This window comes from Agarivorans albus, from assembly GCF_019670105.1.
Taxonomy (GTDB): domain Bacteria; phylum Pseudomonadota; class Gammaproteobacteria; order Enterobacterales; family Celerinatantimonadaceae; genus Agarivorans; species Agarivorans albus.
Genome location: NZ_AP023032.1, coordinates 1,014,216 through 1,244,901, shown reverse-complemented (window position 1 = coordinate 1,244,901; position 230,686 = coordinate 1,014,216). Strand labels below are relative to the sequence as shown.

Here is a 230,686-nt window from a genome sequence, read left to right as displayed (position 1 = left end):
CTTTAGCGCCAACAACACTTGATGCTCTGGCAAGCCGTAAACCACTTCTACATTTATTAGATCCGACACCGTTAATATACCTGCTTGGCCCGCTCAACAAAGGCTTGCACCATATTGCCGGCTAATTCATTAAATACACGGCCAAACGCCGCCGCTATTAGTTTATTGCTAAACTCAAAATCTAAATCCAACATCACTTTACAAGCTTGCTCGTCCAAGGCCACAAAGTTCCATACCCCAGTTAACGATTTAAACGGACCATCCACCAATTTCATTTGAATGGACTGATCTTCAGTAAGGGTGTTTTTAGTCACAAACTTATTTTTTATGCCTGCTTTGGCAACCCCAACTTCAGCGACCATGCTAGAAGTACTTTCTTCTAATATCTCACTATTCACACACCCAGGTAAAAACTCGGGGTAGGCGTTTATATCATTAACTAATTGGTACATTTGCTTAGCGCTAAACATCACTAAGGCACTACGGTTTACTTGCGGCATGAACCCACTCTTTCATCAAATCTGCACACATTTTATCATTAGCTGAGCTAATCCGCACATTATCAGTTTTAAAGCCCCGCCGCATCGGTATAATAGCCGCCATGAGCAAGAAAAAATCAAAATCAAAAGCTGGTTCCAATACCATTGCGCTAAACAAAAAAGCGCGTCATGAATACCGTATCGAAGACAAATTTGAAGCGGGTATGGAACTACAAGGCTGGGAAGTAAAATCCATGCGAACCGGAAAGGTAAATATCGCCGAGAGCTACGTATACGTACGCGACGGTGAAGCCTTTGTTTCTGGTTTAAACATTCAACCACTAATTTCAGCCTCAACCCATGTTGTGGCAGATCCAACACGCATTCGCAAACTGCTTCTTAATCGCCGAGAGCTAGATAAGCTTATTGGTGCGGTTGAGCGCCAAGGCTATACCATTGTTGCAACGGCTTTATACTGGAAAGGCTCCTGGGCCAAACTAGAAGTGGGCTTAGCCAAAGGTAAGAAAGACCAAGACAAGCGTGAAGATGAAAAAGATCGCGAATGGCAACGTACTAAAGACCGCGTAATGAAGCACAGCTTCAGATAGTTTTACCCTATTGGGTAAATAAGCAGCGTTTGAACAGCACTGTATATCCGCACGCCGTTGGCTTGTGTTACAATGCTCGAGAAATTCCGGGGCTGAATTGGATTCGACAGGATCAGGAAGGCTTGTGGAGCATGTCGTGGGGCGGTTTGCCACGTAAAAAGCCGCAAAAAAATAGTCGCAAACGACGAAAACTACGCACTAGCAGCTTAATAACCTGCTAGAGCACTTCTACCCTAGCTTCCGCTTGTAAGACGGGGAATCATAGAAGTTCAAACCCAAACAAGATAGCGAGGGATGCTTTGACTAGAGAGCTGAACCGCGAAATAGAATTCTGGTATGTTAGTAAGTGGCGTGTTTGTTCGCAGCTTGCTAACGAGAATAAAGACAAACTAAGCATGTAGCGCCATTGGTTAGAATGGTTTTGGACGCGGGTTCGAAACCCGCCAGCTCCACCAATTCTACAAACGAAGACACCTAAGGGTGTCTTTTTTTGTGCCTCATATTTACCATCCAAGTTAAGTAAATCTAAATATTCTGCTGCCCTTTTGTTGATATAACTTGATAGACTGCTGTTAAATAAATCAGTATATTCACGAGGTAGTTCAACTAGTTACAAAGTAGTCTTAATAAAAATAAACGATGATTCATGGTGATAAGTAATACTGCAGTAGCTTAATAACAAGGATGTAAGCAATGACTTTTAATAAATGGTTGAAGCTCAGTTTACTAATCATTTGCACCACCACGTGTGCGGGAAGTTTCACCACGGTAAAAGTCAAAGTAGTCGACCAAGACGGGTTAGCAATTGAAGGAGCTGAAGTATTTGCTGGCGGTCGGTTAGGTATTGATGGCGAAAATATTAAAGATTTAACAGATAAAGAGGGAGTTTTCCAAACTATCGGCCGAAAAAATCTAGCTGTATTTTTTAGGGTGAATAAAGAAGGCTACTACCAAACTAAATTAAGAACTAACAAGAACCTCCAAAGCCTCACCATCGAGCTGCGCAAAAAGAAAAAAACCACCGCCATGTATGCCAAAAAGCTAACTCTTCCTGTCCCCAAGAAACGAGAAGCAATCGGCTTTGACTTTGAGCAAAGTGATTGGATTGCACCTTATGGAAAGGGAAATTCGGCTCATGTTTTCTTTTACTTAGATGGTGAATATACAGAAGTATTCAACTACAACAATGAGCTGCAAGTCTCTTTTATTAATGCAAATGATGGATTGGTTAAACTAAATAAAGTTTGGACTAACTCCGAGTACCCCTTCCCCTACCTAGCTCCTCAGGCTGGCTACACTAACAACCTTGTTCTTAAAAAGAATCGCGCCCCAAACTCTAAAACCATTAACACTTACGAAAAATTAGCTTTAGGTTATATTTTCCGAGTCAACACTAAGCTAAACAGTGAAGGTGAGGTAATACATGCCAATTATGGGAAGATATCGGGTGAGTTTTTCTCTTCCACAAAACAAAACAAGTCCAAAGGCAGAGAAAATGGTTTTGTAAAGTTCACCTACTACTACAACCCTACCCCCAACGACCGCAGCCTAGAGTTTGATTGGCGACAAAACCTTTTTCGCGACCTAAAACATGAAGAGAAAGTCTATGAGCCTTAAATACTGGCAACTAAGGCTCCTAAGGGTGTCTTTTTTGTGCCTCATATTTACCGCCGAAGTTATGTAAATCTAAATATTCTTCTGCCCTTTTGTTGATATAACTTGATAAACTGCGGCTAACGACAGCGGCAAGATTATTTGTGGCAGCGTTACTGCACGCCCAACAGTGTATTTGGGTTTATAAAATGGTGGATTAAGTGTTTCTTTTAGTAAGTTTTTTGTGCCTTGCTATTATTGTTTCATTTTTGTGTTCTGTGCTAGAGGCGGTGCTACTTAGCGTTTCTCCTAGCTATATTCAGCTGCAACAGCAGCAATATCCTAAAGTTGCAGAGCGACTCGCCAAGCTAAAGGCGAGTATCGATAAGCCGCTGGCGGCGATTCTTACCTTAAACACTGTTGCTCACACTGCCGGAGCCGCAGGTGTGGGTGCACAAGTAGCAGAGCTTTATGGCTCACAATACTTAGCCATTTCATCAGCAATTATGACAGTACTGGTATTAGTATTGTCTGAAATTGTGCCTAAAACCTTAGGAGTAACTTACTGGCGCCAACTTGCGCCGTTTGCCTCTTGGTTACTGCCATTAATGATTAAAGTGTTTTACCCTTTTGTGTGGTTAAGTGATCGCATCACTGCACGTATTGGTAAACAACAAGAAGATTTTTCAAGCTTGCGTGACGAGATTAGTGCCTTAGCCGAACTTGGCCACCAGCAAGGTGTGATTGAACAAGGCGAGTCGCAAGTATTACGTAATCTACTTCAACTAGAAAAGTTAAAGATTACTGAAGTGATGACCCCGCGCGCTGTAGTGCAGCGTGTTGAACTAAACAGCACCGTGGCAAGCTTTGTTGAAGAGCACTTAAGCCAGCCGTTTTCGCGTTTTCCGGTATACCAAGGTGAGCGCGACAACTTTGTCTCTTACGTGCATAAACAAGATGTTTTAGGCGCAGCTGCAAGCGGCAATGGCGACACACAAATAAGTGATTACTCGCGTAAGTTGCTAATGCTACCAGCTAGCGTAAGTGTTAGGCATGCTTATCAAAGCTTGTTACAGGCTCGAGAGCTTATTGCAGCGGTAGTGAACGAATACGGTGAAGTACAAGGCTTGCTTACCATGGAAGACATTATTGAAACCCTGTTAGGCCAAGAGATTACCGACGAAACCGATGCCATTGAAGACATGCAACGTTTAGCTCGCTTCCAGTGGTTACGCCGTTTACGCAGCAAAAACCAACGCTATAGTCGATAAGTTCTAACGAGCCTAGAAGCAAACGTAACTTTAAGTAAACAAAACTTTAAGCAAACAGCCAATCTTCAAGCGCTAAAGTCGACGGTTTTAGCGCTCTTTTCTTAATTATTAAGCTGTTCTTTAGCTGCCTCTACTTTGGCAAAGTCTAAACCTAATTCTTCTACTGCTTCTTTAATCAAAGCTGGGTTCTGCATCACCTGTCCCATCAGCAATTGCAATTGTTCTTGAGGCAAACCTAATTGGCTAATAGTCGCCATAGCAGCAAGGGGGTTTTGAGTAAGCGCTTCAAAAAGCTCACTGATTTGCTGGTCACTAATATTGTTCTCTCTCAACATGGCAAGAATTGGGTTCATCACATTACCTTTAGACTAAATAAAATTAGGCGACAGTTTAGCTTTGTAGGTATGGAATTGACCAGTACTCATAACAACAAGTTTGTAGATTACGGGTCGAGTATCTCGCCATGTCGTTCGTAAATAAGCCAGCGTGGGGCTGGCTCTCATGCTTCATGAAGCTAACATCTAGAAGGTTTTGTAAGGTAAAAACTTACCCGACAACACTACGTTTACCCTATCACCTTTAGGATCGGCTTCACGCTTAATGTCCATCGAGAAATCAATAGCGCTCATAATGCCATCACCAAACTCTTCGTGAATGAGCTCTTTAATAGTGCTGCCGTATACATTTACTACTTCATACCAACGGTAGATAAGCGGATCGGTTGGTACAGCGGTAGGCAGTGAGCCTTTGTAAGGCACAATTTGTAACCAAGCGATGGCTTCGTCACTTAACTCAAAAATATCGCCCACGGTTTCAGCTTGGCTTTTATCAAAGGTCATTTGCCCTAAACACGCTGCAGTTGTCCACTCCTTCGATAAACCAATAGCGCTGGCAACCTCACTCCACTTAATGCCTTTTCTCACCTTGGTTGATACAATTTGTTGAGTTACTTCTTCTCTACTTGATATCATTTTTTGCTTCCTTCCTTTGATTGAAAAACGAAACAACTCGGTGTTCACCTAAGTAATAGGTACACCACCATAGCCGCCAAAATTGCAGAGATCCCTTGCCATACCGCCACCGGATTGCGCTCTACCAATGGAGCACGAGCCTTATTCAAAAAAGCTTTGTTGGGTTGGCGTAAATCACAGAGAAATTCGGTGATTTGTTCGTAACGTTTTAAGGGGTTTATGTGCAGCGCTTTTTCTAGGGCATCATCAATCCAAGCTGGGATTTCGCTGTCACTGTCAATTACCGATTGATAGCGTAAGCGCTTTTGCGCTGCATGGCTTTTTGCACCCGCCACTTTAGTACCATATGGATAGCGGCCGCTTAGCATGTAGTAAGTAATTACTGCCAGCGAAAACTGCTCTGCGCGGGTGCTGCCGCCAATACCCAAAAACAACTCCGGCGCCGAATATAACGCAGTGCCTAGCAAATGTTGCTGGGTAATATCTTGAGTTTGCTCTGCAAGACCTGCGGCCCATACCGAGCCAAAGTCGATAATTTTAATGGTGCCAGAGCTATCAATCATAATGTTGTCTGGCTTAAGATCTTGATGGAGCATATCCATGCGATGAAAGGCACGTAGGCCTTTGGCAATTTGCTCTACAACCTCCCTCACCTTAGCCAGTTCTGGCTTGGGATTATCGGTAATCCATTGGGCTAAGGTTTGCCCTTCTATGTATTCAAATACCGTATAAAGGTAGTTACGTTGGCGTGGGTTGCGGCTTGCTTTTAACACATAGGCACTGTTAATACGCCGCGCTATCCACTCTTCAGTATAAAAGCGCTCTAAATAATCGGGGTCGTCGCGCAAATCTACCGAAGGTGTTTTTAGTATCACTTGCTCGCCGCTTTGTTCATCCAATGCTAAAAACACGTGGCTTCGACTACTGGCGTGAATTTGTCGAACAATGGTGTAGTTGTCTATGCTCATACGAGCACTTAACTCTGGGGGAAAAGGTAAAGTCTCTATTTGCTCTTTAAGCTGCTGAGAGCTTTGTTCTGCTAGTTGCTCTACCTTTATGATTTGTAAGCTTAAGTTGTCATCACTGCCTGCCTGATAGGCTTTATCAACAATTTGCGCTGCCGCAGCTTCTAAATCGTTGGCACACTGGGCAATAGTGCTGTTGATAAGCTCTGCATCAACAAACTCGTAAACACCATCGGTAGCTAACAAAAAAATATCGCCAGGGCTCACTGACAGCGTGTGGTAATCAAACTCACAATATTCATCAATACCTAGCGCACGGCTTAAGTAGCTTTTATTATCATTCACCCATAGTCGGTGATCTTTGGTGAGTAACTCTAAGCCCTGCTGATTGAGGCGATACACTCGGGTATCACCAACATGAAAAATATGCGCCTTATTGCCTTTAATCACTAAAGCACTAAGCGTACAAACATAACCTTTGTCTTTGTCGTAATGGTAAGGGCTTTGTTGCGATTGGCTATATAACCAAGAGTTGGTGGCGTCTAAGACCTTTTCTGCTGCATGTTGAACCGACCACGTCTCAGAGGTGCAGTAATAATCATCTAAAAAACTTTTTACTGCGGTTTCACTGGCTATTTGACTTACTTCGCTGCTGCTTATGCCGTCGGCCATCACAGCAGCAAAGCCTTTATGATTGAGTAGAGAGCCACGCGGAGTATAGCTTCCATAACTGTCTTGATTAATGTCTTTGCGACCTTTATCAGAACACTGACCGATGGAGATACTCAGCTGGCTCGTCATCTACTGTCCTTTAATTAAGCGTTGCTAGTAGCCGCTTTACTTGGCGCTTCAACCGCTGCTTTAGCTACTTTGCGCTTAGGCGCGGTTCTTACGTGGGTAGTGTAAAGTGTTAAACCAGTGAAGGCTAAACCACCTACTAGGTTACCCAATGCAGTTGGAATTTCGTTCCATAGGAAGTAATCCATGATTGAGAAATCACCGCCCATAATCAAACCAAATGGGAATAGGAACATGTTAACTACTGAGTGCTCAAAGCCCATGTAGAAGAACAAGAAGATAGGCATCCACATGGCGATTACTTTACCGCTAACGTTAGTAGAAATCATTGCGCCTACTACGCCCATTGATACCATCCAGTTACACAACATGCCACGGATGAAAATAGTAAACCAACCAGCAACACCATGTTCTGCATAACCTACAGTACGTGCTTCACCAATGGCGGCAGCTTTAGCACCTACAGCGCCCGCTTCAATGTTAAACCCGTAGGTAAAGATAAAGGCCATCATGAAGGCAACGGTAAGTGCGCCAGCAAAGTTACCTAAAAATACAAAGCCCCAGTTTCTTAGCATGCCTTTAACATCAACCCCAGGCCGCTTATCTAACAAGGCCAAAGGCACCAGTACAAACACACCCGTTAATAGGTCAAAACCCATTAAATAAAGCATACAGAAACCAACAGGGAACAAAATAGCCCCAATGAGGAAGTTGCCTGTATTCACTGCCATAGTAATGGCAAAAATTGCTGCCAATGCCAAGATGGCGCCAGCCATAAAGGCTCGAATAAGAGTATCTCGTGTTGACATGAATACTTTAGATTCACCAGCGTCAACCATTTTGGTTACGAACTCCGCAGGAGCTAAATAAGACATAATATTTCCCTATATTGCTTAAGTAGTAGATAAAAACTGTTGGCTGGTTCTATTCACCTTGGTTTCCCTTGGCGAGTTCACCTTTACAAGTAGAACGGATTTCGTTGCTTCCTTGCTGCTTGGGCCTGTCCCTGACCTACAAAGGGGAAATTGCAATTGTTAAGCCAAGCACCACAAAAAACACACAAAACCCTAACAACACGGCAACTGCAGCCTGATTTTCAAATACAATGTGGCAAAACAAAAAGTGTTTATTTAACTGGATTTGCACCGAGATGTTGATAATTGCACCAATAAAGGCCAAACGACAAGTTGGTGCAGCAGGCTACTGCCGCAACTCCCCAAGCTTGGGCAGCTCAATGATGAAATTAGCCGCTAGCTAACACTTCTTCATGAAACATGATTGGCTTTTAGCACTGCGATAAACTACGCATCAAAAACTGTTATTTTGCTTTAAAGTAATGCCAAACAAGTAAACGCTCGACATGATAGGAAGCACTAATGAAGCCTGAGATGCGCCACGCCATTATGGAAAAAGCCGTAAAGGCCTTACAAGCGGGTAAATATAGCCAAGCCTTATCTACCATTGGCAAAATCAACAAGCTTAAGTCTCAGCAAGACTATAAAAGCCTAGAGTTAGAGGCGTATGTACTTTTTCAACAGCAGAAACTAGAGCGTGCTTTAGCCAGCTATAAAAGTTTATTAGCGCTATGCGAAAACCAACAACAACGAAGCGCCACATACAAAAACATGGCTAAGGCAGAAAAACTACTTGGCTTGTTTTCATCTGCCATTGAGCATTTTGAACAAAGCTTTAGCTTAACCGGTGAGGCTAATAATGCCGATGTAGCTGCAGCTCTGGGCGAGTGCTACTTAGAAGAAGATAGATATCACGACTTAGGCACCTTGGCAGAAAAAATGAAAATGTGGCCGGGGCAATTTGCACCAGCTCAAGCATTGCTCATCTCTAGCGCTAAACGTCAAAATCAACGAGCGCTCATATTACGCCTAATTGAAGAGCTATTGAGCCACAGCAAGTTTGTAGAAGAGTGGCAGCTAGAATTTTCCATAGACACCCTAATGTTCATTCGCGAGCACCAACACGCCGAACAACTGTTACAGCAAGCGCAAATTGATTTTGTAAATAAGGCTTGGATAAGTTTTTATCAGGCAGAACTAAGTGCAAGAAACGGTCACAGCGAACACGTTATAAAGTTGTTGAGCGATGAACTAATTGACCGTCTCGACTTTATGCGCCAAAAGGCGGCTTTTAAACTGCGGGCAGAGGCCTACGATAAACAGAAAGACTACTCTGCAGCCTTTGCCGATTTTTCGGCCATGGCGAGTTTGAATCACCAACGCGTTCAAGGGCAAACGCGGACAGATAAGGTGGCAGAATTTCAAAAGCTAGACCTGTCTTTCATCAAACAACTAGCTGAGGCCAATGAACCACAACCGGTGTTTATGATGGGCTTTAATCGCTCTGGCACTACCCTGCTGGAGAACATATTAGATACTCAGCCGAACATCGTTGCCTTAAGTGAAACACGTTCTATTTATAATTTAACTCAAAGCATCACTAGCCAATTTAATAAACGTTATCCGCAAGATCTAGCCACACTAACAGAAGATGAGTTAAAACAATTGCGGGAGCAATACTTTAGCTACATCCAAAGCTTAGGTTTGGCTCCGCTAGCCAATAGTCTTATTGTGGACAAGTTTCCGCTTTATACGGTAGATCTGCCATTCATCTTGCAGCTCTTCCCTAAGGCGAAGATTATCTTTTGTTTGCGCCATCCAATCGACACATGCTTGAGTAACTTTCAGCAAAACTCTGCCAATAACCAAGAGCAAGCCTGGCTTAACCAACTAGGCGATTGCTTTAAGCGCTACCAGCAAGTATTCAAGCTGTTTAATCGCTACCAAGCTGAATTACCCTTAAATATTCATTTTGTACGTTATGAAGACTTAGTTGAAGATTTAGAGAAAGAAGCCAGCAAAGTGTTTAAGTTCCTCGGGATGTCTGCAAACAGTCACTATTTAGAGTTTGAGAAATACGCCCAGCAAAAAATTGTTATGTCTGCCTCAAGTAACCAAGTAGTAAAACCGATTTATACAGACTCTCGCTACAAGTGGCTTAACTACCAACAATTCTTGCAACCACACATTCCCAAGGTGGCCGAGTTTATTGAGCGGTTAGGCTACCAACACGACGCTCCCGAATAGAGCTTTAGGGGGCTTAGCGTTGCACTTAAGCCCCCTAAAATTGGTTTAATCTAAAGGCTTATAAACAAAATTTGCTTTAATAATGCCGTGGTCTGTAGCACCTAGTTGCTCGTAATGCTCATCGTTTAAATGATCGTTAAATACCTCTAAACCTTTAAAGGCCCAAATTCTATCTCGGCTTTTATCGTAAAACTGCTCACTAAGTAATATATGGTCTAAGGATTCAAGCTGGTTGTTATGCACATGGGTGTAATAAACATCACGCTGACTACGATATTGCTGCATGGTACCCGCTGAATACAAGGCGTTATCGGCCCCTCCTCGCGCATCGCCGTCTAACAAAAAGCGTGGTTGCTCGGTAAGAATATTCAAGGTATTGCTGGCTTGTCCATCATTCAAGTCGCCCAACACAATCACTGGCGTATCGGTGTGTTTCATTTGCTCAGTTAAGATCATTCTTAACGCTACCGCCTCAGCGGTGCGGCGCAAAGTAGAGATGGCATAACCCAAGGCATTACGATGCGGTTTATGCTGCGCATCGTCATACCAATCTTCATTATCTATTCGTGTAGGCCGTTTCGACTTAAAATGGCAAACATATACATGTACATTCTCCTCATCGGCATGAGGTTTAATCTGAAAATGCAGCACCGGGCGAGAGAAGCTATTAATATCTAAGTCTAAGGCGCCGGTTTGCGCATCATCCCCTTGGCTGGCTAACTTAAAGCTTGCTGGAAACTGGCTAATCCACTCCGCTTGCCCTACCAGCAATTCATTACGCACTGCTGCTGCACAAGCAATTTTACCTTGATGTCCATCGGGCACCAGTAACTGATATTGAGAATCTAACCCAGCATTTTGGAACAAATCCAATAAAGCATCGGCATGCCACAATTCTTGAAAACCCCATAAATCCGCACCAATAGTTTGCAACTGATTTACTAACCAACGCACCTTATTGTCGTACTCGTTTGGCAACCAACCTTGTCGATCCCTATACATAGGTAAATTGGGTCTATTGAGGTTTAAAGTATTCACTGTCGCTACAGAAAATTTCACCGCCATGGCTTGCTCCGCTTAATTAGTAGTCTCTCATTAAGCAAGTATGGTGCAATTTAGCAGTTTTATTATTGCGGATTTATGATTTTGTTTTTAGACAAAAGTTATAGCAAGCTTTAGCGGTATACGGCCTTAGTAGCCAAGTGCTTTGCCCACAAAATCTAGCACTCATGAGTTAGCCATTACTTAGGTAAATGCGCTTTTATTATTTGATACAACTCCGGTCTACGCTCGGCGATCTCCTTTGGGCTTAAGCCTTCAAGAGAATGCGGATACTTTAACCATTGCTTGGTTTCATGCAAGTAGTAATCTGGCACTCGGTCGGTTTTATTGCGCTCTGGCTTAAAATACGGAACTGCAACTCGAATATCACTGGGGGTATTTAACCTCGCTAAGCGGCTCAGCTCATTAATAATCGCTTCAACAGAGCGGCCGGTATCGAATACATCATCAACAATCAACAGACGGTCATGCTGCTGTACATGCTTCACCAGGTAATTGAGCCCAAATACCTTAACCTGCTTTGCTTGATTATCTATCGCTGCAGCGTACGAAGATGTGCGAATGGCAATATTATCGCTAGCAATGCAGTGATAAGCCAAAAACTCTTGAACCGCGATACCAATTGGTGCACCGCCGCGCCACACAGCAATAATAAAGCTAGGTTTAAAACCACTTGCTAATACTTTTTCGCCCAAGCGAAATGAGTCTTCAAGTAGCTCTTGGCCAGTGATGTAAAGTTTGTCGCTCATAATTACCTACGATTAAAACTGACCTTTTGGTCAAAGGTGTAGTATAAAACTATCATTATAGAACTCGTAAACTCAAGGACACTTTTCATGCCAATGAGCCAGCCGACTGCCCAATTACAAAAGCACTACTTAGATGAAGACAGCTTAATTCAAGACTCATTTCGTTTAGCTGTGCATATTTTCGAAAGTGGCTTTCGCCCTACGTTTATCGTTGGCCTGTGGCGCGGAGGCAGTGCAGTAGGGATTTACGTGCAAGAGTGTTTGCAAACCTTAGGAGTTAAAACCGACCATATTTCGGTACGCACCTCCTACCAAGGGCAAGCCAATTATCATCAAATACTCCAAGAGCCCGAGTCGATAAGAGTTCATGGTATCCAGTACTTACTGGAAAACCTAAACGTTGATGATAGCTTGTTGATAGTGGATGACGTATTTAGTAGTGGCCACAATGTAGAAGCTGTGATTAAGCGTTTAAAATCCAAGCTAAAACGCAATATGCCTAGCCAAGTTAAAATTGCCACCTTATGGGAGCGACCTAAGTTTAACCAAACATCGTTAAAACCGGACTTTTGCCTGCACCAAACCGAGCAATGGCTGGTCTTCCCCTATGAATTAACCGGCTTGAGCTTAGAAGAAATAGAGCAACACAAGGGCTTTGTAGCGCCACTGATTAAACCAGAATTATTAGAGTAAAGTTCTTCTGATATAAATAAAGCGGCTACTAAGCCGCTTTATTTATAATCGGAGCTAAATTAGTGCTGATATTCGTAAGCACCAATATCAAAGGCACTGCCACTTGGCCTAGCGTTCCCATCTAGGTCGGTAGTAATCGAATCACTCAAGTCTAAACCGTTGTCAATAGCAATCGAATCAGGTAACAAACGATAGCTGTCTTCAGGGTCTATGCCAGGAGTGTCGGTGAAAATGTTGTTGGCATTAGCGTATTCAGAGTAACGATTTGGAAGAATATTATTCTCATCACTAACATACCTTAAAAAGTACTCATCGTTATAAAGGGGCCCTGTATAACTCACAACCAAATTATTCTTAAAAATAACGGGGGTGTCAGATGCATAGTCTACGATAGACGGAACATTAACTATGGTATTGTTTCGAATTATTGCGTTATTGCTATTAGCTCCGTTGCCCCGCCAAAGAGCAACATGACTATCTAGAGCAAAACTAAACAAATTATTATCGATCACTGTGTCCCGGTTAGAACGAATTAGCCCAAGGTTATAATATTGCCCCCCTCCAGAGCTATTTAGTACCTTGTTTGACAAAAACAACAGATCACCTCTGGTGTAAACAATCTCGCCTGAATGCTCATCAAAATAAAACTTATTATTCCTTAAAGCGCCACTTTCAAATTCAATATTTTCCTGATCTAAATAAACATCAAACCCATCAAGGCTTAAATACTCAGAACTTCTTATTGCTGGGAAAGCCGAATAATCAATAATGGGGGATTGTAGCCATAACTCAACATTACCATTTGCTGTAAGAGCCATAGGCTTGTTAATGGATAGATTGCCTAGATAAATTCCCGGCTCAACCAAAACCTCACTGTCAGGAGCTTGATCGACAATAGCTTGTAATACAGACATATCCTGCCCAAAAGAAAAGTCCATTGTTGCGGCAGTTGTCTGCACAACATTATGCGGGTACACCGTGTTAACTTCGAGGTTAAACTCCACTTTACCTTGTTCGGTTGGTTTACTAAATTGAACATTGATAGGGTCCCAAGAGTCCACATCGTAACAACTAAATCCAGAGGCGTTTACACTACAACGAGCACTGGAATACTCAGTCGTAACCGAGGTGATAGTAACCCCTATTTGATTATCTACTAAAGTTCCCAAGACATTAGCTTTATCTATTGACATATACTCTCGAGTATCTTGGTTTAGTAATATCGAATGACTAAAACCATCTTCAAGTGTATCCAACACATAACCAGAGTATATATCTGAAGTCCAAAAGGCTAGATCACTACGCTTTGGGTATAACTCGAAACCAAAGCCGTGTTGATCAAATGGAAAATCAATATCAATCTGAGCTTGAGCGACGATAGTATTAGCCTGATTAGCCGTCAACGTTAAACTTACGAACAGATCATCTCGGTAATGGTTAGGAAAGTTAGATAAATCTACATGAGGACAAATTAATACTTGTGTTGCCGTTGTTCCATCTTCGATAGTACAACCATAAGGACTACTGTTTACCGACCATGTATGCGGAGAAGGCAATGGTATGGAGATGGAGATATCTGACATAGCCGAGAGTAAGCCTGGCTCAATGTTGCCAGCCAGATACACATTCACCTCAGTAGGCGCCCCTACATACATCTGATAAGTATCAACACTCATTGATAAATAAAAAAGAGGAAAGGAATAATTAGAATTTGGATCGCTGTTAGCTAAAAATTCATAATAATCCGTGAATCCATCTAAGTCAGAATCAGTACCTTCGTTAGAAATTTGAGGATCTAAGCCATTAACTGATTCCCAAGAATTAGGAATTCCATCGTCGTCATCATCTGCTATATCGCTGTAACTTTGGTCGTTTAAATACCAAGAGGGAACATTGGTTTCTAATTCAAAAGCTCCATCTCGATTGCTATCGACTGAAACTTGCACATAACTGTTATTCGCATTGAGTACTATTTCACTATGTTCACTAGTTATGGTTAGCCCTCCACTTAGTAGATTGTCTTCAAAATCTAGTACAATAGGTTCTGGAGTTACTAAATCCAAGTAGCCTTTGTCAGAAAAATAAATCCTTCCCGATATAAGCTGCTGATTATATTCATCAATGCAAGACTGGGTTGTAACCTTTAAATCTTTATCTAATATAGATATTTTATCGGTTTCAAGCAGCATATTGGAATTGACAAGCTCTTCACAGGTGTTTGCTCCAGTCACCTTGACCATACCGTTAAGCAAAGTGAATTCAGCTCCTATCTGATACCGAAGTTCTTCATAGTAAATGTCGAAATTCACTGGCTCGTAGCTGCTCAAATCCCACTTGTGGTAATCTGTGACAACTCGACCAGAAAGCACGCCTGAGCCATCATCACAATTGTTATAGCTTACTTGTAGTTTGCCAACACCAGTTTCTTGATTTAGGTTCTCCGAAATAGTTTGAGAACCACCGTAAGCACAACTTTGAGTTTCTGACGCTCTAGCCCCCACCTCTTTAGATCTAGCGCCGTTAGCTTGTAAAGACTGCATTTTTCTTGCACTTAATGAGAGAGCATCGATATCCCCCTCAAACAAGTACTGCAGCGTGGGGTAAATGTCATCAGAAGTTAGCGAAGCACTTTTGGTGCTGCCATCATACTTTTCCATAAGTAGATCAGCTGAAACTTTTGGCGTTGAAATAGATGTGCCGCTTCCTCCACCACCGCCACCACCGCAGGCGGTGGTAAGTAGAATAAGAGAACTTATAAGTGAGAATTTGAACGATGAGTGAGAACTAAACACGCTAACATCCTTGTTAGTTATTGAAGTTGATGGAGTTTATTGATTTAGTCAAAATCAGTCGAGCCAAATTATGATTAAGTATGATGTAAATCAATACCCCATTTGTGGGATATTCACGTCTTAGCTTTTAAAGATTCTAATACTGCTGATTAGCTTTTCGATAATTACCTTGATAATCAAATATTCGGTGCTCAATAACCCAGTAGTGCTTTTGCTTTTTGGCAATAACAAAATTGGGGGCGACAAGTTTTGTTATTAATGCTTCTGCTTCTTTTGCATCGTTAATAAGAGCAGCTTGCTCAGAGACTCGGCGACTAAACAAGGCGTTAAATTGTTGCTTGGCTTTGGTGTAATCAAAGTTAAAGGATTCGCTAAGCTCTGCGCCATCTTCATCGTGATAAACCAATTTAATTTTATTTCCATCGCAGCTAGCCGAGATGCCGCTGCACCTTAGCACTTTACGATCTTTTAGCTGCAGCGCATCTTTAAGCTGCTTGTCTGGGTCAATTAATTGAAAGCCACAGCTTTGACATTGCCGTGCTGCAATATCGTTTTCGGCATTACATTGTGAGCATTGTTTGTATTTATAGCGGTAAGTACACTGGGTTTGTTTTGCTGGCTCGTCTGGGTCCGCCACTAACCCTTGGCAACGTCGACCATAATGCTCAATAACATCACCATCTTTATCGGTAATGCCCCAAAACATATTGGCAAATTGGCATTGCGGGCAACTTACTTGTACCAATGTACTGTTAGGGTCGGGTTTTACTTGGCCAATTTCTGGCTGATAGAGATCGTAGTTATTACCTGCATAATCGACAATTAGGCAATCGGTTTTGTCTTTGAATAAACGCAAACCTCGGCCGGCGATTTGTTGATACAAACTTACTGAAGCAGTGCGCCGCAAAATAGCAATTAAGTCCACATGCGGCGCATCAAACCCCGTAGTTAACACCGATACATTCACTAAAAACTTAAGCTGCTGGTGCTTAAACTGTTCAATTAAGCTGTCTCGCTCAGCATTACCGGTAGCAGCGGTGATGACCGCAGTTTGCCCTTCTGGTAAATAGTGTGCAATTTCCTTGGCATGGTTAACAGAAGCAGCAAACACCATTACACCTTTGCGCTGCTCTGCCAATTTAACCAGCTGTTTGCATATGGCTTGAGTGACTCGTGGGCAAGCAGCTAAAAACTGGTCGAGCTGTGCCTCGCTGTATTGCTGCGGTAAATCATCAAATTGATAACGCGCCGCAGGCGCATCCACCACCAGCGGCTTAGTTAAATATCCTTTAGCAATGAGATGGCGCATCGGCAGCTCATAAATACATTTTTTAAACCAAGCTTGGTCGCTGCCACGTACATAGCCGTGATAATGATATTGGTAGATCCACCCTCTATCTAAACGGTACGGAGTAGCCGTTAAACCAAGCACTTTTAGTTGGGGGTTTTGTTGCTTTAAATGCTGAATAATTTGCTGATACTGGCTGTCATCGTCTTCACTTACCCGGTGACATTCATCAATCACTAGCAAAGAGTAGTAGCCGGAAAAAGCTTCAAGGTTGCGACTTAAAGACTGCACACTGGCAAAGGTAACTGGAAGTTGGTATTGTTTTAAGCCTAAACCTGCGGCATAAACGCCGGACTCAAAACCATAATCTTTAAACTTTTGATGATTCTGTTCGACTAACTCTTTGACATGGGCCAACACCAGAATAGGGTGACGCGCTAAACGCGCAAGTTCGGCAATCACGATGCTTTTCCCGGCACCAGTTGGTAGCACCAACACAGCGGAATCGTCACTTTTTCGAAAATGAGCGAGAACGGCATCTACCGAGGCTTGCTGGTAGTCGCGCAGTTGAAACATTACTTGTTAACCCTAAGCTAGTTAAAAATCGGCTTATTATGCCATGTTTAAGCCGGTGTGCTTTATAGTGATTATTTAGTTGCGTCATAAAACAGCTACCAAATTGGCATTAAAAAAGGCGGCCTGAGCCGCCTTGTTCAAAAGGTAATAATACTAAGGTAACACTTCACAGCTTGGCGCTTCAAAGCTTCCGTTGTATCCACCTTGCAGACCAAATGAGGTGCTTTGGCTATGCGCTAAAAGACCATTGTAAACTTCGTTCACAGCAGTTAAACCTAAACCATCACTTGAGGCTTGATATTTAGCATTCCAGCCATTTACCAAACTAATTGGTTGAGGGAAGCTCAGGTGAACTTTCCACCCTGTTACCTCTTCACCGCCAGCATTGGTCACCTTAAGGTTGCCTAATACAAAGCCTGTATTCCAAACATTGGCTTCACCAACAGTACAAGTAAGTTTAGAATCACCACCGCCTACAGGAGGCTGTTCACCCGCTTTAACATTTAAGTTTAAGCTAGCTTCTGCTGATAATTCTTCACCTTGCTCGTCAGTAGCAATTACTACAATCACTACCTGCCCTTCTGTTTCTGGCATAGTCAGCGCTACGTTACCGCTGCCAACTCGAGTGGTTGCTAATGCACCATCTACGTATACATTCGCGCCATAAGCATTGGCTAAATCAAGACGAAGCTGAACTTCACTAGCTGGTCGAACTTCACTGCCATTGCTAGGAGAGCTAATTGCTACTGCAGGTACAATCGGTTCTGCAACTGTTACAGTAACTTTAGCTTCTGCAGACTTAGCTCCTTGGTCATCAATCGCCACGAAGGTGAAACTATCGCTACCAAAAGTGCCCGTATTAGGTGTGTAGGTCGCAAATTTACCACTAAGACTAACCGAGCCGTTTGCAGGCTGAGAGGCTATCTCGTAACTAACAACATCACCATCAGAATCACTGCCGCTTAGTTCAACAGACACATCAGTGTCAGACTCAGTGCTAACACTTTGGCTTTGCGCAATAGGCGCACAGTTGATGCCAGTAGTTGGGCCACAAGCAGCCGATGGTTCATTACCCCATACCAACTCGCCGTTATCATACAAAGCAATGTTATTTGCTAGCTTGTATGCATTGCTAAAGTTTTCCCAAGATGGGTCATTACTGTTGTCCCAGTCAGGGTTGTTGGTATTGGTTGGTAGCGATAAGCGGAACTGCACTTCTTTCTTAGAAGCTGATTGACCGCCGGGGTAAATATCTACGCCATCAAAGCTAATCTCAGCGTAATAGATGTTGTCTTCGTTATTACCCCAAGCGTGTAAACCGCTATAACCAGAACCTTGGCTGTAAGCAGTTGATAAACGTACATCATCAACCGAGTAACCGGCATCAAACACTTCTGTTAGGTCTACCCAGTAGCGATAGCTTAATTTATCGGTTACCCGTGAAGGCCACGCAGTATGGTTGTGTACACGAGTCGCTAACTCAATATGGCGAGTGCCTTGTGAGTTAATTTTAGCTTCTACATATAGCTCGGTATCGCGAACCTCTTTAGCTGGAAAATTTGCTTCTGCAATGGGATCACCGCCATGGTCAAGCCACAGGCGCGCTAACGCGGAAGTAAAGCCAGCATTGTAATCGGTTGCCACTTCGTTTTTCACGTAGTCGCCACGATCATCGGCCCACGAATCATCCAAGCCAGGGCCACCAACCAATGCACCAACCAATAAGTGACGGTTTTCTACTGGATCGCCAGAGTTGTCATTCCAAGTACCATGCGCAGTGCGGTGATGCGGCTTGGTTGGGTGATAATCGCCATAACCAATTTGGTAAGAAATATTAAGCGGGTTATCACCTAAAATGTAATCCAGCTGGCTTTTAGCAAAGTTGTAATACACATCGGCTTTAGCGGTTTTGTTGGTGTTTTCTTTAAGGTAATCAGAATACACCAAAGCTAAGAAAGAGGTATTTGAGGTATAACGTGCAGCCCCCCAAGTATCTAGAAACGCTAAGCCACCTGGCGTGTAACGAATTTTTTGACCATTGTAGCCAACGGTCCAATAATCTAACCAACGCTCTGCGTCTGCCTGATATTGTGCTTCTCCAGTTAGGCTTGCCATTAAAACATAAGCGCCGTAAGACTTATCATCCCACGCTTGGCCCCACTTGTAAGAACGCGTATCTGTTTGCGGTTCAGTACCTAAAGAGCCGTATTCTGTTTTAGCTTTATTTAGGTAACTGTCGTCGCCAGTTGCGCGGTATAACCAAATGGCACCCCACACCAATTCATCTTGATAACCACTCCAAGAGTTATAAAAAGCGGTGGCATCGGTGATTGCATCTGAGTATTTGCCACGGTAGTTATCGGCAAACGAATACAGCTGCTTGGCGTGCTCTAACAACATAGCCGCATAACTTGGGTCGCTATCTTTAAACACCATCGAAATAGACGCTAACGCTGCTGCCGTTTCACCTGCTAGATCAGAGCCAGGGTTAGCTGCATCAATTTTGTATGAAGGACGCTCCATTTGCATCACTTCGGCCGAGCCCCACCAAGCGTGATCCACGCTACCTTTGCCAACTTGGCCATAAAACTCATTAGGCGCAGTGTGAGCCTTAACAAAATAGTCGGCCACAAAACGTAAATTGTTTTTGATATGTTTAAGCTGGTTGGTTTGCTCGTAAGCTTGTGGGTAATCAACTACCCCCCAAGCAAGCATGGTGGCAGTGGCCGCCATAGGAAAACCAAATTTTACGTGGTCACCTGCATCGTACCAACCACCGGTAAGATCTACGTTGTTATCGCTACCGTCTTTTAGCGCAGAATCACCACGCCATTCAGTACGGTTCCAACTAGGCAATACCCCTGACTGCTGGGCTTCATAAAAATAAATCGATTTTTGTAGCGCTTCACCATAATTTGCTGCTTGAACAGACATTGCACTGGAAATGATCGCGCTTGCTAGTAAGGTTTTCCTTAACATCTTTAGTTATCTCACAAAAATTTAGAACGTAATCCTTCTTCAGCCATTCTTTGTAGCAGTAAGAAGTAATGCCGTTTACCGAAAACTAAACTCTTTGCCCAATAACCATTGGTGTTGTGCAAGTTCACCGCACAGCTATTGAAGCTTAGGTTTCTAAAATGACCAACAAATATGTTATTCATCAGTAAACCCGCAAGAGCTTACCCTAGTTGGTCAGAGTTTTTTATTTCCAGTGCTAAAAAATACTCGGCAGCTGAAACTGTGAAAAGTTTAGGAAGGATAGTTTTATCATCTAAACAACAAAGCAAAAAACAAAGTAAGCAGCATATAACACTAGTGTTAAGTAAAGCCTTTTCCCAAAAAGTAAAAAAGCCCTCAAATTGTAATGAGGGCTTTACAGCTATACTGCTAATTTAGTCAATAAATTGAAGGTCTTACTAACGCATACGACAGCTCGGTGCAGCAAAGTTACCTGAATGACCACCTTGCAAACCAAAGGAGATACTCGCCCCTGGTGCTAATTGACCATTGTATGCTTCATTGGTGACCTCGATGCTTTGGGCAGAAGCATTAAACACGCCGCCCCATCCACCCACTAGCGTTACACTTTGCGAGAACTCAAGCACTGCGTTCCAAGCTGAAACAGTATTTGAGCCGGTATTTGTAACCGTAATGCTGTTAATCACAAAGCCGCTAGCCCAAGAATCTGCCGCGCCAACTTCACAACTCAAATTTGCCGCTGCCGGTTCAAGCACTTTTAAGCTAATACTGTCTGTTGCATTAAGGTTTTGCCCCTGCTCGTCTTGCGCGGTCACCGTTAAGGTATAATCCCCTACTTCTGCAGGCGCAGTTAACTCACCGCTGGTACCACTAAACGATTGCAGTTGTCCGGCTAGGTTAGTTTCAAACCCTGCGGCATCTTTTAAGCTTACTGTCACACTAAAACTGCTGCCGGCTTCAATACTGGTATTGTTGGTAGGTGCACTTAAGCTCACTTCTGGCTGCAGCGGTACTTCGTTCAGAGCACTTAAAGTAATGCTGTCGCTTACCGCCATCTCGTTACCGTTGCTGTCTACAGCAACAATCATGATGGTGAAATCACCTTCTGCCGAGGGAGCGGTGATACTAGCACTACCTGCAGTAGGTGCGTTTTTCACCAAGCTTCCATCAAGATAAATATTAACCGAAGCCGCTTTGTTCACCGAGTAACCAAGCATGACCTGCGAGCCTGTAAGCACAATGCTGTTTGCAGCCGGAGAATTAATGCTTACCGAAGGATTTAGCCCTTGGTAGTAATCATTCAAACTAATACCAGTGGTACTGCCCTCTCCTCCTAGTGCAACTTCATGATCTAAGCTAATAAATTTGCCAGCATCGTTAGTCCACAAAGAAGGCTTAAACAAAGCATATTTATCTTCGTCCCAGGTAGTCCAGTCGTGGCCTAGCAAGCCTCCGGTATCGCCAGAGTTAGGATTAATACACCAAAAGGTGTGGTGTAATTGATGCTCAATAATCAAATCACGGATTGCTACCATCCACGCTTCATTTGGGCCACCATCCATAAAGCCGCCCCACTCACCAATTAGTAGCGGTGCAATGCCTTCTTCATGAATAAACATCCAGTTATCTTTCCACACATCTTGGTACAAGGTGTCTTTGTTAAACCCTGGATAGAACCACTCTTGCTCAAATACTAAAGGCCCATAGTCGTGTGGTGAGTACATAAATTGCTGTTGGCGTGCGCCTAAATCAATCGGGAATTCGCGTACGCCACGTAAATTGCCGCCCCACCAATTAAAGTGAAAATCATCTTTTCCTTTGCTTTCCCAGTTTTTACCTTCCACGGGATACGCTTCAATGCCTTCACACATCACTAAGATATGAGGGTTAATATCTAACACACGGTTAGATACTGTTTCACAGGCATGCTTCCAGTTGTTTTCATCGGTACTGTCATCCCACTTGGCAAACTCACCAGCGGCACTTTGCTGAGGGTTACCATGGGGTTCATTTTCTAGGTCATAGGCGATGATGGTGTCATCATTTTTATAACGTTCGGTTACCCACTCCCAGGTGGAATAAAAATCTTCTGAAGTAATATCGCCTTTGTACCAAAGCGGCGCAATATGCCCCATGTTATCGGCTTCGGCGCCGTGAACATCAAGCAAGATCTTCATACCACTCGCTTTAGCAGCGGCAATTAAGGCATCAAACACTTCCAATGAAGTAGCTGTCGCTAAATCTGGGTTAGCCGAAGCATTCACTTGAATTGGCACAAACTGGCCATTTTTCCATTCTTTAAGTAACTCGGTAGAAATAGGCACCCGCAGTAAGTTGACACCGCGAGTAGCAATGTCCTGAATGGTGCTCTCTAAGTTTACCGACCACAAACCATGCAATACTCGCTCGGTAGTATTAAAGCCAAACCAGTTAGCCCCGGTAAGCCAAACCGTATTGCCTTGCATATCTTTAATTTGATTGCCTTCTACGTGAAGCCAATCATCGCCAGGCAGCGGAGCCGCCAGTAAACTTGCGCTGCATAACGAGGCCGCAGCAAAACCCACGCATTTAGCGAGTAGTGTTTTAGATGTTTTCATTATGTTCTCCATAACATTTCCCAATGAGAAAAGCGGCCAGTTAAGGCCGCTTTGGGATGTTAAGTTCTAAGGTAAAATTTCACAGGTAGGGGCAACAAAGGTGCCAGAATGCTCGCCTTGTAGACCAAACGAGGCACTGGCATTAGGCGCAAGCTGACCATTGTATACCTCGTTACTAGCGCTAATACCTAAACCATCACTTGAGGCATTTAGCTGGGCATTCCAACCGTTAGCAAGTCTCACTGGGTCGGTAAATACTAGATTTACTTTCCAGCCACTTACCGCTTCGCTGCCTGCATTGGTTACCGTGATACTGTTAATCACAAAGCCGGTAGACCAAGTGTCAGCTTTACCTACTTCACAGCTTAAGCCATCACCTACTGGAGGCTCTGCACCTTGCTTAACCACCAAGCTTAAGCTGGCTTCTGCGCTTAACTCGCTTCCTTGTTCATCAGTGGCAATGACCAAAATAGCCACAGCACCTTCTGTAGCAGGCATGCTAATAGTTACCGCACCACTGCCAACTCGGTTGGCAGCTAATGCGCCATCAAGATAAACATTAGCGCCATAAGCGTTGGCAACATCGAGCTGCAACACAACCTCACTGCTAGGGCTAACCTCTGTACCGTTCTCCGGTGAGCTAATAGCTACTGCTGGGATTATTGGTGCAGCAACTTCAACCGTTACCGTCGCTGTTTGAGAGACTTCACCTTGATCATCAGTTGCGGTAAAAGTGAAGCTATCGCTACCAAAGAAACCTGCATTAGGTACGTAGCTAGCAACATTACCCGTTAGCGTTACCGTACCCTGACTTGGCTGGCTAGCAATGGCATAACTTGCTATAGAACCGTCACTGTCGCTAGCAGATAAGGTGACAGAAGCCGGAGTATCAAAGGCTGTATCTACCGATTGGTTTTGGGCAATTGGCGCACAGTTTATACCGGTAGCACCACCACAAGCGGCACTTGGCTCACTGCCCCATACCAAAACACCCGCATCGTACATGGCGATTTTCGGTGCCAGTTCATGTGCATTAGTGTAGTTATCCCAAGAAGGATCGTTTGCGTTATCCCAATCTGGATCGTTGGTATTGGTTGGCAAGGCTAATCGGAACTGGACTTCTTTTTTCGATGGCGATTGACCACCTGGGTAGATGTCTACACCAGCAAAGCTAATATCTGCGTAGTAGATATTGTCACCATCATTCCCCCATGGATGTAAGCCGCTATAACCAGTACCTTGGGAGTAAGCCGTTGAGATAGTTACATCGTCAACGGTGTAACCCGCAGCAACCACTTCAGTTAAATCAACCCAATAACGAATACTTAGGTCATCAGTAACACGAGAAGGCCAAGCTGTGTGGTTGTGTACCCGGGCGCTAATTTCGATATGGCGCGGCCCTTCTGAGTTTACTTTTGCATCAACAAATAACTCGGTGTCGCGCACTTCTTTAGCCGGGAAATCGGCTTCAGCAATTGGCGCTCCACCATGATCTAGCCATAAGCGCGCGAGAGCTGAAGTGAAACCAGCGTTATAGTCGGTTGCAACTTCGTTCTTATAGTAGTCACCACGGTCATCGGCGTAAGAATCATCATCACCAGGGCCGCCTACTAATGCGCCCACTAACAAGTGACGGTTTTCTTCTGGATGGCTTGATAAGCTATCAGCCCAGGCACCATGGGCCGTGCGGTGATGAGGTTTGGTTGGGTGGTAATCGCCATAACCAATTTGGTAAGAAATGTTGAGCGGGTTATCACCCAAAATGTAATCTAATTGGCTCTTCGCGAAGTTGTAATAGGTTTCCGCCTTGCCTGCTGCAAGGTTATTGGCTTTTAAAAAGTCGGAATAAATCAGTGCTAGAAATGACGTATTAGAGGTATAGCGCGCTGCGCCCCAAACATCCAAAAAGGCTAAGCCACCCGGTGTGTAGGTGATTTTTTCGCCGTTAAAGCCGGTGGTCCAATAATCTAACCAGCGCTCTGCATCATCCTGATAAACTTGCTCGCCAGTAATTTTAGCTAACAAAACATAAGAGCCATAAGACTTATCATCCCACGCTTGGCCCCATTTGTAAGCGCGATACTCTGTTTGTCCCTCGGTGCCTAAATTAGGATATTCGAGTTTGGCTTTATCTAAGTAAGCAACATCGTTAGTGGCTTGATACAACCAAATTGCGCCCCACACCAACTCGTCTTGATAACCACTCCATGAGTTATAAAAGGCTTTTGCATCGGTAATAGCATCTGAGTATTTGCCACGATAATTATCGGCAAAGGCATAAAGCTGCTTGGCGTGCTCCAACAACATCGCCGAGTAACTAGGATCACTGTCTTTAAACACCATGGAAATGGCTGCTAGCGCTGCTGCGGTTTCCCCCGCTAAATCAGAACCAGGATTAGCCGCATCAATTTTGTATGATGGACGCTCCATTTGCATTACTTCGGCCGAGCCCCACCAGGCATGGTCTACGCTGCCTTTACCTACTTGGCCCCATAATTCATTTGGCGCGGTATGGGCTTTAACAAAATAATCGGCCACAAAACGTAGGTTGTTTTTAATGTGTTCTAGTTGGTTGGTTTGCGCATAAGCTTCTGGGTATTCCACTACCCCCCAAGCCAACATTGTGGCGGTAGATGCCATTGGGAAGCCGAACTTAACGTGGTCGCCTGCATCATACCAACCACCGGTTAGATCTACATTGTTGTCGCTACCGTCACCAAGTGCCGAGTCGCCACGCCATTCATTTCGGTTCCATTCGGGCAAAACTCCCGATTGTTGAGCTTCGTAAAAATAAATGGATTTTTGTAGCGCTTCACCATAATTGGCTGCGTGCGCCGACACCGCACTGGTTACCATCGCCGTAGCGAGAAGTGTTTTCCTTAACATCATTGCGTATCTCTCTATATTTGCAAAATTAGCTATTTTCTTCCTCTTCATCTTTGTGAAGGTAAGAAGCACACTGGTGTGTAAACCGCTGCAAACGAAGAGCTTAACCATGCCATGCTAACTCATGAACGCTCTCATTAGGCCTCACACCCTTTTGGCAAACCTTACTTTGAGGTTTTACTCAATAATGAAACTAGCAAGCAAAAAACAGTTCTCAAGGCCTTTATTGACAAATATGAAACTAATCAAGGAAAAGATTTTTGTGATGAAATGAAAAGGAAAAAATCAGGCTTGTTTCATACAAAATGTTGCGCGAGGTCGCGAATGACGACTGATAAGACCAGCGTCATTCCCACTTAAAAGCAGTTTTTACTTTGAGTTTTTTTTAGAGAGGCAAATAAAATCAGGCACTTAAGGCTTCTTCCACTACTACTTCTCGATATTTAATGCGCTTGTAAACCAATACCATAACCATGGTAATGTTGGCAGTTAGTACCAAGGTAGTAGTAACTGACAGCAGAGGATCGCCCACTACAAACACCGTATAAGACCAGGCTAATACCGCATTACATTGGAACATAATCCAACTTAAAAACGAGATATCTTTAGCGGGGCCTTTTATCCGCATTAAGCGAATGATTTGCGGGCTGAAGGACAAAATAGAAATGATCCAACTGAAGGGATACAAAAATTGAATAAACTGTTCCAAGTAAATCTCCGATAGCCAAAACGCGCCATCCGAGGCGAACAGTCATACCATTAGTGCAGGCAAAAATTAGTGAGTAATTCTAAAGCTGCGCGATGATACACCAGCAAAGCTAACTGGTCAAAATACAATCAAATAATTACTCAACTTTATGTTGATACATATCTTGGTCTGCCAAGGCCAAGATGCCCTCAACCTCCATGTTTAAGTCAACATCAATATAGCCGATGGCCACGGTGTACAAGGGTAAGTCTTGCTCGGAGTATTGAGCAAACTGGTCGGTAAAGCGCTGGGCAATGGCATCAAAATCAGAATCATGCTCAATTAATACTAAAGCAACAAACTCGTCCCCGCCCATGCGACCAATCACATCAGAGCTACGTACGCATTTGTGCATCGCTTTAGCCACATCAATCAACACTTCATCCCCTACGGCATGCCCGTAGTTATCGTTAATTTGCTTAAACTTGTCTACATCGAGGTAAAATACACCCAAGCGAGAGCCCATGCGTTTTGCTAAGCGGATCCGCTGCTGAGCTAATGAGCAAAATCCGCGGCGGTTGTTTAACTCGGTTAAAGGATCGGTAACCGCCAACTTTTGCATATGAGTGTACAACTCAAGCAAAGACAAATCGGCTTCTAAAATGTCTTTTAACTGCTCGATAAGTTCAAAGTATGTATCATCGTAATTGGTTTCTCGATAATCCATCACACAAAAAGTGCCAAAGGCTTTTCCGTTTGGCCAAAATACCGGCACACCTAAATATGAGCGAAACCCATCACCATGCACCTCAGGATTGCTATCCCAGCAAGGATCTATCATTGCATTTGCCACATACAAGCTTTTACGCGTTTCAACAATTTTGCGACAGAAGATATTAGCCTGGGGCTCTACCACCATGCCCGCGCTGTAGGGATTAGTGTTCTGCTCGCTAGCAATAGTGATTTGGTAACCACTTGGTGTGTGTTGTACTAAAAAGCCGGCAGGCGCATCAAACAATTTAGCCAGCAAGTTAACTGTACGCTGCCATTTGGTAAGAGATATTAGGTCATTTGGGTTGGATAAAATCCATTGTTCTGGGTCAATCGCGGGCTTTAAGGGCATCTACACCTCCAAAATAACCAAACTCACCGAGTTAGCTAAGTAAGGCCTTAGCTAAGCTGATAAATAAAGTTTAAGAAAGAAGTACTTATAGTGCCCGCTATCAATAATCATTAACTAAGACTTGAAGCCTGATCAACTGGCAAGAAATATTTACTATAGGAAAAGTAAATGGGATGAGGATAAGACGAGTTTCTTTAGTTAACACTATTTATGACCGCCTCCGCAGCCAGAGTTCTGCCACATATCAATTTGCTCTTCGGTAAGAAAAGCGCCTTGCTTGTTGGTATTAGATTGCTTGATAGATGCCAGCAAATCCTGATTATAGTTTTGATTATCTTCAGCCTTATTGTCGCCGCTACTCGTGGTAGCTTGGCTAGAACAGGCTGAAATAAGTACGCAGATTATTACCGGAATTGCAGATTTCATCACTTAAGCCCAATGTAACATTTGCTTAACAACTTAGTCTGAGTTTAGTTCAAAGTCATCCTGTTTTTTCGAAAGACGCTGAATCGAAACTTAATTAAGTCACATCAAAAAAAGATCTCAATGATTTTGCTAGCCTATTCGCCAAGCTTTAGGACTCATTAATGACTGATACCAAAATCAACAAGACAATTGAAAACTTCACTTGCATTGAAGAAGCATTGCGCTACTTCGAAATCGACTTTGACAAGGGTTTTATTGATGAATGCCGAGACTTGTTAGTTAAACGTTTTGGCGGCAACCTCATCTTAAGTAAAGCAGATGACTGGTTTTCGGCACGCCGAGCCTTAAAGAATGCTTACTGCAAAACTCAGCGTGAGCGTTTAGACAAACATACCCGCTCGGCTTGTCGCGGCTGTACTTCCTGTGAACGTAGGTAAACACAGGTAAAATTAATTGCCCACCCACGAGCCATTTACACATTTATAGCTACCTATAGTCGCCCCTTCTGGATACACATTACCGCCGTGTACGCAATCAGCAAAGCTAGGCAAACTAAGTAATAGTGTCACTAGCACAAGCCCTATTTTAAGTATTTTCATGGCTATTTCTCCTCGGTACTATCCGTTGGCGGTTGTTCTGTAGTTTCAACGTGAATACCATTGCGTTCAGTCAAATCCATCGTTGTAATTAACGTAGGCTCGGGGTCTGGATTTATTAAAGTAAAATTTCCATTTAAACATTTCAGATTACCTAGCTGGGCTCCCTCTTGATATACATCTCCTTGCAAGGTGCAATTGGCACTCACAGCAAAACTTAAGGGAAGTAGATAAAAGATCATTTTCATCATTTTTTACACCACCTTTCTATCTTAGCTTGCCATCGCTGTCTCCACCCCTCTTGTTGCGCAATCAATTGCGCTTCAGTGCTATAGGTCTTTCGACTAGCCTCTAGGCTAGCGTCGGGTACAGAGTCAACTTTAAGGAAGTACTCCAAGCTCACTAGCTTTTCATACTTCTCAGCGTCAATGTCTATCATTGACTGCTTTAAATCGTTATCTAAAAGAGAGCCATAGAGAGACTTGGAGTTGAATAGCATCTTAGCCAACACTTCTAGATCTTCCTGCTGTTGTTTCTTTAATTTGTCTGGGTCAAGCGATTCAGATTGTGAATTAGACTTACCTAAACGTAAGCCTTGTAAATTAGAAAATATAAAACTGGTTTGAGAAAATATTAATGGTAGATTCTCTTCCTGACCTGAAAGTTCTATGGATACGTCTTTTAAGTTGCTCCAATAGACTCGAGCGCCATTAAGCTTAGTTTCGTTAAAATTTAAGTTTTCCATATTTACATAGCTAAAATCAGGGAAATTAAAGGTCGTTCTAGATAAATATGAACCCGTCAGGTTCACGCAATACAAACTGGTTGTTGTAAATGTGATGTCGTTTAACTCGATATAAGAAAGATCCTTGCCTGCTAAAGACAGAAACTTCTTCTCTTGAAAATACCTTGTGGTATCAAACAACTTGGCAAAGTCATTATCTGAAATGAACTGAATGACCTGAGCTAATAAAGTAGATGTGCTTAAACTCTCCAAAAGCAACTCAGAACGAGATACTACGAATCTATCTAAAGCTTCTTCATCAGAGTCTTTAAACACCAACAGCGCTTCGCTAATTGCGGAAACATAATTTGCTACGTTTGCCACTTGGGCAGCATCTTTTTGCGCCTTAAGCTCCTCAGAAAAAAGATCTGCCGACGTTTGAATAGATTTGTATGCAACACCCACCGTAACAATGACTGTGACAACTGTAGCGATAAACCCTAGTACGCCGTGATGTAAATCAACCCAACGAAAGAACCGCTTAACAGATGAAAGACTCTTATCACTCATGTGAATTCTTAAACTGATGATAACTTTATCTAATGACTTGATGCATATTTAGTACCTAGAGCGACATAGTTAGTTAAATCAACATGTTTAATTTTTGAACAAAAATCCACAACGCAGCTTTTGTAAAGAAAAGTGACACAATTGTTAACAGTTTCTAAATAAGCAGCTTAAGATCGCAAATCTATCAACAAGTTAATCTTGAATGTGAGCTTTCTCTATAGCCACTTTGCTTTTTCTTGCAAATCACTCATGTTTTTTCAATGCTGAGTCGGCAAGCTATCGGGAAAAACATAATGAAAATAGGGATTACCAGCATAACGCTAAGCTATGCTTTAGCGGCATTTTCAAGCCTAGCTCTGGCCGACACTCAGCAGCCAGAGCTCACTATATGGACAGGCAAAAGTCACCAACAAATGCAGCTTATTGCGAAACAATTTAACGCAGATACCGGCATTATTGTTGAGGTGAAACAACCCGTCGACATCACTGGAAACTTTGAAATTCAAGCTCGTAATGGTGAAGGACCAGACATCGTATTTTGGCCCCACGACAGAATGGGCGATTGGGCAAATGCTGGTCTTATTAAACAGTTAAAACCCAGCCAAGCACTACAAGATTCCGCGGTAGACTACGCCTGGGACGCAGTGAAAGTTGAAGGCAAAATATATGGCTACCCGATAGGCGTAGAAGCGATAAGCCTTATTTACAACAAAGCCTTAATTAAGGAAGTTCCTACTAGTTTTGAGGAAATCTTCGCTCTAGATAAGCAGCTTCAAGAGCAGCAACAAACCAAAGCCATTTTGTGGGACTACAACAATACCTACTATACATGGCCACTATTTGCTGCAAATGGCGCTTATGTATTCGGCAAGCAAGGTGGGCAATACGATGTAAAAGACACCGGGGTTAACCACCCCAGCGCTATGTATGCCGGCAAACTACTAAAAGACATGCTCGACCAACAGATAATGCCGCGTAACGCGGATTATTCAATCATGGATATGCAGTTTGTTAAAGGCAAGGTGGCCATGGTAATTAATGGACCTTGGTACTGGGATGAATTGGAAAGTGTAGGTATGGATTTTGGCGTTGCGCCGTTACCTAAAATTAATGGTAAGCCGGCCAAAGCCTTTGTAGGTATTTGGAGCGCCATGGTGAATAGCGCAACTAACCAACCCGCATTGGTAGACGAGTTTCTAAACTACTACTTAATGAATGTAGACAACCAACGCTTACTGTTTAGCAGCGGAGACATTGGTGCCATGGCAAACTTGCAGTTACAGCAAGAGTTAATTAACGACCCCAAAGTACAGGCAGTTTATGCCAGTGCAGCACAAGGCGAACCTATGCCAAATGCTGCAGCAATGGGTAAGTTTTGGGCCGCTATGGCCACTAGCCTCACCAACATCACCACCGGTAGACAGGCTGTAGATAAGGCCCTAAATGCTGCCGCTAAACGGATTACTCGTTAGCCATTCATGAGGCTGTTGATTCAGCCTCATTCTCTTAAAACAAAGCCTTAGTTTAGCTCATTCTTGCAATACTACGTCTGCAAACCCAAAAATTGCACCTATTCACTCCCCTTCTATTTTGGAGGAGAACCTTACACATTTATGGTTGGTTTACGTGCTCAATAAAGCAATGCGCCTACAGTTCTAATTTAAACAATTCGATAATTGCTTTAAACGATCCTCATCTCCTGGGTGGCTGCTTATCCATGTAGGAATGTGTGACTCGTGGTCTTCGAATAAATGCTGGTAGCCGGCGAGTAATTGATCTTGAGGTAAATCTAGCTGCTTGCTCCAATGACAGGCGAACAAATCGGCTTGTTGCTCAGCTTCTCTAGAGTAGCCAAGGCTTACCCCTAGTACTGCGGCGCTTACTAGGCCATCTACCAGTATGCTTGTATCGCCAACAACTAACACCACAGCTGTACTGATCAAAGCCGAGCGCACTAAACTTGCCATCACATCGTTATGAGCCACATGGGCTAACTCGTGTAATAAAATGCCATTGAGTTGTTCTGGGCTATCTAGCAGTTTTACTAATTGGTCGGTCACCACAATACTGCCATCGGCTAACGCAAAAGCATTTGCGTCTTCGCCCATGCGGTAAAAGTACAACTTAGGCTGCATGGGTAGGCTATCGATTTGTTCTACCAAGCTATTAAAGTTTTGCTCTATTGCTTGGCGTTGCTCTGGGTTGATTTCAGTTTCACTAAAACCTAAAGTTTCAAATTGCTGCAGCGTCCTTTCGCCTAGCTCTTGGCTAATGGAAACCGGCACTTTGCCGGCCAAATAATGGCTTAACCAAGGAAGCCCTTGGCTAGCAGCCGCGTAAATAGCCGCCCCACTCACTACAAAGGCTAAGATAATCATAAAGACATTGCGCTCTAAAGTTTTTAACCAGGAGCCTTGGCCTTGTTTATCCAGCCAACTATTCAAACGGCTTGGTTCATCGGCAACAAAGCGACTGCCATTGCTAAAACCAATGGCGCGCGCTTGCGAGCCAATCGACATCGCAATATCTAGCTCAGATAATGGCGCTCGAATAGCGCTAAATTCATCACTTAGCTCAAGCCACCCTTCATCAGAGCAATGCAACTTGGCGGCTCTAGACACAGAGCTGTTTTCTACAAAAACCTTTCCGGTAATGATCATGGAGCTTAAATCACGCCAATTTCTACGCTAAAGGCATCAGCAACTTCATCAGCAATTGCCGTTTTGCTATCACTTACTTGGTTGTTCGTTGCGATGCTTTCGATATCACCCTGTACTGCCGTCGCTTGTGCCAAAAACTTCGCCATGCGCACTTTTGCAACAGGGGTCGCTAAACCAAATGAGAATACAATAATCAACATATTGCTAAGCATTACGCCCATAAATGCCAAAGGCTTTACTGATGACACCATAAACAACTGGCCTTCTATGTCTGTTTGTCCAAACTGATAGTTTCGCAAACAAGCTTTTAAGTAGGCAGTTACAAACCAGCCCAGCAAAAAAAAGCTGAGATAAATCAGCATGAAGATCCCAACCAACGCGCCGCCGGCTGCTAGGTCTTCAGTACCGCCTTGCTCCAATGAAGCAAACATAGCGCCGAGTTGGCTAAAGTCTGCGCTAAATAGAGCAAACGCCAGCAAAGCTCCCACTAGACATAAAGCCAGTACACCGCCCAAACCAACCGCTGCGGCTTTTAAGAAAATTTTAAACATGGCCGCAGACTCAATATCTGCGGTAAACTTCATGCTGCCCCATTGGTAGTTATTCAATACATAGCGGCTCATGTAAGTAGCCATAAAGGCATACAAGTAAGTACACCCAGCGCCAATAACCACTACACCTAATACACCTGATACTAAAGGTGAAATAACACTACCAAGTCCAATAACTAATCCAGCAGTTAAAGCAAAAATGACGGAAGCTAAAAACGGCATCACCATTAACGCCATGTAGGCTCCGCCATAGCTGCCTACAAAATCAAATCGAACGTTTCTGTAGCGAGTTACCCGAGAATCAAAACGTAAGTTTTTCACTACTAAAACTGGCATCACTGCCACAAACGCCAGCATTAGAACAACTTGAAGCAATTCATTTATCATTGGCGACACAGCCCAAATAATCACCAGAGTCACTGCAATTATCCGTCCCAGCAAGATTTGTAAAGGTTTCGCTAAATACTCGAATCGCTCACCCGCTAATTCACTATTGCCGTAAAAATACTGTTTGTTTCGCACTTTTGCCCAAGCTGAATAGATACCCAAGGTAACAATGCTGAGCAATACATTAACGATCCAAATTCCAAAATACTCGTCGGTTTTTCCATGAAATTTAAAACGGTTTTCACTTAAGTGCTGACTTTCCATGCCAAGAAATCCTGATGTTTAACTAATTGAAAATTAATAAGTCAAAAGACTTTAATGACAATAATATCTAAATAAAACAGATTTTTGTTATTAAAAATCAAAGAGGGGGAAATTTAGGATTAAATAGTGTGATTAAAACGTTTTCAATCACACTCTATATAGAAAAATGAAGCACACTAAGTGGGTGCTTCATTTATATTTGTTCACTTGATACAAACTCAGAATAGATATTGTTGCATGTTCACCGAGTAATGGTCTCCATCATCTACGCCACTTTGCTGCACAATAAATGCCCCCAGTTTATCTTTGCTTAACCATAGCTCGCTGCTCTCTCCTTCGGTATTCAAAGCAAACCCATGGCTAACATACACGCGGTTTGCAGCACTTAATGGTTTCTCTCCTAAGTACTTAACTTGATACTGAATAATGTCAAACTCATCAAGGTCTAGCACTTTGAATACCTGGGTGTTTTGATGATCAATGGATGCCATCAAGTAATCAGGAAAACTCAAAGAATCAGAATCAAAATCGCTGCGTTGTAAAATAGCATCAGGAGCTTGCTCAAAACGATTTAGCAATAGTGCCATGCCATTAGAGTTATGCTCATTCTCAATCAACTGCAACAGCTTATTGGTCCATGTGGAGTTGCTGCTAGCTTGGTTTTCTAAGGCATTAATATGGATACCTTGCTCTAATTTATCATTGCCAAAAATTAAATAGCTTTCTTGATTTTCATCAACCTTAAAAGCGAATTGCTTCAAGGCTCCATTATCCAACATTACTTTTCCGCTGCGCTGATAAAACTCCTTAAACCACAGAAAACTAAAATCTAACTCCACCTCTTCCTCAATGACCAAGCCATTAGGAAACTGGTTATCGATGATTCGGTTCCGCTGGTAAACGCCAACCACATCACCTTCCACAGCAATTTGATAAATAATGGTTCTAGACTCGTGGGCGGCGTTTGCAATACCAGCCCCAAATGTAGCAACCATCACCAATATCAAGCTAAGCCTAGAAAGTTGCGCTATCCACATTACGATTACTCCTTAGCCTGCTAGTTGTTAAAACTCGTAAGCAACACCCATTAACAAACCTAAGGATTTGCTTTGATAGAACTCAATGTTGCTATCGCCTTTATCGTAAGATGCCATCAGGTATACCGAGGTATTCTCAAAATCAAAAGGTTGGGCATATCCATAAATAGCGTTAATACCAAAATCATCATCGCCCTGAGTTTGGTTAAATATCGGATTACGGCCTTTGTAATCACGCTTAGCATAATTAATGTAAATGCTGGTGAAATGGCGCTCGGCAAAGCTGTAGGTGGTTTCTAAGCCAAAGGCATAAGCATCAAAGGCCATTGCATCACCATCGGTATCAGCCTTGGTATAAGTAAGCTGAGGTGTCACGGTAAATCCATCTTCATCGTAAGCCAAGATCTCGGCAGAGATTCGGTGATACTTGCCGTCACGTTGCATTAACTTTTGTTCGTTAGCATCTAAACCAAAGGCTTGACCACTACGCTCATTTTCTATATCTGCCGCCGCAAAGCCGTAACGCAAGGTTAGCGGCGTATCAAATAAATAGCGCCAAGCTACCCTAAAGCCACTGCTGTCAGCATCGGTTTTTTGCCGCGCACTGCCAGTTAAATATGGGTCTTGCCAAGTCTCACTAAAACCGGGCAGCTTAGGGAAATATGCCAGTTCTAACTGTGAATACTCACCCACCATTTGGGTAATACCCAGTTCAACTTGGTCTTGGCCACGCACAATGTTTTCTTCTTGTTGACCTAAGAAAATCTGAGTTTTCTTGTTAGCGAAGGTGTAGTTTAGCTCCGCTAAAACAGCTGGGCTTACACCGCTACTTTTATTACCTGAGTTATTAAGATCCTGAGTCACAGCGTTATCGTCATCAGTATCAAACTGAGATTGTTGCTGGCCCACCATGCCACCCAGCAATAACTCAAAACCAAACCCAGCCTCATCGTCTACATAACCAGTAGCATTGGCAGCACCAACAGATGCAAACGTAGCTAGTACGCTACTTGTTAATAGACGCTTAGTGTGAAATTTTTTCATCCTGTTCCCTATCCCTTTAATAGACTTCCAAGCATGCGTTTGCACGCCGAGCAACCACTTGTTGAGCACATTGTAAAATGCGACAAATTCTCACTCAGTCAGTCTTATGTCAGGGATAGTCACAGTTTTCCGATATTCCAAACTGGATATTGAGAATTAGTTTACATTTAAATGATATTTGTCGTAGTTTTGTAAGTGGTAATTGCATCGGCCTAAGGGCTCTCTAAAATGAGCCAGCTGAGGGAGTTGTCTATGCAGGGAAACAAGTTGAGCCAAGAACACAAAAAAATCGTATTAATTGAAGATGATTCACGCCAACAACAGTTGGTGGCTACGTTCTTGCGCAGCGAAGGCTTTGAGGTTATTTCTTCAGAGCGTGGCGATCAAGCGCCAGAGCTAATTGCCAAACATTCTCCAGATGCAGTGCTGCTAGATTTAATGCTACCAGGCATGGACGGCATTCAAGTATGCCAAGTGGTTCGTGACTTTTATTCAGGGCCGATCTTAATGGTTACTGCACAAGGCGACGATGTAACCGAAGTGTCTGCACTAAATTTGGGTGTTGATGACTTCTTAAGTAAACCATTGCGTCCACATGTTTTGCTCGCTAGGCTTCGCTCTGCACTGCGCCGCAGTGAACGCGCCAGTGCCATCGATGCTTTACAGCTAAGCAATAGCGAACCGGTTCGCCACCCCAACCGAATTATCTGCCAAGAGCTGATCGCCGACAAAACTCAGCGCCGTATTTGGCTAGGTGAGCAACTGCTAGAGCTTACCGACGCCGAGTTTGACCTACTCTATTTTCTGATGGACAACGCAGGCCACGTATTGCCGCGCGATGTACTATTTAGAGAAATGCGTGGCATTGATTACGACGGCCTCGACCGCTCGCTAGACATGCGAGTATCAACTATACGTAAAAAGCTAAACGACAATACGCCACCTTATCGCTACATTAAGTCGGTGCGTGGTAAAGGCTATTTATTTGTAAAAGCAGCATAGCGAGCTAACCCCGCTTGATTACTTTATTTCTAAAGCTGTTTCTGTCTTCGGTGTTATCAATTATTGCTGCCACCTTTATTTACGGCGTGATTATTGAAGAAAAGGTGCAGCACATTGAGCGCGAACAAATACGCCAAATTGTGCTGCCTATTTACTACCTACTAGACCGAGATCTGCTGCAAGCAGAGAACCCAGATGTAGACAAAATACTCACTCGCTACCAAGAAGAATTCCCTTTCTTTATCCGCATTTTTCCAATTACCGAACTAGACGCAGAAGCCCGATTAAAGCTAATGCGAAACGGTGAATACATATCGGTTAAAAGCAATTTTTTAGATGACGACGACATCGTTCTTTATTACCAATGGCCCGACCAACAGGTTCTCGAGTTAGATTTAGACGAAGAGTTTGTGGATTACGGTGATTGGCTATTTTGGTACATGGTAGCGCTAATGGGTGGCTGTTTAGCCGCTACCGTAATGTGGTTCTCTTTCTCAATTACTCGCCATACTTATCGCCTAGCTAAAGTGACCAAAGCCTTAGGTGACGGAGATTTCGACGTGAGTGCCAACGAAAAAGCGCCTTCGCCGATTAATCACATGGCGCGCAGCTTAAATAGCATGGCCGCTAAACTTAAGTCGTTGATTCAAGAGCAAGACTCAATGACCATGGCGGCGTCTCACGAACTAAAAACCCCGATTAACAATCTGCGTTTTGCCTTAGATATGACTCGCTCAATTACCGACATGAAAACCATGCACGAGCATATTCAAGAAATGGATGAAGACTTAGATAGCTTGGAAGACCTGACTCACGAGTTAATTAGTTTTTCTCAGTTAACCAAAGCGCGCGAAATAAACCCGCAATCAATTAACCCCTACCCTTTGCTTTACAACATGTGTGAGCGCCTCTCTAAGCTCAGCCCCAAACTAAAGATCCAAATTGAATGCCCAGTGGGTTTGAGTTTAATGGCCGATGAAAAGCTAGTGCGTCGCGCCTTAAACAACTTGATCGTAAACGCTCAAAAGTATGCCGAAAAGCTCATTCTTATCCGTGCTTATGTGGTCAACAAATCGGTAATTTTTGAAGTACACGACGATGGTAGCGGTGTACCAGAGAAATACCGCGAATCAATTTTCCTACCCTTTGCTCGGGTAGATGATAGCCGCAGCCGCCAGAGCGGTGGTCATGGCTTAGGTTTATCTATTGTCGAGCGAATTGTCACCAACCACTGCGGCAAAGCCAGCGTAAGCGATAGCCATTTAGGCGGCGCTTTATTTACCCTAGAGCTACCACTATTCCAAAATAGCGAAGACCACAAAGAATAATTGGGATTGCCCGCCTTAACCATTGCCTTTTCGCTGAGCGGCGTTACCATTGTGGGCTGAAATTAATGACTAGAAGCTCGCACCATTGACCGCTCAAGCCCCTGCTAATACCGTTGTTGTTCTCGATTTTGAAACCACAGGTTTATCGCCAACTCAAGGCGATAGAGCCATAGAGATTGGTGCCGTATTACTAGAAAATGGCCAAGCTACAGCGCGCTTTCAAGAGTTGATGAACCCAGGTTTTCGCATCTCTTCTTTTATCGAAGACTACACGGGTATCACTAATGCCATGCTACAAGAGGCGGCTCCTTGCGATGAGGTAATGGAGCGCTTTTATCAATTTGTTGGCCAGCACAATATGGTGGCGCATAACGCATCCTTTGATCAGCGTTTTTTAGAAGCCGAGTTTGACCAAATAGGCCGACGACTTAACGGCGACTTTGCTTGCTCGATGTTATTGTCACGCCGCCTATTTCAAGACGCACCCAACCATAAACTCGGCAGCTTAGTCGCTTACAACAACATCGACAACGATGGCGTTTTTCACCGTGCCTTAGCCGATTCTGAAATGACAGCCAAGCTTTGGCTGTGTTTACTCGAGCAATTAGAGCAACACTATTCGTTAATAAATCCAAGCTTTGCGCTAATGCAGCAAATTAGTCGTAAGAGCAAAGCAAATGTCGCGAGCTTTTTACACAAAATTGCGTAACAATATGTGAGATAAAACAAACTATGAATTTGCGCCAAGCTTGGGCTATTGCAACACGCGAGGTTCCCGCCGCCATATTCACTTGCACACATTCACCCGCAATTATAGGTGTTCCATGAAAATACTTGTCCGTAACCTCGCTCGCAGCATTACAGAAGCCGACTTACTCGCTTTATTCGAAAGCCATGGCGCTGTAGAAAGCTGCGATTTGGTATTGGATAATGAGACAGGCAAATCTAAAGGTTTTGGCTTTGTCAGCATGCTTGACGAAACAGAAGCCAATGCAGCTATTGCCGCGCTAAATTCAACCAAGCAAGCAGGTAATAAAATACGGGTTAAATTTGCCGAAGAAAAAGGCCCATCTGAGCAACAAACTGTTTGGCCAGAGTCTGAATAAACTTCAGCCATTAGCGAGTACACCCGTTACTCGCTAATAAACCTAATTTGCTGTTTCGGTTTTGCTATCACTATCCCTTTGTTAGCTAACGCAGCCACCACTTGCTGAGTAAGCTCCTGTTGTTCACCACTTTTACTCGCCTCACTTAACATAGATTGGCTTGCATAGGCGCAGCTCACCAGCAGGCTGTTGGGAAAGCGCTGAAAGTTAACACTGTGGCTAATCCACACAAAGCCCTCACAGCGTTGCTTGGCGTCCTCACATACCTCGGTTAATGCCGCTACGATATCCTTATCGCGTTTTTTGTCCATCTTTCGCATTAGTTTGCTTGCTCGTTTAAATTATTTGCCACTAGTTGTCATTATTTGTTAGTAAGCTTGGCGCTTTAAGCTGTTGATTAAGTTGATCTGCGCGGGCTTCTGGCGAACCACTTAATCCACCGAGTAAATGATACAAACACGGTACCACAAATAGTGTGACTAAAGTGGCCAGCAACATGCCACTAAATATTACTATACCAATTGCAAAGCGCGTTTCGGAACCGGCACCAGTGGCCAAAAGCATCGGTACAGCGCCCAACAAGGTGGTCATGGCAGTCATAATAATCGGGCGTAGGCGATTGGTGGCAGCTTTAATAATGGCTTCTTTAACCGCTAAACCTTGGTCTCGCAACTGATTAGCAAACTCTACAATCAAAATACCATTCTTGGTTGCCATGCCAATTAACATCAACAAGCCAAGTTGGCTGTAGATGTTAAAACTCTCTCCGGTAATCAGTAAGCCCAACAAACCTCCCAGCAAGCCTAAGGGCACCGTAAGCATTACAATGGCTGGGCTAATAAAGCTCTCAAATTGAGCCGCTAACACCAAGTAACATACCAGCAAGGCCAAAGCGAATAACAACCAGATCTCGCGTTGGTTATCGTAAAACTCTTTTGATTCGCCCGCGTAATCAACCGTATAACCACTGGGTAAAATCTCGCTAGACGCTTGATTTAAAAAGCTCAGAGCTTCGCCTAAACTTACATTGTCACTTAAGTTGGCTTTTAAGTTAATCGATTTTTTACGCTGGTAATGGAACAAGCCGCGAGCCGAAGCAACATCTTGCGCTTCTACCAAAGTATCTAAAGACACCAAAGCGCCAGTATCACTGCGCAAATACACTTTGCTTAAATCACTGGGTGATTGAAATTGGTTTTCATCGGCTTTTAAGTATACGTCGTACTCTTCACCAAACTCTTCAAAACGGGTTTGAGCACGTCCTCCCAGCAGCACCTCCAAAGTACTGGCAATGTCATTAACGCTAATGCCTAGCTCTCTGGCTGCTAGTCGATTAACATGCAGTAATATCTCTGGCGTTGTAGGGTTGTAGTCCAGCTGCACACCATGCATTAAGCCACTGTCTTTAGCTTGCTGCTCTAATTCTAAGGCGTATTGGTAGAGCTGGCTGTAGTCGTCACCTTGCAATACAAACTGCACCGGCTCGCCCATTCGCCCGCCAAAACTAGGCTGGTAAGGATACACTTTAACATCGGCGACATCATGGGCTGCATCGCGGATCATCTCTACCACTTCGGCAGCATCTTGGCTGCGCTCACTCCAATCTTTTAAGCGAACAATGAAAAAGCCTTGGTGATCTGCCCAACTGCCAAATGCAGGCGCCGAATAGTTAAGGGTTTCGATTGGCCCATCATCACTCATCATCGGCAATAGCCGCTGCTCAATCTCAGCCATGCTTTTAACCATGCGCTGGTAGCTTGTTGCTTCTACACCGCCAACATAGACGTTAACCACACCTCGGTCTTCTTTTGGTGCAAAGGCAGGTTGTTGCTGTTGATAGGCCCACACCAATAAACCCATGCATAAAGCCACAACCGCAAGTGCAGAAAACTTAAAGTTAATAACTCGAGTCAACAGCTTGGCATAAGCCTGCTGCAAAGCGGTCATGGCGCGCCCCACCGAGCGGCTCATCCAGGTGGCTTTGTTAGGATTTTTTTCAAACAACTTACCGGCCATTACTGGCGCTAAGGTAAGAGCAATTAAAGAAGAAAAGATCACTGCTGCTGATAGCAATACAGCAAATTCGGTAAACAGGTCACCGATTTTTCCTTGCATAAATACCAAAGGCAAAAACACCATCACCAGTACAACGGTGGTAGCAATTACTGCAAAGTTGAGCTCTTTAGCTCCTCGAAATGCGGCAACTAATGGCGGCTCGCCAGCGGCGCGGTGGCGAATAATATTCTCTACCACCACAATCGCGTCATCCACCACCAAACCAATGGCCAAAATTAAAGCCATTAGCGTCACTAAGTTGATGCTGTAGCCAAATAAATAAGCCACTGAAAACGCAGCAACTAGTGATACCGGAACGGTTACTGCTGGAATGATGGTTGCGCTTAATCGCCCCAAAAACAGGTACAACACCGCCACCACCAACAGCGCACAAATTAACAAGGTAGAATACACTTCGCTAATGGCCTGGCGAATAAACACAGTGCTGTCGTAATCAACCGTAAGTTCTGCACCAGAGGGTAAAAAGCGCTGCAACTCCGCCAACTCTTTTTTTACCGTATCAGCTACTTCTAGCGGGTTAGCCTTAGACATTGCCACAATGCCCAAGCCCATGCTGTCCACGCCGTTACTTTTAAAAGTAGTGGTATTTTTTTTAGCGCCAACGTAAATATGCGCGATGTCTGACAAAGTAACGTGGTCACCGTCAAAGTTGGCAATTTGTAGCTTGGCAAAATCATCTGCCTGCTGGTACATGCGCTCCATACGCACCACAATATTTAAACTGTCGTTGCGCACATAACCCGCTGGCAATTGTAAGTTTTCACGGTTTAAGGCATCAATCACATCGTTGGTGGTTAAGCCGCGCCCAGCCATTGCGGTGGGGTCTAGCTCCACATACATCACTCGCTCAACCAAGCCCGAGGTATTTACCGCACTCACGCCGGGCAACAAGCTAAGGCGCTCAATTAAGATCCGTTGGGCAAAATCGCTAAGCTCTACTCTGTCTTGCAAAGTAGCAGTAAGATTAAGCCACATAAACGGGGCTTCTTCGCTGTCGTTTTTGCGCACCACCGGTTCATCAACATCATCGGGCAAGCGATTACGCGCTCGGCTCACCGCATCGCGCACATCACTCACCGCAGCCAACATATCCGAGCCTTGTTTGAAGGTAATAGTAATGCCTGACCAGCCATCCCACGACGATGACCAAATATAGTCGATGCCATCAATTCCGCTAAGCTCGTCTTCAATCGGCTTGGTGATTTGTGATTCAACAATGGAAGAGGCGCTACCGCGATAAGGCGTACCAATAGACACCACAGGGCTTTCAATGTCGGGCATTTCTCGCACTGCCAGCTGGCTATAGCCTACAACCCCAAACAGCATCAGTAGCAAACTTAATACTATCGCCGCTACCGGACGATACATCGACAGATCAGATATTTTCATTAGTTGAGTACTTCAACCTCGATGCCATCATGCAACTTCACCAGACCTTTGTTTACGACCTGTTCGCCAGCATTTAAGCCACTAAGCACTTCCACTAAGTTATCGCCACGCTGGCCTAACTCCAACTCAACTTTTTCTGCAACGTGTTGATTAACTCGGTAAGCAAAACGGCGGTCACCGTTATAAGCAATCGCCTGGAGGGGAATTAATACCCGCTCGCTAGCGCTTAAATCTAATTCGCCAGTAACCAAAGTGCCTGGAGCAATGCCTGCTTGCTGGTTGTCGATAGACAATTGAATGTACACATTTAAGCTTTCGCCGCGCACTCGGCTGTCAATGCTAGTCACTGAGGCATTAAATATTCGTGAGCTTAAACCCGCTTGGTGTAGCTTAGCCTGCTGCCCAACCTCAATTCGGCCTAAATGGCGCGCGGCAACGGGAACGTTAAGGCGTAAAGTATTGGCATCATCTAAGGTGGTGAGCACGGTATCGGAGTCAACTAACTGCCCAGGGCTTAAATCAACAAGGCCGAGTTTGCCACTAAATGGCGCGCGAATAGCCCTGTCTTGCAACGCTGCTTCAGCTAACGCGAGCTCGGCTTGCTGCATAGCTACTTGAGACTCGTAACGGTCAACTTCAGCTTGGGTGGTAGCCCCTTTAGGTAATAATTGCAGCAGATTTTGATGCTGACGAAGAATATCATCAAGCCGTGCTTGCTCACGCTGTAACACAGCACGTTGGTGGCGGTCGTCCAATTGAACCAACAATTGACCAGCACGCACTGCTTGGCTAGAGCTGACCGCAATCGTGTCTATACGACCATCCACCTCTGCTTTCACATTTACCGAATGAGCAGAGAATACATTGCCTAATAAATGCACTTGTTCGCGGAGCTTGCCTTGCTCTACCGTTACCACTTCTACGGTAACGGGTTTACTTGATGTTTGCTCTGTTTGAGCCGCGTCGTTACTGTAATACATCCATGTAACAACAGTAAGAAGCGCCACCACAACTAAAATGATGCGTCGCATTACTCTTTACCTTTTCAAACTGAGAGAAGACTCTAGCGCAAGCAAAGGTTGCGGGTCTATCTTTAGTTGATTACAAACTGCATAAATGCGAATCAAACAGCATCATGCACTACAAAAGATAACAATAAACGAATTTTAATTAAAAAAAGTCAGGTAAATGCAAATTATTTGTTTAGACAAGCAAGCTTGTTTCTTTTGCCACAAGCCACGCCAAAGCTCACTCTACGCTAAATTAAATAGCCAGTTTAGATTTACTCAACAACAATCCCTCTCTACACTGAATGCGAAATGTTTGCGAAAAAATGCAACTTTTCCAACACTTATACACCTAAGTAGGACGGATCCTGCTCGGCATATTGTACGTGTGCTTAAATAATTAATTGCTATAGGAAGTTATATGGGTATTGAGTTTGACAATGGAGTTCTATTATTTGACTCCTTTTTTACCGCCACCATTGGTATTTTGGTGCTATTTATCGGTAGACGAATAAATGCAGCGGTAGGTTTTTTGCGCGAGTTTAGTATTCCCGAACCCGTTACCGGCGGTATTCTGTTCTCGGTAATGATTGGTTTAATCTACGCCCTCACTTCTGTTGAAATTGAATTTACCCTAGTGGCCCGCGACATTTTGCTAGTGTACTTTTTCACCACTATTGGTATTAACTCAAGCCTTAAAGATTTGCTCAAAGGCGGCATGCCACTGGTTATTCTCTTAGGTATTACAATCGGTTACATGATCCTGCAAAACTTAACTGGTATTACTGTAGCCAAAATATTTGGTTTAGAGTCTGCCGTAGGTATGCTAGGCGGCAGTGTGTCGCTGATTGGTGGTCACGGCACCGCTATTGCTTGGGCCCCTAGGATTGCTGAAGATTTTGGCATTAGTAACGCCATGGAAATTGGTATTGCCAGTGCGACTTTTGGCCTAATACTAGCCAGTTTAATGGGTGGTCCAATTGCCCAGTTCTTAGTTAATCGACACAACTTAAAGCCCAAAAAAGAAGAGCCTTTGGATGTAGGTGTAGCTGAAGAAAACAAGAACAACAGCATTACCGGTTTTGATTTCTTAGATGCGATCTTAGCCATTCATGTATGTATTATTCTTGGCTTCTTGTTAAACGAAGCCATTGCGCAAGCGGGCCTGCAATTACCGCTGTTTGTTACCTGTTTGTTTGCCGGTATCGTTATGACCAACTTGGTACCTCAGTCGCTTCCGCGCTTAACCGGTACCCAGTGGCCTTCTCGCAAACCAGCGGTTGCTCTAATTGCCGACATATCCTTAGGTACTTTTTTAGCTATGTCATTAATGAGCATGCAGCTATGGACCTTAATTGATTTAGCCGGCCCAATTTTAGCGATCCTTGCCGCACAGTTTTTGATTGCTATCTTGGTGAATATTTTTGTGGTGTTCCCAGCCATGGGCAAATCTTATGATGCAGCGGTGATATGTTCAGGCTTTGGTGGTATTTCTTTAGGTTCTACTCCCACTGCAATGGCAAACATGTCGGCGGTTTCGCAACGCTACGGTAACTCTCACCTAGCCTTCATCATTGTGCCGTTGGTCTGTGCATTCTTTATCGATTTAGTGAATGCCCTGCTAATTCCATTCTTCCTAGCTAATTTCTAGCGTCATTGAGGGTAAGGTTATTAAGCCTTACCCTCAAAATTCTTAAACTTTTGTTTCTTATATCTATTTACAGCAAAATCAACACACCTTCCTAGGCTTACTCATCTCACCTGCCCATTGTTCTGCTATAACTTTAATGTTTAATTGTTCAAAATTCACCCAAGCCTAAGGAGGCGCTTCCTATGACAATGATTAGCGCTAAACAGTTTTCAAGCTGGCTACGAGATCGCTTTGGCGAAGACAAAAAAGGGGTGTGTTTATCACGAGAAGACATCAATCACCTTACTGGTCGGCAAAGCTTTTCGTTAAGTTTTGTACACGATATTCACTACGAACTGATGCCCCATGGTATGGCTTTTGTTACCGATACCAATCGAGAAACATTCTACCTAGTGCCAATAAGCCAACGAAACTGGCGCGAACACCTAGAAAAACAATACGAAAAGGACTTGTTCTGCAACGTGTTGCCATTAGATAAGTCTGCCAGCAACAACTAGGGGCTGTTTATCTTTAGAGCCTAGTTAAGCGATCTATTTGCCACCTTAATGCGTTTTACTCATAAGCGTTAGATGAGGTGGAAGATTGGATAGTTTACAACGAAACTACAAGTTACTCGGGTACGCTGGCTTAAGTGTTTTTATCGCTTTGGCATTGGCGGTAGTATTTGGAGCAACAAATATTGGCCCATCGCCTACCCAATTATTTTTGTATTACAGCGTCAGCATTTTGTGTTTTTTGTCCGGTAGCTTATGGGCGCAAACCGTTTCGGGAAATGCATTTGGTGCAGCTCAGCTATTTATAAGCAATGCCCTTACCGTGCTAGGTTTTGTTTGCTTGGCCATTAATTCTCCAACTTTTGCACTCGCGATATTAGCCTGTGCTTTTAGCTACCTTTACTACTGCGAATGGCACAGTGCTAATCCCAGCCGATTAGGTAAAAGCTACCAATCTATGCGCTTTAAACTCACCACCGTAGTGGTACTTTGCCACCTTGTGGTTCTTAGTAATCAGTAATCTGGAGCCTGTATGCAATTACGAATTTTTTATGATGCCCAATGCCCACTTTGCGCAGAGGAAATGCGTCAACTTAAGTTTTTTGACCATCGCCAACTCATTGAGCTGCAAGATATTAATCAAGCAGATTTCACCAGCAAATATCCACATATTGACCGCTCCGAAGCCAGCGACATACTGCATGCGGAAACAGAAGAAGGCACCTTGCTGCTAGGCTTAGATGTTACCGCGCAAGCATGGGGCTTGGTCAATCAAAAACCTTGGATACAACTGTTACGCACGCCCTTATTGCGCAAAGTATCCGACAAAGCCTATTTGGTTTTTGCCAAAAACCGCTTCAAAATATCTAAGCTGTTAACCGGTAAAGAGCGCTGTGATGAACAAAGCTGCGGCGTGGGCAAACAGTTTGATTGACCAACAAGGGCAGCCTTAAGATGCAACGACTAATCGATGTCAACTTAGTACTTCGGGTCTATGAAAAGATTTGTCGCTTAGGAAAAAAGCAGCAAGACCACTACTTGTATGAAGGCCTAAGTGCCAGTTCAGACTGGGATGGCTATACCATTGTTGTTGCTAACTCCCAGCTTGAGCTAAGCGTGTTTTTTCATAACAAGTATCAGTTCTCTAGTCACGACGACAAAGCGATTGAAGGCTTTATCAAACAGCTCAAATTTGTTGATGAACAGTGAACGCTGCGAGATCTAGCTCGCAAACTAACGCTCCAAGGCTACTGGTCAGAGCTCCAACTGCTACAGTAACAGTTTTTTAACAAGTGAGCAGGAAGCTTATTGTGTCGAAGCCAGTCCAGCAATGGTTTAAGGAATATGCGCGTAGCCATCAACATCCTACAAACAAGGCCATCCACTGGTTTATGGTGCCTGCCATCTACTTTAGCATTGTGGGCTTGTTGTGGTCAGTTCCCCTACCGGGAACAAACTCTGCCGACAGTAATGCGCTATGTTGGCTCAATCTAGCCAGCTTGCTAGCAATACCGGTTCACGTCTTTTACTTCCGCTTATCTAAACCCCTTTGCTTAGCCATGGCGCTGTTTACTGTAAGCTGCTTTTTAGTTTGTGATTTGATTACTCAATTTAGCCCAATTGCCATATGGCAGGTGAGCCTAATAATCTTTGTCGTCGCTTGGGTTGGCCAATTTATCGGCCACAAAATAGAAGGCGCTAAACCTTCCTTCTTTGAAGATATTCAGTACCTACTAATAGGTCCGCTGTGGTTGATGGGTTTTGTATTCGATTACCTAGGTTTAGATTACCAACAAAAATAAGCCGTAAGCTTTAGTAAGCAAAAAAAATACCCCGCTTTAGAGCGGGGTATTTTTAAACAAAGCGATAACTAAAGCTTATTTCTCAGTGTAGCTATCGTGAGTTGCTTTTAGCTTATAGAAGGTAGCTTGAGAGTAATCATCTAAATCGCCAGAGATGTTTTGGTTGTAAACACCTGCTTTAAAGTACATGTACTTACCACCAACATCGTAACCACTGTCGCTCATGTCAACTACCTGAACAGCGTCTTCTTTGCCTTCTCGAGAAATGGTAACAGTCATGGTGTTGCCAACCACTTCGATACGGTAGCTAAATACTTCGCCTAGCGCGATACCATCTTCACCAACCTCAGCCGTTAAATCACCCACTAGCGGATAGAAATCCTCTTTGGTAGCGTCTTGGCTTTCGTGAGCAAAGTAAACAGCACCAGTTGCTTGGTTTGGCAGCTTACGGTAGTACAAACGAATTGGCTCATCGTTTTGGTCGTGGATTTGACCAATAATAAAGCGACCTACTTCGTTAGCCGCACCAGTAGTGGTGGCGTGGTCAATTTTAAGGGTAGCTTCTAGAACGCCATCAATACCGCCGGCAGCTTTTAAGTCTGCTTCTGGAGCGCTTGAGAATACCCAGTTGTTTTTGTTCACACCTTTAGTTTTGTGCGACATGTTACCGCGACGTAGCATTTCACGAAGCTCGGTACGCGCATACTTAGTGTTTTTAGAGGTACGAACCCCTTTCACGTATGACTTGAATACTAAACCACCATCGTCTGCTGTATAGAAGATCTCAGGGTGCTGATAACCGTTTGCCAGGTTCCATTCAGACACGTCATCTGGGCGTTCATTTTTGTCGTGGTCGAAAGGCTGCGATAAGTACCAGTAAGACAAGTCAAAGTTTTCGCTTGGTGCGTTACCTGGTAGCGGCGTTTCTGGTAAAGCCGGAGTTGGAGGAAGCTCAGAACGCAAACATGTTACTGTGGTTTCACAAGGGTATACGGCTGGCGCACCAAAATCACCTGAACGAAGGTCTTTACGCGCTGCTTTACGTGCTTTTTCTGCCGCTTTCATTTCTGCAATCATTGAAGCTTCAGCGGCAACTACTGCACTAGTAATGATGTGGCTTGATGGACAAGCGTTAATGCTACAGTTAACGGCTGCGAGTTCAGTTACACTGTTCCAACCATTTTTGGTGTTGCCGTGTCCTACATATCGTACGTAGCGGGCATTTACTGCAGGCTCGAACTGAAAACGCTCTAAACCAAGGGCTCTACCAGAGCTCTCTTGAGCTTCTAAAACAGTGGTCCAGCTTTCACCGTCAACACTCATTTGGATATCAAATTTAGACTGACGCTCGTTACCTTTACTAAAGGCAGCTTGAACAGCATCAAACTCTTGAACTGAGCCGTAGTCTAGCATTGCCCATTCGCCATCACCGGCGGCTGACCAACGCGTTGTAATATCTTGGTCGAATAAACGGTCAGGGCCGTTACCATCATGGCTACTTGCAGTAATGGCTACTGGCGTTAATAGAGCTTCACCTGTTTCTTTGTTATTCGTAAACTTTTCAACAGAATCAGGAGTAGAAGTTGATGTACAGCCTACGGCTAAAAAAACAGAAGTTGCTAACAAGCTTTTAAGATAGATATGTTTCATGTATCCATTCACCTAATGTTGTATAAATCAACTATATAGTTTTTTATATAATCGACTCAGTGCTGTGTGTTGACGTGGAAATAACAGCTATCTCCGTTTCCACATTATCTGAAACCCTATACGAGAGCGTTTTCAAATCTAATGAACCATAAAGATAATATAATTTAATAATACAAATATATATGAATGTTGATAAATGCGATTAAGATCTAATCCTGCAGTCCGCAATAGTGATCTATGTTCAAAAAAATAGCACATATTTATCCGTTTCCTAGGCGATTCAAGTTGTCATTTTGGATAGGCCACAGCCTTTAGCTCTAGTAAGGGCATGTTCTACTTCAGCGTTTTATAGTCGGCGATTTCACCAAAAATGATGCGCCCTATTTTACTTGAGTCAAGCACCGTGATGATTGTAGTAGTGATGGCAGCACTTCAATTTACCCGCTACCTAACAAAGAGGAGGTCTACGATTTTTGGAAGTTCGATATTTACAGGGTAGTCTACTAGGGAGATAAGGCTTTATGTATGACAACTTAAGCGTTGAAGACGCAGATAAAAAATAAGCCGCAAATGCGGCTTAGTCTATTTACACTTTTATATTTATATTTTCGCCTAGTCCAGCTCTAGTCGCAGGTGCGGCTTCTGGTACGTCAGCTGCGGCCACTAATTCTTGCACCGCTTTACCGTCTTGCTCTTGCTGACTTTTCGCCAGCTTGGCTGAAATCACTTCCATTGATTGCGAAGTGCTTGCTCCACTGATTTCCATTCTACCTCCTATTCCTGGACATCAAGCCTATAGCGGCAATACTGAGCTTTTCTTTAGTAAAATTTGCTATTTAATTATCACAAGCTTCTGTTGTGAGTTGGTGCTCGCCTTTATCTTCACCTTCGGCAATGACAAAATCGCTAACAAACTGATAGCACTGCACCCCACCCTGCATCGCCAAAGCTTTAATGGTAATCACTCCACTGTTGCCAGACTTGCGATTACTCCATTGCTCCTTAGCACCTTGTTTTGGCTGCTTCATCAGCTTCTTCATGGCTTGTTCGTATTCATCTCGATCTTCATCAGTAATGCTGTCGGTGCTCTTAAGGCCTAAACGCTCTGTAGTACTGTCGCCAATCCTACCAATGAGATTAAACGGCGAGGTTAATATTCCACCGACAAACCCTGTCACTAACCCTTTGCTGGCTTCTTTACCTGCATCTTCGGCTTTGCTCACTAAGTCATCGGCACTGGCAATCATCTCGGGGATTTCTATCCTTAAGGCCTCGCTCTCTGCCAAAATAAGCGGCACTTGTGGCACCACTTTAGCAATCTCTTTATTGGTACCTCGCACGGTGGTGTTGGTTTCATCCACTCGCTTGAGGATCGCCGGTAGTTCTTCGCGCCACGCTTCTGTTTGTTCTAATACCGGTTCAATGGCTTGGCTAATTGCGGCAACTTCATCAATGATTAAAGGAAGTTGAGCGTTGATGTCATCAACTCGGCTTAATACCTCGGGAATCAATTCTTGGTAACCTTCACTCTGCTCAATAATTTGCGGAATAAAGGTTTGTAGCTCTGCGATTTGCGCCACAATTGGGTCAACCCGCTGAGCAGTACTATCCACCTGCTCTAACATGCTCGGCAATTGGATCCGCACTTGGCGAAGTTCTAAGGTAAAAAAAACAATCGCTGCGGCTAGTGCAAACAACCCCAAGGCAGTGAGTATTCGAACAAAGCGTAAAAGACCTTCCATTTAAGCCATTTTCCCGTTGATTCTTCTCGCATAACCATAACCTATCTCTAGAGCCGAGTCTGCGTAAACCGCGGCAAAACCATTAATACCAATCACACTCAGTAAGTAATCAGAAATAACGCAAGAAACATACTCGAGAATAAGGCAGGATTTTTTTCGATAAGTCGTTATTCTACAATCAAAAACTCTATCGCAATTATCGAGTATTTTAACCAGATAGAATGAACAGGTACTTAGTACGATTGGTATAATAGCTTTAGCTGTGACTAATTGAAGCTGATACAATTACTCGGTAAGAAAACAATAGGCTTCAACATGACTCAAGTAAACAATCCCCTGCACGGTAAAACTCTCCAAAGTATTCTCGAAGAACTGGTTGAATTTTATGGTTGGGAAGAATTAGGCGCGCGTATTACCATTCGCTGTTTCACCCACGACCCAAGCATTAAATCTAGCCTTAAGTTTTTGCGTAAAACGCAGTGGGCACGCGACAAAGTAGAACGTTTATACCTACGAATGAAAGGCTTAGCATAAGTTTTTAGCCCCGCTTAACACCTTGTCGCTAGCGAGCAAAGCTAAACGAGCATATAGTAATAAAGCAGCTAAGTTGCTGATTACTAAATAGAGGCTAATTGTGGAACTTCGACTAATACTCAACGGAAAGAAAGCTCACCTGCCCGAGATACGCGAAGCCGTGCAGCAACTGCGCAAACAAGGGCACGACATTCAGGTACGAGTCACCTGGGAAGGTGGAGACGTTGAACGTTTAGTCGCCGAGGCCCACCAGCAAGGTTGGAATTCACCAGACAAAAAACTAGTTATTGGTGGTGGTGACGGCTCGGTGCAAGAGGTAGTTTCTGCACTTATGCAATACCCCGCAGAGCAACGCCCAAGCTTTGGCGTATTGCCACTTGGCACAGCCAATGACTTTGCCACTGCCTGCCAAATCCCCGATACCGCCTTAGCAGCGCTCGAGTTTGCTTTATCAAACAGCGCCAAAGCAGTTGATGTAATCCAAGCGACCGATTTAGAAAATCAGCAAAAGTTCTATTTTATGAACGTGCTCACCGCAGGTTTTGGTGCCCAAATCACCGCAGAAACCCCAGTTGAGCTTAAAAACTTTTTAGGGGGTGGTGCTTATACCCTCTCTGGCATTGTGCAAGCGCTAAACTTTAAACCTTATATCGGCGAGATAAATAGCCCCGACAAACAGTTTTCTGGCGGTATCATCATTGGCGCCTTATGTAATGGTAAGCAGGCTGGCGGAGGCCAAGTATTAGGGCCAAATGCCTACCTAAACGATGGTTTAATGGACATTTGTTTAGTTCGCGATTTCCCCGCTACCGCGCTAAGCCAAGTGCTGCAAGAAGCATCAGCCTTTGGTAATGACGAACAAATAAATGCCGACTATGTAGTGTCTTGGCAAACGCCTTGGTTAGAAACAAAATCTGAACAGTTTATTCCCACCAACCTCGACGGCGAACCGCATAAATTTAGCCACGCGCGCTTTGACGTTGTTCCCAATGCTTTGCCGCTAATAGTGGCCGACTCTTGTCCTTGTTTAATGCCTTAAAGGGCAGACCAACAACGAAATTTTTAGCCTCTAAGGCTTGCTTAACTGCCCTAGCTTAACGAGTTTCGACTAAGCTGAAAGGTAGGCCAGCAAGCTAACGAGGCAAACATGTTAGGTGAAAACCACGCGCTTATTTTCGAGTTTCCGGAACATCGGGAGAGAATTCATCAACTTAAAGTAGCAGACAGCGATTTTAATTCGCTGGCTAAGCGCTACCATCAACTCGACCATAAAATACGCGGCTTAGAAGCCACGCAAGTTCCCGCAGAAGACCAATACTTCATGCAAATGAAGCTACAACGCGTTCAACTCAAGCAGCAAATCTTTAGCATTTTGTCACAAGCCAATACAGCAACTGCAGAATAATGGCTAAAAAGAGTAAAGCTAATAAGTTAATTTTATTCGCTTTTACTTGAACCTTGTTGCTAAAACTACCTATATTGGAACTAGTTTTTATTGTCGCTTGTCATGCAAGGCTAAAAGGAATTACCAATGCCAAAGCAGAAAAACAAAGTATTACTGCTATTTGCGCACCCGTCGCAAGATCGCTCCGAAATCAATAAGCCTATGTTCAAGCTTGCCAGTAAAATAGATGGTGTAACCGCCATAGATTTATATCGCGAGTATCCCACTTTTCGAATCGACGTAGACAAAGAACAACAACGCTTGCTCGCGCACGATATTGTGATTATGCAGTTTCCACTTTATTGGTACTCCACCCCAGCCATCTTAAAAGAGTGGCAAGACTTAGTGCTGGAATATGGCTTTGCTTATGGGCACGACGGCACCATGCTGCATGGTAAAACCTTGCTTTGCGCCATAACCGCAGGCGGTGCAGAAGCGGCTTATAGAAAAGAGGGTTATAACCACTTTACTATTCGTGAATTACTGCACCCCTTAGAGCAAACAGCCTCGCTAATTGGTATGCGCTACCTAGCGCCTTTCACCCTATTTAGCTCTCGTACTGCTGCCGAAGAAAGTCGCGACAAAAAGCATTTAGAAGATTGGACTCAGCTACTTAACGCATTAGTAAACAACCAACTCGATTTTGAACTTGCTGCAGGCTTAGCCAAGCTAGATGTGCAAAATATTGACCTTATTAAGGAGTTGCTATGACCGGTTACTTCTTACAAGCCTTTGTTTACTTAATTGCCGCCGTGCTGGCCGTGCCACTGGCCAAGCGTTTAGGTTTAGGCTCGGTATTAGGCTACTTAATTGCAGGGGTAATTATTGGCCCAGTGATTGGTTTGGTAGGCGCTGAAACCGCCACTATTCAACACTTCGCCGAGTTTGGCGTAGTGATGATGTTATTTGTGGTAGGCCTAGAACTAGAGCCTAGAATGCTCTGGAACATGCGCCATAAACTCATTGGCCTTGGCGGCTTGCAAGTAGGCATCACCACCTTGGTGGTGATGTTAGCCTGCTTAGCTTTTGGGCTGCAGTGGTCGATAGCGCTGGCGGTTGGTTTAATATTCTCGCTCTCCTCCACCGCCATTGTGCTGCAAACCTTTAACGAAAAAGGTTTAGGTAAAACCGATGGAGGGCGCTCTTCCTTCTCGGTATTGCTGTTTCAAGATATTGCAGTAATCCCCATGTTGGCACTTATCCCTTTGCTAGCTTTGCCAGAGCTAGTGGCCTTATCCGAAAAACTGGGTGAAGCAGCCGCAGAACACGGCGATAGCTTAAACCTAGTGGCGCACCTGCCTGGTTGGGCCTACGCCATTGTGGTGGTTGTGGCCATTGTAGCGTTAGTGGTTGGTGGCCATTTCCTTAGTCGCCCACTGTTCCGTTACGTGGCTAGCTCTGGGCTTCGCGAAATTTTTACCGCCGCCACTTTAATGCTGGTTATTGGTATCGCCGCGCTAATGGGCTTGGTAGGTTTATCGCCTGCCTTAGGCGCATTCTTAGCTGGCGTGGTACTCGCCAACAGCGAGTTTAGGCATGAATTAGAATCCACCATCGAGCCTTTTAAAGGGCTGCTATTAGGCTTGTTCTTTATCACTGTGGGTGCGGGTGTCGACTTTGGCGTATTGCAATTGCACTGGGGTAAAGTTATCGCCATGGCTTTAGCCATTATGCTAATCAAAGCCACCATTTTATTTGTTCTAGCGATTATCTTTAAGATTAAAAACAGCGACCGTTGGCTGTTTGCCCTTAGCTTGGCCCAAGCCGGTGAGTTTGGCTTTGTACTGCTTAACTACACCGTGCAAAACCATGTTATTCCACATGACTTATCACAAATCCTGTCGTTAGTTGTGGCCTTCTCAATGTTCTTAACACCGAGCCTGTTCATACTCTATGACAAAGTGATTTTGCCACGTTACGAACGCTCCGAAAACCATCAAGAACCCGATGAAATTGATGAAAAAGGCACGGTAATTGTGGCGGGCATTGGTCGTTTTGGGCAAATCATCAACCGCTTTTTAGTGGCTAACGGCATTAAAACAGTGGTGCTCGATCACCAAGCGGGCCAAGTAGAATTAATGCGTAAAATTAACATTAAAAGCTACTTTGGCGATGCCACCCAACCAGACCTATTGCATACAGCAGGCATAGAAGAAGCCAAGCTTATGGTGGTCACCATCGATGATAAAGAGAAGGTGCGCGACATTGTTAAATACGTAAAGCACGCGCACCCGCATGTGCGTTTAATGGTGCGGGCGTTTGACCGCGGCCATGCTTACGAACTGCGCAGCTTAGGTGCCGATCACATAATTACCGAGGCCTACTACTCTGCACTAGAAATGGGTGGCCGAGCACTTAACGAATTGGGCTTTCATCCCTTTAAGTCTGAACAGCTTAAAGCCGCGTTTGACCAAATAGAAAAAGACAATAAAGAAAAGCTCTACCAAACTTGGTTAGCGGGTAACGAAGACAACCGCTTTAGCAACGACTACCGCGAACTGTTTTTGCAGTTAGAAGAGTTACTAGGCAAAGCCATGAGCAAAGATCGCAGCGACGGTCACTCGCTTACCGAACGTGGCTGGACACCGCCACCTAAAAGCTATCAAGACGACTTTAAGCAATAGTCATTAGGGTCTGTTGATCTTTGGTGTGGAAATTTTGTTCGAGATAAGCGGGCTTTAATCGCGGCGAGCACTTAGAGGCCTAGTGGGCTAAGCAAGAAGTGCTTAACAAAGAGTAAAGTTCGCTTATCCGAACCCTTGGGGCAGCATTTATTAGCCATTTATTCAGCGTTAGCGAGTGATTATTAAGCCCACTTAACTGCACACTCACTGCCTTGCCTAAATGGCTAATAAATTGCTGCAAAACCATCAGCAAAGATCAACAGCCCCTATTACACACAGCCCCATAGCAAAAGCCATGGGGCTGTTTGTTTTTAAACGGGTAAAAGCTGGCTGCTAGGCGTTGCAGTCAATCTGCGCTTAAGGCTTAATAGGGCAAATTTTTGATATTAAGCGCAGTATGCATATCAACCAAGCTGAACGAGACGCCCTGTATAAAGTTATCTACTCCCGCCGCGATGTACGTAAAGACTTCTTAAGCACCCCAATTAACGACGACGTTATTCAACGTATTCTAGCCGCTGCTCATCACGCGCCCAGCGTAGGTTTTAGTCAGCCTTGGGATTTTATTTTGGTAAGTAAAGAGCAAACCAAACAAGCGATTAAACAGGGCTACCAAGCCGCCAGTGAAGAATCTGCCAAACTGTTTGCTGATGATAAACGCGAGACCTACCAAAGCTTTAAACTTGAAGGCATTTTAGAAGCACCCTTAGGCATTTGTGTTACCTGCGATAGAGAACGCAACGGCCCGGTGGTAATAGGCCGCACCATTAAGCCAGAGATGGACTTATACAGCACCGTGTGTGCTATTCAAAACATGTGGCTGGCCGCCCGCGCCGAAAACCTTGGCCTAGGCTGGGTAAGCATTATTCACGACGAGGTTCTTCGCTCTGCCCTTAACATTCCAGAGCGTTTAGAAATTATTGGCTACCTGTGTATCGGCTATGTATCCGGCTTTGAAGACAAACCAGAACTGGAGCAATTTGGTTGGTTAGAGCGAGAGAACTTAAGCCAACTGGTTCATCACGAGCAATGGTCAGATAAAACTAAGTAAACGAGGTAACTGGCTATCTGGTGTTGGACCACAACACATCAGTAAAAGCTAGCTATCGTAATCAATCAATTGATTTAAATTGACTCTGACACCTTTAATTTCTTGATTAATCTTCATCTGGGTCAAATGTATATTCAGGGTAATAGTTGAGGACATTGTACATTTTAGGTTTACCTCTTACGGTTTGAACTTCCACATCTACAACAAAAGCGAGTTCTTGCCAAGGCTTAACTAATGATGGGTCAGGGTGTAGCATGGCTTCCTTTAAGGCGTTGTTTTCGAAGATAACCTTTAATGCTGTCTTTGAAATATCATCAATTATTGCTTTATTACCTGTATCAGAGTTTGGGTCAAATTTAGTTTGATACCAGTACATTACCTTTTTCAGGTGTTTGTTTTCTTGCGGAATATCGATATCTTCAATCAAGCGACCGATTCGATTTTGTATAGCGGCAGCTTCATTAGAGTTTAATATAAATTGATTGACGACCTTACCGCCATCAGAAACATTGATATTCATTTGTGAACCATTATCTTTTGCGATGGGCTCAACAATTTTGTTCCACTCCTGAAGGTCTTGCTTGGCCATATCTTTTGGTGGCCTGTCGCTTTTACCAAGTAACCAGTTACAAGTACTCTGGACTACGTTCGCCCATTCATACAACGAGCCTCCTGACCAGATTAATGGAACTATCGGGGCTGCCTGTGAAACCAGTTCGACGACAATTGAGCCTTTTCTCACTTCTTTAATGAGCAACTCAGAGCCTACATCCGTCAATTCATCGGTTTCAGACTCTACGAATTTGTGAAACTGTTTATTGAATGACAACAAGGATAATGAGAGATCTTCTAACCCAACCGGAAGCTTATTGTCTATCTTAATTTCTAACTTTTTTGAGAAATCTATTTCTATTATGTTCGACATTGTTTCCTAACCATTTAACGCTTCAAGCAGGGGCGTAGCTTTGCTGCGCCCCTTGCTTTAACTTGTTAAGCTGCTTTGCTTTCTTTTTATCTCTAACCCATAAAACTGAACCATTTGTTTTTTTCATTTCAAATAAATCTATAGCTTGAAATAAGTCACTTAATTTCTTAAAGCCATAATTACGCTGATCAAAAGAAGCATGATTAGAAATATGCGTACCAATAGGACCTAACATAGCCCAGCCATCATCTTCTTCAACGGCTTCAATTGCTTGCCTCAGTAAGTTAATTAATTTGGTGTCACTTTTTATGGTCTTTGTTTGTTTTTGGATAGGTAATTCTTTTTCGCGATCTTCATCAAGATACAGAAATCGAGAACAACTATTTACGAAAGCTAGCGGTGCTTTACGTTCACCAAAACCAATCACAAACTTGCCATCGGCCAATGAACGAGTAACCAAGGGTGTAAAGTCACAATCAGACGAAACTAGGCAAATAACATCAATGTCTTTCGTGTACAACACATCCATAACATCAATTACCAATGCCATATCTGTGGCATTTTTGCCTTTGGTAAGATCGAACTGCTGCATTGGCTGTATTGCAAATTCATGAAGCACATCTTCCCACGGCTTCAAATTTTGATTTTTCCAGTTTCCATACGCTTTACGAATATTGACTACTCCATAACGAGCCAACTCAGAAAGCACCTTATCGATCTTTTGGGCAGGTGCGTTATCCGCATCAATGAATACTGCAATTTTTTCTTTATCTTTCATAGATGCCTCATCGGAACTTAAACTCTATTACTGCGGCCTTGCAACTTTCCTTACTAGGCTGCCACCATTAAACGCCAAGCATCAACAATCGCTAGAAAAACGTCGTTTAATCATACAGTAACAACACACTTCAAATAACTATTTAATCAACAAGATAGTCTTTAATTGAGTTAGCTCACTTTTATGAAGTGACTATGTGGGACAGTTCGGGGGGAGCAAAACACTGGTGACGAGAACATTAGACGTAGGTGCGCTAATAGGACAGGTTTAAGTTCCTCCTCTTCAAAAGACAATAAAAAAGCCAGCGAGCGCGTCTATTCACTCACTGGCTCCTATACCAAAACCCTAGCAACTAGGCCTTATAACTTGGGTAATCCGTTAGGCCTTTTTCGCCACCGCCAAACAGGCTGTTTGGATCGTGTTCGGCCAGCGGGTAACCGTGTTGTAATCGTGCGGGTAAATCGGGGTTTGCTACAAAGGGGCGGCCAAAACCAATCATGTCGGCTAGGCCTTCATCAATAGCTTGTTGGGCGCTGTCGGCTTTGTAACGGCCAGCGTAAATAAGTACACCTTTAAAGGCATCACGCAGCGCTTGTTTAAAGGCTTTTGGCGTTTCTGGCGCGTCGTCCCAATCTACTTCAGCAATGTGTAGATACACAATGTTGTGTTTATTTAGCAGCGCAGCAGCGGCGGTGTAGGTTTCTTCTGGCTTGGCGTCTACAGTACCATTTAAAGTCGTGAGCGGTGCTAAGCGCACACCTACTCGCTCGGCGCCAATGGCGTCTACCATGGCAGCAACTACTTCATCTAAAAAGCGCAGACGGTTGGTTAAGCTACCGCCGTATTTATCGCTGCGTTGATTCGATTCTGAATCGATAAACTGGTTAATCAGGTAACCGTTGGCGGCGTGAAGCTCGATGCCATCAAAGCCTGCGGCAATGGCGTTTAGCGCAGCTTGGCTGAACTGCTGAATAACTTCATCAATGTCTTGTTGAGTCATTTCACGCGGGGTGACTACGTCTACAAAACCTGGTTCGTCGCTGCCGTTATCAATAAACACTTTTACATTTTCGGCTTTAATGGCAGAAGATGAAATTGGCTGTTCACCGTTAATATTGTCTGGGTGAGTCACTCGCCCTACGTGCCAAAGCTGGGCGAACATAGTCCCGCCTTTGGCGTGAACAGCATCGGTGACTTTTTTCCAGCCAGCAATTTGTTGCTCGCTATAAATGCCCGGTGTCCAAGCGTAGCCTTTACCCATTGGCGAGATTTGAGTGCCTTCGGATACGATTAAACCAGCACTGGCCCGTTGTGCGTAATAGCTGGCCATCATTTGATTTGCCACATCGCCCGGCTGAGTAGCACGAGAGCGAGTCATAGGTGGCATAACAATGCGATTATTTAGGGTGTGGGTACCAAGCTTTATTGTATCAAACAATGATGTGGTCATGAGTGAGGTTCCTAGTCATTTGCTACCAGCATAATAGCAACTGCTCAGTTATCTATTTAGATCAAAAACAACAAATTAATGTTGCACTGGCAGCAAATAAGCTTAGCGCCCAATTTAGCGCGATAGTTGCCAATTTCTCGGCAACTCCGCATACTCTAAACTTGTTTAATGAAAAGGTTGCTTATGTCTGCTGGTATTTCTTTGCGCATCGATATTGTGTCGGATGTGGTATGCCCTTGGTGCATAGTGGGTTACTTACGCTTGCAACAAGCACTGTCACAAGTTGACGAGAGTATTCGACCACATATTGAATGGCACCCCTTTGAGCTAAACCCGAACATGCCAAGCGAGGGGCAAAACTTACGTGAGCATATTCAAGAGAAATACGGTAGCACCCTTGAGCAAAGTGAAGCGGTTAGAGAGCAACTAAAAAACTTTGGTGATGAACTTGGTTTTAACTTTAAGTTCAGCCCTGACTCTCGTATCTACAACACTTTTGAAGCACATCAACTGCTGCATTGGGCACAACCTTACGGCAAACAAACCGAATTAAAACTGGCACTGTTTGATGCTTACTTTAGCCAAGCTAAAGATCCTTCCGACCGCAATACCTTATTAGATGTAGTTGAAAGCATTGGCCTAGGCCGAGATTTAGCCGAGCGAGTGTTGGTAGATGAAATGTATGTTGAAGCGGTAAGAGACAGCCAGCAGCAGTGGCAAAATCAGAACATTAGAGCGGTGCCAGCTTTAATCTTTAATAATCGTTACTTATTGTCTGGCGCGCAGCCTGTGGAAACCTTACTACAAGTAATTAACGAGTGTACCAACAGCGCTAGTTAGCGCCCACCAACTTTCTTTGCAGCTTAAGGAAGCGGCTGTCTTCAGATAAGCAAATGCCTGGAAAAAGCTAGTTAGACTTAGTTAGCGCCAATCAGTTTACGTTGCTGTTTAGGGAATCGGCTGTCTTCTGATAGCCAAATACCCAAGAAATGCTGGCTAAATAACTTATCTTCCAAGGAGCCCAGCAGCTTACCATTTAAGTAAAACTGACCTTGATTAGCTGACTCGGCGACCAGCTTTAGTTGGTCGCCTTTTTTTAAGTCTGGCCAAAGTTGCGAAAGCTCTGCTAACCATTGTTCACAAGGTGCTTGCTCGCATACACCTAAGCGCTGCCATTCGTCCTCGGTTGCTTCTAGCAATTTATCGCGTTTTATTTTGCGTAGGTAATCAATGGTGAGTTCCATTGGGTAACGGTTTTGCTGGTAACGCCCATCTGGGCTGTGCAAGCTAACCGTGTAAATGGGCCAAAACAATACTTGCAACTTAGCGTTACCCACCAGCTGCATTTGTGTTTCTGCTTGGCTAGAAAACGCCAATAAAATACTGGCTAATGCCATGGCTTTAAACATAGCGTTTCTCCAATAGCGAATTAGCTAAGTAAGCAAAGCCCGCCCACAAGGGGAATAGGATAAGCAGACCTAATATTGCATCGGGCTGTATCGCAAATACCTGCGCTAAACTGGCTAGGTAGTAAGACACCGGGCCCATTACCGCCACAAATAAGGGCATGAAGGGTTTGGGGAAACTGGCTAGGCTTGGCAATAACAAGGCAAAGCTTGCCCAAAGCAACATCATAAACAGCGGTAAATTTGGCGAGCTAAAGCTCAGCACTCCCATTTTTACCAAACTGAAATCTAAAATAACCCCAACCACGCTGAGCATTGCACAGGGAATAAGCACAGCCCATTGGTAACGGCGAACTTGCAAAGCCACTAAGCCGACTAACCCCAGCGCCATAAACATCACCGCTTGCTGCCCCCAAAAGAAGGCCGCTAACCAGTTAAGCTTAAATAGCAGCAATACCGGCCATTGCATGAGCTTAGGCCTTAACCAAAGTAAGTTGCTCGGTGCCAATGTTATGGCTTCTAAAACCTGCTTCGCAGTATGCGAAGTAGAAATGCCATAGACGGTAGAACTGCTCGTCGAAGCCAAAGCGTTGATTATTGTTGTGCTGCTGTTGCACCCGCTGATGCCAGTGCTGTAGGGTTTCGGCGTAGTCGATACCTATCTCTAGTCGTTGTAGAGATCGTAAGCCTTGCTTGGAAAAGAGCTGTTTGAGTAGCGATGGCGAAGGTAAGAAGCCACCAGGAAATACATACTGCTGAATAAAGTCGACACTTTTGCGATAGGCCGAAAAGCGGCGGTCATCAATGGTAATGGCTTGAATAAGCATTAAACCACCGGCCTTTAACCTGTTGGCACATAGCTCGGCAAAACCCGGTAAAAATTTCTCGCCCACCGCTTCAATCATTTCAATAGAGACCAGTTTGTCGTACTGGCCTTCTAAATCGCGGTAATCTTTATTTAGCACAGTCACTAAATGACTGAGCTTACGCTCCGCCACCTTCTCCACCACATAGGCGTGCTGTTTGTCGGAAATGGTGGTGGTGGTTACCTTGCAACCGTAGTGGCTAGCCGCGTACATTGCCAACCCACCCCAACCGGTGCCAATTTCCAAAAGATGGTCACTCGACTCAAGCTTTAGCTGCTCGCATATGCGCTTGAGTTTGTTGTCTTGCGCCTCGGCTAAGGTAATATCTTGGCCGCCAAAAATGGCTGAAGAATACTGCATTTGCGGGTCAAGAAACGATTGATAGAAATCGTTGCCAAGATCGTAGTGAGCCAGAATGTTCTTTTTCGCTTGGCGTTTATTGTTGCGGCGAAAGAAGTGCTGCACTTTAAACCACGCATCGGTAAACCAGTGCAGTTTTCTGTCTAAGCTATCGAGGTGATCTTGGTTGTCGGCCAAAAGCTGCAGTAAGCGGTGCAGATTAGAACAGCGCCACAACCCTTCCATGTAGGTTTCGCCAGCGGCAATGCTACCGCCTTTTAAAATACGAGAAAAAACTTGAGAATCGAGGATATGAACTTCAACGGTTTCGGGGTGGTCTGCTTCACCTAAATGAACCGACTCGTAACCTGCTTGACTCATTAAAATGGCGCCGCCTTTTAAACCGTCAAAGGTTTTTAATACAAGGTGGCGGGTCCAATCTAAACCACTGGAAACTGAAGCAGAAGAAAGCGATTTTGCAGTAGCCATAGTTTTTCCTTAGGGCAATTTTAATTATTTTTTAGCACTGGCTGGATGACCATAGAAAGGCACTTTTTTCATCCATAGCTTCAATGCTTGCCAGTAAATTCCTGTAACAACCTTGAGAGTCATTAAAGGGTATGAACTTATTACGCGGCGAAGGCTAGAAGAGTTTAACGGCTGCTTAATTAAATTTATGCCAGCACTAAATTCTTTCTGCTCGCGCCAGCAATTAATCACAATATTCACCTGCTGTTGCACTAGCTTTACTTGCCAGTGATAACGCATGTCCATGGGATTAAAAGGGGAAACGTGAAAGGTTTTATCGTGATCTTTTAACTCGTTTAAATCCAGCCAATATTGGTGCTTTTCTTTCCAAGGAGTATTGGTGACTTCGGCCAGCATGTAATCAAACTTATCGCCGTCGCCATAAAGCACAAAGTTAACCGGGCTAAAGTACCAACCCAAGCAGCGCAGTTGACCAAGCAAGACCACTTGCTTGGCTTGATAGTCGGGCTGAAAACGCTGCTGAGCGCGCAAGGCTTTATCACCGATAGTGCCTTGTTCGCTGCCTAAATAGTCGCCCGCTTTTAAGCGAAACCAAGGTAAAAAACGCCCAAAGCTTTGCAGCGTTTGCTGCACGGTTTGTTCTTCGGCCAAATCAATCCAGGCGTAATACAGCCGATAATTAAAGCCGTGTTTGCGCGGCACAAAGCGTTGATGAAAGGTATCGCCGAAGGCGATAGCCGAGTGCTCTATGCTCATAGGTCCACTCCAAACTTACGACACACCTCCACAGCCGAGCGTACGCCATCTTCGTGAAAACCGTTGTGCCAATAAGCGCCACAAAAATAGCTGTTGTTGTGCCCGCAAATATTGTCGCGTTGTTGTTGAGCTTGGTGGCCATCTATGGAAAACACCGGATGCATGTAATTAAAGCGCTTAATTACTTTATCTTCGGCTATCGGCTCTAGGGGATTTAGGGTAACGCAAAACTGCGGCGCATCGCTTAGGCCCTGCAAACGGTTCATGTCGTAGGTAACACTGGCTAGGCGGTCGCCTCTATCACCACTAGGCGGTAATAGGTAATTCCAACTGGCTCGCGCACGATGAATGCTTGGCAATAAGCGCTCGTCGGTATGCAGAATTACTTCGTTATTTTGATACTTGAGTTTGCCTAGTACCGAACGTTCATCATCACTGGCCTGAGCGCCTAATGCCGACAAAGCTTGGTCACTATGACAAGCAAAAATTACCGCATCACCCTGCCATTGCCAACCATCGCTGGTTGTAATCTTAACGCCAGTATCATCTCGGTGAATGCTACTCACTTGACTATTCAAACGGATCTGCTCATCTAAGCCCGCCAACAGCGGCTTAATGTATTGTTTTGAGCCCCCAGGGATGACATACCATTGCGGCCGGTTGGCTACGTCTAACAAACCGTGATTAACAAAAAAGCGAGCAAAAAACTGCATCGGAAACTGCATAATGCCGTTTAACGAAGAGGACCAAATGGCCGCGCCCATTGGCAATAAGTAGTTCTCTTGAAACATGCGCGAGAAGCGATGCTGCTCTAAAAACTGGCCGAGACTTACCGCGGTATCTATGTCTATCGCTGCTTTAGCTAACTTATTAAACCGCAGTATTTCATTGATAAACTTGTAAAAGCTGGGTTTGAGTAAATTGCTGCGTTGGGCAAACAGTGTATTTAAATCGTGGCCGTTATACTGCAAGTTGAGCTCGGGATTTACTACACTAAAGCTCATTTCGGTTTCTTGAGCTTGAATGCCCAACTTGGCTAATAACTTGTTAAACAGAGGATAGGTGCGGTCATTAAACACAATAAAGCCGGTGTCTACTGCATGCTCTTTGCCCTCTATAGTGACTTGGTTAGTGGCGGTGTGGCCACCTAAGTAGTCATTTTGTTCTAATAGCGTTACGTCATGCTGCTCTTTTAATAAGTGCGCACAGGTCATGCCGGAGATGCCGGCACCTATAATGGCGATTTTCATTCTATCTATGCTCCTTCCTTGTGAGCTAAACGGCGACAGATATTTTGCTGCCAGCGATATGGCAAGCAATTGAGTATGTGTAGAAAGCCGCTGAATAAGCTAGGGAAGTTAATCACAGTTTTACCTTTATTGAGGCCTTTGATGATTGCTTGACTAGCTTGCTCGGGGCTAATAATACTGGGCATAGCAAAGTTGTTTTTGTCGGTAAGCGGGGTTTTAACAAATCCTGGTTGAATACAATGAACGCTCACCTGTTTGTCACCCAAATCAGTTCCTAGGGCTTGGGTTAAATAATGCACCGCGGCTTTGCTACTGCCATAAGCGCCAGCTTGGCTAAAGGGCAATAAATGAGCAAGGCTACCAACTAACGCCAGTTGAGAGCCCGGCTTTAGGTCACCCCACAGGGCATCTAAGCAGTTAGCGATGGTAAGCACATTGCTTTGCCACACTCGCTCAAACAGTTTGGCGTCGAAACGTTGAGGGTCTAAGTATTCACAATTGCCGGCACACAACACAATGAGGTCCATTGCTGGCAAATCGGCAAAGCTACTGCGCACCTGTTCTAGCTCGCCAAGTTCTACTTGCAGCGGCGTTATGCCTTGTTCGGCTAGCTCTTGCAAACGCTGTTGGTTACGCCCCTGCCCCCACACCGAATGGCCTAGCTTTTGGTAATCAAGCGCCAACTGCTTGCCAATGCCGGAACTTGCACCAGTGATTAGAATATTCATTGTGCTAGCCCATTTTTAAGCTTTTTGGATAGCCAACCAATTACCGGAATATGGTCATGCAGCATCGCGCTTACGTCATAGTAATCACGGTGGTAATAAATTTTGTCGTTAAACTTAAGGTGGCTTATGCCATCTAGCGACAAAATACGTCCGTTACCTAATTTGGGATGAGCAAACTGCATTTGCCAAGTAAGGCTAAATTCACCTTCTGCAATTAGCCGAGAGTGAAACTCAAAATGGCATTGGCTGGTATTTTGTAAAAGATGTTCAAAATAGCTTCGTAAATCTTGTAAGCCATGAAGATGATGCAGAGGGTCGATAAACTCGATATCGTCGGCATAAATATCAGAAAGGCGCTCAACCTGCGCCATACCTAGCTCACTGTAAAACTGCTCTAGTTGCTTAACAATATGCGGTGCAGATGCCGTGATACTCATTCAATTTTCCTTTACCAAACAAATCTAAGCATTTGTTTCTATTGTCGTTAATCATAGTACGTCAGATAAATTAAGAAAGATCATTCATCCTTTTGGCAACTTTTAGCGTTATATAAGACAAACCATCCATTTCTAGGAATATTTACTTGAGCAGTAGTTGTTGTTTTCCATTAATGATATCTCGTGAGCACTTTATGCCGCAGCGCTTTGCACGGATGAAGGGGCAAGGCGTGGTTTTTATCGCCAGTTTGCGTGCTGCTGAAAAAGCCGGTGGGGTGTGGCTCGCCTTTCAAGACAGCGATGGAAACAGTGCGGTACAAGCTAACGACTTAGTGAGTTTTGCCCAAGTCAGCCATATTGATTGGTTAAGCAAAGCACAAATTGAAGTGGAATTTAAAGTTCTGCATTGGGGCAAAGTAACGTCGGGCAAACCGGGGTTTTCTTCTACTTGGGTATCGCCTACTCTTTGCGCCGATAAAATTGAGCTTTGGCCCAACACTTCCATACAAAAGAACACTGCAGCACTGCAAAGCGCTTTGGCTAACATCAACTTACAGTACCCAGAATTGCAAACCGCCAACTTAGAACAAAGCGTGCAAAGCGTGCAAAGCGAGCAAGTAAAAAACCTTTGCTGGCGTTGGTTAGAGCTGCTACCACTGCCCATTTGCACCAAACAGCGCTTGCTTAAATCACCTTCTGCTTCTTTGTGTATTCGTTATTTAGGATTTATTTTGCGACAAAGTGATCGTTTTACACACCTTGCTCGTTAACTTGTTATCAATCCGTAAACGATTTTGGCAATATGGAAATACACAGTTCAGTATCAAAAATCGGTGGACCCAAATCACCTATGGCTAGTCAAGTAGCTCAGCCCAATAACGACGATGATATCGCTTTGTTATTGGCAAACATTGCCAGTGAGCAATGTCGTAAAAGTTATGACTTATTGTTCCGCCAAGTAGCACCACGTTTATTGAATTTGGCCCGGAAGCAATTTGTCGATGAATCTCTTGCCCTAGAAATGGTGCAAGAAACCATGCTTAAACTTTGGCTTAAAGCTGGTCTTTACGATTCGTCCAAAGGTAATGCAATGACTTGGATATTTTCGGTATCAAGAAACGTTAAGTTTGATTTGATGCGAAAAGGCAAGCATCAACAGAGCTGGGTACAGGGCGATGACTTATGGCCGATTCTTAGCGAAGAAGAAGACGCTGATAAAGTGTCGACCGAAGACCAAGAGTTGGTAACCAACGAGCTAAAACACTTAATTGCTAAGTTGCCAGAAGAACAAGCAGATATCGTAAGGCGGGTTTACTTACACGGTGAATCACAACAGCAAGTGTCTGAAATATTAAACCTACCGCTTGGCACTGTAAAAAGTCGCCTAAGATTAGCGCTGAAAAAAATGAAGGAGGCATTGGATGACTAACATTCAATTTCATCCGGCTGATGAAAGCCTTGAACTTTACGCCGCCGGTCAACTGGACCCAGCCATGAGCATTATGGTTAGTGCTCACTTAGAATACTGCCCAGAATGCCGCCGCCGCGTAGAGGCTGCTGAGCAAAAGATGGCCACTCAACTTGAGCAAGCCCAGCCCGAAGCCATGAACAGCGAACTCGATTCGATGTTAGCGATGATTATGCAGCAAAGTCCCGACAGCGTGATTGAAAGCCCACAGCCAGCACTGCAGCAAGAAATCACCCTCGGCAATAAGCGCTTTCCACTTCCCCGAGCCTTACAAGCTCACCCGCAACATATTGGTCCTTGGGGTCGTTTACCGGGTAAAATCCAACGTGCTCGAGTGGATGCAGTAAGTGACAGTAAAATGAACTTCATTTACATGGATCAAGACAGCGCACTGCCAGAGCATACTCACCAAGGGCAAGAAATAACCTTGGTACTGGCAGGCACCTTTATTGATGACGCCGGAACCTACGTACCGGGTGACTTTATCATTCAAGATGCGCAAAACAAACATACGCCGCGAACGGCCGCTAACCAAGATTGCTTATGCTTAACCTTGTTGGATGCACCTTTGCATTTCACCTCAGGCTTAGCATCGCTACTCAATCCATTTAGCCAACTGTTCTTTAAATAAAGAATGCTAGAAAATAAAAAACCAGCCTAATGGCTGGTTTTTTATTGGCTGTTATTTTAACGATTCGCGCATTCGCTGCTGCACTACGTCTACTAATAAATCTGGCTGGAACTTAGAGATAAAGCGATTACAGCCCACCTTTTCCACCATGGCGTCGTTAAAGCTGCCACTAAGCGAGGTGTTTAAGGCTATAAACAGTTCGCTCATGCGCTCATCACCACGTACTTCTGCGGTTAAGCGATAACCATCCATCTCTGGCATTTCGGCATCGGTAATCATTAGTAAGATTTCATCGTAAACTGATTTACCTTCATCGGCCCAAGCTTTTAGCATGTTCAAGGCCTGTAGCCCATTCTCAGCTTCTATAATCTCCATGCCGAGCTGGCCTAGAGTGGCTTTTACTTGACCGCGCGCGGTAGAAGAGTCGTCAACGACCAATACTCGTTTTCCATTTAGAAGATGTGAAACCTCTTCATCTAAGGCTTCGTCTGAAATTGCGATGTTGTAACTAACAATTTCTGCGAGCACTTTCTCTACGTCAATAATTTCTACAATTCGGCTGGCTTCTTCATGCTCGATACGGGTGATTGCGGTGAGGTAGTTACTGCGCCCCACCGAGCTTGGTGGAGGTAAAATATCTTTCCAAGATGTATTCACAATGTGCATTACTTCGCCCACCATAAAACCTTGCACGCTGCGATTATACTCAGTGATAATCAGATTACAGTCGACTTTGGCTTCTTCTTTGGCTGGTGGCATTTTTACCGCAGCACGCAAATCAATAACCGGAATAGAATGACCACGAATGGTGACTACCCCACTAATATGTGAGTGAGAACCCGGTAGTTTGTTCATGCGAGGTAACTTAACTACCTCTTTAACTTTAAATACATTTATCGCAAACAACTGCATAGAGTTGAGTTTAAAAATCAACAGTTCTAAACGGTTCTCGCCGACAAGTTTGGTACGTTGATCCACTGTGGCTAAAACACTAGACATACTACTCAACCTATTCCATGTTAGATAATTACTTCATTATAGACATCTCATACCACTGAGCAAAAACGCAAGTAGCTGTAGAGACTTGATTTAGCGGGCTAGAACACAATTTTAGCTGTTTTTCTGGAAAAAGCTCACAACAAAAGCTCAACAAAGCACCACAAGATTGCTGCATCTTTTAGCATTTTCATTACAATGGCCTTCTTTAAAAATCATGCTCTGGGATTACGCCCCAAAAGGCAGGAAGCTAAGTCTATGAAAGAAATAACTATTTGCGCCCTTTATAAATTTGTTCGCCTAGATAATTATAAAGAGCTTCAAGAGCCCTTGTTAGCGTTAATGAAACAACAACAGGTGCGAGGCACATTATTACTGGCCGAAGAAGGCATAAATGGCACCATTGCCGGTCCAGACACTGGCATAAGCACGGTGTTGGCTTGGCTTAAAAGCGACAGTCGATTAAGCCAACTTACCGACAAACGCTCGTACAGTGAGCAGCAGCCCTTTAACCGCTCTCGAGTTAAGCTCAAAAAAGAGATTGTAACCATGGGTGTGGAGGGCATAGACCCGAACCATGTGGTGGGATCTTACGTTAAGCCTGAAGACTGGAACGCCTTAATTGCTGATCCGGAAGTGATGGTGGTTGATACCCGCAACGACTACGAAATTCAACTCGGTAGTTTTAAGCATGCGGTTAATCCACATACCGATACCTTTCGTGAATTTCCAGACTATGTCGCTGAAGAACTAGACCCAGAAAAACACAAAAAAGTAGCAATGTTTTGTACTGGTGGCATTCGCTGTGAAAAATCCACCGCTTACTTAAAAGAGCAGGGTTTTGAAGAGGTATATCACTTAGAGGGAGGCATTCTTAAATACTTAGAAGAAGTGCCTGAAGAAAACTCCTTATGGCAAGGTGACTGCTTTGTATTTGATGAACGCGTAACAGTTGATCATCAATTACAACCAGGTGACTACGAACTATGCAGTGGTTGCAGAATGCCCATTTCACCCAGTGATAAGCAAAGCGCCAAGTTTGAACAAGGCGTTAGCTGCCCGCACTGCCATGACAAGCTAAGCGATGAGCAAAAAATGTGTTTTAGAGAGCGTGAAAAACAAGTTCGCTTAGCTAAGCAGCGTGGTGAGCAACATGTGGGAATGGAAGCGGCAGAGCATAGCCAACAGCGCCGAGAGCAAAAGTTGCAACTGCGCCAAGCGCAACGAGCCGACAAAAAATAGCGAGTAGTTGGGGCTTGTTAGCTATCGACTAACAAGCCTGACTTTATCACTTAGCCTTTAAGCGGTTGTTCACATCGCGGCTGCTACGAATAAGAGCCTCGCCACCGCTGGCTTTATCTGATTTTGCTAAGCGATCGTAGAGCACCACATTCACGGTGGCGGCCAAGTTCAAACACCCTTTGGTGGGAACATAAACCACCTCATCAGCTTTATCGACTAACGCTTGGCTAATTGAGCCATCTTCAGGACCAAACACATATAAAGCCTGCTCTGGGTGAACAAACTCCGGCAAGGGTGTTGCCCCTTCGGCTAGCTCGATACACACTAGTTTTACCTGATCGTCAGCTTGCTCAGCAAGCTCATCAACGCCGGTTAGCGATATGTTCAAACTTTGGTTTTTAGTATCGGTATTAAAGCGGGCTGCACGAGCATAACGCTGGCCGGTGTAATACACGGCAGTAGCACCAAAACACCCAGCGGCACGCATTACCGACCCCACATTGCTAGGGCTTTTAGGGTTAACTAATCCAATTTGAACAGACTTTTGAGACATATTTATCGATAAAACCTATAAGAGAGCGCAGTATTATTACAGCAAAATCAACGAGGCGAAATTATACCTGAATTTACTGCCTCACCCACTCACTAGAGCAAACTAATTAGCCTGAGATCAGGTTATTTAGGCGAATCAGCCCATGGGTCTGCACTATCAATCTGATTAGATTTCTCAGCTTTAGGTTTTGCGCTACGAGCTTTAGCAGGACGGCTAGGTCTCGCTTTTGGCTTAGGCTTGTTTTGCACTTGAGGCTTGGCAGTAATATCTATCACTACTGGTGCGCGCGGCTTTTGATCTAAGGGCACTAAACGGTCACGCGGCGGCAGCGCATATTGAACATCATCTGGACGCGGTAAATGCTTAAAACGATAGAGATAAAAACTCTCTACCTTTTCGCGGGCCCAGTCGGTTTTGCGCAGAAACTTAAGGCAAGACTTAGTATTTGGGTTATTGCGAAAGCAATTCATATTCAAGGCAAACGCTAAGGTTTCCCAGCCGTAATGCTCAACAATTTCATCGAGCAGCACTTCCAGCTTTAAGCCATGCAAGGGGTTGTTTTGTTGCAAATCTTTCATCAAGTTTTCCAATATTTAGCGCTTGAATTAAACAGTGATTGTAGCAGAGTCAGGCCAGTCGCATTTAGACCTTAGCCATTCTTCGCTTTGCCCAACGCTCATTAATCGCCAGAGCAGCTAATATAATAGCGGCACCAATGCTTAAGCGCATGATGTCGGCATCGTGATTCCAAATCAATAGGTTCACCGCAATGCCCGCTGGAATAAGCAAGTTATTAGCCACGGCCAACGCACCAATGTTGACTAAGGTAGCCCCCTTATTCCAAGCAAAATATCCCAAGCCAGAGGCTATTGTGCCCAAATACACCAATACTCCCCATTGGGTTGCAGTAGTTGGCAAGCGCTCTGAATTACCCATCGCCAAATAGGCAATCACAGCCACCACCAAAGCACCGACAAAGAACCAAGCAAACACGGTTTGCTGGGCTAAGTGCTTAGGCTCATTAGCCATGATCCGTTTGTAAGCAACTTGCCCGGTAGCAAAACATAAGTTGGCCCCTTGCACCAATAAAAAGCCAGTCACAAAACCTTGGTCTATCCCTTCATAACGGATCGCCACTGCGCCTAAAGTAGCGATAAAAGCACTTAACAAAAACTGCCAATTAAAACGTCGCTCAAAAGCATCATTCACCAAGGTGACGTAAATGGGAGTCATCACTGTAAACAGCAATACTTCAGGAACCGACAAGAACAAGAATGACTGATAATAAAAGCCATACATGCAACCTAGTTGAATAGCTCCCACCAACATTAGTTTTAAAGCTAAGCTTCGGCTAACTTGTTTAGGTTTCAAAAACGGTAGAAAGACCAGTGTTGCCAGTGCAACTCTCATTAACACCGAAAACCACGCGTCTACTTGGCCAGCTAAATACACGCCAATTAAACTAAAAGAAAAAGCCCACAATAGGGTTGTCGACAATAGATACTGCATAGATGTTCTTTGAGTAGGGAACAAAAGCTAGAGCATATATCAGGAAGAAATTAAACCATTGATATAAATAACTTTTTAAAAATTCATATTAGGTGTATAGCGAACTAGTCGCTTATACACCTTGTAAATATACTACTTTGCTACATCAACTAAATAGGGACCACTAGGTAAGTATGTAGCTGCGTCAGAATAAAAAACCTGATAATTGGCGGTTCGAGTTAAAGGCATGTAATCAGGCGCGGCTCTATTTATGCTCGCCGTAATAACTGCACCTATTAAGTCAGCTAAAGCGTTTCCTGTAGAAGAGTTTTGTGGTGTATATTCCATATGCTTATCAGCTTGCCAAAGAACCTCTCCTTGACGCCCTCTAATTTCATAGGAAATATCAACAATGGTGGTGCTAGCAAGCAACAAGTAAGTCGTATCCCACTGATTGATGGTTACATACAAAACACTGTCAGCATCAAACATTTCAGCAATAGTATTGCTAGGTAACTGATGGATCTCTTCTGCTTCGTATAGTCCTTCATACTCCAATATAGTTTTAACTGTATTGATAGGAAATATGTAATAACCTTTCTCAGCTAACATTACTGGCAATGAGCTGTATACAGACAGTGGAGCATTTACATCTACGCTATGATTTACTACAGGTAAAATCAAAATCGAACTTGGATCTCCAAGATCAAACTCTTGTGTAACTTCTGGAGTAGTTTGACAAGCACTAACGAAAATAAGAATGACAAATGGAATTATTCTTTTAAACATTTTAGTTTTTCTCTTCTGTATCAGTTTGTCTTTCTAAGTTTTGAACAATAGCATCCATCAACGCTTTACTCTCCGGCCAAGTCGAAGCTTCTTTTTTATAATAAGTAATTGCGTTTTCAATATCGCCCGTCTTTAATTTAAACGTTCCAACCTCCGCATAAAGGCCAGGAGCAGGTGTTTGACTATTACTTTCAAGCTGGACAATGTGAGCTTCAACCAACTCAGGAAAACTAGCAGCTTCCACTGGATCATAGTAGTACTCATATATACCTTCATCATACCCTCCCCAATCATATAAGGTCGTTTGTGTAGATGCGCAGCCAGCAAGAATTGTTGTAATCAAAATCACGCCTAGTTTAAGAAACTTCATTAGTTAACAACCACCTGTTTAGTTACTCCATCACCTAGGTAAATCTTTTCTTTAAGGATCACCTCTTCATTTCTTTTTAGCTCAATAACATGGGAACCCGGCAATAGTCGCAGCGCTGCTGAGTCCGCCTTATAATCGGAAGCCAATCCAGATTCCAAACCATCAACCCACACTCTATACTCGCTAAGAACAACATTATCCGACGCAGCAATAAAAGATAACTGCGGACGGTTGTCAACAGTTGTGCTCGTAGTAGTAGGCATTTGAACACAACCAGCTAAACCAAGAAAACTAAACAATAAAACAAATACGGTAGCTTTCATCATTACTTTATCTCCATGATATCAACAGTAGTAATATCTAAATTATCAATCGAGCCTTCAACGACCTCTGCTATTGCACCCTCATTGGTTTCGCTTTCTCCGAATAATTGAATAACTTTAATGGCCCCAATTTTCTTACCTGGGAGCGTTACTAGGAACCCTGTTTGCTTAGACTTTATTTCCTTGCCTTTTGTAACAATGCTGAACTCCATGTCTTCACGAACCCCCTGGCTTTTACCGCCGCTGACATAAACTAAGCCATCTTCAATCGCTAAAATATCTGTTTTCCAAGGCCTTTTTTGAATTTGAGCAGTCAATTTATTTACGGCGTCAGAGATTGCATTTGAGATAGCTAAATCATTGAGTGTTCCATCATAGGAAGCTTTAGAGCCAAAACCTGCAACTGAAGCTGATTCGGTAGAAGCTTGGCCGGCACCAGAAAGTGAGTGATAGACATGACCTGTTTTCGAATCAACTAAGCGTAAGTCAACTTTCGCGTGAGCAACTTGAGTCTTTGTAGAAGATAAGAACCCCGACTCGCCCTCTGTTTTTCTGCCAAATTCAGTTAAAGAGCCAATAATCAGCGTATCAACGCCGATTAATTCAATACTTTCACCTGTGAGTTCTGCTTCATCCTTTAAACGTTCGATGTCGGGGCGTTCAAATACCAAATAACTACCTGATTCTGTTAAAGCCTTTGACAACATATCAGTTACTTGCTTACCTAACACATCACCCTTTGAGTCTCTCAGCAAACTCTTACCATAAATGGTTTCATTAGTTATACGACCTAATGCCACTTTCCTTTTAAGTAAAGGCTGTGCAGGCTTAGCCAAAGTTTGGTTTTGAGCTTCAAGCTGCTGCTGTTGAGAATTCTGATTCTCTTTAGATTCAACTTGCGGGGATTGAGTAGAACATGCAGAAAGAAATAGCAAGCCGATAACAGGTAAACCTATTCGGTAATGTACACTTTTCATAGAAACATCCAGTTTGTTAAGTAATTCGAGAATATATCACAGAGTAAATAAACAGAAATAACTAAACACCTAAAGACAAGTAATAATTTTATTTTTAACAAATAAATTCGAAAAATTGAGAATAAAAATCGAAGCCACCCCGATTATTAACAAATAAATAACATGTGAAAGAATTTCAGTGTGACTAATAAAATCGACATCATGTAAACATTCATTTTAAACCCAGTTCTTTCTGTAGTTTTTTGGTTAGGCCAAGAGAAACAATGCGATGAGATTCAGTGAGGTAGTATATAAGTTGCTCATCAAAAGCCGGCTCACTTTGATATAACTGGATCCACTTCATACCACGCGAGGCCATATAGGGAGCAGGCCGATAACCCGGTTCTTCACGGAGAAACTCAAAATTGAGTTCTGAGGTTTTAAATGTAAACGCCGGCTGATTAAGTTTTTCCCATCCGCCAATCGCAAACACTTTTCCACCAACTTTCCAAACATGAGCGTTGCCCCATTGCACAATGTAAGTGCTGGCAGCTAAATCACCACAAAACTGGTTAAATTGTTGGTAATCCACGGCTTTACTCCTTGCGTCGAATCGGCTTTACAAACCATCTTAGTTGTTCAGCATACAACAGCTAAGTTTGGTATTTAATTCTTTGCTAAAACCTGCCAAAGTAGCGCTCTATTTTTTGCTGAGGTTTTTCCATGTTTTACAGCCCATCTGAGGCATTTGACGCCTATTTAAGCATTCCTGAGCGTATGCCTAAAAATGTTCCGGTAGAGAAGTGTCAAACCATTAACAACATTACGGATATCGTAGACGATGTTGATGTTTTCTTATTTGATGCCTACGGCGTACTAAACGTTGGTGGAACAGCGATAGATGGGGCTAAGCAGCAAATCGATAAGTTACGACAAGCTGGCAAAGTAGTAATGGTAGTCACCAATGCCGCAACCCAAAACAAGCAGCAACTGTTCGACAAGTTTGTTCGACTTGGTTTTGATTTTAGTGACCAAGAGATCGTAAACAGCCGAGAAGTATTACTGCAATACATGGATTTACACAGCAACTCACGCTTAGGGGTAATCACCCTCCCTGAGTTTCGCTTAGATATTCAACGCCCTTGTTTATACCCAGAGGACCAAGAGTTTTGGCAAGCCGAAGAGTTTTTATTTTTAAGTGGGCAGGCTTGGAACGAAAGCTTGCAACAGCGTTTTATTACCGAGCTTAATCACAACCCTCGCAGAGTGTGGGTGGGCAACTCTGACCTAATTGCGCCCCTGGAAGATGGTGTATCACAAGAGCCGGGTAGTTTTACCCTTACCCTGCCTAAAGAGCTGTACCCTAACGTTCGTTGTTTTGGTAAACCTTATGCGCCAATATTTGAAGAAGCACTCAGCCGAATAAAACAAAGCTATGGTGGAGTAAATCCGCAGCGCATAGCGATGATTGGCGATACTCTGCATACCGATATACTGGGTGGCAATGCGATGGGTTTTAAAACCGTACTGGTCACACAACACGGCTTTTTGCGTGGTTTAGATGTTGCAGAGCATATAGCTAAAAGCCAAATTACCCCGCACTATCAGTTAGCCTCTATCTAAGTCTTACTGCCCGTGAGAGCGAATTGGCTAAACGGGCCTTACTCTCAACTTAGTGAACAGTAGCCTCAGCTTGAGTAAGAAAAGCCTGCAAGGTTTGGCATTTTTGCTGACGCTGTTGGCTATCAAGTTGGCCCCACTCCTGCTCCGCAACGTGAACTAGGTTAGACACCACCGAATCCATCGGTTTATCCTGCTGTTGAGCCATAGCGGCAACTTCTTCTCGTCCTAATTTAATTGCTTCTTGATTACCCAATCGCCAGGCTTGAAAATCACCGGTTAAGCTTTTGTTTCCAGGTTTTGCTGCGCAAAGGCCACTTAGTGAATGATAAATAATCGACTGAGCAAATAATTGCTGATTAGATGACACCGAAGCTTGTGGAAATGCTGCCGCTGGCAAACTCACTAGCACACTAAGCGTTGCGACAACACTGAGGCAAAATGGCTTAATCATTGGTTTATCCTTTTCCAAATGCGATTTACTAGGGGCTGTTTATCTTTCGAGCTGATTTTTGCAGCTGTTTGTGGACTATTTATACAAGGCAGAAGCTTTGATGTGTAGTGAGCCTACATGAGAAGCTGATAACGCAGTAGAAATAAGCCACAAACGCTGCCCGAAGGGTTCGGCTAAAATCGTTTTATGCTTTGTTAAGGCCTGTTTACTTAGAATGCTAGGCTACACACTCCTTGCCGCGCCTAAAACGATTTTTTCACGAACAAAATTTAATCGCGAAAGATAAACAGCCCCTAGCCTAAGCGAATAATCGAGCGCTTGCAGCAGAAACACTGGTTCTCATGATATGCATCAACTGAGAAGTGACTTTAAGCTCTGCAACTGCTCACTCGCAGCTTCAAAGTCATACTCAGCTGCGGCCTTGTTAATGCCCAACAATTGCTTTTTCACCTCGGGCGGAAAAGCAAGCTCTGCTAGTTCATCGATTCGCTCTACTGCATCAACGTCGCACTCTTCCAACTGTGCTTCTAGGGTGCTCAGTTCAGCCTTAAGTTGCTGCAGATTATTTTGTTGTTGGCTATCGTCTTCAGCTATCTCATGAGTAGTGCCTTTAGGCAATAACAAGTCTATTTCTTGAAAGACCAGCTCTAGCAAAGTACTTACATCTGACAATAAAGACTGGATCCGTTCGTGACTATTTTTATAACTGTTGCTGCCCTCTGCCGACAAGATACTGGCAGCAACTGCTTCAAGTTCGGCAGCTGCAGCTTGCAATGAAAGCGCTCCAATATTCCCAGCGTTGCCTTTTAGAGTATGTATTAAACGAGTAGCTAATACCCAGTCTGATTCACCGCAAGCTTGCTCAAACTGTTCCGCAAAACTGCGCTGGTTAATACTAAATTTATTCAGCAGTTTGAAGTATAAGTTGGCGTTGCCATTACACGTTGCTAAACCAGCAGCCTGATCGATAATTTCGGGGTTTAAGCCTTCGGTAATCCCCGAAGGCACTGGTTCTTCCTGCGCACTAACAGGTGCTGTTTGTTGCAAACCAGAAGCGCTAATCCACTCGGCCATGGTGTTTATCATAGCCTCAACATCTATCGGTTTGCTGATGTAATCGTTCATGCCAGCGCTTATCACTCGCTCTCTATCGCCACTCATGGCGTTCGCGGTCATGGCGATAATCACCAGTTCTAAATCAAACTCTCGGATCTTTTGGGTGGCAGTGTAGCCATCCATAACCGGCATTTGGATATCCATCAATACCCCATCAAAAGCACTTTGATGTAGCTTCTCTATAGCTAACTTGCCGTTTTCTGCTAACTCGCAACTTACCCCTATGCTGTTAAGTAGCTCTATGGCTAAGTCTTGATTTAACTCGTTATCTTCCACCAACAGCACATGTGCGCCCTGCAACTTTTGTTTAGCTAAAGTAAGTTTGTCGCTAAGTTTGGCTAGTGGCGTATACAAGGCAACATCGCGCCCACTTACTTCAGCTATAGCGTTAAAGACTTCCGAAGCCGTAATCGGTTTAGCTAAATATGCACTAACGCCAGCATCTTCACTTTGCGCTTTAAAGCGGGCATGGTCATACGCCGACACCATAATAAATTTAACCGGATGACTGCCAGCTTCTTGGCGAATTGCTTCACAAGTGGCCACGCCGTCCATATCTGGCATGTTCCAATCAACAATGGCTACGTCAAATTTGTTAGGATGTTTAGCCACTAAGGCCTGCGCTTCTGAGCCAGCATGTACCACGCTAACTTCTGGGCTAAAAGACGACACGATAGAGGCCATAATTTCAGCCGCACTTTCATTATCATCCACCACTAAAATGCACATATTTTCTAAGCTAGTTGGGCTAATTGCACTGCGCATGGCAGGCCGTTCATGGTTTAGCTTAAACCATGCAGTAAACAAGAACTCGGTGCCCTCACCCAAGGCGCTCTCTAGCCAAATCTCACCTTCCATTAGCTCAACTAATCGCTTACAAATAGTTAAACCTAAGCCGGTTCCGCCGTATTGACGGGTGGTAGAGGCATCTGCCTGAGTGAATGATTGAAACAGTTTTTGTTGTTGCTCGGGCGAGATACCAATGCCGGTGTCGCGCACCGAAAACTGCAATTTGGCACGGTTAGTTTGCTGTTCCAATAATTTAACTGAGAAAGCAATTTCGCCCTGCTCTGTAAACTTAATCGCATTGCTGGCCAAATTAGTGAATATTTGCCCTAAGCGAAGCGGATCGCCCATTAGGTTATGCGGCACCGAAGGCTCGACCACTGTGAGCACCTCAACCCCTTTATCTTGAGCCTTTAATTCGATTAAGTTGAGCTGGTTTTGCAAGATATCTTGAATGCTAATATCTAAGCATTCCATGTCTAGTTTGCCAGCTTCAATTTTCGAGAAATCGAGAATATCGTTAATGATCCCAAGCAACGAAGCCGCAGCATGAGAAACTTTATTTAGATAACCGCGAGTTTTGCGGTCCAGCTCCGCATTTAGCGCCAAGTGAGTCATGCCAATAATGGCATTCATTGGGGTACGAATCTCATGGCTCATATTAGCCAAGAAATCAGATTTAGCTTTGTTGGCATTGTCGGCTTCATCAATGGCCAAGCTCAGCTGATTATTCAGATCTTTAAGCTCACTAATGTCGTAACACCAAAACAATACCGCGGGTTGGTCTTTAAACTGGGTATTTAAGTAGTTAGCCGAGCCGATAAATTGGCTACCATCGGTGCGTTTAAAACTCATTTCAACATTGGCAACTTCCTCTCCCAAGGCCAATTTTCTGTAGCATTCATCGCGCTGGCTAATATCACAATAAATATTGGTAACTTGAAAATCATCTAGTTCGTTTGCAGCCACACCAAACATGTCACGGCAGGTTTTATTAGAAAAAACGGTTTTATTATTTTGTACAATGGCCACCCCAATAGGCGCAGCATTGAGCATATCGAACAGCAGCTGCTCACGTTGTTGGATTTTTTGCTCTGCTAACTCTCTGGCTTTGATATGTGAGGCCAGCTTTCGGTTCCAAAACAGCGTTAAAAATATTAATACCAAGGCACCCATAGAAATTTGAGTAACCAAGCCGTAGTCTACTTTTTCAACCAGTTTGTTAGGTACCCAGCTTAAAGTAATGTCATCACTTTGCTGTTGGGTTACGGCATCAATCGCTTTATTAATGATGCTATGTAACAAAGGCTCTGACTTAATCACAAACAACGTAGATACAATCTCTCGGTCAAAGTCAGCCGCGATTGCCATCTGGCTGTAACCGCGCGTTTGAATCAGGTAGTTAAGCACCAACAAGCTATCGACCATGCCGTGATATTCACCATCGGCCACAGCGATAAACCCTTGCTCGGTGTTCTCTGGGTATTGCCAGTCAATATCGGGATAACGATTAACAATACTGCGGGTTTGCGAAGCTCCTTTTATAATGCCTATTTTCTTACCCGCCAACTGCTCAGCTGAACCAAAAAAGCCATCTCGCTCTAAACCCATGTAGGCCAACTCGCTTTCCACCAAAGGCAGCGCAGGGTGATAATCTAACTCTAACCACTTATTATTAAGTGCCGCAGATACTAGCTTTACCTCGCGATTTTGAATCAACTTAAGAGAATCTTGCCAACTCTCGACAGGCACTGGTTTAAGCGTTAAACCCGTGCTCACACTTAATAGCTGCAAATAATCAGCCACTATCCCAATGTAGTTGCCACCTTCATCGAAGGCTTCATAAGGTAAGGCAGAAGGATCAACAGCTACCGCAACTTCAGGATTGTCGGCCATCCAGGCTAATTCTTCTTTGGTGAAATTTATTTGCTGACCAGATAATTGATGGCGCTCGTAACTGTCTCTTAGATCGGCTGTTTGCTCTTCGTTTAATAAAGTAAATCGACTGATATTTGGAATGCTGGGGCTACCAATTTGCGAGGAGCTTGTAGCCTCAAAATACAGAATAACCTCTCCGACTTTATCGGGGTTGTTGTTATGCACAAAGTAGCTCTCTTTAGACAGCTTACTCAGGTGGCTAATTTGCAGCACGTCAACCTCTTTTAGTTGACCGTCTATTTCTTGAGCTTTAAATATCACCTTAGGTGGGGAGTCGGAGCTAACAACAATGGCTTTTATATTCGAGTTTTTCTGAAAAACACCCACGATATGTTTAATGATTTTAAGGTCATCATTGAAAATATGTGGCGCAAGCAGATCACTCAACAAACTGGCGCGCTTTATTTGATTGCTAAAGTCTGACTTGGCGTATAAGTCGTTCAATTTGGAGTAATCAGTACTTTGCTTAAACTCCTGTAAAGCTTGATTAAAGATGTCACGATAATAATCATTTCTAAAAGCAACGGCGTAACCCACGTCGGCTTGCTCAAAAATGTCGTGAACCACAAAATCACTCTGCAGTAAGGCCGTTAATCCCGAATGTTTTATCGTCCATTCCAGTAAGCTTTGGTCTGCAATAACCACTTGAGCATTGCCAGAAAAAAACTGCTCCAAGGATTGCTCTTGAACACCATATTCTTGATAGCTCGATGATACCTTAGCAACGCCGGCTAAGGGCTTACCTAGCACCTCAGATGCGCCCTCAAAAGCCGTTACGCTAAACTCAGCAAGCTGAGAGACCTTAGTAATATTTAGCTGGTCGGTTTTACGGGTTAATGCCACATTGTGAAACTGCACAATGTTATCGGAATAAAATAGCTCACCATCTTCTTTTGCCACTAAGCCAGCTGAAAAATCTAAGCTTTGATCCTCACTTAATATTTCATGAGCCCGCACAGTAGGAATTTGTTCTATATCTCCTAACTGATAACCAATAGAGGATAAGACTTCGCGAACAATTTCCAGCTCTAGGCCCACTTCAGAACTTTGATCATACATGTAGGGGGGGCGGCCAAAACCAAATGCTCCCGGCAGCAACTGCTGAGACGAACTGTCTGTTAACCAACGCCCACGAATTTTGTTGCGGGTGGCGATGTCTATTTTTTTGATTGATTTGTCGATGATGGATAGCAATACAGGAGAGTGTTTAGCCAAGCCCATATGAATAGGAATGTTTTTCCGCCCCAACACCACAGAGTTATTTTTAATGTTGCTTAAACGCAACTTGTTTTTGATATACAGCGCGGAACTCAGCTCGGCAATAGCTGCGTAGGCTTCACCGTCGGCCACTGCTTGTAACGTATGCGATAGCTCAGGATAGGTTTTAAACTTCAGCTGGGGAAAGTTTGTTTTTAACCAATTTACTTGCTCAAACCCTTCAACAATGGCAACCACTTTTCCGGCTAAATCATCAACACTGGCAATAGTAGGAACGTCGCTTTGGGTAAAGACATATTCGGTGTGTAGCAAAAATGGATGCGAGTAATTAACAAAGTCTTGTTTGGCTGAGTCTAAGTACATCATTGGAATCAACGAGAACTCGCCGCTTTTTAGGCCCTGCAACATGTCTTTCCATTGCATACCCAATTTGTAATCGAAACGAAGCCCAGAAATTTCTTCAATAACATCAAGGTACGAGCGAGTCACTCCATCAAAATCACCTTGAAGGTTTATAAATGCATAGGGGTAGAAGTTTGCATCGGGGGCCACCGATACAACCGTATTCTCAGCAATCCATTGTTTTTCTTGTTGAGTAAACTCTTCAACTTGAGATTGAGACCAAGCGTTAACAGTTAGCAGTAAACTTAATATCGCTCCAATTGCAGCGGTGATTCGGCTCAGCATATTCCTTTATCCAAGTCTGATGTGTAATTTCAACGGGCATTTAAGCTGATGATTTACTGCAAGAAGTGGAGAGCTACTTGGCTTAAATGCTCACTAAAAGAGTAGTCTATTACTTGGAAGCTGCCGAATAGAAAGTGAGATTTGCGACGATACAATTCACATTAATGATAAGTATAGAAATATGGCAGCTGACGCTGCCATATCAGTCAATATCGTTTAGTTTGCGGGAGAGATTTTAATCCAATTTAGATTAAAGTTACCCTGCAAAACATTAAAACGAAGGGTTTGGGCACCACCGCTTAGCGCTATGTTGGTTTTGTTCTGGCTCACCCAGTTTTGCCAACCACCGGTAGCCGCCACGTCACTAGCCGAGACTACAGTTTGACCATCGGCCTCTAAGCTATAACGCCCGCCACCTGGATTAGAAGCTACTCTAAACTCGATGTTATAGCTGCCTGCAGGCAAATTAACCGAATACTCGAGCCACTCCCCTGCTGCGGTCCAACCAAGGTTATAACCGCCACCTACATCGGAAGTGATTTGTAAATCTACATCGTCACTACGGTAACTGCCACCCGCATTGCCACTAGTGGTATCGTAATATTGGCTATAGTCTTCTGCTTGAATGAGCACTTCACTAGGTGTGCTCGGATTACCCCCACCAGTGCTGCCGCTATATAGCTGGTACCAATCGAGCAAGGTATCGTTTTGCCCAACATCGGTTTCTAATACAAATTTAAGTGAGCTTGCTGCACTAGTTAAACTAAAACCAATCGTTTGCTCGGTTCTGCTGGTACCAATAAAGCTAGCTGTCCCTACTTTTACATTGTCGGCATAAACACTAATACCCGCAGCTGTGTTATTGCTGGATGAGCCATTAATCACCAAGCTATAGTCGCCTGCTGCTAAGTTACTGCTGCTAACCGTTACCGCTTCACCATTTCCGTAAAGAATAACGCCAGCGTATGGTGACGTAATAGGTTGGCGATAAGACGGTGTAATCACCCCAGTTTCCAACTCAACTTGCTCAAGTAATTCTCCCTCTGTAGGCGGTGTGCCTCCATTATCATTAGCTGTAACAGTTATAGTCACCGTTGCGCTAGCGCTGGCTTGGCCATCACTAATGGTGTAACTAAAACTATCGCTGCCAACAAAACCACTGTTAGGGGAATAATTTAACGAATCACCAACTTGGCTAACGCTGCCGTTGCCCGCTTGGGTATAACTGGTAATAGATAAAGCATCACCGTCGGCATCGCTATCATTTTGCAGTACCGCAATGCTTACTGCGGTATCCTCGGTGGTCGTGCTGCTGTCGTTATTGGCGTTTGGAGGGTTATTCCCACCAGATGGTGGAGGGGTAACTACATCACACTCACCCGCTGGACAAATAATTCGATAGTTGCCACTTAGTGCCAACATGCCAAACATATACAAGGTACCGTCGTAGTAGCGGTATTTGCCGCTAGGTACAGGAGTATCCCAAAAAGCTTGAATAAACTCCCATGAACGTTGGTTGTTAGAGGCCAAACTCGCCATAGCATTCATGGCTACTAAGCCTGGGGAATGATCAGAATTGTTTTGATAAGGCGTTCCATCTAATTCATACAAACTCGCGTAAGAATCGATACCTTCACTCTTAAAGAAGCTCTGCAGACTATTTACGTAGGTAGTTTGCCAAGGGTCGGCTTGCCACCAAGCGAAGTCCATTGCTGCGTTGCCCACGGTGCGCCAAGCATCGTATTGGAAGGTATCTTTCCAGTTTTGGAAATCACCATGTGGCGTGCCATCAAAATAAGCATAATCGGGGCTTAAACCGTTAGCAGGGTTAACCGTTGTTTTTAAGAAGGCTCGACTGGTGACCGCTAAATCAGCCCAAAACGTATTATTATTGTCGGCCCATCGCGCCCACAACTCATAAAATGCTGGCAGATGGTATGAAGGATCGGTCCAGTTTCTGTCGGTTGGTGTAGCCGGAGAAAACACTATTTGTTTTTCCGCATGGTTGAACAAACTAAATTCTTCTAACTGACCTTGATTGTTGTAACGTGTCTCGCCGTTACCATACATGTCTTTTAAGATTTGATTCGCTTGCGCGCTGTAGTTGAAAATACCGCTGCCATCTCCCCAAAGGTGAGAGGCAAAAAATAAGGCGGTTACAAAATACTCTTCACCATCGGGGGCCGGATTCGCATCTTGAATATTGCCTGAAGTGCTCACCTTCCAAGCAAAGTAACCTTTGTTATTGCCCGATTTGTTGAGCGAATAGGTGTGCGCCCACTTCCACAACTTGTTAAAGTCATCCTGACGGCCCATTTGTACTGCCATCATCATGCCGTACGACATGCCTTCACTACGCACATCGTTGTTGCCCACATCCCAGATATAGGCCATGTCGTTGCCAACCGGAATAAAAATCGCTTGGTTAGTCGTATCACTGCTATGGAATAGCTGGTCGTAGACCGCTTGTACTTTGGCATCTACTTCCGCTTTGGAGTAACCAAGCTCTTGGAACATGTTGCGATATACACCGGTGTCATAAGCACCTGCGCTAGGTAAAACGGGTGCATCAGGCAGCGGTGCAATGTCACCGACTCGGTGTAACTCATACCAGTCGAGAAAGGTGTCATTACTTCCGTTATCGGTTTCTAGCCTGAATTGAAGATTAGCCGAACTTGGCTGAGTATCGAGCTTAAAATTGATGCTATTTACTGAGGCACTCGTCCCCGAAAACTCTGTAGCACCGATCTTTTGGCCGCCGAGATAGACGCTAATACCAGCGGCATTATTGGCACTACTTGCTCCTCGAATATCAAGGCGAAACTCACCCGGAACATTTGATATTTGAGCCGATGTTTCAAGCCCATCATTATTGGCATAAGCAGCTACACCATTAAATGGGCTGTCAATTAGCCCCGAATAACCAGGCAGTAAACTGCCATTTTCCATTTCGAATTTTTGTAGTACTTCGGCCGAACATATTGGAGATAACATTCCAATACTTAACAGCGTTAATACTGTTCTTTTAAAGATCATTCCTTTTATCCTCATCTATGCAATAACGCAGTTCAGCCATCGAATATTATTTGGTTTTTAAACGATTAGATCGCTCATATTAGTATTGGTAACTAGAGCAAAGGCTGAATGCAGCATAAACCATAGCATCGCTCAAAGATTATCCAAGGCAGAATGGAAGTGATCATGAAAGAGAAAAGAAATAACGTACAAATTTCATACAGAAATGTGAACAAGGTTAACAAAAAGTTAACGTTAACATCCACAAAATTATGATAAGGATTTTTGCATTAAGGCGCTAAAAACCAAAGAGAGGCTAATGCCTCTCTTAAATTGTTTTGCTTTAATCAATTAGCTTAATTACAGCTTGAGCCACCAAGTGTGACTACTTCAGCTGGTGTGTTTACTGTGCCTTTAGAGCCTTGTAAACCAAAGGTCACCGATTGCCCAGGTTGAATGGTCGAGTTCCAAGATAACGAGCTAGCCACATAAGGCTGACTGCCTGTTAGCGTGCTATTCCAGCTGCTAGTAACGGAAGATCCGTCACTGTATGCCCAGCTCACTTGCCAGCCATTTATCGCGGTTGTGCCTTGGTTGCTAATAGTAATACTGGCCACAAAGCCACTATTCCAATCATTATCTACCGTGTAGCTACACACCGCGCCGCCAGGGCCATTATCTGAGTTGCTAACATCAATACTTACGCTATAAACATCACTAGCACCCTTACCATCGCTTACCGTTAAGCTTGCTTGATAAGTACCAGCAGCACTGTAACTGTGGCTAGCTGTAGCCCCTGTGGCGCCATTATTATCACCAAAGTTCCATGCATAACTCAGCGCATCACCGTCTACATCGTTGGCGCAACTAGCGTCAAAATCGATTGACTGACCAACTGTTGCCGCGTCGATGCTCACAGTAAAACAGGCACTAGGGGGATTATTCACCGTAGTGTCTGTTACCGTAACAGACACAGTAGCACTTGCTTCTAGTTGCCCATCGCTAATGGTATAGCTAAAGCTATCGCTGCCCGAGTAATTGCTATTTGGAGAGTAACTTAAACCATCACCTACTTGGCTAACACTGCCGTTGCTTGCTTGAGTGAAACTCACAATGCTAATGGCATCGCCATCAGGATCACTGTCATTTTGCAAAACACTAACCACTAGCGGCGTATCTTGAGCAGTTGTGACGCTGTCATTTACCGCCACCGGAGATCTATTCTCGGTAGGTGGAACAACCGCATCACATTCTCCAGCTGGGCAATAAATCTGATAGTTACCACTTAATGCCAGCATGCCAAACATATATAAGGTGCCATCGTAATAACGCCACTGACCACTAGGTACAGGAGTATCCCAAAGGGCTTGCACAAACTCCCAAGCTTGTTGATCGTTAGCCGCTAAGCTAGCTAAAGCATTCATGGCCACTAAACCAGGAGAGTGGTCACTATTGTTTTGATAAGGCGTACCATTAAGCTCATACAGGCTTGAGTAAGAATCTATTCCTTCGCTCTTAAAGAAGGCTTGCAAGCTATTTACATATTGAGTTTGCCAGGGATCCTTTTGCCACCACGCAAAGTCCATTGCGGCATTGCCAACGGTGCGCCAAGCATCATATTGGAAGGTGGTTTTCCAAGCTTGAAACTCGCCATGCGGAGTGCCGTCAAAATAAGCATAATCAGGGCTTAAACCATTGGCTGGGTTAACGGTGGTTTTCAAAAATGCGCGGCTGGTAGTAGCAATGTCCGCCCAAAATTGATTGTTGTTATTCGCCCAACGCGCCCACAACTCATAGAATGCAGGGAGATGGTAGGAAGGGTCTGTCCAGTTTCTGTCGGAAGGTGTGGCTGGCGAGAACACAATTTGTTTTTCATTGTGATCAAACAGACTAATTTCTTCTAACTGACCTTGATTGTTGTAACGCATCTCGCCGTTACCGTACATATCATCAAGGATCTGATTAGCCTGCGCGCTGTAATTGTAAATACCTGTGCCATCACCCCAACGGTGAGAAGCAAAAAACAAAGCTGTGGCAAAGTATTCTTCACCATCGGGCGCTGGGTAGGCATCTTGTACGTCACCGGCGGTGCTTACCTTCCAAGCAAAGTAGCCTTTGTTAACACCCGATTTGTTTAGTGAGTAAGTGTGCGCCCATTTCCAAAGCTTGTTGAAGTCGTCTTGGCGGTTCATTTGCACCGCCATCATCAAGCCATAAGACATGCCCTCACTACGCACATCGTTGTTGCCTACATCCCAGATGTAGGCCATATCATCACCCACCGGAATAAATATCGCTTTATTGGCGGTATCAGTACTATGGAATAGCTGGTCATATACCGCTTGAACACGTGCTTCAACCTCAGCTTTTGAGTAACCTAGCTCGGCAAACATATTGCGGTATACGCCGGTATTGTATGCCCCATCACTTGGCAATACTGGCGCCGCAGGCAAGGCAGCTATATCGCCTACGCGATGCAGCTCAAACCAATCTAAATAGGTATCGTTACTGCCATCATCGGTTTCTAATTTAAACGAAAGGCTCGAATTAAGCGGCATCGAGTCTAGTTTAAAACTAAAGCTACCAAGCGATGCAGCAGTGCCCACAAACTCTGTTGCACCAATTTTTTTATCATCAAGGTAAACACTAATACCCGCTGCATTATTGGCGCTACTTGCGCCGCTTATATCTAACCGAAACTGGCCGGGTGTATTACTAATTTGCGCTGTTGCTTGCACGCCATCATTGTTTGCATAAGCTGCAACACCGTTAAACGGACTATCAATTGCGCTTGAGTAACCGGGTAACAAACTTCCATTTTCCAGCTCAAATTTTTGTAGTAACTCTGCTGAACTTAATGGCGACCATAGCGCTAGGCTCAATAAAGCCAGCACGGGTTTATTTGAGATCATTCCATTTATCCTCTTACATAGTTGGCCCTGAGTGGCAGGTGTTGGCTAAGGCTATGAACACCCCTCACCTAACAGCTCAAGTAATTGTTTGTTGTTTGCTGTAGTTGCTTTTATATGCAGCGCAACCATAGCAGTAAGAGGAAAAAGCCCAAGTTAAAATGCAATCTATCATTATGAGTGATGAAAAATTGTACGTTCTTATGTTTTTTTTGTGAACAAGATAAACAAATGTTAACGCTAACACCGCCTATACATAAGGATTTAACTAAAAAATAGATATTACTTAATGGATAATAAAATCTGCCAATTACGCGGTTCAGGCACTGGGCAAATCAAACCAAAGCGCTTCTAGGGCGTAGCTTTCCGTTTTTATGCTTAAGGCTTCTTCACCTGATACACCTACCCCATCGCCGGGTCGAACCGTATAAGCACTGCCAGAAGCTTGCTGCAAGTTTGCTGCACCGCTTACCACATGCAAATAGCCACACGCTTTCATCACTTCTAATTCAAATTGGCTATTCGGCTTAAGTGCAAGGCGATAGAGAGCAGCGTCTTGATTCATAATTAGCGAACCATCGCGGCCATCAGGAGTGACAAGTGGGGTTAGTAATTCCCCTTGGCTAATCCGCGCTTGCTGATAGGCAGGAGCCAAACCCGTTTGCTGCGGTTTAATCCAAATTTGCAAAAACTCTAAGTCATCAACATCAGAGCAATTAAACTCGGAATGGCTAAGCCCAGTGCCTGCACTCATGACTTGAATATCACCGGCAGGAACTTGATAACGATTACCCATGCTATCTTTATGCTCAACGGCACCATGGGTTACGTAGGAAATGATTTCCATGTCTTTGTGCTGATGGGTGTCAAAGCCCTTACTGGGCGCAACACTATCTTGATTAATAACTCGCAATACTGAATACCCCATGTGTTTGGGGTCGTAATAATTGGCAAAGGAAAAACTGTGCTGGCTTTTAAGCCAACCTAAATCAACAGTTCCGCGTTCACGTGCGGGTCGAAAATAATGCATACCCTACTCCACTTCTCTTGCTCGTGTTAGTAATTAAGCTTTAATAAGCTATACGCAGTTATTCATAAGATCGTTTTAAACAGTGTGGCTGTTAAGCCTTAAAGATCCAAGACCTGATTTGTCTCAATAGTTATTCAAGTAATTGTGGGGTTCGCTCACATCATTTGCTATTATTTAGCCGATTTTTAGTCAATAGCGAGGATACAAAATGATTGTAATCACACCTTCTCGGGCTCAGGAACAAGCGTAACTCTGTTACTCCTGCTCAGCCCGGTTATTACCGGGGCGTAACAACGACCCCTATATTCTTTTTATAGCACAACTGTGCTTGGGGTAATCTCAAATGGGTATTTCTTTTTCTCTATCTCAACTTGGATGGAAACCCTTTTTTCAACAACAACTTAATTTAGACGAACTAAGTTCGTACACTGCTGCGCGCGTATTTGAACAGCACCGCAGTGAATATTTGGTCGCCAGTGAACTTGGCTTACAACGCATCACCATTCACCCCAATATGCCTAAAATGGCCGTAGGTGACTGGTTATTGTTAGAGCAAGCCAATACTCCCGAGGCTAAATTTGTAAAGCAACTCGAACCCGCTACCTTATTTAGCCGTAAGGCAGTAGGTACCCGTGCTGAACTACAGCTAATTGCCGCCAATGTAGACACGGTATTTATCGTATGTTCATTGAACAATAACTTTAATCTAAGCCGTATTGAACGTTATTTGGCCTTAGCTAATGAAGCAAAAGTAGACCCAGTGGTGGTGCTAACTAAAGCCGATACTTGTAACGACGTACCCAGCTTTATCCAGCAAGTACAAAAGCTTGATCCCATGTTAATGGTTGAAGCAGTCAACTCGCTGGATGCCAACGAGGTGGCCAAACTTAACCCTTGGTGTAAGCAGGGCCAAACGGTTGCCTTTATGGGCTCTTCTGGGGTGGGTAAATCTACCCTTATTAATACGCTGTTAGGTGAACAAACTAGCCAAACAGGGGAAATTAGAGAAGCCGATAGTAAAGGCAGGCACACAACCACGGCGCGCTCAATGCATCTAATGGAGAACGGCGGCTTACTGCTAGACACTCCCGGTATGCGTGAGCTACAACTCAGCGATTGTGAAGAAGGGGTAAATGCCACCTTCAACGATATTACTGAGCTCGCCGAGCAATGTAAGTTCGCCGATTGCCAACACAACAGTGAGCCCGGCTGCCAAGTGCAGCAAGCCATAAGCCAGGGCTTATTAGATGAAAGGCGCTTAGTTAACTACCACAAACTAATGCGTGAGCAACAGTTTAACGCCGCCAGCGTAGCTGAGCGACGAGCCTCCGATAGAGACTTAGGCAAGTTTTATCGACGTGTTCAAAACAGTGTTAAGCAGTTGAAACAACGCGGGTAAACCTTATAGGCGATAGCGCATTGCTATCGCCTATCTTTCAACCATCCTATCTATCAATAAGTCACCTAAAACTGTGTACTAACACTGATTTTTTCTATCAATGCTCAGATAAACTCTTAAGCGATGGCGTTTTAGCTTGAGGAAATAGACTGTGAAACGAGTATTACTCAGTGTGTGTTTAATTGCTAACGGCAATGCCCAAGCGGGCGATTTGCAAATCCCTTCTGCCCAACGCTGGCTTGATAGCGTAGAAAACGAGCTGGCTCCTTTTTGGTTACACCAAGATGCTCATGGCTCTCCGATGGGTAACTTTCCAACTTTTCGTTGTAACGACGGCTCAGCTTTTACTCAAGCTAGCCCCTGTTATGAACTCAACGCAGCTCCCAGCTGGATGAAACCCCATTTAGGAGAAAGCTACACCCGCATGCAGGCTAGGCACACCTTTGTTTACGGAGTGATCTTTCACCTCACCGGTGATAAACAGGCCTTGCAACTCGCCAAGGCTGGCGTTGACTATTTGCGCACGCATTTATTAGAAGAGCAAGGCTCGGTAGTGAGTGTGACCGAAAACGGACAATCAAAATTTTCAGCTAAACAACGTACCACTCAAGACCTTGCCTACGCTCAATTAGGCATGGCCTTTTACTACTACTTAACTGGCGATAAAGCAGTACTCAATGACTTACTAAAAGTTAAAGATTACATATTTGATAAATATTGGGACGAGCAACAACAGCGCTTGCGCTGGGTAAATGCGGCATCCACCAACGGTACTGGAGAAGAAGTTGAGCTTGTGGCGCAACTCGACCAAATAAACGCCTATATGTTGCTAATATCGCCATTACTACCAGAACCTCACAAAAGCCAGTGGGATAATGATCTTTCTAAACTGCTTAACACCATCACGCAGCAGTTTTTGCGCCCCGATGATTTTCGTTTTTGGGGAACCAAGCATGGCGATAATTACCAACCGGACTCTGCTCGGCATAATGATTTTGGTCACACGGCTAAATCTTGGTGGATGAGTTGGTTAGCCGCCGAGTATTTAGGCCAACAGCAACTTGTTAGCCAAAGCAAACAAGGCCTTCAGGCCACCTTGCAAGCCGCCTTTATTGAACAAGGCGAAGGCGGATGGCGTCGCCTGCCCAATGGCGCTCCAGCTATTTGGTGGGAATATGCAGAACTAGACCAAGCAGCGGCAAGCCTAGCTTTAGTCGAACCTAAGGCTAAACGTTACCTAGCCAATACCTATCCACAATGGTTTGAACGTTTTATCGCCGAAGATGGCGGCACCTATCCGGTTGCCAATCAGGGGCTCAAAATTCATCTTTGGAAAAGTGATTACCACGCGCTCGAGCATGCACTCGTCGCCTATCTCACTAGCGCTCAACTAAATGGCGAAAGTGCCCGTTTATACTTTGCCATGCCTGCAGAACAAGCCGCTTTACGCCAACCATATTTTTATCAAGCTAAAACAAGCCAAGCTAGAGCCTTTGATAACTGGCAGGGTTTAGCCATTAGCCAAGTTAACTACCAAGATATTGGCATTAAGCGAGCGAAATAAGCTGTTAAAGCACTTGGCCGGCTATAGCTGTTCGGCCAAGTGTTTAAAGCGCTTTTAATAATAACGCCCTCTTCTACAAGCACCTCTTAACTCCACCTGTTCTTAACTCACAAAGATGCTGAAACCCGATGAAACAAAACATCCCCAAGCTACGAAGTGTTACCATCGATAAGGGTTTAATGAGATGAGATAATCCCATTCAGTGGGCATGTTTAGCAAAGGAACAAGAATGTCGAAGCAATATACTGTGGAATGTATTTGGCCAGCCGAAGCACGTTTGGGCGAAGGCGTAGTATGGATAGAGCAAGAGCAAGCGCTCTATTGGGTAGACATTCTTAAAGAAACTTTACACCGCTATCAGCCAAGTTCAGGAGAGCAACAAAGCTGGTCGCAAAAGCCAATGATTAGCGCAGTTTTACCGACCCAGATACCCGGAGAAAGCACCACCTTTGTCGCCACCTATGCCGACGGCGTTAAACTGTTACGCGACGGAACAGTTTATCCTTTACTAGACCCAGAACCTCAGTTACCAGACAACCGCCTTAATGATGCCTGGGTTGCCCCAAATGGTGATCTTTGGTTAGGTTCAATGGATTGCCAAATTAAGCAAGACTCAGGAAAGTTCTACCGCTTAACGCCAGCGCTTAGCCTTAGCTCATTAAGTGAGCAATACTGGGTCACCAATGGCCCAACCTTCTGTGATAAACAGGGCTACGGATATTTTGTAGATACCGAAAACTTTACCATTCTTCGTAGCAAGTTGACTGATGATGGTGATGCATCAACATTAGAGCCTTGGCTGGAGATTGACCGCAGCTTTGGCAACCCCGACGGAATCACTATCGACGCAGAGCAACACATTTGGGTAGCCCATTATAACGGTGCTCGAGTAAGCCGCTATACGCCAGAGGGAAAACTCGAACGGCAGATTGCCATTCCAGCACTTAATGTCACTAAATGTGCCTTTGGCGGACCAAACTTAAGCACCTTATATGTAGTGAGCGCTCGTGAAGGCATGAGTGACCAACAACTGCGCGATTATCCGCTAAGTGGCGGCGTTTTTGCCATAGAACTTGATGATATTAAAGGTATAACAACACCAGCGTTTGCTATCAAAGAATATCCAGCGCCTTAAACAACTAATCACAGCAGTAGGCTCAAGCGCTAAGGCTTGAGCCTATGAACTATTTGCTCTTACTGTTCCGTTTCCACTTGCAAGATCCGCTGATAAAGCGAGTCTTTTAGCAAGGAGCGATCGTGCTTCAACTGGTGCATAGCTTGATCGTCAATCTGTGAATTGCTGAGTTCTAACTCTCTAATTTTATTGTCTAAGTTTTCGTAGTGCTGAGCATCTTTAGCAAAATTTTCGTCGCTGTTAACTAAGCTTAAAATACTTGCTTTAGACTTGGGAAATTCGTGCAGTAAATGAATGGCTTTCACCTAGCATAGTGAACCTCTTATTTTGTTGATTGGGGTGAATAAACTATTCGCTTTAGCGCTTGGCTTGATGAGCTATAGAAATAAGAAAGCTCCGCGTTTCTCTTTCGAGTTAAAACCGTAGGAGCTTTCTTGTTAGCTTGTTCTAGTTAATATCTTGAACATTCATAACTAACTGTTCCCAGTTACGTTGGTTCTCGATATCGTGCTCTAAGCCCTGCTCGTCGGCGATTTGGAAACGCTTAACAGCAGGTGTTTTACTAGTCGCTTGGTATAGCCAATATGCTTCTGCTTTAAGCGCTTCATCTATCGGTTTATCGATTGACTCGTACACCATCTGCTTACAAGCGTTAATTGATTCTGCAGGGAATTTAGATATACGTTGCGCGAGCGCATCAACATAAGGGCCAATTTCATCGGGTTCTAAGGCCTTATTAATGGTGCCGTAAGCTTCAGCTTCGTCGGCGCTAAAATCACGTGCGCTTAATACAATTTCTAAAGCGCGGCCCAAACCTACTTGGCGAGCCATACGCGAAGCACCTCCGCCGCATGGCAAGATGCCCATGCCCACTTCCATTTGCATGAATTTGTATTTGCCGCGTGCAGCAAAGCGCATATCACAAGCTAAGGCAAACTCATGACCGCCGCCACGGGCAAAGCCTTCGAGTTTAGCAATGGTCGCTTGAGGCAGCTTACTAATGCGCTCAAGCACTGCTTGTAAGTCGAGTAGTTTTGCGTCTTCGCGAGATACCGCCTCAGTCGACATATCTTTAAGCAAGTCCGTATCATAATGACATACCCAAATTTCTGGATTTGCCGATTGAAATACCACCACTTTTACGCTGCGATCGCGTTCTAAACGCAGCGCCAAACCATTTAGGTCAGCTAGCATCTCCTGACCTTGTACGTTAACCGTTCCAAAATCAAACGTGACATATAAAATCGCGTCATCTTGTTTTGCGCTAAATGTTGTGTAGCCTTGGTAAGCCATATTCAGTTCCTTCCATTTTATGATTGTTTCGTTATCAGCCCGTGGATAACTAACTACAAAGTATTCCTAGCTCATTGTTTAAACAATCAAAGAAAAAACGAAACTAAATAAAGAAAAGATTAACAATATAAGCCATTGAATTTAATGATCAATATAGAGGTTAAACATAAGAGAAACCTAATTAATGAATGGCTACAGCAGGTCGAAAAGTGTTTCTAACCTGAACACAAAAAATGCAGTTCATCACTACAAACCGAAACTCGCTTAATAAGAAAAACCTTGAGAAATAACAGGTGGTGGTGATTGGCAAACTAGCATTAAAAAGTTACTTTAAGCTTTATTTAAACCAATAAAAAAAGCGGCTCTAGTACAGCCGCTTATTAACTTGATATTGAATGTTTTTAGATTAAATCTCTGGGCAACTTTCTACCATGCATAGGTCTCAATCGCATTTTTCTTCGCCATTGGATTATGCGCGATATGCTGATTAATATTCTGCAAGAAAGATTGGCGAACCTCGGGCCAAACCCCGCGCATAGATGCTATGTTGTTGCCATGGTCACCCCAGTAATAACACGGAAAATCATCCATGTTTTCCAGCAAGTACTTTTCCTCTTCTAAAATCTGTAGCGGTGTGGGCAGAGCAAACTCTCCCCGATGTAGCTCCCGCTCCAACTCGCTACCCGGTTGAATAGCAAGCGCCATTGGCGCAATCGCATCTGGACGCATAATATTAAGCAAACTAGTGGTGTTTTTAGCATGCTCAACAGAACGCTCTTTGCCACCAAGACCAAAAATAAACGAGGCAAGCACTTGAATATTTGCTTCACGCGCCATCTCCATACCTTTAATTGCATGCTCACGTGTCATGCCCTTTTTAATCCGCTCCAGCACAATAGGATCGCCAGACTCTAATCCAGAATAAGCAGTAGTAAGCCCCGCCGAACGCAGTTCTTTTAGCTCCGACATACTCTTACGACGAAAATCATTAAAGCCCGAATACAGCGCCAAGTGCTTTAGCTCAGGAAAGGTCACTTTTATTTTATCTAGGATCTTTAACAGCTTGTCGGTGCGCATCGCCATTACATTACCGTCGATAAGAAATATTGACTCGACCTTGCGATGTAACAATCTCGCTTCATCAATGTCTTTAAAGATCGCCTCAAGCTCACGCACTTTAAAACGTTTGTCGTCGAACATAGTACAGAAGGTACACTGGTTATTGCTGCAACCTAGCGTGGTTTGAATAAGTACACTCTTGGCTTCCATCCAAGGACGATAGATTTTACCTTCATAATGCATATTAGGCTCCTCAACCTAGGGCGTTTATTGCCGAGAAGTCTACTGCTATGTCTGAGCAGGGATAAGAAAGTGAAACGCATAATCAGTGTTAATAAAAATTTAATAATGCAGCTAAGGTAAGGTCGCTGATAAACCTACTTCAAAAATGTTATTAGGGCTTGATAGGTATCACTATTCCAAGTGACACTTCATTATTAACAAAAACTTAAAACTGATTTTGTATTTGTCCTTCTTATCAAACTAAGCATGCTGCCTATACTGAACCCCAATCAATGACAAACAATAACGGATAGAGGTTCATCATCATGAAAGCAACTGTGATTCGCGCATTCGGTGACAGCAAGGTATTTGAAACAGCAGAAATAGCAAAACCAGAGCTTAAATCAGGTCACCTGTTAATAAAGGTTGCGGCGTCTAGCGTTAACACCATCGACATGATGATTCGTGACATGGGTGAAGCCTTACCTTTTCACCCTAAGCTCCCAGGTGTTTTGGGAATGGATTTCGCGGGTACAGTTGAAGCGGTTGGTGAAGGCGTAAACAACTTTAAGGTTGGAGATGAAGTATACGGCTGTGCTGGCGGTCTTGTTGAACTGCAAGGTTCGTTAGCAGAGTACATGTTGGCAGACGCGAATTTAGTGGCTCACAAGCCAAGCAACATCTCAATGCGAGAAGCCGCTGCGCTACCGTTAGTGGGTATTACCGCCTACGAAGGTTTGGTTAGAGCAGGCATTACAGCTGGTCAAAAAGTACTTGTTCATGGCGGCGCCGGTGGCGTGGGACATGTTGCACTACAACTTGCTAAACATTTTGGTACTGAGGTTTTTGCAACTGGTGCCGCTGGCGAGCAAACCGATCTCATCGCTGCGCTTGGCGCAACAGCAATCGACTTCAAAACCGAAGCCGTTGCAGACTATGTTGAAAAGTACACCAAGGGTGCTGGATTTGACGTAATTTTTGATTCAGTGGGCGGTGCCAATATCAATAACTCAATTGAAGCGGCCAAGCTAAACGGTCAAATTACTACCACGCTGTCTATGCACGAACAAGACTTAACCATGGTGCACATGAAGGGTCTGTCTTTACATGTAGTGTTTATGCTTTTACCGATGATATACAACCAAGGTCGAGCTGCACACGGTAAGATCCTTGAAGCACTGGCAAAAATTGTTGAGGCTGGCGACCTAAAACCAGTACTTGATAGCCAACAATTTGCCTTAGCCGATGCCGCGGCAGCGCACGATCGCCTAGCCAGTGGTCAAGCAATTGGCAAGGTTGTCATTGATATCAACTAGGGTCTGATGATCTTTGGTGTTGAAATTTTGTTCGAGATAAGCGGGCTTTAATCGCGGCGAGCACTTAGAAGCCTAGTGGGTTAAGCAAGAAGTGCTTAACAAAGAGTAAAGTTCGCTTATCGAACCCTTCGGGCAGCATTTCTTCGCCATTTATTCAGCGTTAGCGAGTGATTATTAAGCCCACTTAACTGCACACTCACTGCCTTGCCTAAATGGCTAATAAATTGCTGCAAAAACCATCAGCAAAGGCCAACAGACCCTAGTCGCTACCCGTAACGCTTAGTGGCTTGCCGTAAAGCAAGCCACTGCTGTTTCTGCCCTCACCGAAACCAAGGTTATCTAGATGTTTGCTGTATCGCCAAGCTTAACACTCATCATCAAGCGCACGCTGCCACTCACCGTGGGTTTGTTTGCCATTATGTTGGTGCAACTGGTGGATTCGGTATTTATCGGCATGCTTGGCCTTAACCAGCTTGCGGTTCATGGCATTACCTTACCCTTTCAAGCGGCGTTTATTGGAACTCAAGTAGGTATTGGGGTTGCGGCAACGTCTATTATCTCTAAGGCCTGTGGCGGCCGCGATAAGCTAAAATCTCAAACCGTTGCCACATTAGCAGCGGCTGGCGGCACCTTGTTTATCACTCTACTGGGTGTGGTGTTGTGGCTGTTACAAGATCCAATATTGGCGACCTTCATTGCCTCCGATGTAAGCTCGGCAAAACAACTAGCGTTGGCAGCAATCTTTAATCGCTATTGGCCAGCTTGGCTGTTGAGTGCTATCTCTGTGGCCGCACTATACTTGGTATCTTGTGTCTATCGAGCAAATGAAGATACAAAAACCACCGGTCAAATGTTTCTGTTGGCCAGTATAATCAACCTGATACTAGACCCTTTGCTTATTTTTAGTTTTAACATGGGCATTGTAGGGGCAGCCCTTGCCTCTACCTTAAGTTACAGCATTTGTACTCTGTATATGCTGTATAAAGCACGCGGCAAACAGTGGTTTGCTGCTATAAACTTAAACTCACTCAGCACCAGTACTAAGCAGCAAGCCATACAAAACTCGCCCTATTTTTACTATGGCAAAGAGTTAATTCGCACTACGGTGCCAACCATATTGAATCAGTCGCTACCTTCATTAAGTGCTTTTATTTGTATGCTGCTAATTGCTCAGATTGGCACCGAGGAAATCGCCTTCTGGAGCCTATTATCTCGACTAGAAAGCTTTCTTCTGGTTTTTACTTTAGCTTTAACTATGGCCATTCCCCCTATTATTGGCCGCTACCTTGGTGAAGGTAAGCTAAACGAAATTGTTGAGGTGTTAACGGTTACCGCTAAGTTTTTACTGGTATTCCATCTAGTAATTGCTCTTATCGCAGCGATTAGCTCGCCCTATATTATTCCGCTGATAAGTGCTGATATGATGATGCAAAACTGGTTTAGTATCGCTCTGTGGGTCATTCCTTTTAGCTATGCACCTCTTGGCCTTTGCATGCTGGTGGTTTCAGCATTTAATGCCCTAGGGGAAGCTCGCCGAGCCTTGTTTGTATCTATGGTTCGTTTATTGGTTTTATATGTTCCAGCCATTTGGCTTGGCACAGCAACACAAAGCATTATTCAAACAATTGTCGCGGCTTGTATTGCCAATACACTTGCAGGCGCTTACGCATGGTTTAAGCTAAAACAGTGCACTGCGCTTCAGTTTACCCGTTCACAACTTGCCTAACAAAAAGGTCTAAATAACACGATGAATATTGAGCACCTCCGCTTGTTTGTAAGAGTCGCAGCCACCCATAATATTAGCCTTGCGGGAAAAGAACTTGGCTTGTCTGCACCAGTAGCCAGCATGCATATCAATAAGCTTGAAGAAAGCATCGGCGCTCGACTTATTCATCGCACCACCCGTAAGGTTTCACTCACCGAGGAAGGCGAAGCTCTTTTACCCTATGCAGATGAGATATTGGCTAGTGTTGATGCGGCCCGCTCAACCGTGGGAACTGGCAAAGCACAAGCAACGGGTACATTAAGAATTACCGCTCCCGCCTCCTTTGGCCGGATGCATGTTATACCTGCTTTAAAAGGCTTTTTAGATAAGCATTCAGAGCTATCTGTCGATATTCGTTTGACCGACTCCATGATAGATATGATTGAAGGTGGCTTTGATGTCGCCATCCGAGATGCTGATCTGAAAGACTCAACCCTTATTGCTAAAAAGCTGGCTACCGATAAACGGATTATCTGCGCCTCGCCGGATTACCTTGCAGCTTACGGAAACCCAACATCCCTCGAAGATTTAAAGCACCATAGCTGTATTAAGCAGATGGGTTTTGATACTTGGAGCTTCAATACCCCTAATGGCCTGCAAAACATAAAGCTAAAAAGCAGAGTTCGAGTAGACCACGGAGAAGCAGTACGCGACGCAGCCTTGCAAGGCTTGGGTGTTGCAATGTGTGCAGAGTGGTTAGTCTACAAGCAGCTAGAAAATGGCAGCTTGGTCGAAGTGCTACAAGATTACAGCCTTAATGATGCGGCCGCCATTTGGGCGGTGTATCCCAGCTCTCGGCTATTGGCACCTAAAGTGAGAGCCTTTCTTGATTACTTCGCAGAATACTATGGCGCTCCCCCTTATTGGGAAAACTAGGCAAGATTATTACTCCCCCTTATAAAACACTTAGGCGATGCCTTAACCGGATAACTGGCAGCCCAAATAAAGCTCATTGTTGAGCGTTATATCGCCTTTAAAGTGCCCTACAAAACACCCTACAACTTAACCCTACGGCTAATACAAAACCGCTAATTAATTGTTTAATCACTTATTAATTGAAGTGCATTTTTATCAATGATTTAATAGCCCCTTTGCACCTGTAAAGTTGAAGCTAAAAGCGTTTCATCTGAAGGTAGTTAATCAAATATACACGGAGTTTTAGATGAAGAATGTTCTTATCGCAGGCGGTTTGTTAGCCATTGGGGCCGGAGCGGGTGGCTACTGGTATTCTCAGCAGGCTACAAACCTTAATAGCGAAGCGGGTGCACTCGCGTATATTCCTGCCGATACTGCGGTATTTTCTGCTCAACTAAAACCGTTCCCAATCAAAGCCTATGTTGATTCAATGGCAGGTTCATACAACAATTTACCAAGTGACGCCTTTGCCGATACAGATGTAAGTGACCCACGCGGTAAGTTTTTCATTGCCTTATTCGAAAGCTACAACGAAGCACTAAAAGACGGGCAAACCTTTGTAGATACCTTTGGTTTAGCCAACGATATTCACAGCTACTTTTATACCTTAGGCATCATCCCGGTGATGAAAGTAGAAGTAAGCAAAGCCGATGCTATTTGGGCTTGGTTAGATAACGCCGAACAGAAGAGTGGTTTTAGCCATACTAAACAAACTCTTAGCGGTGTTGAGTATCGCGCTTATCGTTTGAGCGATGACAGCGACTCAGAAACCGCAGATTTAATCGTAGCCGTAAATAATGGCCTACTTACCATTACTTTAAATACCTCGCTTAATGAAAACAGTTTGTTAGAAACCGCATTAGGCCTTAAACCAGCAGAGCAGCCAATCAACGCCACCACATTAATCCAAGACAGCCTAACCAAGCATGGTTTCATGGAAGAAGGCATTGGCTTTATTAACCACCAAGAGATTGCTAAAGCAATAACCACAAAAGATGGCAACCTACTGGCAAAACACCTTACTAAGTTAGCCCAAATGGATAATAGCAACGAGCTTACAAGCTTACGTACTCCAGTGTGTGAGCAAGAGTTTGCCAGCATTACCGCTAACTGGCCAAAAACGGTAATGGGGTTTGACAGCTTAAGCATCAACGATAAAGAAAGCAGCTTTGGCGCGCGCATGGTGGTAGAGAGCAACAACAGCGTATTACTTAGCGCCTACCAAGCGATGAGTGGCTTTATTCCTTCTTATGCTTCAAACACCGAAAATGCGGTATTTAGCATGGCTTATGGCATTGATGTAAACCAACTGGTGCCTTCATTGCTATCAGTTTGGGAAGAAATGCTTACCCCTGATTACCAGTGTGAACCGCTACAAAACGTGCAAATGGCTATGCAGCAACAAAACCCAGGCATGGTAGGCATGATGACCGGCATGGCTAACGGCCTTAAGGGCATTGGCATGGCTGTGTTTGATTACAAACTGGCTGACATTAGCCGCCCAGAAGAGCTAGAAAGCCTAGATGCCATTATTAGTGTGTCTGCCGACAACCCAGGTGCCTTGTTCGACATTGCCAAACAGTTCTCACCAGAGCTAGCTAGCGTAAGCTTGCCAGCCGATGGTACACCGGTTGATGTTAGCCATTTATTGCCGCTACCACCTACCACCAACATACAGCCTCAGCTAGCACTTAAAGGTAACCACCTTGTATTGTTTAACGGCCAGCGCGCTGCAGAAGTGAGTCAGCAACTAGCGTCAGAACCAGTGGCGAACAACGGGCTTTTAAGCATGTTCATCGACTACCAGCAAATGTTTGAACCGATTATTAGTGGTATTGAATTAAGCGGAGAAGAAGTGCCACAAGAATTGATGGACTTAAAAGACTACCGAATTAAAGCGCAAATGAATATGGCCGTGAACGACCAAGGTATTTCTTTTGGTTCAATCATGACTAGCCAAGCAGACAACGCTGTAAACTAAGCAACTCTTTGCAAAGAATAAGCAACGCTCTGTAACTAAAAGGCTCGCAATAGCGAGCCTTTTTGATTTTAAATTCTGGTGAATAACTTTTAATTAACCCGATGATAGACCCGCTCTGGCCGGCCTACGGCACCATAAGCCACCTCTGGTGTGAGTTCATTACAGCTCACTAAATACTCCAAATAACGCCTTGCTGTAGTGCGGCTACTGCCAATTTGTTTGCCGGCTAACTCGGCAGTTAATGAAGCATGTTCACTAAACAGTGCGCGCACTTTATCTAGCGTTACCGCGTCCACTCCTTTGGGCAAGCGCTTTTTACTTTCGGCTACCGCGCCCTCACTCATTGGCATTAACTTATCTACATCTTGCTGCTCAAAAGAGCTGTTTTGATCAAGCCTGCGTAAGTAGTTTTTATAGTTATTTAAGGATTCTTGTAAACGCGGAAATACCACCGGTTTTAGAATGTAGTCAAACACGCCATTACGCAGCGCTTCTTGCAAGGTTGAGGCTTCTTTAGCGGCGGTGAGCAACATAACATCAATAGCAAGATCTTGGCTGCGAATGTGTTTTAGTAACTCTAGGCCGGTGCCGTCGGGTAGGTACACATCTAACAGCAAAAGTTGTGGAGGTTTAGCCTTAATGTGGATCAATGCATCGGCAATGCTCAAGGCAATGCCAGATACTTCAAAATCACTCACGCGCTGTAAGTACTGGCGATGGATCTCGGCAATGCCCGCATCATCTTCAACAATTAATACCTGAATCAAATGGCTACTCCTGCTTTAACTGCTTGGGAATATACACCGTAAAACGGGTGCCCAAATTGTCACTACTAAACTCAACGTTTCCACGCAAAATTTGCACGGTTTCTTTTACTAAGTAAAGGCCAATGCCATGGTCGCCTTGGGTTTTGGTGGTCACTCCCTGCTCGTAGATATTGGCTTGTAAGTTATCTTGAATACCACCAGCAAAATCTTCCACTTCAATAATTATGTCGTTGCCCAAATCGGTCATTGAGAGATTAATCGACTCGCGGCCATTGCTAGCGCGAGTTGCCTCAAATGCGTTATCTAAAAGGTTAGCCACTATGGTAACGATTTGCTCCGAGCCACAGTGTGCAGGTAAGTCGCGCAAGCTGCTGTCGGGGTCAATATTTAGGGTTAAACCAAGCTCCCTCGCCCGGTGAAACTTACCTAAAATACAGCCTGCTATTACCGAATCTTCTACTGCTTCAATCAAAAAGCGGATCAGTTCTTGGAATTGATCATTTGCTTGGCCAATAAAAGATAAGGCTTTATCACTTTCGCCTAACTGAATTAAACCAGCAATGGTATTTAGCTGATTAGAATGCTCATGGTTTTGTACCCGCAAGGCTTCTGAATGCGCCTTAATTTGCGATAACTGCTTAGTGAGCAAGGTGATCTCGTCTTTCCGCCTAAAGCTAGAAACCATGCCAATAAAGTTTTGTTGCTGGTCTTTCATTGGCACTCGGTTAGCAATCACTAAATGCCCGTTAAGCAATAACTCCACATCACTTTGCGCTTGCGGCTGATCGAGTAATTCAGCCATATCACTATCGGGTAGCCAATCTCGCAGCGGTAAACCAACCGGATTAATCGATTTTCCTTGCAGGTCTTTGCCTAATAAGCGAATCGCATTAGCATTCACATTAGTAATAATGCCTTCTCGGTTAATCGCTATCACCCCTTCACGAATGGTATTAAGCGTGGCTTGCAGCTCTGCATATAAGCGGGTCATCTGCTCTGGTTCAAAACCCAACAATGTGTCTTTAATCCGTTGTGCCAGCCACCAACCAATCAGCATATTGAGAGACAACACCGCCATCACCAACAGCACCATAAAGTGCAAATAGGGTTGCAGTTGTACGTCGATTTTCTCTAGCAAATATCCAACCGAGACAATACCTATGATCTGCCCCTGTTGATCTTTAACTGGCACTTTACCGCGTACCGATACCCCCAAAGATCCCTTGGCTTGCGACACATACTCTTGCCCTAGAACCAGAGCTGCGTAGTTATCGCCTCCCACCATGGGTTTGCCAATACGTTCACTTTTGGGGTGAGCCAAGCGGATCCCATCAACATCCCCCACCACAATAAAACTTGCGCCCATGGTGCGGCGTAATTCTTCTGCTAAAGGCTGTAAGTTTACGCTGTCTCGGCGCTCTACCGCACTCACTACATCGGGCAGCTTAGCCACCACTCGCGCTACATCTAAGGCCCGCTCCCCTTTGTCTTGGTATTCAGAGTCACTTACATACCAATAGCTGGTCACTACCACAATGCTTAACTGAATAAGGCTGTAAATCAGCATTATTAGCAATAAGCGAGCACGGTAGCTTGGTAAGCGAGCTTGTTGATACATCTAAACTTTTTCCTGTTTGTTTCAATTTAGCTTAGCACGAGCTTAGCGAGCAGCTCCCGTGAACAATATGCACTTAATTACCAATATGGACTTTAAAGCCATTACTTGGCTTACATTTCAAAATCTCAGGCTTCCATTAACATTAATTTAACTTTATTCGCCAGCTAGCGGTATTTAAGCATGGCAGCAACCACTTTCAGCCACGCTGAAAGCCCTATGCAACAAGGAGAGCAAACATGTTAGCCAAGATTAAATTGGTCAAAACATTAATAGGGGCCGCAGTATTGGCCGCAGGCCTAAGCGGCACAGTTCACGCAGAAGAAGTGCACTTTTTAATCCCCGGAGGCGCAGGCGGAGGCTGGGATGGAACCGCCCGTGGCACCGGCGAAGCCTTAATGAAATCGGGCATTATCGATAAGGTGTCTTACCAAAACATGAGTGGCGGAGGCGGCGGTAAAGCCATTGCTCACTTAATTGAAACCGCTAAAACCCAAGAACATACCTTAATGGTGAACTCTACCCCGATTGTGGTTCGCTCATTAACCGGCGTATTCCCGCAGTCTTTCCGCGATCTTACTCCCATTGCTGCCACAATCGCTGACTACGGCGCGTTAATAGTTAGAGCCGATTCCAAATATACTCATTGGAACCAAGTAATTGCCGACTTCAAAGACAATCCCAATAAAGTAAAAGTTGCTGGCGGTAGTGCGCGCGGCAGTTTAGATCACTTGGTAGCAGCCGCTGCCATCAAAAACGAAGGCTTAGACCCACTAAGATTACGCTACGTTGCTTACGATGCCGGCGGTAAAGCCATGGCAGGTTTACTTTCTGGAGAAACTGCACTGCTTTCAACTGGCTTAGGCGAAGCGCTAGAAATGGCGAAAAACGACCAAATTCGTATCTTAGCCATTACCGCAGAAAAACGAGTTAAAGACGCCCCCGAAGTACCAACTTTAAAAGAAATGGGCAACGACACTGTGTTTGCTAACTGGCGTGGCTTTTTTGCGGCACCAGGCACCAGCAAGGCGCAAGCTGAGAAGTTCTCAGACATGCTTAAAGAAATGTACACCACCCCAGAATGGGAAACCGTGCGTTCACGTAATGGCTGGGTAAACAACTTTGTGCCTTATGGCCAGTTCTTCGGCTTTTTAGAACAACAAGAGAAAACAGTAGGCAGCCTAATGAAAGAGCTAGGTTTTCTAAAGTAATCCTATTAGCCAGCAACTCCCTTGCTGCTTTATTTGCTTATCAGTAGTACTCAGTTAAGCACCGGTGCCTAGGCACCGGACTTTTTTTACATTTGGAGCTAACAATGCAAATTAGCAATCAACGAATTGGCGGCCTAATTTTTTTGCTGCTCTCTTTGTTCTACGGCTATTTTAGCTACGACATTCCGCTATTTCCTGGTGCGGAATATGAACCGTTCACCCCGCGTACTCTGCCGCAGTTTTTAGCGCTGTGCGGTATTGCTTGCTCAATCATTTTGATGCTCACCGGCGGTAGTGATTTTAGAACCAGCGTAAAACATTTGGTATGGCGCCCCGCCGCCAAATTGCTAGTTGCTATGTTCGCCTACGGCCTACTCGTCAATTGGATGGGGTTTGTATTAGCCACCATTATTTTCCTGGTTGTGAGCTTTCGCATTATGGGTGAAAGCCAACATAAAAAAGCACTGGTGGTAGCCATTTTGTTCACCGTGGCTTTTTGGGCGCTATTAACCCAAGTATTAGATATTTATTTAGAACCTGGGCAACTCTGGCACTGGTTTAATGGCTAGCAAATTAAGGACACGATGATGTTAGATGGAATTTTAGCTGGGCTTAGTACCGCCGTTATGCCAATGAACTTAATGATGGTAATTGTAGGCTGCTTAGTGGGTACCTTCATTGGCATGTTACCCGGCCTTGGGCCAATTACCGCTATCGCTTTAATGATCCCACTTACTTATAGTTTAGAGCCTTCATCAGGTTTAATTTTAATGGCGGGTGTCTATTATGGCGCTATATTTGGCGCATCATCCTCGTCGATATTAATTAATGCGCCAGGCTGTAGTGCTACCGTAGTGACCGCTTTTGATGGCAACCCCTTAGCTAAAAAAGGCCAAGCGGGTAAAGCTTTAGCCGTTGCTGCTTATGCCTCGTTTACTGGCGGTACTTTGGGCGCAATTATGCTGTTAATTGCCGCGCCTGCTTTGGCCTCTGTCTCTTTGAGTTTTCAAAGCGCCGACTACTTCGCCTTAATGGTACTTGGTCTTTCTGCCGTGGCTGCATTTTCAGGCAAAGGCCAAGTATTAAAAGCGGTAATGATGACCATTGTGGGCTTGATGTTAGCCACCGTAGGCACCGACAGAAGTGAAGGTGTAGAGCGTTTTACCTTTGGCCAACTGGATTTAATCGACGGCTTTAGCTTCTTACTTTTAGCCATGGCAACTTTTGCCTTAGCCGAAACCTTAATGTCGGTATTAAAACCCGAGAACCCCAATAACAGCGCTACCGAACAAAAAATGATGTCGGAGCTGGGTAGTCTTAAGCTCACCAAACAAGAAGTTAAAACCGTTGCAGCGCCAACTCTTCGCTCTTCATTTCTAGGTTTTTTTGTTGGCGTGCTTCCCGGTGCTGGCGCGACCATTGCCTCTTTTCTGGCATACGGCGTGGAACGAAATCTCGCCAAAGGCGACGCAAAAAAAGAATTTGGTGAAGGCTCGTTAAAAGGCTTGGCTGCGCCCGAATCAGCCAACAATGCTGCATCAACTGGCTCTTTTGTTCCCTTGCTTACCTTAGGAATTCCCGGCTCGGGCACTACCGCGGTATTGCTCGGAGCCTTAATAGCCTACGGTATTCAGCCGGGGCCAAGAATGTACATCGAGCACCCCGACCTATTTTGGTCGATCATCATCTCTATGTATTTTGGTAATGTGATTTTGCTAATTTTAAACTTGCCGCTAATCCCCTACCTCGCCAAGTTATTAAGCATTCCTCGCCCTTATTTGGTACCGATGATTTTGCTGTTCTCAATTACTGGGGTGTATTTGGTGTCGTTTAATAGCATGGACATCATGATCATGGTGGCGATATGTATGGCAGCCTTGGGCTTACGTTTACTCAACTTCCCTATGGCGCCGATGTTGTTAGGTTTTATTCTTGGTGGAATGCTCGAAGACAACCTGCGGCGAGCACTATTAATAGGCGATGGCGAGCTAAGCTTTTTATGGGAGCGCCCCCTAACTCTCACCTTTATTAGCATTGCTGCACTGGTGTTATTTAGCCCACTCTTAAGGCCTTTGTGGGAGCGCAGTAAAGCTAAAGCCGAGTATGAACAAGCCAAACAAAAGGCGGCAGCTAAGTAATAAAAAAGGCGCTAATTTAGCGCCTTTTTTTGTTCTCTTTAAGTTAGTTAAGATATTGCTTATAGCGTTGATAGCTCGCTGATTTTAAATATTCTTCCCCCCTATCAAAGGTAAGCAAATCTGTTTTGCTATAGCGCGTATCAAACCTGTCGTAGAGCACTTTTAGAATAAGCTCTGTTTGCTGATATTGTTTGGTATCAATAGACAGGCCCAGCAACCAAATGTAACCAAATGGCTCTGAAGGTGCCTTTAATAAGGCATTCACTAGGTAATCTTCGGCTTTCTCGGTTTGGCCACTTTCGTACAAGGCATTGCCAATCTCTACTTGCACTCTTACGTCTTTAACAACGGTTTCTGGGAAGTGCTTTAAGCTTTCAATCGCTAGGTCAAATTGCTGGTTGTCGTAGTAATAAGCGTAGAAACGCGGATGAACCGGCTGGTGCTTCTCCATATACACAACAAAAGATCGTGGCATTACCAAGCTGGGTTGGTTGATATAAGCTTTCATTAAGCCTGCCAGTACTAAAGGCTTTTGCTGAAACGGCTTAGGAATCTCGTTGTAGGCAAACAGCATCTCGGTATAGCTAGCTTGTCGAACCGCCTCAAAGAAATCGCCCATGCGCTGGATACCGCTATTGGGGTGGGTTTTACGATATTGCTCCATATCGATAACCAGATCGAAGCTGTCTGAGATCCCAACCCCCGTAAACAAATTAAAAATATCCACGATGTGGCCATCTAACCAGCTTATTTCGTAGTAGGCAAAGGTGCCATCTAGGGTAAAACGGTAATAGCTAGTTGCTTGCTGCTTAGTATGAACATCACTGTCTACATATTTCCAGCTACCGCCTGGCTGGGCCAAAATGGCTGTAATCGAAGTATCCGTTAAGCTAGACAGAAGTTGAGTAACGTTTGCTCGCTGATTGGCATTAAAGGTAAACGCTAAATCAGTTTCCAGTTTTTCAACCATTTTAGCTTCAACAATTTTACTTCTAAGCGCATTTTCGGTGTGTTGATTAAGCGCATTAGCATAGTTAACAAAATATCTATCACTGTATAGCTCTGCCGGCTCTTGGTTTTTAACCACCGGGTTATTCGTTTCAGATACAGAGGGAACTGAACGGCCAGTATCGTTACTTGCACAAGCACTCAGCATCAGGCTTAAGGCTAAAATATAAAAAGCTTTCATTACAATGCCTCCTGCTGGTTATTGGTTTGCTTTTCAAGCAAGAAACTCACTAATTCGTTCATCGAATCGTAGGCTTGGTCTTCGGTCACTCTGGTCACGCTGTAATTAATTTCTAAGGCCTTTCTGGCTTTCCTCATTAACTTGGCATATTGCTTTACTTCACTGGCGGCAACGGCCATTTGCTTATTCTGATATTGCTGTTGATAGGTGATCACTTTGTTGCGATAGTCAAAACGTGTATACAATTTAAAGTGTTCATCTTCTAGCGTTTGTTCTTCATTAGCCCAACTAAAATCGATGTCGTAGGGCAAATATAGTTTTGCTTGTTGCTGGATGTTTATCGGACGCCCCAAAGAGTAAGGCTGTTTACGTTGAATTTTCTGCGGCACTTTTAAGTAATGCTCAACCGCATCGGAAACCAACACAAACTCAGCGTCGCCTTCAACTTCATGCCAAAACTCATTCACCAAATAATGCTCTTTAATTTCAATACGATTGCTAATTTTGTCATCACTAATTTGCAAATCTTGTTTTAGGCTAATCGAGGGATAAAAGCGCTGGTAATAAGACAAATACGATTTTGTCATGCGTTTAGCGCTCTGGCCTGCAATTTCATAACGCATTCTGTCAGCTTCTGCGCCAGTAAAGGTATTAACAACCGTGAGTTGTACAGGCGAGCGAAAATCAGAAGCAATAAACTCTTGGGTAACTTCAACAAGGTTATCTTCAGCGACAAAATCAGGAATACTGCTTAAGCCTTGATTGTCTGGCGAAATAACCAAAGCTTGTCCAAAAGCCGCTGGCACTATGGTTTCCAACAGGTTTGACTGATATGCGTTAGTTGGGTCAACCCAATAGTCTTGCCCCTTATAATTCAAATACACAATCGCATGATTAAAGGCGTTGTAACCCGGCAAATGCTCAGCCAAGGTATTGTGTTTATAGCTAGACACCAATACTGGGTAAGCATCTACTCCCAACTCGTTTAATGCACTTACCAACAACAAAGACTTGTCTTTACAATCTCCATAACGGTTCGCTAACACCTCTGATGGAGAATGTGGACGGTGTGAATTTTCGCCAATCTCTACCCCTAAATAACGAATATCTTGTTGGGAAAAGCGTATCGCTTCTTCAATGGCTAATTTGGTGGGTTTAGCTTTAAGTTCACTAAGCCAGTCGTCGAAGGCAGCAGAATGCTTAGCCGAGGTTTTAAATAAAGACTCAGCCCAACTAGATACTTGCGACCAATCTTCAAAGCTAGTGATTTGCCAAGTAGGGTAAGCCGAATCCCAGTTTGGAGCTTGGCCATCTTCATAATAGGCCGGCGAATTTTCGATAAGCACCGAGTAGCGAACTGTGTTCCCCTCGGTGTTTACCTTTACCTCTGTGTCAATATCGGCAAGTTGATTGCTAAGTTTTCGGCTTTTGTGCGCCACGATACTGGCATGAGTCATTCCCACCGGAACGCTCCAACCTAAACCAAAGGTATGGCTAAAGTGGCCATCAAATACTGGGTTTTCACCAATTACGCTAAAGCTGTAATCGACAATGTCGCCCGCTCTTACATCCTTTAACCAAAGCTGTAATTGCTTTTGTCCTGAATACAGTTTGCTATGTTGTTCGGGTTCAATGTCTACTGCTCGAATATCATCAGCAACCAAACGGTTAAACGATTTATCGCCTCGTATAATGTTTATGTGATGCAACTCAACCCGCTGAAAATCCGGATTAAAGGTGATGGTTAAATCTGAATTGTCTTCAACGCCAGCACTGTCATTCACTTGAAAGCGGATATAACGATAGTAATGCGGCTGCTTGCTAAGCAAACTTACTTGAGTATCCGATACCAAATAATCTACAGATTCTACGCCAAGATCAGCTTGGTTTAACTTGCTTAAATCCGCTTCTACAATCCACTTAGGTTTATCACCTACTCGCCACAACGCATCGTTAGCAGCTAATGAAATGGTGGAGTAAAAGAGATTGGCAAACAGCAGAAAGAATAAAAAGAATGGTCGACTAACTAGCACTGCACTTCCCTTGCATCAACATCAAAAAGCCATACTAGTAATAATTATTTTAAAGTTAAAGCTCAACACGCGGCTTATTAGAAAAGAACTGCAATATATTGATGTTGTTTAAATAATTTTCAAATTTTAAGGTAATTGCCAATAAAAAAGCAGCGCCTAAGCGCTGCTTATAAATACTCATTATTGAATAACTACTTTTCTTCAGCAGCCTTACAACAAGCAGCCGTAAACAATACATCGGTAGAGCTGTTTAGCGCAGTTTCGGCAGAGTCTTGCAATACGCCGATAATAAAGCCTACAGCAACCACTTGCATGGCCACATCGTTAGACACACCAAATAAGCTACACGCTAATGGAATAAGCAATAACGAGCCACCAGCAACACCAGAGGCACCACAAGCAGACACCGCTGCTACTACGCTCAGCAACAAGGCAGTAGCAAAATCTACTTGAATACCCAAGGTATGTACTGCCGCTAGTGATAACACGGTAATGGTAATTGCAGCACCGGCCATGTTAATGGTGGCACCTAGTGGGATAGACACCGAGTAAGTATCTTCATCTAGCTTTAAGCGCTGGGCTAAATCCATATTTACTGGAATGTTCGCAGCAGAGCTACGGGTGAAGAAGGCGGTTACACCACTTTCACGTAAACACTTAAATACTAATGGGTAAGGGTTGCGACGAATTTTATAGAACACTAGCAGCGGGTTCATCACTAAGGCAATCAATAACATAGAGCCAATGAGTACCAACAATAGCTGGCTGTAGCCTAGCAATACCGAGAAGCCGGTTTGCGCAATAGTGTTTGCCACCAAGCCAAAAATACCAATTGGCGCTAAACGAATAACAAAACGCACAATGCTTGATACACCCGCAGCCACGTCATTAAACAAGGTTTTGGTGGTGTCCGATGCGCTATGCATGGCAATACCTAAACCAATTGCCCACGCTAAAATGCCAATGTAGTTGCCATTCATAATGGCGCTAATTGGGTTATCGACAATTTTAAACAGTAAGGTGTGTAATACCTCGCCAATGCCTTGCGGAGGATTAGCCGAGGTTTCGGTGCTCACTAGCACTAACTCGGTAGGGAACATAAAGCTCATGGCTACCGCCGTTAACGATGCGGCAAAAGTACCAAATAAATATAAATAGATAATCGGACGAAGCTGAGTATTTTGGCCACGTTTATGGCTAGCTACCGAGGCCGCCACCAACACAAAAACCAATACCGGCGCTACGGCTTTTAAAGCGCCAACAAAAAGGCTACCTAACATGCCAATAGACGTAGCCGCACTAGGTGCTAAAACGGCTAAAATGCTACCGGCGATAATACCGATAAGGATCTGCAGCACTAAACTGCCCTGGGTAATAAACTGTAATATGCTGTTGTTTGATTGTTGTTTCATGCTTCTTATGGTCCTTTCGTGAAGCTATATAATTGGCGAAGGCGTAACCTTATAGGATGAAACACCATAATCACAGATAATAACCACATTAAATTGACACATCGCAAAAACTTTTCACTCATCTAGATTGTATAAGCAATATACAAGTAAGGTTTACACCCAAAAGCCCAACATTTTTAGCTATTGCTCAACTAACTTAGTGTTGCAACTTGCCCTTAAGCTCAGTATTTACTTACACTTTGATCAGCTGTTCAGGTTTTTGTGGCAATTTTGCAAGTCGTCATTGGCTAAACAAACAGGCGCTTAAACTAAATTAAGCACCAAAAGCAAAACATCAAACATAAATAAAACTTGAACAATTAATTATCAAGGCGTATAACTTGACGAATCGTCACATTGTGACGAAGTGTCAATAACGAGAAAAAATGAATACCAAAACCAGAAAAGCCCAAGAAATTGCCAACCGCGAAGAGCTGCTGCTAGATATAGCATTGGAGCTGATGGCTGAAACCGGCTTTGCTGGCCTTACGATGGATAAAATCACCCAACGTTCGCAGTATTCAAAAGGCACCGTGTATAACCACTTTGCCTGTAAAGAAGATGTATTGTGTGCCTTGTGCTGCCGCTCTATGCGTTTACAAATAGAGCTATACCAGCGGATTAATGATTTTGCTGGTAGCACTCGAGAGAAGATGATTGCAATGGCCTATGGCTATCGCTTGTTTAATCGTCTTTACCCCACTCTGTCGATGGTAGTGTTAAGTATGAAAACACCTAACATCATGGAGAAAACCTCGAGTATTCGCAGTACCAGCGTAAGTGAACACGAAAACAAAATTGTCGGTATTGCGGTTAAGTTGATTGAAGAAGCTGTTGCTTTAGGTGAAATACCAGCCAGCCAAAATGTAGATGCCAATGCCGCTACATTTGCCGCTTGGTCGATGGCCTTTGGCACCAATGCACTAAGCAGCGCAGTGGTAAATAAATCCAGCAAGTTTTGCTCTGCTGGCTTCGACAGCCAATACGCATTGCTATACAACGTAAATTTGTTGTGTGACGGGTTAAATTGGAAACCCTTGTCTAATCAACAAGATTACTTAGCCACTTGGCAGCGAATAGGCCAAGAACTATATGCCAAAGAGTTGGCCATGCTGGAGCAAAACGAAACGCTGTATTAAGCGCTTTACGCAAACCAGCAATTAGCGAATAAAGATTTGTAAGTTCTAAGAGTAAAAGTGCCAAGTTGTTCTACTGTTGTTAAGTGGAATAATAAACGCACGCATTTAGATTCAAAATAAGCCGCCGATTACTGCGGTTTTTTAAGCAAAGGAAGTGACGATTCGTCAATTTTAGACAAATCGTCATAATTCACTCTAAACCAATTGAATGGTGCAATTGGTAAAGGACAGGGCTATGGAAAAGAAATTTTTTAATCAAGTGATTGCCAGACCTTGGCTAACACTCATGTTATTAATGTTAGCCGTTGTAGCAATGAGCTCTGGCGGACGCTTTCTTACCTTTGTAGGCGATTACCGCATTTTCTTTGGTGAGGACAACCCTCAGCTGCAAGAATTCGAAAGCATGCAAAAGGTGTTTAATAAAACCGATTCGGTCACCTTTGTTATCTCCCCTAATGAAGGCGATGTCTTCAACCCGCAATCTCTTACACTCATTAAAGAGCTTACCGACGACTCTTGGCTTATTCCCAACTCTACACGGGTCGACTCCATCACCAACTTTCAACATACCGAAGCCGTAGAAGATGACCTTTGGGTAGAAGACTTACTGCTTGAGCTAGATATGCTAGATGCAGAAAAAGTATCTAAAATTGAGCAAGTTAGCCTAAGTGAACAACTGCTAGAAAACCGCTTAATTAGCCTAGATGGGCGCGTAGCAGTAGTGGCTGCAACCATTACCATCTCTGAAGATGATATGCAGGCCGAGGTACCTAAAACCTCGCAATTTGTACGTGAGCTACAAGCCAAGTATCAGCAAGCCTACCCAGAACATAAAATCTTGCTCTCTGGCATGATCATGATGAACAACAGCTTCATCGAGCAAAGCCAAAAAGACATGTCCACTTTAGTGCCGCTAATGTTCTTGCTCATTTTGGTGATGCTAGCCATTTTACTGCGCTCGGTATTAGGCATGTTAGCGACCCTAGTGGTGATTGTTGTGACTATTGCCAGCACCATGGGCATGGCCGGTTGGATGGGCTTTGCACTCAATACCGTTACGGTAAATGTGCCCACTATGGTGATGACCTTAGCCGTGGCCGATTGTGTGCACGTTATCGCTTCAATGCTTTATGAAATGCGCCAAGGCAAAACCAAGAAAGAAGCTCTCGCCTTTAGTTTAAAAATAAACAACCGCGCTATCTTCCTTACTAGTGCCACCACCGCGATTGGTTTCTTAACCTTAAACTTCTCAGATTCACCGCCGTTTCAAGCCTTAGGCACCATTGTGGCAGTGGGTGTAATGCTGGCCTATGTGTATGCACTTACCATATTGCCTGCTCTGCTTAACATTCTGCCCATTAAACAAACGCCGAGCATTAGCAGCCGTTCAAACTACGACCGTTTAGCAAACTTCGTGATTGATTCTCGCAAGTGGTTAATGCCAGTTACGGTAGTTATGATTATTGGCTTCTTGGCCATGATCCCACGCAACCAACTTAACGACGTAGCTACGGAGTACTTCAGCAAGCAGGTGGACTTTCGTCAATCCACAGACTTTATGGAGGAAAATATATCCGGGATTACCACCATTTCTTATGAAATAAGAAGCGGTGAAAGCAGCGGCATTAACCAGCCCCACTACATGCAAAAAGTGGCCGACTTTAGCGCTTGGTTACGCCAGCAGCCAGAGATCGACAACGTAAATAGCATCTCCGACATTATGCGCCGATTAAACAAAAACATGCATGGTGACGACCCAAGCTATTACCTAGTGCCCGAAGAGCGCGAACTCTCTGCCCAGTATTTATTGATGTACGAAATGAGCTTGCCCTACGGCCTAGATTTAAATAACCAAATCAACGTAGATAAATCGGCAACACGCTTAACCATTACCACCAAGAACATGGGCTCTATCGGCATGATAGCGCTAGAGCAACGCTCCTTAGATTGGTGGCAACAAAATGCGCCCGAGTACCGAGTAATCGCCGCCAGCCCTAACCTAATGTTTGCCCACATTGGCGAGCGCAATATGCCACAAGCCCTCAAAGGTGCATTTTGGGCACTGGTGCTTATCTCGGTGTTAATTGGTATTTCGCTGCGTTCACTACGGCTAACCTTTATTAGCTTGCTACCCAACCTAGTACCAGCAGGCATTGGCTTCGGAATTTGGGCGCTAATTGATGGCAACATAAACCTTGGTTTGTCGATTGTTATTAGCGTTACCTTAGGCATTGTGGTCGACGACACCGTGCACTTCCTTACCAAGTACCAATATGCCCGCAAGCAAGGTAAATCTGCCGAAGACGCAGTGCGCTACGCCTTTGTAACTGTAGGCAAAGCACTGGCTATTACCACCGCGGTATTGGTGGTTGGCTTCTCAGTATTAATTGGTTCAACCTTTACTATTAACTCCAATATGGGGCTACTTACTTCTATTATTATTGCCGTAGCCTTAATCATCGATTTCTTACTACTACCATTACTCTTGATTAGTTTTGACCGTGCAAAGGGAGCAGAAAATGCAGCAGCACTTCAACAAAAAACCGCTTAGTATGTGGCTTAATCGTGCCGCAGTTATCTGTATTAGCCTGTTGTTTAGCCAACAAGCATTAGCAGAAACCGCAGAAGAAAAAGGCTTACGCATAGCTCAAGAGCGCAAAGCCTTTGATTTAGGTTGGGTTGACTCGAAAGCCGATACAGAAATGGTGCTGTACAACGCGCAAGGCGATAAAAGCACCCGCTCTATTCGCATTCAATCTTTAGAAGTAGAAGGCGACGGCGATAAAGCCTTAAGTGTGTTTGACCACCCAGCCGACGTAAAAGGCACCGCCTTTTTAAGCTTTTCTCACGCTCTAGAGCCCGACGAGCAATGGTTATACCTACCTGCCTTAAAACGGGTAAAACGCATTGGCTCACGCAACAAATCGGGCCCTTACATGGGCAGTGAGTTTGCCTTTGAAGATCTAAGCTCATTTGAAGTAGAAAAATATACCTACACCTACCTGCGCGACGAAACCATTGCCGGCTTCGACAGCTATGTAGTGCAAAACGTACCGGTAGATAAGTACTCAGGTTATACCAAGCAAATTACCTGGATGGACAAAGAAGCCTACCGCGTACACAAAGTAGAGTTTTACGACCGTAAAGGGCAGCTACTTAAAACCCTCACCATGAGTGATTACCAAGTGTATGCCGACAAACATTGGCGCCCTTCAAAAATGTTGATGGTGAACCACCAAACCGATAAAAAAACCGAAATGTTCTGGAATAATTATCAGTTTAAAACCGGTGTAAAAGAGTCAGACTTCAATAAAAACAAGCTTAAGCGAGCCCGCTAATGAACGCACAATACACGAAGCTAGCCCTAGCGTGTAGCCTAACGGCGCTTAGTTTAAGCAGTACCGCCATGGAGCTGCGCGGCAACGTGGCAGTGCAATATCGTGGCTTTTTCGAGCAAGGTGCTTTTCCGGGCCAAGACCAGCAACACCAAGGCTCGATAAGTGCCGAGCCCGAGCTGTACTGGGAGTGGAACGATGGCATCGACAGCATCACCTTTACGCCCTTTGCACGGGCCGACTCCATGGATAGCGAGCGCACTCACGCCGACATTCGCGAGCTTAAATGGCTACACCTAGCCGACGAATACGAGCTGGAAATTGGCATAGCCAAAGTGTTTTGGGGCGTAACCGAAACCCAGCACTTGGTAGATGTGATAAACCAAACCGACTTTATCGAATCGCCCGATGGCGACGAAAAGCTTGGCCAACCCATGCTGCACTTTAATACCTATCAAGACTCCGGCATTTGGGATGTATTCATTTTACCGGGCTTTAGAGAGCGAACCTTTGCCGGCGTAGATGGCCGCTTTCGCCCACCATTGCCGGTAGACCAAGATAATGCCCAGTATGAATCGGGCGCTAAAAACAAACACGTTGATCTAGCCCTGCGCTGGGCGCAAACTTTTGGCGACTGGGACGTAGGCACCGCCTATTTTCGTGGCACCAACCGCGACCCACTGCTAATTGCTAGCGCCGACGGCACTAAACTTACCCCTTATTATGAGCAAATGGACCAACTTGGCTTAGATTTACAAGCCACCATTGGCGATTGGTTATGGAAGTTTGAAGGCTTATATCGCAATACCAGCAGCAACAGTTACACCGCAGCTGTGGGCGGTTACGAATATACCCTAGTGGGTTTATTCGACAGCATTGCCGATTTAGGGCTACTCACCGAGTACAACTGGAATAGTGACGGCAAAGAAGCTACCTCTACCTTTCAAAACGACCTCTACTTAGGCGCTCGCTTAGTATTAAACGACGCGCAAAGTACCGAGTTTTTGTTAGGTGGCGCGATAGACCTCGACTACAACACCAACGTAGTCACCCTAGAAGCCAGCCGCCGCTTTGGCGAAAACTGGAAAGGCGAGCTAGATCTTTGGTACATCGACGCCGATGACCTTGCAGACCCAACCTACGCCTTTAGTAAAGACAGCTTTGTTCAAGTAAACATGGCCTACTTTTTCTAAAAGCTACACAGGAAAGGTATTGCAAAAAAGCCCTCGTTGTTGAGGGCTTTTTGTTGGGAGTGAGTAAATGCGCTAGGCGAGAAGTAACGCCGCAATCAACTGCGTAGCAAGCTGGCGCTGGTTTTGCCGGATTTATGGCAAAACGAGTGACAGGTTGCGAAGTCAGATTGCATTGCCTTGTTAGAAGCTTAGCTGACGATGTAAATGAATTGCTCGTCATTTGACCACCCAGCCTGTGCCTTTATTTTGTATAAATCAAATGCTGCCTGATATGGATCAGCATCGTACTCTTTTTCTACCATAGCCCATGCTATCCAGTGTGAAACTGAGTAATAGCAACCGGACAACTGATATAGAGGCTCACTTAAAAAGAAAAAGGCTTCATAACCTTCCTCACCACAGTGTTTTTCTATGATTTCACACAGATCATCATCTAAATGCACAGTTGGTGAATCAGCATTTTTAAGTACTTCACGTCTCAGTGATTCGCCTCCTCTATAAACGGAGCGTTTCTTCGCTGTAGACTTTTCTCCATTTAATTCGATGAGTCCGCCATCTCCAAAATCTCGGAGTACAGTTTCGATATCCTTATTTAGCTGATCAAGCTTGTTTAAAAGTTTCTCATCATCGATTTCTGTAGATTGAGGATGAGTTTTCCTTACTTCGTTAACTCGCTTTAGAAGTCGGTCGCCATTAGGGAATATTGAAAAACATTCTTGTAGTTTGTCATCACCGACATTCCATATGTCGAAATGAAGAGCATAATCCTCTCTGATATCAGGCATTGAATCAGTGGGCTCACCTAAAGCTTCTCTCCACTTCCTTTGCCATTCTTGTTTAATGCTCATATCTATCCATGGCTTCTAACGTTTGTAGCAGTTGCGCAGGCTTTTACGCGTCGACTGCCTGCATTTGTTAAATGCTTACACCGCGACGACTTCATAAAGACCATATTTCTCATTACCAATATCAGTTTTGCTAAACAAGCGCAGTTGAACTGTATTAGTTGCCTCTGGGCCTTCAATTAATCCAGATATGTTGATTGTATGACGATCCCCTAATTTTGCTTCAAAAGTAAGGTTACCAAGAGCGGTAAATACAGATCGGCACCATTCTTCAGAAAAAACGCCAATTGAAAATAGTTCAAACTTCAATCCTTCGGCGCTAGCTTGCTGTTCTGGATATGCTGCGAGTTCACAGGTTACATAGAGCTTTCTATCTTCAATTTTTGATAAAGAGACAGGACCACCAACTGAAAAACCCACTATGGACGTGCTCGTATTGTCATCCAGCTCCCCGTATTTTTTCTCAAGAGGAGCAAATAATTCTTTATACATCTTATCGTAATCCATAACTTCCTTTTGCATTTAACGCCCCGGTCAGGCGGCGCCTGAAACGAAGTCTTTTTTGCGTTAATATTGAGCGCAGCGAATACGCAAAAAAGTGTAGCGTAAGGCGCTCGCTTGCACCGGTTTGTTATAAGCGCCACCTAGCGCGATAGTAAATATTTAATGCCGAACCCCGCCACCAAAAGAATGATGCCAAGCCCGAGCATATACATTGGCCCATAATCAGACTTATCACTGGGAACTACCTTATAAAACTGCCCACTCGGCTGATCGGAACCGACGCCAATTGGAAGAAAGTCTGTCAGTTGCGGAAGACCAGTAATATAGGCGAGTAACGTATAGACAACTATCAAACCGCCAAAAATAATTAAAAAGTAACTCACAGCCTCACCAGCTTATAACGCTTTTAGCAACGGCGCAGCTTTGCTGCGTCCGATTGCCTAAACTTGTTACATGCTGGTGAGCTGAGAATCATGCCATACATCCTCGTACTCGCCAGCAACTAAAAACCTATAACCTGGAGGCAACGATAAATACGGCTCAACTTCAGGTAGATACTCCGATATATGGCTTACGTGCAATGGCTTGAAAAAGTCAGCGTCTTGGGACATTTCTTCACCGCACCAAATATACCAACCACATGTTCCATTCTCGGGGTCAAGTCGCAAGCCATTAACTGGCAGCATGCCAATAGTTTCGATAGCTATACCTAGCTTTTCACCCGCTTGTGAAAGAAGTGGTATTGCATCAAATTTTTTACATATTTCCTTTTGGCTGGGCACAAAATCTCCTAAGGCAGGTAACGCCTCAATAACCGGCTCAGCTTTGCTGCGTCCGGCGCCGTAGGCGCGTAGTTAATTGACTTGTTAGAGTGCAAATGCACGGTTAATCACGTTTTCATATTCTGTAACGTTAAATTTAAAAGGGCCTATCCCATGAATTAGTTCCGGTTCTTCATACCCATTCTCGTATGCAAAGTTACTCCAGATGTATTCATTGTCAGTTTTAGTGATTTTGCACCCGTAAGCACCACAACCTATATCAGCGCACTCTGGACAAACATAAATTAGGCTTCGACCTGATTCAGTTTCAGGTGGTGCTTGTAGTAAAAGTTGTTTTAAGCTGTGATCATTCAAATTATCCCAGCCTCTTGCAAAACAGCCTAGGAAATCACCTTGTCCGCCCGCGCTTCTTACTATATCAGTTAAAAGTGATTGCCCATTTATCATGAAGTCAGAAGAAAAACTTTCATGAGTATTATCACTTCCCTTTCGATGGAGGATATTCAAACTTAATTTCTTAGGGCTCAAGTCAATTTCAATGGTTTCACCACACGCAGGACATACGAAATATTCAATTTCATCAACAATTGATGATTCTTTAATGAATTCGCAGCAACTTCTACATTTCATCATTGCACTCTAACATTTGTATATTGCGCATGCGCGTTTACCTCATTAGACCAGAGAAAACGCGCACACTTAATCTTTTGAATTTATTGAAGAAACAAGAAACAGGCTCAATACACTTTTGAGCAAAACGCGCATGCACAGTTAATAAACCTATTATCTAATTTAACACTAAGCTAAGTAATTGATACTACGCCTGAAAATTCTTAGCCTCAAGGATTAACGCGCAAAAGTTACTCTCTTTTATTTGGCAAAATGAAGCAAAACCAATAACACTGTATATGAACACAGTTAATGGGCCATTTTTATGCCTTTAGCTAAGCGCTCTTTCACCGTAGCACACGCGCCAAATGCAGATGTGGGGCCTTAACTCAGCAGAGCTAAGCGCTACTGAGTTTAAGCTGAAGTTACACTAAAAGTAGACACTGGCTTGTAGCCAACCTACAGTGTCTTTTTTCGAGATTTTGCTTTCTGCAGTGTGGTCAATTTTAAAGCCGACCGACATATTGCTATTAATCATGTATCCACCACCTACTTCAATTTGCGGCACAAAATCTTTGGCTCGGCTTACGTAAGTGGCTTTGGGGTTGGCGTAAAGCCAATGGCCGTCGTCGAAGGCGTACATGGCGTATAAGCCGCCTTGTACTAGTGATGAGTCTTTAAAGGTTTCGCTACTGTCCTTTATTGGCATATCTAGTTTACTTTTCATGTAGCCGCCATAGAGCATCGGGAACAGTGAGATGTTCTTGGTGATATCAAATTTGTACATACCACCTACCAATGCTGTAGTGGTATTTCTATCGCCGACTACATCAACTGAGTAACCCAAACCATCGTTTACTTTGAAGTAACGAACGCGATAATCAAAATCGATTTTGCCTTGTTCATCTTTTTTATCAGCAGCGCCTAAATCGGCAAAGATCATATTGCCCGCTCCCCAGCCATAGGTGCCGTTTAGCTGAGTACGTTCGTTGCTGCGAGAAATACCTAAAGAGCTAAAGGTGGCGGTTGGGTCACCATAGTTCACATCGGCTTTTGCCTCGACAGTTTGCTCTGCCATTACGCCAGATGAGATCGCCGCCAAGCTTATTGCTAATATTGTCTTCTTCATTTTTTTACCTGCTAATAATGAAATGCCCTTTAGAAAAGAGCGGCATTCCATAGCCGCAAATAATGGCGCAAGTTTAACCTTGCCTAAGAAGGCTACTAAATGAGTACCTGTTAGTTCATCTTACAGGTGAGAAAGTGCCAATACAGTTTGCGCCGCTGTTAAGGCTGTAACGCTAAACACTTAACTTGAATTGCTCATCAATACTGTTAATCTTCGCTCAGTTTGTATCTAATTTGGTGACAATATCTTATGCGAGTAGAAGATCTTTCTTTATTCATAAAAGTGGTGGAATCGGGCAGTTTTAGTGCTGCGGCCCACTCTCTTGATTTACCTCGCGCTAATGTAAGCCGACGCATCAACGAATTAGAACAAAGCCTAAGTACCCGTTTGTTTGTTCGCACCACACGTAAGCTAAACCTTACCACCCAAGGCCAGCAGTACTACGAAAGCATGCAAGACATTATTCGCCGCCTTAACGACGCAAACAGCGCTTTGCATAGCCACACCGCTAGCCCAAGTGGTTTAGTAAAAATGGGGGTTAATGTAGGTAGTGATCACTATGTAATCGACATCCTAAAAAACTTTAAACAGCGCTATCCCGATATTAATGTTGAGGCACGTTACTCTAACGAAAGCTACCAAGGTTTATTTGAGCATGGCCTAGATATGGCAATGTATGTAGGCTCGTTAGACGACTCTAGTTTTATCGCAAGAAAGCTAGGTGGCTTTAGCAAAGTGATTATTGCCAGCCCCGAATATTTAGAACAAAACCCAGTGCCTATTACTCCGCAAGATTTACTGCAACATAGCTGCATTATTTATCGAAGCTATAGCCAAAAATTAGAGAATCGCTGGCAGTTTACCAATCAAGAAATCGAAGTAAGCCATCACCATATTAGTAATAACTACGCCCACATTGCCCAAGCCGTAGAGGCGGGTTTAGGCATAGCCTTAGTGCCCTATATTTTGGCTTATCCGATGATAGAAAAAGGCACGGTATGCCACTTAATGAAAGATCACGTCTCTTCTTCTGAAGACGCATGGATGGTCTACCCAAGCCGTAACGGTTTAACCCATACGGCGCGGCTACTGTTAGATTATATTGCTTCTCGTGTACCAGAGTATTTGTAATTGTCACGTTTTTTGTGACACACCGAAACAGATTAGCTAGCAGATAGCCTTAATAAAACTGTTTACCATGCGTGCAATTAATCCTTCCACCGGAGCACGCAATGAAATACTCCTATCTCGCTTTAGCACTAAGCGCTACTTTGCTTAGCGCATGCAGTACCGAACAAACCGCAGACATTAGCAATGTAAAGCTGCGCCCTGTTAAAGTAGTCAGCCTAAGTGCCGCCACCCAAGCTAATAACAGCTATTACAACGGTGTGTTGCAATCAAGCACCAGCTCTAAGCTGGCCTTTCGTGTTCCGGGCACCATTCAAGAAATACTGGTAAGCAATGGCCAAAGCGTGACCAAAGGGCAAGTGCTTGCGCGCCTAGACCCACACGACTACCAAGTAAGCCTGCTTGAGCTAGAAGCCAAGCTACTTGAAGCGGAGTCGGCCCAAGCTCTCGCCCACAACGAATACCAGCGGGTTGAGCAAGCCAGCCAAGACAACGCCATAGCACCGGTTAACCTAAACCGCGCACTTAGCGGCAAACAACGCGCCGATGCCAGCGTTGAAGTAGTGAACCAGAATATTCAACGCGCTAAAGATGCACTGCGTTATACCGAGTTACGCGCGCCTTTTGATGGGGTAATTGCTCAACGCTTTGCCGAAGAACACGAACAAGCAGTACCTGCGCTGCGCGTGTTTACCTTACACCAGCCCGAGCACTTAGAAGCCGTGATAGAAGTGCCAGAGAATCAAATTAATGCCTTTAGCATTGGCCAAGCTGCGCAAGTTAGTTGGCACGATAAAACCGATAGCATAAACGCCAAGGTGAGTGAGATTGCCACCGTGCCAGACCTCATCAAGCAAACCTATACGGTAAAACTTAAGCTTGAGCAGACTCTCGATGAGGTGTATCCGGGCAAATCGGTTCAACTAAGCTTAGCGCTCTCGCAATCTGAACAAGCTCGCTACTGCTTGCCGCATTCAGCCTTAATTCTTGAGGGAGCAAAGGCCAAAGTTTACCGCGTTCACAATCACAAGGTTGAAGCCGTAGCCAGTGAAATCGTAAACCAAACTCAGCAACACGTATGCGTAAGCGGCGACTTTAAAGAAGCCGATAAAATCATTGTTGCTGGTAGCCGTTACCTAAGCGAAGGACAGCAAGTAGGTGATTTATTAGATGCGAAGGAGGGTTAAGATGAACCTCGCAGAATTCGCGATTCGCCAACGCACCTTTGTATGCTTTTTTACCGTGTTATGCATTATTGCAGGCATTGGCTCTTACATTGGATTAGGTAAATTAGAAGACCCTTCGTTTACCGTAAAAAGTGCGGTAGTGGTTACCTTGTACCCTGGGGCATCTGCCCAGGAAGTAGAGCTGCAAGTTACCGACAAAATTGAAACCCGCTTGCAAGAGATGGGCTCGGTGTGGAAGTTACGCAGTCTTTCTCGCCCTGGCAGTTCAATGATTTTTGTTGATCTAAAAGAGAGCACCACCTCAGAAGAGCTTCCTCAGCAATGGGATTTATTACGCCGCAAAGTTAACGACGTAAAACTAGAGCTTCCTGCCAGTGCCCAAATCAGCATCGTGCAAGATGAGTTCTCGGAAGTATACGGAATGCTGTTTGCGGTACACAGCGACGACGCAGCGCCAGCTGAGTTAAAAGCCCATGCTAAAGAGTTACAACGCCGCTTAAAAGCCGTTGATGGCATTAAAAAAGTAGAGCTGCATGGTGTTCCCCAGCAAATCGTTAATATTGATTTGCCAAGCGAGCGCTTAGCAGAGCATCAGCTCTCGGCTGCTCAAGTATTTAGCCAATTAACCACCCAAAACATGGTGCTAGATTCTGGCAGCTTTAAACTTGGTGAAGAGCGCATAAGAGTTAGCCAAAGCGGCACCTTTGAAAACCTAAGTGATATTCAAAATCTATTGCTTAAATCTGGTATTGCCGAACTCGGTTCTGGCTTAATTCGCCTTGGTGACATCGCCGATGTGTACTTGGATTACCAAACTCCAGCTCTATCAGAAAGCCGTTATAACGGTAGCACTGCGATTACCGTTGCAGTAAGCCCAGTAGATGGCATTAACGTAGTGGCCTTGGGCGACACCCTAAAACAGGTAATTCAGCAGTTTACTAGCGAACTCCCACTTGGCACCGAGGTTGGCACCATTGCCTTTCAGCCCGACGAAGTGCAAAAGTCTATCAATAACTTTGTAAGCAACTTAGTAGAAAGTATTCTTATTGTGGTGGCAGTGCTTTGGGTATTTATGGGGCTGCGTAGTGCTGCCATTGTTGGCAGTAGCTTGCTTATTACCTTGCTTATTACCCTTATTTACATGCTAGTTGCTGGCATTGATTTACAACGCGTATCGGTTGGCTCGTTTATTTTGGCGCTAGGTATGCTGGTTGATAACGCCATTGTTATTACCGACATGTTTAAGGCTAAACTCAACCAAGGCATAGAACGCTATCAAGCCGCCACAAACAGTGTGAAAGAAACCGCTGTGCCCTTACTCGCTGCTACCGTGATTGCCATTATGGGTGCTACCCCGGTGTTGTTATCGCAAACCGATGCAGCCGAGTTTTCTATTTCGGTATTCCAAATACTTTGTAGCTCACTGCTATTGTCTTGGTTAGTGGCGATGACACTTACCCCTCTGATGTGTTGGGCCTTCATTAAACCTAAGGCTAAACAAGTAGACCAGCCAGAGCCAAAGTTTGCCCAAATTGCGCGCAAGGTTCTAACCTGGGTAGTGGCAAAACCTTTTAGCGCTATTGCTTGCATCATTCCGGCATTACTTGTTACTGCCTTAATTGTGCCAAAAATTGCGATTAACTTTATGCCTGGCTCCGATAGACCCATCTTATTTTTAGATTACTGGCTACCCAACGGCGGACAAACCGAAGTGGTGTCACGTGATATGAAAGTGATTGAGGACTGGTTATTAGAGCAACCCGAAGTAAGCAGCATTTCAAGCTACATAGGTGCCAGTGCTCCGCGCTTCTCGGTAACCGTTGAGCCAGAACCGTTTGATAGCAGTTACGGGCAAATTCTGATTAATGCAAAAGATTTTGAATCTATTGCACCGCTTATTGAACGTGGTGATAACTGGCTAATGAGGCAGTTTCCTAATGCTGAACCTCGCTTTAGAAACTTAAAGCTAGCCACCAAGGATAAGTTTGCCATTGAAGCGCGCTTTAAAGGCCCCGATCCGCAAGTTCTGCAAGACTTGTCAGCGCAAGCTCAAGCCATTTTTAATGCTCATCCTAATACCAAGTATGTACGTGATGATTGGCGACAAACCAGTAAACAGCTGGTGCCAATTATGAACCAAGACAAAATGCGCCGCGCAGGTATTAATCGCAGCGACGTAGCACTTGCTATCCAACGAGCGTCTAGCGGTGTAGTTGTGGGAGCACTGCGCCAAGGCGATGAAACATTGCCAATTAAAATGCAAAGCAGCAATACCGATATAGCGCAATTAGAGAACATTCCTGTTCGCTCATTATTGGGTTTACACACTGTGCCACTTAGCCAAGTTGTCGACGGCTTCGAAACCCGCGAAGAGCAAAGCATTATTTGGCGCCGTAATCGGGTACCAATTATCACTGCGCAAGCAGAAGTATTTGGCCAAACACCTTCCGATGTGCGCAAAGAGTTAGCCGAGCAAATTCAAGCTATTGAGTTGCCTTATGGTTACAGCTTTGAATGGGGCGGTGAGTACTACGATGAAAAACGCGCAATTGACGACACCTTAAAGCAAATTCCAAAAGCGACGTTGATGATGGTGATTGTAATGGTGGCGCTATTTAATGGCTTAAAACAGCCAGCGATTATTTTAATTACCTTGCCGCTAGCCGCGATAGGTTGCGCTTGGACGCTGTTCTTCTTTGGTAAACCCTTTGGCTTTATGGCCCTAACTGGCGCAGTTGCGCTATCGGGAATGATCATCAAAAACGGCATTGTGCTCATTGATCAAATCGAACTAGAACGCAAACAAGGAAAAAGCATTAGCGAAGCCGTTGTAGAAGCCACAATTAACCGCACCATGGCCATTTCGATGGGCGCACTAACCACCGTACTAGGCATGGTACCGCTACTTAGTGACCGTTTATTTGACCAAATGGCAGCCATTATTATTGGCGGCTTGGTGGTTGCGACCTTCTTGTCGTTAATCATTATGCCTGCGTGGTATCGGATTTTTTACCGTGACCCACAAACCGAAAACAAAGCTGAAGATCTAAGCGTAAGTTCGGAGCTAAACCATGAACAAAACTAAGCCTTTAACTACAAGCAAAGCCCTGTCGGTAATGGTGTTCTCAGTATTGGCAACCGCTTGTGCTAGTGCTCCCGAATATCAAATGCCGGAGGCATCGGTAGACACCGTGTACTCTGAGCAACAGTCTAATCAGTTTGTAAACCAACAAACGGTTGAGGCGGCATGGTGGCAGCAGTTTAACGACCCCATTTTAAATGATTTAGTGCTGCAAGCTCAGCAGCAAAACTTAAACATTAAAATGGCGGCTAACCGCGTTCAAGCAGCGCAAGCTTATCGCAGTGCGGTGGCGTCTTTTAAAGTACCAACCGTGAGCTTAGGTGGTGGCTACACCAGCTACCAACTCAGTAAAAACGATCCTTTAGCGGGCCCTGCTTTTGGTATTGAAAATCCCATATCGGGCGGAGAGTTCGACTTAATTGAGCAGCAAAACGGCGGCTTTTTTGCTGGCATAAATGTAAGTTGGGAAATGGACTTGTTTGGCCGAATAGACAAGCAAGTAAACGCTGCAGAAATTAGGGGTGAACAGGCCGAGATTTTCCATCAAGGCATGCACACCTTAGTGAGCGCAGAGATCATTAATAACTATCTACAATATCGCGGTGCTCAACAACGTATTGCCATTGCTAAACGAAATATTAGTGAACAAGAAACCGTGCTTAAACTGGTTAAATCGCTTAGCGCCAGCGGCTACGGTTCAGACATGGATGTAGCCAAGGCAGAAAGCGCACTGGCTTTAAGCCGCGCCGCCCTGCCCCAGCTTAACAGTGCCGAAAGTGTGCATTTAAATCGCATGGCTTTAGTACTTGCGCAAACCCCGTCTAGCTTGGCTGAGCAACTTGGGGAGCCAGAAGCCTTGCCAGACTTTGAAGGCATGATCCCCTTAGGTTTGCCCTCTGATTTACTTAACCAGCGCCCCGACATCAATATTGCCGAGCGCGAGATGGCAGCGGTGAATCAAGAACTAGCGGCCAGTTTGGTGGCGGGTTACCCACGCTTTTTCTTAACCGGAGGACCGGGTTTAAGTGCTGAGAACTTTGATGACTTATTCAAAGCAGACTCTGCCGCTTGGCTGGCTAGCATAGGGGTGCAATGGAACCTATTTGATGGCGGACGAAACGACGCCTTGGTAGAAATACAGCAGCAAAGATTTAACGACAGTGCTTTGCAATACCAACAAACCGTGAATGCAGCCTTTGTTGAAGTAGAAACCATGTTAATGGCCTATGGCAATAGCCAAGTGTTTGCCAGCAACATAGAGCAAGCAAGCGAACAAGCCGATCTTGCATTGAGTAAAGCCAACTCACTATACCGAGCTGGCCTACTGGACCACTTGGCTGTTTTAGATGCGCAACGCCAGCAAAACTTGCTTGAAGACGCACAAGTGCTTGCTCAGCTACAAACCGCTAGCAGCATAGTTGGTTTACATAAAAGTTTAGGGGGTGACTGGACGATGCAATAAGTTTGGTCATGTTGACGCTTTGGCAGGTAAGCCCAATTAGTTAGCCAAAGCGTCCTTTTTCTCGCCCATTATCAATTTGAGAACAAATCAATTTCTGGGGACAAATAGAAACCATCATTTAAGTGAGTAAGCTGTTTTTCTGAAAGATTCGCAGGAGTGTATTCATTGGAGGGCTTTTGCTTATCCAACAAACCAATATGTTGGTAGGCCGCTGCCACTAATTCACTGCAAAACAATGAATCTAAGTTTTCTTGGTTCTCACCAAATGGGCCTTCCCATCCAGCCCGAGCCAGCTCCCAAAAGTCTTGTTCATAATGGCGTAATTTTAATTGTTCAAGCAATTGCATTAATTTGCTTAGGTGCTCATCCGACAAGGTTCCACCTAACAACTGGCGAATTGAAATACTGCCCAAGTGTTGTTTAACGCGCTGGTGTAGCGGCACTACCTGCACCCCATTGCTGGCTTGTTGGGAGTACAAACAGGTATCTTTTGAATTAGGAACGGCTTCCCAAAGGGTCACAAAGTCATAGGCTTCTAGTTCTAGCACCATGCCAACATGTGACCATTTGCTAAACGTGCCGTAACGAATAATGTCGCTACTTAAACCTTTACCAGAAAAGAACACCAAATCGCCAGTTTTTAGTTTTTTGGCTAGTGGGTCGGGCTTTAGCATCCTGCTAACTCTCTCGATAGTCCTTATAGTTAAGCTTTATATGATAAAAACAAAAAGCCCGCAATAGAGCGGGCTTAAATCAAAGAATAGACAATTAGCGCTAGCGATTACAGCCACCTGCACATTCGCTGGTACTAACACAATCAAAAATACCACTGCTTACAATCACGCCTTCTATAGGTTTGATGCGTTAAGCTCTGGGTCAGATTTTTATGAAAACGCTTAGCTAAAAATTGAACCAACACCAATTAGTTACTTTAAAAGCAACCAGCGATTATTTTAATCACCTTAAAATTAAGACATTAATTTTCAACGGTTTATTAATTCAAAATAGAAAAAGAAAGCTTTAGGTGAACGGACACCTAAATGAGACATTAATCACAATTTAACCAGCCTTAATCAGGCTGTTTCTGCACCAAACACTGTTGCATATTGTCGGTGACCAACTTAAAGCGGGAGGCCAAACGATGATAACGGCGCTGCACCAAATAAATGGTTTCACTCACTGGATTAGCTAAATGGCTAGCAGCAATAAGCTCAGGTTTGGCAAAAGCGGCCACTGCGTGTGCAGGCAACACCGTAAAGCCCAAGCCCATTGCAATCGGCTCTAAAATCAAACTAATTTGGTTAGAGAATCCGCGAAGTTTAAATTGGCTTGTTTGCTCAAACTCTGGGTAGTTGGCTGACAATAACAATTGTGAATGATGGGCGCCGTCGGGGTGGTCCACATAACCTAAATCTAATAAGTCTTGCCAACTAGCATTGTTATATCGTGCCGGTGTTACCAATACCAAAGCCTCTTCTGCGAAGGCTTGGGTAGCCAGCTCGCTTAGGGTACTGGGTCGAGTAATAAAACCTAAATCTAGCTGACGATCGGCCAGCATTTGTTCGATGCTAGCATTGGGTGCAAATTTATAATCAAACACCAAATCAGGGTATTTTGCTTGTAAATCCAACAGATTTGGATAGAGCTTCAAACCCACGCTGCCGGGGCTGGCAATCCGACACAAACCGGCATGAGGATCATCTTGTTTAAGTGACAGTTCAAGCTGGTTAAGTTGAGCCAAGGTTTGCTGTGCTTGCAAATACACTTGATTGCCCGCCTCTGTGAGCGTGAAGCTTTTGCCTTCTCGTTGTAACAGAGTTTTCTGGTAGTAGTGTTCTAGCTTACGAATTTGCTGGCTTACGCCAGGTTGAGTCATCGCAAGCTTTTCAGCGGTGCGAGTAAAATGTCCGGTTTCAATTAAGGTGCAATAGGTTTGTAGCCAGTCGATATTAATCATAATGAAACCTTATTAAAGTAGCCAAGAAAGATAACATTATGCAGAAGTAGATTTTTCAAACAAGGCCGCACAACAAACAAAGCCTATCGCTCCCCGAAAAACCTTACAGACTAGAGAACCGCATGCTTGCAGTAACGAATACAAGCGCTAAATTAGGTGGGATAAGCACTAAGATTGTTGCCACGAACAGCAAATAGAACTGCAGCTTTGCAAATAGCAGGTTTACTATGAACCCAACATAAACAGTAACATCGCTAGCGCAGAAGCAAGGCTGCGCCAGTGATTCCAATAGGTCCACTCCGCTAAATATTGCTGCCACTGCAAGCTTTGTGCTTCGCTTTGCGCATCATCCACGGAAATTAGCGCCAGCGCTTTATTTCTTGGTACGTTGGCAAACGCGGTCACCGTAAAGCAGCCCAGTAAATAACAAAGGCCTGCAGCCACCAGCCATAAGTTAATTGTTGCGGCAAAAAATACCTGCCAAACAAGCACTACTAAACACAGAATTGCCGTGCCCATAAACAAGCCTAAGAAACCAGGGTTAAGCACCGTAATGTTTATGCTTTGCATGGCCGCCAAACCTTGCTGAGTATTCAGCCTAGCCAAAGCAGGCATTACGAAATTCGAAAATGCCACAAAAATACCAGCCACTAAACCACAACCAAAAGCCGCGGCGATTATTAAGCTTTGTTCAAACATGTATTTCCCCTAAACCACTAGCTTTAGTCCTATAACACTAATGCAAACTAGGCTAATCATTGCCCACTGTTTGAGCGTAGGCTTTTCCGCTAATAGCCACCAGCCGAGTAGCATACTAAATACCATCATAGTGCTTAACACAGCTGCCGCAATGGCTAGGGGGCCTAAGGTCATCGCTAAGGCATAGCAGCCAGTGCCAATGACCGTAGGTGAGGCAAAAATGAGGATCTGTTTAAATTGCGCAGCTGTCACCTTTTGCATTCCGGCTTGGCCACTAAGCTTGCCTCGCGCGAACGCCATTAACATAGCCACCACGCCAATCATCACTTCCCAGCTAAAACCCACTAAAAATGGGTGACTGTCGCGCGACATTTTAGCCACCAGTATCAACGCGCAAGACATTAAAGCGCCATAACAAGCACTGGCTACAATGCCAATAAGCGGTTTGTATTGAGCGGCACTCTCCGAGGATTTAGTGTTAGTACGAGTTTGACTTGCTCCCAACAGCAGCACAGCAAGTAAGGTTAGTCCGGCCATTAACCATTGCAATGGACTCAAACGCTCATCTAACAGTAATTCGCCCAACAAGCCGACAAACAGCGCCGTAAATGCCATAGATAAAGCGCTAGCAATGCCCACAGATAACCTTACAAAGGCTATTGCATTAGCCCAGTTAGCCAAGGCGGCTAAACCCGCCGCTAGTACCAACCAACCAGCATGATTAATAAAACCAGAATACGCAGACAGCGGCACCAATAGCAGTAAGGGAGACATGCTAATTAACAAACTTAAACCGCGGTAGGCCACCGCACTAAGCAGATCTGATTGGCGATAAACCTTGGCCATTAGCACCCCTTGTAGGGCATAGGCAAAGGTAGCGGTTAAGGCGATAAAAAAGAACAAAGCGGCGTACTCACTAAAAATTTACCCCAGCCTACGCAACAAACTAAATAGCAACAAGGGCTTAACTAAGCATCGAAATAGCGTAAGCAAAAAACATTAGCCCTGCTTAAGTTTAGCCACCCTATTTAAACGCTTGATGTAACTTCAATCACTAGCGCGCTCGCAGCGATTCTTGTTTTGCTAGGCTCTGTTTTAAGTAATCGATGAGTAAACGCAACTTCTTAGAACTCGCCGAGCCTTTAGGAAAAACACAATACACATCAATATCTTGTAATTGATAATCAGCCATAAGCACTTCTAGCTTTCCGGCCTGTATTTTTGGCAAGGCGTCGTACAAGGGAACACGGCCCAGGCCATGGCCACCTTCAATAAAGGCAGTACGCACTGCTGCATTATTGGTGCTCATGCCACCTTTGGTTTTAATGCTAAAAGAACGAGAACCTTTGCTTAGCTGTAAGGTACTTGAGCCTGCGGTATAAATAACCCATTGGTGGGCATCTAAATCTGCAGGTTTAGTCGGCCGGCCATGCTTATTTAAGTATTCTGGGGCAGCGCATAAGCAGGTACTTAAGGTGGTTAGCTTGGCGGCTTGCAAACCAGAGTCGTTAAGCTCTGCTCCGCGGATGGCTAAGTCGAAACCATCTTGAATAATATTTACCACATCATCACTTAATACCAGCTCGATATTCACCTTGGGATACAAACGGCGAAACTCGTTAATCACTGGCACTATAGTTTGTAGGCCAGCGTTTACCGGACAAGAAATTTTCAGCGAACCTTCCGGCTCTTGCTTAAGGTTTTCTATCTGTAAATTTGCGGCTTTAGCTTGCTCGGCAATGTTATGACAGCGCTGATAGTATTGCTCGCCAGCCTCGGTTAAATGCAAACTTCGGGTTGAGCGATTTAATAAGCTAAGCCCTAGTTGCTGTTCCAGCTTTTTGATGTGGTAACTAACCACCGCGCGGGTAATGCCAATATGCTTTGCGGCAGCGCTAAAACTGCCCTGCTCCACCACCTGTGCAAATACCACCATACTTTTTAGCTGTTCAAAGCTAACGCTCATTGTTCTATCTCTCTTTTAAAACACCTCCTAATTGTATCAATTATTCTACCAATCATGTCTATTTAATCTGCATTGTTGGAATGAGCTTACCCACCTACACTAGGTGCATTGCTATTGCGAGATCGCATAGTTACTCATCAATTTTAAGGAATGCACCAATGAGCACAGCTAAGAAAATCCTAATGGTTCTAACTTCTCACGACCAACTGGGTAATACCGAACACAAAACTGGTTTTTGGGTAGAAGAATTTGCCGCCCCTTATTATGTGTTTTTAGATGCTGGAGCAAACATCACCTTAGCATCACCTAATGGCGGCCAACCACCCATAGACCCAAATAGCGAGCTCCCTGATTTTCAAACCGATGCCACTCGCCGCTTTGACCAAGACGACGCTGCAAAACAACAGTTAGCCACTACACTTAAGCTCGCCGACGTAGATGCTGGTGATTACGATGCGGTGTTTTACCCCGGTGGTCATGGTCCATTGTGGGATCTCACCGACAACCCACAATCTATCTCACTACTAGAGAACTTTGTTGCGCAAAACAAACCAGTTGCAGCAGTTTGCCATGCCAGCGCAGCCTTACTAAATGTAAAACAAGCCGATGGCCAATTACTGGTAAAAGGCAAAGCAGCAACCGGCTTTACCAACAGTGAAGAAGCCGCAGTACAACTTACCGAGGTGGTGCCATTTTTGTTAGAAGATGAGTTAAAAGCCCGCGGTGCAGATTACCAAGCAGTAGCCGACTGGAACCCTTTTGCGATTCAAGATGGTTTAATGATTACCGGTCAAAATCCGGCATCTTCAGAAATGGCTGCAGAAAAAGTACTACAACACTTGGCCTAATCGCCAAGCTAGTTAATTGAAGGAAATATGATGTTAAATTTTTCGTTCCAAAACAGTACCCAAATCCATTTTGGCGAGAGGCAAATAGCTACCATCGCTAACGAAATCCCGGCGGATGCCAAAGTATTGGTCACCTATGGTGGAGGCTCAATCAAAAGCAATGGCGTTTATGACCAAGTTGCAAAGGCCTTAGAAAATCACCAGTGGTCTGAGTTTTCGGGCATCGAGCCTAACCCTAGCTATCACACGCTTATGCGTGCTGTTGAACAAATTAAAGCGGAAGGGCTTGACTACATTCTTGCTGTAGGCGGTGGCTCGGTAATTGATGGCAGCAAGTTTATCGCTGCTGCAGCTTGTTACCAAGGCGATGATCCTTGGGACATTATTGCCAAGCAACACCCGGTTGATACAGCCTTGCCATTAGGAGCAGTGCTCACCTTGCCAGCCACTGGCTCAGAAACCAACCCAGCAGCAGTGGTCACCCGTGACGGCACTAAATTACCTTTTTATGCCCTAGCAGTGCGCCCTAAGTTTGCAGTTTTAGACCCAAGCGTAACCTTAAGTTTATCGCCCCGCCAAGTAAGCAATGGTGTGGTAGATGCTTTTGTTCACGTAATGGAGCAATACCTCACTTATCCGGTAAACGCCAAAATCCAAGATCGCTTTGCCGAAGGCATTTTACTCACTTTAATTGAAGAAGGCCCAAAAGCACTTGCCGAAGAGAGCAGCAAAGACTTAGAGGTTCGCGCTAACATTATGTGGGCAGCCACCATGGCCTTAAACGGCTTAATTGGTGCTGGCGTGCCGCAAGATTGGGCAAGCCACATGTTGGGCCACGAGTTAACCGCCGCTTATGGCGTTGACCACGCACGTAGCTTGTCGATAACTTTACCTGCGGTAATGAAAATTCGCCGTGAAGCAAAAGCCGACAAATTGCTGCAATACGCAGAACGTATTTGGGGCATAAGCGAAGGCGACAAGCAGCAACGCATCGATCAAGCGATTGCCGCTACCGAAGCCTTCTTCCGTAGCATGCAAGTTCCAGTGCGCTTAAGTGACATCGAACTAGGCGCTAGCGATGTAGAGGTTTTGTTGACTAAGTTAGAGCAACACCAAATGGTGGCTTTAGGTGAAGATAAAAAAATTACTTTAGAGGTTAGCCGCGAAATCCTAAACGCCGCGCTATAAATCCAATGCTTATAAAAAAAGGGCCTGAGGGCCCTTTTTTATTGAGAACAATACAGAGTTCTAAGTGCAATCATAAGCACCTACATAGATTAGATCGTTTTTAGGTACTCAAGTATCGCGTCACATTGCTGCGAATCAAAGGCAGTGCCAATCACCCCTTTAGGTTGATCCAAATAATGTTTACCAGGATCGTATAAATCTGAGAAGTGATGGCCACTGTTATGATTACCCGGTATTGAAGTATCTAAGATAAAGTAGCCTTCAGCGGTATATTGCTGACCTTTTCTCAGCGCTTTGTTAGCCACTTTTTCAAAACCTTCAGGCTGCTGTAATCCTAGATTCACCGCGTCATAGCCAATGTTACCCAACTGCAAATACTTAGGACGCTCGCCTCCCTCTGGGCAAAGCAAATCACGCAATGTTGCTACAGAACCGTTATGCAAAAATGGCGCAGTAGCCCAAACACCATTCAGTGGGCGAGCTTTATAGCCAGAAGTGACTCGAATACAGTTGGGGCGTCCTCCTTCAAACTCAGCTTGTAGGGCTTTATCACTCACGCCCTGTTGTTTAAACCAAGCGTTAACGGTTTCCTGCACTATGGCGCCCAGCGCTAAGCCAAATAATACTTCGCCGCTATCGTTTACCGGCAAGTCCACCAGCTGGGCTGCTTTTTTCTTCGCAGCGTTATTTTTCTTCCAATAGTTAGCGCCAACCATTTGGCTGCCATAAAGCTGGTTAGGGTTTTCGCCACAAATTGTTTCATCAATGCCTAAACCTGGAGTCACGTTCGCAGCAGCTACATTGCTTACTCCAGCCGTGCTTAAGGTGCGAGTAGCCAATACATTTGCCTGAGCAGGATCGGTCCCAACTTGCGACAAATCAATAAGCTTAAGTTGCAGTACTTTTTCTGCGGTTTGTTTTTGCTCGCCATTTTGATGATAAACAATCGGTGAAAAGTATTGCTCTTGCCAAATCTCTTGGCTGTCTAAGGGCGGTAAATGGCAGCCCTGACACTTAGCTTGATAAAGTGATGCCCCAAGCTCGGCTTTTTGTTGATCTATTGGGCCAAATTGCCACTTAGGTGGCTGTAAACCGGAAAAGCCCTTAGTTTGGCTAGGTTGTTCGCCACCAAGAAAGTGTTCTAGCCACACTAAGTTTTGCATTGGGATTGACGAGCTAAAGCGATTGTCATCCATAGCGCTTTGCATATCCACGTAGGCATTTACCCCCATCGCTTCGCCCGCATTGCGAATCAGCGGGCTCATAATTGAAGCATCGTACTGCACCCAGTTAAACCAAGAAGCGCTCCATAAATGCGGATAATTAACTGGCGCATTTATCGCGTGGTAATTTTCACGGCGATTAATGTTCTCGGCAAATACCTGGTTACCAATGCGGTTTAGCGCATCTAAGCGCATAAAGCCTTCGTTTACTTGAATAACATCTTGCTGCCCTTCGCTAGCTGCAACAATGCTGGCTAACTCTTCAGCCAAAGACAGCTTGTTGGCTGGGCTATAACTAGCACCAAGCACTCGGCGAGCAAAGCGGTCAAATCGCCCATCTAAAATGGGTAACTTACTCGAAAGCAAAGTTTGCCCCAGCGCAGCGGCTAAAGTTTCGGTAAGCAAACTTAAGTCGGTGGTGGCGGGAGCGCCATCAATCACATACTCGGTTTTGTTCTCCCCTTCCCCATGAATAAAGTGGCCGGTATGACAAGCCGCACAAGTAAAACCAATGCCCGCGGTACGGGTTGGATAACCAGGCAAATTAACGGAATCGGTGCGAGCAAAACCAATAGGTAAACCATCGGGATTTTGCTCAGTAACTTGTGAACGAATAAAGCCAAAACGCAGCAAAAACTCGTTTGCCGAAAGCAAGCCATTATCAGAAAAACCGTTTAGCAACAGCAAAGACCAAAGTGAGCCGCTGGGTTGCTCTAAACTCACAAACCATTGGTAAGGAATGGGAATGGTGCGAGTACCTTGGGAAATGTGATGGTACTTCCTAGCATCATCACTAACATAATCACCTTTGCTGCCCCAGTTTTGCTCTGGCCAATACTGTTTTAGCCAAGAGCCATCTTGGTGAACAACTTGCAGCTCGGGCAAATTAGGCGGCGTTAAGGCATCGGTAATGCTCTTCACCTTGTCACTGCTTAGTAGCATCAATAAATACACCACTAGCAGCACCAACAATATGATGCCTAAACGAGCCAGTTTGCTAGATAACACCTTACTCATACATTTATTCCTTTCTTCCATGAAGGGTAACAAGCAGATGATGATTCACTATTACTGCGCTGAGCAAGCGCATAACATCCTTGAAAAAATCTCTCTGCTAAGGCTAAACCATAGAGGAAAAGTGGCTTTAATGTAAATCTATTAACTGTGGTGTCAGTACCGTTAGCTTTACGCACGTGCGTAACACCTAGAGATAAGGCAGCTAAAGTAACAAAGCTGCCTAGCATCGCTTAAGCCTTTAGTTTTTGAGTAAACTTATGCCCGCTGCTTTGCCGATTATTTTTGTCACTATGGCTACGCCCAGCGTTACCTGCTTGCCAAAAAGGTTTACTGCCTTCAGCTAAGGCTTGCGCTCGGCTTAAACCAATATCTTTGAGCAACTCGTCATTCAAGGCTAGCAAAGCTCTGCGACTGCGGCGACGTGCTCGATACAGGGCAAGGCGCTTAATCAGTGCATGAAACCCCATATGGAAAGAAACTTGTATCTGCATATTCCGCTCCTTGTTTTAATCAGCTACCCCTCTAGCTTAAATTTTGAACAAGCAAGCTTACAGATTCAGAATATAAGAATTTTTCCATTACAGATGCCGCAAATAGCTATCTGTAATGCTTGTTAATGTTCAATCTGTACTGCTTTGCTACGCAACTTTGCTTAACTGTATTCCTCTGTGTTATTAATGAACGATGTTTTGGCTAAGGAGTTGCCAATGACCCTCTACGAGCAATTTGCACAAGAACTTAAGGAACAAATCTCTCAAGCCTATTACCCGGTTGGCCAAAAGCTGCCTTCTATTCGCGAGATGAGTAAGGCGAGAGGGGTAAGTATTTCTACGGTGCAAGAGAGTTATCGATTGTTAGAAGATGCCGGTTTTGTTCGCAGTAAGCTCAAGTCGGGTTATTATGTTCAACAACCTCCAAGCACCGCACAGCTGCCAGAAACCAGCCAACCAGAGCAACGCCCTGTGCCGATCGACAATTGGCAAGCGGTGTTAGAGCTTATGATGACAGAAAGCAATAGTCACTTTCTCGCCTTAGGCAGAGGCTCACCTGATACAGAGTTAAGCAGTTTAAAACCATTGCAGCGCTTACTTAGCGACAATATTAAGTATCAAAGCAAACAAGTTTTTAGCTGCTCAAAAGGCAATGGTTTGTTTAAGTTACGGGTGCAAATTGCTCGCCTAATGCAGAACTCTGGTTGTCATATTCATCCCGATAACATCCAAATTACCGCCGGTTGCCAGGAAGCACTATCGTTAAGTTTAAAAGCACTCACCCAGCCTGGTGATATTGTGGCGATTGATTCACCCAACTTTTATGGCTCGATGCAGGCGATTCAATCTAACCAATTGAAAGTTATTGAGATCCCAACCCATCCAGAAACCGGCATAAGTTTGCCCGCCCTAGAACTTGCTCTAGAGCAGTGGCCAATCAAAGTGCTGCAACTAATCCCAACATCTAATAACCCTTTGGGTTATGTGATGCCCGAAAAGAACAAACTAAAGCTGCTTAAAATGGCCGAGAAGTACGATTTCGCCATTATTGAGGACGACATTCTAGGCGACGGCTATTACCAAACACCTCGCCCGCGCAGTTTAAAGTCCTACGATAGCCAAGATAGAGTGTTGTTTTGCTCGTCGTTTTCTAAAACCATTGCCCCAGGCTTGCGTGTGGGCTGGGTAGCACCTGGCCGTTATGGGCAAATGCTCACTCACTTAAAATTTGTTACCTCACTGGGCGCTAACAGCTTACCCCTGCTGGCAGTGGCCGATTTTATCGAGCAAGGGCACTACGAAAAACACCTCAGACTGGCAAAGCAGCAGTATCAAGCAAGGCGCGATTTGATGCTCCATTGGGTACAGCGCTACTTTCCTAGCGGCAGTAAAATGAGCTTTCCTAAAGGCGGATTCTTTTTGTGGGTAGAGTTACCAGAGTCAATCGACAGCTTGGTGCTAAACGAAAACTTAAAGCCGTTTAACATTGGTATCGCGGCTGGCAGCTTGTTTTCTGCAGCTGGCAAATATCAAAACTGTTTACGCATAAGTTACGCCAACAAACCCAGTGAGCGCATAGAGCAAGCCATCAAAATTGTTGGCGAACAGGCAAAGATTCTCTTACAGCAAGCCTTAGCGCGAGCTTAATAGCGTTAAGCTCGCCCGCTTATTTATTACAGTTTCTTCCACTGTAACTTAGTGCATTTGCCGTTGTCGTCGTGCACACGGCAACCAAAGCGGTAGCCATCTTTTACTAGGCTTTTATTGTAATACTCTGCATTTTTATCGAATTCGCTAAGCGCTGGCTTGCTGCTTGGTTGTTCGGCAGCAACTGTAGTTACGCTAAGACCTAAACCGAACACTAGTGCAACTGAGCTGATTAAAACATTACGCATTTTTCTTCTCACAATTATTGATAAAAGTAATTTCTGCGTTTTATACCAGCTATTTTCCGCAGTGCAATCTGCGACAGTTTTGTGAAAAAACTCACAATATAAAGCAGACGTAAAAATGACAGCATTTTCACTTCTTGAGTATCAGGAAATTAATTATGTAATCAGTAAATAATAAAAATGACATCGATTTCAACAGAGGGTTATTTTTATTTAATTGTTAGTTTAAGTGGCTATTATTTACGCAAATTCTGTGAAAAGCAGCCAAACATCATACTTTAAACATAAATCTTTAAATTTCAGTCAATTAAAACTAACGCCAAGTAAACGATTTCATAATTTAGCATTAATGTTAATAAGCATACTTTAAGCGATCATGTTTATTAACAAACCACAAATATTAAAATTTACATGACGAATTAAATAATAATTTCAAGCCTAAAATCTCAATTTGTTAGTTTGACAAGTATCATTGCTTGGGATAATTTTTGGGCCACAGTAAATGGATTTAAATCATATTTAACGGCAATTGCTATTAGATATATAAGGTAACAATGAAATTAAAACACATAGTTAGTGCCGCTGTTATTTTACTTAGTTCTCAAGCCAGTGTGGCCAATGAAAGCATTGATAGCTCTGAGCTTCCTGCGCTTAAAAACTATGCTTTTGCCGCTTGCATGTACCACATTCAAGCCAAAATCGATCCCACTCCGGCCGCCACGCTAAATGGCTTACGCGAAGAAATGGAAGTGTTCTACCAGTACAGCGTACTACCTACCGAACACTTTGAAGCGGTATACGCCGAAGCTGAAGCTGGCGCTAAAAATGTCCCACCTTCCGGCTCTATTCGCTACTGCATTAGCTGGCTACAAGAAGACAAAGTAGAACAAATACTGGCTAACTAAATTTGCCCTACTCTAGCGCTTAACGCCGTCTGACCGCATAATAGCCACTTCTTAGAAAGTGATGAGATTATGCAATGCAAAACGTATTAGTAACCGGTCTAAATGGTCGACTTGCACCTTACCTTAAACAAGCGCTAGACAAGCAAGGCATTGCAGTACATGGCTTTAATCGCCAAGAGCTAGACATTACCAACCGCGCGCAGCAGCTAGGCTATGTTCGCGGCAACCACATCGATGCAATATTTCACTTAGCTACAGGGCCCGAAGAGTGGCTGGCTTGTCTGGCTGGCATTGCTGGTGAACAAAATATTCCAATGCTATTTACCAGCACCGAAAGTGTATTTAACCCAGAGAGCACCGGCCCTTTCACCCCAGAGCATCCCGCAGATGCGGTAAATGATTATGGGCTATACAAAATAAGCTGTGAACAGGCAGCCCTTGCCGCTAACCCCAATACCATTATTGCTCGCCTAGGCTGGCAAATGTTCGACAACTTCGAGCAAGATAACCTACTTACACATGTTAGAGATATGCATGCTGAGAAAGGTTACTTGGCTGCTAGCACCGAGTGGTTACCAGCCGTGGCCTTTGTTGAACATAGCATGCAGTGCTTAGTCACTTTGGCTAAGCAAGCCAAACCGGGGATATATCATGTAGGCGGTAATGAGCAAGGCTTGTCTTTCTACCAACTGGTGCAAATGATCAATCAAAAGTACCAGTTAAACTGGGACATTCGCCCCGGTAGCGATCCACAGCGAGATGGCCGAATCATCGACTCACGAGTGGCATGTGGCAGCATCGCCGAGCAACTGGCTATATAACTTGGCCACTTGCTAAATCAGGGCCTCGCCTTTTCCAACTAAATTGAAGAACAGTAAACATGTCAGAGCAAAGTATTAAAGTAGTGGTAGGGTCGCGTAACCCAGTCAAAGTGCGAGCAGTTGCTAAAGCCCTCGCGATGTATTACCCAGATGCAGAGATTGACTGCCAAGGCATTGACGCTCCCTCTCTAGTACCCGAACAACCCATAACCACTCAGCAGACTCGCGATGGTGCAGTAAATCGCCTACGTTACTGCCAGCAGTACCAAACTGCCGATTTTTATGCCGCAATTGAGGGTGGTGTGGATATGTTTGAAGATGGCCCCGCTACGTTTGCTTATGTGGCAATCGCACGTGGTGAGCACCTTTCGGTAGGGCGTGGGGCCAACATGCCCCTTCCGCCAAGCGTTTATCAAGCGCTAGAGCAAGGTGAGGAACTTGGCCCACTAATGGACAAACTGTTTAATACTAAGAATATTAAGCAAAAAGGCGGCGCCATTGGACTACTCACCAATGGCTTAGCAACCCGCGAAGATAACTATGTGCATGCCATGCTGCTGGCACTAGTGCAGTTTGCTCACCCAAGCTTGTTTCAACAATAGGCGATAGGTCTTAAAGCGACAAAAGTTGACTTTCCGCCACAAGTCTATAAAGTGGCGGCCATTAGAAATTCAGTCTATTTTTTGAACTCCGCTTTAAGGTTGCCTTCTTTTAACCTTCGTTTCGTCGTTTTAAATTCAAGCTTGTTTTTCCAATCTTGCCTTTCGGCAACTATATGATTGTCTGTCATCTATGTGTCACATAAGCGGCTTATAAGTCAGACCAACTACATCACTTGCAAGGCCAGCTAATGGCGCCAGCAAGTAACAAATTTTAGCGACTTGCTTTAAAGCAAGCGCCCAGGCCTAACAACCTTGAGAGTTATATCTGAACTGCATACTTAAAACATTTCATGATTTCCCTAGAGCAAGGTTATTGGCCCTATTAACAGAGAACAATAACTATGAGTAAACACTCAAGCTCTAAAGAGCAACAATATGCTAATCCCATTCCCGACCGCGACGCGATTATTGCGCTGCTCGATCAGCAAGGCCAAGCACTTAACCGCGAACAAATAGCGGTAGCCCTAAACCTAGACAGTGAAAACGATCTAGAAGCCCTGCGCCGCCGTTTAATTGCGATGAGCCGCGATGGTCAATTACATAGCGACCGTAAACGCAATTACTGGCCAGTAGACGACAGTGAGTATTTGGTAGGTAAAGTGATCGGTCACCGTGAAGGGTTTGGCTTCTTAAAATGTGAAGGCTACGACACCGACTTTGTATTACATAGCTCGCAAATGAGCAAAGTATTTGATGGCGACCTTATTCAAGCGCTGCCAAATGGCTTTAATAATCGCGGTCGTGAAGAAGCGCGAGTGATTAAAATACTGGAAAAGAACACCCAGCAAATCATTGGTAAGTTGGTTGAAAGCAATGGCCACTTTAGCCTGCAGCCAGACAACCAAAAAATTAGCCAGATCATTGAAATACCAGCAGAGAAAACCTTAGGTGCTAAGCATGGCCAATACGTGACTGCAGAGCTAATTAGCTACCCACATAAACGTGACAATGCCATCGCCCATATTAGTGAAGTGATTGGTGATCCTATGGCGCCGGGCATGGAAATCAACCTTGCGATCCGTAGCCACGATATTCCCTTTGTATGGCCTGAAGAAGCACTAGCCCAAGCCAAACAATTAGCCCCAGAAGTGGCCGCGCGAGATAAACTACACCGAGTAGATTTCACCGCAACGCCTTTTGTCACTATTGATGGTGAAGATGCCAAAGACTTCGACGATGCTGTGTATGCAGAGCCGCTAAGCAACGGCAACTGGCGCTTACTGGTGGCGATTGCCGATGTATCACACTACATTCAGCCTAACAGTGCCTTAGATATAGAAGCCCAAAAACGCGGCACCTCGGTGTACTTTCCTGGGCACGTCGTTCCGATGTTGCCAGAGGCGATATCCAACGGCTTGTGTTCGTTAAACCCTCACGTTGACCGCTTAGTAATGGTGTGCGACATGACCATAAACAGCGCCGGTGAGTTAGCCAGTTTTCAGTTTTGTGAAGGGCTTATACACTCTCATGCTCGCCTTACTTATAGCCAAGTAGGCACTATGTTAGAAGACGCAAATAGCAACGAGGGACAGCAGCTCACTCAGCAGTTTGCCGAAGTATTACCGCACCTGCAGCAGCTACATAGCTTATATCAAGTGCTGAAGGTAGCACGGGCAAAACGTGGCGCTATTGACTTTGAAACTAACGAAAGTCAGTTTGAGTTTAATCCGCAACGTAAAATTGAACGCATAGTGCCACTGGTACGTAACGACGCTCATAAACTAATTGAAGAATGTATGCTGTGTGCAAACGTAGCTACAGCTCGTTTTCTAGAGCAGTTAAACATTCCCGCCTTATACCGGGTACACCGTGGGCCAAAAGAGAAAAAACTAAGCGCTTTACGTAGCTTTTTAGGCGAATTAGGTCTTAACCTTGCGGGCGGCGACAAGCCAAGCCCAGCAGATTATAACCAGCTATTAAGCAGCATTAGTGAGCGAGAAGATGCCAGCATTATTCAAACGGTGATGCTGCGCTCTATGAGCCAAGCCATTTACACCCCAGAAAACGAAGGCCACTTTGGTTTGTCTTTTGATGCTTACGCTCACTTTACCTCTCCAATTCGCCGCTACCCCGACTTATTGGTGCATCGCGCTATTCGCTCAATCATTCGCAGCAAAGAGTCTGGTGGCATCATGAAGCGTGCCCTTAAGAGCCTAAGTGGTAAAGGGTTTGATCCTGTGCAGCGCCTAAAAGGTGCTACGCCACTAACCATTGAACAAAGCTATCCTTACGACACCGCGCAAATGTTGATGTTGGCAGAGCATTGTTCGTTAGTATCTCGCCGCGCCGATGAAGCCAGCTGGGATGTTGATGCTTGGCTTAAATGCGAATACATGCAAGACCAAGTGGGTGAGAGCTTTGAAGGCATTGTAAGTGGCGTAAACGGCTTTGGGTTGTTTGTAGAATTGCCTGCTACTCAGGTTGAAGGCAGTATTCATATTTCTGCTTTAAAAGGCGATTTCTACCATTACGATGCCAACAAGCAACGTTTAACTGGTGAAAACAGCCGTAAAAGCTATAGCATTGGCCAAGCCATCTCGGTAACCATTGCTCGAGTAGATATGGAACAGCGAAAAATTGAATTTGTCTTAAAGCAAAGCCATAAAGGTTTAAGTAAAAACGTCGCTTAAACCTTCATCTAACAGTGGTTTTGAGTCCTCCTCAAAACCACTGTTCACAAAACGCATAAGCACCGCAGCTAAAAGCAAAACACAAATCTGGCCATAAGCTATCTAGGGCCTAACTTGGCTAAGGTACTGCTGCAAAAAAGCCACAAAATGCTGCAAGCGAGAAGAGTGTTCAATTTTAGGTGGGTAAAGCATCCACACCTGCCGCTGCTCTACTTGGTAGTCACTAAGCACACGCTGCAAACGTCCCTCTCTGACTAATTGCCACAACAAATGCTCAGGCACCCTAGTGACCCCTTGATGATTTAGTGCAGCCTTAATCAAAATATTGTTGTCGTTTACCGCAAACTGCCCTTTTGCTTCAATTTCTTCAACTTTCCCTGCTTTTACAAACTGCCAATTGCGCCAACTTGGAAATGCTAAACACTGCAAATTTGCTAAATCACTGGGTTGAGTGGGTTGTCCGTTAGCCGATAAGTACTCAGGTGAGGCAACCACCCAATGGCAATATGGCATAAGCTTACGTGCCACCATGTTTTCTGGAGGCTTTGTGGTTACCCTAATGGCCAAATCAAAGTTTCGTTCGTGCAAATCTTCTAAGTGGTGGCCTACATCAATTTCAAAGCTCACTTCTGAATAACGCTGCGAGAACTGATAACACACATCGGCCAAGAAGCTATCGGCAAAGGCCGCTGGAGCGGTTAAGCGCAAGATACCTGCAACCTTATCACCACTGTGTTCAAGCTCGCGCTCTAGGTCTAACAATCCGTGGTGCATAGCTTGCGCTTGCACAAACACTTTGTGCCCTTCGGTCGTTAAGCGCACCTTACGGGTAGTTCGTATTAATAACTGAGTTTGTAAATCTTGCTCCAAGCTGCGAATTTGCTGAGACAAATAACTACGCGAAATAGCTAAATGCTCAGCAGCTTTAGAAAAGCTCAAATGCTGAGCAACTTCATAAAACAGCAACAAGCGCTCCAACTTTTTATGATTCTTAGACACTATCACCCATCCACGCGTTTAGTTGTAAACAATAATACTCAAAAATTAGAGTTTGTATGTTATATCAAACAGTATTTTTGCTTTTACGATCTTTTTTCATGCTTTAGCTACGCTCTATACTGGTGCCAATTTCCTCTATTTAAGTAGGTGTAATATGCAATATCGTCGTTTAGGCCGCAGCGGCCTGCAAGTTAGTGAATTTGGCTTAGGCTCGTGGGTAACCTTTGGTAAACAAGTGGATTTATCAGCGGCTAAGCAGATCATGGCAAGGGCTTATGATGCTGGTATCAATTTTTACGATAATGCCGAAGGCTACGAAAGCGGTGAAAGTGAGCGCTTAATGGGCCAAGCCATCGAACAGCTTGGCTGGTCACGCGACAGCTTTGTTGTGTCTAGCAAAGTATTTTGGGGAGGCGACAAGCCCACCCAACGAGGTCTAAGCCGCAAACATGTGTTTGATGCTTGCCACGCTGCTCTGGCCAGATTACGAGTAGATTATTTAGATTTGTTTTATTGCCACCGCCCAGATATTGATACGCCAATATACGAAACTGTGCGAGCTATGCATGACTTGGTTAGCCAAGGCAAAGTAATGTATTGGGGCACATCGGAGTGGAGCGCCCAACAAATTACCGAAGCATGGGCAGTGGCTAAAGCCGAAAACTTACATGCCCCAGTAATGGAGCAACCACAATACAACATGATGGTTCGTGACAAAGTAGAAGCCGAGTACCTGCCGCTTTATTCTTTAACTGGACTAGGCACCACTATTTTTTCTCCATTAGCGAGTGGCTTGCTCACTGGCAAATACCTGAATGGGGTGCCAGAGAATAGCCGCTTAAGTTTGCCTGGCTATGAATGGTTGCGCGACATGTTAATTGGTGAAAACAACAAACTTGAGCAAATCGCCCAGCTAAACCAGCTCGCCCAGCAACTAGACATGCCATTACACCACTTGGCCTTAAACTGGTGTTTACGCACTCCCAATGTAAGCAGCGTGATTTTGGGCGTATCTAAACTGGAACAGCTTGAAGATAACTTGCAAGCACTAACCAACAGCAGCAGCTTAAATCAGCAAGTTTGGCAGCAAGTGGATGATATTCTGGGTAATAAACCAGCAGGACCAGAACGCTTCTAGTGTTTTAAAAATAAGCACTTACAACAATAGAGCAAAAGCTCTACCACGACATACTACCCCTTGGGTAGTATGCTGATCACAGTATTTGGAAAAACCACCTGAAATAAGCATATTGCGAGTTACTTTTGTCACAACTTGTCTATACTGACAAAAAGGTGTTTACACCTACAAAACAACAATAGTACTAAACGCATAAATCGATTAGGGGCCTTAGGGCCCCTTTTATTTTATCGTGCGAAAAACGATGATACCTGCTTAAGCACTTGTTCTGAAATACTATTCCAATAACGCCAAGTATGCCCTCCCTCAACGGTCAAGTAAGAAAACTCAACTCCCTGCTGATTAAGTTGTTCAACTAAACGTTGATTAGAAGGGTAACTGATTGAGTCATCTTCTCCACAAAACAGAGTAAGTTCAGCATCTAACGTGAAGTTTTGCCAACTAAAACTGGGATACATTTCCATATCAAAATAACCACTAAGCGGCAACGAAAGGCCAAATTGCTTTGGGTACTTATGCGCTAAATAAAACGCACCTGCGCCACCCATTGATATGCCACTAATAGCTCTATAATCAGGCCCTGCTTTAACTTTATATTGCTCAGCAACATGAGGCAGCAGCTCCTGCATAATGAAACTTTCATGCTGCCCTTTGTAATAGCTAGTTCCTGCAGAAGGCATTAACACAATAAACGGCTCAATACTCTTATTGGCAATCATGTTATCCATTAAGTGTTGAATCTTACCGTCTATAACCCACTGCTTATAATCTTGACCATAACCATGCAATAGCATCAATACTGGATAATCTTGCTTAGATGTTTGGTAACCAGGCGGCAAGTACACGGCATATGGGCTGGCTTGATTTAAGCTGTCACTCTTAAACTCGGCTTCAACAATGCTGCCATGAGTAATCCCTGGCTGAGCTATTAACAGCGCATCCTCTTCGCCAATAACAAATACAGAATTAACGCCACCGTAGCCATCGGGCACCGATTGCGGGTTTTGCTGGTCGGCCACCCACACCCCGTCTATCACAAATTTGTATTGCCATGCCCCTGGTTTTAAGTACAAGGTGATAGACCAGTGGTCTGCTTCGCTTGGCTGCATAACAAGCACCTTACTTCGCCAATCACTCATTTCTCCGGCTAAGTAAACCTGTCTTGCATTTTTTGCTTCCACGGTAAAAGTATGAGCAACAGTATTCTCGCTGGGGGAAAGTAAGGGATGCTCAAGCTGTATGGCAGTTTCTCCCAATTTAGCGTTAGCAGCTTGTTGCTCTGTTAAGATATGCCCTTTAGCAGTGACAGTACCAGAACAACTGAAACTGTCGTTACTCCATTGCCAATCATAAGCGCCAGTTATTTCTTTGTTGTTTACTTCGCTATAGGCTGAGGAGTAGCTAAGCGTCCCACCGTCTATTTCAGTACTAGGCGATGTCCAAGTAATCTTTCCCTGGCTTATTATGCCGGTACTACCTCCTTCTATACTTAACTGACATTGATTCTGAGACACCTCAAATACTTGTTTATAGCGTTGGCCTAAACCGTTGCATTCGTAATCATCAACATCAACAACTAACTGCCAAGTACCTGCTACGTTATCGCAGTCTTTTGTGCTGTTGTTAGAACATCCAACCAGCATCCAAAAGGCCAAAAGCGCAGTGACAAGGCATGCCAATTTATTGCTCATTGCTTTACCTCCCTATAAATAGTTCTCCGGCAATGGAAATAAAAAGATATATATCAATAGTATATAAACACAGTGTAAAAATAAGCTAAATAAGTAAGCGCAATATATGTGATAGAGGTAAATAGTAAGATTAATTTAGCTTATATGTTTAACTTGGAGTGAAGAGTTAGCTGCGCGCGTAAAGGTAAACTTGGCTGCAAAGTTACGTTGGAAATATTCGTCGCGCATCGCAATGTACTTAGAAAAGGGAAAGGAAAGCCAAGTAACAAAGAGGCCCTTAAGCCTCTTATACAATTTGAGCTCAGCTAGCCTTGCTAACTAACGCTTTGCGATACTCCACAATATCTTCAATACTACACACTGGCATGGCATGCTGCCTGGCAAAGTTAACGATCTGAGGAAGACGCGCCATGGTGCCATCTGGCATGGTCACTTCACACAATACTCCGGCAGGTTTTAAGCCCGCCAAGCTCATTAGATCTACCGTACCTTCGGTATGTCCTCGCCTGGTTAATACTCCACCCGGTTGGGCACGCAAGGGGTAAACATGGCCAGGCCGGGCTAAGTCACTGGGTTTAGCGTTATCGGCAATGGCAGTTTTAATGGTAGTAACGCGATCGGCAGCCGACACCCCTGTGGTGACCCCTTGTTTGGCTTCAATGCTTACGGTAAACGCGGTGCCAAATTGGCTAGAGTTATCACTAACCATAGGGGGTAAATCGAGCTGTTTAACTTTATCGTCAGTTAAACATAAACAGACAATGCCGCTACATTCACGGATCAACATGGCCATTTGAGCATTAGTAAGGGTTTCGGCGGCAAAGATTAAATCGCCTTCGTTTTCACGGTCTTCATCGTCAACCACCAACACACCTTTGCCATCACGCAAAGCGTTAAGTGCGGCGTTAACACGTTCAATAGGATTGCCATATTCGGCAAGTAGAGACTGATTCATGGTTTAATTCCTTAAGGTACAACATTAAGTTTTCCAGAATCAGGGCACACAGGAATAGCGCCACACCAATAGGAATGACGTTGTTATCGGCATCACTAAGTGCTCAGCCACAGCCAAGTACTTTGCTTTAACAATATAAAGCAACTAAGTGATACTAGATTCTCTTCCATCCGGACTTATTACAGCTACGCTGCAAATTACCGTCGGCTCTGGACTATTAACTCATTAAGTTAAGTCACCAGATCTGCTGACCCCAACCACTGTTGGGCGCTCGCGGGCTTTTACTGTCTCGTTTGCTAACGACACACTAACTACCGCCGGTGGGGAATTGCACCCCGCCCTGAGAATTATTGATGCTCCAATTACGAAACAACCCGCTTATGTTGCCCTGCTTCTGCTAGAAACTCAATCTTGAACTGAGTTAACAAAATCACCTTTAGCTATTGATAAAAAACAAAGAAGAAATCAAAGTAGCACTTGGTTTAGCAAGCCATTGTTATTCCACATTAATACTTAGCGCTTACAAGGTTTCGTCATGGAAGACACAAACAAGCCTCTAGAAGAAAGAAACGAAGAGTTTATTGCTTACGAATTGGCCATTTTAAAAGATCGAGGCCAATGGACTAAGTATTGCCGCATTGTTGCTAATGCCATGTCGGCGATACCTTGGGTTGGCCAAGTACTGGCAAGCAGCGCCTCCATTCATGGAGAAAACGAGCAAGGTAGAGTTAACGAACTGCATGAAGAATGGCTCAAAATCCACCAGCAAAAAGTTAACCAACTGATGTTAACTCTAGATGAAATGGCGTATCGATTAGAGTCGGTGCATGCTACCAATAAATCTCGGATTCAATCAGACGCCTATTTAGCATTAATACGCAGAGCGTTTAAGTCTTGGGATGCTGCAGAAACACAAGAAAAACGTGATTACGTGGTGAACCTAATATCTAACGCTGCGGCTTCTCCTCTTTGCCCTGATGACCAAATTCGCTTGTTTAATGACTGGCTCGATAAATACCACGAAATCCACTTTAAGGTGATCCGCGCTATTTACCAAAGCAAGGGAATAACCCGATTAGCCATTTGGCAGTCGGTAAGTGAAGAAATGCCACGTGAAGATAGCGCAGAAGCCGATCTGTTTAAGTTGCTTATTAGAGATTTAAGTGCAGGTGGAGTGATTAGGCAAACTAGAGAAACCACCTATGAGGGCGACTTTGTAAAACAGTCAAGCAAAGGTAAAGTTAGAAAACCAGCAAGCCCGCTCTTAGAATCTGCTTTTGAAGAAACCAAACCCTATCAACTCACCGAATTAGGCGCTCAGTTTGTTCACTACACCATGAATCAAGTGGTCAAAAAGCTAAGCAGCGTTTAGCAAACCTTTAAGAGCGGCTTTATTCCAGAAACTAGGCAGGGTTTAATTTATGCCCTGCCGATACGCCTATTTTGGTAACAATACGGTGTCGACAACATGAATCACACCGTTGCTAGCTTTTACGTCTGCAGCCACTACCTTTGCGTTATTAATCATTACCGATTCACCGCTAGTACTAATAGCTAACATTCCTCCTTGAACGGTTGTAGCGCTATCAATGTTAACTACATCGGCTGCCATGACTTTTCCAGCTACAACATGGTAAGTAAGCACGGCGATTAACTTATCTTTGTTCTCAGGCATGAGTAACATTTCCACGGTTCCTTCAGGCAATTTTGCGAAGGCTTCATCGGTAGGAGCAAACACAGTAAAAGGCCCATCTCCCTTTAAGGTATCAACCAATCCAGCGGCTTTCACAGCGGTAACTAAAGTATTAAAAGAGCCATTCTCGACGGCTACATCAACAATGTCCTTTTTCATGCCGTGATGACCAGCTTGAGCCAACATCGAGAATGTCATTGTTGTGATAATCAAAGTAAATACACTTGCAATTCGTTTAATCATTGTCTCTTTCCTTCAAGCTTAAGTTGCGTAGGTTTCGAGAAAGGTTACGGCTGGCAAATTTGCTTAGATCAAACGAAAAGCACAATCGTTCCACCTTTATCAAACTAAAGCGTGAAATAGATCAGGTAGAATAGTTCTTAGATTCAATTACTTATACAGCAGGAACCGCTACATTTTTCAGGCTTAAGTTCACGCGTTACCTTATTGGAATATTTCATTGATTGTCATATTTTCGTCATCGTAAAGTCACATTGAGTACACAAAATGCCCTTCGATTTGTAACTATTTATAGGGATATAACATGATGCTCAAGAAGAGCTTGGTTTCATTGGCAGTAATTTCTAGCCTAACATTAACAGCGTGTAGTAGTGACGATGGTCAAAATGGTTTAAACGGTGAGCCTGGTGCAGATGCTGTTAGCAGCATCATGCTTAATCCGGTTGGTCGTGCAGTATTAAACCCAGACGGTGCTGCAGAGATCCTGCAATACCACGCTGCTACTCAAACTATTTATGCCATTAATAGCTCTGACGCAACGGTTGAGATGATTGATGCCTCTGGCCTTAGCTCTGAGCAATTAAGTGCTCCAACTAGCGATACTAACCTAAGCGCAACCCCACTAACTTTACCAACCGAAGCCAATGGCGTTGCTCTGGGCGGAGCCAACAGCATTGCCGTGCATAATGATTTAATGGCAGTAGCCATTGAAGCCGACGCGCAAGCCAACAATGGTTTCATTGTTTTCTACAATGGTTTAAACGCTGGCACTCCAGTATTCCTAAGTGCTGTTGAAGTAGGAAACTTGCCAGATATGGTTACTTTCACGCCTGATGGCAGCAAAGTAATTGTGGCTAACGAAGGTGAGCCAAGCGGCGATTACAGCAACGATCCTGAAGGCACAATTGCTGTCATTAGCGTAACTGATGGAACACCAGCGACTAGCGCCACTATCATCGACTTTACTAGCTTTAACGGCATGCAAAGTGAGCTTGAAGCTAAAGGGCTGCACTTCCCTAACCCAAGTGGTCGTACTTTAAACGGCCAAGTGATTGCCACCACTATTGCACAAGACTTAGAGCCTGAATACATTACCGCCAGCAACGACATGGCCTATGTAACGCTTCAAGAAAACAACGGCTTAGCACTTGTAGATTTAAGCGATAACAGCGTGCAAATTATCGGCTTGGGATATAAAGATTGGTCAGGGTTAAACTTTGACGGGAACGAAGATGGCACAGTGAGCTTTGGCCAATACGACGGCTTATACGGCGCTTACATGCCAGACACTATTGCTTCTTTCTCGTGGAATGGTGCGCCGTTCCTCATCACTGCCAACGAAGGTGATGCACGTGAGTATTTCTTTGATGTAGCCGACGAAGCTGCCTGTGTTGCTGCGGGTGGTCAAGACTACGATGAAGACGATGGTTGCTTAGCTTTTACTGAAGAAGTAAAACTTAAAAACCTTACCGCCCAAGCAGGCTCTAAGCTAGAAGCACTGCAAGCCGGCGGCGAGATTGATGACCTACGCGTAACTAATGTACTGGGCGATGCCGACGGCAATGGCGAGTATGAAACTGCCGTAGCCTATGGTGCTCGCTCGTTCACCGTATGGGATCAAAATGGTTTAATCGTGTTTGATTCTGGTGATGAAATTGGTCGCATCACTGCAGCGCTTCACGGCAATGCCTTTAACAACGGTGATGATGAGAACGAAAGCGATTCTCGCTCAGAAAACAAAGGCGCTGAGCCTGAAGCGCTAACAGTTGGCACTGTTGGCGACAAAACCTACGCCTTTATTGGTTTAGAGCGCATGGGCGGCATTATGGTTTACGACGTAACTAACCCTTACAACAGCAAGTTCGAAACCTACGTAATTAACCGTGACCTAACAGAAGGTTTAAGCGTTGATGATGGTATTGGTGACTTAGCCCCAGAAAGCTTGGTATTTGTTGCCGCCGATAACAGCCCAACCAGCCAACCATTGTTGTTGGTAGGTAACGAAGTAAGTGGGTCATTAACAGTATGGGAAATTACTGCTAACTAAGGCTAAACCCTACATCCACTCTTCACACAAAAAAGGAGCCCATTGGCTCCTTTTTATTCTTAACAGCTAATTTATTGTTAAGGCCTTAAACTCTGCGATATGGCAGGTAAATAGGCTCCCACATATGTTCGGCAATTTCTTGGTCGATGTCTTTACCACTCAAACAGCCTTGCGGATCAGTTTCTTGAATTTGCTTTAAAATCGCTTTAGCTACAAAGCCAGAAACTTCTTTTAGCTCACGCATTCTTGGGAATACACAGCCGCTGTCTAAGTCTTCTTGAGATACATACTCAGCCAAAGCAAATGACGCTGTGGTAAACATTTCCATGGTGATTTTGCTCACGCCAGAAACAATGGTTGCAAGGCCAACCGCTGGGAAGATAAACACATTGTTACCCTGACCAATACGGTAGTTTTTACCGTTGTAATCTACGTCGTCAAAGGGGCTACCGGTGGCCACAATAGCTTGGCCATTGGTCCACTTGTATACATCTTCTGGCAGGGCTTCACAGTTGTCTGTTGGGTTAGATAGCGGGAATACCATCGGGCGATCGGTGTATTCCAGCATCTTTTTCACGTGGCTTTCTTTAAATGCACCGCCTACACCACTACAACCCAATAATACGGTAACCGGCGTATTATCGATAAGCTCACCCAAACTCGCCTTGCCTTCTTCGGCTAGCGTCCAGTTTTGGGCTAGTTCAAATGGCTTAGCGTAACGTTTTTTGTATTCATCAAGATCTTCACGGTTATCAAAAACCACTCCGCGTGAGTCTAGAATGAAAATACGATCACGTGCCTCTTGGTGGCTAATGCCCTCTTTAAGCAAGCCAGCAAATATTTGGTCGGCAACACCTACCCCGCCGGCGCCTGCGCCGTACACAGCGTAAACTTGCTCACCAAGGGTTTCATTTTTAATCTTAGTAGCGCCAATCACGCCAGCCAATACCACGGAACCGGTGCCTTGAATATCATCGTTAAATGATGGCAATTCGTCTTCATACTTAGATAGGTTATCGAAGGCATTAGACTTACTAAAGTCTTCCCATTGCAACACTGCTTCAGGGAAGTGCAGCTTAGTTTGCGCCACAAACTTCTCGATGAAGTCTTGGTACTCTTGACCACGCATCCGTTTTTGCGGAAGACCTAAATACATTGGATCGTTGAGTAAGTCTTGATTATCGGTACCTACATCAAGCGCAATCGGCAAACAACGTGCAGGGTGAATACCCGCGCCTAAGGTATACAGTGACAATTTACCAATAGGAATACCCATGCCACCAATACCTAAATCACCGAGGCCGAGAATACCTTGGCTGTCGGTAACCACAATAATCTTAATATCTTTACCGGCGAAGTGACGCGCCATCTCACCCATTTGATCGACATTCTCTGCGGTAATGTATAACCCGCGGTCTTTTTGATAGCGATGGCTAAATTCCTGACAGGCCTTACCCACTGTTGGGGTATAAATAATCGGCGCCATTTCTTCGATGTGGCGAGATACCAATGCATAAAACAAGGTTTCATTTCTGTCTTGAAGTGCGCGCAGGTATTGGTATTGCTCAATGTCGCTACAAGCACTTAAAAAGCCTTGGTAAACACGCTTTAATTGATCTTCAAAGGTTTGCGGCTTAGGAGGCAACAAGCCCGCCAAATTAAAGGCTTCGCGCTCTTCAAAACTAAAAGCTGAGCTTTTATTTAAAGTACGATCGTTAAGTAATGCGTTACCAGATATTGAAACAGGGCGAAACTCGTTACCGTTTTCGTCTTTCCAACGTAAATATTTACCAGCGGCCATGGTGTCCTCCGAGACAGCACGTGAGAATAATTAGCTAACTGTAAATGATAAATGATCAGGCCGATTCTGTACGCTATTTCATTAAAAAATAGGAAAATTTCTCTGTTTACAACGCCGGCAGGAGTTTTTTATCTTAAGACAACTACACCAAATGCCAATCTGTGAGATACAATTAAGCATCCGCTTTTTAGAATTAGCCCCCGCATTGAAACAATCAAGCTTTGAAGTAAAACGTAATTTCATTATCAGGCTAGGCAAGGCCTTACATAAATATGGTACGCCGGCGTTTCGCTTAGAGTCACACCTAAGTAATGTCGCTGAGACCTTAGGCCTAAATGGCTATTTTTTAGTTACTCCTACCTCACTCACTTTTGTACTTTGGGCACCAGACGATACTCAAGAATATAACTATGTGATGCGAGTAAAGCCCGGTGAAATCGATTTAGGTTTATTGGCCCGCACTAATCAACTGGTTAAAAAAGTAACCGAAGAAGAAATCAGTTTGGCCGAGGCCATAGAGCGGCTAAACCAAATGGCCAATCAGCCAGCCTTACACTCTCCTTGGGTAATTTGCTTGGCTTTTGCCATTACTGGCGGCGCATTTGCTATGTTAATGTCGGCTAATTGGAGCACCATTATTTGGTCGAGCTTGCTTAGTTGTATTTCATTTTATTTGGCTTATCGCGCCGAGCACTCTAAAGGAGTACATGAAGCCTTAGAGCCGGTAGCTGCGCTGCTCTGCTCCTTTGTGGCCGTGGCTATTTCTCAGTTTGTGCCAGACGTAAACATTCCCATTGTGGTGCTTTCGGCGATCATTATTTTCATTCCTGGTTTATCGCTCACCCTTGGTTTAAGTGAGTTAGCAGCACGCGAACTAATATCGGGTACGGCAAGGGTAATGGACGGCATTATGGTGTTGTTTAAACTCTATTTTGGCGCGGTGTTAGGCATGGCCTTTGGTGCTCTAATTTGGGGGCAGGTTGATCTTCAATCTAGCTTTGTTAGCACCTGGTGGATTAAGTGGCTAGGTGTGGTGTTGTTATCCTTAGGCCTTAGCGTGGTATTTAAAGTACGCGCTAAAGATTTACCTTGGGGCATTCTTTCGGGAGTGATTGCCTATGCTGCTGCCTTTGCTGGCAGCGCCTACCTAGGCGAAGCATTAGGTCCTTTTGTTGGGGCATTTATTGTGGGTGTTTATGCAAACCTATTTGCCAAGTTAACCAAGTCTCCGGCATCGGTGGTATTGCTGCAAGGCATAGTATTATTGGTACCGGGTAGTAAGGCTTATATCAGCTTAAATTCATTGGTTTTAGGTGAGTCAATGGTGAGCATCCCCAATATTGGTTCGCAAACATTTTTGATTTTCATGTCGATTGTGGCGGGGATTTTATTTGCTAACGTAGCGGTACCGCAACGTAGCTCGCTATAAAGAAAAAAGGCGCTTAAGCTAGCACAGACTTAAGCGCTGGAAAATTATCGAGGATTAAAACTGCTACAAACTAGACCAAATCGCAGAAAAATTGGCCCCCGACAGCGTCCTAAAATTGGATCGGTTCACGAAAACATAAAGGAACTAACTATTCAGCTACTTCGCTGTTTTCAGGGTCTTCAGGTTGAACGGAAATTTCAAGGTTTATGAATTCTGCTTGGCTTAATACACCATCCTGGTCTGTATCAAGCTCACTCCATACTTCAGTAAGGATCGGTAGTTCGGCAGCTTCTTCCATGCTTACCACCAAATCTTGGTTGGTATCTAGGTCTTTGAACACTTCACTATTTGCCGAGGCTAGGCTGGCTACAAATAGCGCTAACACTGGAAAGCTATACTTCAAGTTCATAAGAAACTCCTTGTTTAACATCTACTTCACTAAATGGCCGCTAACTAGGTTTAGCGGTTGACGAACTACATATAGCAAAGGTCGAACCAACTTTTAAAAAACAATTAAAATCAACAACTTAACCAAAATTCAGGGACGCAACTTAAATGCCAGCGTCGCCTACAGGCGACACCTAAATAGTGATAAAAGCCAAAACCGACGAGTTATGCGGCTTCAAGCTGTCTCTTATCTACGTCACCGCTGTGCTCAATTCTCATACAAATAGAAAAACCTGCGTAAATTCAGTCATATAAACAAGCGATGGCGATTAATATATGGACTGCTACACTGGCTAAATACGCATTAAAAAAGGATTTAGCATGTTTACTCGCAACCTCATGGCATCAACCCTAATAATTAGCGGCTTTTGCTATTCAAATAGCCAAAGCGCCGATGCTTATGCCCCAGAGCTAGCCAGCGGAGTGCAGGCTAAGACCGAGGTCACTGCCAAAAAATTCATGGTGTCGGCTGCTAACCCCTTAGCGGTTGAAGCCGGTTATGAGGTGCTAAAGGCAGGTGGCAACGCCGTAGATGCAATGATTGCCGTGCAAAGCGTACTAGGCTTGGTTGAACCGCAATCCTCAGGGATTGGTGGCGGCGCTTTTGTGGTGTATTACGATGCAGCCAAGCAACAACTCACCACCTTTGACGCCAGAGAAACAGCCCCTTCACAAGTTGATGCTGGCTTGTTTTTGGACCAGCAAGGTAAACCGCTAAAGTTTTATGACGCAGTGGTGGGTGGGCGTTCAGTAGGCACACCTGGAGTTATCGCGCTGTTTGAAGAAATGCATCAGCGTTACGGTAGCAGCAATTGGCAAGATTTGTTTAAACCGGCAATCGGCTTAGCCAAAGAAGGCTTTAGAGTGAGCCCGCGATTGGCTAAGTTAATTGCTGGCGACGCTGAACGCCTCGGTCGCTACCCAACTAGCCGCGACTACTTCTTTGATGACTCAGCCGAGCCTTTACGCGAAGGGCATTTACTACAAAACCCTGATTACGCTAGCACCTTAAAGTTGGTCGCAGAGCAAGGCGCTTCAGGTTTTTATCAAGGTGATACCGCCAAAGCAATTGTTGCGGCTGTTGGTCAATTCAATGACAATCCGGGCTTGCTTAGCGAAAAAGATCTAGCAAATTACCAAGTAAAACAGCGCCCTGCCCTTTGCTCTGCTTACTTTCAATACTCAATATGTGGCATGGGGCCACCGAGTTCAGGCGCTAGCACCGTTGGACAGATCCTCGGTATTGCCGCGCATTACCCCTTAGCAGATTGGGGACCTAATAATCCACAAAGCTGGCGTATTCTCGGTGATGCTTCTCGCCTAGCCTTTGCAGACCGAGGCGCCTACCTTGCCGACAGTGATTTTGTCGACGTGCCACTTAGCAACTTACTAAGCCCTGAGTACCTTGCCAAGCGCGCTAAGCTGTTAAGTGGGGATAAAGCCTTAACCTCGGTAAGCCCTGGCGAGTTGCCTTTAAACGCCTATCGCAGTATGGACCAAAGCCTAGAACTTCCTTCTACCACTCACATCAGTATAGTGGATGCCCAAGGCAACGTATTGTCGATGACCAGTAGCATTGAGAATGCCTTTGGTTCGAGAGTATTTGTAAAAGGGTTCTTACTTAACAATCAGCTGACTGACTTCTCATTTGTCGCTGAGAAAAACGGCAAGAAAGTGGCGAACGGAGTAGCTGCCAATAAACGCCCCCGCTCTTCTATGGCGCCAACCGTTGTTATGGAAAACAAACAGCCAATTATTGCCATTGGCTCACCGGGCGGTAGTAGCATTATCGGCTACGTAGCGCAGAGTTTAGTTAACCACTTGAGTTGGGGAATGAGCCTACAACAAGCTATTGAACAGCCTCACTTAAACAATCGCTTTGGCACCTTTGAGTTGGAAGCCAATACTGCCGCTGCAGATCAACAATTAGCATTAGAAGCCTTAGGCTACAAAACCAAAATCAAAGATATGACTTCGGGTTTACAAGGCATAAGGATCTACCCCGATAGGTTAGAAGGTGCGGCCGATCCTAGGCGTGAAGGAATAGCCAAAGGAGACTAACACTAATACCAATCGTACAAAGTAACTGTTCATTCTATCTGGTTAAAATTCTCGATAACTGCGTTACGATTTTTGATTGTAGAATAACTACTTATCGCAAAATCCTGTCTTATTCTCGAGTATTTTTCCTGCGTTATTTCTGATCACTTACTTAGTGTGATTGGTATAAAACAAAAAAACAGCGCAAAGGCGCTGTTTTTTTTAAATGATAAAGCCGTTAGCCTTAGATAATTCGATGCTCATCTAACATGGCTTGGCGAGCCTTTTTCTTCTGCTCAACCAAGGCCATTTTAGCTTTGCGCTTATCGCAAGGCTCGGGGCAGTCACACACTTTTTCGATGCCTAAAGAAGCAATTCCGCCACAGCTTCCGCTAATGGTTTTCTTTTGGAAAATGTAGCCCACAGCCATAGCGGCAATTACCACCATGAAGAAAATGAATGTCACCAAAAAATAAGCCATTACGACTCCTTATTCTGTTATTGGACTACAAAAGGCACAAATTTGGCACTGATATGCTCAACAAATTCGTTCTCTTGCTTCTCGATAATATACACGGCTAGCTGCTTAGCTTCAGCAAATTCCATCGCTTGCTCCACTCCCATTACCGTAAATGCGGTGGCGTAAGCGTCGGCCATCATGCTGGTTTCATCGATAACGGTTACCGACACAATATGGTTGGCAATCGGTTTACCGGTATTTGGGTTGATGGTGTGTGAATATCTGACCCCATCTTGCTCAAAATAATTTCGATAATCACCCGATGTCGCTAAACCATTATCACCCGGTGCAATCACTTTTTGAACCGCCCGCTGTTCAGCCAAGGGTTTCTCTACAGCAATGCGCCAGCCAAGGGCTTTGTCATTGTGACCTTTTAGGCGCAACTCACCACCAATATCTACCATGTAGTTTAGGTAACCTTCAGCTTCCAGCAAATCAGCAACACGGTCTACTCCGTGGCCTTTTGCAATTGCTGATAAATCTACATAAAGCTCAGGTAGATCTTTTGACAACTTACCAGCATTCAAACTTAAGTGATGGTAGCCAATTTTAGCGCGAGTCTCGTCGAGTAGCTGGTCATTAGGTCGCTTCTCAGGACGCCCCTCAGGACCAAAGCCCCACAAGTTGACCAGCGGACCTACGGTTACGTCAAAAGCACCATTAGAGTCTTCTGAGAGCTGTAAAGAGGCTTCAATCACCAAAGCTAGATTATCTGAAATGCTAATCGCTTGATTACTAGAGTGCTGGTTAAAACGTGACAATTCAGAATCGGCTTTGTAGGTAGACATCTCTTGATTGACTTGTTGTAACACTTGGTCAATTTTAGCTTGCAGCTTGTCGCCATCTGGCAGTTTGGCCTTAGGCTCAACTAACTTTATTTGGTAATAGGTTCCCATAGTGCGCCCTTCAATTTGTAAGGTATACAAATTGTTTTGCTCACTACAGCCACTAATAAAAAAGGCTAGCCCAAGCAGGGCTAGCCAATAATGCTTCACTAAACTCACGGTTTAGCCACCAAAGTCATCAAGTAGAATGTTTTCGTCTTCCACGCCTAAATCTTTAAGCATGTTAATAACAGCTGCATTCATTACCGGTGGACCACACATGTAGTACTCACAATCTTCTGGAGCATCGTGGTCACGTAAGTAGTTTTCAAACAATACGTTATGAATAAAGCCTGTTTTACCTTCCCAGTCGTCTCCAGGTTGTGGATCAGATAGGGCAACATGCCATTCAAAGTTTTCGTTTTCACGGGCCAACATGTCGAAGTCTTCTTCATAGAAGATCTCACGACGTGAACGTGCACCATACCAGAAGCTAATTTTGCGCTTCGAGCTCAATCGCTTAAGCTGGTCGAAAATGTGTGAACGCATAGGTGCCATACCTGCACCACCACCAATAAATACCATTTCAGCATCGGTTTCTTTCGCGAAGAACTCACCAAATGGACCAGAGATAGTAACTTTATCACCTGCTTTTAGGTTAAAGATGTACGAAGACATCTTACCGCAAGGTAGGCTCATGTTGTTTGGCGGCGGCGTAGCAATACGCACGTTCAACATTATGATGCCTTCTTCCTCAGGGTAGTTCGCCATTGAGTATGCACGAATGGTTTCTTCATCAACTTTTGACTCTAAGTTGAAGAAACCAAAGTGTTCCCAGTCGCCACGGTATTGTTCTTCTACATCAAAGTCAGAGTACTTAACGTGATGAGCTGGTGCTTCAATTTGAATGTAACCACCCGCGCGGAATGGCACTGATTCACCATCAGGAATTTGCAGTTTAAGCTCTTTAATGAAGGTTGCTTTGTTATCGTTAGAGATAACTTCACAGTCCCATTTTTTCACACCAAAAATTTCTTCTGGTAACGAAATTTTCATGTCTTGCTTAACATTAACCTGACAGGCTAAACGCAAACCGGTAGCAGCATCACGCTTGCTGATATGATCTAATTCAGTAGGAAGAATATCACCGCCACCTTCATGAATGTGAACATGACATTGACCACATGAGCCACCGCCACCACAAGCAGAAGATACGAATATACCTGAATTACCTAATACACCCAGCAACTTGCTACCCGCTTGAGTAGTAATCGCCTTGGCAGGATCATCATTAATTAAAATTTGAATGTCACCAGAACTTACCAGCTTAGACTTAGCAAACAAAATGATTGTTACTAAAGCCAAGACGAGCAAGGTAAACATGGTTACGCCGAGAATAATTTCCATCGACTAATTTTCCTTGTAGTTATTGGCCGTCTTAAAGCTGAACGCCTGAGAACGACATAAACGCCATTGCCATTAAACCTACGGTGATAAAGGTAATACCTAAACCACGTAAACCGTCTGGCACGTCTGAATACTTCATCTTTTCTCGAATACCGGCTAGCGCCACAATGGCTAACATCCAACCGATACCACTACCTATTCCGTATACCAAAGATTCGCCTAGGTTGTACTCACGTTGCACCATGAACGATACACCACCGAAGATGGCACAGTTAACGGTAATCAACGGTAAGAAGATACCTAGAGCTTGGTACAAGGCCGGGAAGTACTTATCTAATACCATTTCTAGTATTTGTACTAAGGCGGCAATAACACCAATAAAGGTAATGAAGCCCAAAAAGCTTAAATCAGCATTTGGCAAGCCAGCCCAGCTTAGCGCGCCAGGAGCCAATAAGTTGAAGTAGATAAGCTGGTTTACTGGTACTGAGATACCCAATACCACGATAACCGCTACACCCAAGCCAAATGCAGTTTTAACTTTCTTAGAAACCGCTAGGAAGGTACACATACCTAGCAAGAAAGCTAAAGCCATATTTTCAATGAAAATAGAGCGAACTAACAAACTAATATAATGTTCCACTCGATTACTCCTTCGGCTCTACTTGCTCTGGGTATGCAGTACGCAAGGCCCAAATCAACAAACCAATAATGAAGAATGCCGAAGCAGGCAATAACAATAGACCGTTTGGTTGGTACCAACCGCCATTGTTGATCAAAGGCATAATTTCGATACCAAATAGCGAGCCCGAACCAAATAGTTCACGAACAGCACCTACTGACATCAAAATAGCACCATAGCCTAAGCCATTACCGATACCATCAAGGAATGATTTAAACGGTGGCTCCTTCATTGCGAAGGCTTCTGCACGGCCCATTACGATACAGTTGGTAATAATCAAACCAACAAATACCGAGAGCTGTTTAGAAATGTCATACACCACCGCCTTAAGCACTTGGTCTACCACAATTACTAATGAAGCAATAATCGCCATTTGAACAATGATTCGCACACTGCTAGGAATGTGATTACGAATCATAGAGATGAACAAGTTAGAGAATGCAGTAACAACAATTACGGCTAGGGTCATTACAAACGCAGTTTCTAACTTACTGGTTACCGCTAATGCAGAACAAACACCAAGCACCTGTAGTGCGATAGGGTTATTTGCAAAAACAGGCCCAAATAGAACCTTTTTGGTTTCCTTAGCATCAGCCATTGTTTAGGCCTCCCTGTTGCAACTTGGCAAGGAACTTACCAAAGCCTTTATCACTTAACCAAAATTTGAAGGTGGCATCGACACCGTTACTGGTAAGCGTTGCACCAGATAATCCGTCCACTTCGTAAAGCGAGTCGGCTGGAGCACTACCTTTAATCACAGAGATCGCAGTATCGCCATTTTCGTCAAACAGCTTTTTGCCGATGAACTTGTCTTGCCACAATGGATTAGCTACTTCACCACCTAAACCAGGAGTTTCCCCTTGGTCATAGTAAACAATCGCATCAACGGTATTGCCGTCTGGCTGAATAGCCAAGAACGCGTACATAGTTGACCAAAGACCACGACCATGTACTGGCAAAATAACCCGTTCAATTTCGCCTTGCTCATCTTTAACAAGATACACGCTAGCAAGGTTAGAACGACGAACGATACCGGCAATATCTTCTTCGCTAGATAAACGAATACTGGTTGCTGGATCTTTAGCTGATTTGCGCTGTTCAAAGGTAGCAGGGTCAATTTGATCTTGAGAAACAAACTCACCGGTTTCGATATCAATCACGCGTGGCTCAATCACCTGCGAGTAAACATCAGCTACCTTACGACCATCTAGGGCTACACCAGATACTGCCAAGATATTTTTCTGCTTATCTTCAACCGCATTCTGCTGCTGCATCCCTCGTAGACCAACTGCTGCAAGAGATACAACAATTGAACACACTAAACTTACGCCAACAACAACCTTAATGGTTTTGGCTAAGGAATCATTACTGGCCATCGCGAGCAAGCCTCCGTTTGATATTGGCTTGAACTACAAAGTAGTCAAAAATTGGAGCAAACAAATTAGCGAATAGAATTGCCAACATCATGCCTTCTGGGAATGCCGGGTTAACTACGCGAATTAACACCACCATCACACCAATTAAACCGCCGTACCACCATTTACCTTTGTTGGTAAATGAAGCAGACACAGGGTCGGTTGCCATAAAGAACATACCAAGAGCAAAACCACCCAATACTAAGTGCCAATGTGGAGGTAGCTGGAACATCATGTTGCTGTCAGAACCAATCATGTTCAATAGCAAGCTGCTAATCACCATACCCACTAATACACCGGCAACAATGCGCCATGATGCAATGCGAGTAAAGATCAGGAATAGGCCACCAAGAGCTAGCAAGAACGTAGAGGTTTCACCACTTGAACCTTGAATAAAGCCAAAGAATGCGTCGCTCCAAGAAATGCCTTGGTCAACTAAACCTTGCATACCCTCTGCAGCAACAACGCTTAGTGCAGTTGCGCCTGAGTAGCCATCTACTGCTGTCCATACCGCATCGCCAGAAATGGCTGTTGGGTAAGCAAAGAACAAGAAAGCACGGCCAGCTAAAGCAGGGTTTAGGAAGTTTTTTCCGGTGCCGCCAAATACTTCTTTGGCCACTACAACACCAAAGGTGATACCTAAAGCAACTTGCCATAGCGGCATGGTTGCAGGCAACGTAAGTGCAAATAAGATAGAAGTAACAAAGAAACCTTCGTTAACTTCATGGCCACGCACAGAAGCAAACAATACTTCCCAGAAGCCACCAACAACAAAAGCGGTTAGATAGATAGGCAAAAAGAAAATTGCCCCATATATCATCGCCGCAATCAAGCCTGCTTCGGCGCCCGTTGGAACCCCTAGCATGCTAATTAATGCACCATGCCAATCGTCAGGTACAGTACCTGCGCCAGCAATAATGGCTTCATTAGCTTGGATACCTGCGTTGTACATGCCAAAGAACATAGCCGGCATTAAGGCAACCCAAACAAAAATCATGATACGTTTTAAGTCAATCGCATCACGTACGTGAGTGTTCTTCTTGGTTACTAAGCCTGGCGAGTATAAAAACGTCGCGATAGCTTCGTATAAAGCGAACCACTTTTCATGCTTACCGCCAGGTAAGAATTGCGGTTCAATCTTTTCAATATAATCTTTAATACTGCTCATGCTTAACCTTCCTTCTCAATCTTGGTCAAACATTCACGTAGCACGCTACCGTACTCGTATTTGCCAGGACACACAAAGGTACACAGTGCTAAATCTTCTTCATCTAGCTCTAAACAACCTAATTGTTGAGCACTGTCGGTATCATTAGCCAACAAATCTCGAAGCAATAACGTAGGTAAAATATCTAGCGGCATAATGCGCTCGTACTGACCAATTGGCACCATCGCACGCGCACTACCACCGGTAGTTGTGGTGAATGGGAACAATTTGCTCTTATTAAGGCCAGAGATAAATATTCTCGCTAAAGAGAACTTACTGGTACCAGGCACAGCCCAGCCCATAAACTCTTTCTCGTAACCTTCTTCCAGCGCAACAACCTGCTGGTGATAACGACCAATATAAGCGTGAGGACCAGTAGCATGATTACCCATAAGCACTGAGCCAGAGATAACGCGGTGCTCGCCGTCAACCAATTCTCCATCGGTCAACTCAACAACGTTAGCGCCTAACTCAGTTCGCACTAAACGAGGTTCTTTAACCACTGGACCAGCTAAAGACACAACCCGTTGGTTGTAAACTTTACCGCTAGCAAATAGGTGACCAAATGCAATCACCTCTTGGTAAGAAAGCGTCCAAACTGTGCGCTGAGCACTAGCAGGCTTTAAGGTATGAATATGCGTTCCAGCTAAACCTGCTGGATGCGGGCCAGCAAATACGTGTTCTTCAACACGGGCTGCATCCGATTTAGGTAAGCTATCATTTGCTTTACAAACAAAAACTTCCCCAGCAGTTAAACGAGACAAAACACGTAAGCCTGTTAAATAAGCACTTTCGTTTTGGTCTATTACTACTTTGGGATCGGCAGCGAGAGGGTTAGTGTCGATGGCAGTAACAAAAATGGCAGAAGGCTCTGAGTCTACTGCTGGCACTTTGCTATAAGGACGAGTTCTTAAGCCAACCCATTGGCCTGACTTAACTAACTTGTCTACAATCGTAGCGCGATCTGCGCTGTCGATTTCTGCATCGCTTAGGGCACCAAAGTCGATGCTATCGCCGTCTTGTTTTTCAATAACAACAGACTGCAATACACGTTGGGCACCACGGTTAATTTCTTGAACAACGCCAGCACAAGGTGCAGTAAATACAACGCCGGGGTTCTTCTTATCTTCGAACAGCGTCTGACCTTGGCTTACCACGTCACCCACTCGAACCTTCATTGTAGGACGCATGCCTACATAATCTTCTCCGAGTACAGCAACTTTGGTAACAATAGACGCGTCTACTATTTGCTGTTTGGGACCGCCTTTTATAGGCAAATCCAGTCCTTTATTTATTGTAATCATACTCTCTTACACATGTGTTGGGTCGGAAGACGAGCGATGATTCCTGTGTAACTTTTGTACTCAAAATTGGGTAGTTCAGCTAACAAGTCTTAGACAATTAACTAACAAGACACAGAAATCGCGTGTATTCTAGCACCAATTAATCCTATTTCTCCAAAGAAAAAGGCCAAAAACCTAACCTATTCGACTTAAGTGTTAGCGGATTGTTAACAGACTTGTAAAACAAGTCATGCTTCCACCAAACAAAGCTCAAATTGCTGACATATCACCCTAATTATTTTGTGGTGATTTTTAGCTTATTCTAAGGTTGTTGGATCCAGCTTCACCTGATTGTACTTAAGTACGCCAAATTGAAACCGCTGATAACTACTGAGAACCTTTTCAAAGAACCGATCCTGCTGGGCTAACTCTTGGATCACTTCAACACTGAAACTTTTAAGCGAAGCAAGCACGTCATCGGGGTATGCCAATACCTCTACGCCATGCTCGTTGGCCAGCACATTGAGCGCTTCTATATTGTAGACCACATATTCGTTAAGGGTTTCTTGATTAACGACTTTGGTGGCATTTTCAACAATTCGTTGTAAATCAGCAGGCAAGGCGGCAAAAGCATCTTGGTTTATCACAAATTCTAAGGTGGTACTCGGCTCATGCCAGCCTGGGTAATAGTAGTAAGGTGCGACTTTATGAAAACCAAACGCAAGGTCGTTGTATGGTCCCACCCACTCAACAGCGTCTAACTCACCAGATTGCAAAGCAGTGTAAAGCTGCCCAGCAGGTAAATTTGTTGGCTGGCCGCCTGCTAATTCAAGTACTCGCCCACCTAGGCCGGGCAAACGCATTTTCAAATCTTTAAAGTCTGCAATAGTGGATATTTTTTTGTTATACCAGCCACCCATTTGCGCGTCGGTATTACCACCAGGAAAAGGAATTAAGTTATGAGGCGCATATAACTCACGCCATAGCTCTATGCCTCCTCCAAGGTATAACCAAGCATTCAGCTCTTTTGCTTGCATGCCAAAAGGCACCGAACTAAAAAATGCCGCCGCAGGAAACTGCTCTTGCCAATAGTACGCTGCACTATGGCCCATTTCAGCTTTTCCTTCCGACACTACGCTAAATACCTCTAAGGCGGGATAAAGCTCACCAGCGCCATATACATTAATTTGCATACGGCCATTGCTCATCGCGGCCACTTCTTCAGCAAAACGGTCCGGCGTTGAGCCTAAACCAGGTAGGTGCTTTGGCCAAGAAGTCACTAGGGTCCATGTGTGCTCAACTGGCTGAGATTCGCCTTGATTCGCCGAGCGATCAAAGCAAGCACTCAATAGCAACGTTAATAACGCCACCTTTATATATACCCGCATTAAACAATCCTTATTTGATGCAGTGTGTTAGCTATTGTCCACCACGGCACTGAGGTGAACTAGGTACTTGTTGTTGCTCAGCCCATTGCGCGGGCGTAAAAGTATGCATTGCTAAAGCATGAATTTCATTTTTAAGCTCTTCGGCAAGCAATTGATTTACCGCTCGATGGCGTTGCAATAAACGTTTACCTTCAAAGGCCTCACTCACAATTGTCACTTTAAAATGGCTCTCTGAGCCGGCAGGCACATTATGCATATTACTTTCATTCACCACTTCTAAATGCGTTGGAGCAAAATGTTGCTGCAATTTATTGGTGATTAGTGTTTCAACCCGCATAACTGTTCCCTGTATTGATTAGTCATCTGGCATTGTATAACGAAAAGTAAAATTGATCCTCGGCTGTTTTATCCGCAAAGCCTTAGGCAAGCTGTGTTGCCATTGGTCTTGGCATAATTTATTCATTACCAATAAATCGCCATGTTCCAATAAATACTCGTGTTTTTGATCTTTGGATTTATTACGAAATAAAAAACGACGCGCTTGCCCTAAACTCAAAGAAGCAATCACCGGTTGCTTACCCAATTGCTTTTCGTTGTCACTATGCCAGCTCATGTAATCATGACCATCTCGATAATAGTTTAGTAATACGCTGTTAAACTGCTGCCCGCACTTTTGCTGCACGGCAAACTTTAGTGGTAATAAAAAGCTAGGCCAAGACAAAGGCGTACGCCACTCGCCCGAATAACGATAAGCGGTATTCGCATCGCCTATCCACAAGGAAAGGCGTGGCTCCAAGCAAGTTTTGCCAAATATTTTGATGGTATGTTGCTGCCAAGGCAGCTTGGTAAGCGATTGTCGATAAAATGCCTCGGCAGACTCGGCTTTTAGCCATTGCTGATGATGAACAATGTTTTCTACTTGAGTATCTTCTGCTAGCACCACGTACGACAGCCTATTTCCATATGGGTGTTGCTTTAGTTTAGCCCTCAACTTAGATACACTGCTGCCACTAATCAAGGCCTGCAGCATACAAATCCAATATGAGTCATGAATTGCAAATTAACTCGCTCCATTTGAGCTTATCGCGCTACCCAAAACAGGCGACAAACGATTTACAAGCATGGAATGCTGCTGATGAACTAATGCTCAACTTTGCCTTTGAGCAAACCACCACAGCCAAACGCATACTCATTATGAACGATGAATTTGGTGCACTTGCCTGTGCTCTGCTGGCCTCCCCTGAGTTTGCCGATAGCCAAATACATTGGTTAAGCGACTCTTTTATTGCTCAGCAAGCCTTAGCTGAGAACTTAAAAGCAAATAACTTAACTATGGATGGGCGGCTCACTCTGCTCAGCAGCACCGATAGCCTTCCAGCCAGTGACATGGTGTTGATGCGTCAGCCCAAAAGCTTAAATTATTTGGAATACCAACTAATTGCACTGCAAGCGATATTGTCGGCTGATAGCCTTTTTGCCTGCGGCGTAATGCTAAAGAACTTACCTAAGTCAGTTTTCTCTTTATTTGAAAAACACCTTGGCGAGGTAAGCACTTCGCTGGCGAAGAAAAAAGCTCGCTTATTGTTTGGCCACTATCAAGGTATTAGCTCTACTAGCCCTTATCCCAAACAATGGAAAGTTGCAGAGCACCAATTCAAGCTAAACGACCACGCTAATGTATTTTGCTTCGGCAAGTTAGATATTGGCAGCCGCTTTATGTTAGACAATTTTCCACAGGGCGATTTTGAAGTTGTGGTTGATTTGGGTTGTGGCAATGGCTTACTGGGTTTGCAAGCTCTCAAACATTATCCCAAAGCTAAAGTCTCTTTTTGTGACGAATCGGCTATGGCCTTAGCCTCGGCAAAAAATAATGTAAGCTTAAACTTTCCAGAGCGATTAGCCGATTGTGAGTTTAACCACGACAACGCTTTGCAGCATCAAGCCGACAACAGTGCCGATCTCGTGTTATGTAATCCGCCTTTTCATCAACAAAACACCATTTCTACGCATATTGCCCAACAAATGTTTCGTGACGCTAAACGCTGCTTACGCAGTGGCGGCCAACTGATAGTGGTAGCTAACCGACACTTGGGCTATCACCCACTATTAAAATCTTACTTTGGCGGTTATAAGTTACTGGCGAGCAATAACAAATTTGTTATTCTGAGCAGCACTAAGCGTTAATCCACTCATTAAGGTGAACAACTTGAAAACTCAGTTTTTATTGCCCGCTTTGCTAATTAGCGGCGTATTAGGGCTTAGCGCCTGCAGCAGCCAACCGCAGCAAGTCGCATTAACCCCAAGCATTGAGGTTAATGATTCGGCTCAACACTCAATCATTGCTGCAATAAAATCTCAAGATTTACGCAGTAACCGATTTTTAATTAGCATTCACCAAGAAGGTGAAGAACAGGCCCAGCTGATTTCAAGCGGCAGCAATTTGCGTCAAAACATTGAGCAACAGCTCTCGAGTGCTTGGCAACAACAAGGCATTGGTTTTGTGCCAGACTCACCAAACCTAATTACCATTGATATTCTAGAATTGGCCAACAAAGTAGAAGAAAGCAGCGTTAAACATGCCGCCAGTTCTGTTATGCGTTTAAAGGTGACTATCGACACCCCTCACAAAACCTTAAGCAAACAATTTCGTTCCACCCACACTAATGAAGGTGCGTTTTCTGTCAACGTAAGCAAGCAAAGCGAAGCCATGAGCCAACAGCTTTCTGAACTACTGACACAAATCGCTAACGACCCGCAACTTATTGAAGTATTGGAGTATCAATTATGAACTTGGGCATTTTCCGTAACACCTTGGTAGCTTGTGTTTTCGCTACATTAAGCCTTGGTGCTAGTGCACAAACCTTAAAATTCATCACTAACCAAGGTGAATTTGAAATGGAACTGAATGCCGAAGCTGCGCCAAAAACTGTCGCTAACTTCCTTCGCTATGTAGAAGACGGCAGCTTTAAAGGTACGTTATTTCACCGCACCATTTCTAACTTTATGGTGCAAGGTGGCGGCTACTCAATTAACTACGAAAAAGTAGATACTTATCGCCCAGTTGAAAACGAGTCGAAAAACGGCTTGAGCAACAAGCGTGGCACCGTTGCGATGGCACGCACTAACGACCCACACAGTGCTACTCGTCAGTTTTTCATCAACGTTATCGATAATGCCTATTTAGACGGCAGCGCAAATAAATACGGCTACACGGTATTTGCAGAGATCACTTCAGGCATGGACGTAGTGGATAGAATTGTAAGCAAGCCAACTAAAACAGGTCCTATCCCTGGCATGCGCAATGTTCCTATGGAAAAAGTGATTATTGAAGATGTAGTCATTGTTGACGAAAGCCAACCGTAAACTCGCCACAACTTAACCGAGCTATAAATGAACTCATCGCTAAATTGGTCTCAGACCCTACGTTCTTATTTAGATAAACGATTGCTTTGGGTATTTATGCTCGGTTGTGCCAGCGGTTTTCCGTGGGTACTAATTGGTTCTAATATGTCGGGCTGGCTTACCGACGCTGGTTTGTCACGCTCAGCCATTGGCTTTTTTGGCTCGGTATTTACCGTGTATGCCATCAATTTTTTATGGGCTCCCTTAGTTGATAGGGTAAAACTTCCCGTTTTACATGCTTGGCTCGGCCAACGTAGAAGTTGGATATTTTTATGCCAAAGTATCGTGTTGCTGTGTACCTTTGGCATTGCCCAGTTTGACCCAGCCAACAGCTTAGTCTTTACCTCGCTGCTGGCCTTGTGCATCGCCACTGCCTCTTCCACCCAAGATATTGCCATTGATGCTTACCGTATCGATACCTTTGCAAATAGCGATTCACATCGCTTACCGCAAGCCTCGGCCATGGCCGTAATCGGTTGGTGGACGGGCTATTCTCTGCCGGGGTATTTGGCATTTATTAACGCCGACAGCATTGGTTGGAATGGTGTCTATTTAGGCATGTGTTTCATTGTTGCGCTATTGATGCTCTTTACCGTGTTAGTGAAAGAACCTATTAGCAACCGTGAAGCATTGCAACAACAAGCCGAAGCGCGCCATGCTCAATACCTTGGCACTAAATCACCTTTGGTAGCTTGGTTAACGGTAACGGTTGCCGAACCGTTTTTAGATTTTTTCCGCCGCAACGGGGTGCGCGTAGCCATAACCTTGTTGCTGTTTGTGTTTCTATTCAAAATTGGCGAAGCATTCTTAGGCCGCATGTCAATTACCTTCTACCGCGAAGTAGGCTTTAGTAACGAGCAAATTGGCCATTACTCTAAACTTATTGGTTGGGGTGCAACGGTTTTATTCACCATTGTTGGCAGTGCCTTTAATGTACGCTTTGGCATTATTAAAGGGCTTATATTAGGTGGTATTGCTATGGCTAGCAGTAACTTAATGTTTGCCTGGATTGCCGCGACCGGCCCAGATGAACAACTATTTTTAGCTACCATTATTGTCGATAACTTTACCAGTGCCTTTGCCACAGTAGCCTTTGTTTCGTTTTTAACGGTGCTTACTGGCCAAGCGTTCTCGGCAACTCAATACGCCTTGCTTGCCAGTTTGGGCAACTTAGGCCGAACCACGCTCGCCTCTTTCAGCGGTAGCTTGGCAGATTATTTAGAATCTTGGCCGCTATTTTTCATCTTAACCGCGGTGATGGTTGTACCAAGTTTAATCATGTTACTCAGCTTGAAAGGCTACTTTACCAAGATATTGGCGCATAACGAATCCAGCAAACAAACTTAAGCGCTATCTTCAGGCGCAACTAAGCGCCAGCGCTTACTTAATAAACGCCTAATCGTAGCGCTAGGGGCCTGCTCTAGTGCTAGCTGGGCATTTTGCTCTGCCAGTTTCTGTTCTCCACTGCGAAATTGTAAGTCTGCCAATACTGCATACCAATGATAGGAGCGACTCAGCCAACTAGGAACTTGAGAACTCTCCAGCTCTGCCAAGCCAACCTTTGCCCCTTGCCATTGCGCTAGCGCTACTGCTCGATTGAGAATATGAAAGGGTGAAGGCGCCAGCTTTTCTAGCAACAGATAGGCCTCCACTATCTTATGCCAACGAGTCTGCTCAAAAGAAGAAGCCAAGCAGTGTTCTGCCGCTATGCCCGCCTCAATATGATAGCGAGACAATTGTTCACCTTGTGCCGAACGCTGCAAACAACGTAAGCCCATAGCAATTTGCGCCTGATTCCAGCTACTACGATCTTGTTCTTGCAACAACAGTAGCTCACCCGCTTGTTGTCGCGCGGGCAACCTAGCTGTATTTAGGTACATAAGCGCTAACAAAGCATAACTTTCGGGCCGATTGCCCAAGGCATGTTGGCTTAGTAACCTAGTTAAACGAATTGCCTCTTCACATAAATCTTGGCGAATAGATAAATCTTCGTGAGAAGATAAATAGCCTTCGGTAAAAAGCAAATACAATACCCGATTCACTGCGGGCAAACGCCGTTGCATGTCTTGCTCGTTTAAACTGTCTAGCTGCAACGGCTGCTGTTGTAGGTATTTTCTAGCACGACTAAAGCGCTTATAAGCATTGGCTTCACTAATAAATAGACGCAATGCGGTTTCTTTAATGCTAAACCCCACCAAACTTTTTAGAGTGAAAACCAGTTGCGACTCCACCGCTAAAGCCTCATCACTAGCAACAAACAACATTCGTAATAAAGCATCACTTAATTCTCCACTAAGTGGCGGCTCTACCAGTACCTCAGTTTGTGGCTCTTCAGTTTGAGCTAGCGAATTAGAATGGCTTTGCTGTTGGCGAAACTGCGACAAAAGGTAACGCAGTGCCACTTGATAGAGCCAAGCAGAGGGTTTGTCTGGCACCGCCTGTTTCAACCAAGTATCAAGCGCTTGAGCCATCGCCCACTGCACCGCATCTTCTGCTTGCTCAAAATGCTCAAAGCCAAAACGGCGAACTAATAAGGCCACGAGTTGGCCATACTCGTGGCGAAATAGGTGCTCTATTTGTCCGTGTGAACTCAAGGTTTGCTTATTTCTCGAAGCTCAATATTGGTTCCCATGTTTTCGACCATAGGGCTCGCTTTAATCACCTCAATAGCTTCTGACAAATCACTGGCAGTAAGCAACATATAGCCACCAACAATTTCTTTAACTTCGATGAAGGGGCCATCTTTTACTTCATCACGATTAACCACCGCCCCTTCACTGCCTAGCTTACCGCCCATATCCACAATGTTGTCGGCAAACTTAGTTTGCCAAGCGTTAAATTTGGCATACATCACTTCCATGTCACTGGCAGATAATTGTTCGCAGCCGCCCGAGTCACTGCGAAGTAAACACATATATTGTTTATTGCTCATTATTTCACTCCATTAAAATTGCTATCTAATCAGTGAAGCATATTTCACCGACATAGTAATGACGTTTAACAAATATAAACTTGGACACTTGGTGGGAAAGTTTTATTAAAAAGTTTATGAGATAAGCACCAGACACAAAAAAACCGCCAGATGACGGTTTATGCAGTTCAACAAACCTTGGCTATACAGCCTTAGTCGCGAAAGTTATTAAACTGAAACGGCTGGTCGTATTCACCACTGCGTACCAAAGCCATCGCTGCTTGCAGGTCATCGCGTTTCTTGCCGGTAACACGTACTTGTTCACCTTGAATAGAGGCCTGAACTTTTAGCTTGGCATCTTTGATCTGCTTAACCACTTTTTTAGCGGTGGCTTGATCAATCCCGTTTTTAAAGTTAACCACTTGAGAGTGTGTTTTGCCGCTACGGGTGACTGAGGCTAAATCAATCGACTTAGCATCAACCGAGCGCTTGACTAAAGTGCCACGCAAAATATGCAGCATTTGCTGTAACTGAAACTCAGCCTCGGCAGTCATCTTAATTGACTCATCTTTGTATTCGAAGCTGGCTTCTACACCACGAAAATCAAAACGCGTTTCCAGTTCACGTATCGCGTTATCACAAGCATGGCGAACTTCGTTAGCATCTATCTCAGAAACAATGTCAAATGAAGGCATGTTTTCTCTCCCCTAAAATCTGGCCTTATGCGAAAATTGCTGCATTATATCCCGTTACCACTAAAAGAGTATCGCTTGCGGTAACGCTAGCGCCAATTTTGTTAGATTAGTGAGTCTATTTATGACTGTTTCTGCAGAACCCTATTACGACTTTGCCATTATTGGCGCGGGCGCCGTAGGTGGCTTACTGGCCAGCTTGTTGAGCCATCAACAACAAAAAGTGTGTTTTGTTGACTCACGCTTAACGCATAATCAAGACCTAACACTACAACTCGATAGCCTTGAATATGGCATCATCACAAACAACTTAAAGGTATTTCGCAGCTTGCCCAATTGCCGTTGGTTATTGCTATGTGTAAAAGCCCATCAAGTAAAACAAGCGTTGTTTGCGTTTAAGCTAGCCGACAATTGCAAGCTAATGCTCGTGGTGAACGGGATGGGCGCCGACCATGAGATCATAGATAAACTAGCCCCCCAGCAATTGTATTTAGCCAGTAATACTCATGGCGCGCTTATTGAAGAAAAAACCGATTCTCAACTACAACTAAAACACACTGGCTTGGGTCAGCTGGTTGTTGGGCCTTACCTAAAAAACACCACAAAACCGCAAGATTTGATGACACTTGAGCAAGCATTGCCAAGCGCAAGTTGGCAAGACAATATTTACCCCGCTCTGTGGCGAAAACTGGCAATCAATTGCTGCATTAACCCTCTCACTGCATTGCACCAATGCCGAAACGGCGAACTGCTAGATACACGTTTTGCCAAAGATATTGCCGCACTTTGCGACGAAGTTAGCCAAGTAGCCGCTGCTGAACAGCTTGATTTAAGTGCCGATGACCTACACGAAATGGTGTTGCAGATAGCGAAAGCAACTGCCAATAACTTTTCCTCTATGCAGCAAGACATACACCACAAACGCCTTAGTGAAATAGGCTACATTAATGGTTATATAGTTAAGCAGGCTGCGAAACATCAATTGGCTTGTCCACATAATCAATACATGCTGCAACAGATCCAGCGATTGGAGAAACACAATGACTAAAGTGATGGTAGCTATAGCCTCTGGCAGTGAAGAGATTGAAGCCGTAAGCATTATCGATGTATTACGCCGAGCCGAGATTATGGTAGACGTAGTGAGTATAGAAGCCAACAAACGCTTAGATATTGTTGCCTCTCGCGGCGTAAAGCTGATGGCCGATATACACATTAGTGAAATAGACGCAGCAGACTACGACATGTTGGTATTACCCGGTGGTGTTCCCGGTAGTGAGGCTTTCCGAGACTGTGAATCACTCATTGCCATGCTTAAGCAACGCAAAGCGAAGCAATGGTTAGCCGCAATTTGCGCAGCTCCTGCTGTAGTACTAGCAGAGCATAATTTACTGGGTGATGCTGCGGTAACTTGTCACCCAGGCTTTCAACAGCAGCTACCGCAAAACCAATTAAGTGTAGATAGAGTAGTGGTTGATCAACCCCATAAGCTCATCACTAGCCAAGGCCCCGGCACAGCCATTGAATTCAGCCTAGCCTTAATTGCTCAACTAAAAGATCAAGATAGCGCCGACCAAGTTGCGGCTCCTATGGTGCTTGCTTAAATCCAAACTTAAGGAAAAAAGCCATGCATAACATGGCTTTTATTACTTAAATAACGGCAACTATTGGCAAACGCCACCGGTTACCGCGGTAGCCACGCCCGCGCCGGTTCCGGTAAAGCCAAATTCAACTGACTGCCCAGCAGCAACAGTGCTATTCCAAGCAAGGTTAGAAGCGGTGTATCCCTCGGCAGAATTTAACTCTGCATTCCAAGAGCTACTAATGCTTGAACCATCACTATACGCCCAGCTAACCTGCCAAGTATTGATGGGTTCGCTGCCAGTATTAGTGATAACCACCGCCCCTTGGAAACCACCTTCCCACGAGTTAACCACTACGTGTTTACAAGCAGCATTTGGATCAACAGGATCCGTTGGGTCCGTTGGGTCTGTTGGGTCTGTTGGGTCTGTTGGGTCTGTTGGGTCTGTTGGGTCAACAGGACCATCCACTATGCCACCCGAGCCCGCAGGTATTTCGCTACACATCGTGTAACCCACACAGTTACCGCCATTTTCTTGAGAGTGTCCGGCATCTTCGTATAAACAAATAGGCACAATGGTGCCGTAAAAATCACACTGTTGAACAACCGGCAGCTCTTGGCCATCAAATACAGAAGCAAGAACCGAGGTTTGTTTAATACCATTTTCGCCGTTGATTAGGCGTTTGCCCCAAGTAGTGAGTTTGCTGGCATCGAAGTTAACCGTCATATCCAGTTCAAATGTACCCGGCGCTGTATTACCAGACCAAGACCAACCTAAGTAGCCAATTTTATATTCTTCGGCCACCGCCAAAATAGCATCTTCATCCACATCTTGCCCTTGATGATCCATGCCAAACTCACCCACGATTAGTGGCATGTTGTGGCGGCTCAAAAAGGTAGATACGTAGGACTCGATCTTCTCGCGGTTTTGGTAAACCTGGTACATATGCACACTAAACATAATGTTGTTTAACGAATCTGCAGAAGCAACCTCTGTGGCATTGTCTAACATAATCTCCTGCCAATCTTGCCCCCAGTTTGCTGCATCAATCATTATGGTGTGGGTAAAGCCAGCATCTCGTAGCGTTGTTATCGCTTTTTTATGTTCATTTACATAGGTTTCTGCAGGTACATTGTTACCAAAGGGTTCGTTAGCAATGTTGATGATCACATAGTCTTCTTCACCCTTAAGCACATCTGCAAGTTCCACCCAATAAGCAGCTGTGGTTTGTAAATCGCCAGCCTCAGCTTTTTCACCTGATCCTGTGACGTCATGCACTTCAAGCACACAGACTAAGCGATTTAACTTACACATCTTAACCACTTTGGCCACGTCTTCTGCATCGTTTTTAGCGAACTGCTGACCATCACTTAGTACCACCCTCACAGTATTTGCGCCAGCTTCTGCAATGTCTCTAAACGCGCCTTGGCGATAGTTATACCAAGCGTGAGCATGATTTACCCCGCGCATAATGACCTCATGCCCGTTAGCGTCTAGCAGTTGAGTACCTGAGGTACTAAAACCTGCCACTGCAGGCAAACTAGACAAGGCCAACAAGCCCGCCGCTACACTAAGGCTTAATCGAGAAATAGGTTTAACACGCTTACTATTGTTGAGTTTTTCTAAAGTACTGATGTTCATATCGGTGACACTCCTTTTCAATTAATGACAAATAAAACTATTAACAAAATAAACAATAGATAAATAGTCAGAGAAATAACTCAACGAATAGTGGTTTCATAGTGATTTCACGAAATACATCAATACAGATCTAGTTTTAGGCAAAATTTAAAACCAGCCATTGACTAATTGTATTATTTTAAATCTAAAGAATATTTTGGCTATCAGTGAGACTGCCGGAACTAAAGCCCCGGCATATTGCTATTAGCGGATTTATTCAACAATGACCCGCGCATTAACTGCTTGAACAGGGCGATTGTTGGGGTGTTTCATTACTGCAGTAAAGTCTCGAATTTGCTGCTCGGAAGCACTAACTGGTTTTTTTAGCACCAACCAAGTGACTCCTTCGCTACACGGCGGTGTTGTTAATGAGCCATTAAAGCGGTAGTACTCGTGACTCTTTGGCCACAGCGCCAATCCATCTACCGGATCAAGCAAGGCTGCTTGCTCGCCAGCATGTTTGGGCATTTGCGCCCATGCTTTTGCCAGTTCTTGGTTTTCATCTCCTTGCTCGAACATTACTGCTACCACCGCCAGGTGACCATCTTCATCGGCATGTACAAAGTGCGCTTCCAGCGGGAATGACTTTCCTTTTAAGGTGTTTTCACTGGGTGAATGGAAATGAAACTGTTTTAACTCAAAACTATGCCCAGCAAGGCTAATACTGCTGCCAGGTTGGTAATTCACTTGAATAGTATGCCCATTGTTGATGACTTCACTGCCTGCGGCTTTATAACTAAGCGCCAGAGTTGGCAGCTCACCTTTGGTTGTGCCAGCAATATTAATAGGTGATTGATTTTTGCCGCTTGCGCAAAGGCTAAACTCGGGGGCTAACTCACCCCAATGCTCAGGCCCTTGATGACCAGAATAGTCCCAGTGCCCATTGCCTTGTGCCAATACACTGCCCGAAAAACCTAATACAGCACTAATCATTACACTTTTCAGTTGTTGCTTATTCATCCTTAGATCCTTGAATGTAAAAAGCCCATCGCAAGAAGCGATGAGCATAAACGGAAAAAAGGTTTTATCAATTTATTGATAACAAGATCAATAAAAATAAGAAACACACTGAATTTATTACAATTTAGCTGTAAATAAAGCCTTACTCATTGAAGGCTTTATCATCAATGTGGCTTATTCACTAAGAGTGATAATAGACAACTCATCCCAAATCTTTTCTTGGTCAGCCTCGCCACCAGAAAAATTCCACGGGCCAGCATCTTCAGCAAGTGGCCTATAAACAGCAGACAAACCATCTAGGTCCCAGGTAGAAAGGTAAAAACGGATACCGTCTAAACTATTTGGTCTACCAAGAGAATCACTTGCAAAGTCAAGATAGATAGCTTGCTGAGCCTTATCTACGGTCACTTTTGGTGCTGGTGTTACTGCTTCCCCCCAATTATCCGCATCGGCACCTTGAGCGTTATAAATAGAGCTTTGCCAGCCAAATATCACCGCATTTCGGCTCCAAGTACCACTAGGCATGTTGGCATTAATTTTTGGTAGAACGGTTGCGCTAGGCCCTTGGTCTTCGGGTAAATCAATAAACACGGTAAAACCTACGTGGTCGAAGCCATTTGGTGGCAACCAAGTATCGGTGAGTTTATCCATGGTGAGTTTAAGTCGAATGTTACTTCCTACGGAGTACACTTCAGCTTGGTTAATTGCTAGCTGGCTGTTTACCTTGTCAAAGCTAGGGTCACCTGGCAACGAGTAACTGCCATTAGGACCACCCGTTCCTTCTTGCACATCGTTGCTATCATCAATGCTTAGATCAGGTGTATCAGACCAAGCTAAATCTGAAGTGAAATGCACGTCGGCTAAACCGGCTTTTTCATCGGGTGAATAGATAGCAAAACGATGCTGCTGCTCACCAATCGCGAAATGTCGAGTTGATAACATGGCCGACCACTGCCCTTGCGAATCAACTTGTATGTCTGTTGCTGTGGCTAAGTTTCCGTTCACCACCAATTGCAATTGAGCATTTGCTTGAGCGCGGCCAGTTATCTGGGTATCAGCGCTAATCACTCGGTTTGTCCAATCTTCATCTAGGCTGATGCCCAAATTAGCAGTATCTACTTCTGCAATAGTATTCGTTTTAAAATACAACACCGCGGCTTTTGCTGGCAGTTCAACACTTACTTCACCGTTTGCATCAGCCACTAAACCCGCTGGTGCTTGTATCCAATTAGCTTGAATTTGCTGTTCAAATACCGTGCCTTCTGCTTGGTCTAGATCCAACCTGTTTAACAGCATGGGTTGATTAGCGGTATTCATTATTACTAGAACTTCTTGATCCGCTAACTGACGAGTAAATGCAAATACACCGGCACCCGACTTGTCGCTAGCCAACACCTCAATATCTCCACGCGTCATCACAGGATTATTACTACGTAGCGTCGCTAATTGCTGTATAAACAAATACATCTCGCTGCCGCTGTCGAAGGAGTCGAGCGACTCACCATCTTCGCGATAGCCTCCCTCAAACATCGCGTCTCGACTCGCACTCATTGCTTGTTCAGTGCCTTGATAAATCACCGGAATGCCCGGAATGCTTAACATGGTCATTAGCGCTTGTTTTAAATCTGCTTGGCTAGCTTGCGACAAAAAGCGCGGCATATCGTGGTTGTCGATAAAGTTGGGCAAAATGTAGGGATTAGGAAATAGCTCCATCATTTTTTCTAAACGGAACCGTAGATAGTCGGTAGGTTGTCCGGCAGCAAATACTCGTGTCATGGTGGTTTGCAAGGGGAAGTTAAGTAAAGAGGCTAGTTGTTTATTATCTGCATCCCCTAGGTAACTCAGCATTTTTTGCTCACCTTCGGTGTTATAAGCACTTGAGCTCTCGAATACTTCACCAAAGGTAAGAAAATTGCTCCGCCCTGTTTGCTCTGCTTGTGCCATTACTCCATCGTAGGCATGTAAAAAGTCGGTCCAAAACTCGTGCTCTACAAACTTGACGGTATCGATACGAAAAGCATCCACCCCCACCTCACGTATCCATTTTCTATAACTTTCTTTCAAATAGGCACGCACTTCCGGGTGAGCGGTATTTAAATCATCTAAATCAGACAGCTGCCAGTTTTTCTCCTGAATAGGATCGTTATGGTCGCTAATGCTTGGCGTCCAGTGGTAGATCCCAGAACCATCTTCATTACAGTTGTTTTGGTTTAAGGGGTAAGGTAATTCTTGCCCTTCAACTAAGGGGCTATCTATTAAGCGGAACCCTTGGCATGGCAAGCTTGAGTCGTATTCCCAAGGTTGATCATAAGTGAAATAGTTTCCTACATGGTTAGTCACAATATCTTGAATGAGGTACATATTGCGGCCGTGGATTTCTCGCGCTAAATCTTGGTAGCTGGTCAAATCACCAAAGTGCTCATCAACTTTTTGAAAATCTCTCGCCCAGTAGCCATGGTAACCACCATAATTTTGCTCATTATCCCACCACTGGTTAGCAACTGGTGGCGTTAGCCAAATCGATGTGGCACCAAGCTGTTGAATGTAATCTAGCTTGTCGGCTATGCCTACTAAGTCACCACCACTAAATTTTTTGTCTGAACTTGGGTCAAACTCCCCCTGCCCTTGATCGCTCAAACTAGGATCGCCATTGTTAAAGCGATCAATCATTAAAAAGTAGATAATTTGATCTTGCCATTCCGGTGATGCCACATAACTTCCGGTAGTTTCACTCTGCTGTTCATCGGAATTACAGCCACTTAACGCCACCGCAACTGATAATGCCACTATATTCAATGGTTTTAGTATGTTATTTCTTCCCCGCAACATATTTCATTCCTTTATGAGTTATCTTGCGGAGAACAATAAGCCAGACACCCATGGCGCGTAGTGTCACTTGGCGCCAAATAATATGCAGCAGCATGCCAGCTAAAGCATTCTGTGAACTTAGTAGCTATTTCTGAAGAGTAAGCTTATGGCTTATGGCTTATAGCAATGGAGGAACAAATTGATAGCGCTGCGGGTAGTGCTGCTCAGCTAATTCGTTATCGTGTTGGTCAAATACTCTAAAACGGCAATGCTCGGCGAGCGCAGGAAAAGGGCTGGATAAGGTCCAAATACTGTATTGTTTATTACTGCTCACTTGCTGCAGCGCCAGCGGCTGAGAATGCTCTCCCAGATAACAAAGTATTTTGCTGACCTGCTCTAATTGGCAAGCAAGCTCAATAAACAACTGGTAAGCAAAACCGGTTTTAATAATGCTAAGAGTGGGCACGATATAGGCCGGAGTCCCTAGTAGCAAACGCTCACTGACTAAGTAATCCCGCTGTTGGTTATCATCCACATAGCTTTCTCCATCTACTTCATAACGCAGACGAAAACATAAGGGGTGAGCAACCGGCAGGTTGGCGGTAGACCAAAGCTCGGTGCCATCACTTAAAAAATCGGCAAAAAATGCCGGGTAATGGCGCCATATGCCATCCCTGTCTTTACACTCAACGGTCACTACTTTTTCGAAGGCAATGTTATCCACTTCTAACCAAACTTGACCTTCTTGAGTATGTAACTCCTCGGCCTCGCCTATGGGTCCACGCGCATAATGTAAACGTACTGGCTGCGCTCTTAATTGACTGCGATTTTGCACACAACGCTGGCGATAAAAACTAGGGGTAAACTTAAACCTGCGACGAAATGAGCGGTGAAAATTAGAGGGGTCGTCATAACCTAAACGCAAGCCAATATTAGAAATAGGCAACTGGGTATCGGCTAACAAATTTAGCGCCAAAGTCTTCTTCTCATCTTCAACCAGTTGAGAGAAATTAAGCTGCTTCTCGGCTAAACGCCGCTGCAAAGTACGCGTCGACAAACCAATTTTTTTAGCCACAAGCTCTAGGTTTAGTGGCTTATCAAGTGAACGTTGAATAGAGCGTTTTAGTTGCAACTGTAAGTCTGGCGATTCAATCGATTGATGCAATAGTAGTGAATATACTTTTTTAGCAAAACTGTGGCTCGCCGATTTAGCCTGTAAGCTAAGCGGAAGCGCTTTAGCAGCCACCTGCAAACGTGTACCACTAAAATAGCAGGTAATCAGTGGATTGTTGAATTGCTGCAGCTGCTGATACAGGTTATCTAACAGTAGTTCACTCCAAGCAGGTAACACTTGTGAGTCACGGGTTTGTAAGCTTAGGGTTAAACCTTGCTTATCGTCGCTCACCTCAACATAAACACTTCTATCAAACAGAGAGAGGCTTTTACTCCACCACACCAAGCCCTCTTTTAGTGAAGGAGCATGCAGCAACAACATCGATTGCAAACACAATACATCGGCCAAGTGCCAGTATTCACCCGTTACTTGCAAGTGGGAATGACCAAGTTTTTTGGCTAAGGCAGAAATGACTGGAGCTTGATTCAAGTGATTGATCTAATGTAGAAATTTTCGCCAGTGTCTAACAAGCTGGTTAGCTTATCAATATAAAGATTGTAAACATGTTTACTGGCACATAGGTATTTGACCAAATACACAACGTTCCAGCTTGGTGTGTATTAATGGTTCTACCGCTTTACCTTGGTGAATGCTATACAGTGTATAAATAGATTGGTAGCCCATATCGTAAGGCGACTGACCAACATTGCCATGTGCTAAGCCTTGGGCTAATAGCCGCTTTTGTACTTCGAGGGTGTCACCAAAAATAAGCAATAAACGCTTTGATGCTAAACTATCACTATGCGGCGACACAACATCTGAGTATTTAAACTCCAAAGTTTGTGGCCACGCACCAACAGTAATAATTACATCAAGCAACTTCGGCTCATATTGATGTAAACGTAGCATTCTATCGAGATTATTTAATGAGCGCTGAGCCTCGTCATCGGAATAGATTGGGCAGCGACTAAGCTCTTCCCATAAATCACTTTTACCGCTGTTATTATTAAAGCCTAAGCCGGCATACACCCCGCTTATACGTTCCACCAAATTGGCTGCGCCCTTGTGTCCGGTAATAATGCAAAACGAGCCTCCTTGCGGTTTTAAAGCTTGGGTTAAGCGCCCCAGCTGAAAGCCAAACTGAAAGTTATCGGTTCCAATGTAGCTATGTCGTAGTTTGGGATCGGCTGCCAAGGCTTTTTCAGAAAAATCAGAATCAAATGTAACCACGGGGATTTGATTTTGCTTGGCCAATTGCATACTGCGGTGAGTAAGCACCCGAGAATTTATTACCGATACCGAAATACCGTCTAGCCCTTGCTCAATTTGCTGAGAAATAATTTGGTCTTGGTACCGTGCATCGGCCTCTTCAGGGCCAATATACACACATTCAACATCTAGCTCTGCAGCTGCTTGCAAACACCCTTTCTCAACATCATCAAAAAAGGGATTAGTAACGGTTTTGGGAACCACCAAAAAACGGGGTTTTGAGGAAACTTCGTTTGCAAGAGATTGACAGCTTACAAGAATCAACAGACTAAACAGACATGCTTTCACGGCATCACCAACTACCAATGAGAATACCCTTAAGCTAAGCCAATAAAGTCCATTAGGTAAAGCCAAGCTGCGCTAACTGCAACTTGGCTCACGCTTTTATGGTAATTATTCAGCTTCTAGGTATAACTTAGCAAACTCTTGATATCGCTGATTATTTATACCCATATCGGAGTAGCCAACCCGCGATTGAGAACGAAAATGGACTAACTGCTCGGCTTGGTCGAAGTGTAACTCTACATCATCGCGATAGCCTACCGTTGGACTATAAAAAACCGCGTGTACATATTGCTCATCTCGGCTAATGACTTGATTATTTGGCATATGAGCAAATGCGCGTAAGGCGGCTAGTTGAGTGCTTTTCAAATCGGCTTTAAATGGCAAGGCAGCTACTTTTTTATCGCCTTCGGCATAACTAGACACCCCATTTGGAGAACTGGCTAATGGCGCCAATCGACCCGATTGCAAACCTAGGTCACTTGGAGTGCTAAGGTTTTTGTAAACCATAAACCCAACTATAACCAGTACAATCACTACTATTCCTGACAACAGCATTTTCACTACCTTTCTCCCTTAATTACGCTAATTGCTTTTGACTAAACCAAGCTTACTCTCAATGAGCTTAGTCTTCGTTATCGCTACTATAACGAAAAAGCACAAAAAAAAAGCCACACACTGTAAAAAGTGTATGGCCTTTAATAGCTTATTTGTGAACTTAAGCTTGAGGACGCATCGCTGGGAATAAAATCACGTCGCGAATAGTGTGCGTGTTGGTGAAGAGCATCGCTAGGCGGTCAATACCAATACCTTGGCCAGCCGTTGGTGGTAAGCCGTGCTCTAGAGCGGTGATGTAGTCTGCGTCATAGAACATCGCTTCATCATCGCCAGCATCTTTAGCCTCAACTTGCGCCTTAAAGCGCGCATCTTGGTCTTCTGCATCATTAAGCTCAGAGAAGCCATTAGCCACTTCACGACCACCGATGAAGAACTCAAAACGGTCAGTGATGAAGGCGTTGTCGTCGTTACGACGCGCTAGCGGGCTAATTTCTGCTGGGTATTCGGTAATAAAGGTTGGCTGAATTAGCTTAGGCTCAGCAGTCTCACCGAAGATTTCTTCAAGTAGCTGGCCACAAGTCCAGAACTTCTCTACTTCAACGCCAACTGATTTAGCAATGCTAACCATGTGCTCGCGGTCTTGCACTTTGTCGTAATCTAAAGCTTGAATATCGGCATGCTCTGGGTTGTATTGCTTAATCGCTTGCAACATGCTCAAGCGTGGGTAGCTACCAGCAAACTCTACTGTCTCGTCGCCGTAAGGCATAGAAGAAGAACCTAGAACCTCAACTGCTACAGTGCGCAGCATTTCTTCGGTTAGATCCATTAGATCGTTATAGTCGGCGTAGGCCATGTAGAATTCCATCATGGTGAATTCTGGGTTATGGCGCGGCGACAGGCCTTCGTTACGGAAGTTACGGTTAATTTCGAATACGCGCTCAAAGCCACCTACCACTAAACGCTTCAAGTAAAGCTCTGGTGCGATACGCAGGAACATCTGTTGATCTAGCGCGTTGTGATGCGTGATAAATGGACGTGCGGTGGCGCCGCCTGGGATCACTTGCATCATTGGCGTTTCCACTTCCATGAAGTTCTTAGACTCCATAAAGCGGCGAATGCCGGCTACCAACTTGGAGCGCACCATAAAGGCTTGGCGTGAATCGTCGTTCACGATCAAATCAACATAACGCTGGCGGTAACGCTGTTCTTGGTCAGTTAAACCGTGGAATTTCTCTGGCAATGGACGCAAGGCTTTAGTTAGCAAAGCATACTCGTCCATGTTCACGTAAAGGTCACCTTTACCTGATTTGTGCAGCGCACCTTTAACACCAATGATGTCGCCAATGTCTAAGCCACCAATTTCCTTTAGCTCTTTTTGCACCGGCTTAGGCGCGTAAGCTTGAATGCGACCCGATACATCTTGAATCACTAAAAATGGTCCACGCTTAGCCATAATACGACCAGCGATAGCGGCTACGTTACCAGCAGCTTCGAGGTCTTCTTTAGATTGTTCGCCAAACTGTTGCTGTAAATCGTCAGCTAGGTGCTCACGTTTAAAGTCATTTGGGTGGCCGTTAGCCGAGCAAGTTTCGCGAATTTTGTCTAACTTAGCGCGACGCTCTGCGATCAGTTTATTTTCTTCTTGTGCTGCTTGTTCCAGACTTTGTTCTGTTTGTTCCGACATGTGAAAACCTTGCTCGTTACAGCCCTGACTTAAGGCTAGCTTCTATAAATTTATCTAAATCACCATCTAACACGGCTTGAGTATTACGGTTCTCAATACCGGTTCGAAGATCTTTAATTCTTGAATCATCTAAAACATAAGATCGAATTTGACTGCCCCAGCCAATATCCGACTTATTGTCTTCCGCCGCTTTTTTCTCGGCATTCTGTTTTTGCAACTCTAACTCAAACAACTTAGCTTTAAGCTGCTTCATAGCTTCGTCTTTGTTCTTGTGCTGCGAACGACCACTTTGACACTGCACCACTGTATTGGTAGGCAAGTGGGTAATTCGCACCGCCGATTCGGTTTTGTTTACGTGCTGACCACCCGCGCCTGAGGCTCGGTATACGTCAATGCGCAAATCACCTGGGTCAATGTCTACTTCAATGCTGTCATCAATTTCTGGGTAGATAAACGCCGATGCAAACGAGGTATGACGACGCCCACTAGAATCAAAGGGAGACTTACGTACCAAACGGTGCACGCCAGTTTCTGTTCTTAGCCAGCCGTAAGCATATTCGCCACTTACTTTAATCGTTGCGCCTTTAATGCCAGCAACATCACCATCAGAGACTTCAACTAACTCAGCTTTAAACTGGTGAGCTTCACACCAACGCAAATACATACGTAGCATCATATTGGCCCAGTCTTGAGCCTCGGTGCCGCCAGAGCCAGATTGAATATCGATGTAGCAATCGCTCTCATCCATCTCACCGGCAAACATCCGGCGAAATTCAAGCTTCTCTAACTGTTTAACTAAGTCTTCGGCCTCGGCTTGAGCTTCTTCGAAGGTTTCTTCATCTTCTGCTTCTACCGCCAGCTCAACCAAACCAGCGACATCTTCGATGCCTTGAGTAAGGTTGTCGATGGTTTTTACCACCAACTCTAGCGCTGAGCGTTCTTTGCCTAAGGCTTGCGCGCGCGCCGGGTCATTCCAAATTTCTGGTTGTTCTAATTCGCGACTGACTTCTTCTAACTGCTCTGCTTTTGCATCGTAGTCAAAGATACCCCCGGAGCACTTCTGTGCGCTCTTTAATATCTGCTAGTGAGTTGTTCACCGAATTAATTTCAAACATCCTGCAATGACCTACGTCGAAGTACCAAAAACGCGCAATTTTAACCAATATAGCGGGGAATAAACATAGTTAGGCGCAATGAATAGGCTAAATAAACCAGTTTTTTTGTTATCTCGGTGAATCGCAGCTTTAGCTAACCCACAATTTGCCAGCATTTCCATAAACTAAGGAGCTTTATAGCTAATGCCCAAGCGGCTTTTGGTTAACAGCTTCAGCTTTTTCTCAATTTTGTTGGGATTATAAATTAGTCGAATTCGTTAACTGAAACTTGCTGAACTGGAGATCTAGCATTAACTTAAACTAACAAGCCAATACAATTTCGTCGGTTTAGTGTTTGTGGGAGACGGCATTGCGAGAAGCACATGGTTCTATTGAGTTTTCACTTAATGGACAGATAATGGAGATTGAAGGCACAGGTCCTTGGAATCTTGAACAAATGGAAGAAAGCGGCGGTGCTGCAGCTCCTATATTAGACCAATTATTAGATTCGCCATGGGGAGTTTTAGCCACATTTCATGGAGAAACCTTTTACACCGAAGATGCAGCAAACCAATTAATTGAGTGGTTAAAAGTTGAAAAACAACGTGGTCGAGTTGCCACCGCCTTAATCCTTACCCATGCCAGCGTACCAGAGCTTGCTAAATGGCATTTAAGCCAAATATATATTCAAGCAGGGGAAACGGTACAAATATTTACTGATAAGGGTGAGGCGCTGAGCTGGTTAAAACAAAAAATTGCTGAATATGAACAGCAAGCGGCTTTCGAAGACCATCTATAAAAAATAAGCTAATAAAGCGCATAAAAAAGCCAGCCCTAAGGGCTGGCTAATCACTAACTACAAAACCTAAGAGCGTCGGCTGTCGTTAGCTTGCTGTAATAAGCTGCGGCTTTCTTTTAAGAACTCTTGCGAGTAATCACCAAACCAGTCACTCACTCGTTCAAAAGACGCAATAAAGCCTTCGCGATCTTTATTCTCTACCAGCTCAACCAATTCACCAAAGTGTTGGTGGTAACGCTTAATCATCGCAGCGCTCTGCTCTGATGCCATAATAATATCGGCATACAAATCAGGAGACTGGGCAAATAAACGTCCAACCATGGCCAGCTCTAAGCGATAAATCGGAGAGCTTAAGTCTAGTAACAGTTTTAAGTCTGCATCTTCCTGCGCCAAATGCATGCCATAAGCAAAAGACGTAAAGTGACGCAAAGACTGAATCAAAGTCATCGCTTTATCATGGCTTTCTGCTTCTACGGCATGTAAACGTGCGCCCCAAATGCCCATTTGCTGCAATAGCCACTGGTACTGCTCACCGCCACGACCATCGGCGTAAACGATAACCTGCTTAGCAAGACTAGGTACATCTGGGCCAAACATTGGATGCAAGCCCACTACTGGACCTTTGTGCACAGCCAACATTTTGTTTAGCGGCGCAGACTTAATACTAGTGATGTCGGCCAAGATACAGTTTTCAGGCAGATTACCTAACTGGGCAATCACCGTCTCTGTAAGGTTGATAGGCACAGAAACCAACACTAAACCGGCGGTAGCAAATAGTTCGGGGGCTTTATCCCAATCTTCTTTGCCAATGACATCAACTTGGTAGCCAGACAAAGTAAACATTTGCACAAACAAACGGCCTAGTTGCCCACGACCACCAATCACAACAATATTGCCAAGCTCAGGATTTATCGTTTTAAAACCACTGTCTTTTTCACTGGTATACGACTCACGCATCACTCGACGCAATACGTCTTCGATTAACGCTGGCGGCACACCTTTGCTTTCAGCCTCGGCGCGACGCTTAGCCAACATGGCTGCTTCGCGGTCCGGTGCATAAATAGGTAAACCGTGCTGGGTTTTAACTTCACCTACTTTATGAACCAGCTGAATACGTTGCTGTAGCAAATCTAGAAGCTGTTGATCCACTTCATCGATTTGGTCACGTAAAAGATTTAGAGCTTGAACCATGTTGTTTCCGTTATTATTTTTCTAGGCGTTTAGCTAGGCTGTCGCCAAGTTCGTTGAACATTTTGTCGATCAACGTTGCAGTTGCATCCCAATCAATACACGCATCGGTTACTGATACACCGTATTTAAGTGCTGATTTAGGTGCTTCACTTGGCTGGTTACCCGCTTCCAAGTTACTTTCTAACATTAAGCCAATAATTGATTTATTGCCTTCTTCAATTTGATTAATCACGTTAGCCGCAACCAAAGGCTGAAGTTCGTGGTTCTTGCTAGAGTTAGCGTGGCTGCAATCCACTACTAGGGTAGGTGCTAAACCAGCTTTTTCCATTGCTTGCTCAGCCAGTGCCACGTTTACTGAATCATAGTTAGGCTGTTTACCACCACGTAAAATAACGTGACCATCTGGGTTACCTTGAGTCTGCAACAAAGACACTTGACCTTGTTGGTTAATGCCCATGAAACGGTGCGAGTGAGCAGCCGATTGCATTGCATTAATTGCTGTACCTAAGTTGCCATCGGTACCATTTTTAAAGCCAACAGGCATAGACAAACCACTGGCCATTTCACGGTGAGTTTGTGACTCAGTAGTTCGTGCACCAATAGCAGCCCAAGAGAACAATTCTGATAGGTACTGCGGGCTAATTGGGTCTAGCGCTTCGGTGGCCACAGGTAAACCTAACTCGGCGGTCCAAGTTAGCAGTTCACGGGCGTTATGAAGACCAGTTTCCACATCAAAAGAGTTATCCATGTGCGGATCGTTGATGAAACCTTTCCAACCTACGGTAGTACGAGGCTTTTCAAAATACACCCGCATAACGATAAATAGGCGATCGCTATATTGATCGTGAAGTTTCTTCAGGCGCGAAGCATATTCTTTCGCCTGTTCTAAATCGTGAATAGAACAAGGGCCAGTAATAACCAATAAACGTGAGTCACGTTTGTGGCAAATATCGGCGATAGTTTTGCGCGACTGCAGTACAAATTGTAATGCTTCATCAGAAGCTGGAAGCTTCTCGCGTAACTGCTCTGGTGTGATAAGGACTTGTTCTGACGAGATATGAATATCGTTAATTGGATCTTTTTGCATTTGCTCTTTTACTCCGGTGGCGGATTTAGCCACACATTTCCTTTCCCATTTTGGGATTAATTATTATAGAAACCCATCACAATACCAGTGCTTGCACCATTTGCAAGCGGTCAAGCGTTACCAGCTTGTTAAGAGCTTTACCAGCGATTTTGGTAAGTCCTATTAGTTGCTGTAAACAGTATGCTAATATGCTGCTATCTACTGTGAATGCCAGATATCCTTTCGCCAACTAGCGAGGCTTTAATAGCTGATGATATTGAGTGATTTTTCCCTGCTATTGTCTTTAGCCCAACAAATGAGCGTTTTTCTGGTCATTGCCTACTTGCTGAGTAAAACGCCAGCCTTTCTCCCGCTTACTAATCTATCGCCACGTTTACCTAATACGCTCACCATTTATTGCTTGTTTTCAGGCTTCTGTATTCTAGGCTCCTATTTTGGTTTGGCGATTGACGACGCCATTGCCAATACTCGCGCAGTTGGCGCCGTGCTTGGTGGTTTATTTGGCGGCCCAGTGCTGGGTTTGCTGGTAGGTTTTACCGGAGGCATGCATCGCTACTTTATGGGCGGGTTTACCGACGTGGCCTGCGCGGTTTCAACCACCCTTGAAGGTTTAGTTGGCGGCTTATTTCATTTATGGATCCGCAGGCGCAGCTTGCACAACGAACATTTGTTTTCGCCCACTATTGCCTTTGTTGCAACCTTAATCGCCGAAACCCTGCAAATGTTACTAATTTTGCTGATTGCTAAACCCTTTGAGCAGGCACTAGCCTTAGTAGAAGTTATCGCCCTTCCTATGGTTTTAGCCAACTCTGTTGGCGCCGCTTTATTCATGATGATGATTCGCGACCGCCGCCGGCTTTATGACAAATTTAGTAGTCATTCTTCAGCTAAAGCGCTTAACCTTGCGCAACGCATGGTGGGTATCTTTCACCAAGGCTTCAAACAACAAGATGCGGTACGTATCGCCAATATCATTCATGAAGAAACCGGGGTTTCTGCGGTCGCTATTACCGATACCCAACAGGTTTTAGCTTTTAAAGGCTTAGGAAGTGATCACCACCACGCGGGTCGCCCTATTGCATCCAAACAAACTCACCAAGCAATTAACGAAAACCGAGTAGTATTTGCCGACGGTGTTGAAGAGCCATATCAATGCAGCTCCAGCGATAAGTGCCCACTAGGCTCATCATTAGTGGTGCCGATTCGCGGCAGCGAGAACGATGTGATTGGCACAGTGAAACTCTATGAGTCGAAACGCCGCTTGTTTTTACACATTAACCGCGCCTTAGGCGAAGGTATTGCCAAGGTGATTGCCGAACAATTACGTGATAGCCATGTTCAGCAACAGCAACAACTACTCACCGAAGCTGAGCTAAAACTGGCGCGCGCCCAAATTAACCCACACTTTTTGTTTAACGCCTTAAATACTATCAGCGCGGTGGTAAAACGCGACGCCAGCTCTGCCCGTCAGCTCATTGCTGATTTAGCCTTGTTCTTGCGGATTAACTTAAAACGCAATCAGCAAACCAGCTTGGTGAGTGCCGAGCTAGAACATGTAAATGCTTATCTGCATATTGAGCAAGTACGCTTTGCTGATCGTTTGGTGATAAAACAAGACATCGACGAAGCATTTATGCAACTTGAACTACCCACTTTTACCCTGCAACCTTTAGTGGAAAACGCTATTAAACACGGCACAGCCCATTTACTTGAAACCGGCAAAATCACCATTTATAGCCGGCTAAACAATGGAGTTAAACAATTGGTAGTTGAAGACAACGCCGGCCTCTATCAAAAACCAGAGCAAGCCACCAGCGAAGGATTAGGCATGCATATTGTGGATACTCGCTTACGTAATGCCTTTGGTGCATCATTCGCGTTACAAGTTGAATGCCAGCTAAACCAATATACTCGGGTGATTATTTCACTGCCCAAGGAGCCTAACCAATGAGAGCAATCATTGTCGACGATGAACCCTTAGCCAGAGAAGAGCTTCAGGAGATGCTGCAAAGCTACCCTGAAATTGAAGTCGTCGCGCAATTTGGCAACGCCATAGAGTGTTTAAAGCACCTTAAGCAACTGCAAGCCGAGGTATTGTTTTTAGACATAGAAATGCCACAAATTAGCGGTTTAGAACTGGCGAATATGATTGACAGTGACAATGCGCCAGCGATTGTATTTGTGACCGCTTACGATCAATTTGCTCTGGATGCCTTCGAACAAAATGCCGTGGATTACTTGCTCAAACCGATTGACTCGGAACGTTTGTGTAAGTCGATTAAACGCCTAAAAGAGCGCTTGCCCTCCATCAAGCAAACCGAAGCCGATGCGGCAGTTAATCACTCATACCAAACCATGCTCAAAGAGCAACAACTTAGATTAATACCCTGTTATTACCAACAACGAGTAAAACTGATCCGCTTAGAAGATATCGAGCATGCTTCAAGCGATATAAGCGGTGTGCATGTTGCCACCGAAAATGGCACCTACCATACCCAGCTAACGCTAAAAGTACTTGAAGACAAATCCCCTTTGTTACGTTGCCATCGCCAACACTTGGTTAACGTGGAAGCCATTTCCGAAATCTCTTTAGAAGATAATGGCGGTGCGGTGTTGTTCACTAAAAGTGGTGCGCAGTTACCGGTAAGTCGTCGCTACTTCAAAGCAATCAAAGAGCATTTTGGCTTATAACGTTGTTAAATTAGCCAACACCACTTAAGTGCTATTTCGACCACTTACCAAGAAGCGGTGCTGTTTACTATAAGTGGCGCACGGTTAGCAATTAGCCGGTAAGTCGTCGCTACTTCAAAGCGATTAAAGAGCATTTTGGCTTATAACATTGTTAAATTAATCAACACCACTTAAGTGCTATTTCGACCACTTACCAAGAAATAGCACCACTCACCAAAGCGACTACTGAATAGCTACTTGCGAATAAATACACTGGCCTTGATTACAACTAAGTACTGAGAGGATGACATGCTTTGGTTTCTATTTTGCGTCGCAGCGTTGCTCGGCGGCTACTTCATTTACGGCGCCTTTGTAGAGAAGGTTTTTGGCATTAAAGAACAGCGACAAACACCCGCTTACGCGAAGCAAGATGGTGTGGACTTTGTGCCAATGTCGAAGAAAAAAGTTTATTTAATCCAGCTGCTTAACATTGCCGGTGTAGGACCTATTTTTGGTCCTATAATGGGTGCCTTATACGGCCCAGCGGCGATGTTATGGATTGTGGTAGGCTGTATTTTTGCTGGCGCAACTCACGACTACTTCTCAGGCATGCTGTCGGTTCGCAATGGCGGTGCATCGGTACCGGCATTATCTGGGCGTTACCTAGGTAAAAGCGCTCGCCACTTCATGAATATTTTTGCCATTGTGCTGCTGTTACTGGTAGGCGTAGTATTTGTATCCGCTCCAGCAGGCATGCTAACTAACCTTATTAACGACCAAGCTGGCATCAGCCTTGGTTTAGGAACTATGGTTAGTATCATTTTTGTTTACTACATCATTGCCACTATCGTTCCCATCGACAAAATTATTGGCCGCTTCTACCCACTGTTTGGTGCATTACTTATCTTTATGTCGGTAGGCCTAATTACCGCAGTAGCCTTCTCGAGTGAGCACCAAGTTATGGGCAGCTTTGAAGTCAGCCAAATGTTCACCAACATGAATCCAAATGACTTACCGCTATGGCCAGCCTTATTCATTACCATTGCTTGTGGCGCAATTTCAGGCTTTCATGCTACGCAATCACCGTTAATGGCTCGTTGTGTAGAGAATGAGAAAAATGGCCGCTTTGTATTTTACGGCGCAATGATTGGCGAAGGTGTCATTGCCTTGATTTGGTGTGCTATTGCGCTGTCTTTCTTCAATTCGATGGAAGGTTTACAAGCAGCTGTTGCCAGCGGTGGGCCAGGTAAAGTTGTTTACGACGCATCATTTGGTTTACTGGGTGTATTTGGCGGTATCTTAGCTTTCTTAGGTGTGGTTATTTTGCCTATTACTTCTGGCGATACAGCGTTTCGTTCAAGCCGCTTAATTTTGGCAGAGTACTTTAACCTGTCTCAAAAACCCGTTAAAAACCGCTTAATGATTGCCCTGCCAATTTTCATTATTGGTGGCATTCTTACTCAAGTAGATTTTGGAGTAATTTGGCGCTACTTCGGCTTTGCTAACCAAACAACCGCTGTAATGATGTTATGGACGGCAACCGCTTACTTATTGCGTAATGACAAATTCCACTGGATAACCACTGTTCCCGCCATGTTTATGACAACAGTAGTGGTGACCTTCATCCTAAACTCAAGCACCTTGGGCTTTGGGCTACCAATGACTATTTCGACGGTGGCAGGGGTAGTGACTACCTTAGTGATTACCGGTTTGCTAATAGCCAAACTAAAAGGCATTGGTGAAGACGATTTGGATGAAGAGTTAGACGAAATTACTAAACTAAATTCGGCCAAAGAAGCCTAATATCATCCTTAGGGTCTGTTGATCTTTGGTGTTGAAATTTTGTGCGAGATAAGCGGGCTTTAATCGCGGCGAGCACTTAGAAGCCTAGTGGGCTAAGCAAGAAGTGCTTAACAGAGAGTAAAGTTCGCTTATACGAACCCTTCGGGCAGCATTTCTTAGCCATTTATTCAGCGTTAGCGAGTGATTATTAAGCTCACTTAACTGCACACTCACTGCCTTACCTAAATGGCTAATAAATTGCTGCAAAAGCCATCAGCAAAGATCAACAGCCCCTAAGCTTTGAGCCGCTTTATGCGGCTCTTTTTTTGGGCTTAAGAAACGACAAGAGCTGTTAGGTTAACTGCGCTTAAGTTGCGGGAAGGCCACTTCCCAAGGCTTAGCTAAACTGCCAATTTTTTCGGCTATTTCAAAACGCTCAAAATCCCCATCAAGATTATCTAAAGCAGCATAATGAAGAGACTGTTCACCCCAATTAAACTGCAGGCCAAAAGCATGCAAATAACCTCGCTCTGCCGCTTCGCCACCATAACGCGTATCACCCAGTATTGGCGCACCTAAACTTTTAAGGGCAACCCGCAACTGATGAGTACGCCCAGTATGAGGCTTTAACAAAAACAAACGGCGTTTGGGTAACAGCGCAAAACTAAAAAACTGGGTAATCGCCGGGTTATCGTTAGTATGCCCAAGCTTCCAACTTCCGTTGCGCGCTTTCAGCATATCGCCTTTAATCAAGCCCTGTTTCTTTTTAGGTTTGTTAGAGGCTAAAGCTAAGTAGAATTTATTGACTAAGCCTTGGCTAAACAGCTCTTGAAAACGCGCAGCTGCCGACTTATTTTTGGCTAGCAGTAACAAGCCAGAAGTTAGCTTATCTAAGCGATGTACTGGCCATAAGTCTAAGGCAAATTGTTGGCGCGCCAACTCAACCAGCCCCAACTCGCCAGACTCGGTATGAAAGTTAATACCGCTGGGTTTATTCACCACTATAAAATCGCTGTGTTCGGCCACGAGTAGGAGCTTTTGCATACTGCTTTTCCTTACAAAATCAGTGACATTATCGCCCGAACAGGGTTTAAAACAAGCTTTCGCGATTAATCAGCAATAATGCTTAAGGTTACCAGCATCTTGCCGCTTTGCTTGTCGAGCGCTTGGCGCTGTACAAAAGCGCGGTCAATGGCTAATTCGTTTTGTTCGGTTAGAACATCTTTCACCGCAATCGCTCGTTGCTCTGCGAAGCTTTCTAAATCGCCATCATTAAGGGTTTGTTGGTCAACCAATCGTTGATACCACAAGCTGTGTAACTCTTGATTTAAACGCTCGGGACTAAGCTGCTCTTGCTCTTGCAAGCTTTGGGTTAACTGCTGGCGATCTTCATTACGACTTGCTTCTTCTATGTTAACTTGTGCCAAGTTAACAAGAGCAGTTCGTAAACTGCGGTTCTCGAGTACTGCACTTAAACTGATATCTTGCGGCGCTATATCCAAATTAGCCTGTTGATTAAGCTGTTCAGCGAGCGCTTGTCTTTTGAGGGCTGGAATATCTTGAGCTGGATCGATGGAGCCAACTAAAGCAATTTTTAGCTGCGGGCGTTTTTTTAAGCCTTCGGCCAATTGGCCAAGTTGAGTAAGCTGTTGCTGCTCAATCTCGCTACTGCCAGCAACAAAACTCACTTCATTTAAGGTTTCGTCACTACCAATTAGCGAACCAATCAAGGCAAAGGGTGAGGTAACGATTTTTTTCAGCGCGCCACCTAAGGCCTTAAACACTAGTCCACCGACATTAAAGTCTGGATCATTTACATCGCCGCTAACTTCTAAACCTAGGTCTATCACGCCTTGGTCATCTTCTAGTAGCGCAATCGCAAGCTCCACCGGTAGCGAAGTAGCCTTCTCACTATTGGTGCGTTTCCCTAATTGCAGTTGCTCTATGTAAACTTGATTGCTTCCCTGTAGCTGGCTTTGCTTAAGTTTATAAGCCAGGGCTAAAGACATTTGCCCACGCTCAATCACGTAGCCTGCATAGGTGCCCGAATAGGCGTTTAAGCGAGTAAGTTCTAAATGTTTAAAATCTAGTGCAGCATCAAAAGCAGGGGCTGCAGCAAGAGGGGCAATTTCACCAGCAAAACTTACCGGAGCATAACCGTCCACTTCACCGCTTAGACTTACTTCAGCAGGCTGGCTAGCGTCTTGAGTTAAGCTGCCAATTTTACCCTCTACCTTTTCAATCTTGGCGGCAAAGTTTGGGTCTAAGGAGTAATCAGCAAAGTCGACCAAACCTTGGCTAAACTGCGTTTGCGCAATGCTAATTTGCCAGCTTGCTGAATCATTTGCAGCTACTGGCTCACTGGCTTGTTCCTCAAGCTGTTCGGTTTGCTGCTCAACCGAGCTTTCACCCTCTTCGGGTGACTTTACAATTCCCGCCAAATTAGTGGAAAAGTCTTCTGATACCTCAATTAAGAAGTAGGGTTGAATAAAGTTGAGCTCACCCAAAGCAAGGCTGCGTTGACGAGTATCTAGATCCAATTGGCTAAGATTGAATTCAGACCATTTGAGTAAATCGGACTGCGCCCTTGCGTCTTTTAAATGCAGTTCATCAATGCTGAGCGAGCCTTTTAAAGCCAATCCAAATTGCTCTTGCCAATCTAATTGCACTTGCATGTCGGTATTAAACTTGGCCGACTCTAGTTTTAACTCAGTGTATTGCGCTAAGTAGGCTTGATAAAAAGCCAAACCAAACTGTGTAGCTTTAAGCGTTAAATCAGCTTGTTTATTGGCAAGTGCAATTTCCCCATCAATAGTAAGCTCCCCACCCTGCTCGGCTTGTAGCTTGGCGGCTAGCGTCATCGAAGAACTCATATCTGAGCTTATATTTGAAAGCTCAATTAAAGGGGCGTTTAGTTGGTGCTTAAGCTCTTGCCCAGAATACATCTCGCTCAAACTAAAACGTGAATCAGCCGCGCTTAACTGGGCAATGCTAACCAACCACTCTGCTTGCTCTTCACGTGCAGTAGCGTCAGTTTCTTCTGCTGCCACTGCATTTTGTGCAAGTTCTGGCTTAGTTTGCGCATCTGAAGAAACGTCACTGGCTTCATCGAGACCCGTTAACTCAGACCCTGAGATTTGATCGCTTTGCGGCTCAGGTTCGATGTCGGTTGGGCTGTTTTCGCTGTTTTTACTTGCTGCAAAACCTAGGTATTCAATAATGTCCAAGTTGCCTTGCTCATCGAGGCTGGCAATAAACTCTAAGGCTTCACTGCTAAGACTCGCAATATCAACGGTTTGCTTAGTTAGATTGACACCTATACCGTCGGCAACAACATCATTGGCCGCCAGCCAATGCAAGTTTTCTGGATGTTGTGGCACCGCCAGATTCACTTGCGATAAGGCCAAACGCCCGTTAGAGCTAGTAAGAGCAAAGCTGTCTGCCAGCTGCATATCTAACTCGCTACTTAAGGCCAGTTGGCCACTGTCTATATCTAAGCGAACAAAGGGGGAATACCATTTTTCAAGTTGCGTTAGCGCCAATTGGCTAAGGCTTACTTGACCAGTTAAACGCTGCTCTGGGCCACTAAAGGCTAACTTTGCATTGAGTGGACTCTGCTGGTACAAACTAGCATCAAGCGTTAATTCCGTGGTTTGCTGCATATCACTAGAGAACCCGCTAAGGCTAAGCGCTTGTAACAATAATTGATGCTGTTTAGTACTACCTAACCAAGCTTCACCTAGCCTTAGTTCAAAATCATTCACCTTAATGCTGTTGTTACTAAGCACCCAAGGTGACTCACTAGTAGCCGGTTCTTCCTGTTCAACCGCCGGTGTAGCATCACTTTTCTCGCCAGCTTCAGGAGTTTGAGCTTCAGGCGTTTGAGTTTCAGCCACCAGCTTTTCAAAATGAAACCACGAGAGCCAATCTAGCTGAGAGTGCTGGTCAAAGTTGGCAGCAAGTAAACCTTGATTGAGGCCTATATCCCCTAAGCTCAGGTGTTGCTGGTTCAAATCAAAAGTAACATTAGTGAGCGAGAGCTGTTCGAACTTAGCGCGAGTTTCCTCAAAAGCGCTCAGCTCAAATTGTTCAATGCTCAGCTGGCCTTGTTTGGTAATAAACTGAAACTGTTGTTGGTAATCAATTAAATAATCAGTGCTAAGTGTTACCGCGCCTTGATTGATTCGCAAATCGGTATAAGGGCGTAAAAAAGCAAAAACCCGCGGCAGCTGAAACTCTTCTAAAGAAAATTGACCCGATACTTGAGAAGCTGGCAAATCCACTTCACCACTCCACGCCAAACGGCCCTGCTCGCCTACTTGCGCTTCAATACGATAAGCATTAGCCGCATCACCGGTTCTTTGGGTATAAAAATCGTTAAGCAATAAATCAAAATCAGAAATGGAGAAATCTACAGCTTGCTCTGGCAGGTAGTCACTCAGCTTTAATTGAGCGTTGCGCAACATAAATTGTTTAACCCGTAAGCGAGGAACGCTAGCTTGTTCGCTATTTTCAGGTTCAGCCTCTTGTGGTTCGCCAGTATTAGGAAACAAACTGTCTACATTTAGTGCACCATTTTTTAGTCGGCTAAGGTGGAAGAACAAACCGTCTAACTCTAAGGCTTCAAAATTCCAACTCCAGTAGAATAAAGAGCTTAAGGTGAAATCTACATAGAGGCGCTCGAAGCTCGCCAAAGGCTGGGCTTGCTGCTCATCAAGCTCTTTAATGGCAAAGTGGCGCAGCGTTAATGAAAGCTTAAGCGGATGAAAGTCTGCTTGTTGCAGAGTCACAGTGTGACCGGTGAGAACGGTTAATTGCTTTTCTACTTGCTGCTTGATCACCCAAGGTAACAAGCTTAGTGACAGCAAAACATAAAGCATAAAGACTATTACAAAATACACCCCAGCTTTTTGCCAAGCCGTAGCCTGCTGCCAGCGCATTTTTATTTGCCCTATCCTTGTGGCTGCCTTCATAAATCTCCCGCGTCTTTGATGATGCTTATTAGTTTCGACTACTAAAAAGCAAACGAATTCCCAAACTTACTAAAACAAAACCCATACTGCGATCAAACCAGTGTCCTACCTGCAAAAACTTACGGCGAACTCGGGCAGTACTAAACAACCAGGAGATCATGGCAAACCATAAGGCTGTAGCAAAAACCATATATAAACCATAGCCTAACTGCACCAGCATTGGCGTAGTTGGGCTAATAACTACAGTAAATAAAGACAAGAAAAACAAGGTCGCTTTAGGGTTTAAGCCATTAGTCATAAAACCACTTAAAAAGGCACTTTTATCGCTAAGCCTAAGGCCCGTATCGGCTTCAATATCTGCGGCATCACGACGCTTTGCTCGCAAGCCTTGAATACCAATCCAAATCAAATAAGCAGCGCCTAACCATTTAATCACGTTAAACAACCAAATCGACTGAGAGATGATTAAGCCGATTCCCAGCACCGAATAAATCACATGAACCATAATCCCACAACCTACGCCAAGGGAGGTAAAAATAGCGGCTCTACGACCAAGGGAAATACTATTTTTTAGCACTACTGCTAGGTCTGGCCCCGGCGAAGCCACGGCTAACAAATGCACCACAACCACGGTTAAAAATTCAGCCCAGTACACGCTATCTCCTTAAAGAAACGATCAGTGACAATATTCACGTCTGATTGATTAAACAAAACCAGCAGCCATAAATCCATCTACAATTGTATTTAGTAGGTATAAAACAATATAGCTTAGTAAGTTTTTGTTATTACTTATTAAAAAAACTGCGCTGCATCAAACAGTTATTTTGTTATATTAGTTTTTCAAAATTCAGTTTTATTTGACCCAAAGCACAATAATCAAGTGAGTTTTTAGGAAAGCAAGCTATGCAGAAAATTCTTATAGTAGAAGACAGCCCAACAGTACTAAAAATTCTCCGCCATTTGTCTTCACGTTTAAACCATCTTGAGCCAATTTTTGCCTCTAGCTTAGAACAAGCGAAGCAGATTTACAGCGCCGACCCAAGTAGCTTTTTTGCCGCGCTGGCGGATTTTAACTTACCCGATGCGCCAAACGGTGAACTGGTTGATTATCTATTGGAAAACAAAATTCCAACAGTGGTGCTTTCAGGCTCGTTTGATGAACAAACCCAGTCCCTGTTAATTATAAAAGGTGTAGTTGACTACGTGCTAAAAGAAGGACGTTACTCCTACGAGCTGGCCTTCGATACCTTAAATCAACTCTACCTAAACCAAAATACCAAAGTACTGGTTGCCGAAGACTCGGAGCTAGCGAGAAAACATATCTGTGGTTTACTAAAACGTCACCTATTTCAAGTAATTGAAGCTAACGACGGACAGGAAGCTTTTAAGCATTTACAAGATGATCCGGATATTAAATTGCTAATTAGCGACTATCAAATGCCAAATATGGATGGCTTCCAACTGGTTCAAAAAGTGCGTCACGAAATGGGGCAACGACGGATCAGCATTCTAGGTTTATCCTCTGCGGATAATGCGACGGTATCGAGTAAGTTCATTAAAAATGGGGCTAACGACTACTTACACAAACCCTTCTCTATTGAGGAGTTTCAATGTCGAGTCAATCACAGCTTGCATACTTTAGCTTTGGTAGAAAAGCTTGAAAAAGCCGCTTACCAAGACTATTTAACCGCGATTCCTAATCGCCGATTCTTCATTAAACATGGGCGCAAACTGCACCAAAAAGCCGAGGATAAAAACTCTCAATTGGCGGTAGCAGTACTCGATATTGACCATTTCAAAAAGTTTAACGACCAATACGGCCATGAAGCAGGTGACGCAGTACTCATTCATTTCTCTAGCTTAATGAAATCAGGCCTGTCTAACTTCTTGTTTGCCCGTACCGGTGGCGAAGAATTTAGTGTGGCGATGGCGGGCCTAAACAATGAACAAGCCTACCAACTGTTAGATGCATTTCGTGAGCAAGTGGCAACCACAGAGTTTATTTACAACGATACCCCACTGTCGATAAGCGTTAGCATCGGTGTGACCAATAACCTTGAAGAACATTTAGATGCGCAGCTCAACCGAGCAGACGAGCTGCTTTATAACGCCAAAGATGCCGGGCGCAATATTGTAGTTGGAGATTAGTACCAATATTAGCTAGCTGCTGAATGTTGTCGCTGTTAGTGCATATGAAGAACAAAAAAGGTGCAGGCTAAATAAGCTAAGCACCCTTTTTACTAACTCACCTCAGATGGTGGGTAAACCTAAGCTTGATCGGGCAAATAGTCGTTTATGTCTATCTCGTCTATCTGTTCCGGTTTTAGGAACGCTTTAGCGTAGTCTAGGTAAATTCCAGAGTGCAAAAATAGCCTGAATATGTCGGCATCAATATGTTTGTCATCACACATAAAGCGCATAATTTTCAGCGACTGACTCAAGCTCTTACCTTTTTTGTAAGGCCTATCCACTGCCGTTAAGGCTTCAAAAATATCTGCCACCGCCATCATTCGAGCAGTGGTAGGCATTTGCTCTTTGGTGAGCTGTTTCGGGTAGCCAGTACCATCCATTTTCTCATGATGTCCTCCGGCAATTTCTGGTACTCTTCTCAAGTGATGAGGGAACGGCAGCTTCTCCAACATAATAATGGTTTGTACTATATGGTCGTTAATTTTGTAGCGTTCTTCTTCGCTAAGCGTGCCACGCGCAATGCTTAAGTTATAAAGTTCACCACGGTTGTATTTATACTCGGGTACCTTAAGTTTGAAGCCCCAAGGGTTGTCGGCATCAATCTTCTCATCTTCGCGACGATAAATAATGTGCTCTGGTTTATCATCCAAGAGCTTTTCAGTAGCCGGTAAATGAGTACTTTGCGAAGCGCGACGGTCGAGCTCCATATGGGATAAACCAAGGCTGTCATCAATGGTGCGTTGCCAAGTTCGTAGGCCAATTTGATGCAAACGCTCAATATCTTCAGCCCCCATAAACTCACCACCAATATTAGATTTTGCCACAAAGGCAAACTCTTCATCCAAGGTGGCTAACTGCTGTTCTAATTGTGCTTGCAAAGTTTCTTGCTCTTGCTCCGGCAGCCCACCAGCTACCTGCTGCCAATAGCTCAGCTGAGCATCTCGTTTAAGCACTTCGAAGCGCATACGAACTTCATGAATTCGATCGTAAATGGTTTCTAACTTGGTAGCTTTATCCACTACGTATTCGGGGGTGGTGACTTTACCGCAGTCATGTAACCAACTGGCGATGTACAATTCTTCCCATTGCGCTTCATTCATCGAGAAGTCGGCAAATACTCCGTGCTGCTGCTCTACCGCTGCATTGGCTAACATTTTAGTAAGCTCTGGAACTCGTTGGCAATGACCACCGGTATAGGGCGATTTAGCATCAATCGCTCCTGCGGTAAGCTTGATGAAAGATTCCAATAAGTTCTTTTGTGATTCAATTAAGTGACGATTTTCAATGGCGATAGTCACCACACTACTTAAGGCATCAATAAACGACAGCACACGTGGCGAGACATTAGCTTGATGATGGCTAAATGTTGCAATCATGCCCACTAGTTTGTTTTCTCGATTGATCAACGGAGATACAACCAAGTTGAGCGGCTTACCTTGGTAATCTAGGCTGGTAAACTTGGTGGTTGAGCTGGTGGTGGTGTCGAGCAAATACTTAACCAAAGGCTGAGTTAAAGTATCAGCATAAGTAAAGGTCTGTGGCAGCTGCATGCCCTCAAGAGCTTTGGTTTGCAGCTCGAACAATTGATCGTTCTTCAGCCAAATAGCGCCTTGTTCCATATCTAATATGGTTTGCATTTCTTGCACACTTTTATCGAGCAAGCGACCAAAGTTATCTTCTTCACCGAGCATGGTGGATACATCAGAAAACTGTTTAATGGTTTTCTTCAGCTGTTCCGTAATTCGGCTTAGTTGATGAACCTCTAAAACCACCGAGTTAACTTGCTTAGTTGCATCAAAATCAAAGGCCATAATAGCTTCATTCTGGTTCATTAACTCACGTAAAGGTTTGGCCACTAAGCGCGACACATACCAAGCAATAGGTATTGAAACCAGCACAATGAATATACTAAAAACAACCGATTGATCGCGGGCCGCTCGAGCATCCATCAATATTTCGTCTTCAGGTGAAGCTAGCCCTAAAAACAGCTTATCTATTTTTACGTTTTCACGGTCTGCATTGACCTCTAAGGTAAGCTCAATAATTTGACCAATCCAATCTTCATGCTCACCGTTAATAATAAAACTGCCGCCATCAACAGCTCCAGAATGATCAGAGAACTGAGAAAGAACCCCTAAGTTTTGTTTATCTAAACGCGGTAAAATAACTTCTTCTTCGGTGACTTGTAGGTTATCTGCTATCCACGAGGCTTGCTGGTGTGCCAGTACTGAATAGTCACTGTTAAACATCACTAGTAACGAGGATTCGCTGAGCTTATTCTTACCTAAGCTTTTAGACACACTGGCTAAGGTAAGATCTGCACCCACTACCATGTTGCGCTGCTTATTGGCATGAGCAAAGGTCACCCCCACTTCCTTGGTGGTGTAAAAAACATAGGGATCGGTGGCAACAATTGAGGGGCTATTAATGGCCAATTTATACCAAGGGCGCTCACGTGGATCTAACTGATAATTGCGATCTATTTGGTCACGAAGCGGTCTCAATTCATTATCGTAAAATACGTTACTAGAATGTCCGTTAACGATTTTTGTAACTAATACAACCGAGCCGATTGGGGCACTAACTTGCTGACGTTTTTCTAAGGTATCTAAGGGGCGAACTAAGTAGAAATCGCCGTTGGCATAGCCCATATAAACAGCTGATAATCCGCGCTGCTGGCTTAAACTTGAATACAGCATTGGCAACCAGCTACGTTGGCTATTGTTAAGCTGAGCCATTGTAAGGTTCATAGCGGCCAAGCTATGTACAAAATTTTGTGCTGGAAACATTACGCCTTCCAGCTCAGAGACAGTGGCGCGACCTACTTGCTCTAGGGCCCTAGCCTGATTCTCGGCAACAATATCACTGGTATGAAAATAGTTAAGAGTGCCAATCACCAAACCACTGGTAATCAGCATTAAAATCATCACACTGACGAGATGAATATGAAACGAAAATCGCCGCTTCGTACTTGCCGCTTTTTCGGAAATACCAGCCATTATCAATCCTTTGCTAAAGCTAATCCTTGCAGCTTTCAACTATGGCAAGGCAACCCCGCTTAAGCAAGTAAAAGTGCCTGTTTTTTAAACTGTTATGCTACAAATCAATAACTAAGGATAAATTAGCTAATGAAGTAAACATTTTCATCACTGCTTACATTTTTTTCGCAAAAAAACTGAATTGTTGGTTAAGTAATTCAATAAAGCTCTAATCCTTAATGTGAGCCAGAGCATTTACGGTTATAATCTCAATCACATACATTTGAAGAGAGTTACAACTTGCAGTTTACTGAACTGGGCTTAGATCCCCGCCTAAATAAAACCATTGAGCACCTTGGCTTTAGTGAAACCACCGAGATCCAAGCTCGGGCAATTCCCGCGGCAATGGTAGGCAAAGATCTACTAGCATCATCTAAAACAGGTTCAGGTAAAACCCTAGCGTACTTGCTGCCAGCCATGCAGCGTATGCTAAAAACGCGAGCTCTCTCTAAGCGCGATGCACGCACGCTAATTTTAACCCCCACACGTGAACTGGCTAAGCAAGTATTTGCGCAGCTGCGTTTACTTATTGCCAATACACAAACACGTGCCTGCCTTATCACCGGCGGAGAAAACTTTAACGATCAAAGTAAGTTGCTACGAAAAGATCCACAGGTTGTAGTAGCAACGCCAGGTCGCCTAGCCGACCACCTTAGTAAGCGCCATTTGTTTTTAGACGGACTGGAGCTGCTAATCCTCGACGAAGCCGACCGAATGTTAGATTTAGGTTTTGCCGAGCAACTCAACTATGTGAACAAAGCAGCGAACCACCGTAAGCGTCAAACCTTAATGTTTTCGGCCACCTTAGATGATGCAGCCATTAACTCGTTCGCCCTTGAATTGCTCAATGAGCCAGAGCGCATAGCGGTAGGTTTTAGCTTTACCCAGCATCAAGACATTAATCAGCAGTTTTTGTTAAGTGATCACCTCGACCATAAACAAGCGCAACTTGCAGAGATACTAAAACAAGACACTGTAAATCAAGCCATTGTGTTTACTGCGACACGAGCCGACACTCAGCGCCTCGCCGACGCTTTCACCGAGCAAGGTATCAGCTGTTCGGCCTTAAATGCCGATTTAAGCCAAGGCGCACGCAACAAGATCATGGATGAATTTAGCCGTGGTCACCAAAAGGTTTTATTTACGACCGACCTTGCCTCACGCGGCCTGGATATTGTGCAAGTCTCTCATGTGATTAACTTCGATATGCCTAAACATGTAGAAGAATATGTGCACCGCATTGGCCGAACTGGCCGAGCAGGCAATCTTGGACAAGCCTATTCCTTGGTTGGACCAAAAGACTGGTATAGCTTCAAAACCCTAGAAGCACTATTGGAGCAAAAAGTAGAGTTTATTAGCCTAGAGGGTCTAGCCGCTAAATTTAAAGGTTTACGCCCTAAATATGCCAAGCCTAGCTTTAGTAAAAATACCCAAAAAGCGAAGACCCAGAAAAAAGCCAAGACCAGCAAACCTAAGGTGAAAACCAACAAAACTTTTGCTGCCGGCACCGAAATGGGCGACGCACCTATTATTCGCCAGAAAAAGGCGCAAAAAGCCAGCGATATTGATACTAGCGAAGAATAAGGCTTAGCGTCTTACTGCAACTCGCCAAATTAGCTGCAAGCCAGAATGCTTGCAGCCTCTAGCTTTTTTATCTCAGTCTCCGTAGACTTGCCAAATTACAGATGAAAAAGATTCTTATTTAGATTATGCATTCAAACGTCTCCTCGGCTGCCTTTACTTGGGCAACCATTCGCCAACAAATTTTCCACTATAAAAAGCCCTTGGTTTACGCTCACCTTATTGCCATTTTGGCTACCTTAGTGAGTGTACCCATCCCACTTATGATGCCTTTGTTGGTTGACGAGGTATTGTTAGAAAAACCAGGCAAAGCCATATCTGTACTTCAACAAGTACTTCCCGAAGGCTGGCATACCGCCACTGGTTATATTCTTACTATTTTATTGGTGGTGGTTTGTTTACGTTTATCATCACTAGTGATTGGTGTTTTGCAGGCTAGGCAATTCACCTTTATTGGTAAGCAAATTAGCTTTTTGATCCGTCAGCGCCTAGTCGAACACTTGCCCAAGGTTGAACTACGTGAATATGAAACTCAAGGCTCTGGCGGCATAAGCGCCCGTTGCATCACCGATGTAGAAACCCTAGATAAATTTATTAGCGAAAGCCTGTCCAAGTTTCTAGTAGCCTTGCTCACCATTGTTGGTACGGCAGTTATTTTGCTGTGGATTGACTGGCAACTAGGCTTAATTATTTTGCTGCTCAACCCAGCTGTTATCTATTTCTCCCGCTCTTTCGGCAGCCATGTAAAAGAGCTAAAGAAAAAAGAAAACGCAGCCTTTGAAGCCTTTCAGCTTGCCTTAATTGAAACCTTAGACAGCATTCAGCAACTACGCGCAACACAACGAGAAGGCCATTACTTTTCGCGAGTAATTAGCGCCGCTGGCGAGTTAAAAGACCACGCCATTGCCTCGCATTGGAAGACCGATGCTGTAAACCGCCTTAGCTTCACCATCTTCCTTGTTGGCTTTGAGGTGTTTCGCGCAATAGCCATGTTAATGGTGGTCTTTTCTGATTTAACCGTAGGGCAAATCTTCGCAGTATTTGGCTACTTGTGGTTTATGATGGGACCAGTGCAAGAAATATTGAGCATTCAATACAGCTACTTTAGCGCTAACGCTGCGTTAGCGCGCTTAAATCAACTATTTGAGCTAAAACAAGAGCCCCACTACCCTTGCGAAGTAGACCCCTTTGCCAAACAACAGAACTTTGATATCGAATTCAAGAACGTCAACTTTAGTTACTCAGCAGAATCCCCAGTACTAAAAGACATTAGCCTAACCTTGCCAGCAGGTAAAAAAGTTGCGGTGGTGTCGGTAAGTGGCGGCGGTAAGTCTACCTTGGTGAACCTGCTGCTAGGGCTTTACCAAAAAGACAGTGGCCAAATCTTGTTAGATAAAGCCCCAATTGAAAAAGTCGGTTATTCCACCATTCGTAGTAATATCTCCACAGTATTACAACAACCGATACTGTTTAATACTACGGTTAGAGAAAACCTCAACATGGGTCGCCAACACAGTGATGATGAGCTGTGGCAAGCCTTGGCTATTGCCGAGCTACAAACAACTGTTGAAAAGCTACCCGACACCCTAGACACATTAGTGGGCAGAAGTGGCGTAAGACTTTCGGGAGGGCAAAAACAGCGTCTAGCGATAGCCCGAATGATCTTGGCTAAACCGCAAGTAGTGGTATTAGATGAAGCCACCTCGGCCTTAGATACAGATACCGAAGCCAAACTGCATCGTAACCTGCAAGGCTTTTTAGACCAGCGAACCACACTAATTATTGCTCATCGTTTAAGTGCAATTAAACAAGCCGATCTAATTTATGTATTAGATGATGGCGCCATTAGCCAAGTAGGTGAACATCAGCAGCTAATTGAACAAACTGGCTTATACAAAACCTTGTACCAACATCAGAGCTAAGTACTGGGCTGAAGCTGCATAGTTACGCCAATTAGTCTTAACTATGCAGCTTGCCATCCAGAATGGCTAAGTTCATTGCGACTAAATATATAGCAGCTAAGTACTGGGCTGAAGCCTAAATCTAAGTCCACTAGTGAATATTAGCTATGCAGCTTTCCGTCCAGAATGGCTAAGTTCATTGCGACTAAATATATGGCAGCTAAGTACTGGGCGGAAGCTTCAATCTAGTTACGCTAATTAGTCTTAGCTATGCAGCTTGCCGTCCAGTATGGCTAAGTTCATTGCGACTAAATATATAGCAGCTAAGTACTGAGTTGCAGCTTCAATCTAAGCACCCTAGTTAGTTTAACTATGCAGCTTGCCATCCAGAATGGCTAAGTTCATCGCGACTAAATATATAGCAGCTAAGTACTGGGCTGCAGCTTCAATCTACGCACGCTAGTTAGTTTAACTATGCAACTTGCCGTCCAGTATGGCTAAGTTCATCGTTGCTAAGTACTGAGCGGAAGCATCAGCCTGATTAAGATAGTTAGTCAGGGCTACGTCAGCAGTTTGTCGACCAGGGTGGCGCTGCTGGCTGAGTACTAACAATTGCTGCTGGCGACGTTCAAGCTTTAGTTCATGTTTTAGTAATAAATGGTATTGAGTTTCACTCAGGTAGGGCTTCATTTTTTTCCGGTAACGGCGGAACTCAGTAATTTTCTGTTCGCTATTATTAATTTGGCTGAGCAATAGCTCTAAATTAACTGTCCAGCGTTGCTGTTGGCAAAAGCTCAACCAAAGCAGTAGGTTTACATTACGGGTGTGTTGCTCTTGTAACCATAAACACAGTTTCTTCACTTCAGGTCTTGAATAAACCTGCTCCGAATAATGCCAAAAACTATCGGCAATAGTTTGCATCTCTGGCACCAAACAAGATTTTGAAATCACGGTCTAACCTATCCTTTTAAAATGAATAAGGTCGAAATTGATCGCCCTACACAGACCTGAACAGCTATAAAATCTTTCAATTTGTTATGAGGGTCTGTTGATCTTTCGCGATTAACTTTGTTTGAAAGGCCAACAGACCCTGGATCAGATTAACAAAGCAGCTAACTAGCTGACAATACAATAAGTATTCAACCTTAGTCGTATCTGTAAACAAAAAAAAACGCTATCTAAGTGATAGCGTTTTAACTGAAACAGACAACTGCGTTGTTTATAGGGCAGTTACGTTTTCAGCTTGCGGGCCTTTTTGGCCTTGAACAACATCAAACGTTACCGCTTGACCTTCAGTTAAGGTACGGCGACCGTTACCGTTGATAGCGCGAAAGTGAACAAAAACGTCCGGACCTTTCTCTTGTGCAATAAAACCAAAACCTTTTTCATCGTTGAACCATTTAACGGTTCCTGATAATCCCTGACCTGACATTATCGTCCTCTCATATTCCAAGTGCAATTTAACGTATTTGCTAGGCAAGCCAGCGACAAAAATTTAACCACACCTAAAAAATTTAGAACCAGGAAAAACTTTGGACTATCAACAAGCATTGCTAAAGCGTTTTACATTCTCTACTAAATACTCAATAAGATCAGCCCTAAACCGTCAATAAACTGTTAAATTTTGATTAAAGTTCTGAACAAAAGCATTTAGAAATAACACGCTAGCAAAGAGATGAACGAAAAACAACCAGTTAACAAGGAAAGTTATTGATGTTTTGTATCGATAAGTGGCCAGATGATCTTTTCTAAGCCAGCTATTTGAATTTCAAGGGCTAATGCCATTAATTGACCTAATTCTCCATTAGGAAAACCATCGTTGTTGGCAAACCAAAGTAGGTACTCTTCGGGAAGGCGAATAATTTCTCGACCAGCGTATTTTCCAAAGGGCATTTTGTGGCGAGCAACCTTCAGCAATAATGTTTTATCAAAGGGCTCATTTGCCGATAGAAACTGTTCATTCATTGTGCAAATAACTCATTAGTCGATCCAAATAGCCTAACATTATGCTAGCCTGCGTTTTTGCACAATCGATTCAAACAAGGAAATGTGATGTTAAAGAGCAACGAGTACTTTGACGGCCAAGTAAAATCAATCGGGTTTTCAGGCAAGGATAAGCCATCATCGGTAGGTGTTATGGCTGTAGGTGAATACGAATTTGGTACAGCTGAGCCTGAGTTAATGGTTGTTGTTGCTGGCGAATTGATTGTTAAACTTCCTGGTGAAACTGAATGGGTAAGCTTTAAAGACGGCCAACAATTCAACGTACCCGGCAATGCTAAGTTTCAGCTAAAAGTACCAACCGAAACAGCTTACCTTTGTGTTTACGGCTAGTTAACAATGCTTAAAAAAGATCCAGAAACCTTACTCAAAAAGCGCCCAGCGCTAATCCATTCTGAAGATGTGAAAGTTGCCTCCCACGTGCAACGCGAAGAAGGCGACTGGATCTTACATACATTAATGATTGCAGGCTACGACGTCCCCTTTGTTTACAAACGTAAGCAACGCTACCAAGACTTAAAAGGTGCACGGGTTAATCTTAGCTACTACCCCAGCCACCAACTGCGCGCCGGCTTTGAGTTTGAGATAATGAAGGTGGTTAGACTGCGACGCAGCTAAACCTTTAACCTATTTCATTTGGCTAAACTAGAAAAAATATCTAATCCCCATATATACATCAGAATTTCGCTGCTTTACTAAGCTATCTTCGCCAAGCTTCAACTGTGAATTGTCTAATTCAATACGGGTATTTATCCACCATTTTCGGTCATCGGTTAGAGGTGAGTTAAGGATCAATTTTGTTGATACATTCTCAGTTTTAATGCTGTTCCCGCTCATCTTTCTGTATTCAGGCCAAATCATCATAAATGCTCCATTACCACCAATTGGAATCGATGCCGCGATAGATAGGTTAACGCCATCCACATCTTCTTTAATGCCGTTAATTTCCATGTTCCCAAACACATAACCTGCCATCGGGAATAACATAAACCCAGGTGTAAACTGCTGATTTATTGCTGCAACCCCACCCAATGCAAGTAAGTCAGACTTGATACTGGAAGAGCGCACATTGATATAGTCAGCAGAGAGACCCGCTCTTGGCATAAAGCTTGAGCCGGTATCAGCAACCTGAAAATACTGAAAACGAGAAGTTCCGTACTCTAAGCCAAACTCATTGTCAGCATTCTCTCCGCTCTTGCCAAACTTTGCTTCGGCAAGCAGGGCGAATTGATGACCATTATTGTATCCACCGGAAATCATGCCGACAGGCATAACATTACTATTACCACTCACCATGAGTGCGGCTTGAGTGTAAACCCTTGTGAGGTCTGAAGGATCAATCTCTTTATCGATGGTTTCAGAGAAAGAAATTAAAGAAAAAAGTGAGAGTGATACAAACAGTACCAAGTATTTTGACGTCATTTTACTATCCAAGGAAGGAGGCGAAAACGCCTCCTGTATAGGTTTGCGAACTTCTAGAGAATTGCTGTCATAGAAACCCCGAAACAAGTCGTTAAACTTTTTCTCAGTATCTAATCAAATAGGGGACTGGATTAATGAGTAGCGTAGTGCGCCATAACACCGTTATTTTGGATAAACTGTCCCGTCACATCGCCAAATAAATCTGGGCTATCTGCGGCAAGGTGGTAATTTTTACCGTCATTCAGTTTGTCAAAATCAACAAAGAAATGGGTGTAAGCGTCACCAAACTGATAGCGAATTTGCATCACTTTTTGATCAAGGTTGTAGCCCACAGAGTAGATAGTTGCATACCCACGCATTACACCTGCAGCGTCTGGGCGATTAGCAGCATCTAATGGAATTTTATAAGTAACGCTATCTAGCTTGGCCAAGCCGTTTGTGTAACTCGTAGGCTCTTTTAGCTGAGATTTCATATACTTGTTCCAAACAAAACGCTGCGCAGAGTTAATATTGCCTGGTATTGGGTATTCGCCATCTATCACATCTTCAGAGGCTGGTTGTGCTTCACTCCAGTTGGTAAGATGCTGCTGGAATGTAGGGCTATTAGTCATTACGTCATACTGCTTGCCGTGATAAATTTTCCAGCCCTCATCAACAAATTCAAGAATTGCAGAATCACCATTTTTATCCTGAATAGAATAATGACCACGCATCGAATGACCATTGTGCGAGAATTGTTGAATCTCAATCTCATTAATATTTTCTAAAGCTTCTTCAACAGTCGCAAAGTTATCCAGTAAATAAGCCACAAACACCGCATTTGAAACCTGCGCTAATTCGCCCTCTAAATCGCCTGCCGATTCTTCGTCTAAGAACAAGCCATTAGCAGAGAAGCCAACTTCATTAAACCCATCAACAATTCCGATACCATATAGTGTCATGCCAATTGAAGCGTACTTAGACGTCCAAGTTTTACCTAGCTCACTGCTATGCCCCTTGTAAGTCTGCCCTGAATGACGAATTTCTATGGTCGGTTGATTCTCTTCCATCCAATCCATCGTACGGCTCACAAATACCCCGTGGTTTTCGGTCTCCCAAATAATTCGAGAACAAGCCTCGGCCGTAGTTGCTATTGCAGTAACTGCCGACGCAGCCAACAGGGCTACCATTAATTTGCTTTTGCTACTTATCATTTTGTCGCCTTTTAATCATTCCGATATTGCAAAGACTTTAACCACTCACTCACAACAAATAAAATCACCTACGTTGTATAATATGCAACATAAGTAAAATATCGATGAGGAGCTAAGTGTGCCGAGAGCATCATTTGATCAACTAAGTGCATTTGTTGCGGTTGCTGAAGAAGGGTCATTTAGTAAAGCAGCAAGAAAACTAAATAAGGACCGCTCTACCCTTCATCGACAAGTAGCAGATCTTGAAATAGATTGGGGAATAGCTCTCTTTGAGAGAGAAGGAAAAGCCCCCAAGTTGACAGAGCAAGGGGACAGCTTAGTGCGCGCCGCTAGGCTGATCATTTATCAAATGAATGCCCTCGAATCTGCCACCGATAGCCTACATTTAGGCGATAAAACACAAATATCCATTTGTCATGACTCCTCCATTTCGAGCACGGCAATACAGCAAATGGACCATGCAATTCGCTCTCAACACCCGATGACGGTAATCAATTGGCTGTCACGATCCCGAAAAATGGCATTGGCGCTATTGGTAGAAGGACAAGCTGATTTTTGCATCACGCTAAACCAAGGGGCTCTGCATCCAGATACAGGAGTAAGCTTCATCAACCTGGGTTATCCAGAGTTTAACTATTACGCTCATAAACGCTCTCCGCTTGCTAACAAGCAGCAGGTATCGTTACCAGAGCTACAGCTTCATCGACAATTTGTGTTGGAAGATCTTGAACAAAGCATGTTTGGCCAACAAACCCTTATTTCATCACAAACAAGTTCGGTGAGTGAAGCGATGACCCTAGTTAAGCTTCTTGAGTTAGAGGGATTTGCCCTACTCCCCACCAATATGGTTGAAAAACGTCACGCAGAACTAGTTCCTTTAGATCTTGATTTTGCATTGCAATCTGGAAGGCTTGGTTACGTTTTACTCTACCCCTCAAGTGCCCTTAAAAAACCGTGGCAACAAGACATTATCGACGTGGTTGGCAATTGGTTTAAAAACACATGTTAGATTAAACGCTAACAGCGGAGTCTATAAAGCTACTAGCATTCCTCCCACTTAGCCTCAGCGAGTAGATTAAACAGCGCTATTGGTGCTAATTGCTTAACTAGCCGCTAAGCCATCGATTATCGGACAATCCGGACGAGCATCACCGCGACAGCAATTCACCATGCTGGTTAAGCTTTGCTGTAGTTGCTGCAGCTGCTCGATGCGTTGCTCAATCTCGGAGAGGTGTTCAGTGGCTATGGCCTTTACTTCGCTGGCGCAGCGCTGCTTATCTACATACAACGACAACAGCTGCTGGCTTTGTAATAAGCTAAAACCGAGCTCTCGGCAATTGCCTAAAAAGCGTAAATGAGTGACTTGCTCTTGGCGATAATACCGGTAACCATTGTCGGCTTTTATGGCTTTAACCAAACCAACATCGTGGTAGTAGCGAACCGTTTTAACCGACAGACCGCTTAGCTTGGCCACTTCTCCAATTTTAAACATTACTGCTGCTCCTGCTTTAGTGCTTTAATTGGGCTTTGCCAATAATTAAGTCGCACTGCATTACTTACCACACACACCGAACTTAAGGCCATGGCCGCCCCAGCAAAAGCGGGGTTAAGCAAGCCCATCGCTGCGATAGGAATACCAATTACATTGTAGATAAAAGCCCAAAATAAATTTTGCTGGAGGGTTCGCCAAGTTTGCTTGGCGAGCGCAACGGCTTGCGCAATCAATAAAGGATCATCTCGCATCAACACAACATCGGCGCTATTAAGGGCAATATCACTGCCTCCGCCCATGGCAATGCCTATCTCAGCTTGCGCTAAGGCTGGCGCGTCGTTAACCCCATCCCCCACCATCATAACGGTGGAATGTTGCGCTTGCAGTTTGCCTATCTGCTTGAGCTTTTGCGCTGGTAGTAACTCTGCTTGCCAGTGTTTAATGTTAACTTGTTTAGCAAAGGCTTTAGTAACAGGCTTAGCGTCACCACTTAATAAATGAGTCCTTAGATTTAGTTTTTGCAGCGCACTCACCGCTTGTTTTGCGTTTGGGCGAATTACATCTTTAAACGCCAATAGACCAAGCAACTCGTTAGGTGTTGCGACATATACAACGGTAAACCCCTGCTGCAGCCATTGTTCAGCTTGCGTTTGTAGTTTTGCAGAGAAAGGCTCAATAAGCTTGCTGGCTAGCTGCTGAGCCACAAAGCGCTGATTTCCTAAAAATACTCGCTGCTCAGAGCTGTTATCAATACTTAACTGAGCTTCTATGCCTAATCCTGGGTAACTATTAAAGTAGTGTAAAGGCTGTAAAGGCGTGCCTTCGGCCGCTTTAAGCAAAGCACTCGCTAACGGGTGTTGACTGCCTTGCTGAGCGCTCGCGGCTAGGTTTATCAGCTCTTGCTGGTTTAGTTTGCTGCTAAAGCTTTTCACCAAGCTCGGTTTACCCTGAGTTAAGGTACCGGTTTTATCAAATACTACATCGCTTACTTTATGACTAAGCTCTAAGGCTTGAATATTACGATACAAAATCCCAAGCTTGGCGCCTCTGCCGGTGCCAGCAACCAAAGCCGTTGGCGTAGCCAAACCCAAGGCACAAGGGCAGGCAATTACCAACACCGATACAGCAGCAATAAGACCCTGATTAACATCGCCATATATTGTCCAAACTAGCAGACTCGCCAAAGCAATTAGCAGAACCACTGGCACAAAATAGTGGCTAATTTTGTCGACTAAACCTTGAATTGGCGCTTTACCCGATTGGGCTTCGCTCACCAACTGAATGATTTTACTTAGTGTGCTGTTGCGATTCTCAGCGCTTACAGTAACTTGCAGCAAACCCGAACCGTTTAAGCTGCCCGCAAGCACCGAGTCCCCCACTTCCTTTTGTAAAGGCAGGCTTTCTCCGGTAATCACCGCTTCCGATACTTCACTGCTACCCCAGCTTACTTGGCCGTCGGCTGCTAATTGCTCGCCTGGTTTAACCAAAATAACATCGCCCACCAACAGCTCGCTTACATCAACTTCTTCACCAATGCCTTTAGCATCCAGCTTTAAAGCACGTTGCGGGCTTAGCTTCACTAAATCGGCAATGCTTTTAGCCGCTTGTTGTTTGGCGCGTGTTTCTAAATATTTGCCCAGCAAAATTAAGCTGATGATGACCGCTGCTGCCTCAAAATATAAATGCCCGGTTTGGCCATTCATCCACAGGTAAATACTGTAGAAGTACGCGGTACTGGTGCCCATAACCACCAAGGTATCCATGGTGCTAGAGCCTTTCTTTAAGGCCTGCCAAGCGCCTTTATAAAAGGCCAAACCCGCATAAAATTGCACTGGCGTTGCCAGCAGAAGCTGCCACAATGCGGGAAGCGATAAACTGCTAAATATCATTGGCATGACCAATGGAATAGACAAGGCTATGCTGAATAACAAACGCCAAGGTATGACGTGTTTGGCACTAGGCTGGGAGCTTGCGGTGCTTTGTTTAATGCTAAAGCCATTGCTAGCCAGCGTTTTTTTAACTTGAGCTAAAGTTTGTGTATCTGGCAAGAGCTCAAAGCTGAGCTGATTTAAAGCTAAGTTAACACTTACTTTATCGATGCCTTGTTGCTTGGCTAAAGCGGATTCTAACTTACTCACACAGCTTGCACAGTTTAGCCCTTCTATTTGCCAACAGTGACGAACAAAAGGAATATCAAAACCTTGCTCACTTAGCCGTTTACGTAGTTGCGGCAATGCTTCAGGGCTGGAGGTATCAAGTCGAACTTGATTTAAGGCCAAGTTAACCGATGCGTCGCTTACATCGGGATGTTCCGAAATGATTTTTTCAACCTTTCGAACACAGCCAGCACAACGTAAACCTTGTAAGGGAAAGACTAGCGAGTCAGTCATTTTCTACTCCAACAGCATTAGCACTTGGAGTATAGTGTCAACCCTCCCGTAAGTGGAAGGTCAAGCCTTGTTTTTAGCTTGTTCGAATAAAAGCAAAGCTTGCTTGCGCTGCACCGCATGATCTACCACTGGTAAGGGATAGTTTAAAGACACCCCATGTTTATTGGCCCAAGTATGCGGTGTATGCACATGTTTGCCTGGAATATTAGCCAGTTCTGGCAACCAAGCACGAACGAACTCTCCATCCGGGTCAAATCGCTGAGCCTGGGTTGTCGGATTAAAGATACGGAAATAAGGCTGAGCATCAGTGCCAGTAGACGCTGCCCATTGCCAGCCACCATTATTAGAAGCAAAATCACCATCGATTAAATGCTGCATAAACCAACGCTCACCGTCACGCCAGCTAAGTAATAAATCTTTCGTTAAAAAGCTGGCAACCACCATACGCAGACGATTGTGCATCCAGCCAGTTTGTTTAAGTTGCAACATGGCGGCATCAACAATTGGGTAACCGGTTTTGCCTTGCTGCCAAGCCTTAAGTAAGTGCTCATCATCTTGCCAAGAGACCGATTCGGTCCATGTTAAGTAGGCGCTACCTTTACACAGCTGAGGGTTAACGGCCATTAAATGGCGATAAAACTCCCGCCAAATAATCTCACTTAACCAAGTAAACGCCCCGCCCTGCTGGCTGGCAATTGCCTCGGCATGGTCGAGATAGATTCTGGCTAAACATTGCCGCGCAGACAGCATACCCAAGGCTAAATAGGCCGATAGTTTACTGGTTGCATTTAGCGCTGGCATGTCACGCAAATCGTGATAATCATTGGCCTTGCTGGCGCTAAAGTCACGCAGCTGCTGAATGATTTGTTGGTCTTGGCAATTCCAAGCACTGCTATCTACTCGTGGGTAATTACAGTTAATCGTTTGCGGGTGATTAAGTAAGCTCAACAACTGCTCATTAAGTAACGATTTGTCTATCGCTTTAGGGCTGCCTAAGGGGCTATAAGATTGCTCACTTAAACTTGCTAACCAGGCCTTACGGAAGGGAGTAAATACTTTAAAGTTCTCGCCACTTTTTGTAAGCACCTGCCCAGGCCGAACTATGCATTCTCCGTGGTAACGATGAAAGCCAATAGCTTGCTGGCTTAAGGCCTGTTCAACAGCTTGATCTCGGCGCTGTTCGTTTAGCTCGTATTGATAATGGCAATAAACTTCTGTGATTTGATATTGCTGACATAGCGATAACAAACATTCATGGACCTGCTGGTAACCCTCTAACTCAAGCACCAACAAAGGAATATTAAGCGCGGCTAAGTCTTCCCGTAATTGAGTTAAACGACGCAGAATAAGATCAGCTTGAATCGGTGCTAAATCATGCTGCTGCCATTGTTTACTGCATAACGTATACACCGCTAACACCGCTTTTCCGCTAGCCACAGCAGCGCTTAGTGCTTGGTTATCTTTGCTGCGTAAATCGTTTCTAAACCACAGTAATTGCGTGCTCATTGGCTACCTATAGTAATCTCGTCAACTTGCTTATAACGTAACTAAAAGCTAAAGGGATCAATTAATTATGCTACTTAGCTAACTCTTGCTGCAGCTCTTCAAGTTGCTCTAATATGCGTAAGAACTTATCGCCAAATGCCGTCACTTGATACTCCACTCGCGGTGGCACTTCTGCATATTCAATTCGCTGTAAGATGCCAAACTCGAGATTCTTTCGCAGGCATTCATTAAGTACTTTTGTTGATAAACCCTCCACATTGCGCACCATTTCTCCGGGACGATTAATTCCATTTGCCAATAATTGATACACCGTTAGCGACCATTTACAGCCATAAATCGTTTCAACCATACGAGCACTGCGTTCAGGTGCCGATTTTCGGGAAAATAATAATTCTTTATTTTTCATTAAGATGTACTCAAAAGTACCTAGGGTACTGGTTTGTGCCTACTTTTCTTGATAACTCAATGTTCCATAAGATGAGCCTGAACTCAAACACTTGTAAAGGATTTATCATGACACAACCTACTCTGTCTTATAGCTTAATTATCGGTGGTTCTAGTGGAATTGGGTACGCCACAGCCAAGCAGCTTTTAGCACAAGATAAAGCAGTTATTCTTGTTGGGCGTTCGCTACAAAAGCTGACTAAAGCAAAGCAAGAGCTATCATCATTAGGTGAGGTTATCACTTGGCAGTTTGATTTATACCAGCCAGAACAGGTCGCCGAACTACAACAAAAAATCAGTAATTTTGGTGCCATCAAACAATTAGTGAATGCTGCCGGCTACTTTAAACCCACTGCCTTTTTGCAACACAGCGAAAGCGACTACCAACAATATATGCAACTTAACCAAGCCTTGTTTTTCATCACTCAAGCCGTAGCGAAAAACATGATAAAGCATCAAGGCGGTAGTATTGTAAACATCGGCTCTATGTGGGCCCAGCAAGCGATTAAAGCTACCCCATCTTCGGCTTATTCAATGGCCAAAGCAGGATTACATGCACTTACTCAACACCTAGCTATGGAATTAGCCGAACACAAGATTCGAGTTAACGCTGTTGCGCCAGCGGTAGTTAAAACCCCCATTTACCACGCTTTTATTGAGCCGGAAGCCTTAAATGAGAGCCTAGCGTCTTTTGATGGTTTTCATCCAATTGGTCGGATTGGCCAAGTAGACGATGTAGCTAACACCGTAAGCTTTTTACTCAGTGATAAAGCAGATTGGGTAACCGGAGCAATTTGGGATGTAGACGGCGGAGTAATGGCCGGCAGAAACTAAACTGCTGCTGAGCATTCGACAATGGCTGTGGCTGAGGCTGTGACTAAGTTACAGCTATTGTTGATACAGCTCTAAAGGCAGGCCGTCTGGGTCACTAAAGAAGGTGAATTTTTTGCCGGTATAAGGGTCGACTCTTACCGGTTCTACCTCTATCCCTTTAACTATTAACAAAGCAGCCGTTTGCTCTATATCTTCCACAGCAAACGCTAAGTGGCGCAAACCTTGCGCCTCTGGGTAACTTGGCCTTGCAGGTGCATTAGCAAAAGAAAACAACTCTATTTGCTCGCCGCTGGGCAAGGCTAAATCCAATTTATAAGAATCTCGCTGTTCTCGGTAGTGCTCAGCAACGACTTCAAGGCCCAATAACTCACAATAAAAGTGTTTTGAACGGGTATAGTTGGAGCAGATTATCGCCACATGATGAAAAGCCCTAAACATGGTTATTCCTCGGTAATGGGTGGCTCAGCCTGTTGCCAAAAGAACGCACTAAGACCCGAAAGACTCATCGTAAGCATTAAGCCCGCCATTAACCAATTACTAGGCGATAAATGAAAACTGCCGCCTACGGTAGCCGCTAACATAAACAAGGCTAAACCTAACAGCGCTAGTGCGCCGCAAATTCTTGCTAATAATATCGCTATGTAATCTAAGCCTTTAAAGTACAAAGATAAGATGACAAAAGAAGCTAGAGCCAAAAACATCAACGGCCACCAGCTCAAACCAAAAATAACCAAACTGCTTAAACTGGTTACCGCAGTACAAATAGAAAAGATTAAACGCGCTAGCAAAACACCGATCCTTTATTACGAAGAGGGAGCATTACAACTGTCGGGCACAGCCTGTTGCCAGTCGAGTATTTTATCCAAACGTAACACTGCGGGGTAGTCTTGTGCATATCCATCGGTCGCGGCTGGAAGCAGCTTAGCTTCGGCTTGAACGTAAATGGCTTGGTAAGGTTCAGTGGTATTGAGTTGGTAGAATTCTATGAGATCGGCTACTCGGTCTTGATCGGCTTGCCACCATAATGCCGAGCGACCGCAAGGTATAAACTCTCTCACCTCATGACCAAAAATAAAACGCCCGCTATATACCTTGGGCTTTTCTCCACAAGCAGTAAGGCTTAACACACTGCCAATAAGCATTGCCGTTGCACTTAGCTTTATCATTTCCAACCTACATAAAACAGGCTTGTTCAGCCACGCATCGATTGTTGTAAGATATCTTGTAACTCAGTAAAAATCGAAATAAAAAACCTAAATTAACTGGTTAAACATCTAAAGTGCTAGACCAAGCTATTGTCATTCCAAGCTGGCGCGATAAAAGTCCCATTGCTCAACAACCCGCCCGTCAGTAAAGTGGCAATAGCCCACCTCCCCTTCAGCGGTTTTCTTAATCTGTGGGTCTCCGCCTTGTTCTACACAATAAACTGATGCGGGATTAGCCATACTTACAGAGGCAGAATCTTCCTGCTCTGAACCGCAGGCTACTAACCAAGTGACCAGCAGACCAACAACTACAACTTTCATTTGCAAACTAAGCCTCATACAACAACGCATTTACTCGCACAAATTAGCAACACCAAAGATGTTGTTTAATAAACCAAGCATAATTGATTAAAAACACAGCAACAAGTTAATCTAAGCTGGTTAGACCTAAAACAAAGGTTATTACACATTAGTCGCTAAGGTTTGCTCACAAAAAACTAGAGCCGTTAAAATGCTTTATAGAGTGAAATCAAAAACAATAATGTCTTCGAGCAAAGGGACAAAATGGTGTTTTAGACGCTCATGTTCTGGATGGGGTAAATAGCGTTGCCGCGCTGTTTCATCAGCAAAGGTCATTATTACACTGTATTGATAGTTTTTGTTTAAGGCTTCAGGGCTATCGTTTCGCCCCCATTCAACCTCTAGTACTCCCTCGATTTTATTTGGAATATCTAAAAATTTTTGCCGAGCTTGCTGAATGTTTACATCACTCACTTCAGCCTTAAACTTAATCAAAAGAATATGTCTTATCATGGCTTGCTCCCGCGAATAAAGCTCTCATTTTTAAACATTAGTTTTACTCCTTCCTATCTCAAGTAATCTAACAGTAATTTAAGTTTCACCATCAATTAACAAAATTATGCACTATAAACCAGACGCTTAGCTTGCAATATTCAGGTCAGACCACCGCTTTTAACAATTTCAACATTAGAATATTCGCTCTGGTCGGAGTTGTAGAGGACCGATCACTTGCCTAAGATGCGGAAAATATTACAAAAATAAAACAATTCAGTTACGCCATGCGAACTGAGACACTTATTCGAGAGATTAGAAGTTATGGATAAACGTAAATTAAGTCTAGTTGCAATTAGCGCCTCATTACTTACTGGCCAAAGTTTAGCGGCAGGTTTTCAATTAAATAGCCAATCGGCCACCGGTATTGGTCGTGCGTTTTCTGGTGACGCAGTTATTGCTGATAATGCATCGGTATTATCACGTAACCCTGCAGCCATGGCGATGTTTGACCGCAAAGCCTTGTCATTAGGTTTAACCTACGCAGACGTAGATGTAACCATTAAAGATGTAAGCGCTTTGGGCGGCACCATTCAATACGGTAGCGAACCAGACGCAGCGGACAACAAAGTTATTCCTAACATCTACTACATCCACCCAATTAACGATGCCTTTGCTGTTGGCGTAGGTGCCTTTTCTAATTTTGGTACAGGCACCGATATTAGTTCTTTAAATAACAGCGGTGCGCCAATTACCCCTGTTGATTTACTTGGCGAAACAGAGATTATTACTTCTAACTTCAATGCCAGCGTGTCTTACCGGATTAACCAACAATTTAGCATTGGTGCTGGTGTAGACTTTATCTACGGTGAAGGTAAGTTAAAACGTCAAGGCGAGATTCAAGGTGGTTCAGGCGTACAATCTACTCTGGTTGACGTAGAAGCCGACGGTTGGGCCTTGGGTGGTATTCTAGGTGCTACCTACGAGATCAACGATAAAAACCGCTTAGGTATGAGCTATCGCTTTAGCCCAACATTTAAAGCTGACGGCAATGTGGAAGTGGGAGGAGCTAAATTTGAAGAAATCCATATTCCTCTGCCCAACATTTTCCAAATCGCTGGTTACCACGAGTTAAGCCCTAGTTGGGCGGTGCACTACACCGCACAGCATACTAGTTGGGGTGATTTTGAACATATTACGGTTACTGGTAATTACCCAGATACCACAGTAAAAAGCTACCAATGGAAGAACTCTTGGTTGTTTAGTGTAGGTGGTACTTACACTATCAATCAAAATTGGACCGCCCGTGCCGGTTACATGCATGACAAAGGTGTAGTGGATGAGATTAGCTCGTTATCTATTCCTGATTCAGATCGTAACTGGTACACCGCTGGTGCCAGCTATCACATAAACAAAAACTCAAGCATCGACTTTGGCCTAGCATTCGTACGTGGTAAAGATGTGGAAGTATTAGAAGATAGCGCCGTATTAGCAGGAGCGAGCTTACCAAACACTGTAGTTGGCCATACTCGTTCAGACGCCATTTACTACTCTATGCAATACAGCCACTTGTTCTAAACATGACTAACAGTGGCAAGCGCCTGCTTGCCACTGAATTTCTCTCAAACTTGCTCCGCTAGCACCCACTTAATTCCTGCTTTAATAAACTAGTTAACACTTCGCCACGTAACCAACTAAAACCAACCACAAAATTCTACCCATGAAAGTATTGATAACTGGCGGCAGCGGTGGCATAGGCCTCGCTTTAGTTAAACAACTGCTCGAACAAGCAACGATTACAAATGTCACTGCCACTTGGCATTCGAATATGCCTTCCTTGCAGCATCCTAAGCTTAATTGGCAGCAACTAGACCTTAGCGATGAAACAGAGATAGCGGCGCTAATGGTAAGTATTCACCAACTGGATTGGCTGATAAATTGCGCCGGTGTATTACACTCGCCTCAGTTAAAGCCTGAAAAAAGCTTAAGCCAATGCCAAACGGCTAGCTTTATGCTGAGCATGCAGCTAAATGCCTTGCCCAGTTTGCTACTGGCAAAACATGCCGCTAAGGCGCTTAAACATAGTCAATCCGGCGTATTTTTAAGTATCTCGGCCAAGCTGGCATCAATTAGCGACAATCGCATTGGTGGTTGGCATAGTTATCGTTGTGCTAAAGCTGCGCTTAATATGGCCTTAAAAAACATCGCCATAGAATGGCAACGCACTCACCCTAAGGTTTGTGTCGCGGCTTGGCATCCCGGTACCACCGACACAGCCTTATCGAAGCCATTTCAAGCCAATGTTGCCAAACACAAGCTGTTAACCAGCGAACGCAGTGCAACATTGCTGCTGAAGAGAATATATCAACTAAGTCCAGAGCAAAGCGGCAAGTTTTGGTCTTGGGATGACCAAGAGCTAAGTTGGTAATAACTAACTGGCTAACAGCTAAGTTTAGTGGCTCAAGCCATGCCACGGCAACCAAGCAAGCCCGGTACGCAAGGCTTGGCGCATTGCTAACTCACTACCTTGGTGGTAGCTATAAACTCGAATGCCAAAGATGTGAAGCATGATACAACACGCTTTGGCTTTAGCGTCTTGTTCACCATACTTTGCTTGTAAATAGCCAGCATAAAGCTGCTCTATTTGCTGTAGTTGCTCACTCACAAAACTTTGTAAGTTTGGCTCATCACTTAGCTCAAGCTGACTTTTCACCAAAAAGCAGCTGCAGTAGTCCGATGCAGCAGATTGAGACACCATGCCATCAAGTATTTCACAGATGCCCAACTCAACCGACTCTGCTGCGTCTAAACTTTTGGTAATTCCCGCTTTAGAGACTTCAGCGTAATGGCTTAAAGACTCTTTAAATAGTGCCTCTTTGTTACCAAAGGCTAAGTAAACACTACCCGGTTTTAAGCCAGTATGTTTGAACACCTGTTGCATAGAAGTGGCGTTATAACCCACTCGCCAAAACAAGTTAGCCGACTGCTCCAATACCTGGTCACGCTGAAACTGCATCTTAGCCATTTATCTATCCACTCTACTTAGGTAACTCGGTGTAAGTATACCTTGAGGTAAACAATTAAACATTTTTTTGAACGTTTATTCAAAATTAACTTGAATGTTCATTCAAACACTGCTTGAATGAACATTCAAAAACAAGCTAACACCTCTAAGGATTGACCATGAGTTTACAAACAGAGATCGCCGATTACATTGCTTCTTTTGTAGCGAAAGCACCACTAGAGGTGCAGCAACTAATGAAACAAGCCACCAAAAACTTAGCCGAGAGTGGCATTGCAGCCAATGCGCCTCAACAAGGGCAACAACTACCAGCGTTTACCTTACCTAATCAAAATGGTGACTCGGTTAGTTTGGCTGAATTACTCAAGCAAGGTCCGGCTATTGTGACTTTTTACCGTGGTGGCTGGTGTCCCTACTGCAACCTAGAGCTACGCGCCTACCAGCAAATTCTACCGCAAATTAAAGCCTTAGGAGCAAACCTAGTGGCGATCACCCCTGAGCTTCCAGATGCATCGTTAAGCACCACCGAGAAAAATGAGTTGGAGTTTCAGGTGTTAAGTGACGAAAATGCAGAATACGCCAAAAGCTTAGGTATCGTTTTTGCCCTACCCGAAGAGCTACGCCCTATTTACTCATCATTTGGTATTGAAGTAGAACAACATAACGGCGCAGGACAATTTAACTTACCGCTAGCGGTAACTTATGTCATTGCCCAAGATGGTTCTATCGCGAGTGCCTTTGTCGACCCAGACTACACCAAGCGCCAAGAGCCGAGTGATTTATTACCAGTGTTAGAATCATTAAAGAACTAACTCTGTAGTGCTCCCTTAAGGGTGAGCATGCTACACAAAAAAGCCTTGGTACTGCTTAGGTGTAAGTGCCAAGCGCTTTTTGAAATTTCGTTGAAAGTGACTTTGATCAGCAAAGCCTAAATCTAAGGCAGTGTCAGCAATACTGCTTCCTTCGCGCAATAGAGCTTTGGCTCGATTAATTCGCTGATTAAGTTGAAAGGCATGCGGAGACAATCCGTAAACTTGCTTGAAACTGCGCACTAAATGAAAACGACTAAGCCCGGCCACTTGAGCAAGTTCACCCAAGCTTAGCTGGCTATCTAGCTGATCAGAAATACACTCTTTCACCCTTTTTAATTGCGGTTTAGCTAAACAACGTAAGTCCGCTCGCAATGGGTGTTTTGCTGCAAACTGTTGCTCGAAAAAAGCTATCAACAAGCTTTCTTGCTCTAGTGAGTTTCGCTCTAATTTAATGCTATTAAACAAGCTCTCTAATAAACGGTAGTTTTGTTTATGACTTAAGCAATGTTTCTCGAATGCAAAATAGTCACTGGCAGAACGCGCAAACATCTCTTGTTGCAGTTGCGCTACCCAAGCCGTTTCCACAAACAACATTCGATAAGACCAAGCACCTTGTTTTGGATTACAAGAATGCACATCTCCGGGGTTAATGGTTACGCTATGTCCTTGGCTAATATGATGCTGGCGTTGCATGTTTTTATAAATGGCTTCGCCAGTATCAATAATGCCAAAGGAAAACTCATCGTGAGAATGGCTATGGTAACAAGCCTCAGAATGCTCAGCTTGGCGCAGCTCAACAAACGGCAGCTGGGCACTTCGCTTTAATAAATGCTTTGCAATAGTTGTCATAAAGCCTCACTCATAGAGCTACACAAAAAGCGACAATACCGAAACAGCCAATAGCAGCGCCATTAGCACATTAAATACTCGCATGCGCATTGGAGATTGCAAATAGCGAGCAATAAGCGAACCTATCGCGGCCCATGTTCCCACTCCCGCCAAACAAACAATAAGAGAGATGCTGCAAAAAACCAACAAATATAACCATGCTGGCTGCTGTGCCGATACAAATAAACTTACTCCAGACATTGCAACCAACCAAGCCTTAGGATTTAAACCTTGTGCCAGCGCTCCTTGTAATAAACTAGGGGGCTTAGCCAAAGCTCGCTCCGCCTGAGTAGCCACTGGTGAACAAGCAATTTTCACCGCGATATACAATAAAAAAGCGCCCCCTAAGTATTTTAAAGCTTCCGTTAAACTAGGAAGCCAATACAACAGCGCATTTAGCGCTAAACCCGTTGTAAGCACCACTAAACTATAACTAACACTCGCCCCAACTACATGTGGCAAGGCTTGTCGAAAACCAAAATTAGCGCCAGCACCTGTAGCAATAATATTAACTGGCCCCGGAGATACAGCACCAATAAATGCAAACACCAACATCGATAAAAATATACTCACCATGATCTCCGTATTTCTAACAGAACCAAACTATATGCATTCATCGATAAACTTTATTGAACAAAATTGCGCTAGGTCATTGAGAGATTTTTGCGGCATCACGTAAGCAAACAAAACAGTGCGTAAGGTATCAGTTCTTATCCTGACCGCTTGCGCAATAAGAGTGGGCTTTCTAATGTGGAGATAACAAAAACATAAAGGATGGCACGATGAAATTTACTCCCAATACTATCGCCGAACTCAACTTACTGCTGCAATTTGATATGAGCAGTTTGCAAACCGGGATTAAGGTTCACCATGATGCAGCTCCCGAAGTAATTGCTGCAGCACAAAGCCTGTTTGATAAAGGTTTAAGCACCCTACCCGACGGTGGTTACCTCACCGACTTAGGCATTGAAGTTGCTGAGCACGCTCAACGTTTATTAGCTGTACTTTCTACCAAACCAGAACACATTCCCGCTTAAAAACATCTAATGAGAAAAACCAAGGCAAGGCCTTGGTTTTTTGCTTTTACTCTATGCAAATCATTTAGAGAACAACATATAGGCATCGTGCACGCCTTGAATTAGCATTTGCATGCCAATAACGGTAAGAATTAGCCCCATTAATCGGGTGGTAATGTTTATCCCATCCTTGCCTACTTTATCTACCAGTTTTGGACCATATAAAAAGCAGATAAAAGTAATTAAACACAGTAAGGCAAATGCGATAACAGTAACGATGATGTTTATAACTCCTCCAGAAGCTGAGTAATTCATCGCTGTAGCAATGGTTCCTGGCCCGGCTAGGATAGGCAACGCTAATGGAGATACAGCAATGTCTTTTTCCTCATCGTCACTATCATTGCTGGGAGTATGAGAATGCAGTTTAGAGCTCGCACCTTGCAACATATGGTAGCCCACCAGAAAAACCAATATACCGCCAGCTAAACGCAGCGCTGGCAAAGTAATACCAAATAATTCAAATATGCCTTTTCCCAGTAAACAAAAAGCTGCCACGATGCAAAAGGCCGTTGCGAGTGAGCGAAACGCAGTTCGCTTGCGCTCAGCAGTACCTTGGCCGCCAGTTAAGCCAACAAACACAGCAGTATTTGCGATAGGGTTCATCATCGCAAAAAAGCCCATAAATACGGTTATAGCGAGTGTCGCCAATTCATGCATGGTGATATCTACCCTATTATTTTCATCCTTGTGTTCACCTAGCATCGCAGCTTTAGTAGCTAAACTAAAATGCTTTTTTGCCAATGCTGTGGGTTTGCAGCTAGCTTTAACGGCTCCCTTTACGTGGCCAACTTCCCGGGCTAGCGAACGCTTAAACAACAAGCCCAGCTCCACAGCTTTCACCAAATCAGTATTGGCAGCATTTACTTACACCTTGGCAAAAATTAACTTAATCATTTAAGCGTAAACTGCTAGTTAAGCCATGGCATTGTTATACTAAATCCGTATCATGCAGATATTAAGTGTTTAATAAATAAAGGAACTTAGGCAAATGGATGTATCACTAATCGTAATTTTGGTAATTATTGCGGCACTAATTTTTTATGTTGTTGGTATCTACAACCGTTTAGTTAGCTTGCGTAATCGCTACCAAAACGCCTTTGCTCAAATAGAAGTTCAGCTAAAACGTCGTTATGACCTTATCCCTAATTTAGTTGAAACAGCCAAAGCTTATATGGCACATGAGAAAGACACCTTAGAGGCCGTGATTAGCGCCCGTAACGATGCTTCGGCATTATTGCGTGCTGCAGCAAGTGATCCCACTGGAGCAACGCTTAGCAAATTAGCCAGCGCTGAAGGGGTGTTACAAGGAGCCATGAGCAAAATGAACATTGTGATGGAGAACTACCCCGACCTAAAAGCCAGCGATAACATGATGCAAGTGAGTGAAGAGCTTACTACTACAGAAAACCGTGTCGCGTTTTCACGCCAAGCCTTTAATGACTCGGTAACCGAATACAACGAATACCGTCAATCTTTCCCACCGGTGTTTTTTGCTGCCCAATTTGGCCATAAAAAAGATGCAAACTTACTCGAGTTTGCCGACAGTGCTGAGATACAAAACGCCCCTAAAGTGTCTTTTTAAGCACCGGGGAGCACCATGAACTTTTTTGCCGAACAAGATCATGCTCGTCGTAACAGCAAGTGGTTGATCTTATTATTTGTTATCGCGGTGATCATTTTAATTGGCCTAAGTAATATTTTGATCGCCGCGTGTTTGTGGATGTTTGACTCTACCAGTGAGTTAAACTTGCCAGACAATCGCAGCTTCTTCTCAGCTGATATTCTGGTATTTGTTAGCTTGGTAATGACTAGCGTCATTATCTGCGCGATTGCTTTTAAGTGGTTTCAGTTAAAAGATGGCGGCAGAAGAATAGCTGAATCTTTAGGTGGTCAGCGTATTCCTCCAAATAGCCAACACCCAGAGCAGCAACAAATACTCAATGTTGTTGAAGAAATGGCACTAGCCTCTGGCATGCCGGTGCCTTCGGTATATTTGCTTAAAGATGAAATTGGCATTAATGC

At 44.3% G+C, this 230,686-nt stretch carries 208 protein-coding genes, 1 other RNA gene, 1 pseudogene and 1 riboswitch (2 of these 211 only partly in view); of the genes and pseudogenes, 83 read left to right on the top strand and 127 right to left on the bottom strand.

The window, feature by feature from the left end; translation table 11 throughout:
• Both K5620_RS05760 and K5620_RS05755 read right to left on the bottom strand, forming a co-directional pair.
• Positions 1–69, bottom strand: the 5' end (the start) of a protein-coding gene (locus K5620_RS05760) for an RnfH family protein (protein ID WP_221077455.1). 276 nt of this gene lie to the left of the window's left edge; the window shows 69 of its 345 coding nt (coding positions 1–69); the start codon lies at positions 67–69; the stop codon falls past the left edge of the window.
• Between the two features lie 2 nt (positions 70–71).
• Positions 72–500, bottom strand: coding sequence for an SRPBCC family protein (locus tag K5620_RS05755; RefSeq protein WP_016401010.1), 429 nt, complete (start codon positions 498–500; stop codon positions 72–74).
• A gap of 101 nt (positions 501–601) precedes the next feature.
• On the opposite strand from K5620_RS05755, the gene smpB reads away from it, so the two are divergent.
• The 4 genes from smpB to K5620_RS05735 all read left to right on the top strand — a co-directional run bounded on the left by smpB (position 602) and on the right by K5620_RS05735 (position 3,951).
• Positions 602–1,087: an SsrA-binding protein SmpB gene (smpB, locus tag K5620_RS05750; RefSeq protein WP_016401009.1), complete on the top strand. Its 486-nt coding sequence runs from the start codon at positions 602–604 to the stop codon at positions 1,085–1,087.
• Between the two features lie 88 nt (positions 1,088–1,175).
• Positions 1,176–1,542: a transfer-messenger RNA gene (gene ssrA, locus K5620_RS05745) on the top strand.
• A gap of 238 nt (positions 1,543–1,780) precedes the next feature.
• Positions 1,781–2,704 carry a hypothetical protein gene (locus tag K5620_RS05740; protein ID WP_016401008.1) on the top strand — a complete coding sequence of 308 codons (924 nt, stop codon included), beginning with the start codon at positions 1,781–1,783 and terminating at the stop codon, positions 2,702–2,704.
• A 197-nt stretch (positions 2,705–2,901) separates the two neighbouring features.
• The gene (locus K5620_RS05735) at positions 2,902–3,951 is read left to right on the top strand and encodes a CNNM domain-containing protein (protein ID WP_040306974.1); all 1,050 of its coding nucleotides are present in this window, start codon (positions 2,902–2,904) and stop codon (positions 3,949–3,951) included.
• A 101-nt stretch (positions 3,952–4,052) separates the two neighbouring features.
• Here K5620_RS05735 and K5620_RS05730 read toward each other — a convergent pair whose 3' ends face one another.
• The 4 genes from K5620_RS05730 to K5620_RS05715 form a co-directional block, all read right to left on the bottom strand.
• A complete protein-coding gene (locus K5620_RS05730; RefSeq protein WP_016401006.1) occupies positions 4,053–4,304 on the bottom strand; it encodes a DUF2999 family protein in 252 nt (83 codons plus the stop codon).
• A gap of 168 nt (positions 4,305–4,472) precedes the next feature.
• Positions 4,473–4,922 carry a cyanase gene (gene cynS / locus K5620_RS05725; protein WP_016401005.1) on the bottom strand — a complete coding sequence of 150 codons (450 nt, stop codon included), beginning with the start codon at positions 4,920–4,922 and terminating at the stop codon, positions 4,473–4,475.
• Between the two features lie 44 nt (positions 4,923–4,966).
• Positions 4,967–6,688, bottom strand: a complete 1,722-nt coding sequence (locus tag K5620_RS05720) for a bifunctional protein-serine/threonine kinase/phosphatase (protein WP_016401004.1) — start codon at positions 6,686–6,688, stop codon at positions 4,967–4,969.
• A 14-nt stretch (positions 6,689–6,702) separates the two neighbouring features.
• A complete protein-coding gene (locus K5620_RS05715) occupies positions 6,703–7,560 on the bottom strand; it encodes a formate/nitrite transporter family protein (RefSeq protein ID WP_016401003.1) in 858 nt (285 codons plus the stop codon).
• A gap of 501 nt (positions 7,561–8,061) precedes the next feature.
• On the opposite strand from K5620_RS05715, the gene K5620_RS05710 reads away from it, so the two are divergent.
• Entirely contained in the window at positions 8,062–9,786 is a 1,725-nt protein-coding gene (locus K5620_RS05710; protein WP_016401001.1) for a tetratricopeptide repeat-containing sulfotransferase family protein, read from the top strand.
• 45 nt (positions 9,787–9,831) lie between these two features.
• Here K5620_RS05710 and K5620_RS05705 read toward each other — a convergent pair whose 3' ends face one another.
• Both K5620_RS05705 and K5620_RS05700 read right to left on the bottom strand, forming a co-directional pair.
• Entirely contained in the window at positions 9,832–10,851 is a 1,020-nt protein-coding gene (locus K5620_RS05705; RefSeq protein WP_040306973.1) for an endonuclease/exonuclease/phosphatase family protein, read from the bottom strand.
• 176 nt (positions 10,852–11,027) lie between these two features.
• The gene (locus tag K5620_RS05700; protein ID WP_016400999.1) at positions 11,028–11,597 is read right to left on the bottom strand and encodes a phosphoribosyltransferase; all 570 of its coding nucleotides are present in this window, start codon (positions 11,595–11,597) and stop codon (positions 11,028–11,030) included.
• A 93-nt stretch (positions 11,598–11,690) separates the two neighbouring features.
• Between K5620_RS05700 and K5620_RS05695 the strand changes: the two genes are divergently transcribed.
• A complete protein-coding gene (locus tag K5620_RS05695) occupies positions 11,691–12,290 on the top strand; it encodes a phosphoribosyltransferase (protein ID WP_040306992.1) in 600 nt (199 codons plus the stop codon).
• Between the two features lie 59 nt (positions 12,291–12,349).
• On the opposite strand, the gene K5620_RS05690 is transcribed toward K5620_RS05695, so the two are convergent.
• From K5620_RS05690 to K5620_RS05655, 8 genes are all read right to left on the bottom strand, one after another.
• On the bottom strand, positions 12,350–15,082 hold the full coding sequence (locus K5620_RS05690) for a right-handed parallel beta-helix repeat-containing protein (RefSeq protein ID WP_016400997.1): 2,733 nt from the start codon (positions 15,080–15,082) through the stop codon (positions 12,350–12,352).
• A 136-nt stretch (positions 15,083–15,218) separates the two neighbouring features.
• Positions 15,219–16,946 carry a DNA repair helicase RadD gene (radD, locus tag K5620_RS05685; protein WP_221077454.1) on the bottom strand — a complete coding sequence of 576 codons (1,728 nt, stop codon included), beginning with the start codon at positions 16,944–16,946 and terminating at the stop codon, positions 15,219–15,221.
• Between the two features lie 153 nt (positions 16,947–17,099).
• The gene (locus K5620_RS05680; RefSeq protein ID WP_016400994.1) at positions 17,100–19,925 is read right to left on the bottom strand and encodes a glycoside hydrolase family 9 protein; all 2,826 of its coding nucleotides are present in this window, start codon (positions 19,923–19,925) and stop codon (positions 17,100–17,102) included.
• A 437-nt stretch (positions 19,926–20,362) separates the two neighbouring features.
• Positions 20,363–22,522, bottom strand: a complete 2,160-nt coding sequence (locus tag K5620_RS05675) for a cellulase family glycosylhydrolase (protein ID WP_016400992.1) — start codon at positions 22,520–22,522, stop codon at positions 20,363–20,365.
• Positions 22,523–22,588: 66 nt separating this feature from the next.
• Positions 22,589–25,411, bottom strand: coding sequence for a glycoside hydrolase family 9 protein (locus K5620_RS05670; protein ID WP_246612313.1), 2,823 nt, complete (start codon positions 25,409–25,411; stop codon positions 22,589–22,591).
• Between the two features lie 400 nt (positions 25,412–25,811).
• The gene (locus tag K5620_RS05665; RefSeq protein WP_016400990.1) at positions 25,812–26,117 is read right to left on the bottom strand and encodes a hypothetical protein; all 306 of its coding nucleotides are present in this window, start codon (positions 26,115–26,117) and stop codon (positions 25,812–25,814) included.
• A 136-nt stretch (positions 26,118–26,253) separates the two neighbouring features.
• Positions 26,254–27,219, bottom strand: a complete 966-nt coding sequence (locus K5620_RS05660; protein WP_016400989.1) for a sensor domain-containing diguanylate cyclase — start codon at positions 27,217–27,219, stop codon at positions 26,254–26,256.
• Between the two features lie 204 nt (positions 27,220–27,423).
• Positions 27,424–27,645, bottom strand: a complete 222-nt coding sequence (locus tag K5620_RS05655; protein WP_016400988.1) for a hypothetical protein — start codon at positions 27,643–27,645, stop codon at positions 27,424–27,426.
• A gap of 161 nt (positions 27,646–27,806) precedes the next feature.
• Here K5620_RS05655 and nifW point away from each other — a divergent pair, with 161 nt between their 5' ends.
• Positions 27,807–28,082, top strand: a complete 276-nt coding sequence (nifW, locus tag K5620_RS05650) for a nitrogenase-stabilizing/protective NifW family protein (RefSeq protein WP_016400987.1) — start codon at positions 27,807–27,809, stop codon at positions 28,080–28,082.
• Between the two features lie 12 nt (positions 28,083–28,094).
• Here nifW and K5620_RS05645 read toward each other — a convergent pair whose 3' ends face one another.
• Genes K5620_RS05645 through K5620_RS05635 form a run of 3 tightly spaced genes read right to left on the bottom strand, consistent with a single transcriptional unit; the run spans position 28,095 to position 29,535 of the window.
• Complete coding sequence (locus K5620_RS05645) at positions 28,095–28,244, bottom strand: hypothetical protein (RefSeq protein WP_016400986.1); 150 nt, start codon at positions 28,242–28,244, stop codon at positions 28,095–28,097.
• A gap of 2 nt (positions 28,245–28,246) precedes the next feature.
• Positions 28,247–28,492, bottom strand: coding sequence for a hypothetical protein (locus tag K5620_RS05640; protein WP_040306971.1), 246 nt, complete (start codon positions 28,490–28,492; stop codon positions 28,247–28,249).
• Entirely contained in the window at positions 28,489–29,535 is a 1,047-nt protein-coding gene (locus K5620_RS05635; protein ID WP_016400985.1) for a pentapeptide repeat-containing protein, read from the bottom strand. Before K5620_RS05635 ends, K5620_RS05640 begins: the two co-directional genes overlap by 4 nt.
• Before the next feature lie 293 nt (positions 29,536–29,828).
• On the opposite strand from K5620_RS05635, the gene malE reads away from it, so the two are divergent.
• Entirely contained in the window at positions 29,829–31,007 is a 1,179-nt protein-coding gene (gene malE, locus K5620_RS05630; protein WP_016400984.1) for a maltose/maltodextrin ABC transporter substrate-binding protein MalE, read from the top strand.
• Positions 31,008–31,190: 183 nt separating this feature from the next.
• Here the strand turns inward: malE and K5620_RS05625 are convergent, their stop codons facing one another.
• The 4 genes from K5620_RS05625 to K5620_RS05610 form a co-directional block, all read right to left on the bottom strand.
• Positions 31,191–32,195, bottom strand: a complete 1,005-nt coding sequence (locus K5620_RS05625; RefSeq protein ID WP_016400983.1) for a M48 family metallopeptidase — start codon at positions 32,193–32,195, stop codon at positions 31,191–31,193.
• Positions 32,196–32,200: 5 nt separating this feature from the next.
• Positions 32,201–33,397, bottom strand: a complete 1,197-nt coding sequence (locus K5620_RS05620; RefSeq protein ID WP_016400982.1) for a YjgN family protein — start codon at positions 33,395–33,397, stop codon at positions 32,201–32,203.
• Positions 33,398–33,615: 218 nt separating this feature from the next.
• Positions 33,616–34,434 (bottom strand): hypothetical protein, encoded by an 819-nt coding sequence (locus K5620_RS05615; RefSeq protein WP_016400981.1) that lies wholly within the window; start codon positions 34,432–34,434, stop codon positions 33,616–33,618.
• A 27-nt stretch (positions 34,435–34,461) separates the two neighbouring features.
• Positions 34,462–35,478: a DUF2860 family protein gene (locus K5620_RS05610; protein ID WP_016400980.1), complete on the bottom strand. Its 1,017-nt coding sequence runs from the start codon at positions 35,476–35,478 to the stop codon at positions 34,462–34,464.
• A 252-nt stretch (positions 35,479–35,730) separates the two neighbouring features.
• On the opposite strand from K5620_RS05610, the gene K5620_RS05605 reads away from it, so the two are divergent.
• The 4 genes from K5620_RS05605 (at position 35,731) to K5620_RS05590 (ending at position 38,914) form a co-directional block, all read left to right on the top strand.
• Positions 35,731–36,480, top strand: coding sequence for a response regulator (locus tag K5620_RS05605; protein WP_016400979.1), 750 nt, complete (start codon positions 35,731–35,733; stop codon positions 36,478–36,480).
• Between the two features lie 14 nt (positions 36,481–36,494).
• Positions 36,495–37,808 (top strand): ATP-binding protein, encoded by a 1,314-nt coding sequence (locus K5620_RS05600; RefSeq protein WP_040306970.1) that lies wholly within the window; start codon positions 36,495–36,497, stop codon positions 37,806–37,808.
• A gap of 85 nt (positions 37,809–37,893) precedes the next feature.
• Positions 37,894–38,517: a 3'-5' exonuclease gene (locus tag K5620_RS05595; RefSeq protein ID WP_016400977.1), complete on the top strand. Its 624-nt coding sequence runs from the start codon at positions 37,894–37,896 to the stop codon at positions 38,515–38,517.
• Positions 38,518–38,632: 115 nt separating this feature from the next.
• A complete protein-coding gene (locus tag K5620_RS05590; protein WP_016400976.1) occupies positions 38,633–38,914 on the top strand; it encodes an RNA recognition motif domain-containing protein in 282 nt (93 codons plus the stop codon).
• 26 nt (positions 38,915–38,940) lie between these two features.
• On the opposite strand, the gene K5620_RS05585 is transcribed toward K5620_RS05590, so the two are convergent.
• The 3 genes from K5620_RS05585 to K5620_RS05575 are packed head-to-tail and all read right to left on the bottom strand — an operon-like array spanning position 38,941 to position 43,410.
• On the bottom strand, positions 38,941–39,234 hold the full coding sequence (locus K5620_RS05585) for a hypothetical protein (protein WP_016400975.1): 294 nt from the start codon (positions 39,232–39,234) through the stop codon (positions 38,941–38,943).
• Positions 39,235–39,265: 31 nt separating this feature from the next.
• Positions 39,266–42,379 carry an efflux RND transporter permease subunit gene (locus K5620_RS05580; RefSeq protein ID WP_016400974.1) on the bottom strand — a complete coding sequence of 1,038 codons (3,114 nt, stop codon included), beginning with the start codon at positions 42,377–42,379 and terminating at the stop codon, positions 39,266–39,268.
• Positions 42,379–43,410, bottom strand: a complete 1,032-nt coding sequence (locus tag K5620_RS05575; RefSeq protein WP_016400973.1) for an efflux RND transporter periplasmic adaptor subunit — start codon at positions 43,408–43,410, stop codon at positions 42,379–42,381. Before K5620_RS05575 ends, K5620_RS05580 begins: the two co-directional genes overlap by 1 nt.
• Before the next feature lie 397 nt (positions 43,411–43,807).
• On the opposite strand from K5620_RS05575, the gene gltS reads away from it, so the two are divergent.
• The 6 genes from gltS (at position 43,808) to K5620_RS05545 (ending at position 47,333) form a co-directional block, all read left to right on the top strand.
• The gene (gene gltS / locus K5620_RS05570) at positions 43,808–45,037 is read left to right on the top strand and encodes a sodium/glutamate symporter (RefSeq protein ID WP_016400972.1); all 1,230 of its coding nucleotides are present in this window, start codon (positions 43,808–43,810) and stop codon (positions 45,035–45,037) included.
• Between the two features lie 182 nt (positions 45,038–45,219).
• On the top strand, positions 45,220–45,534 hold the full coding sequence (locus tag K5620_RS05565; RefSeq protein WP_016400971.1) for a hypothetical protein: 315 nt from the start codon (positions 45,220–45,222) through the stop codon (positions 45,532–45,534).
• 85 nt (positions 45,535–45,619) lie between these two features.
• The gene (locus tag K5620_RS05560) at positions 45,620–46,051 is read left to right on the top strand and encodes a DUF3429 domain-containing protein (protein WP_016400970.1); all 432 of its coding nucleotides are present in this window, start codon (positions 45,620–45,622) and stop codon (positions 46,049–46,051) included.
• Between the two features lie 12 nt (positions 46,052–46,063).
• Entirely contained in the window at positions 46,064–46,465 is a 402-nt protein-coding gene (locus K5620_RS05555) for a thiol-disulfide oxidoreductase DCC family protein (protein ID WP_016400969.1), read from the top strand.
• A 20-nt stretch (positions 46,466–46,485) separates the two neighbouring features.
• A complete protein-coding gene (locus K5620_RS05550) occupies positions 46,486–46,740 on the top strand; it encodes a DUF3081 family protein (protein WP_016400968.1) in 255 nt (84 codons plus the stop codon).
• A gap of 101 nt (positions 46,741–46,841) precedes the next feature.
• Positions 46,842–47,333, top strand: coding sequence for an Mpo1 family 2-hydroxy fatty acid dioxygenase (locus tag K5620_RS05545; RefSeq protein ID WP_016400967.1), 492 nt, complete (start codon positions 46,842–46,844; stop codon positions 47,331–47,333).
• Positions 47,334–47,408: 75 nt separating this feature from the next.
• Here K5620_RS05545 and K5620_RS05540 read toward each other — a convergent pair whose 3' ends face one another.
• The 3 genes from K5620_RS05540 to K5620_RS05530 form a co-directional block, all read right to left on the bottom strand.
• Positions 47,409–48,983: a polysaccharide lyase family 7 protein gene (locus tag K5620_RS05540; protein ID WP_016400966.1), complete on the bottom strand. Its 1,575-nt coding sequence runs from the start codon at positions 48,981–48,983 to the stop codon at positions 47,409–47,411.
• A 586-nt stretch (positions 48,984–49,569) separates the two neighbouring features.
• Positions 49,570–49,749 carry a hypothetical protein gene (locus K5620_RS05535; protein WP_016400965.1) on the bottom strand — a complete coding sequence of 60 codons (180 nt, stop codon included), beginning with the start codon at positions 49,747–49,749 and terminating at the stop codon, positions 49,570–49,572.
• A gap of 70 nt (positions 49,750–49,819) precedes the next feature.
• Positions 49,820–50,725 carry a hypothetical protein gene (locus tag K5620_RS05530; protein WP_016400964.1) on the bottom strand — a complete coding sequence of 302 codons (906 nt, stop codon included), beginning with the start codon at positions 50,723–50,725 and terminating at the stop codon, positions 49,820–49,822.
• Positions 50,726–51,040: 315 nt separating this feature from the next.
• Between K5620_RS05530 and K5620_RS05525 the strand changes: the two are divergent.
• From K5620_RS05525 to bluB, 6 genes and pseudogenes are all read left to right on the top strand, one after another.
• A pseudogene (locus K5620_RS05525) lies at positions 51,041–51,253 on the top strand (VF530 family protein); the annotation flags it as partial.
• Between the two features lie 106 nt (positions 51,254–51,359).
• On the top strand, positions 51,360–52,298 hold the full coding sequence (yegS, locus tag K5620_RS05520; protein ID WP_016400961.1) for a lipid kinase YegS: 939 nt from the start codon (positions 51,360–51,362) through the stop codon (positions 52,296–52,298).
• A 108-nt stretch (positions 52,299–52,406) separates the two neighbouring features.
• Entirely contained in the window at positions 52,407–52,664 is a 258-nt protein-coding gene (locus tag K5620_RS05515; protein ID WP_016400960.1) for an HP1242/YdcH family protein, read from the top strand.
• A gap of 126 nt (positions 52,665–52,790) precedes the next feature.
• On the top strand, positions 52,791–53,414 hold the full coding sequence (locus K5620_RS05510) for an NAD(P)H-dependent oxidoreductase (protein ID WP_016400959.1): 624 nt from the start codon (positions 52,791–52,793) through the stop codon (positions 53,412–53,414).
• Complete coding sequence (locus tag K5620_RS05505; RefSeq protein ID WP_016400958.1) at positions 53,411–55,327, top strand: monovalent cation:proton antiporter-2 (CPA2) family protein; 1,917 nt, start codon at positions 53,411–53,413, stop codon at positions 55,325–55,327. Before K5620_RS05510 ends, K5620_RS05505 begins: the two co-directional genes overlap by 4 nt.
• Before the next feature lie 397 nt (positions 55,328–55,724).
• Entirely contained in the window at positions 55,725–56,378 is a 654-nt protein-coding gene (gene bluB, locus K5620_RS05500) for a 5,6-dimethylbenzimidazole synthase (RefSeq protein WP_016400956.1), read from the top strand.
• A gap of 106 nt (positions 56,379–56,484) precedes the next feature.
• Here the strand turns inward: bluB and K5620_RS05495 are convergent, their stop codons facing one another.
• From K5620_RS05495 to K5620_RS05485, 3 genes are all read right to left on the bottom strand, one after another.
• Positions 56,485–57,303 (bottom strand): hypothetical protein, encoded by an 819-nt coding sequence (locus tag K5620_RS05495; RefSeq protein WP_016400955.1) that lies wholly within the window; start codon positions 57,301–57,303, stop codon positions 56,485–56,487.
• Between the two features lie 22 nt (positions 57,304–57,325).
• Positions 57,326–58,081, bottom strand: a complete 756-nt coding sequence (locus K5620_RS05490; protein WP_016400954.1) for an NYN domain-containing protein — start codon at positions 58,079–58,081, stop codon at positions 57,326–57,328.
• Positions 58,082–58,433: 352 nt separating this feature from the next.
• Complete coding sequence (locus tag K5620_RS05485) at positions 58,434–59,531, bottom strand: alkene reductase (protein WP_016400953.1); 1,098 nt, start codon at positions 59,529–59,531, stop codon at positions 58,434–58,436.
• 183 nt (positions 59,532–59,714) lie between these two features.
• Here K5620_RS05485 and K5620_RS05480 point away from each other — a divergent pair, with 183 nt between their 5' ends.
• A complete protein-coding gene (locus K5620_RS05480) occupies positions 59,715–60,371 on the top strand; it encodes a DsbA family oxidoreductase (protein WP_016400952.1) in 657 nt (218 codons plus the stop codon).
• Between the two features lie 77 nt (positions 60,372–60,448).
• On the opposite strand, the gene K5620_RS05475 is transcribed toward K5620_RS05480, so the two are convergent.
• From K5620_RS05475 to K5620_RS05445, 7 genes are read right to left on the bottom strand one after another with little or no spacing between them, the layout of a single operon-like run.
• The gene (locus K5620_RS05475) at positions 60,449–60,940 is read right to left on the bottom strand and encodes a chalcone isomerase family protein (protein WP_016400951.1); all 492 of its coding nucleotides are present in this window, start codon (positions 60,938–60,940) and stop codon (positions 60,449–60,451) included.
• Complete coding sequence (locus K5620_RS05470; protein ID WP_016400950.1) at positions 60,933–61,406, bottom strand: DUF2878 family protein; 474 nt, start codon at positions 61,404–61,406, stop codon at positions 60,933–60,935. The genes K5620_RS05475 and K5620_RS05470 overlap by 8 nt, the downstream gene beginning before the upstream one ends.
• Before the next feature lie 4 nt (positions 61,407–61,410).
• The gene (locus tag K5620_RS05465) at positions 61,411–62,631 is read right to left on the bottom strand and encodes an SAM-dependent methyltransferase (protein ID WP_016400949.1); all 1,221 of its coding nucleotides are present in this window, start codon (positions 62,629–62,631) and stop codon (positions 61,411–61,413) included.
• Between the two features lie 24 nt (positions 62,632–62,655).
• The gene (locus K5620_RS05460) at positions 62,656–63,387 is read right to left on the bottom strand and encodes a DUF1365 domain-containing protein (protein WP_016400948.1); all 732 of its coding nucleotides are present in this window, start codon (positions 63,385–63,387) and stop codon (positions 62,656–62,658) included.
• Positions 63,384–64,637, bottom strand: coding sequence for an NAD(P)/FAD-dependent oxidoreductase (locus K5620_RS05455; RefSeq protein ID WP_016400947.1), 1,254 nt, complete (start codon positions 64,635–64,637; stop codon positions 63,384–63,386). Before K5620_RS05455 ends, K5620_RS05460 begins: the two co-directional genes overlap by 4 nt.
• Positions 64,638–64,642: 5 nt before the next feature.
• Positions 64,643–65,365 carry an SDR family NAD(P)-dependent oxidoreductase gene (locus K5620_RS05450; RefSeq protein WP_221077453.1) on the bottom strand — a complete coding sequence of 241 codons (723 nt, stop codon included), beginning with the start codon at positions 65,363–65,365 and terminating at the stop codon, positions 64,643–64,645.
• Positions 65,362–65,802: a nuclear transport factor 2 family protein gene (locus K5620_RS05445; RefSeq protein ID WP_016400944.1), complete on the bottom strand. Its 441-nt coding sequence runs from the start codon at positions 65,800–65,802 to the stop codon at positions 65,362–65,364. The genes K5620_RS05450 and K5620_RS05445 overlap by 4 nt, the downstream gene beginning before the upstream one ends.
• Before the next feature lie 146 nt (positions 65,803–65,948).
• Here K5620_RS05445 and K5620_RS05440 point away from each other — a divergent pair, with 146 nt between their 5' ends.
• The 3 genes from K5620_RS05440 to K5620_RS05430 all read left to right on the top strand — a co-directional run bounded on the left by K5620_RS05440 (position 65,949) and on the right by K5620_RS05430 (position 67,901).
• Positions 65,949–66,572 carry a hypothetical protein gene (locus tag K5620_RS05440; protein ID WP_215426362.1) on the top strand — a complete coding sequence of 208 codons (624 nt, stop codon included), beginning with the start codon at positions 65,949–65,951 and terminating at the stop codon, positions 66,570–66,572.
• An 80-nt stretch (positions 66,573–66,652) separates the two neighbouring features.
• A complete protein-coding gene (locus tag K5620_RS05435) occupies positions 66,653–67,231 on the top strand; it encodes a sigma-70 family RNA polymerase sigma factor (protein WP_016400942.1) in 579 nt (192 codons plus the stop codon).
• Positions 67,224–67,901: a ChrR family anti-sigma-E factor gene (locus K5620_RS05430; protein ID WP_016400941.1), complete on the top strand. Its 678-nt coding sequence runs from the start codon at positions 67,224–67,226 to the stop codon at positions 67,899–67,901. The genes K5620_RS05435 and K5620_RS05430 overlap by 8 nt, the downstream gene beginning before the upstream one ends.
• A gap of 51 nt (positions 67,902–67,952) precedes the next feature.
• On the opposite strand, the gene K5620_RS05425 is transcribed toward K5620_RS05430, so the two are convergent.
• Positions 67,953–68,900 (bottom strand): chemotaxis protein CheV, encoded by a 948-nt coding sequence (locus K5620_RS05425; protein ID WP_016400940.1) that lies wholly within the window; start codon positions 68,898–68,900, stop codon positions 67,953–67,955.
• Positions 68,901–69,155: 255 nt separating this feature from the next.
• On the opposite strand from K5620_RS05425, the gene trhO reads away from it, so the two are divergent.
• Positions 69,156–70,139: an oxygen-dependent tRNA uridine(34) hydroxylase TrhO gene (gene trhO / locus K5620_RS05420; RefSeq protein WP_016400938.1), complete on the top strand. Its 984-nt coding sequence runs from the start codon at positions 69,156–69,158 to the stop codon at positions 70,137–70,139.
• A gap of 46 nt (positions 70,140–70,185) precedes the next feature.
• Here trhO and K5620_RS05415 read toward each other — a convergent pair whose 3' ends face one another.
• The 8 genes from K5620_RS05415 to K5620_RS05380 form a co-directional block, all read right to left on the bottom strand.
• Positions 70,186–70,692, bottom strand: a complete 507-nt coding sequence (locus K5620_RS05415) for an RNA methyltransferase (protein WP_016400937.1) — start codon at positions 70,690–70,692, stop codon at positions 70,186–70,188.
• Positions 70,693–70,814: 122 nt separating this feature from the next.
• Complete coding sequence (locus tag K5620_RS05410; RefSeq protein WP_016400936.1) at positions 70,815–71,270, bottom strand: VF530 family protein; 456 nt, start codon at positions 71,268–71,270, stop codon at positions 70,815–70,817.
• Positions 71,271–71,334: 64 nt separating this feature from the next.
• Complete coding sequence (locus tag K5620_RS05405) at positions 71,335–72,201, bottom strand: carboxylate/amino acid/amine transporter (protein WP_016400935.1); 867 nt, start codon at positions 72,199–72,201, stop codon at positions 71,335–71,337.
• 132 nt (positions 72,202–72,333) lie between these two features.
• Entirely contained in the window at positions 72,334–72,969 is a 636-nt protein-coding gene (locus K5620_RS05400) for a GNA1162 family protein (protein ID WP_016400934.1), read from the bottom strand.
• Between the two features lies 1 nt (position 72,970).
• On the bottom strand, positions 72,971–73,339 hold the full coding sequence (locus K5620_RS05395) for a DUF4810 domain-containing protein (RefSeq protein ID WP_016400933.1): 369 nt from the start codon (positions 73,337–73,339) through the stop codon (positions 72,971–72,973).
• Positions 73,339–73,665, bottom strand: a complete 327-nt coding sequence (locus K5620_RS05390) for a hypothetical protein (RefSeq protein ID WP_016400932.1) — start codon at positions 73,663–73,665, stop codon at positions 73,339–73,341. The genes K5620_RS05395 and K5620_RS05390 overlap by 1 nt, the downstream gene beginning before the upstream one ends.
• Entirely contained in the window at positions 73,665–74,639 is a 975-nt protein-coding gene (locus tag K5620_RS05385) for a CsgG/HfaB family protein (protein ID WP_016400931.1), read from the bottom strand. Before K5620_RS05385 ends, K5620_RS05390 begins: the two co-directional genes overlap by 1 nt.
• A 211-nt stretch (positions 74,640–74,850) precedes the next feature.
• Complete coding sequence (locus K5620_RS05380; RefSeq protein ID WP_016400930.1) at positions 74,851–75,210, bottom strand: MmcQ/YjbR family DNA-binding protein; 360 nt, start codon at positions 75,208–75,210, stop codon at positions 74,851–74,853.
• Positions 75,211–75,341: 131 nt separating this feature from the next.
• On the opposite strand from K5620_RS05380, the gene K5620_RS05375 reads away from it, so the two are divergent.
• On the top strand, positions 75,342–76,241 hold the full coding sequence (locus K5620_RS05375) for an HAD-IIA family hydrolase (protein ID WP_016400929.1): 900 nt from the start codon (positions 75,342–75,344) through the stop codon (positions 76,239–76,241).
• 49 nt (positions 76,242–76,290) lie between these two features.
• Here the strand turns inward: K5620_RS05375 and K5620_RS05370 are convergent, their stop codons facing one another.
• The 5 genes from K5620_RS05370 to K5620_RS05350 all read right to left on the bottom strand — a co-directional run bounded on the left by K5620_RS05370 (position 76,291) and on the right by K5620_RS05350 (position 89,391).
• Positions 76,291–76,692: a hypothetical protein gene (locus K5620_RS05370; protein WP_016400928.1), complete on the bottom strand. Its 402-nt coding sequence runs from the start codon at positions 76,690–76,692 to the stop codon at positions 76,291–76,293.
• Between the two features lie 351 nt (positions 76,693–77,043).
• Positions 77,044–82,437, bottom strand: coding sequence for a response regulator (locus K5620_RS05365; protein ID WP_016400927.1), 5,394 nt, complete (start codon positions 82,435–82,437; stop codon positions 77,044–77,046).
• A 216-nt stretch (positions 82,438–82,653) separates the two neighbouring features.
• A complete protein-coding gene (locus tag K5620_RS05360; RefSeq protein WP_016400926.1) occupies positions 82,654–85,473 on the bottom strand; it encodes a glycosyl hydrolase family 8 in 2,820 nt (939 codons plus the stop codon).
• A 335-nt stretch (positions 85,474–85,808) separates the two neighbouring features.
• Positions 85,809–88,364, bottom strand: coding sequence for a glycosyl hydrolase family 8 (locus K5620_RS05355; RefSeq protein WP_016400925.1), 2,556 nt, complete (start codon positions 88,362–88,364; stop codon positions 85,809–85,811).
• A 316-nt stretch (positions 88,365–88,680) separates the two neighbouring features.
• Entirely contained in the window at positions 88,681–89,391 is a 711-nt protein-coding gene (locus K5620_RS05350; protein ID WP_016400924.1) for a pirin family protein, read from the bottom strand.
• 343 nt (positions 89,392–89,734) lie between these two features.
• On the opposite strand from K5620_RS05350, the gene rsgA reads away from it, so the two are divergent.
• The 3 genes from rsgA to K5620_RS05335 all read left to right on the top strand — a co-directional run bounded on the left by rsgA (position 89,735) and on the right by K5620_RS05335 (position 93,489).
• Positions 89,735–90,790 (top strand): ribosome small subunit-dependent GTPase A, encoded by a 1,056-nt coding sequence (rsgA, locus tag K5620_RS05345; RefSeq protein ID WP_016400923.1) that lies wholly within the window; start codon positions 89,735–89,737, stop codon positions 90,788–90,790.
• Between the two features lie 151 nt (positions 90,791–90,941).
• Entirely contained in the window at positions 90,942–92,354 is a 1,413-nt protein-coding gene (locus K5620_RS05340; protein ID WP_016400922.1) for an AGE family epimerase/isomerase, read from the top strand.
• A 229-nt stretch (positions 92,355–92,583) separates the two neighbouring features.
• On the top strand, positions 92,584–93,489 hold the full coding sequence (locus K5620_RS05335) for an SMP-30/gluconolactonase/LRE family protein (protein WP_016400920.1): 906 nt from the start codon (positions 92,584–92,586) through the stop codon (positions 93,487–93,489).
• A 59-nt stretch (positions 93,490–93,548) separates the two neighbouring features.
• On the opposite strand, the gene K5620_RS05330 is transcribed toward K5620_RS05335, so the two are convergent.
• From K5620_RS05330 to K5620_RS05320, 3 genes are all read right to left on the bottom strand, one after another.
• Positions 93,549–93,794, bottom strand: coding sequence for an HP1242/YdcH family protein (locus K5620_RS05330; RefSeq protein ID WP_016400919.1), 246 nt, complete (start codon positions 93,792–93,794; stop codon positions 93,549–93,551).
• A gap of 142 nt (positions 93,795–93,936) precedes the next feature.
• Positions 93,937–94,782: an enoyl-CoA hydratase/isomerase family protein gene (locus tag K5620_RS05325; RefSeq protein WP_016400918.1), complete on the bottom strand. Its 846-nt coding sequence runs from the start codon at positions 94,780–94,782 to the stop codon at positions 93,937–93,939.
• Positions 94,783–95,208: 426 nt separating this feature from the next.
• Complete coding sequence (locus tag K5620_RS05320; RefSeq protein WP_016400917.1) at positions 95,209–96,084, bottom strand: radical SAM protein; 876 nt, start codon at positions 96,082–96,084, stop codon at positions 95,209–95,211.
• A 305-nt stretch (positions 96,085–96,389) separates the two neighbouring features.
• On the opposite strand from K5620_RS05320, the gene K5620_RS05315 reads away from it, so the two are divergent.
• The 4 genes from K5620_RS05315 to K5620_RS05300 all read left to right on the top strand — a co-directional run bounded on the left by K5620_RS05315 (position 96,390) and on the right by K5620_RS05300 (position 102,040).
• Positions 96,390–97,379, top strand: coding sequence for a zinc-dependent alcohol dehydrogenase family protein (locus K5620_RS05315; protein WP_016400916.1), 990 nt, complete (start codon positions 96,390–96,392; stop codon positions 97,377–97,379).
• A 343-nt stretch (positions 97,380–97,722) separates the two neighbouring features.
• Complete coding sequence (locus tag K5620_RS05310) at positions 97,723–99,105, top strand: MATE family efflux transporter (RefSeq protein ID WP_016400915.1); 1,383 nt, start codon at positions 97,723–97,725, stop codon at positions 99,103–99,105.
• A 21-nt stretch (positions 99,106–99,126) separates the two neighbouring features.
• Positions 99,127–100,020 carry a LysR family transcriptional regulator gene (locus K5620_RS05305; protein WP_016400914.1) on the top strand — a complete coding sequence of 298 codons (894 nt, stop codon included), beginning with the start codon at positions 99,127–99,129 and terminating at the stop codon, positions 100,018–100,020.
• Between the two features lie 286 nt (positions 100,021–100,306).
• A complete protein-coding gene (locus K5620_RS05300; protein WP_016400913.1) occupies positions 100,307–102,040 on the top strand; it encodes a hypothetical protein in 1,734 nt (577 codons plus the stop codon).
• 89 nt (positions 102,041–102,129) lie between these two features.
• Here the strand turns inward: K5620_RS05300 and K5620_RS05295 are convergent, their stop codons facing one another.
• Both K5620_RS05295 and K5620_RS05290 read right to left on the bottom strand, forming a co-directional pair.
• The gene (locus K5620_RS05295) at positions 102,130–102,807 is read right to left on the bottom strand and encodes a response regulator (RefSeq protein WP_016400912.1); all 678 of its coding nucleotides are present in this window, start codon (positions 102,805–102,807) and stop codon (positions 102,130–102,132) included.
• A gap of 4 nt (positions 102,808–102,811) precedes the next feature.
• Positions 102,812–104,425, bottom strand: coding sequence for an ATP-binding protein (locus K5620_RS05290; protein ID WP_016400911.1), 1,614 nt, complete (start codon positions 104,423–104,425; stop codon positions 102,812–102,814).
• A gap of 236 nt (positions 104,426–104,661) precedes the next feature.
• Here K5620_RS05290 and K5620_RS05285 point away from each other — a divergent pair, with 236 nt between their 5' ends.
• From K5620_RS05285 to K5620_RS05275, 3 genes are all read left to right on the top strand, one after another.
• Positions 104,662–105,633, top strand: coding sequence for a tripartite tricarboxylate transporter substrate binding protein (locus K5620_RS05285; protein ID WP_016400910.1), 972 nt, complete (start codon positions 104,662–104,664; stop codon positions 105,631–105,633).
• A gap of 104 nt (positions 105,634–105,737) precedes the next feature.
• Positions 105,738–106,202, top strand: coding sequence for a tripartite tricarboxylate transporter TctB family protein (locus tag K5620_RS05280; protein WP_016400909.1), 465 nt, complete (start codon positions 105,738–105,740; stop codon positions 106,200–106,202).
• A gap of 18 nt (positions 106,203–106,220) precedes the next feature.
• Positions 106,221–107,771 carry a tripartite tricarboxylate transporter permease gene (locus K5620_RS05275; protein WP_016400908.1) on the top strand — a complete coding sequence of 517 codons (1,551 nt, stop codon included), beginning with the start codon at positions 106,221–106,223 and terminating at the stop codon, positions 107,769–107,771.
• A 43-nt stretch (positions 107,772–107,814) separates the two neighbouring features.
• Here the strand turns inward: K5620_RS05275 and K5620_RS05270 are convergent, their stop codons facing one another.
• The 3 genes from K5620_RS05270 to sstT form a co-directional block, all read right to left on the bottom strand.
• Complete coding sequence (locus K5620_RS05270; RefSeq protein WP_016400907.1) at positions 107,815–108,960, bottom strand: tetratricopeptide repeat protein; 1,146 nt, start codon at positions 108,958–108,960, stop codon at positions 107,815–107,817.
• On the bottom strand, positions 108,960–110,993 hold the full coding sequence (locus K5620_RS05265) for a DUF3857 domain-containing transglutaminase family protein (protein ID WP_016400906.1): 2,034 nt from the start codon (positions 110,991–110,993) through the stop codon (positions 108,960–108,962). The genes K5620_RS05270 and K5620_RS05265 overlap by 1 nt, the downstream gene beginning before the upstream one ends.
• A 191-nt stretch (positions 110,994–111,184) precedes the next feature.
• On the bottom strand, positions 111,185–112,405 hold the full coding sequence (gene sstT, locus K5620_RS05260) for a serine/threonine transporter SstT (RefSeq protein ID WP_016400904.1): 1,221 nt from the start codon (positions 112,403–112,405) through the stop codon (positions 111,185–111,187).
• 425 nt (positions 112,406–112,830) lie between these two features.
• On the opposite strand from sstT, the gene K5620_RS05255 reads away from it, so the two are divergent.
• The 4 genes from K5620_RS05255 (at position 112,831) to K5620_RS05240 (ending at position 118,111) form a co-directional block, all read left to right on the top strand.
• A complete protein-coding gene (locus K5620_RS05255) occupies positions 112,831–113,583 on the top strand; it encodes a TetR/AcrR family transcriptional regulator (RefSeq protein ID WP_016400903.1) in 753 nt (250 codons plus the stop codon).
• A gap of 235 nt (positions 113,584–113,818) precedes the next feature.
• Positions 113,819–116,134, top strand: coding sequence for an efflux RND transporter permease subunit (locus K5620_RS05250; protein ID WP_016400902.1), 2,316 nt, complete (start codon positions 113,819–113,821; stop codon positions 116,132–116,134).
• Positions 116,103–116,921, top strand: a complete 819-nt coding sequence (locus K5620_RS05245; RefSeq protein ID WP_016400901.1) for an outer membrane lipoprotein-sorting protein — start codon at positions 116,103–116,105, stop codon at positions 116,919–116,921. Before K5620_RS05250 ends, K5620_RS05245 begins: the two co-directional genes overlap by 32 nt.
• Positions 116,921–118,111 (top strand): hypothetical protein, encoded by a 1,191-nt coding sequence (locus tag K5620_RS05240; RefSeq protein ID WP_040306965.1) that lies wholly within the window; start codon positions 116,921–116,923, stop codon positions 118,109–118,111. Before K5620_RS05245 ends, K5620_RS05240 begins: the two co-directional genes overlap by 1 nt.
• Positions 118,112–118,299: 188 nt before the next feature.
• On the opposite strand, the gene K5620_RS05235 is transcribed toward K5620_RS05240, so the two are convergent.
• The 6 genes from K5620_RS05235 to K5620_RS05210 all read right to left on the bottom strand — a co-directional run bounded on the left by K5620_RS05235 (position 118,300) and on the right by K5620_RS05210 (position 121,980).
• Positions 118,300–118,959, bottom strand: coding sequence for a hypothetical protein (locus tag K5620_RS05235; protein WP_016400899.1), 660 nt, complete (start codon positions 118,957–118,959; stop codon positions 118,300–118,302).
• A gap of 75 nt (positions 118,960–119,034) precedes the next feature.
• On the bottom strand, positions 119,035–119,463 hold the full coding sequence (locus K5620_RS05230) for a hypothetical protein (RefSeq protein ID WP_040306964.1): 429 nt from the start codon (positions 119,461–119,463) through the stop codon (positions 119,035–119,037).
• Between the two features lie 137 nt (positions 119,464–119,600).
• Positions 119,601–119,843, bottom strand: coding sequence for a hypothetical protein (locus K5620_RS05225; protein ID WP_040306963.1), 243 nt, complete (start codon positions 119,841–119,843; stop codon positions 119,601–119,603).
• A gap of 66 nt (positions 119,844–119,909) precedes the next feature.
• Entirely contained in the window at positions 119,910–120,242 is a 333-nt protein-coding gene (locus K5620_RS05220) for an immunity protein Imm33 domain-containing protein (RefSeq protein ID WP_016400897.1), read from the bottom strand.
• A gap of 84 nt (positions 120,243–120,326) precedes the next feature.
• Positions 120,327–120,875, bottom strand: coding sequence for a hypothetical protein (locus K5620_RS05215; RefSeq protein ID WP_215426361.1), 549 nt, complete (start codon positions 120,873–120,875; stop codon positions 120,327–120,329).
• Positions 120,876–121,281: 406 nt separating this feature from the next.
• Positions 121,282–121,980, bottom strand: a complete 699-nt coding sequence (locus K5620_RS05210) for a hypothetical protein (protein ID WP_040306962.1) — start codon at positions 121,978–121,980, stop codon at positions 121,282–121,284.
• A gap of 249 nt (positions 121,981–122,229) precedes the next feature.
• Between K5620_RS05210 and K5620_RS05205 the strand changes: the two genes are divergently transcribed.
• The 4 genes from K5620_RS05205 to K5620_RS05190 all read left to right on the top strand — a co-directional run bounded on the left by K5620_RS05205 (position 122,230) and on the right by K5620_RS05190 (position 128,839).
• Positions 122,230–123,111 carry a LysR family transcriptional regulator gene (locus K5620_RS05205; RefSeq protein WP_016400895.1) on the top strand — a complete coding sequence of 294 codons (882 nt, stop codon included), beginning with the start codon at positions 122,230–122,232 and terminating at the stop codon, positions 123,109–123,111.
• A 101-nt stretch (positions 123,112–123,212) separates the two neighbouring features.
• Entirely contained in the window at positions 123,213–124,295 is a 1,083-nt protein-coding gene (locus tag K5620_RS05200; RefSeq protein WP_016400894.1) for an efflux RND transporter periplasmic adaptor subunit, read from the top strand.
• Position 124,296: 1 nt separating this feature from the next.
• Positions 124,297–127,380, top strand: coding sequence for an efflux RND transporter permease subunit (locus tag K5620_RS05195; RefSeq protein ID WP_016400893.1), 3,084 nt, complete (start codon positions 124,297–124,299; stop codon positions 127,378–127,380).
• The gene (locus K5620_RS05190) at positions 127,367–128,839 is read left to right on the top strand and encodes an efflux transporter outer membrane subunit (protein ID WP_016400892.1); all 1,473 of its coding nucleotides are present in this window, start codon (positions 127,367–127,369) and stop codon (positions 128,837–128,839) included. Before K5620_RS05195 ends, K5620_RS05190 begins: the two co-directional genes overlap by 14 nt.
• Before the next feature lie 71 nt (positions 128,840–128,910).
• Here the strand turns inward: K5620_RS05190 and K5620_RS05185 are convergent, their stop codons facing one another.
• The 5 genes from K5620_RS05185 to K5620_RS05165 all read right to left on the bottom strand — a co-directional run bounded on the left by K5620_RS05185 (position 128,911) and on the right by K5620_RS05165 (position 133,461).
• Positions 128,911–129,513, bottom strand: a complete 603-nt coding sequence (locus tag K5620_RS05185) for a YiiX/YebB-like N1pC/P60 family cysteine hydrolase (protein ID WP_016400891.1) — start codon at positions 129,511–129,513, stop codon at positions 128,911–128,913.
• Positions 129,514–129,908: 395 nt separating this feature from the next.
• Positions 129,909–130,796: a LysR family transcriptional regulator gene (locus tag K5620_RS05180; RefSeq protein ID WP_016400889.1), complete on the bottom strand. Its 888-nt coding sequence runs from the start codon at positions 130,794–130,796 to the stop codon at positions 129,909–129,911.
• 225 nt (positions 130,797–131,021) lie between these two features.
• The gene (locus K5620_RS05175; protein WP_016400888.1) at positions 131,022–131,495 is read right to left on the bottom strand and encodes an anthrone oxygenase family protein; all 474 of its coding nucleotides are present in this window, start codon (positions 131,493–131,495) and stop codon (positions 131,022–131,024) included.
• 9 nt (positions 131,496–131,504) lie between these two features.
• On the bottom strand, positions 131,505–132,398 hold the full coding sequence (locus tag K5620_RS05170) for an EamA family transporter (RefSeq protein WP_016400887.1): 894 nt from the start codon (positions 132,396–132,398) through the stop codon (positions 131,505–131,507).
• A 151-nt stretch (positions 132,399–132,549) separates the two neighbouring features.
• Positions 132,550–133,461 carry a LysR family transcriptional regulator gene (locus K5620_RS05165; RefSeq protein ID WP_016400886.1) on the bottom strand — a complete coding sequence of 304 codons (912 nt, stop codon included), beginning with the start codon at positions 133,459–133,461 and terminating at the stop codon, positions 132,550–132,552.
• Positions 133,462–133,619: 158 nt separating this feature from the next.
• Between K5620_RS05165 and K5620_RS05160 the strand changes: the two genes are divergently transcribed.
• On the top strand, positions 133,620–134,309 hold the full coding sequence (locus K5620_RS05160; protein ID WP_016400885.1) for a type 1 glutamine amidotransferase domain-containing protein: 690 nt from the start codon (positions 133,620–133,622) through the stop codon (positions 134,307–134,309).
• Between the two features lie 30 nt (positions 134,310–134,339).
• Positions 134,340–135,497 carry an iron-containing alcohol dehydrogenase gene (locus K5620_RS05155; protein WP_016400884.1) on the top strand — a complete coding sequence of 386 codons (1,158 nt, stop codon included), beginning with the start codon at positions 134,340–134,342 and terminating at the stop codon, positions 135,495–135,497.
• 89 nt (positions 135,498–135,586) lie between these two features.
• Here the strand turns inward: K5620_RS05155 and K5620_RS05150 are convergent, their stop codons facing one another.
• Positions 135,587–137,737 (bottom strand): di-heme-cytochrome C peroxidase, encoded by a 2,151-nt coding sequence (locus K5620_RS05150; RefSeq protein ID WP_016400883.1) that lies wholly within the window; start codon positions 137,735–137,737, stop codon positions 135,587–135,589.
• A gap of 230 nt (positions 137,738–137,967) precedes the next feature.
• Entirely contained in the window at positions 137,968–138,228 is a 261-nt protein-coding gene (locus K5620_RS05145; RefSeq protein WP_016400881.1) for a DUF1127 domain-containing protein, read from the bottom strand.
• 216 nt (positions 138,229–138,444) lie between these two features.
• On the opposite strand from K5620_RS05145, the gene K5620_RS05140 reads away from it, so the two are divergent.
• Positions 138,445–139,875 carry an aminotransferase-like domain-containing protein gene (locus K5620_RS05140; protein WP_016400880.1) on the top strand — a complete coding sequence of 477 codons (1,431 nt, stop codon included), beginning with the start codon at positions 138,445–138,447 and terminating at the stop codon, positions 139,873–139,875.
• 26 nt (positions 139,876–139,901) lie between these two features.
• Here the strand turns inward: K5620_RS05140 and K5620_RS05135 are convergent, their stop codons facing one another.
• A complete protein-coding gene (locus tag K5620_RS05135) occupies positions 139,902–140,123 on the bottom strand; it encodes a hypothetical protein (protein WP_016400879.1) in 222 nt (73 codons plus the stop codon).
• Between the two features lie 551 nt (positions 140,124–140,674).
• Between K5620_RS05135 and K5620_RS05130 the strand changes: the two genes are divergently transcribed.
• The 4 genes from K5620_RS05130 to rnr all read left to right on the top strand — a co-directional run bounded on the left by K5620_RS05130 (position 140,675) and on the right by rnr (position 145,138).
• Positions 140,675–141,025: a hypothetical protein gene (locus tag K5620_RS05130; RefSeq protein WP_016400878.1), complete on the top strand. Its 351-nt coding sequence runs from the start codon at positions 140,675–140,677 to the stop codon at positions 141,023–141,025.
• A gap of 74 nt (positions 141,026–141,099) precedes the next feature.
• Positions 141,100–141,846: a sugar nucleotide-binding protein gene (locus tag K5620_RS05125; protein WP_016400877.1), complete on the top strand. Its 747-nt coding sequence runs from the start codon at positions 141,100–141,102 to the stop codon at positions 141,844–141,846.
• Between the two features lie 59 nt (positions 141,847–141,905).
• Positions 141,906–142,448: an inosine/xanthosine triphosphatase gene (yjjX, locus tag K5620_RS05120; RefSeq protein ID WP_016400876.1), complete on the top strand. Its 543-nt coding sequence runs from the start codon at positions 141,906–141,908 to the stop codon at positions 142,446–142,448.
• Between the two features lie 401 nt (positions 142,449–142,849).
• Entirely contained in the window at positions 142,850–145,138 is a 2,289-nt protein-coding gene (gene rnr / locus K5620_RS05115; RefSeq protein WP_016400875.1) for a ribonuclease R, read from the top strand.
• A gap of 102 nt (positions 145,139–145,240) precedes the next feature.
• On the opposite strand, the gene K5620_RS05110 is transcribed toward rnr, so the two are convergent.
• Positions 145,241–146,137, bottom strand: a complete 897-nt coding sequence (locus tag K5620_RS05110; RefSeq protein WP_040306961.1) for a LysR family transcriptional regulator — start codon at positions 146,135–146,137, stop codon at positions 145,241–145,243.
• 154 nt (positions 146,138–146,291) lie between these two features.
• Between K5620_RS05110 and K5620_RS05105 the strand changes: the two genes are divergently transcribed.
• Positions 146,292–147,275: an aldo/keto reductase gene (locus tag K5620_RS05105; RefSeq protein WP_016400873.1), complete on the top strand. Its 984-nt coding sequence runs from the start codon at positions 146,292–146,294 to the stop codon at positions 147,273–147,275.
• A gap of 227 nt (positions 147,276–147,502) precedes the next feature.
• On the opposite strand, the gene K5620_RS05100 is transcribed toward K5620_RS05105, so the two are convergent.
• Together K5620_RS05100 and ribB are read right to left on the bottom strand one after the other, a co-directional pair.
• A complete protein-coding gene (locus K5620_RS05100) occupies positions 147,503–148,966 on the bottom strand; it encodes an alpha/beta hydrolase-fold protein (protein WP_016400872.1) in 1,464 nt (487 codons plus the stop codon).
• Between the two features lie 301 nt (positions 148,967–149,267).
• A complete protein-coding gene (ribB, locus tag K5620_RS05095) occupies positions 149,268–149,921 on the bottom strand; it encodes a 3,4-dihydroxy-2-butanone-4-phosphate synthase (protein WP_016400871.1) in 654 nt (217 codons plus the stop codon).
• A gap of 154 nt (positions 149,922–150,075) precedes the next feature.
• Positions 150,076–150,273, bottom strand: a riboswitch (FMN riboswitch).
• Between the two features lie 183 nt (positions 150,274–150,456).
• On the opposite strand from ribB, the gene K5620_RS05090 reads away from it, so the two are divergent.
• Positions 150,457–151,293 (top strand): hypothetical protein, encoded by an 837-nt coding sequence (locus K5620_RS05090; RefSeq protein ID WP_016400304.1) that lies wholly within the window; start codon positions 150,457–150,459, stop codon positions 151,291–151,293.
• 66 nt (positions 151,294–151,359) lie between these two features.
• Here K5620_RS05090 and K5620_RS05085 read toward each other — a convergent pair whose 3' ends face one another.
• A complete protein-coding gene (locus tag K5620_RS05085) occupies positions 151,360–151,857 on the bottom strand; it encodes a fasciclin domain-containing protein (RefSeq protein WP_016400305.1) in 498 nt (165 codons plus the stop codon).
• Between the two features lie 301 nt (positions 151,858–152,158).
• On the opposite strand from K5620_RS05085, the gene K5620_RS05080 reads away from it, so the two are divergent.
• Entirely contained in the window at positions 152,159–153,901 is a 1,743-nt protein-coding gene (locus tag K5620_RS05080) for a choice-of-anchor I family protein (RefSeq protein WP_016400306.1), read from the top strand.
• An 85-nt stretch (positions 153,902–153,986) separates the two neighbouring features.
• Here K5620_RS05080 and K5620_RS05075 read toward each other — a convergent pair whose 3' ends face one another.
• The gene (locus K5620_RS05075) at positions 153,987–155,702 is read right to left on the bottom strand and encodes an NAD-dependent malic enzyme (protein WP_016400307.1); all 1,716 of its coding nucleotides are present in this window, start codon (positions 155,700–155,702) and stop codon (positions 153,987–153,989) included.
• Positions 155,703–155,907: 205 nt separating this feature from the next.
• Here K5620_RS05075 and K5620_RS05070 point away from each other — a divergent pair, with 205 nt between their 5' ends.
• Positions 155,908–157,131, top strand: a complete 1,224-nt coding sequence (locus K5620_RS05070) for a threonine/serine exporter family protein (RefSeq protein WP_040306848.1) — start codon at positions 155,908–155,910, stop codon at positions 157,129–157,131.
• A gap of 148 nt (positions 157,132–157,279) precedes the next feature.
• Here the strand turns inward: K5620_RS05070 and K5620_RS05065 are convergent, their stop codons facing one another.
• Entirely contained in the window at positions 157,280–157,540 is a 261-nt protein-coding gene (locus K5620_RS05065) for an EF-hand domain-containing protein (protein WP_016400309.1), read from the bottom strand.
• A gap of 359 nt (positions 157,541–157,899) precedes the next feature.
• Here K5620_RS05065 and ggt point away from each other — a divergent pair, with 359 nt between their 5' ends.
• Complete coding sequence (gene ggt, locus K5620_RS05060; protein WP_016400310.1) at positions 157,900–159,639, top strand: gamma-glutamyltransferase; 1,740 nt, start codon at positions 157,900–157,902, stop codon at positions 159,637–159,639.
• 223 nt (positions 159,640–159,862) lie between these two features.
• On the opposite strand, the gene nqrM is transcribed toward ggt, so the two are convergent.
• The 11 genes from nqrM to K5620_RS05005 all read right to left on the bottom strand — a co-directional run bounded on the left by nqrM (position 159,863) and on the right by K5620_RS05005 (position 169,371).
• Positions 159,863–160,099, bottom strand: a complete 237-nt coding sequence (gene nqrM, locus K5620_RS05055; RefSeq protein ID WP_016400311.1) for a (Na+)-NQR maturation NqrM — start codon at positions 160,097–160,099, stop codon at positions 159,863–159,865.
• Between the two features lie 17 nt (positions 160,100–160,116).
• Positions 160,117–161,142 carry an FAD:protein FMN transferase gene (locus K5620_RS05050; protein WP_016400312.1) on the bottom strand — a complete coding sequence of 342 codons (1,026 nt, stop codon included), beginning with the start codon at positions 161,140–161,142 and terminating at the stop codon, positions 160,117–160,119.
• Between the two features lie 3 nt (positions 161,143–161,145).
• Positions 161,146–162,369, bottom strand: coding sequence for an NADH:ubiquinone reductase (Na(+)-transporting) subunit F (gene nqrF / locus K5620_RS05045; protein ID WP_016400313.1), 1,224 nt, complete (start codon positions 162,367–162,369; stop codon positions 161,146–161,148).
• 31 nt (positions 162,370–162,400) lie between these two features.
• Positions 162,401–163,009, bottom strand: coding sequence for an NADH:ubiquinone reductase (Na(+)-transporting) subunit E (gene nqrE / locus K5620_RS05040; protein ID WP_016400314.1), 609 nt, complete (start codon positions 163,007–163,009; stop codon positions 162,401–162,403).
• A gap of 4 nt (positions 163,010–163,013) precedes the next feature.
• Positions 163,014–163,646: an NADH:ubiquinone reductase (Na(+)-transporting) subunit D gene (locus K5620_RS05035; protein ID WP_016400315.1), complete on the bottom strand. Its 633-nt coding sequence runs from the start codon at positions 163,644–163,646 to the stop codon at positions 163,014–163,016.
• Positions 163,639–164,424 (bottom strand): Na(+)-translocating NADH-quinone reductase subunit C, encoded by a 786-nt coding sequence (locus tag K5620_RS05030; protein ID WP_016400316.1) that lies wholly within the window; start codon positions 164,422–164,424, stop codon positions 163,639–163,641. Before K5620_RS05030 ends, K5620_RS05035 begins: the two co-directional genes overlap by 8 nt.
• Entirely contained in the window at positions 164,414–165,631 is a 1,218-nt protein-coding gene (locus K5620_RS05025) for an NADH:ubiquinone reductase (Na(+)-transporting) subunit B (protein ID WP_016400317.1), read from the bottom strand. Before K5620_RS05025 ends, K5620_RS05030 begins: the two co-directional genes overlap by 11 nt.
• Before the next feature lie 2 nt (positions 165,632–165,633).
• Positions 165,634–166,974: a Na(+)-translocating NADH-quinone reductase subunit A gene (locus K5620_RS05020; RefSeq protein ID WP_040306818.1), complete on the bottom strand. Its 1,341-nt coding sequence runs from the start codon at positions 166,972–166,974 to the stop codon at positions 165,634–165,636.
• Between the two features lie 296 nt (positions 166,975–167,270).
• Positions 167,271–168,341: a TRAP transporter substrate-binding protein gene (locus K5620_RS05015; protein WP_016400319.1), complete on the bottom strand. Its 1,071-nt coding sequence runs from the start codon at positions 168,339–168,341 to the stop codon at positions 167,271–167,273.
• Positions 168,342–168,372: 31 nt separating this feature from the next.
• Positions 168,373–168,678 carry a BolA family protein gene (locus tag K5620_RS05010; RefSeq protein ID WP_016400320.1) on the bottom strand — a complete coding sequence of 102 codons (306 nt, stop codon included), beginning with the start codon at positions 168,676–168,678 and terminating at the stop codon, positions 168,373–168,375.
• Positions 168,679–168,696: 18 nt separating this feature from the next.
• Positions 168,697–169,371 carry an alpha-ketoglutarate-dependent dioxygenase AlkB family protein gene (locus K5620_RS05005; protein WP_016400321.1) on the bottom strand — a complete coding sequence of 225 codons (675 nt, stop codon included), beginning with the start codon at positions 169,369–169,371 and terminating at the stop codon, positions 168,697–168,699.
• Between the two features lie 11 nt (positions 169,372–169,382).
• Between K5620_RS05005 and K5620_RS05000 the strand changes: the two genes are divergently transcribed.
• The 4 genes from K5620_RS05000 to K5620_RS04985 are packed head-to-tail and all read left to right on the top strand — an operon-like array spanning position 169,383 to position 173,090.
• On the top strand, positions 169,383–170,525 hold the full coding sequence (locus K5620_RS05000) for a methyltransferase (protein ID WP_016400322.1): 1,143 nt from the start codon (positions 169,383–169,385) through the stop codon (positions 170,523–170,525).
• A 22-nt stretch (positions 170,526–170,547) separates the two neighbouring features.
• Positions 170,548–171,129, top strand: coding sequence for a YajG family lipoprotein (locus tag K5620_RS04995; RefSeq protein ID WP_016400323.1), 582 nt, complete (start codon positions 170,548–170,550; stop codon positions 171,127–171,129).
• Complete coding sequence (locus tag K5620_RS04990; protein WP_016400324.1) at positions 171,126–171,704, top strand: peptidylprolyl isomerase; 579 nt, start codon at positions 171,126–171,128, stop codon at positions 171,702–171,704. Before K5620_RS04995 ends, K5620_RS04990 begins: the two co-directional genes overlap by 4 nt.
• Positions 171,705–171,731: 27 nt before the next feature.
• Positions 171,732–173,090, top strand: coding sequence for an AmpG family muropeptide MFS transporter (locus K5620_RS04985; protein ID WP_016400325.1), 1,359 nt, complete (start codon positions 171,732–171,734; stop codon positions 173,088–173,090).
• Here K5620_RS04985 and K5620_RS04980 read toward each other — a convergent pair.
• From K5620_RS04980 to K5620_RS04970, 3 genes are all read right to left on the bottom strand, one after another.
• Positions 173,087–174,337, bottom strand: coding sequence for an RNA polymerase sigma factor (locus tag K5620_RS04980; RefSeq protein WP_016400326.1), 1,251 nt, complete (start codon positions 174,335–174,337; stop codon positions 173,087–173,089). The genes K5620_RS04985 and K5620_RS04980 overlap by 4 nt on opposite strands.
• Positions 174,334–174,675 (bottom strand): YciI family protein, encoded by a 342-nt coding sequence (locus tag K5620_RS04975; protein ID WP_016400327.1) that lies wholly within the window; start codon positions 174,673–174,675, stop codon positions 174,334–174,336. Before K5620_RS04975 ends, K5620_RS04980 begins: the two co-directional genes overlap by 4 nt.
• Positions 174,676–174,866: 191 nt before the next feature.
• Complete coding sequence (locus tag K5620_RS04970; RefSeq protein ID WP_016400328.1) at positions 174,867–175,349, bottom strand: YajQ family cyclic di-GMP-binding protein; 483 nt, start codon at positions 175,347–175,349, stop codon at positions 174,867–174,869.
• Positions 175,350–175,470: 121 nt separating this feature from the next.
• Here K5620_RS04970 and K5620_RS04965 point away from each other — a divergent pair, with 121 nt between their 5' ends.
• Together K5620_RS04965 and K5620_RS04960 are read left to right on the top strand one after the other, a co-directional pair.
• A complete protein-coding gene (locus K5620_RS04965; RefSeq protein ID WP_016400330.1) occupies positions 175,471–176,394 on the top strand; it encodes a ketopantoate reductase family protein in 924 nt (307 codons plus the stop codon).
• Positions 176,387–176,947, top strand: coding sequence for a DJ-1 family glyoxalase III (locus tag K5620_RS04960; RefSeq protein WP_016400331.1), 561 nt, complete (start codon positions 176,387–176,389; stop codon positions 176,945–176,947). Before K5620_RS04965 ends, K5620_RS04960 begins: the two co-directional genes overlap by 8 nt.
• A 60-nt stretch (positions 176,948–177,007) precedes the next feature.
• Here the strand turns inward: K5620_RS04960 and K5620_RS04955 are convergent, their stop codons facing one another.
• The 8 genes from K5620_RS04955 to prfB form a co-directional block, all read right to left on the bottom strand.
• Complete coding sequence (locus K5620_RS04955) at positions 177,008–178,567, bottom strand: cellulase family glycosylhydrolase (RefSeq protein WP_016400332.1); 1,560 nt, start codon at positions 178,565–178,567, stop codon at positions 177,008–177,010.
• Between the two features lie 252 nt (positions 178,568–178,819).
• Entirely contained in the window at positions 178,820–179,566 is a 747-nt protein-coding gene (locus K5620_RS04950) for a carbonic anhydrase (protein WP_016400333.1), read from the bottom strand.
• Positions 179,567–179,740: 174 nt separating this feature from the next.
• Positions 179,741–182,395, bottom strand: a complete 2,655-nt coding sequence (locus K5620_RS04945) for an alpha-amylase family glycosyl hydrolase (RefSeq protein WP_221077452.1) — start codon at positions 182,393–182,395, stop codon at positions 179,741–179,743.
• Between the two features lie 157 nt (positions 182,396–182,552).
• Positions 182,553–183,977: a helix-turn-helix domain-containing protein gene (locus K5620_RS04940; RefSeq protein WP_016400336.1), complete on the bottom strand. Its 1,425-nt coding sequence runs from the start codon at positions 183,975–183,977 to the stop codon at positions 182,553–182,555.
• Positions 183,978–184,055: 78 nt separating this feature from the next.
• Entirely contained in the window at positions 184,056–185,045 is a 990-nt protein-coding gene (locus tag K5620_RS04935; protein ID WP_215426334.1) for a substrate-binding domain-containing protein, read from the bottom strand.
• Between the two features lie 105 nt (positions 185,046–185,150).
• Complete coding sequence (locus K5620_RS04930; RefSeq protein ID WP_051147561.1) at positions 185,151–185,597, bottom strand: DUF1499 domain-containing protein; 447 nt, start codon at positions 185,595–185,597, stop codon at positions 185,151–185,153.
• Between the two features lie 160 nt (positions 185,598–185,757).
• On the bottom strand, positions 185,758–187,281 hold the full coding sequence (lysS, locus tag K5620_RS04925; protein ID WP_016400339.1) for a lysine--tRNA ligase: 1,524 nt from the start codon (positions 187,279–187,281) through the stop codon (positions 185,758–185,760).
• Between the two features lie 16 nt (positions 187,282–187,297).
• Positions 187,298–188,396, bottom strand: a protein-coding gene (gene prfB, locus K5620_RS04920; RefSeq protein WP_215426335.1) for a peptide chain release factor 2 whose coding sequence is annotated in 2 segments (ribosomal slippage) — positions 187,298–188,320 and positions 188,322–188,396 — 1,098 coding nt in all. Because the reading frame shifts where the segments join, the coding sequence is not laid out codon by codon here.
• A gap of 349 nt (positions 188,397–188,745) precedes the next feature.
• On the opposite strand from prfB, the gene K5620_RS04915 reads away from it, so the two are divergent.
• Positions 188,746–189,174 carry a hypothetical protein gene (locus K5620_RS04915; protein ID WP_215426336.1) on the top strand — a complete coding sequence of 143 codons (429 nt, stop codon included), beginning with the start codon at positions 188,746–188,748 and terminating at the stop codon, positions 189,172–189,174.
• 66 nt (positions 189,175–189,240) lie between these two features.
• On the opposite strand, the gene tyrA is transcribed toward K5620_RS04915, so the two are convergent.
• Both tyrA and K5620_RS04905 read right to left on the bottom strand, forming a co-directional pair.
• The gene (gene tyrA / locus K5620_RS04910; protein ID WP_016400343.1) at positions 189,241–190,365 is read right to left on the bottom strand and encodes a bifunctional chorismate mutase/prephenate dehydrogenase; all 1,125 of its coding nucleotides are present in this window, start codon (positions 190,363–190,365) and stop codon (positions 189,241–189,243) included.
• A 13-nt stretch (positions 190,366–190,378) separates the two neighbouring features.
• A complete protein-coding gene (locus tag K5620_RS04905; protein ID WP_040306856.1) occupies positions 190,379–191,452 on the bottom strand; it encodes a 3-deoxy-7-phosphoheptulonate synthase in 1,074 nt (357 codons plus the stop codon).
• Positions 191,453–191,702: 250 nt separating this feature from the next.
• Here K5620_RS04905 and K5620_RS04900 point away from each other — a divergent pair, with 250 nt between their 5' ends.
• The 3 genes from K5620_RS04900 (at position 191,703) to K5620_RS04890 (ending at position 195,925) form a co-directional block, all read left to right on the top strand.
• The gene (locus K5620_RS04900; protein WP_016400346.1) at positions 191,703–193,403 is read left to right on the top strand and encodes a sensor histidine kinase; all 1,701 of its coding nucleotides are present in this window, start codon (positions 191,703–191,705) and stop codon (positions 193,401–193,403) included.
• Entirely contained in the window at positions 193,400–194,143 is a 744-nt protein-coding gene (gene btsR / locus K5620_RS04895) for a two-component system response regulator BtsR (protein ID WP_016400347.1), read from the top strand. Before K5620_RS04900 ends, btsR begins: the two co-directional genes overlap by 4 nt.
• A 288-nt stretch (positions 194,144–194,431) precedes the next feature.
• A complete protein-coding gene (locus K5620_RS04890) occupies positions 194,432–195,925 on the top strand; it encodes a carbon starvation CstA family protein (RefSeq protein ID WP_016400348.1) in 1,494 nt (497 codons plus the stop codon).
• A 336-nt stretch (positions 195,926–196,261) separates the two neighbouring features.
• Here K5620_RS04890 and K5620_RS04885 read toward each other — a convergent pair whose 3' ends face one another.
• From K5620_RS04885 to K5620_RS04875, 3 genes are all read right to left on the bottom strand, one after another.
• Positions 196,262–196,948, bottom strand: coding sequence for a TIGR01621 family pseudouridine synthase (locus K5620_RS04885; protein ID WP_016400350.1), 687 nt, complete (start codon positions 196,946–196,948; stop codon positions 196,262–196,264).
• 65 nt (positions 196,949–197,013) lie between these two features.
• Complete coding sequence (locus K5620_RS04880; protein ID WP_221077451.1) at positions 197,014–200,877, bottom strand: DUF748 domain-containing protein; 3,864 nt, start codon at positions 200,875–200,877, stop codon at positions 197,014–197,016.
• A gap of 28 nt (positions 200,878–200,905) precedes the next feature.
• On the bottom strand, positions 200,906–201,532 hold the full coding sequence (locus tag K5620_RS04875; RefSeq protein WP_016400353.1) for a LysE family transporter: 627 nt from the start codon (positions 201,530–201,532) through the stop codon (positions 200,906–200,908).
• Positions 201,533–201,780: 248 nt separating this feature from the next.
• On the opposite strand from K5620_RS04875, the gene K5620_RS04870 reads away from it, so the two are divergent.
• A complete protein-coding gene (locus tag K5620_RS04870; RefSeq protein WP_016400354.1) occupies positions 201,781–203,025 on the top strand; it encodes a diguanylate cyclase in 1,245 nt (414 codons plus the stop codon).
• A 119-nt stretch (positions 203,026–203,144) separates the two neighbouring features.
• On the opposite strand, the gene K5620_RS04865 is transcribed toward K5620_RS04870, so the two are convergent.
• Positions 203,145–206,066: an HD domain-containing phosphohydrolase gene (locus K5620_RS04865; RefSeq protein ID WP_016400355.1), complete on the bottom strand. Its 2,922-nt coding sequence runs from the start codon at positions 206,064–206,066 to the stop codon at positions 203,145–203,147.
• A gap of 279 nt (positions 206,067–206,345) precedes the next feature.
• Here K5620_RS04865 and K5620_RS04860 point away from each other — a divergent pair, with 279 nt between their 5' ends.
• Together K5620_RS04860 and K5620_RS04855 are read left to right on the top strand one after the other, a co-directional pair.
• Positions 206,346–207,689, top strand: a complete 1,344-nt coding sequence (locus K5620_RS04860) for a DEAD/DEAH box helicase (RefSeq protein ID WP_016400356.1) — start codon at positions 206,346–206,348, stop codon at positions 207,687–207,689.
• A gap of 125 nt (positions 207,690–207,814) precedes the next feature.
• Positions 207,815–209,608 carry an ABC transporter ATP-binding protein gene (locus tag K5620_RS04855; protein WP_016400357.1) on the top strand — a complete coding sequence of 598 codons (1,794 nt, stop codon included), beginning with the start codon at positions 207,815–207,817 and terminating at the stop codon, positions 209,606–209,608.
• A 447-nt stretch (positions 209,609–210,055) separates the two neighbouring features.
• On the opposite strand, the gene K5620_RS04850 is transcribed toward K5620_RS04855, so the two are convergent.
• The 3 genes from K5620_RS04850 to K5620_RS04840 all read right to left on the bottom strand — a co-directional run bounded on the left by K5620_RS04850 (position 210,056) and on the right by K5620_RS04840 (position 211,552).
• Positions 210,056–210,538 (bottom strand): TIGR02444 family protein, encoded by a 483-nt coding sequence (locus K5620_RS04850; protein WP_016400358.1) that lies wholly within the window; start codon positions 210,536–210,538, stop codon positions 210,056–210,058.
• Between the two features lie 268 nt (positions 210,539–210,806).
• Complete coding sequence (locus K5620_RS04845) at positions 210,807–211,019, bottom strand: cold-shock protein (protein WP_016400359.1); 213 nt, start codon at positions 211,017–211,019, stop codon at positions 210,807–210,809.
• Between the two features lie 275 nt (positions 211,020–211,294).
• Positions 211,295–211,552 (bottom strand): DUF3820 family protein, encoded by a 258-nt coding sequence (locus K5620_RS04840; RefSeq protein ID WP_016400361.1) that lies wholly within the window; start codon positions 211,550–211,552, stop codon positions 211,295–211,297.
• Between the two features lie 87 nt (positions 211,553–211,639).
• On the opposite strand from K5620_RS04840, the gene ppnP reads away from it, so the two are divergent.
• Together ppnP and K5620_RS04830 are read left to right on the top strand one after the other, a co-directional pair.
• A complete protein-coding gene (gene ppnP, locus K5620_RS04835; protein WP_016400362.1) occupies positions 211,640–211,921 on the top strand; it encodes a pyrimidine/purine nucleoside phosphorylase in 282 nt (93 codons plus the stop codon).
• Between the two features lie 6 nt (positions 211,922–211,927).
• A complete protein-coding gene (locus tag K5620_RS04830; RefSeq protein WP_016400363.1) occupies positions 211,928–212,206 on the top strand; it encodes a hypothetical protein in 279 nt (92 codons plus the stop codon).
• A 27-nt stretch (positions 212,207–212,233) separates the two neighbouring features.
• Here K5620_RS04830 and K5620_RS04825 read toward each other — a convergent pair whose 3' ends face one another.
• Both K5620_RS04825 and K5620_RS04820 read right to left on the bottom strand, forming a co-directional pair.
• Positions 212,234–213,010 (bottom strand): hypothetical protein, encoded by a 777-nt coding sequence (locus K5620_RS04825; RefSeq protein ID WP_016400364.1) that lies wholly within the window; start codon positions 213,008–213,010, stop codon positions 212,234–212,236.
• Between the two features lie 131 nt (positions 213,011–213,141).
• Positions 213,142–214,203: a linear amide C-N hydrolase gene (locus K5620_RS04820; protein ID WP_016400365.1), complete on the bottom strand. Its 1,062-nt coding sequence runs from the start codon at positions 214,201–214,203 to the stop codon at positions 213,142–213,144.
• 118 nt (positions 214,204–214,321) lie between these two features.
• On the opposite strand from K5620_RS04820, the gene K5620_RS04815 reads away from it, so the two are divergent.
• A complete protein-coding gene (locus K5620_RS04815) occupies positions 214,322–215,212 on the top strand; it encodes a LysR family transcriptional regulator (protein ID WP_016400366.1) in 891 nt (296 codons plus the stop codon).
• 93 nt (positions 215,213–215,305) lie between these two features.
• Here the strand turns inward: K5620_RS04815 and K5620_RS04810 are convergent, their stop codons facing one another.
• The 4 genes from K5620_RS04810 to K5620_RS04795 all read right to left on the bottom strand — a co-directional run bounded on the left by K5620_RS04810 (position 215,306) and on the right by K5620_RS04795 (position 219,997).
• Positions 215,306–215,695: a MerR family DNA-binding protein gene (locus K5620_RS04810; protein WP_016400367.1), complete on the bottom strand. Its 390-nt coding sequence runs from the start codon at positions 215,693–215,695 to the stop codon at positions 215,306–215,308.
• Positions 215,695–218,085, bottom strand: coding sequence for a heavy metal translocating P-type ATPase (locus K5620_RS04805; protein WP_016400368.1), 2,391 nt, complete (start codon positions 218,083–218,085; stop codon positions 215,695–215,697). Before K5620_RS04805 ends, K5620_RS04810 begins: the two co-directional genes overlap by 1 nt.
• Before the next feature lie 60 nt (positions 218,086–218,145).
• Positions 218,146–219,591: a deoxyribodipyrimidine photo-lyase gene (gene phrB, locus K5620_RS04800; RefSeq protein WP_016400369.1), complete on the bottom strand. Its 1,446-nt coding sequence runs from the start codon at positions 219,589–219,591 to the stop codon at positions 218,146–218,148.
• 70 nt (positions 219,592–219,661) lie between these two features.
• Entirely contained in the window at positions 219,662–219,997 is a 336-nt protein-coding gene (locus tag K5620_RS04795; protein WP_040306824.1) for a winged helix-turn-helix transcriptional regulator, read from the bottom strand.
• Between the two features lie 107 nt (positions 219,998–220,104).
• Here K5620_RS04795 and K5620_RS04790 point away from each other — a divergent pair, with 107 nt between their 5' ends.
• Positions 220,105–220,869 (top strand): SDR family NAD(P)-dependent oxidoreductase, encoded by a 765-nt coding sequence (locus K5620_RS04790; protein ID WP_016400371.1) that lies wholly within the window; start codon positions 220,105–220,107, stop codon positions 220,867–220,869.
• Between the two features lie 54 nt (positions 220,870–220,923).
• Here K5620_RS04790 and gloA2 read toward each other — a convergent pair whose 3' ends face one another.
• The 5 genes from gloA2 to K5620_RS04765 form a co-directional block, all read right to left on the bottom strand.
• Positions 220,924–221,307, bottom strand: coding sequence for an SMU1112c/YaeR family gloxylase I-like metalloprotein (gene gloA2 / locus K5620_RS04785; RefSeq protein WP_016400372.1), 384 nt, complete (start codon positions 221,305–221,307; stop codon positions 220,924–220,926).
• Between the two features lie 2 nt (positions 221,308–221,309).
• Positions 221,310–221,657: a hypothetical protein gene (locus K5620_RS04780; protein ID WP_016400373.1), complete on the bottom strand. Its 348-nt coding sequence runs from the start codon at positions 221,655–221,657 to the stop codon at positions 221,310–221,312.
• Between the two features lie 15 nt (positions 221,658–221,672).
• The gene (locus tag K5620_RS04775; protein WP_016400374.1) at positions 221,673–222,035 is read right to left on the bottom strand and encodes a hypothetical protein; all 363 of its coding nucleotides are present in this window, start codon (positions 222,033–222,035) and stop codon (positions 221,673–221,675) included.
• A gap of 132 nt (positions 222,036–222,167) precedes the next feature.
• Positions 222,168–222,395 carry a putative hemolysin gene (locus K5620_RS04770; RefSeq protein WP_016400375.1) on the bottom strand — a complete coding sequence of 76 codons (228 nt, stop codon included), beginning with the start codon at positions 222,393–222,395 and terminating at the stop codon, positions 222,168–222,170.
• A gap of 195 nt (positions 222,396–222,590) precedes the next feature.
• Entirely contained in the window at positions 222,591–222,887 is a 297-nt protein-coding gene (locus K5620_RS04765) for a Dabb family protein (protein ID WP_016400376.1), read from the bottom strand.
• A 303-nt stretch (positions 222,888–223,190) separates the two neighbouring features.
• Between K5620_RS04765 and K5620_RS04760 the strand changes: the two genes are divergently transcribed.
• Both K5620_RS04760 and K5620_RS04755 read left to right on the top strand, forming a co-directional pair.
• A complete protein-coding gene (locus K5620_RS04760; RefSeq protein WP_016400377.1) occupies positions 223,191–224,444 on the top strand; it encodes an OmpP1/FadL family transporter in 1,254 nt (417 codons plus the stop codon).
• 142 nt (positions 224,445–224,586) lie between these two features.
• Positions 224,587–225,294 (top strand): SDR family NAD(P)-dependent oxidoreductase, encoded by a 708-nt coding sequence (locus tag K5620_RS04755; protein ID WP_016400378.1) that lies wholly within the window; start codon positions 224,587–224,589, stop codon positions 225,292–225,294.
• 24 nt (positions 225,295–225,318) lie between these two features.
• Here the strand turns inward: K5620_RS04755 and K5620_RS04750 are convergent, their stop codons facing one another.
• Positions 225,319–225,891: a TetR/AcrR family transcriptional regulator gene (locus K5620_RS04750; RefSeq protein ID WP_016400379.1), complete on the bottom strand. Its 573-nt coding sequence runs from the start codon at positions 225,889–225,891 to the stop codon at positions 225,319–225,321.
• A 158-nt stretch (positions 225,892–226,049) separates the two neighbouring features.
• Here K5620_RS04750 and K5620_RS04745 point away from each other — a divergent pair, with 158 nt between their 5' ends.
• Positions 226,050–226,700 carry a peroxiredoxin-like family protein gene (locus tag K5620_RS04745; protein ID WP_016400380.1) on the top strand — a complete coding sequence of 217 codons (651 nt, stop codon included), beginning with the start codon at positions 226,050–226,052 and terminating at the stop codon, positions 226,698–226,700.
• A gap of 30 nt (positions 226,701–226,730) precedes the next feature.
• Here K5620_RS04745 and K5620_RS04740 read toward each other — a convergent pair whose 3' ends face one another.
• Positions 226,731–227,549, bottom strand: coding sequence for an AraC family transcriptional regulator (locus tag K5620_RS04740; RefSeq protein ID WP_016400381.1), 819 nt, complete (start codon positions 227,547–227,549; stop codon positions 226,731–226,733).
• Between the two features lie 18 nt (positions 227,550–227,567).
• Positions 227,568–228,164, bottom strand: coding sequence for a LysE family translocator (locus K5620_RS04735; protein WP_016400382.1), 597 nt, complete (start codon positions 228,162–228,164; stop codon positions 227,568–227,570).
• Between the two features lie 206 nt (positions 228,165–228,370).
• Here K5620_RS04735 and K5620_RS04730 point away from each other — a divergent pair, with 206 nt between their 5' ends.
• Positions 228,371–228,625, top strand: coding sequence for a TIGR02647 family protein (locus K5620_RS04730; RefSeq protein ID WP_016400383.1), 255 nt, complete (start codon positions 228,371–228,373; stop codon positions 228,623–228,625).
• 60 nt (positions 228,626–228,685) lie between these two features.
• Here the strand turns inward: K5620_RS04730 and K5620_RS04725 are convergent, their stop codons facing one another.
• The gene (locus tag K5620_RS04725; RefSeq protein ID WP_343212543.1) at positions 228,686–229,480 is read right to left on the bottom strand and encodes a MarC family protein; all 795 of its coding nucleotides are present in this window, start codon (positions 229,478–229,480) and stop codon (positions 228,686–228,688) included.
• A 172-nt stretch (positions 229,481–229,652) separates the two neighbouring features.
• Here K5620_RS04725 and K5620_RS04720 point away from each other — a divergent pair, with 172 nt between their 5' ends.
• Entirely contained in the window at positions 229,653–230,246 is a 594-nt protein-coding gene (locus K5620_RS04720; RefSeq protein WP_016400385.1) for a LemA family protein, read from the top strand.
• A 15-nt stretch (positions 230,247–230,261) separates the two neighbouring features.
• A protein-coding gene (locus K5620_RS04715) for a M48 family metallopeptidase (protein WP_016400386.1) crosses the window boundary here: on the top strand, positions 230,262–230,686 show its beginning. 1,543 nt of this gene lie beyond the right edge of the window; 425 of the gene's 1,968 nt are visible here — the first part of the coding sequence; it begins with the start codon at positions 230,262–230,264; its stop codon lies off the right edge, out of view.

Coding starts and splice junctions, on each gene's coding strand:
- K5620_RS05755 (WP_016401010.1), bottom strand. CDS start 500: ATGCCGCAAGTAAACCGTAGTGCCTTAGTGATGTTTAGCGCTAAGCAA.
- smpB (WP_016401009.1), top strand. CDS start 602: ATGAGCAAGAAAAAATCAAAATCAAAAGCTGGTTCCAATACCATTGCG.
- K5620_RS05740 (WP_016401008.1), top strand. CDS start 1,781: ATGACTTTTAATAAATGGTTGAAGCTCAGTTTACTAATCATTTGCACC.
- K5620_RS05730 (WP_016401006.1), bottom strand. CDS start 4,304: ATGAACCCAATTCTTGCCATGTTGAGAGAGAACAATATTAGTGACCAG.
- cynS (WP_016401005.1), bottom strand. CDS start 4,922: ATGATATCAAGTAGAGAAGAAGTAACTCAACAAATTGTATCAACCAAG.
- K5620_RS05720 (WP_016401004.1), bottom strand. CDS start 6,688: ATGACGAGCCAGCTGAGTATCTCCATCGGTCAGTGTTCTGATAAAGGT.
- K5620_RS05715 (WP_016401003.1), bottom strand. CDS start 7,560: ATGTCTTATTTAGCTCCTGCGGAGTTCGTAACCAAAATGGTTGACGCT.
- K5620_RS05710 (WP_016401001.1), top strand. CDS start 8,062: ATGAAGCCTGAGATGCGCCACGCCATTATGGAAAAAGCCGTAAAGGCC.
- K5620_RS05705 (WP_040306973.1), bottom strand. CDS start 10,851: ATGGCGGTGAAATTTTCTGTAGCGACAGTGAATACTTTAAACCTCAAT.
- K5620_RS05700 (WP_016400999.1), bottom strand. CDS start 11,597: ATGAGCGACAAACTTTACATCACTGGCCAAGAGCTACTTGAAGACTCA.
- K5620_RS05695 (WP_040306992.1), top strand. CDS start 11,691: ATGAGCCAGCCGACTGCCCAATTACAAAAGCACTACTTAGATGAAGAC.
- radD (WP_221077454.1), bottom strand. CDS start 16,946: ATGTTTCAACTGCGCGACTACCAGCAAGCCTCGGTAGATGCCGTTCTC.
- K5620_RS05680 (WP_016400994.1), bottom strand. CDS start 19,925: ATGTTAAGGAAAACCTTACTAGCAAGCGCGATCATTTCCAGTGCAATG.
- K5620_RS05675 (WP_016400992.1), bottom strand. CDS start 22,522: ATGAAAACATCTAAAACACTACTCGCTAAATGCGTGGGTTTTGCTGCG.
- K5620_RS05670 (WP_246612313.1), bottom strand. CDS start 25,411: ATGATGTTAAGGAAAACACTTCTCGCTACGGCGATGGTAACCAGTGCG.
- K5620_RS05660 (WP_016400989.1), bottom strand. CDS start 27,219: ATGCCCTTAAAGCCCGCGATTGACCCAGAACAATGGATTTTATCCAAC.
- K5620_RS05655 (WP_016400988.1), bottom strand. CDS start 27,645: ATGAAATCTGCAATTCCGGTAATAATCTGCGTACTTATTTCAGCCTGT.
- nifW (WP_016400987.1), top strand. CDS start 27,807: ATGACTGATACCAAAATCAACAAGACAATTGAAAACTTCACTTGCATT.
- K5620_RS05645 (WP_016400986.1), bottom strand. CDS start 28,244: ATGAAAATACTTAAAATAGGGCTTGTGCTAGTGACACTATTACTTAGT.
- K5620_RS05640 (WP_040306971.1), bottom strand. CDS start 28,492: ATGATGAAAATGATCTTTTATCTACTTCCCTTAAGTTTTGCTGTGAGT.
- K5620_RS05635 (WP_016400985.1), bottom strand. CDS start 29,535: ATGAGTGATAAGAGTCTTTCATCTGTTAAGCGGTTCTTTCGTTGGGTT.
- malE (WP_016400984.1), top strand. CDS start 29,829: ATGAAAATAGGGATTACCAGCATAACGCTAAGCTATGCTTTAGCGGCA.
- K5620_RS05625 (WP_016400983.1), bottom strand. CDS start 32,195: ATGATCATTACCGGAAAGGTTTTTGTAGAAAACAGCTCTGTGTCTAGA.
- K5620_RS05620 (WP_016400982.1), bottom strand. CDS start 33,397: ATGGAAAGTCAGCACTTAAGTGAAAACCGTTTTAAATTTCATGGAAAA.
- K5620_RS05615 (WP_016400981.1), bottom strand. CDS start 34,434: ATGTGGATAGCGCAACTTTCTAGGCTTAGCTTGATATTGGTGATGGTT.
- K5620_RS05610 (WP_016400980.1), bottom strand. CDS start 35,478: ATGAAAAAATTTCACACTAAGCGTCTATTAACAAGTAGCGTACTAGCT.
- K5620_RS05605 (WP_016400979.1), top strand. CDS start 35,731: ATGCAGGGAAACAAGTTGAGCCAAGAACACAAAAAAATCGTATTAATT.
- K5620_RS05590 (WP_016400976.1), top strand. CDS start 38,633: ATGAAAATACTTGTCCGTAACCTCGCTCGCAGCATTACAGAAGCCGAC.
- K5620_RS05585 (WP_016400975.1), bottom strand. CDS start 39,234: ATGCGAAAGATGGACAAAAAACGCGATAAGGATATCGTAGCGGCATTA.
- K5620_RS05580 (WP_016400974.1), bottom strand. CDS start 42,379: ATGAAAATATCTGATCTGTCGATGTATCGTCCGGTAGCGGCGATAGTA.
- K5620_RS05575 (WP_016400973.1), bottom strand. CDS start 43,410: ATGCGACGCATCATTTTAGTTGTGGTGGCGCTTCTTACTGTTGTTACA.
- gltS (WP_016400972.1), top strand. CDS start 43,808: ATGGGTATTGAGTTTGACAATGGAGTTCTATTATTTGACTCCTTTTTT.
- K5620_RS05565 (WP_016400971.1), top strand. CDS start 45,220: ATGACAATGATTAGCGCTAAACAGTTTTCAAGCTGGCTACGAGATCGC.
- K5620_RS05555 (WP_016400969.1), top strand. CDS start 46,064: ATGCAATTACGAATTTTTTATGATGCCCAATGCCCACTTTGCGCAGAG.
- K5620_RS05550 (WP_016400968.1), top strand. CDS start 46,486: ATGCAACGACTAATCGATGTCAACTTAGTACTTCGGGTCTATGAAAAG.
- K5620_RS05540 (WP_016400966.1), bottom strand. CDS start 48,983: ATGAAACATATCTATCTTAAAAGCTTGTTAGCAACTTCTGTTTTTTTA.
- K5620_RS05535 (WP_016400965.1), bottom strand. CDS start 49,749: ATGGAAATCAGTGGAGCAAGCACTTCGCAATCAATGGAAGTGATTTCA.
- K5620_RS05530 (WP_016400964.1), bottom strand. CDS start 50,725: ATGGAAGGTCTTTTACGCTTTGTTCGAATACTCACTGCCTTGGGGTTG.
- K5620_RS05515 (WP_016400960.1), top strand. CDS start 52,407: ATGTTAGGTGAAAACCACGCGCTTATTTTCGAGTTTCCGGAACATCGG.
- K5620_RS05510 (WP_016400959.1), top strand. CDS start 52,791: ATGCCAAAGCAGAAAAACAAAGTATTACTGCTATTTGCGCACCCGTCG.
- K5620_RS05505 (WP_016400958.1), top strand. CDS start 53,411: ATGACCGGTTACTTCTTACAAGCCTTTGTTTACTTAATTGCCGCCGTG.
- bluB (WP_016400956.1), top strand. CDS start 55,725: ATGCATATCAACCAAGCTGAACGAGACGCCCTGTATAAAGTTATCTAC.
- K5620_RS05495 (WP_016400955.1), bottom strand. CDS start 57,303: ATGTCGAACATAATAGAAATAGATTTCTCAAAAAAGTTAGAAATTAAG.
- K5620_RS05490 (WP_016400954.1), bottom strand. CDS start 58,081: ATGAAAGATAAAGAAAAAATTGCAGTATTCATTGATGCGGATAACGCA.
- K5620_RS05485 (WP_016400953.1), bottom strand. CDS start 59,531: ATGACCACATCATTGTTTGATACAATAAAGCTTGGTACCCACACCCTA.
- K5620_RS05480 (WP_016400952.1), top strand. CDS start 59,715: ATGTCTGCTGGTATTTCTTTGCGCATCGATATTGTGTCGGATGTGGTA.
- K5620_RS05475 (WP_016400951.1), bottom strand. CDS start 60,940: ATGTTTAAAGCCATGGCATTAGCCAGTATTTTATTGGCGTTTTCTAGC.
- K5620_RS05470 (WP_016400950.1), bottom strand. CDS start 61,406: ATGCAATGGCCGGTATTGCTGCTATTTAAGCTTAACTGGTTAGCGGCC.
- K5620_RS05465 (WP_016400949.1), bottom strand. CDS start 62,631: ATGGCTACTGCAAAATCGCTTTCTTCTGCTTCAGTTTCCAGTGGTTTA.
- K5620_RS05460 (WP_016400948.1), bottom strand. CDS start 63,387: ATGAGCATAGAGCACTCGGCTATCGCCTTCGGCGATACCTTTCATCAA.
- K5620_RS05455 (WP_016400947.1), bottom strand. CDS start 64,637: ATGAAAATCGCCATTATAGGTGCCGGCATCTCCGGCATGACCTGTGCG.
- K5620_RS05450 (WP_221077453.1), bottom strand. CDS start 65,365: ATGAATATTCTAATCACTGGTGCAAGTTCCGGCATTGGCAAGCAGTTG.
- K5620_RS05445 (WP_016400944.1), bottom strand. CDS start 65,802: ATGAGTATCACGGCATCTGCACCGCATATTGTTAAGCAACTAGAGCAG.
- K5620_RS05435 (WP_016400942.1), top strand. CDS start 66,653: ATGGCTAGTCAAGTAGCTCAGCCCAATAACGACGATGATATCGCTTTG.
- K5620_RS05430 (WP_016400941.1), top strand. CDS start 67,224: ATGACTAACATTCAATTTCATCCGGCTGATGAAAGCCTTGAACTTTAC.
- K5620_RS05425 (WP_016400940.1), bottom strand. CDS start 68,900: ATGTCTAGTGTTTTAGCCACAGTGGATCAACGTACCAAACTTGTCGGC.
- trhO (WP_016400938.1), top strand. CDS start 69,156: ATGAAAGAAATAACTATTTGCGCCCTTTATAAATTTGTTCGCCTAGAT.
- K5620_RS05415 (WP_016400937.1), bottom strand. CDS start 70,692: ATGTCTCAAAAGTCTGTTCAAATTGGATTAGTTAACCCTAAAAGCCCT.
- K5620_RS05410 (WP_016400936.1), bottom strand. CDS start 71,270: ATGAAAGATTTGCAACAAAACAACCCCTTGCATGGCTTAAAGCTGGAA.
- K5620_RS05405 (WP_016400935.1), bottom strand. CDS start 72,201: ATGCAGTATCTATTGTCGACAACCCTATTGTGGGCTTTTTCTTTTAGT.
- K5620_RS05400 (WP_016400934.1), bottom strand. CDS start 72,969: ATGTTTAAAAGAATAATTCCATTTGTCATTCTTATTTTCGTTAGTGCT.
- K5620_RS05395 (WP_016400933.1), bottom strand. CDS start 73,339: ATGAAGTTTCTTAAACTAGGCGTGATTTTGATTACAACAATTCTTGCT.
- K5620_RS05390 (WP_016400932.1), bottom strand. CDS start 73,665: ATGATGAAAGCTACCGTATTTGTTTTATTGTTTAGTTTTCTTGGTTTA.
- K5620_RS05385 (WP_016400931.1), bottom strand. CDS start 74,639: ATGAAAAGTGTACATTACCGAATAGGTTTACCTGTTATCGGCTTGCTA.
- K5620_RS05375 (WP_016400929.1), top strand. CDS start 75,342: ATGTTTTACAGCCCATCTGAGGCATTTGACGCCTATTTAAGCATTCCT.
- K5620_RS05370 (WP_016400928.1), bottom strand. CDS start 76,692: ATGATTAAGCCATTTTGCCTCAGTGTTGTCGCAACGCTTAGTGTGCTA.
- K5620_RS05365 (WP_016400927.1), bottom strand. CDS start 82,437: ATGCTGAGCCGAATCACCGCTGCAATTGGAGCGATATTAAGTTTACTG.
- K5620_RS05360 (WP_016400926.1), bottom strand. CDS start 85,473: ATGATCTTTAAAAGAACAGTATTAACGCTGTTAAGTATTGGAATGTTA.
- K5620_RS05355 (WP_016400925.1), bottom strand. CDS start 88,364: ATGATCTCAAATAAACCCGTGCTGGCTTTATTGAGCCTAGCGCTATGG.
- K5620_RS05350 (WP_016400924.1), bottom strand. CDS start 89,391: ATGCATTATTTTCGACCCGCACGTGAACGCGGAACTGTTGATTTAGGT.
- rsgA (WP_016400923.1), top strand. CDS start 89,735: ATGGGTATTTCTTTTTCTCTATCTCAACTTGGATGGAAACCCTTTTTT.
- K5620_RS05335 (WP_016400920.1), top strand. CDS start 92,584: ATGTCGAAGCAATATACTGTGGAATGTATTTGGCCAGCCGAAGCACGT.
- K5620_RS05325 (WP_016400918.1), bottom strand. CDS start 94,782: ATGGCTTACCAAGGCTACACAACATTTAGCGCAAAACAAGATGACGCG.
- K5620_RS05320 (WP_016400917.1), bottom strand. CDS start 96,084: ATGCATTATGAAGGTAAAATCTATCGTCCTTGGATGGAAGCCAAGAGT.
- K5620_RS05315 (WP_016400916.1), top strand. CDS start 96,390: ATGAAAGCAACTGTGATTCGCGCATTCGGTGACAGCAAGGTATTTGAA.
- K5620_RS05310 (WP_016400915.1), top strand. CDS start 97,723: ATGTTTGCTGTATCGCCAAGCTTAACACTCATCATCAAGCGCACGCTG.
- K5620_RS05305 (WP_016400914.1), top strand. CDS start 99,127: ATGAATATTGAGCACCTCCGCTTGTTTGTAAGAGTCGCAGCCACCCAT.
- K5620_RS05300 (WP_016400913.1), top strand. CDS start 100,307: ATGAAGAATGTTCTTATCGCAGGCGGTTTGTTAGCCATTGGGGCCGGA.
- K5620_RS05290 (WP_016400911.1), bottom strand. CDS start 104,425: ATGTATCAACAAGCTCGCTTACCAAGCTACCGTGCTCGCTTATTGCTA.
- K5620_RS05285 (WP_016400910.1), top strand. CDS start 104,662: ATGTTAGCCAAGATTAAATTGGTCAAAACATTAATAGGGGCCGCAGTA.
- K5620_RS05280 (WP_016400909.1), top strand. CDS start 105,738: ATGCAAATTAGCAATCAACGAATTGGCGGCCTAATTTTTTTGCTGCTC.
- K5620_RS05275 (WP_016400908.1), top strand. CDS start 106,221: ATGTTAGATGGAATTTTAGCTGGGCTTAGTACCGCCGTTATGCCAATG.
- K5620_RS05270 (WP_016400907.1), bottom strand. CDS start 108,960: ATGAAAGCTTTTTATATTTTAGCCTTAAGCCTGATGCTGAGTGCTTGT.
- sstT (WP_016400904.1), bottom strand. CDS start 112,405: ATGAAACAACAATCAAACAACAGCATATTACAGTTTATTACCCAGGGC.
- K5620_RS05255 (WP_016400903.1), top strand. CDS start 112,831: ATGAATACCAAAACCAGAAAAGCCCAAGAAATTGCCAACCGCGAAGAG.
- K5620_RS05250 (WP_016400902.1), top strand. CDS start 113,819: ATGGAAAAGAAATTTTTTAATCAAGTGATTGCCAGACCTTGGCTAACA.
- K5620_RS05245 (WP_016400901.1), top strand. CDS start 116,103: ATGCAGCAGCACTTCAACAAAAAACCGCTTAGTATGTGGCTTAATCGT.
- K5620_RS05240 (WP_040306965.1), top strand. CDS start 116,921: ATGAACGCACAATACACGAAGCTAGCCCTAGCGTGTAGCCTAACGGCG.
- K5620_RS05235 (WP_016400899.1), bottom strand. CDS start 118,959: ATGAGCATTAAACAAGAATGGCAAAGGAAGTGGAGAGAAGCTTTAGGT.
- K5620_RS05230 (WP_040306964.1), bottom strand. CDS start 119,463: ATGGATTACGATAAGATGTATAAAGAATTATTTGCTCCTCTTGAGAAA.
- K5620_RS05215 (WP_215426361.1), bottom strand. CDS start 120,875: ATGATGAAATGTAGAAGTTGCTGCGAATTCATTAAAGAATCATCAATT.
- K5620_RS05210 (WP_040306962.1), bottom strand. CDS start 121,980: ATGAAGAAGACAATATTAGCAATAAGCTTGGCGGCGATCTCATCTGGC.
- K5620_RS05205 (WP_016400895.1), top strand. CDS start 122,230: ATGCGAGTAGAAGATCTTTCTTTATTCATAAAAGTGGTGGAATCGGGC.
- K5620_RS05200 (WP_016400894.1), top strand. CDS start 123,213: ATGAAATACTCCTATCTCGCTTTAGCACTAAGCGCTACTTTGCTTAGC.
- K5620_RS05195 (WP_016400893.1), top strand. CDS start 124,297: ATGAACCTCGCAGAATTCGCGATTCGCCAACGCACCTTTGTATGCTTT.
- K5620_RS05190 (WP_016400892.1), top strand. CDS start 127,367: ATGAACAAAACTAAGCCTTTAACTACAAGCAAAGCCCTGTCGGTAATG.
- K5620_RS05185 (WP_016400891.1), bottom strand. CDS start 129,513: ATGCTAAAGCCCGACCCACTAGCCAAAAAACTAAAAACTGGCGATTTG.
- K5620_RS05180 (WP_016400889.1), bottom strand. CDS start 130,796: ATGATTAATATCGACTGGCTACAAACCTATTGCACCTTAATTGAAACC.
- K5620_RS05175 (WP_016400888.1), bottom strand. CDS start 131,495: ATGTTTGAACAAAGCTTAATAATCGCCGCGGCTTTTGGTTGTGGTTTA.
- K5620_RS05165 (WP_016400886.1), bottom strand. CDS start 133,461: ATGAGCGTTAGCTTTGAACAGCTAAAAAGTATGGTGGTATTTGCACAG.
- K5620_RS05160 (WP_016400885.1), top strand. CDS start 133,620: ATGAGCACAGCTAAGAAAATCCTAATGGTTCTAACTTCTCACGACCAA.
- K5620_RS05155 (WP_016400884.1), top strand. CDS start 134,340: ATGTTAAATTTTTCGTTCCAAAACAGTACCCAAATCCATTTTGGCGAG.
- K5620_RS05150 (WP_016400883.1), bottom strand. CDS start 137,737: ATGAGTAAGGTGTTATCTAGCAAACTGGCTCGTTTAGGCATCATATTG.
- K5620_RS05145 (WP_016400881.1), bottom strand. CDS start 138,228: ATGCAGATACAAGTTTCTTTCCATATGGGGTTTCATGCACTGATTAAG.
- K5620_RS05140 (WP_016400880.1), top strand. CDS start 138,445: ATGACCCTCTACGAGCAATTTGCACAAGAACTTAAGGAACAAATCTCT.
- K5620_RS05135 (WP_016400879.1), bottom strand. CDS start 140,123: ATGCGTAATGTTTTAATCAGCTCAGTTGCACTAGTGTTCGGTTTAGGT.
- K5620_RS05130 (WP_016400878.1), top strand. CDS start 140,675: ATGAAATTAAAACACATAGTTAGTGCCGCTGTTATTTTACTTAGTTCT.
- K5620_RS05125 (WP_016400877.1), top strand. CDS start 141,100: ATGCAAAACGTATTAGTAACCGGTCTAAATGGTCGACTTGCACCTTAC.
- yjjX (WP_016400876.1), top strand. CDS start 141,906: ATGTCAGAGCAAAGTATTAAAGTAGTGGTAGGGTCGCGTAACCCAGTC.
- rnr (WP_016400875.1), top strand. CDS start 142,850: ATGAGTAAACACTCAAGCTCTAAAGAGCAACAATATGCTAATCCCATT.
- K5620_RS05105 (WP_016400873.1), top strand. CDS start 146,292: ATGCAATATCGTCGTTTAGGCCGCAGCGGCCTGCAAGTTAGTGAATTT.
- K5620_RS05100 (WP_016400872.1), bottom strand. CDS start 148,966: ATGAGCAATAAATTGGCATGCCTTGTCACTGCGCTTTTGGCCTTTTGG.
- ribB (WP_016400871.1), bottom strand. CDS start 149,921: ATGAATCAGTCTCTACTTGCCGAATATGGCAATCCTATTGAACGTGTT.
- K5620_RS05090 (WP_016400304.1), top strand. CDS start 150,457: ATGGAAGACACAAACAAGCCTCTAGAAGAAAGAAACGAAGAGTTTATT.
- K5620_RS05085 (WP_016400305.1), bottom strand. CDS start 151,857: ATGATTAAACGAATTGCAAGTGTATTTACTTTGATTATCACAACAATG.
- K5620_RS05080 (WP_016400306.1), top strand. CDS start 152,159: ATGATGCTCAAGAAGAGCTTGGTTTCATTGGCAGTAATTTCTAGCCTA.
- K5620_RS05075 (WP_016400307.1), bottom strand. CDS start 155,702: ATGGCCGCTGGTAAATATTTACGTTGGAAAGACGAAAACGGTAACGAG.
- K5620_RS05065 (WP_016400309.1), bottom strand. CDS start 157,540: ATGAACTTGAAGTATAGCTTTCCAGTGTTAGCGCTATTTGTAGCCAGC.
- ggt (WP_016400310.1), top strand. CDS start 157,900: ATGTTTACTCGCAACCTCATGGCATCAACCCTAATAATTAGCGGCTTT.
- nqrM (WP_016400311.1), bottom strand. CDS start 160,099: ATGGCTTATTTTTTGGTGACATTCATTTTCTTCATGGTGGTAATTGCC.
- nqrF (WP_016400313.1), bottom strand. CDS start 162,369: ATGGAAATTATTCTCGGCGTAACCATGTTTACCTTGCTCGTCTTGGCT.
- K5620_RS05035 (WP_016400315.1), bottom strand. CDS start 163,646: ATGGCTGATGCTAAGGAAACCAAAAAGGTTCTATTTGGGCCTGTTTTT.
- K5620_RS05030 (WP_016400316.1), bottom strand. CDS start 164,424: ATGGCCAGTAATGATTCCTTAGCCAAAACCATTAAGGTTGTTGTTGGC.
- K5620_RS05025 (WP_016400317.1), bottom strand. CDS start 165,631: ATGAGCAGTATTAAAGATTATATTGAAAAGATTGAACCGCAATTCTTA.
- K5620_RS05020 (WP_040306818.1), bottom strand. CDS start 166,974: ATGATTACAATAAATAAAGGACTGGATTTGCCTATAAAAGGCGGTCCC.
- K5620_RS05015 (WP_016400319.1), bottom strand. CDS start 168,341: ATGCGGGTATATATAAAGGTGGCGTTATTAACGTTGCTATTGAGTGCT.
- K5620_RS05010 (WP_016400320.1), bottom strand. CDS start 168,678: ATGCGGGTTGAAACACTAATCACCAATAAATTGCAGCAACATTTTGCT.
- K5620_RS05005 (WP_016400321.1), bottom strand. CDS start 169,371: ATGCTGCAGGCCTTGATTAGTGGCAGCAGTGTATCTAAGTTGAGGGCT.
- K5620_RS05000 (WP_016400322.1), top strand. CDS start 169,383: ATGAGTCATGAATTGCAAATTAACTCGCTCCATTTGAGCTTATCGCGC.
- K5620_RS04990 (WP_016400324.1), top strand. CDS start 171,126: ATGAACTTGGGCATTTTCCGTAACACCTTGGTAGCTTGTGTTTTCGCT.
- K5620_RS04985 (WP_016400325.1), top strand. CDS start 171,732: ATGAACTCATCGCTAAATTGGTCTCAGACCCTACGTTCTTATTTAGAT.
- K5620_RS04975 (WP_016400327.1), bottom strand. CDS start 174,675: ATGAGCAATAAACAATATATGTGTTTACTTCGCAGTGACTCGGGCGGC.
- K5620_RS04970 (WP_016400328.1), bottom strand. CDS start 175,349: ATGCCTTCATTTGACATTGTTTCTGAGATAGATGCTAACGAAGTTCGC.
- K5620_RS04965 (WP_016400330.1), top strand. CDS start 175,471: ATGACTGTTTCTGCAGAACCCTATTACGACTTTGCCATTATTGGCGCG.
- K5620_RS04960 (WP_016400331.1), top strand. CDS start 176,387: ATGACTAAAGTGATGGTAGCTATAGCCTCTGGCAGTGAAGAGATTGAA.
- K5620_RS04955 (WP_016400332.1), bottom strand. CDS start 178,567: ATGAACATCAGTACTTTAGAAAAACTCAACAATAGTAAGCGTGTTAAA.
- K5620_RS04950 (WP_016400333.1), bottom strand. CDS start 179,566: ATGAATAAGCAACAACTGAAAAGTGTAATGATTAGTGCTGTATTAGGT.
- K5620_RS04945 (WP_221077452.1), bottom strand. CDS start 182,395: ATGTTGCGGGGAAGAAATAACATACTAAAACCATTGAATATAGTGGCA.
- K5620_RS04930 (WP_051147561.1), bottom strand. CDS start 185,597: ATGCTGTTGTCAGGAATAGTAGTGATTGTACTGGTTATAGTTGGGTTT.
- lysS (WP_016400339.1), bottom strand. CDS start 187,281: ATGTCGGAACAAACAGAACAAAGTCTGGAACAAGCAGCACAAGAAGAA.
- tyrA (WP_016400343.1), bottom strand. CDS start 190,365: ATGGTTCAAGCTCTAAATCTTTTACGTGACCAAATCGATGAAGTGGAT.
- K5620_RS04905 (WP_040306856.1), bottom strand. CDS start 191,452: ATGCAAAAAGATCCAATTAACGATATTCATATCTCGTCAGAACAAGTC.
- K5620_RS04900 (WP_016400346.1), top strand. CDS start 191,703: ATGATATTGAGTGATTTTTCCCTGCTATTGTCTTTAGCCCAACAAATG.
- btsR (WP_016400347.1), top strand. CDS start 193,400: ATGAGAGCAATCATTGTCGACGATGAACCCTTAGCCAGAGAAGAGCTT.
- K5620_RS04890 (WP_016400348.1), top strand. CDS start 194,432: ATGCTTTGGTTTCTATTTTGCGTCGCAGCGTTGCTCGGCGGCTACTTC.
- K5620_RS04885 (WP_016400350.1), bottom strand. CDS start 196,948: ATGCAAAAGCTCCTACTCGTGGCCGAACACAGCGATTTTATAGTGGTG.
- K5620_RS04880 (WP_221077451.1), bottom strand. CDS start 200,877: ATGAAGGCAGCCACAAGGATAGGGCAAATAAAAATGCGCTGGCAGCAG.
- K5620_RS04870 (WP_016400354.1), top strand. CDS start 201,781: ATGCAGAAAATTCTTATAGTAGAAGACAGCCCAACAGTACTAAAAATT.
- K5620_RS04865 (WP_016400355.1), bottom strand. CDS start 206,066: ATGGCTGGTATTTCCGAAAAAGCGGCAAGTACGAAGCGGCGATTTTCG.
- K5620_RS04855 (WP_016400357.1), top strand. CDS start 207,815: ATGCATTCAAACGTCTCCTCGGCTGCCTTTACTTGGGCAACCATTCGC.
- K5620_RS04845 (WP_016400359.1), bottom strand. CDS start 211,019: ATGTCAGGTCAGGGATTATCAGGAACCGTTAAATGGTTCAACGATGAA.
- K5620_RS04840 (WP_016400361.1), bottom strand. CDS start 211,552: ATGAATGAACAGTTTCTATCGGCAAATGAGCCCTTTGATAAAACATTA.
- ppnP (WP_016400362.1), top strand. CDS start 211,640: ATGTTAAAGAGCAACGAGTACTTTGACGGCCAAGTAAAATCAATCGGG.
- K5620_RS04830 (WP_016400363.1), top strand. CDS start 211,928: ATGCTTAAAAAAGATCCAGAAACCTTACTCAAAAAGCGCCCAGCGCTA.
- K5620_RS04825 (WP_016400364.1), bottom strand. CDS start 213,010: ATGACGTCAAAATACTTGGTACTGTTTGTATCACTCTCACTTTTTTCT.
- K5620_RS04820 (WP_016400365.1), bottom strand. CDS start 214,203: ATGATAAGTAGCAAAAGCAAATTAATGGTAGCCCTGTTGGCTGCGTCG.
- K5620_RS04810 (WP_016400367.1), bottom strand. CDS start 215,695: ATGTTTAAAATTGGAGAAGTGGCCAAGCTAAGCGGTCTGTCGGTTAAA.
- K5620_RS04805 (WP_016400368.1), bottom strand. CDS start 218,085: ATGACTGACTCGCTAGTCTTTCCCTTACAAGGTTTACGTTGTGCTGGC.
- phrB (WP_016400369.1), bottom strand. CDS start 219,591: ATGAGCACGCAATTACTGTGGTTTAGAAACGATTTACGCAGCAAAGAT.
- K5620_RS04795 (WP_040306824.1), bottom strand. CDS start 219,997: ATGAAAAATAAAGAATTATTATTTTCCCGAAAATCGGCACCTGAACGC.
- K5620_RS04790 (WP_016400371.1), top strand. CDS start 220,105: ATGACACAACCTACTCTGTCTTATAGCTTAATTATCGGTGGTTCTAGT.
- gloA2 (WP_016400372.1), bottom strand. CDS start 221,307: ATGTTTAGGGCTTTTCATCATGTGGCGATAATCTGCTCCAACTATACC.
- K5620_RS04775 (WP_016400374.1), bottom strand. CDS start 222,035: ATGATAAAGCTAAGTGCAACGGCAATGCTTATTGGCAGTGTGTTAAGC.
- K5620_RS04770 (WP_016400375.1), bottom strand. CDS start 222,395: ATGAAAGTTGTAGTTGTTGGTCTGCTGGTCACTTGGTTAGTAGCCTGC.
- K5620_RS04765 (WP_016400376.1), bottom strand. CDS start 222,887: ATGATAAGACATATTCTTTTGATTAAGTTTAAGGCTGAAGTGAGTGAT.
- K5620_RS04760 (WP_016400377.1), top strand. CDS start 223,191: ATGGATAAACGTAAATTAAGTCTAGTTGCAATTAGCGCCTCATTACTT.
- K5620_RS04755 (WP_016400378.1), top strand. CDS start 224,587: ATGAAAGTATTGATAACTGGCGGCAGCGGTGGCATAGGCCTCGCTTTA.
- K5620_RS04750 (WP_016400379.1), bottom strand. CDS start 225,891: ATGGCTAAGATGCAGTTTCAGCGTGACCAGGTATTGGAGCAGTCGGCT.
- K5620_RS04745 (WP_016400380.1), top strand. CDS start 226,050: ATGAGTTTACAAACAGAGATCGCCGATTACATTGCTTCTTTTGTAGCG.
- K5620_RS04740 (WP_016400381.1), bottom strand. CDS start 227,549: ATGACAACTATTGCAAAGCATTTATTAAAGCGAAGTGCCCAGCTGCCG.
- K5620_RS04735 (WP_016400382.1), bottom strand. CDS start 228,164: ATGGTGAGTATATTTTTATCGATGTTGGTGTTTGCATTTATTGGTGCT.
- K5620_RS04730 (WP_016400383.1), top strand. CDS start 228,371: ATGAAATTTACTCCCAATACTATCGCCGAACTCAACTTACTGCTGCAA.
- K5620_RS04720 (WP_016400385.1), top strand. CDS start 229,653: ATGGATGTATCACTAATCGTAATTTTGGTAATTATTGCGGCACTAATT.